The organism is Basfia succiniciproducens (assembly GCF_011455875.1).
GTDB lineage: Bacteria > Pseudomonadota > Gammaproteobacteria > Enterobacterales > Pasteurellaceae > Basfia > Basfia succiniciproducens.
Genome location: NZ_CP015031.1, coordinates 1,900,406 through 2,131,091 on the forward strand (window position 1 = coordinate 1,900,406; position 230,686 = coordinate 2,131,091).

A 230,686-nucleotide genomic window follows, 5' to 3' on the forward strand; every position below is an offset into this window, starting at 1 on the left:
AGACAAGCAAATTATCTAAAAATTGCATCTAAGATGTAATAAATGATAATAGCAAAAAATGCACCAGCCGGTAAGGTAACGATCCAGGAGGCTATAATATTACGGATTACGGTTAAGTTTAATGCGGCGATACCTCGCGCAAAACCGATACCTAATACTGCTCCCACTAGCGTTTGTGTAGTTGAAATAGGCAAGCCCGTTCCCGATGCTACAACTACCGTTGCGGCGGTAGCAAATTGGGCGGAAAATCCTCGGCTTGGTGTGAGATCTGTGATACCTGTGCCGATAGTTGCCATCACTTTGTAACCCATAACGATTAAACCCACGGCAATACCTGCGGCTCCTAGCGGTAAAACCCACCAGGCAATAGGTGCATTGGCTGCGATGTCGCCGCCGCTTTCTACGATAGTGACGACAGAAGCCAGTGGTCCGATAGCATTTGCCACATCGTTTGAACCGTGAGCGAATGCCATTGCACAAGCTGTCATTAACATTAAAATGCTAAAGACGTGTTCTACGCCGCCAAAAACGCCTTTATGCACCTTTTTGATGAATTTTTTGCTACGAAAATAAAAGTAGCTGATGACAACAGAGACTAAACTTAGGGCAATAGAAATTAATAAGGTTTCTAATCCGGTTAAATTTAATCCTACATGTTTTAAACCTTTGGCAACGGTTACGATGCAAATAATAAATACTGTCGCACCCATTAAGTGCGGCCCGTATTTTTGTGCGTTTCGCAGCGGATGTTCGGTATCAAAAATTAATTTTTGAATACAGAAGAAAATACCGTACGCTAACACACCGGCGATAAAGGGCGTAATGAACCAGCTGCCGACGATACCTGTGAGCGCACTCCATTTTACTGCGCCAGCACCGGCGGTAATACAACCGAAACCGACAATTGCGCCGACAATCGAATGTGTGGTGGAAACCGGCCATCCCCAACGGGAGGCGATTAATAACCAAGAACCGGAAGCGAATAAAGCCGACATCATACCCAACACCAAGGTATCCGGATGGGTGACAAAGTCCATAGGATCAATAATGCCGCTTTTTATTGTTTCCGTTACTTCACCGCCGGCTAAGTAAGCCCCGGCGGCTTCAAAGATGAGTGCGATATAAATGGCTTGTCTGGCGGTAATTGTGCCGGAACCTACCGATGTTCCCATGGCATTTGATACATCGTTAGCACCGACACCAAATGCCATAAAAAATGCAAAGGCCGCAGTGATAAAGATAATAACTGTGCCATAATTATGCAGTAATTCCATAGTTAATTCCCTATGTTGTGTTCATTCGTTATGAGCGAGCCAGCATTAGTTCAATTCGGGAACCAACACGTTGCGCCTGATCGGCAAGCACACCAATCCACTCAAAGGTTTTATATAAAGACATCACATCAATCGGATTAAAACGATCTTCGATTTGACGCAGCATGAGACGCAATTTAATTTGCATTTGATCCGTATCGTCTTCAATTTTATCTAATTCGGTAATCATTGTATTCACAAGATTTAATTCGCGTCCTTTGAATCCGGTTTCCAATAATTCATCCATTTCTTCAATTACGCGATGGGCTTGAACGGTGGCATCCAGGCTACGGCAAACAAACGCCATAAAATCCGCTTGTATTTCGGTTGGGATTTTAAATTGACGACCGATCATACGACCTGCAATATCTTTTGCATAATTGGCTAATTTATCTTGCTGAGTAACCAGTTCTAATAAATCCGTTCTATCGATAGGCAAAAATAACCCGCGAGGTAACTTTAAACGAATCTCGCGTTTTAAGGTATCCGCTTCTCGTTCTGTTTCTGAAATTTGAGCTTGGATACTTTCCGCTTTAACCCAATCGTCTTGGAAAACCGCTTCGACGAAAGGAACGAGTAAACTACAGGCTTCCGTGACTTTGTCTGAATGTCGTTGTAGTGGTTTTAAAGGCGAATGTGCAAATAATCCTAAGATATTGTTTATTGCCATAAATTAACTCCGAAAAAATGAGTTGTTGATCAAAATTTTCGTGCATATTACCCTAATGTTTCGCAAAAATACACGGTTTAAATTGAAAAAGATTTATAATGCACGGGTGATTGACTTCAATCCCATTCAAATAAGGAATAGTAAAGGAACAGATATGAGTGATGAAATAGAATTGAAGTTAGCCGTAAGCCCGCAGGCCGCTGATATTTTGATACAGGAAATAGCCCGATATCCTATTTTGGCGCAGAAGAAAACTTTTCTTGCCAATTGTTATTATGATAGTGCCGATTGTTACTTCGCTCATCAAAAAATGGGGCTGCGCGTACGCCGGGAAAACGATCGGTTTACGATGACGTTAAAGACGAACGGAAATGTTCTCGGCGGATTGCATATACGTCCGGAATATAATGTCGAACTTGAGTCGGATGCGCCCGATTTATCCAAACTTTCAATTTTTAATGAAACTTTGCCTAAATTACCCGCAGACTTACAAGTTCAACCGGTTTTCAACACGGATTTTGAACGTCATATTTGGTTGCTGGAAGGGGAAAACCGAGAACAAATAGAAGTCGCTTTAGATCGGGGCGAAATTAAGTCAGGTGAAAAAACGGAAATTATTTCAGAGTTGGAATTTGAATTAAAGCAAGGAAATGTTGCGGATTTATTATCCTTTGTTGCCGGGTTAAATTTAACCGATGGCGTACGTTTAAGCGCATTGAGCAAAGCGAAACGAGGTTATCAATTAGCTTATAATCAGGCTCGGGAACCCGTCGATTGGCTGGATAAGTGGCGCGACATTCTTAAATCGGAAGAAAATCACGGAAATTTGACCGCACAATTAAAGGCGTTATTCCATCATGAGCAGCAGCTGGTCGAAGAAACGATGGCATTAAAGGCGGATTATTTTGCACGGAATTTTCTCACTAGCGTAGAACGAATCGGTGCATTTTTTAATTTGTATCATCATTATATTGAGCAACCTAATTTATTAGGACGGATCGTTAACGAAAAATTGGCGCAAGGTAAGAATGTTGATGACTCGGTTATTAGCGAATTAACGGAAAGTAACAATTATTTATTTAATCAAATTCGGGATTTAATTCGTCTGCACAGCGAAACCAAAGATAACCTATTAGCGCTGACGAAATTAATCGCCTTGTTACATGAAGCCGGTTATGTTCGTCGTATGCTCAATTTAATTCGTTTAACTATGGAGTAACTCAAATGGCAAAAGCGCCGAAAACCGCTTATGTATGCAATGATTGCGGAGCCGAATATTCCCGCTGGCAGGGGCAATGTTCCGCCTGTAAAGCATGGAATACTATCAGCGAAGTCCGTTTGGTTTCAGCAAAACAGCCTGCTAACAGAAATGATCGCTTTAGCGGTTATGCGGGTGAAACTCAGGCAAAAATTCAAACCTTAGCGGAAATCAACCTACAGGAAACACCTCGTTTTTCAAGCGGATTTAAAGAATTGGATCGCGTATTAGGCGGCGGTATTGTACCCGGATCCGCTATTTTGATCGGCGGGCATCCGGGGGCCGGGAAATCAACTTTGCTGCTTCAAGTGATGTGCGGATTAGCCCGAAATATGACCGCACTTTATGTGACGGGAGAAGAATCCTTGCAACAGGTTGCAATGCGGGCGAACCGTTTAGGCTTGCCCACTGACCGTCTTCAAATGTTATCCGAAACATCGGTAGAGCAAATTTGTAGCCTGGCGGATCAGCTTAAACCGCAAATTCTGGTTATTGATTCCATCCAGGTTATGCATTTAGCGGATATTCAGTCTTCTCCCGGTTCGGTCGCCCAAGTACGGGAATGCGCATCGTTTCTCACCCGTTATGCCAAGACCCGTCAGGTTGCTATTATTATGGTCGGACATGTGACCAAAGACGGTACATTAGCCGGGCCAAAAGTATTGGAACACGCCATTGACTGTTCTTTATTATTAGAAGGTGAATCGGATTCTCGTTTCCGCACTTTACGCAGCCATAAAAACCGTTTTGGCGCGGTGAATGAACTCGGTGTTTTTGGTATGACGGAACAAGGGCTACGCGAAGTGAAAAATCCATCCGCAATTTTTTTGAGCCGCGGGGAAGAACAAACCCCCGGCAGCTCAGTTATGGTTTTGTGGGAGGGAACTCGTCCTTTACTGGTAGAAATTCAGGCGCTGGTGGATCATTCTATGCTGGCAAACCCAAGACGCGTTGCCGTCGGTTTGGAACAAAATCGTCTTGCATTACTGCTGGCGGTTTTGCATCGTCACGGCGGATTACAAATGGCGGATCAGGATGTCTTTGTGAATGTGGTCGGTGGAGTAAAAGTGACCGAAACCAGTGCGGATCTGGCCTTACTATTAGCGCTTATTTCCAGTTTTCGCAATCGTGCGTTACCGCAGGATTTGGTTGTTTTTGGCGAAGTCGGCTTGGCGGGGGAAATTCGCCCTGTACCGAGCGGTCAGGAACGTATATCCGAAGCGGCAAAACATGGTTTCAAACGAGCCATCGTTCCTTACGGTAATAAACCGAAAAGTGCGGTAGAAAATATGCAAGTTTTTACGGTTAAAAAACTTGCCGATGCCTTAGATATACTGGATAGTTTGGATTATTAACCTAAAAAGTAAAAAAGTGCGGTGAAAAATGCCGCACTTTTTTATTATCAAATCACTTGCTGAATTAATGCGGATATATCGTCAGGGAAAGATTGCGCCTGAGCCATTTCAAGAATCTGCTGTTTAGTATATTTTTCACCATTATAGACAACCACGATACTGGTATCGCCTTTTTGCAGATAATGAGATTCGCCGAATTCGGTATAGCGAGTCGCGCCAATACTAATGATCGCTTCCGTCGGATAGTCGGCAATAGCTAAAAGTTCGGCAATATTATTCATCGGACCTTGATCGGGTTGGTTGTTCATACGATCAACGATCCAATCCAATAATTTCGTATGAAAATAACTATAACCTAAAGCCGGGCTGTCCAGGCCATAAATTTCCGTTTTTTCTTCCCGTCGATGGAAACAGGCAATACGGTATTTATCAATTTCACCGCCTAATTCGAAAGAGGTTAGGGGAATTAATGTATCGGATAAACCTTTAGTTTCTGCGCCCCAGTTTTTCTTTTCACAGATTTTATTCGCATTGGGACGGCGGATGGAACAGTCATTATACGCACCGAAAGAATAAGGGATAAGTTTTACAACTTGGTTGTTCTGGTAGATAACATGACAAAGAATGGCAATTTCCGGCTCTATTTGTAAATTGTCACCGGAATTATCAGGAAAACGCAATTTATTCGAACTTAAAGGATAGACGGACAGAAATCCGGCCTTTTCCGAAGGTACATAAAAAGGAAAAATCGCTTTGGGTTGAACTGCCTCTTGAGTTTTTACCGCTAAAAAGTCGTTTGCTTCACCGGCTTGCTCCAAATGTCCGGCAAAATTTCCGGCAACACCGAAACCAATTGCATTTTTATAATTCATTTTTTATACCTATTTATGGTTCAATAAAAAATCACTTTACTCATAAATAAGGAGTAAAACAACTCATTTTGAATATTAAATAATCAGGTGGGAAATATTTTAAATTTTTTGACAAAAAAAGCTTGCAAAGGGAGTCGAAATCCCTATAATACGCCTCACACAACGACGCACCGTTGTGAAAACTAACAACAATCCGGTGCGTCGTTCTTTTTTGCTCTTTAACAACTTATCAGACAATCTGTGTGGGCACTTGAAAGATTCGTTTAAACAAAAAATTTAAACAAGACTTAGAGTGCTGAACAAAGTTAATTTAATTAATGATTTATAGTCAGTATTTTGAGTGATTGAACTTTTTAAATTGAAGAGTTTGATCATGGCTCAGATTGAACGCTGGCGGCAGGCTTAACACATGCAAGTCGAACGGTAGCGGGAGGAAAGCTTGCTTTCTTTGCCGACGAGTGGCGGACGGGTGAGTAATGCTTGGGGATCTGGCTTATGGAGGGGGATAACGACGGGAAACTGTCGCTAATACCGCGTAATATCTTCGGATTAAAGGGTGGGACTTTCGGGCCACCCGCCATAAGATGAGCCCAAGTGGGATTAGGTAGTTGGTGGGGTAAAGGCCTACCAAGCCGACGATCTCTAGCTGGTCTGAGAGGATGACCAGCCACACTGGAACTGAGACACGGTCCAGACTCCTACGGGAGGCAGCAGTGGGGAATATTGCACAATGGGGGGAACCCTGATGCAGCCATGCCGCGTGAATGAAGAAGGCCTTCGGGTTGTAAAGTTCTTTCGGTGACGAGGAAGGTGTTTGTTTTAATAGGACAAGCAATTGACGTTAATCACAGAAGAAGCACCGGCTAACTCCGTGCCAGCAGCCGCGGTAATACGGAGGGTGCGAGCGTTAATCGGAATAACTGGGCGTAAAGGGCATGCAGGCGGACTTTTAAGTGAGATGTGAAAGCCCCGGGCTTAACCTGGGAATTGCATTTCAGACTGGGAGTCTAGAGTACTTTAGGGAGGGGTAGAATTCCACGTGTAGCGGTGAAATGCGTAGAGATGTGGAGGAATACCGAAGGCGAAGGCAGCCCCTTGGGAAGATACTGACGCTCATATGCGAAAGCGTGGGGAGCAAACAGGATTAGATACCCTGGTAGTCCACGCGGTAAACGCTGTCGATTTGGGGATTGGGCTTTAGGCCTGGTGCTCGTAGCTAACGTGATAAATCGACCGCCTGGGGAGTACGGCCGCAAGGTTAAAACTCAAATGAATTGACGGGGGCCCGCACAAGCGGTGGAGCATGTGGTTTAATTCGATGCAACGCGAAGAACCTTACCTACTCTTGACATCCAGAGAATCCTGTAGAGATACGGGAGTGCCTTCGGGAGCTCTGAGACAGGTGCTGCATGGCTGTCGTCAGCTCGTGTTGTGAAATGTTGGGTTAAGTCCCGCAACGAGCGCAACCCTTATCCTTTGTTGCCAGCATGTAAAGATGGGAACTCAAAGGAGACTGCCGGTGACAAACCGGAGGAAGGTGGGGATGACGTCAAGTCATCATGGCCCTTACGAGTAGGGCTACACACGTGCTACAATGGTGCATACAGAGGGCGGCGATACCGCGAGGTAGAGCGAATCTCAGAAAGTGCATCGTAGTCCGGATTGGAGTCTGCAACTCGACTCCATGAAGTCGGAATCGCTAGTAATCGCAAATCAGAATGTTGCGGTGAATACGTTCCCGGGCCTTGTACACACCGCCCGTCACACCATGGGAGTGGGTTGTACCAGAAGTAGATAGCTTAACCTTCGGGGGGGCGTTTACCACGGTATGATTCATGACTGGGGTGAAGTCGTAACAAGGTAACCGTAGGGGAACCTGCGGTTGGATCACCTCCTTACTAAGTTTTAGGCGACTGGCAAGTGTTCACACAGATTGTTTGATAGAAAAAGAGAAGAAAACGACCGCACTTTTTTATTATCATCTAGGTCTGGTAATAAAAGGAGAAAAGCGCGGAACAAGCGAAGGCGTCGAGAGATCCGCTTTAACTGTTGTCCCCATCGTCTAGAGGCCTAGGACATCGCCCTTTCACGGCGGTAACCGGGGTTCGAATCCCCGTGGGGACGCCATTTAAAGATGATTTTTATTGTCTTTTTGTTCTTTAAAAAATTGGAAACAAGCTGAAAAACTGAGAGATTTTCTGAAAAGAAAGTCTGAGTATAAAAAAATCTTGGCCGAGCAAAAGCGGTCAAGTGTTTAGTAATAACGAACGACACAGGTATAAGAATACTTGAGGTTGTATGGTTAAGTGACTAAGCGTACAAGGTGGATGCCTTGGCAATCAGAGGCGAAGAAGGACGTGCTAATCTGCGAAAAGCTTGGGTGAGTTGATAAGAAGCGTCTAACCCAAGATATCCGAATGGGGAAACCCAGTAGATGAAGAATCTACTATCAATAACCGAATCCATAGGTTATTGAGGCAAACCGGGAGAACTGAAACATCTAAGTACCCCGAGGAAAAGAAATCAACCGAGATTACGTAAGTAGCGGCGAGCGAAAGCGTAAGAGCCTGCAAGTGATAGCATGAGGATTAGAGGAACCGGCTGGGAAGCCGGGCGGCACAGGGTGATAGCCCCGTACTTGAAAATCATTGTGTGGTACTGAGCTTGCGAGAAGTAGGGCGGGACACGAGAAATCCTGTTTGAAGAAGGGGGGACCATCCTCCAAGGCTAAATACTCCTGATTGACCGATAGTGAACCAGTACTGTGAAGGAAAGGCGAAAAGAACCCCGGTGAGGGGAGTGAAATAGAACCTGAAACCTTGTACGTACAAGCAGTGGGAGCCCGCGAGGGTGACTGCGTACCTTTTGTATAATGGGTCAGCGACTTATATTATGTAGCGAGGTTAACCGAATAGGGGAGCCGAAGGGAAACCGAGTCTTAACTGGGCGTCGAGTTGCATGATATAGACCCGAAACCCGGTGATCTAGCCATGGGCAGGTTGAAGGTTGGGTAACACTAACTGGAGGACCGAACCGACTAATGTTGAAAAATTAGCGGATGACCTGTGGCTGGGGGTGAAAGGCCAATCAAACCGGGAGATAGCTGGTTCTCCCCGAAATCTATTTAGGTAGAGCCTTATGTGAATACCTTCGGGGGTAGAGCACTGTTTCGGCTAGGGGGCCATCCCGGCTTACCAACCCGATGCAAACTGCGAATACCGAAGAGTAATGCATAGGAGACACACGGCGGGTGCTAACGTTCGTCGTGGAGAGGGAAACAACCCAGACCGCCAGCTAAGGTCCCAAAGTTTATATTAAGTGGGAAACGAAGTGGGAAGGCTTAGACAGCTAGGATGTTGGCTTAGAAGCAGCCATCATTTAAAGAAAGCGTAATAGCTCACTAGTCGAGTCGGCCTGCGCGGAAGATGTAACGGGGCTCAAATATAGCACCGAAGCTGCGGCATCAGTGGAAACACTGTTGGGTAGGGGAGCGTCGTGTAAGCGGAAGAAGGTGGTTCGAGAGGGCTGCTGGACGTATCACGAGTGCGAATGCTGACATAAGTAACGATAAAACGGGTGAAAAACCCGTTCGCCGGAAGACCAAGGGTTCCTGTCCAACGTTAATCGGGGCAGGGTGAGTCGGCCCCTAAGGCGAGGCTGAAGAGCGTAGTCGATGGGAAACGGGTTAATATTCCCGTACTTGTTATAATTGCGATGTGGGGACGGAGTAGGTTAGGTTATCGACCTGTTGGAAATGGTCGTTTAAGTTGGTAGGTGGAGCGTTTAGGCAAATCCGGACGCTTATCAACACCGAGAGATGATGACGAGGCGCTAAGGTGCCGAAGTAACCGATACCACACTTCCAGGAAAAGCCACTAAGCGTCAGATTATAATAAACCGTACTATAAACCGACACAGGTGGTCAGGTAGAGAATACTCAGGCGCTTGAGAGAACTCGGGTGAAGGAACTAGGCAAAATAGCACCGTAACTTCGGGAGAAGGTGCGCCGGCGTAGATTGTAGAGGTATACCCTTGAAGGTTGAACCGGTCGAAGATACCAGCTGGCTGCAACTGTTTATTAAAAACACAGCACTCTGCAAACACGAAAGTGGACGTATAGGGTGTGATGCCTGCCCGGTGCTGGAAGGTTAATTGATGGCGTTATCGCAAGAGAAGCGCCTGATCGAAGCCCCAGTAAACGGCGGCCGTAACTATAACGGTCCTAAGGTAGCGAAATTCCTTGTCGGGTAAGTTCCGACCTGCACGAATGGCATAATGATGGCCAGGCTGTCTCCACCCGAGACTCAGTGAAATTGAAATCGCCGTGAAGATGCGGTGTACCCGCGGCTAGACGGAAAGACCCCGTGAACCTTTACTATAGCTTGACACTGAACCTTGAATTTTGATGTGTAGGATAGGTGGGAGGCTTTGAAGCGGTAACGCCAGTTATCGTGGAGCCATCCTTGAAATACCACCCTTTAACGTTTGATGTTCTAACGAAGTGCCTGGAACGGGTACTCGGACAGTGTCTGGTGGGTAGTTTGACTGGGGCGGTCTCCTCCCAAAGAGTAACGGAGGAGCACGAAGGTTTGCTAATGACGGTCGGACATCGTCAGGTTAGTGCAATGGTATAAGCAAGCTTAACTGCGAGACGGACAAGTCGAGCAGGTGCGAAAGCAGGTCATAGTGATCCGGTGGTTCTGAATGGAAGGGCCATCGCTCAACGGATAAAAGGTACTCCGGGGATAACAGGCTGATACCGCCCAAGAGTTCATATCGACGGCGGTGTTTGGCACCTCGATGTCGGCTCATCACATCCTGGGGCTGAAGTAGGTCCCAAGGGTATGGCTGTTCGCCATTTAAAGTGGTACGCGAGCTGGGTTTAAAACGTCGTGAGACAGTTTGGTCCCTATCTGCCGTGGGCGTTGGAGAATTGAGAGGGACTGCTCCTAGTACGAGAGGACCGGAGTGGACGCATCACTGGTGTTCCGGTTGTGTCGCCAGACGCATTGCCGGGTAGCTACATGCGGAAGAGATAAGTGCTGAAAGCATCTAAGCACGAAACTTGCCTCGAGATGAGTTCTCCCAGTATTTAATACTGTAAGGGTTGTTGGAGACGACGACGTAGATAGGCCGGGTGTGTAAGCGTTGCGAGACGTTGAGCTAACCGGTACTAATTGCCCGAGAGGCTTAGCCATACAACGCTCAAGTGTTTTTGGTAGTGAAAGTTATTACGGAATAAGTAAGTAGTCAGGGAATCGGCTTGTTTTTAATTTTAGAGAATAGAAGAGTAGAAGACTAGAAGTAGGCTAGTGATAGCGGAGAGAAGAATCCGCGGTCAGTATCTGAAACGGAATTATCCTGGCGGCGATAGTGCAGTGGTCCCACCTGAATCCATGCCGAACTCAGAAGTGAAACGCTGTTATGCCGATGGTAGTGTGGGGTATCCCCATGTGAGAGTAGGTCACCGCCAGGTTGTTATGAAGAGAGGCCCCCATCGAGAGATGAGGGCTTTTTTTTGTGCTTGTGCTCACACCCATACCTACTAACTGAACCGGCGCGTCATCACCGCCATTGACGCGCGTAGGCGCAAAACTGTAGGAAAATTTACCGCACTCTTCGTTAAATAATATTTTTAGTCATCCAAATTATAATTATGCCCTTGAAGCGTCCTTTTTATCTATAATTTCTTTTAGTTATGTTTAAATGCCTATATTGATTGTAAAAGTTAAGTTTTTCGTGAACTCGATCACGGTTCCGGAAAAATTTTCTATAAAAATGATCATAGAAAATTGATACTGAACAAGTAACAATGAAAGGAGGAGATATGAGCGCTATAAAAGATAGATTAAAAGATATTGATTGTGCATTATCTGATTTAGAGCGGGAACGAAAAGAAATTTTGCTCGATGCCGGTGCGCCTGAAATTATCGGTTTAAAGGATGATATTAATGCTTTAACTGTCAGCCTGGAATATATTGATGATGAAATATTACCGCTATTACAGCAGCTGTCTATTGATCCCGATGCGTATAAATACCTATCGGAGGATATAAAGTTATCCCTTTTGAGAGATTTACCGGAGTCTGTGTCAGCCATTAAAGCCATTATTGACAAGCTTACCCCCGTTAAGCATTGTATTGAGTCTTTTAATCATCAGAACGATATCGGCTTTTAGATAAAACGCCCCTGTTTAATTCCAGGGGCGGAGGCAATATAAGGAAATATCCGAGAATACCTGGCTCTAGATAGATGTATTGTTTTACCAAAAGTGAGTTGTGATAAAAATAACGGGAAAATTTGTCGCTAGAATAGTTTTTATAGATGGCAAAAATAAACAAAAAACAACCGCACTTTTTATTAAGCGGTATTATGACAGCTGGATAAAAATACTCAGTTGCAAAGTATAGGAAAGGTTATAGAATAGGGAGAGTAAATCCTACTTTATCCTTAAACTAATCAGTGCATAATAATGAACAATTTTTTCCTCAATACCCAATCTTTTCTGCAACTCTTCTTGCAATCCGCACAATTTATGATTTTGTTAAAAATCTCTATTGCTATGTGTCTTGGGGCATTTATTGGTTTGGAACGGGAACTGAAACATAAACCCGTCGGTGTAAAAACCTGTGTAATCATTTCTATTACCACCTGCATTCTGACTATCGTATCCATTCAATCTGCGGAATATTATGCGGAAGTTTCAAATAATATTCGTACCGATCCCATGCGGTTGGCGGCTCAGGTTATCAGTGGTATCGGTTTTCTCGGTGCCGGGGTGATTTTGCGTAAAAATAACGATGCAATTTCGGGATTAACCACTGCGGCAATAATTTGGGCGGCTGCGGGAATTGGTATTGCAACGGGCGCCGGCTTTTTCTTTGATGCCATTATTGCGACATTGATGATTTTAGTGGCGATTCGTTTAAGTCCTTATGTGATGAAATTAGCCCATCACCGTCGCCAGGAAAAAGATATTGAAGTGAGCTTTACGTTTCATTTAGCCTCAATTCAGGCAATTGGAAACATCACCGAATTATTTATGAGTCATCAATGTAAAATTGAAGATATAGCCATTAAGGATTTATATAACGGTGAAGTTAATTTAACATTCCAATGCGATATTGAAGACCATAATATGCTGAGAGACGTATATTTGCATTCCAAAGCGCTTCCCGATGTGCTTGCCGTGCATTTAGAAACCGCCTGATCAAAAACATCCCCGCATGAATCGGGGATGTTTGTTATTTGAAGTCCGTGAAAAATTTACTGATTCGTTGAATTGCCCGAGCCCTTAATGCATCACGCTCAAACAGAATTTCATGTTTTGCATTTTGTATTTCTTCCACTTGAACATGTTGAAAAAGTGCGGTTAATTTTTGTAGATTTTTATTATTTACGATTTTCTCTTTATCGGAATGCAAAATTAAAATAGGTATTTCAATGCGGGGAATAATTTTAGGCAGACCTTTTATCGCGTTTAAGCATAAATGAACCCAACGGAATGTCGGTCCGCCAAGATGAATTGCCGGATGATTGCGATTAATTCTGTTCATCCATTTCATGCGGGTTTTGCAGAAACTGAGTTCGTTATTATTTAAATTAGCCGGCTTATAGCCTTCTTTTCCCGGTACATAACGTTTTCCTTGTCCGAATAGTATCATCAAATTAATGATAATTTGATCGATAAACGGGCGATGTAACTGTAAACCGTAAAAAGGTGCGGATAACACGGCACTTTTTATATGGTGATCATAGTTAGCAAGATAATAGGTGCTGATTAACGCCCCTAATGAATGAGCCACTAGGTGGCAGGAGCTGTATTGACGATAGGAATAAGCTTCATCGATAACCGCCGCCATATCGTCCGTATAATAGCGGAATTCATCAATGTAACCTTTATCTCTATTTTTTAATAGCCGATCGGAATAGCCTTGCCCTCGATGATCGAAACTCAGCACATCATAACCCTGGTGATAAAAATCATAAGCCACTTCAGTCCATTTCAGCAAATTTTCCGCACGTCCGTTTACTAACACCAATAACCTGTCATTACCGTCATGTTCATGTTTAAAATGGCGATAAGCGATTTTTATGTTGTTTTTGCCCTTGATATAATTCAGCGGACAGCGTTCCGCAAAGGGAAGCAGTTCGGTTAATGCAAAATTGCTAAATTTAGGTTCTCTGTTTAGCATGATCTTCCTACGGGTTGAGCTGATTTGGTATGAAAATAAATCTGATGAATTTAAATGTTAACATGAATCGCGCTATTTTGTTTTTTAGCGGAGATCTTGATTATTATAAAACAAAAAGTGCGGTATTTTTTACCGCACTTTGCTGTTCAGATGAGTAACAAATTAGGCTACTAACTGTTTTAAGATTCGACGTACGGGTTCCGCTGCGCCCCATAATAATTGATCGCCCACGGTGAAGGCAGCCAAATATTCCGGCCCCATCGCCAATTTGCGTAAACGCCCCACCGGTACGCTTAATGTACCTGTTACTTTAGCCGGAGTTAATTCGCGCAATGTGGTTTCTTTATCGTTCGGAATTACTTTCACCCATTCGTTATGAGAAGCCAGAATTTGTTCGATTTCTTCTAACGGAACGTCTTTTTTAAGTTTGATGGTGAATGCCTGACTGTGGCAACGTAATGCACCGATACGCACGCATAAACCGTCCACCGGAATCGGGTTGTCGCTTAATCCCAGAATTTTGTTGGTTTCCGCATAGCCTTTCCATTCTTCTTTGGTTTGACCGCTCGGCAACAATTTGTCGATCCAAGGAATTAAGCTGCCCGCTAATGCGGCGCCGAAGTTATCTGTCGGGAAACTATCCGCGCGCATTTCGGCGGTAACTTTGCGTTCAATGTCTAAAATGGAAGAGGCCGGATTTGCTAATTCCTCGCTGACGGATTTTTCCAACAAGCCCATTTGTGAAACAAGTTCGCGCATATTTTTGGCACCGGCACCGGAAGCGGCCTGATAAGTCGCTACTGAAATCCATTCCACCAAATCACGTTCGAATAAGCCGCCTAGGGCCATTAACATAAGGCTAACTGTACAGTTACCGCCGACAAAGGTTTTTATACCGTTTTTTAAGCCGTCGGCAATTACGTGTTGGTTTACCGGGTCTAATACAATGATGGCGTCTTTTTCCATGCGCAATGCGGAAGCGGCGTCCACCCAATAACCGTCCCAACCGGTGGCTTTCAGTTTCGGATACACTTCATTAGTATAATCGCCACCCTGACAAGTGACGATAATATCCAATTTTTTTAATTCTTCGATATCAAAGGCGTCTTTCAAATTACCCGCCTCTTTACCGCCGAATACCGGCGCTTTTTGCCCTGCTTGAGAAGTGGTAAAGAAAACCGGATTAAGATTTGCGAAATCCTGTTCCTGTTGCATACGATCCATTAATACTGAACCGACCATACCGCGCCATCCGATAAAACCAACGTTTTTCATGTTTCATTCCTTAATAGTTAAAAGTGTGTTTGAATTTGTTCGAGTAGTTCTAATTAATTACAAGATAGTCTGAACAAAATCAAGTTTTTTATAAAAAAAATGACAAAATTATTATTTTTGTCATTTTTTACTAAATAAATTTATAATTAACCCGCTTTATGATCCAGCATTTTGATATGACGTGTTGCGGAAATCCATGCGGAGATATAACCGACAATAGCGCAAATAATCAATAAAAATAACACTTCGCCGATCTCTAATCCGTTGAGGGAAAATTTAACGGCAAAGACATCCGTAACATATTGCACCGCACTGGCAAAATAACCGATAAGCAGGCTGCTGAAGAAACAGGCAAAGAAACCGCCGAAGAAGCCGTAAATAATGCCGGTGTAAAGATATGGTCGCAGAATAAACTGGTCTGTTGCGCCTAATAATTTCATTACCGAAATATTAGCCTGACTGCTGTAAACGTCCGAACGAATACTGTTTCCGATCACCAGGAAAACGGCAAGGGTCATTAAAACGGCGCAGAATACGGAGATGTGACCGATTAACCAGGTCAGCGCAGTGAATTTTTCCATCCAGTCGTTATCTAAACGTACTTCCTGAACGCCCTTGATTTTATTTAAATTCGCCCGTAAATCTTCACGTTTTTTTGAATCCTGATATTCAGGAGCTGGCTGAATCATCACCACTGCCGGTAACGGATTATCGTCTAAAATATCCAGTTCTTCACTGAAACCGGACCAGTTTCGGAAATCATTTAAACTTTGTTGGCGGGACACATAATTTAAACTGTCGATACCTTCCACCTGGCGGATTTTTTCTACCACCGCATTAGCGTCTTCTTCGCTTAAATTTTTATGTAAGTAAACGGTAATATCGCTTTCCGGATAAAATTGTGTTGATGCAATATGCGTATTTTTCCATAGCAAAAAGCTGACGGTCGGAATCGTCAGAGACACGGCAATTACCAAGATTGTCAGTATCGTACCATATTTACGTTTTACTAAATCCGCCCATACATGGCGCAACACATACTGCATTTGAACCCAAAAGGGCGCACTATTTTTTGAACTCATAATAATCGTCCTTAACGTAAATGCCCTTGCTCTAACACGAGACAAGGTTTGGGTTTTTGTTGAATTAAGCCTAAATTATGGGTGGCGATTAACACCGTCATACCGAGTTTATTGAATTCCTCAAATAAATTGAAAATATCCATGGAAAGTTTGTCATCCAGATTACCGGTAGGTTCATCGGCTAATAATAATTGCGGTTTATGTACAACCGCACGGGCAATGTCTACCCGTTGCTGTTCGCCGCCGGATAAATGAACCGGTAAATAATTGGCGCGATCCCGTAGCCCTACGCGATCTAGGGCGGCTAATGCGTATTTTTCCGCATCTTTAGGGTGAAAACCGGTAATAATTAACGGCAAGGCGACGTTATCGACCACCGAACGTTCCGGCAATAAACGATAATCCTGATGAACCATACCTATTTGACGGCGTAAGAAAGGAATTTCATAAGGCGAGAGGCGGGTAATATCATGGCCGTTGAACCAAATTTGTCCGCCATTGGCACGTTCCATGCCCATAATTAATTTTAATAAGGTGCTTTTCCCGGCACCTGAATGTCCCGTTAAATAAGTCATACTGCCTACCGGTAGATGGAAAGTCAGCCCTTGCAGAGCCGGCTTGCCGCCGAGATAGGCTTTGCTGACGTTTGCAAAACGTATCATATTTTCTTCTCTATTCGTATATCACTGATAAATCTGAACAATTATAACGGATATTTTTTAGTCTTGTTACGTCTTTATGCCCGATTTAACGGAAATACTGCCGGAGAAGTCAAAATTTACGAATTTTAAACCGCACTTTATTGCATAAAATCCAGCGCTTTAATCTGTTCCGTGCCAATATAACAGGATTGTTCAATGGCTTTTAACGACATTTCCGCCGCATTCCGACCTAGATTGGTTTTGATGGATTGATAACTTGAATTTACCGAATCCTGATATTTTTCACGTAACGTATAGCGATCCGCCAGAATATAATCGCGCATATCTTCGCCAAGTAATGTTTCCGGAATAATCTTTTTGGTATCGACAGATAATTTCGCATATTCGTTAATAAAATCCTCACAGGTTTTTGGCAATGGCACTTGAGCGGTGCAGGCTGACAGCAAAACTGCGGTCAAAATCGGGCTGATTTTTTTATAATTATTATTCATGATTGAACTTAACGGTGAATAAATTTAATTGATTGAGAGGATGCGAATCATAACAAGTTTAACGGCGTTAGACTATAGGCGGGAATTATCTTTATTGGATAATTTAAATGACGGTAGCGTTAACTGTAAAATCAGCCATAAAAAAACGACCGGGGATAGATCCGGCCGTTTAATAATTTCGTTTAAATTAGAATTTTGCAACAAATTCCGCATAACCGTCGATAAATTGTTGCAGCATTTGTTTTACCGCATCAATGGTGATTTCGCCGTTTTGGTCGAATACGCCGTTAAACAAACCGCCAACGCAGGCATTTTGTTGATAAACCGGCATACCGATAAATGAACCTGACGCAATAGTGCGAAGTTGATCGGCAACACGCACACCACCCGCCATACCTGCCGCCACAGTCACGATACCAGCCGGTTTACCGAACCATTTGCTTTGCCCCATTGGGCGGGAAACTACGTCAATAGCGTTTTTCAGCATAGCCGAAATGGCACCGTTATGTTCCGGGCTCACTAAAATCACGCCGTCGGCATTGGCGATCTGTTCGCGTACACGGGTATATTGAGCCGGGCTGTTTTCGTCTAAATCACGATCATAAAGCGGAAGATCGGCGATTTCCACGATATTTAACTGAATTGAAGCGGGCGCCATTTTTTGTAAATGAGAAACCACCAATTTACTGAATGAAGTCGTACTGCCGCTACCGATTAATACTGCAATTTGTTTAGTCATAATATTATCCTGTTGAGTTATTAGTAAATAATGGCGGGTATTTTAGCTTATCCTACTAAAAATAAAATCTGTTTTTTTATTAAAAAACTATCAATTAATAGTAAATAATTAATCAAATTTTAATTAGATCTATTTCGTTAAAAGAAATAAACCGCAACAAAAGTGCGGTCTGTTTTATTTGCTTTACCTGCTCTTTCGGATGATGTAGCCATCAAACGTAAGCATTTTTGCGCAATTTAATGCTTAATTCGCTTTTGGCTGATTTTTATTAGCCGGGCGTTCGAAGCCTTTTTTCAGCATACAGGCGTCAAAATCTTCGCGGGTCGAATTTGAAGTCATCGCTTGTTGGCAGGCTTTTAATGCCTCTTCAATTTGCATATTGCCTTCTTGCGGTTTAGAACGGCCGTTTGGCATGGAGCAAGCCGCTAATATCGTTGTTATTACACAAATAGTCAGTAATTTTTTCATCATAAAACCTCTTTTATTTATTATATTGGACAGTATATCCTTATTCTTAGATAAGGCGGAACATAAATAGTTCAGAATCAATCACCTATCAAAAGTGCGGTAAAATTTACCGCACTTTTTAGATAATGTTTAATTAATGATTAAACATCATAAGTAGTTGACGCCGTATTACCGCCGCGACCGGTCCAGTTGGTGTGGAAGAATTCGCCGCGCGGTTTGTCGGTACGTTCGTAAGTATGCGCGCCGAAGTAGTCGCGTTGCGCCTGTAATAAGTTGGCCGGCACACGCTCGGAAGTATAACCGTCTAAGAAGGTAATGGCAGACGCCATACAAGGCATCGGAATACCCGCTTCAATAGATTTCGCCACCACTTTACGCCAGTCTGCCAGGGCATTTTGCAAAATACCTTTGAAATACGGGTCGGAACCTAAGAACACCAAATCAGGATTCGTCTCATAAGCGTCACGAATATTGCCTAAGAATGCGGAACGAATAATACAGCCTTCACGCCATAATAACGCAGTGGCACCGTAGTTAATATTCCAGCCGAACTGTTCGGAAGCTTCGCGAATCAGCATAAAACCTTGTGCATAAGAGATAATTTTTGAGGCAAGCAAAGCTTTGCGAACCGCTTCAATCCAGACTTTTTTGTCCCCTTCCACCGGGCTGACGGTTTTATTGAATAATTTTGCCGCGGCAACACGTTGCTCTTTGAAAGAAGAGACACAACGGGCAAAGACGGATTCGGTGATCAGGGTTAACGGAATACCGAAATCCAGGGCGTTGATACCCGTCCATTTACCGGTACCTTTTTGGCCGGCGGTATCTAAGATTTTTTCTACCAACGGCTGACCGTCCGTATCTTTATAGGCCAAAATATCCGTTGTAATGTCCACCAGATAACTGTCTAACTCGGTTTGTTTCCATTGTTGGAAAATTTCGTGCATTTCTTCATAGCTTAAACCTAAGCCTTCTTTTAAGAATTGGTAAGCTTCGCAGATTAACTGCATATCGCCGTATTCGATACCGTTATGCACCATTTTCACGAAATGTCCCGCACCTTCGGCGCCCACCCAGTCGCAACAAGGTTCGCCTTTGTCGGTTTTGGCGGAAATCGCCTGCAAAATCGGTTTCACATAAGGCCAGGCTTCAGGGTTACCGCCCGGCATGATAGAAGGTCCGTGGCGTGCGCCTTCTTCGCCGCCGGAAACGCCGGTACCGATAAAGCGAATGCCTTTTTCCGCCAGGGCTTTGGTACGGCGGTTGGTATCCGGGTAATTTGAGTTACCGCCGTCGATAATGATATCGCCTTGTTCTAAATGGGGTAGTAAGGCATCAATAAATTGATCCACCACATCACCGGCACGCACCATTAACATTACTTTGCGCGGTTTTTCTAATTTAGCGGCGAGATCTTCCAGTGAATAAGCGCCGATAATATTGGTGCCTTTCGCCGCACCCTGTAAAAACTCATCCACTTTTGCCGTGGTACGGTTAAACGCCACCACTTTAAAGCCGTTGTCGTTCATATTTAAAATTAAGTTCTGACCCATTACCGCTAAACCGATAACGCCGATATCACCTTTTGTTGACATTGTTTTCTCCTGTTTTATTGAATTTATTACACGGAAAATTCCGGGAATTTTGACCGCACTTTTATTGGTTTTAACTGGTGGGCTGGCAAGCCCACCCTACGAGTCTTTATTTATATTGCGGATGCTGGGTATAGATATATATTCTGATACATATTATTTTTCCAACACAAAATCCACCGCCATTTCGCTGTGTAAAAGCGCGGTATCGAAAAACGGTAGTGTTGAATCCGCTTGATTAATCAATAAACCGATTTCCGTACAACCTAAGATTACACCTTCTGCGCCAAGTGCGGTTAATTTTTCGATAGTTTTTAAATAAAAAGTTTTTGATTGCGGGAGTATTTTGCCTATGCAAAGTTCTTCAAAAATGATTCGATGGATTTCTTTTTGTGTTTCTTCGTCCGGCACAACGGGTGTAATGCCGCGTTCAATTAAACCGTCACGATAAAAATTATCGCTCATAGTAAACGCAGTACCTAATAATGCTACCTTATTTAATCCTTTGGCTTTAATGCTATCGGCTACCGCATCCAAAATATGTAAAAAAGGCACGGAAATATTATCAATAATCGGCCGGGCGACTTTGTGCATGGTGTTGGTGGCCAGCAGAATGCCGTCGGCTCCCGCCTGTTCCAGCAATTTTGCCTGTTCGGCAAGAATTTCCCCCGCTTTTTGCCAGTCTCCGGCTTTTTGACATTGTACGATTTCTTCAAAATCCACACTGGATATAAGTAATTTAGCGCTGGCATTGCCGCCTAATGCAAGATTCACCGCACGATTAATCTCCAAATAATAGGAGGCGGTACTCTCGGGGCTCATTCCGCCTAAAATGCCGATTGTTTTCATTTCAAAATCCTTAACTTTATCGTTGATAATATGGATTATTTCTATTCTCCCGGTGATGGATACCATATTACGGATGTAAGCATGGCATCTCTATCAATCAGGTTATTACAATAATTTTGCCGCATCCGCGTCTAAATACCATTCCGTGATGCCGTTTTTTGCCCGGATACGGGCTGCGGGGTAAGGCAGTTGTTCCGCTGGTGTGGTTTTGATTTGTTTTAAGATTTCCGCTTTTGCCGAACCCGTGACTAAATAGGTAATGCGTTTTGCTTGTTCGATTAATTTTGCGCTTTTGGAAATCCGGATTTGACCGCTTTCCGGATGTTTGGCAATCAGGGCTACATTTTCGTCAGCAAAATTGGTTTGATGGGGGAAAAGAGAGGCGGTGTGGCCGTCGCTACCCATGCCGAGAATTATCCAATCAAATTCCAGATTCGGTACGCAGGCGGTGAGTTCCGCCGAAAATCTTGCAAGCTCTTGATCCGGATTTTCTTCGCCACGAATACGATGGATATTTTCCACAGGAATCCGAATGTGATCGAACAATAATTTTTGTACTTCGCCGTAGTTGCTTTCCGGATCACTCGGTACAACCATGCGATCGTCCCCCCACCAAAAATGCAGATTTTCCCACCGCACTTTTGTATTAAACGGTGGTGTCGCTAAGGTTTTAAATAACAATTTCGGCGTGGAACCGCCGGAAAGGGAAATATGTACGGGACGGTCTAATTGACTGTATAACACAAACTCCTGGGCGATTTTTTCTACCGCGGCCTGTGCCGTCGGGAATGTAATGTAGTTCATATTTTTCTCGTAGAGGGCGTATGGTATAACGCCCGGATAGTAAATTATGGTGTTATGGGGCGTATGTATGCGATACGCCCTACAATTCTTAAACCTTTTTCTTCATTTGACCGGAAGGTTTGCGCCATACGCGACCGTGTTGGGCAATTAATTTGTCGGCTTCCACCGGCCCCCATGAACCGGCTTCATATTCATAAACCCGTCCGCCGTTCGCTTTATAGTCGAGAATAGGTTGCACGAATTTCCAGCAAGCATGCACGGCATCGGTACGTGCAAACAGGGTGGCATCACCTTTCATGGCGTCTAATAATAAACGTTCGTAAGCGGTGAGTAAGCTTGCGCCGTTTAAATCCGAATAGCGGAAGTCCATGGAGACCTCCTTCGCTTCAAAGCCGGCACCGGGTTTTTTCAAACCGAAGCGCATAGAAATACCTTCGTCAGGCTGAATGCGTAGAATTAATTTATTTTCAGGCGCTTCCTGGCTGAATACCGGATGCGGTGTTTTCTTGAAGTGAATAACCACTTCTGTAACCCTTGCCGCCAGCCGTTTACCCGTGCGTACATAAAAAGGCACGCCAGCCCAACGCCAGTTGTCTATTTTGCAACGTAATGCCATGTAGGTTTCGGTGTTTGAATCCGGCGGGACGCCTTTTTCTTCTAAATAACCTTTCACCCGCTCATCGTTTAGTTGTGTGGCGGCGTATTGACCTAAAACCAGATTATGTTGTAAATCATTCGGTTCTAACGGATGTAGGCAATAAAGCACTTTTGCCACTTCGTCACGCATGGAATCTGCATTAATAATTGCCGGCGGTTCCATTGCTACCATCGCCAGCACTTGTAATAAATGGTTTTGGAACATATCGCGCATGGCGCCGGAACCGTCGTAATAGCCGCCGCGTTGTTCAACGCCTAATTCTTCCGCACCGGTGATTTCAATGTAATCAATATAGTTACGGTTCCAAAGCGGCTCGAATAAACCGTTGGAGAAGCGAAGTACTAACAGGTTTTGTACGGTTTCTTTGCCTAAATAATGATCGATACGGTAAATTTGGTGTTCGTCAAAGAATCGGTGAATTTGCACGTCTAATTCTTTTGCCGTTTTCATATCATAGCCGAAAGGTTTTTCCACGATAATGCGTTTCCAGCCGAATTCTTCGGTATTTAATCCGTGTGCCGCCAGACATTCGGGGATTACGCCGTACAGGCTTGGCGGGGTGGAAAGGTAGTAAAGCGTATTACCACAGGTCTTGTATTTATCATGTAACTCGTCTAGGCGAGGGATGAGTTTCACGTAATCCGCCGCATCCGATGTGTTAACTGCTTGGTAATAAAGATGCGAGCAGAAATTATTTAATTCGTCGCCGTCGGCTTTTTCATGTTCAATTAAGGCGCTGCGCATTTTTTCACGAAATTCTTCATTGCTTAATTCTGTGCGGGCAACACCTAAAACTGAGAAGTTTTCACTTAAACGACCGATTTTATAGAGATTGTACAGAGCCGGAATGAGTTTTCGGTGGGTCAAGTCGCCTGAGGCGCCGAAAATCACGATACAGTTATTTTCTGCTTTCATTTTATTTCCTAAAAATTATTAACATTACGAGTTTGCTTAATATGCAATATTTTCAATGAATTTGCTAATAGCTATTACAAATCAAATCGAAAGATTTTTTTCCAATCCAATTGTGCATTAGCCATGACAAAATGGGGATTCACTAATGTTTCTCGCTGATTATAGGTGAGAGGCCGGTATTGTAAATTAAAAATTTTGCCGCCCACTTCATTCAGCAATACTTCTGCCGCTGCGGTATCCCATTCACCCGTATTGCCCAAACGAACGTAACAGTCCGCCACGCCTTCGGCAACAAGGCCGGATTTCAAACTGCTGGAGCCGTACAATAACAGATCCGCCTTATAAGGCGGTTGTACGGATTGGCGGATTTTTTCCGGATTAGACGAACCGATGGTAATTTTGATGTGCTGATGATTGTGTGGTTGAAGCGGCGGAAGTTTTCGGCAACAGCCGTTTTCAATCAGAAAAGCGCCTAGTCCCCGACGGGCATAATAGGTTTTTCCTATGATTGGGGCATGGATAATGCCGAGTTGCGGTTGATTATCCTGAACCAGGCAAATCATAATGGAAAATTGCCCGGTATGATTGATAAATTGTTGTGTACCGTCCACCGGATCAATTAACCAGTAAGACTGCCATTTTTGACGTTCGGCCAGCGGAATGTTGCAGTTTTCCTCCGAGAGCACGGGAATATCCGGCGTTAGTACGGTTAATTTTTCGATTAGAAATTGGCTCAAAAATAAATCGGCTTCCGTAACGGGTGTATTGTCCGTCTTTATTTCTACGTTCACGGATTTTGCATAGAATGTTTTTAGATGTTCGCCCGCTAATGAGGCGATTTTCAATACGTCATCGAGAAGTTGTTGAGTTATTTGCATAGCGAACCGTTTTATAGAGGAATAGGTTAGTAAGATTCTAACAAAAATTTGTGATCTTTACGAGGAAGTAGTTGAGATAATTAGTGGGGTAAAAGAAAGGAAAAGTGCGGTGGAAATTTTCCTTTTTTGACCGCACTTTTAGGGTTTAAATTAAGCTTTTTTCGCTTTCAGTACACGACGGGTGAAAATCGCGATACCGATGATAAATGCCACTAAACCTAAGATTTCAGCCATGGAATCCCAGTCGGCTAATTCTAAGGCTAACGGTGCGTCCGAGCCGCCTGAAGTGACGGATGCCGCAATGATAAACGCCATAATAACGCCGATTAAACTTTCGCCCACGATTAAACCCGCTGCGAATAATGTGCCGAAACGTTCCGCTTTTTTATTTAATTCGCTTATATCTTTTCCGCTGCGTTTTGCGTAATGGCGGAGATGACGTTGAATTAACCAGGAAAGCAGTGCGCCGATAATCAGCGGAACGTTCACCACCGGCGGTAAGTAGATACCGATCCCCACAGCAAGGGTTGGCAAGGCAAGACGCCCTTGGCTTAATTTTTTCAATAAAGTATCAATGATGATAAGCGATAAGCCGAAACCGATGCCGACAAAAATGTAAGTCCATTCAAGATTGTCGGAGAAAATTCCGTTGGAAATGGTCATCATCAAAGTTGCTTGCGGCGCGGATAACGCCTGGCTGACATCCATACCTTCGCGCGGCATGGCACCGGCAAAACCGTATGCGTGATACAGAATTTCAAGCACCGGCGTGATAACCAATGCGCCGACGATACAGCCGATAATTAAGGCAAATTGTTGGCGCCAAGGCGTGGCATGCACTAAATAACCGGTTTTTAAGTCTTGTAGGTTGTCGTTTGAAATGGTGGCGACACAGAATACAATTGCAGAGGTAAAAATGGTTAATGCCGTTAAGAAACGCTGGCCGTCTTTGCCGTCCATTAAGCCCAATGAATGACCGACAACAATTAGTACCAGTGAAATCAATACAATAGAAATAATACCGATACCTGAAATCGGGCTGGAGGACGAACCGACCAAACCTGCCATATAACCTGATGCGGCGGCGACCAAAAAGCCGATTAATACGGCAAGCAGGGTGCAAAGCACTACAAATAAGAAGGTGGTGGAAGTCGGTAGCCCTACTGGTTGTAAGAAGCTCACCAGCGCAATAATGATAAGAACGGTACTGCCGAGAATGGTATAAATCATTGCTTTCGGTGAGAGATCTTGCGAAGTGCGGTCTAAATTGATGTTATTTTTATCTTTTAACGCCCGGAAAGATTGGCTCATACCTTGAATCATCGGTTTCATCAACACTAATAATGTCCAAATTGCCGCGATACCGATAACGCCCACACCGATGAAACGAACTTTGCTTTTCCAAAGACTCATAGCAAAGTCGGCAATTCCCATATCTGTAGGCATTGGCGTTGTTGCGGTAAAATAAGGTACCGCCGCCCCCCAAGTGAATAAGGTACCGACGAGCATAGCAATACCGCCCATCATACCCACTAAGTAACCGGCTCCCAATAAGGCGAAGGAGAATCCCATCGGAATCTGGAAGATAGCGGCACCACCTTTAAACCAAAGGCTCGCACCATCGGTGATAATGCGTAACCCGTTCGTTAAAAAACTCACTACGGCAGCGATAATACCGCCTGCCATAATTTCTTTGACACCGCTTTCTTTTCCAGCCTCATCACCCGCTTTTAAGATTTCTGCCGCGGCAACACCTTCCGGATAAGGCAGATCACTTTTAACCACCATAACATTTCGTAGCGGCACGGTAAAAATCACCCCTAAAATACCGCCGGAAACACAGATTAACAAGGTTTGCCAGAAAGGAAAATCCTGCCAGTAACCCATCATTAACAAGGCCGGTAGTACGAAAATAACGGAAGATAACGTACCGGCTGACGAAGCCTGAGTTTGCACCATATTGTTTTCAAGAATGTTCGACCCCTTGAACATTTTAAGTACGGCCATAGAAATCACCGCAGCGGGAATAGAAGAGGCAAAAGTCATATCCCTACTTTTAGACCGAGATATACATTGGAGGCGGTAAAAATTACCGTAATAAGTGCGCCGAGAATCATTCCTCTGAGGGTGAGTTCGCGCAAAGCTTTCTGATTATTCATTGTAGATACCCTTTTTATTGTAGAAAAATCCCAGGTATCCTACACGAATTTGCATAAGATGGATCCAATATGAATCATAAAAAGCCATTAAATGCTTTCTTTCTAAACAAATCGCATAATATTTAGCTAAAAATTAACGAAAATGCACCGCACTTTAAGGCCTGTAAAGAGATACGCGTATTTATTTTAGTTTACGTAAATAATCCCGCAGCGTATAAAGCGCTACTAAATTTCTTGCTTCGGAGAAGCCGGGATCTTCAATCAGTTCGTTGATATTGGCTAAGGGAACGCGTACTAACTGAAGCGGTTCCGGCTCATCACCAGGCAGTTTTGATGGGTAGAAATCCTGCGCGATTAAAATGTGCATTGGGTTGTTCATAAAACTAGGCGAGGAATTTACCGTGCGCAATAGCATAAATTGCTTTGCACCCAAGCCGATTTCTTCCTGCATTTCGCGATTTGCGCTTTGTTCCGGCGTTTCGCCGGCTTCCATTAAACCTTTGGTAAAGCCTAATTCATACCGTTCGGTGCCTACCGCGTATTCCCGTACCATCAGTAAATCTTCACCGTCGATAGGCAACACCATAACGGCGCAACGGCTGCTGGGTTTGAAACGTTCATAAGTACGAAGCTCGCCGTTGGAAAATTTCAATTCCACCGCCTGAATTTCGAATATGCGGGATTTCGCTGCGACAGAAATGCCCAGGATTTCCGGTTTTTGCAATAGGTTCATCGTTATCTCTTTTTTATAAAACAGAGCATTAACATACCATAAAGTACAGATTTAGACAGCGTTATTTAAAGGTTTCAAGCTCTGTTTTGTCGGAACCGTAATAAAAAAACCGGCTTCTATTATTGAAACCGGCTTTCGTAGGTTTTTATTATGAAACGAAACGACTTATTTAATCGCTAGCCGTTACATCCAATATTTATCAATTTCACTGCGGATAGCTGCCGCCGTTTGTTGGCCTTTTTCACCCACTAAGGCGCGACCGGCAATAAAAACTTTTGCTTTTTTGATGTCCTTAAACAAATGGATTTCTTCCGGCACGATACCGCCTGTGATAGACAGTTCCAGCCCCAGCGATTCCAGTTGTTTCATTTTCTCGATATCTTCCGGCATCCAGCCTTTGCCTGCCAGTTCCGCATCGCGGGAGCGGTGATAAATTGCCTGGGTAACGCCTAATTCTACCCATTGTTTGGCATCTTCTAATGTCCAGTTACCATAAATTTCAATCTGGATTTCTTTTTTTACTTTTAATTCGGGATGGGCTGCGTTGAATTCGTCCGCCACTTTTTTACAGGCGGCTTTTGTTGCCGGGTGAGCCGCCGCCGAGACGGTTAACCAGTCCGCACCGGCCTCGAATGCCATTTTAGCTAAAATAGCGCCGCCGTCGGTGGTTTTTAAGTCGCAAACTAAAATATGGTTCGGATGCAATGCCCGTAATGTCGAAACCGCCTTCATCCCTTCCGCGCAGGCCAGAATTGTGCCGATTTCAATAATATCGACGGAATTTTCCGCTTTTTTTGCATCGGCTACCGCTTTTTCTAAGCTTAATGAGTCTAATGCGATTTGTAGTAAAGGTTTTGACATAAAAGTATCTCCTTGTGTATTTTCCGCAAAAGTGCGGTCATTTTTTTCGAAATTTTATTCGCTCAGCGCCGCATCAATTACGGCGAAGACTTCCGCTTCGGTGTTACAGTCTAAGAATTTTTGAATATTCACACCGGTTTCGCTGTCTTCATCTTCCAGTATTTGGGTAATTTCCATTAAACCTTCCATATGTTTGTCGGAATCGCTGCCCGCCAGAGCTACCATCATTCGGATGGGGTCATCTTCTCCCTCAAAATGAATCGGCGTATCGAAAGTTACTAATGAAAAGGCGGTTCTGATTACGCCGTCTTCCGGTCTGGCGTGAGGCATTGCCAGACCCGGGGCTAAAATAATATAAGGCCCCATTTCTTTGATACATTCGACGATTCTGTCGTAATAACGGGCTTCTACCGCGCCGGATTTAACCAATAAATCAATGGGGATTTTGATTGCTTCTTGCCAGTTTGCCGCCTTTTGGTGCAATTTAATGGAATTATTATCAATAAGAGATTGTTTGAGCATATTATTTCTCCACCATAATTAAGTTGAATATTGCTGTCTTCGGGTGAATTAGTTTTGATATTTTTTTATCAGCGCTAATAACTCGTCACCGAAGGAATTCGGATTTAACATATTTTGAACGCCCAATACGGAAATTTTGTCGTTTGCCGAGATTTCGTCGGCAAGGTGTTTTGAGCAGACAATAATGTCGGTGCTGTCCAGTTTACCCTTATGATCGGTAACGGCGCAGGAATCCATGATATTCGGGATGCCTCGTTTATCGAGATAACCTTTGATTTTCATTTTCATCATCATTGAAGAGCCTTGCCCGGAGCCGCATACCGCTAAAATTCGTACGGGTTTGACCGCACTTTGCGTTACGGTTTCGTTATCGGATTGTTCAACCGTTTCTGCTTCAGGTTCGTCAATATCATCTAAACCGTAACCGTCCATTTGTTCGAGCGTTTTACCTGCCGCCGCTGCCACCGCTTCATCGGCACGTAATTTTTTGGAGGCAAAATACATATAGACCATTGCAAGAGCAAGAATGATGAAGAAGAAGCCCGGAATACTCACGATACCCTGTAAAACCGGCGGGAAGAATAACGCCCAGTCTGCCATGCCCATCCAGCCGTTAAAGGTTGTACCCTGGCTTGCAAGTAATTGAATAACCCAGGCGGAACCGAGCACTTCAATAATCCCCATGACGAAGCAGATCTTCATTACCGCTTTCCAACCGCCGAATTGATTTGAGAACACGCCGATAGTCGCGTTAGAGAAGAACATCGGAATAAAGCCGGGGATAATTAAGACGGGGGCGCCGACCATAAGTAAGACGCCGACGGCAAAGAATTGACCGATTGCACCCCACATAAAACCGAATACCATTGCATTTGGCGAGAAGGCGTAAATTGCGGCACAGTCGATAGCCAATACCGAATTAGGAATAACGCGTTCCGAAATACCTTTGAACGCTTCGGATAATTCCGCGACGAACATACGTACGCCGGTTACGATAACTTGAATGGCAACGGCAAATTTTAAGCCGGTTTCGAGAATATACATAAACCAGTGGGTTTTGCCCGCCATGGTTTGCAGGTTATCAAGACCGAAAGAAAGCAGAATAATGCCGAAGAATACGGTCATAACAAGTGCGGTGGCGGAGATACTATCATGGAAAATATGCAGCCATTTAGGCAATTTCATGTTATCTACGCTGTCGTTGCGATCACCTAATTTAGGCGCTAATTTGGTAGCCACCCAAGAGGCGATTTGTTGTTGGTGACCGATAGAAAAACCCGCCCCGCCGGTGACGGCTTGGGTAGGCTTGTACATTATATTAGACGAAATACCCCAATATAATGCCATTAAAACGGCGGTGTAGATAACGGTTTCCCACATGGAAGCGCCGATAATCATATAAAATACGGCGACCAGACCCGCTTGCTGGAACATGATATGCCCGGTTAACATAATGGTGCGGATACCGGTAATTCGTCTGCATACAACCAGTAAAATATTTAACGCCAGTGCAAGCAATACGGCATAACCCACCCAGCCGTAATTTTCACCCATGGTTTCGATGGTGGACTGCATACTGGTATAAGGGTCGATAACCGCACCTGCTAAATGATGAAATTCCGATAATTTTTCAATAATCGGTTTAAAACTTGTCGTTAATACGCCGGAACCGACTTGAACCATCATAAAACCGACAATGGTTTTAATGGTCCCTTTAATGATTGTGGTGGTATCTTTTTTTAATAGGATATAACCGAAACAGGCGACTATCCCAAGTAAGAAAGGCGCTTTTGAGAGGACTTGGGCATTAAAGCCAAGAAATAGATTATATAAAGTCTCCATGTAAACCTCTTTATTTTTCAATATTCTTATGGGATGCTCTCTGCTAACTTTAGAATAAATAATTCAAAACTCAGTCTAAACATCTACCACTAGGGATAATAGCACCATAACGACAAGTAAAAAGATTAAATTTGATTATTTGTGAGCTTTATCACAATTTATTTTAATCAAAACTAACCACGCTTATCTTTTTTTGCTTATTTTTTATATGAATTTCCATCATAATATTCTAAATAATCAAATTTATATTTGAGATCTCCATCACAAAAAGTATAAAAATATGTTTATTTTTTATTTGTGATTATTTATGATTGTTTTAGATTTTTTATTGTGCCGATTTTTAAAGGATAAGGAGCAAAATATGAGCAAAGTAAGTGAAATTACCAGAGAAAGCTGGATTCTTTCGACATTTCCGGAGTGGGGAACATGGTTGAATGAAGAAATCGAACTGGAACAAGTGCCGGCAAACAATTTTGCCATGTGGTGGTTAGGTTGTGTCGGTTTATGGGTTAAAACCCCGCAAAGCGCGAATATCTGTATTGACTTATGGTGCGGCAGAGGTAAAGCGACCAAACAGGTTAAAGATATGGTGCGTGGCCATCAAATGGCGAATATGGCGGGTGTGCGTAAACTTCAGCCGAATCTGCGTAATTCTGTGGGTGTATTGGATCCTTTTGCGATTAATGAAGTGGATGCGATTGTTGCAACCCATTATCATAACGATCATATTGATGTAAACGTTGCTGCGGCGGTGGTGAATAATCCTAAACTTGATCATGTTAAATTTATCGGGCCGCAATATTGTGTCGATATGTGGACCAAATGGGGCGTACCGGCTGAACGCTGCGTAGTAGTAAAACCGGGCGATACGGTTAAAATCAAAGACTTGGAACTTGTAGCCCTTGATTCTTTTGACCGCACTTGTCTGGTCACATTGCCTGCACGGGGTGCGGAAGACAACGGCGGCGAACTTAACGGTATCTGCCCGAGCGACGAAGAAATGGGACTGAAAGCGGTTAACTACCTGATTAAAACCCCGGGCGGTAATATTTATCACTCCGGCGATTCCCATTATTCAATTTACTATGCAAAACACGGTAAAGATTACGATATTGATGTCGCGTTAGGCAGCTATGGTGAAAATCCGTTAGGTATTCAGGATAAAATGACTTCAATTGATATTCTTCGTATGGCAGAATGTTTAAGAGCCAAAGTGGTTATTCCGGTTCATCATGATATTTGGACTAACTTTATGGCAAGCACAAATGAAATTCTTGAGCTTTATCGCATGCGTAAAGATCGTTTACAATATCAGTTCCATCCGTTTATTTGGGAAGTCGGCGGTAAATATGTCTATCCGCGTGATAAGGATTTAATTGAATATCATCATCCTCGCGGGTTTGATGATTGTTTTGAACAAGAACCAAACGTTCCGTTTAAATCAATTTTATAAAACGCATAACTACCGCACTAATAAAAAGTGCGGTAGTTTTATGTTCATTTTTATATATTTGAGTTAATCATAGTTGGTTCGGAGTAATATAATGAATGAACAAATCAGACACAATAAGTTATTGACTCTGTTAGGAGAAAATGGATTTCTTTCTGTGCAGGAAATTATGACTGCACTTAATATCTCACCGGCAACGGCACGTCGGGATATCACCAAATTGAATGAGCAAGGCCGCCTGAAAAAATTAAGAAACGGCGCCGAGGCGGTTATTCAATCTACCTTCCAGCCACAAAAAAAACAAAATGAAATAAAGAACTTAGATGAAAAACAACGCATTGCGGCACTTGCCGCAAGCCTGTGTCAGAATGACAGTAGCGCTATTTTAACTTGTGGTTCTACAATGCTTTTGCTGGGCAATGCGTTGTGCAATCGTAACGTTCAAATCATTACCAATTATCTTCCGTTGGCAAATCAGCTTATTGAAAACGATCACGAACGGGTTGTTATTATGGGCGGGCAATATAATAAAAGCCAGGCGATTACGCTTTCGTTAAGTGAGCACAATGAAGCTTTTGCCGCCGATATTATGTTTACCAGCGGAAAAGGGCTTACCGCACAAGGTTTATATAAAACCGATATGGTTATCGCTTCTTCAGAACAGCGGCTGCTGAAACGAGCACAAAAACTGATTGTGTTAGTGGATAGTAGCAAGTTGGACAAAACGGTGGGAATGCTGTTTACCGAATTAAAAAATATTGACCTTATTATTACCGGGCAGGAAGCGGATCCGGATTTTATTCGTACGCTCCGAGAAAAAGGCATCGATGTGATGTTGGCGTAGTGCCTGATTGTGTTGAAAAGCTAGTTATAAAGGGTGATTTTCAGAAATTCTACCGATAAAAAAACCTCCGGCATTGAACCGGAGGTTTTTATTTGGAATGTTCCATAAAATTTCCTAAAAACTGACCGCACTTTTTAATTTTTTGAGTGCATTGGTTTCCAGTTGACGGACACGTTCTGCGGAGATGTTATATTTTGCCGCGAGTTCGTGCAACGTAGCTTTGGTATCGTCTAACCAACGAGCCTGAATAATATCTTTGCTGCGTTCGTCTAAGTTTTCCATCGCATTGCTGAGCTGATCAATGGCTTGCGTTTCAAAATTTTCGCTTTCAAGTTCCGCCGCAAAGTTGGAGCTTTTATCTTCAAGATACATTGAAGGTGCAAAAGTTTCTTCTTCGCTGTCATCCGTCGGCAAATCAAAGCCGACATCGGCGCCTGTCATGCGGCTTTCCATTTCAATCACGTCTTCTTTGGTTACGCCTAATTCATTAGCGACTAAATCCAGTTCATTATCGCTGAACCAGCCTAAACGTTGTTTGGTTTTGCGCAGATTGAAAAATAATTTACGTTGTGCTTTGGTAGTAGCAACTTTAACGATACGCCAGTTGCGGAGCACATATTCATGAATTTCAGCCTTAATCCAATGTACGGCGAAGGAAACCAGACGTACGCCGACTTCCGGATTAAAACGTTTAACCGCTTTCATTAAACCGATATTGCCTTCCTGGATTAAATCCGCTTGCGGAAGCCCGTAGCCGGAATAACCGCGCGCTACGTGAATAACAAAACGAAGATGAGACAAAATTAGTTTTTTTGCCGCCTCTAAATCTTCTTGATAATACAAACGTTCCGCCAATTCCTTTTCTTCCTCTGCGCTAAGCATAGGATATTCGTTCGCGGCACGAATGTACGCTTCGATACTGCCTTGCGGAACTAACATCATAGTTTGTGTTTCTTTAGTCATTGTCTTCCTTCTTAGTAAACAATAGGTTTACCGATTAATTATTGCATAAATCGAAAGAAGATCAACTCCTTTCAATTTTATGTTAAATAAGACCGCACTTTACCAAATAAAGTTCAATAAATCTGATTGTTTTACTCAGTTTTTTATTAAAAATTTTTCTTTTCTTATTAAGCTTAAGGTACCCAAAGTTAATAACGTAATGCAACATGAGGCGAAACCGAACATGGCTAAACCGAGTAATTCAAGATACGGGCTTGAACTGCTATGAGCGGTATGCAAGCCGACTCCCGCCATGGAGGCTAAACCGAATGAAAATGCCCAAAACGGCATGGTAAAACCTTTTGTAGCAATCCAGGGCATTAGGCGCAGTAAGAAAAATAATTGCAATAATCCGTAACCGATTAATCCTTTCGCCAATAAATCGATTTCGCCGTCGTTAATCGCCAAATAAGCCGAACAGCAAACAAAAGCGGGTGCCAGTTGAATACCGATAATCGGGCGAATATTTTCGGGCAAAGCGGTTAAATTGCGTAATCGTTGCTGTACGGCGGGTTCAAGAAAGAACCAGGCAAGCATACCGCCGCCTAAAAACAATGCGCCGATTTCACTATAACCTAATGAACCTAACGCATTAGCGCTGACAAAATTAGTGGCGACGGTTGGAAGATACAAAACCGGTGTGGCGGCTTCCTGAGGATGACCACTGCGCCATAATCCCGCCGAACGAAACATAGCAAAACCAAGTTGCCCGATAATGCCGGACGCGGTTAATACAACCGCCGTTTCGCGGCTGTAAGGCAATGCGCCCATGGCAACCAGAATCGTAGTAATAGGAATTAAGCTGACAAAACAACCGAGAATCGGGTGATATAATTCCGCTTTCGCCTGTTCGGGATAAGCTTTCCATTTGTAAATATAAATAACGATTAAGGCAAGCCAGATTGCCGTTGCGACTGTTAGAACGCTCTCCCCGATGATCGCAGGTAAAGGCAGAATTATAGCGGCATAACGCCAGGCAAGCCCAAGCCCCGCCAATCCTAATACCATGCTGAAATAGTTAACGGGAATCGGAAACGGTTTTGTATCGGACATTATTTTTCAATGGGTTGTAATTTATAAGTCAGATCGTTATTAATTACGTCAAACAACAAATCAATATTCGGATGTTTATTCGGATTTTGTTTTGCATCCGCACTATGTTCGGCAAAAATCTCCACGCCTTTTTGTGCGGAAGTGCGGTCTAATTTTCCGTTAAATTGTGCGGCAAGCGCATTATAAACGCGCAATGAGCCTAATTTACCCGCTACTGCCGGAATGTGATGAATTACCTCGTTATCTTTGATTACATCCAAGCCCGATAAGCGGTCGATGGCGGGTAATGCGTCTAAATTGGTTTTGAAATCCATAAATACCTCAAAAATTAACTGATTGCCTGTTCTGCGTTCACTTCGCCCAGCTCGCCGATAAAGCGAACTTCAGGTGATAAATAAACATCGAATTTTGCCGCTACAGACTGGCGTACATGATGGGCTAATTCTACGATGTCGGAGGCGGTGGCGTCGCCTTTATTCACCAGTACCAATGCCTGATTCTGATGGACCGCCGCACCACCGATTTGATAGCCTTTTAATTGGCATTGATCGATGAGCCAGCCTGCCGCAAGTTTCACCGAGCCGTCATCCTGCGGGAAATTCGGTATATTCGGGTATTTTTGTTGCAGTAAGGCGAAATGCCCAGCGCTAATCACCGGATTTTTAAAGAAACTGCCCGCATTGCCGAATTCTTTTGGATCCGGCAGTTTAGCCCGGCGAACGGCGCAAACTTCGTCGAAAATTTGCTGAAAACCGACCGCACTTTTATCGAAATTGGCAAGCGTGCCGTACTTTAATACCGGTTGCCATGCTTTGGCTAATTTTAATCCAACCGCAGTTACAATAAAACCTTGCGCGTATTTGTGTTTGAATACGCTTTCGCGATAACCGAATTCGCATTCCTCATTGGTCAGGCGGAATTGCTTGCCCTGATTTAAATCCAAAACATCCACATAATCGCACACATCTTTAAATTCAACGCCGTAAGCGCCGATATTTTGTACCGGAGCGGAGCCGGCGCAGCCTGGAATGAGCGCAAGATTTTCTAAACCGCCGATACCCTGAGATAACGACCATTCCACCAAGTTGTGCCAGTTTTCGCCGCCGTTTACATGTAAATAATGAAATTGCTCATCTTCATTGTGTTCAATACCCATTAAACGGTTGATTAATACCGTGCCGGCAAAATCTTTTAAAAATAACACATTGCTGCCTTGTCCTAAGAACAAAACGGGCTGATTTTCTTGTCGGCAACCATCCCAAACCTGTTGTAGTTGTTCAAGTGCGGTAATTTCGACGATATTTTTTGCCTGAGCGGGAACGGCGAAGGTATGAAAGGGTTTTAAACTTTGCATAAATTATCCTTATGATTATTTTGCAGTTAGTTTAGCTTTTGTTATGTGTTTGAGCAAATTTATGAAAAAAATACCGCACTTTTATGCGGTATTTTATTTGATGATATAAAATTAATGAAAGTAGGCGGCGACTTCAACGAAGAATTTTAATAAAGAGGCGTTTAATAAATCAATAAAGAACGCGCCGACCATAGGTACGATTAAGAACGCTTTATGAGAATGACCGAAATGGGCGGTGACCGCCTGCATATTAGCAACGGCGGTTGGTGTCGCGCCTAAACCGAATCCGCAGTGACCGGCACTTAACACTACCGCATCATAGTCCGAGCCCATTACTCTGTAAGTCACTAAAATAGCAAAGGTCGCCATTACCACCACTTGAAGCGTTAAAATCACAAATACCGGTAATGCCAAGCCCGCCAGTTCCCATAATTTTAACGACATTAAAGCAATGGCTAAGAAAATAGATAAACCGACCGTACCCAATACGTCGATAGTTTGATCCGGCGCGGTGAATTTAAAGACTAAGGTTAAGGTATTACGCAAAATTACGCCGGTAAACAAACACCATACGAAAGTCGGTAATTGGAATGCGGTGCCTTTTGCCAATTCGTCAAGAAATTGCCCCACCAGCAAACAAACCGCCATCATGCTGATGGTTTCGATAATAGCGCGGGAATTTACTTTACGGCGATAAACCGGTTTTTCAAATACTTCTTGTACGTCGTCAACGTTTTCATCTTCCGGCACCTCTTCTTTATGTAAGCGGGTTAACAAAAATCTTGCCACCGGGCCGCCGATAATACCGCCGAATACCAAACCGAAAGTGGCGCACGCCATAGCTAATTCCATCGCGCCCGAAATGCCGAAATCATTGGTTAAGGTTTCCGCCCAAGCCGCACCCGTACCATGACCGCCGGTTAAGGTTACCGAACCAGCAATCAAACCGTAAGCCGGGTCTAAACCTAATGCCATTGAACCGAAAATTCCCACGGTATCCTGAATGGCGATTAACATTGCCGCCACCACTAAGAACATCACTAAGGGTTTGCCGCCTTTGATTAAGCGGGCAAAGTTTGCGCTTAGTCCGATTGAACTGAAGAATACCAACATCATAGTACGCTGTAAGTTGCTGTCAAAACTAAAACTTAATCCCCAGATTTCATGCACGACGGTTAAAACAATTGCAACAATAAAGCCGCCGACAACAGGTTCGGGAATATTAAAATTACTTAACAATTTAACGCGTTTAACTAAGAAATAACCCAATAATAAAACCAAACAAGCGAGCGCTAACGTCTCGTAAGTATCAAAAGTCATAATTATCCTCTAGGCTGAAAAATGCAAAAAACATCAAATCGAGAGAGAAAATTTGCATTCTTTTTATTTAATTAATAGCTGATTTGATGTAATGAAAGTCCGATAATTTATCAGAAAAGCGGTTTTTTCGCCAGGGAAACCCGCTTTTTATGAAAGGAAAACGTTTGCGGAATAGTTTGATTCAGGCGGTTATACCTTTAACCAAAATGTTACCGGTCCGTCATTTGTGAGGCTTACTTGCATATTTTCCGCAAATTTACCCGTTTCAACCCGCACTTTTTCCCCGCATTTTTGTACAAAATATTGATAAAGTTCATTCGCCAGCTCCGGCGGTGCACCTTTGGAGAAACTAGGGCGCAAACCCCGGCCCGTATCGGCGGCTAAAGTAAATTGTGACACCACCAATAATTCTCCGTCGGTTTGTTGTACATTCAAATTCATTTTGTCGTTTTTATCGCCGAAAATGCGATAATTCAGTACTTTTTCGGCAAGTTTATCGGCTTTTTCCTTTGAGTCTTCTTTTTCGACGCCAAGTAAAACCAATAGCCCGCCGCCAATTTGACCGACGGTTTGTCCGTTTACGTCCACTTTCGCTTGGCTGACGCGTTGGATCAATGCAATCATTCTGTTTTTTCCTTAATAGCGGTTAAATTCAGATCACCTGATTTTATCAGGCGCATATCTCCTAAAACGGCGGTAAGTTGCGCCCCTAACAGGATAAAAAGCCAGCTTAATTGAATCCATAATAAGGTAATTGGCAAGGTCGCCATAGCGCCGTAAATTAACTGGTAAGAAGGGAAAGTCGCCATATACCAGGCAAAGGCTTTTTTACCCAGAGTAAAAAAGATAGCGGCGACTAATGCGCCGACAGCGGCATAGCGGAAATTCACTTTTGTATTCGGTACCAAAGTGTAAATCAGACTGAAACTCAGCCATGTCAGTAAAAACGGCACAAAACTTAATAATTTTAAGCCGAAAGGCAGCCCTAAATCACCTTCAAAAGCGATAATAGAACGGATATAGGTATTGATGGCAAAGCTCATGCCGATAAAAATCGGACCGAGGGTAAGCAGCGTCCAATAAATGGTCATGGAAAAAATAAAATTACGGTTTTTACTGTTCCAAATATCGTTAATTGTTCTGTCTATTTGATTTATAAGTAAAAGTGCCACGGCGATTAAACTGATAATACCCACCGCACTCATGCTTTTTGAGTTAACGACAAATTCATCAATATATTGCCCGACAGTGTCGCCGGCAGAGGGTGAGAAATTATCAAAAATAAAGGTTTTTAATTCCGCAGCCGCCTCATTGAACATCGGGAATGCGGAAAAAATAGCGAAGACCACCATCACCAAGGGAACAATGGCAAGCATTGTACTGTAAGTCAGCGCGCCTGCCGCCTGGGTGAGTTTGTTCTGTTGGAAGCGGCAATAGAAAACGGCAAATAATAATTTTAGTTGTGTCATAACAACCCTCCGCAACAGGCTTTAAATTTCTTTCCCGAACCGCAAACACAAGGCTGTTTATTGTTTGGCAGCGGCACGGTCGGATCAACAAAATACCAACGTCCGTTAATTTGCACAAATAAAGAACGCTCGTTATGTACTTGCTTACCTTCATCCGTGGCAAAAAAAGCGTTAAATTCTACCGCACTATGAATTTTTGACAGTTTTTCCCGATGGGAAACAATCTCCAGCCCAATCCAATTTGTGGTTTCCGCCCATTGTTGCAATACAGTCCGATCTAAAAGCTGCTGCTGGCTCGGCACGGTTGTTTCCACTATGTACTCAATCAGTTGTAACACATAGGCGCAATAACGGGAGCGCATAAGCTGTTCGGCGTTCGCCGGCAGGGCCTGACGGGTATGCAAAGGCGCACAGCAATCCGCATATTGTTTGCCGGATTGACAAAGACAGGGTTGTGTTAAAAGTGCGGTCGGTTTTTCCAATTTTTTTGTTCCTTAATATTTTGTTTAAGAATAACATAAATTATTGTATTTTTTGACCGCACTTTGATTTTTCCTTATTATGCTTAACTATAAACCTCTAACGGAAAAAAGCGGATTTTTCTGCATTCTAAGGACTCTTATGACCCAATATACCATTGCTCAAACAAATAAAGGCGTTCAATTAGGCATTACGGCTAAAATGGCAAACCGCCACGGTTTAATCGCAGGTGCGACGGGAACCGGTAAAACCGTGACATTACGTAAACTTGCCGAAGCTTTCAGTGATGACGGCGTGCCCGTTTTTTTAGTTGATGTAAAAGGTGATCTTTCCGGGCTTACGGTGAAAGGCACTCTGCAAGGCAAAATCGCCGAACGCGTCGAACAGTTTAATTTAGGCGGCGAGAACTATTTGAGCGGTTATCCCGTTTCATTTTGGGATGTGTTCGGCGAAACGGGCATTCCGCTTCGAACCACTATTTCGGAAATGGGGCCGATGTTGCTTTCTCGTTTATTAAATTTAAACGCTACGCAGGAAGGATTACTCAATCTGGTTTTCCGTGTTGCCGATGATAAAGGACTGTTGCTTATCGATCTGAAAGATTTGCGCGCCATGCTGAAATTTGTGGCGGAAAATGCAAAAGAATTTCAGGTGGAATACGGCAACGTATCGGCGGCAAGTGTGGGCGCCGTTCAACGAGCGTTATTAACGCTGGAAAACGAAGGTGCGACAAATTTATTCGGAGAGCCCGCACTGAATCTTGAAGATTGGCTGCAAACCCGGGACGGGCGAGGGGTAATTAATATTTTAAATTCAGAAAAACTAATTAATTCGCCGCGTATGTATAGCGCGTTTTTATTGTGGTTAATGGCGGAATTATTCGAGCGGTTGCCTGAGGTGGGCGATCCTGAAAAACCGAAATTCGTCATGTTTTTTGACGAAGCGCATCTTTTATTTGACGGCGCGCCTTCCGCGTTGGTAGATAAAGTCGAGCAGGTTGTGCGTTTGATTCGTTCAAAAGGCGTAGGGATTTATTTTGTCACTCAAAACCCGCTGGATTTGCCTGATACGGTGTTAGGTCAGCTTGGCAATCGGGTACAGCACGCATTACGCGCCTTTACTCCTAGAGATCAAAAAGCCGTAAAATCCGCTGCGGAAACATTTCGTGCCAATCCGCAGGTGGATGTGGTTGAGACCATTTCAACTCTCGGGGTAGGGCAGGCTTTGGTTTCGTTTTTAGATGAAAAAGGTATGCCGACACCGGTGGAAATCGTAAGCATTTTCCCGCCGAAAAGCCAATTAACGCCATTGACGAATGAACAGCGTACGGATTGGGTGAAAGACGATGAGCTTTATCCTCATTATCGCGATTTAGTGGATAATGAGTCCGCTTATGAAATATTGAACGACCAAGCGGTTCAGGCTCAAGTACAACAACAGGTGCAGGATGAAGAAAATAGCGACTTTTTCAGCGGCATGATTTCTTCTATTTTCGGTACGAAAAAGAAAAGCCGGCAAACTGTTGCCGAACAAATGGTAAGTTCCGTCGCGCATCAAGTAGGACGGAACTTACGCAACCAGGTTACCAAGCAGATTCTGCGCGGGATTCTGGGCGCCATTACGAAGAAATAAAAAATAGGCAGACCGCCCGGTTGTGAAACAATGCCTTTCGTTAATGAAAGGCATTGTTCTACGGGATAATCCGATTAAGGTTTAATGTCTCGTAAAATCGGGTTTTGCATCGAAATCAAGGTTTCAGTGGATTGAATTTCTTCAATCAATTGAATTTTTGTTGCCAATACGGAATGCAATTCGGCAATAGTATGGGTCATTACTTTAATAAAAATAGAGTAGTTGCCAGTCGTATAATAAGCCTCAACCACTTCATCAAAGCCCTCAAGCTGTTTTATGACTTTGTCATAATCTTTCGCGCTTTTTAAGATAATGCCGATAAAACAACATACGTCATAACCCAGTTTACGTTCGTCAATTCGTACTTTTGTCCCTTCAATAATGCCGGATTGACGCATTTTTTCTACACGCACATGGATTGTTCCCGGGCTAACGCCGAAATTCTTTGCCATTTCTGCATAGGGAGTTCTTGCATCCTTGGTAAGAACTCGGAGAATTTGCTGATCTAAGCTATCAATTGCGTACATAATTTTATCCTGTTTTAGATTTTATTTAAATAAATTATTAATTATTTGCGATTTGTTTGTATTATAACGAATATTTAATTAAAAGTATTGAATTTTATGCTTTTTATGTTGAATAATATGCAACAAGCGTAGACAGGACGCATAACAGATTAAAAAATATATAAAAAAGGTTTACTCGATGAAAAAATCATTCATTTTACAGCAGCAAGAAATTAGCTTTACAAAGAATACGTTTACGGAAAAATTAGCCGAACATTTAGGTTTGGTTGAAGTTCAAGGTCCTATCCTAAGTCAAGTAGGTAATGGTATTCAAGATAATCTTTCAGGAACGGAGAAAGCTGTTCAAGTAAATGTGAAGATGATCACAGATGCGGCTTTTGAAGTCGTGCACTCTTTAGCAAAATGGAAACGTCACACCTTGGCTCGTTTTGGTTTCGCGGAAGGCGAAGGTTTATTCGTACATATGAAAGCGCTACGTCCGGATGAAGATAGCCTGGATCAAACGCATTCCGTTTATGTGGATCAATGGGACTGGGAAAAAGTGATCCCTGAAGGTCGCCGCAATTTGGATTATTTAAAAGAAACCGTGCGTGAAATTTATGCGGCGATTTTAGAAACGGAAGCGGCGGTAGATAAAAAATACGGTTTGAAATCATTTTTACCAAAAGAAATTACTTTTATTCATTCCGAAGATTTAGTTAAAGATTATCCGGGTATGACGGATAAAGAACGTGAAAACGAACTTTGTAAAAAATACGGTGCGGTTTTTTTAATCGGTATCGGCGGAGTATTGCCTGACGGCAAACCTCATGACGGTCGCGCGCCGGATTATGATGACTGGACAACCACATCGGAAGGCGAATATAAAGGATTGAACGGCGATATTTTAGTTTGGAACCCGATTCTAAACCGCGCTTTTGAGGTTTCTTCCATGGGTATTCGCGTGGATGAAACAGCGTTACGCAAACAGCTTTCAATTACCGGTGATGAAGATCGCTTAAAATTCGATTGGCATCAGGATTTAATTAACGGCCGTATGCCGCTTTCAATCGGTGGCGGCATCGGTCAGTCTCGTTTAGCAATGTTATTATTACAAAAACGCCATATCGGCGAAGTACAGTCAAGCGTATGGCCGAAAGCAGTAATGGAACAATACGAAAATATTCTTTAAACCATTACGGAACCTCCTGATTAAAGCGTCTGAAAAGGCGCTTTAATTTTTTTATACAATGTTAAGTACAGCCGGTTGTTATTGAAGCCAATGTTCAAAAATAATCATTTTATGACCGCACTTTTAATCCGGCAAAGAAAACGTCCTCAAACGAGGACGTTTTTATTATAAACTGATCAATAGTTCAAAATACTCTGCCAATGTTCTTGGCAAGAGAGAACAAATCCTTTATTCGGATTGTGAATAATTTTTAGAAACTAGTTAATCATCGCACTAACATATTTCAGCATTACACCGGCGGCGATAGCCGAACCGATTACGCCCGCCACATTCGGACCCATTGCGTGCATTAACAGGAAGTTTTGATTATCCGCTTCCAAGCCCACTTTATTTGATACACGGGCAGCCATCGGTACGGCAGAAACCCCGGCTGAACCGATAAGTGGGTTAATTTTGTGTTTGCTGAACTTGTTCATCAATTTCGCCATTAACACACCGCTGCCGGTACCGATACAGAAAGCGACAACTCCCAGAATTAAAATCCCTAAAGTTTGCGGTTGCAGGAATTTGTCTGCAATTAGTTTAGAACCTACGGATAAACCCAGAATAATAGTGACGATATTAATTAATGCGTTTTGTGTGGTGTCGCTTAAACGGTCAACCACGCCGCTGACTTTCATCAAGTTACCAAAGCAGAACATACCGAGTAACGGCGCCGCATCCGGAAGTAACAGAGCGACTAAAAGCAATAACACGATCGGGAAAATAATTTTCTCACGGTTGCTTACCGTACGTAATTGAACCATGCGGATTTTACGTTCCTGTTCTGTAGTTAAGGCTTTCATAATCGGCGGTTGGATTAACGGCACTAACGCCATGTAGGAATAAGCCGCTACCGCAATAGCGCCTAATAATTCCGGTGCTAAGCGGCTAGTTAGGTAAATGGCTGTAGGACCGTCAGCACCGCCGATAATACCGATTGATGCCGCTTGAGCTAAATTGAAGCTGATTAACCCGAAATAGTTTAAGGTGAGCGCTCCCAATACGGTAGAGAAAATACCGAATTGTGCCGCCGCTCCTAATAACAAGGTTTTCGGGTTAGCAATTAACGGTCCGAAGTCCGTCATTGCGCCGACACCCATAAAAATGATGAGTGGCGCAACACCGTAACCAATAGCGACATTATAAAATAATGCCAATATACCTGCGCTATAGCCCATATCCACAGCCATTGCTTCAAGTTGTGCATGTTCGGAGGCGGAGATGCCGCTTACCGCCGCTTTTATGGCGGCAGGATCGGCAATCGCCCCCACTTTTGCCGCGATAGCGGCAATTTGGTCGGGAGAACCTAAGTGTAATAAATTATCTAAAGCGGTCATGGCAAGACCCGCTTCAGGAATATTAGACAGTAATCCGCCAAAACCGATAGGCAAGAGTAAAAGTGGCTCGAATTTACGTGCGATTGCAAGCCAGAGTAACAACAAACTGATGAGAATCATCACCGCTTGTCCCCACTCCATGTGCATAACGCCCGTACCTTTCAGCAAAGAAATAATGCTTTCCATACTACTTACCACCTTCTTAAGCTAAAGTCATTAATGTATCGCCTACTGCAACAGCATCACCTGCTTTGACTGCGATACCTTGTACCGTACCTGCTTGAGCCGCTTTAATTTCAGTTTCCATTTTCATTGCTTCAAGAATTAACAATACATCGCCTTCCGCCACTTTTTGACCTTCGGTAGCAACCACTTTCCAGATGTTACCCGCCATAGGCGCGGTGACCGGTGTGCCGCCTGATGCAGGTGCCGCAACCGGAGCCGCTTGCGGTGCAGGAACAGCGTTAGATGTTTGGGTCGGCGCAATATTAGTGATATCGCCGCCTTCGCTTACTTTCACCACAAAGGCTTTACCTTCAAGTTCGACGGTATAAACCGCCGCTCCGGATTGTGCTTTTGGCGCGACCGGAGCGGCAGCTTTAGCCGGAGCCTGTTCAGCGGTCGGAACCGGTTCGAATGCAGCCGGGTTGCCGCGATTTTCTAAGAATTTAAGGCCGATTTGCGGGAACAGAGCAACGATTAATACATCGTCAATTTCATTTTCAGCCAATTTAATGCCTTTTTCCGCCGCTTGTTGTTTTACTTCCGCCGCTAATTTATCCATTTCCGGTGCAATATGATTAGCCGGGCGGTCGGTAATCGGTTGATTACCTTCCAATACGCGGGCCTGTAATTCGGCATTAACCGGAGCCGGCGTGCGACCGTATTCGCCTTTGAGAATACCTGCGGTTTCTTTTGCGATAGTTTTGTAACGTTCGCCCATTAACACGTTGATAACGGATTGAGTACCCACGATTTGAGAGGTTGGCGTAACCAACGGAATATAACCGAGATCTTCACGAACACGTGGAATTTCTTGTAATACCGCATCTAACTTGTCCGCCGCATTTTGTTGTTTTAATTGGCTTTCAAGATTAGTCAGCATACCGCCCGGTACTTGAGCGACCAGAATACGGCTGTCGATACCGCGTAATTGACCTTCGAATTTGGCATATTTTTTACGCACGTCGCGGAAATATGCGGCAATTTTCTCAAGGCTAGGAATATCCAAACCTGAATCGTATTCGGTACCTTGCAATGTCGCTACTAAAGATTCGGTTGCCGGATGACCGTAAGTGCCGGACATAGAAGAAATAGAAGTATCAATACCGTCGGCACCCGCTTCAATGGCTTTTAATAATGCCATTTCCGCCATACCTGTCGTAGAGTGGCAATGTAAGTGGAGTTCAACATCATCGCCGAATTTGCCTTTAATCGCACCGACCAATTCGCCGGCCGCCATTGGATTTAAAATACCGGACATGTCTTTAATGACTAAGCTGTCAATACCTATCTCAAGCAATTGCTCGGTGACGTTTAACCACGTATCTAAAGTATGAACGGGGCTTGTTGTATAACTTAAGGTACCTTGTGCGTGACCACCTTGTTTTTTCACTGCGGTTAAGGCTTGTTGCATATTGCGGGGGTCATTTAAGGCGTCGAATACGCGGAATACGCTCATACCGTTTGCAACGCAACGTTCTACGAATTTATCCACTACGTCATCGGCATAATGACGATAACCTAGTAAGTTTTGACCGCGTAATAACATTTGCAGCGGAGTTTTCGGCATTGCTTTTTTCAACTCACGCAAACGTACCCAAGGATCTTCACCTAAGAAACGGATACAGGAGTCAAAAGTTGCGCCTCCCCAGGCTTCTAAAGACCAATAACCGATTTTATCAAGCTCGGCGGCAATCGGGAGCATATCATCAAGACGTAAGCGTGTTGCAAAAAGAGATTGGTGTGCATCACGAAGAACAACATCTGTAAATTTAATTTTTTTAGTCATAACAAAATCCTATATTTCTAATTAATTTAAGCCTTGAGTACGGCGATGATGTGCTATTGCCGCTACGATAACGGGACGAAGTCTCTCGATATCATCGACTACAGCGGATTGGGTTGGGGTAACGGTTTTTTTCGCTTGTGCGACCGGGATAGGTTCCGGGAAGAATGTATTGATTAGTTTTGAAACGATTCCAATTGCCCAGATAAGAATAAGTAAAAATGTAATTACAAATCCCATCCCCGAAAACATAAGGTTTAACCCTTCTTTAAAAAGCTCTGTTTCTGTCATGTGGTACCTCTCTTAAAACAAGCTTACATATATTACCTATTTTTAAGTAACAAAAAGGTGAAATAGATCACAGAGTGAGCGATTTAATCAAAATTTATTAATATTAAAGGTGATAAATTTTTTAAATTGTATTATTTCATGAAATTTTGATTAATAATTATACTAATTCCGTTGGTATAGCCCGTTTTGTTGGCAAATCAAATTCTGCAATTCTAATTCCAGTAATTGTACTAGTAATTCATTGACGTTTAATCCTGTGGCATTTATTAAGTCATCAATACTTATCGGCAAAGACGAAATATGTTTATATAATTCAGGATAACTGACCTGCACTTCGGGTGCAGCCAGTTGAGCGGTTTGTACCTGCGAGCGTACTTTTGCCGGCGGACGGTAATTTATTGAAAAGTGCGGTAGATTTTCGAGAATATCCGAGATTCGTTCCACAAGCATTGCCCCTTGCTTTATTAATGTGTGGCAACCTTGGCTGTATTGATTTTGAATATTGCCGGGAATGGCAAACACTTCTCGGTTCTGTTCTAAGGCGTAGCGTGCGGTAATCAATGAACCGCTGCGTTCCGTGGCTTCTACAATAAGAGTAGCAAGAGAGAGACCACTTATAATGCGGTTGCGGCGCGGGAAATTTTCCGCTATCGGCGGATGAGTCGGAAAAAACTCAGAAACGAGAGCACCGTTCGTTTCAATAATACGGCGGGCGAGTTTTTTATGTCTGGCAGGATAAATGTGCTGTAAGCCGCTGCCTAATACCGCAATAGTTTGCCCTTGTTGCTCAACTGTCGCTTGGTGGCAGAATCCGTCAATGCCTAATGCCAGCCCGCTGGTAATAACAAACCCGGTCGCTGAAAGTTCCGAAGCAAAATATTTTGCCCAATATTCGCCGTAATCCGAGCAATTCCGGCTACCTACGATGGCAATTTGCGGCTGTGTTAAAAGTTCCGGGTTGCCTTTAATAAATAACAGTGGTGGTGCGCTGTGGATTTGCTTTAATAATTCGGGATAATTTTCCTGCCGGTAATGCAGAATGTGTTGTTCGGGCTGTTCATTCCAGCGCAACGCCGGTTCTAAATAACGCATATTCGGGTTAAGCCAAGTTTGGATTTGTTGATCGTTCCAACCGATTTTACGCCATTCGGCGGCATCAAATTCGCGCAATTGTTCTGCAGAATATTGTGCCAATAATTGCTGAATTGTCGCAGCGCCCAATTTCGGTACTTGGTATAAACGTAATAGGGTTTGAGTAAAATTATCCATAAAATGACCGCACTTTTTAGCCTAATTGCCTGAACGAAATTATAAAGTGCGGTCATTTTTTACTAAGTTTTTGTTGTAAATAAAAACGAATTTTGCGATACGGCTCGAAAAATTATGAAATTTATCCGGCATTTTCCGTTTGCAAACTATCCCAGAAGGCCTTTATTAAAGGTAGTTCCAGGCTTTTTTTCTGCACGCAGACACCAAGTTCAAAGGGTTCTACCGGAATATCCAGCGTTAATGAGGAAACCTGAGAATTCATCGGGCTGTTTTTTATTACGACATCGGGCAGTAAGGCTAAACCGCAACCTAACGCCACCATAGAAACGATACCTTCATGCCCGGCTACGGTGGCATAAATTTTCGGGTGTTTGATTTTCTGCTGGCGGAACCACTGGTCAATGCGTTGGCGCGCGGGCCCTTCCACCGGCAAGATAAACGGAATCCGTTGCCAGTCAATGGGCGAATGTTGTAATAACTGAGTTGCCGGGCAGGCGATTCGCGGCGCAATTAAGGAAAGGCTGATATCGTCAATATAATGAAATTTTATGCTGTTCGGTAAATGCAGCGGGCGCCCGGAAAGGGATAGATCAACCTGTTGGCTTTGCACTTGATGTAAAGCAAGGGCGGGATCGCCGGTCATTAATTTAATTTCCACTTTAGGATAACGAAGGCGGAATTTTTCTAACACCTGAGGAAGGTGGCTGTACGCCGCCGTTACCGAGCAAAATACTTTTAATTCACCGTTTAATTCGTCTTCATTATGATGAATTTGTTGTTTGAAATGTTGCCATTGATTCCAGCTTTGTTGGGCAAAAATCTTAAATTTTTCACCGCACTCCGTAAGCTGAACTCTGCGGTTATCCCGTAAAAACAACGGCTCGCCCAATTCGTCTTCCATACGCTGAATCTGGCGGGAAAGCGTTGAGGTGGACATATGGTTTTGTGCGGCGCTACGGCTGAAATTTTGCGATTCCGCCAGATGCAGAAATAATTTGAGTTCATTAAATTCCATGGGCTTTTTCCTCATGTGCTTGATTTTTGATGAATTAACGGTTTTCCCTAGCGGTAATTTATTGCGGTATATGCAATATTAGGTTTCAATAATATCAATTTACGCAACATTAAAAAAGCGTATAATCGTTTGCCATAACAATATAACAACGCAGTATGCAAACAAAACATAATACAATTCATTTAACAACCTGACTAAAGGATTAAAAAATGTCTAACTATTTCAATACATTAAACTTACGTCAAAAATTAGATCAATTAGGTCGTTGCCGTTTTATGGAACGCAGCGAATTCGCTGACGGTTGCAATTTCTTAAAAGGCAAGAAAATCGTAATTGTCGGTTGCGGTGCGCAAGGCTTAAACCAAGGTTTAAATATGCGTGATTCAGGGCTGGATATCAGCTATGCATTACGCCCTGAAGCTATTACTGAAAAACGCGCTTCATTCCAACGCGCAACGGAAAACGGTTTTAAAGTAGGTACTTATCAAGAATTAATTCCGACTGCGGATTTGGTGGTTAATTTAACGCCGGATAAACAACACAGCAAAGTGGTGGCGGATGTCATGCCGTTAATGAAACAAGGCGCTTCATTCGGTTACTCGCACGGTTTTAACATTGTTGAAGTAGGCGAACAAATTCGTGAAGATATCACTGTGGTAATGGTGGCGCCGAAATGTCCGGGTACGGAAGTGCGTGAAGAATACAAACGCGGTTTCGGTGTGCCGACATTAATCGCGGTTCACCCGGCAAACGATCCTAAAGGCGAGGGTATGGCGATTGCCAAAGCATGGGCAAGCGCTACCGGTGGCGACCGTGCCGGCGTATTGGAATCTTCGTTCGTAGCGGAAGTGAAATCCGACTTAATGGGTGAACAAACCATTCTTTGCGGTATGTTACAAGCGGGTTCAATCGTATGTTACGACAAATTGGTAGCGGACGGTAAAGATCCGGCCTACGCAGGTAAATTAATCCAATACGGTTGGGAAACTATTACCGAGGCCTTAAAACAAGGCGGTATCACTTTAATGATGGATCGCCTGTCAAACAGTGCGAAAATCCGTGCGTTTGAATTAGCGGAAGAAATCAAAGAACATTTGAACTTCTTATATTTAAAACATATGGATGACATCATCAGCGGTGAGTTCTCAGCAACTATGATGGCAGACTGGGCAAACGGCGATAAAGATTTGTTCGCATGGCGTGAAGCGACAGGTAAAACCGCTTTCGAAAACGCACCAAAAGCGGACGGCATCAAAATTTCCGAACAAGAATATTTTGATAACGGCGTCGTAATGGTAGCTATGGTTAAAGCCGGCGTTGAAATGGCGTTTGATGCGATGGTTGCAAGCGGTATTTACGAAGAATCCGCTTATTATGAGTCGTTACACGAATTACCGTTAATTGCAAACACTATCGCCCGTAAACGTTTATACGAAATGAACGTAGTAATTTCAGATACGGCGGAATACGGTAACTACTTATTCTCTAACGTGGCGACACCTATTCTTGCTAAAGAAATCGTGTCTCAATTAAAACGCGGCGACTTAGGCGAACCGACTCCGGCGGCTGAAATAGATAATGTTTATTTACGTGATATCAACGACGCGATCCGTAACCACCCGGTTGAATTAATCGGTCAGGAATTACGCGGTTATATGACGGATATGAAACGTATTTCATCTCAAGGTTAATTAATAATTTTTAAATAAGAAAACACCGTTTGCAGGTTTAACCGCAAACGGTGTTTTCTTATCTATGATTACGGATTACTGACCGTAATAGGCATTTTTGCCGTGTTTACGCAGATAATGTTTATCCAGCAATTCTTGTTGCATAGGTTGTACATTCGGGCGGATAAGCTTACTGAATGCGTTCATATAAGCAATTTCTTCCAATACCACCGAATTATGTACGGCATTGAAACCGTCTTTGCCCCATACGAACGGACCATGGGAATTCACCAATACCGCCGGAATATCCGTCGGGTTAATGCCGCGTTCACGGAAAGTTTCCACAATCACTTTTCCCGTTTCCAGTTCGTATTCGCCGGCAATTTCCTCCGCTGTCATTTTGCGGGTGCAAGGAATTGCGCCGTAGAAATAGTCGCCGTGGGTGGTACCTAAGGCAATCAGATCTTCACCCGCTTGCGCCCAGGCGGTAGCATGACGGGAATGGGTATGTACGATGCCGCCGATTTCAGGGAATTGGCGATAAAGCTCTAAATGGGTCGCCGTATCTGACGAAGGCTTTTTATCGCCCCAAACGTGATTGCCGTCCAAATCCACAATCACGATATCATCAACGGTCATCACATCGTAATCCACCCCTGAAGGTTTGATGGCGACTAAACCTTTTTCGCGGTCAATTTCGCTCACATTACCCCAGGTAAAGGTAATTAATTTGTGTTTCGGCAACTCAAGATTAGCTTGCAGTACACGTTCTCTTAACTCTTTTAACATTGAAAACCACCTTCTTTCATTTTTTGTTCAATCCAGCGACGAGCATTGATGATTTCGGCAATCGGCTCGTCTGATTTTTCCGTCCACATTTCGATTAAAAATGCTCCGCGATAATTCAGTTTATCCAAAATGCGGAATACATTAACAAAATCCACACAACCTTCGCCGAAAGGTACGTCACGGAACTGTCCTTTACAGCTTTCCGTCACTTTGTAAGTATCTTTTAAATGGATTTTGGAAATTTTATCCATGCCGAGGGTCAGCTCTTCTTCCACATTGTCATTCCAGGCGGACAGATTGCCCACATCCGGATAAACCGTAAACCACGGCGATTTAATGATTTCATCCCATTTTTTCCAGCGGCTGATAGAGCTCATGAATTTGGTATCCATAATTTCTACCGCCAGGGTGACTTCATTGCTGGCGGCTAATTCCGTCGCCCATTCCATACCTTCCCGGAAACGTTGTAATGTGCCTTCGTCCTGTTCTTCGTAATAGACGTCGTAACCGGCCAGTTGAATGGTTCGAATGCCTAAATCCACCGCTAATTTAATGGCTTTTTCCATAATTTCATAAGCTTTTTGGCGTGTGACTTCGTCATGGCTGCCAAAGGGGAAACGGCGATGTCCGGATAAACACATGGAAGGAATGGTAACGCCGGTTTTAATGATGGCGGACACTAACTCGATACGCTGTTCCAGCGTCCAGTCTAAACGGGCAAGTCGCTCGTCGGTCTCATCAATTGAAATTTCGACAAAATCAAAACCGCAGGCTTTGGCGATAGATAACCGATCCTGCCAGCTGATTCCTTTCGGTAACGCTTTTTCATAAATACCTAATTTGTGTTTTCTCATTAATAGACTCCTTCGGTCTTTTTAAATGAATATTGTTTATAAATTATACTAAAGCATTGCTTTTAATGCTGCGGTTAATGTCACATAACGCTGATATTTTTTTTGATAAAGGTCAAAGTTATCCGGATTAGGACGAACGACTTTAAGACCTTTGTTTAAAATTTCCGTAACCGTCAAATTGTTATTCAATGCCTGCATAGCAATTACGGCGGCGCCTAAACAGCCGGTTTCTTCAATTTCGGGAATTTCTAGAGTCATGCTGGTAAAGTCCGCTAACATTTGCATCCATATTTCTGATTTTGCCGAACCGCCGGTTACTCTCAACACATTGGTTGCAGGGAAACGCTTGAGCATACGTTCCAAATGATACATCAAACTGAACAATACGCCTTCATAAATGGCCTGCAATAAGTGTGCCTGGCAATGATGCGATTGAATACCGTAAAAGCCCGCCTGCATGCCTAAGCCGGCATTCGAGCCGTATAAAAACGGTACGAATAATACGGAACTGGCGGCCGGCGGTAGGGCGGCAATTTCTTCGTTAATCCGTTGATAATCCAGATTCCATTGTTTGACGAACCATTCTAAATTTCCGGCGGAGGTCGGGCTGGCCTCGTGTACGATAAATTTGTTTTCTTCCGCATAACGGCCATAAACGAAAGGCAGGGATTGGTTCGGGTCGATATGATCGGTAATACCGCTGACTACACACCAGGTGCCGAAAACCGTATTCAGTTTGGTTTCGTCTTCCAAACCGGCACAAAGTGCGGTAGAAACCACGTCAAATAAACCGCCGACCACCGGTGTTCCCACCGCTAAACCGGAAACCTTGGCGGCTTGTTCCGTGACATAGCCGGCAATCCGGTTTGATTGAATCACCGGTGGCAATTTTTCAATGATGCCTTCCAATCCCAATAAATCCGCTAAAACCGGGTCGTATTCCCCTTTCTCCATATTGTAGAGATTGGATTCGGAAATATTGGTTTCTTCACAATGCAATTCACCGGTTAAACAAAAACGAAGATAATCGTGGGACATCAGCACCGAGCCGATGCGGGCGTAACGCTCGGGTTCGTGCTCTTTTACCCAGCGCAAAATAGAAACGGGATGCCCCGTCCACAAAGTTTGGCGGGTAAACGGATAGAGTTTTTCGGGAATGCCCTCTTTTTGCCATTGTTTCACAATGTCTAAGGAACGCTGGTCGGAAGATAAAATTGCACGGCCTAAGGGCTGTTGGTTTTGATCCAACAGAAACGCGCCTTTGCCTTGTGCCGAAATGCCGACCCCTTTGATTAAATCGGGAGAAATTTTACTCTCGGCAATAGCTTTGCGTACCACTTCGGCACATACCTGCCAAAGCTGCGGCATATCCCGTTCCGCATAACCGGCTTTATCGCTAATCACAGGCACGTTTTCGCGGGCGATACCCTGCAAATTGCCCGTTTCATCAAATAAAGCGGCTTTGACAAAGGTGCCGCCGCAATCTATACCAAGGTAGTAATTCATGATCTTATCCTTCTGTCATTAGGGTCTGTTTATCTTTCATAAACTTCGTTGCTATAGGTTATGAAAGATAAACAGACTCAAAAAGTGCGGTCAAAAATTCGAAATTTTTTAACCGCACTTTTTTGGGGTTGTTATTTGCCTAAGGCGTCAATTTGTTTGATTAAGCTGTCGCCGTTCGCATCAATAAAGGCTTTACGGGTTTCCTGTTCCACCGCTGCTTTAAAGGGTGCGGTATCCAAATTATCCACAAATTCAATGCCGGCTTTTTTCATTTTTTCGACGATGCCCTGCTCGTTGTCTAAATTAAGCTGACGTTGATATTTACCCGCTTCCTGCGCGGCATCCACAATGGCTTTTTGCAGTTCCGGCGAAAGTCCGTCAAATTTTGCTTTGTTCATCACCACGATTAACGGGGTGTAGCCATGGTTGGTAAAGCTGAAATATTTTTGTACTTCATACAGTTTTGACGACCAAACAATACCGATCGGGTGTTCCTGTGCATCTACCGCTTTGGTTTCTAAGGCGGTATAAAGTTCGGACAACGGCATTGGTACCGGATTAGCGCCTAAAATACTGAACGCTTTGATGTACATCGGATTTTGGTTGGTGCGGACCTTTAATCCTTTAATATCTTCCGGTTTAGTCACCGGATGTTTGGAATTGGTGAAGCCTCTGAAGCCCACTTCCCAGAACGCAATACCTTTCAGCCCGTGCGCATCCAGCTGAGATAATAATTTTTGGCCGATTTCGCCGTCCAATACCTGGTAAGCGTGAGTGCGATCTTTAAAGATAAACGGAATATCGATAACGTTTAATTCGGAAACCAATCCGGTAAAGTTAGAGGAACTGGACATTTCCAAATCCACCGTCCCGCCGCGTACTGCGCTGATCATGGTTTGCGCATTGCCTAGGGTGCTGTCGGGAAATAAATTCAATTTGATTTCGCCGTTGGTTTTTTCTTTTAATAAGTCGTTAAATTTTTTGGCGGCGATATGCTGCGTATCGCTACGCGGCGCTTCATAACCAAAGCGTAAGGCGGTTTCCGCCTGCGCCGTCACGGCGGATAATAAAGCGACGCCTGCGATAAGTGCGGATAATTTATTAAGAGAGAATAATTTCATTACATACTCCTACATTCATAAGGCGGAAAAGCGGCAACATTCCGTCACCGCTTATTCAGGCAGGTTATTGCGCTAAAGCGTCGATTTTTTCAACTAAATCTTTACCGTATTTATCAATAAAGGTTTTACGCACTTTTTCTTCAATCACGGCTTTGAACGGTGCCTGATCAATTTGTTCGGTGACCTCTACGCCTTCTTTACGCACTTTGCTGATGATTTCTTTTTCATTGTCGATATTTAATTGACGTTGGAAAGCACCGGCTTCTTTCGCGGAATCTAACACGGCTTGTTGTAATTCCGGTGATAACCCATCAAATTTTGCTTTGTTCATCACCACAATTAATGGGGTGTAACCGTGATTGGTCAAACTTAAGAATTTTTGTACTTCATACAGTTTTGACGACCAGAAAATACCGATCGGATGTTCTTGCGCATCCACCGCGCGGGTTTCCAATGCGGTGTATAGTTCGGATAACGGCATTGGCACCGGGTTACCGCCTAATAATGAGAAGGCTTCAATGTACATTGGGTTTTGGTTGGTACGCACTTTTAAGCCTTTGATGTCTTCCGGTTTGGTCACCGTATGTTTTGAGTTAGAGAAAGCACGGAAACCGACATCCCAATAAGCCAAGCCTTTTAAGCCCTGAGATTCTAGGTCTTTCAACAACCCTTGACCGATTTCACCGTCTAACACTTTGAAAGCATGCTCACGATCTTTAAAGATAAACGGAATATCGATAACGTTTAATTTAGGTTCTAAACCCGTAAAGTTCGGCGAACCGGACATTTCAAGGTCGATGGTACCGCCGCGAACGCCGCTGATCATGGTTTGGGCGTTACCTAAGGTGCTGTCAGGGAAAAGTTTTAATTTGATTTCATCCTTAGTTTTGTCTTTAAGTAACTCTGCAAATTTTTTCGCCGCGATATGTTGAGTATCCGAGCGAGGCGCTTCATAACCGAAACGTAATGAAATTTCAGCTTGCGCAGTGGCAGACATAAGGGCAACACCTGCGACTAATGTAGCTAAAGTTTTTAAATTAAAAAGTTTCATAGGATTCTCCTAGAGTTGTGGGTAAATTTAAATTGTTTATTGTGGGTATAGGCTGCCCTATACCCGAGTATTTTTTACAACATCCAACTTAATGGAACGAGAATAAGTGAAGGAACGAATACAAATAATAAAAGCAATAAAATCATCATGATTAAATACGGGAAGATGCCTTTCGCCGCTTGGTCAAACGGAAGTTTAGACACACCCGTAATCACGTTTAATACGTTGCCCACGGGCGGTGTAATTAAGCCGATGGATGTATTTAGGATAAATAGTACGCCGAAATACACCGGGTCGATTCCCGCTTCTTCAATTAACGGCATTAATACCGGGGTTAAGATCAACACGGTCGGGGTTAAGTCCATTACCATACCGATAACAAATACCGCTAACATCACAACAAGCAATAAGACCGTCGGATTACCAAGTAAAGGTTCGAGTAACTCGGTTAACATGGCCGGTAATTCGGCAACGGTGATTAACCAGCCGGTAACGTTGGCGGCGGCAACCAAGAACATCACCACTGCGGTTGTTTTAGCAGCGGCCAACAGCACTTTATAAAGATCTTTGAATTTTAATTCGCGATAAATAAACATTGAAACGACCAAAGCATAGAAAGTCGCCACAGCACCGGCTTCGGTCGGAGTAAAGATGCCGGTACGGAATCCGCCGATGATAATGACAGGTAATAATAATGCCCAGATACTGTTTTTAAAGGAGATACAGAGATCTTGTCTGGTGGCTTTGGAAAAGGTCATTAAATTTAAGCGTTTTGCCTGCCACCACCAAAGCATGCCTAAGCAAATACCCATCATAATGCCCGGGAAAATACCGGCCATGAATAATTTGGTGATAGATACGCCGCTGGCCACCCCGAAAACGATAAAAGGAATGGACGGCGGAATAATCGGCGCAATAATCCCTGCGGTACCGATTAAACCGGCGGAACGGGCTTCCGGATAACCGGTGGTTTTCATCATCGGCAACAACATAGCGGCAACCGCTGCCGTATCCGCCACCGCAGAACCGGAAAGACTCGCCATAATCATGGCGGCAAGGATGGCAACGAAGCCTAATCCGCCGCGTTTATGACCGACAAGCTTCATCGGTAAATCAATAATTCGTTTGGATAAGCCCCCTTCATTCATCAGCTCGCCGGCAAGAATAAAGAACGGAATCGCCATCAGGGAGAAACTGTCCGCACCGCTCACGATTTGTTGGGCTAAAATTTGCGAATCGAATAAATCCAGGTGAACCATTAACGCTACACCGCACACAAGCAATGAGAAGGCGACAGGAATACCTAAAATAATTGCACCTAATAAAACAGCAAGAAAAATTACGACCGTCATTTTGTTTCTCCTTTAACCAAGGCTGCAATATTGGTTGCAATACGGGCCAAAATTAAGATTCCGATAGAAAAACCGGCTACCGTACTGGCAAGATAGGTAATGCCCTGAGGTAAACCGGATATAGGTGCAAGATTATTCAGATTTAAATTAAACTGGATCCAGCTGCCGTCTACGATAAGGTAGCAACAAAACAGCATGATTACATCCGTAATAAGATGGAGTAACTTTTTAGCTGACGGAGAAAGTTTTTCAACAAACACCGTAACGCTAACATGTTGATTTTCATTAAAAGCAAGAATGGCGCCTAAAAAAGCCAGCCATACAAACATATAGCGGGAGACTTCTTCGGTAATATTGATACTGCTATTGAATCCGTAACGTAATACGACATTCAGGAAAACCAAGACGGACATTGTTGCTAAAATGATGACGCAAATGGTCTCAATGGCTTTCCCGACAAATTGAGCTAAGGCTTTCATAGATAACTCCTAAATTTCGCTCATGGCAATCTTAACCACTATTTTACGTATCTTTTCAGAACCGTTATAAATAGCCGCTCTATGTGCGTCTTCCGGAAAAAACACCGCAAAATTTCCCGGCTGACAATGTAATTCCTGCTCATTTTCAGCCTCGGCATAATATAAAATATCCCGTTCCGGATTGTATTCAACGGCGACGGCATTGTTGCCTAAGTCGGTTGACACCCCCATAATCTCCGTACCAGAATGTAAATATTGGACGTCAAGATAATTGCGGTGCACTTCCGGCAAATATTCGGCTTTTGGCTTGGTTTCCAAATCTAAAACTTGGACGTAAATTTTATCGCCTTTTAACGGATAACGCCCCACTTCCATGGAATCGAAATCCGTTTTGGCTAAATAATCCAATGCGAACCGAATCGCTTGCGGATACTGTTTGGGATTGACCTTTGCAATATGACCGAAAATCATTGAATACCTCTGAACTATGAAATTACCGTATCAGGTAAAGAAAAAATGTGTTATTCCGAAAACATATCGTTCCCTTCCCGTAAACGGGAAAGGAACGAAAATATTAAAGAGATTTCAACTTAGCCCAAACCGTATCGTCCACAGGGATACCGTTCGCTTTATTATCCGCCAGGATTGTGGTGAATTCATGGCCCGGCAAACGTACCGGTTGATTCGGATCCACCGGTTCGGCGGTTTTTACATAATCCATAATGCGGTTAAGTTTTTCATCTTTTGTTTTGCCGTCGATTAAACGATCCACTTCGATGGCAATAAATACTTGCGATACGCAATATTCGTCATCTTTATCTTCGGTGACGGCGGCTGTTGACTCACCGTTAGAAAGCAGGGTTGCAATCATATCCAATACGATGGATAAACCGGAACCTTTCCAGAATCCCATCGGCATTAAGCGACGGTTTTTCTCAACGGTTGCCGGATCACGGGTCGGATTATTATTATCGTCAAAACCCGCATCCACGAATGTTTGGCGACCTTGCAAACGGTGAACTTCCAACATCCCGTAGGAATACATAGAACAAGACATATCCACCATGGTGATTGGCGTTGTCGGTACCGCAACGATTAGCGGGTTGGTACCGATACGGCATTCTTTTGCTCCCCAAGGCGGCATAACCGCAAGCGCATTTGTCCAGCAGATACCGATATAACCTTTTTCGGCCGCTTGCCAGCCGTATGAACCGCCGCGCATCCAGTGGTTGGCATTACGTAGCGCTACAATTCCCACACCGTTTTGAGACGCCAATTCCATAGCTCGGTCCATCATTTTTTTGGCGGTTAGGTTACCGATTGCCTGATGAGCGTCCCATTGTTCAATCGCACCTAATGAAAGTACTTTGGTCGGTTGAGCTTCAGGTTTAATATCGCCGTTTTCCAATTGCTGGATAAAACGGGGAAAACGGTTCACGCCGTGCGAATAAGCCCCCGCCTGTGTGGTATCGGCAAATACCGTTGCACATTCTTCCGCAATGTCTTCGCGGACGTTACGTGATAATAAAACTCTTTTAAACTCTGATTTTAATTCTTCATAAGATACTTTCATTTTTGCTCTCCCGCTTATGCGTTTCATATATTGAAATTGGATTCCATATTCATTATGATATGTTTCAAGAGAGATAAAGTTAAGAATAAATTGTTTAATTTGTGAACTAGATCTCATTTTTATGATATAAACTTATCTCAGTTGTTTTTTATAGTAAGAAGACTCAAGGAAATGGAAAAAAATAGCGGTAACCAAAGTCTTATTCGAGGATTACGTTTAATCGAAATATTAAGCCGGTTTCCTAATGGCTGTCCTTTAGTGCAATTGGCGAATATTTCCGAATTAAATAAAAGTACGGTACATAGATTGTTACAGGGATTACAACAAGAAGGGTTCGTTCAACCGGCAATAACCGTCGGCAGTTATAGATTAACCAGCAAATGCTTATCTATCGGTCACAAAATATTCTCCTCATTAAATATCATCAATATTATCTCTCCCCATTTAGAAAACTTAAATCTGGACTTAGGCGAAACCATCAATTTCTCAATGAGAGAAAACGATCACGCAATTATGATCTATAAGCTTGAACCCACCACCGGCATGATGAGAACCCGGGCCTATATCGGTCAACATCTGCAATTGTATTGTTCCGCCATGGGGAAACTCTATTTAGCTTATGATAGACCTGCCTATTTAAAGGAATACTGGCAGACAAACAACGATAATATTCAAACCTTAACCTGCAATACGATTACTGAATTGCCGGTCATGGAAAAAGAATTAGACGAAATCAAAAAGCAGGGCTTTGCCGTAGATAAAGAAGAAAACGAAATCGGTATTTCTTGTATTGCCTGCCCCATTTTTAATTTTCAGAACAAGGTAGAGTATGCAATGTCCGTTTCCATTTCCACATCTAAGCTGAATCAATACGGTATCGAACATTTGCTTGAAAAAATAAAGCTCACGGCGGAAGCAATATCCCTTGAATTAGGTTGGTTACCTGAGTCCGTTCAAAATTAATTCCCGATTTAATCAATTTTCTCAAAAGGAGATATTATGTCAAAACCGTTGTTACAAATCGCATTAGACTCAACCACTTTAGAAAAAGCGGTTGCCGATGCAAAGCAGGCCGAATCTTCAGTAGATATCATAGAGTGCGGTACGATTTTAGCTTGTGCCGAAGGGATGAAAGCGGTGTCCGTATTACGCGCATTACATCCGCAGCATATTTTAGTGTGCGATCTAAAAACCACCGATGCGGGAACCGTGTTGGCTAAAATGGCATTCGAAGCCGGTGCCGACTGGCTGACTGTTTCCGCCGCAGCTCACCCGGCAACCAAAGCTGGTTGTAAAAAAGTGGCGGATGATTTTAATGCGGCCAATCCGGATTTAAACGTCAAAAAAGAAATCCAAATAGAATTATATGGCAACTGGACGTTAGAGGATGCCGAAAGCTGGTTGGAATCGGGCATAAAACAGGTGATTTATCACCGTTCAAGAGATGCCGAATTAGCGGGTAAAGGCTGGACGGAAGAAGATTTAGAATTAATGAAGCGGCTTTCCGCCTTAGGCATGGAGATTTCCATTACGGGCGGTATTGTGCCTGAAGATATTCATTTATTTAAAGAGATTAAAAATGCGAAAGCTTTTATCGCCGGTCGTGCCTTGGTTGGGGAAAAAGGTCGGCAGACCGCAGCCGCCATCCGAGATAAAATTAATGAGTATTGGAATTAATGTCCTGAGCTGTCAAATGGATTTGCACTACGTGGTAATGCGAACATTTAATAAAATGTGATATTGATCACATAAGTTATAATGGTCTTGAAGAGTAATGGAATCAATAGACCTTTTTTATAAAAAAATAGAGTAAAATAAAAAACAGATATATCAATCTATTTCAAATTATGATTAGGAGAAAAAAATGACAGATCATAAAAAACTAGCCAATGCGATCCGTTTCTTAAGTATGGATGCGGTGCAAAAAGCAAAATCCGGTCACCCCGGCGCACCTATGGGCATGGCGGATATTGCAGAGGTTTTATGGCGCGGTTTTATGAAGCACAATCCGACCAATCCTAAATGGGCGGATCGTGACCGCTTTGTGCTTTCAAACGGTCACGGTTCCATGTTGATTTACAGCCTTTTACATTTGACGGGCTACGACCTTTCTATCGAAGATTTAAAAAACTTCCGTCAACTTCATTCTAAAACGCCGGGTCACCCCGAATACGGCTACGCACCGGGCGTAGAAACCACCACAGGTCCGCTTGGTCAAGGTATCACCAATGCCGTAGGTATGGCGATTGCGGAAAAAACCTTGGCGGCGCAATTTAACCGTGAAGGTCACGATATTGTTGACCATCACACTTACGTATTTTTAGGTGACGGCTGTTTAATGGAAGGGATTTCCCATGAAGCCTGTTCATTAGCGGGAACCTTAGGTTTAGGTAAATTAATCGCGTTCTATGATGACAACAACATTTCCATCGACGGTCATGTTGACGGTTGGTTCAGCGACAACACCAAAGGCCGTTTCGAAGCTTACGGCTGGCAAGTAATTGATAATATCGACGGTCATAATCCGGAACAAATTGCTGCGGCGGTGAAATTAGCCCGGGCGGAAACGGAAAAACCGTCTATCATTATCTGCAAAACCATTATCGGTTACGGTTCGCCGAACAAATCTGCCTCTCATGATTGTCACGGCGCGCCATTAGGCGATGAAGAAATCGCTTTAACTCGTAAAGCGTTAAATTGGGAATACGCACCTTTTGAAATTCCGGCGGATATTTACGCCGCATGGGATGCAAAATCGGCAGGTCAAAGCGCAGAAGCGGTATGGAATGAAAAATTCGCCGCTTATGAAAAAGCCTATCCTGAATTAGCGAAAGAATTTAAACGCCGAGTAAACGGTGAATTGCCGGCAAACTGGGCGGCAGAATCTCAGGCATTCATTGAAAAATTACAGGCAAATCCGGCTTCAATTGCCAGCCGTAAAGCCTCACAAAACGCTATTGAAGCTTACGCCCGTATTTTACCTGAATTCTTGGGTGGTTCCGCCGACCTGGCAAGCTCAAACTTAACCCTGTGGTCAGGTTCAAAACCGATTCGTGCTAAACAAAACGTAGACGGTAACTACATCAACTACGGCGTGCGTGAATTCGGTATGTCCGCTATTATGAACGGTATCGCCTTGCACGGCGGTTTCATTCCTTACGGCGCTACCTTCTTAATGTTCTACGAATACGCCCACAATGCGGTTCGCATGGCGGCATTAATGAAACAACGCTCATTATTCGTCTACACTCATGACTCCATCGGTTTGGGCGAAGACGGTCCGACTCACCAACCGGTAGAACAAACCGCTTCATTACGTTTAATTCCTAACCTGGAAACCTGGCGTCCGGCGGATCAAGTGGAATCCGCCATTGCATGGAAAGCCGCGGTTGAACGTAAAGACGGTCCGAGCGCATTAATCTTCACCCGCCAAAACCTGGCGCAACAAGACCGTACTTCCGAACAATTAGCAAACGTAGCGCGCGGCGGTTATATCTTAAAGGATTGCGCCGGCACGCCTGAGCTTATTTTAATTGCTACCGGTTCGGAAGTGGAATTAGCGGTAAAAGCGGCGGAAGCGTTAACTGCGGAAGGTAAAGCAGTTCGCGTGGTTTCTATGCCGAGCACCAACGTGTTCGACAAACAGGACGAAGCCTATCGCGAATCCGTGTTACCAAGTTCAGTAACCAAACGTGTTGCCATTGAAGCGCAAATTGCCGATTTCTGGTATAAATACGTGGGTTTAGAAGGCCGCATCGTAGGCATGAATCGCTTCGGTGAATCCGCTCCGGCAGATCAATTATTTAAACTCTTCGGTTTTACCGTTGAAAATGTAGTGGCAAAAGCAAAAGAGATTCTTTAATTGCTAAAAGTGCGGTCGTTTTTTCGAAATTTTTGAATTTTTGACCGCACTTTTGTTGCTGCCTATAAAAATAAACCCGACTCTAAGTCGGGTTTATCTATTTATGGCGTTTTTAGTAGAAGATAGTGCTTATATTATTTATAAGCCGCCTCATTCCAACGTAATTCATTTTTCAGATTCGGTAGTTCCGTTTTGACGTTAATATGGATAAATTCAATGTCGAAATATTCCGCAAAGGTTCTTAACATATCTGCGTCAATATCTAAACTGAATACGTTATGATGAGCCCCGCCGGATAAAATCCAGGCTTGAGTACCAATATCAAAATTAGGTTCCAGTTTCCAGAATGCGTGACCGACAGGTAAATTTGGCATATCCTGAGGCTTGTCCACCGCTTGCATATCTGCGGTAATCATACGAAAGCGGTTGCCTAAATCAACAATTGTCGATGCTATTGCCTTGCCCGATTTAGATGTAAAAATTAATCGCGCAGGATCTTCTTTTCCACCGATACCGAGCGGTTTAATATCTAAAATCGGTTTATTATTTGCGATAGACGGACAAACTTCCAACATATGAGCGCCAAGCACAATTTCATTATTATCGTCTAAGTTATAGGTATAATCTTCCATAAACGAACATCCGTTAGGTAAACCGTAGCTCATTACTTTAATTGCGCGCACTAATGCCGCTGTTTTCCAGTCGCCTTCGGCACCAAAACCATAGCCTTGAGCCATTAAACGCTGTACAGGCAGACCCGGTAACTGTTTTATGCCGGCTAAATTTTGGAAAGTATCGGTAAAGGCTTTAAATCCGCCTTTGTCTAAGAATGCTTTTAAACCTAATTCAATGCGGGCGGAATCAATCAGAGATTGACGTTTTTCGCCGCCGTCCTTTAAGCTGTCCGCCAGTTGATAACTGGCTTCATATTCTTTAACCAGCGCCGTAATATCTTCGTCATTGACCGTATTTATGCTGTTCACCAATTGGTACAGACCGTAACCGTTCACGCTGTAACCGAATTTGATTTGCGCTTCCACTTTATCCCCTTCGGTTACCGCCACTTCACGCATATTATCGCCGAAACGCGCCACTTTCAGGTGTTGTTGGTCATAAATGGCCGCCAGCACACGCATCCAGCGGTCGAGTTTTTGTTTGACGGACTCGCTTTGCCAATGTCCGACCACAATGGTACGCGGTTTACGCAAACGGGATACCATAAAGCCGAATTCACGGTCACCGTGGGCGGTTTGATGTAAATTCATATAATCCATATCAATTTCATTCCAAGGAATGTTTTTATTTAATTGAGTATGGAATTGTAATAAGGGTTTATTTAAACGGGTTAAGCCGCCAATCCACATTTTTGCCGGGGAGAAGGTGTGCATCCAGGCAATCACGCCCACACAGTTTTCTTCATAATTCGCCGCCTGACAGAGAGACAGAATATCTTCCGGTGTGGTGGCAAGCGGTTTTAACTTGATTTGGATAAAAGGATTTTGGTCATTTAAATAACGGGTGATTTGTTCCGCATTGGCATTCACTTGTTTAAGCGCTTCATCGCCGTATAAATCTTGGCTACCGACCACAAACCAAACTTCAAGTTTTTTAAGAAATTCCATAATATTTCTCCTGATTCGTTTTAAATAGAATGACGGAAGGTATCGACCGCCGCTCGTACAACGGGAATACCTTGTTGATAATATTGAATAAATTCTGCATAGCCTTTTGCCATTTCTTCATCCGGTTGCGAAACGGATATTTCGGCTTGGGCAAAAATATGATTGTCGAGATAATCCTCTAAGGATTGTCCCGCCTGATAAGCGGTTAAATAATTTGCCAGTAGCGCAATCCCCCAGGCACCGCCTTCGTTCGCGGTTTTCATCACAGCTATGGGGACATTAATCGCCGAGGCAAGAATCTTCGAAGCGACATTTGGGGTTTTAAAAATACCGCCGTGACCGAGAATTTGCGCGATATTGACTTTTTCCTGTTGAATAAGAATATCGACCCCTAATTTCATGGCGCCGAATGCACTGTATAAATGGGTGCGGATAAAATTAGCCAGGGTAAAACGGGAATTGGCCGGATGCATGAAGGTCGGGCAACCTTCGGCTAAGCCTACGCTGTGTTCGCCGGAATAAAAACCGTAAGCCAATAAACCGCCGCAGTCAGCATCCCCTTCCAAGGCTTTACGGAAAAGGGTTTCGTATAATTTATCCGTTTCGACTTCCGCGCCAAAGGCTTTTAAGGTTTCACCGAAAAGGCGGATCCAGGCGTTAATATCCGAACTGCAGTTATTGGCATGCGCCATGGCTACAAGCTTACCTGTCGGGGTGGTGACCATATCCAATTGTTCATAGACTTTGGACAGTTCTTTTTCCAATACAATCATGGCAAAAGCCGAGGTACCGGCGGAAATATTTCCGGTATTCGTTTTAATACTGTTGGTGGCTACCATGCCGGTTCCCGCATCGCCTTCCGGCGGACAAAACGGGATTCCCGCCTGTAATCGGCCGGTCGGATCGAGCAATTTTGCCCCCTGTTCCGTTAAGTGACCGGCGGGTTGTCCAGCCGTTAATACCTGCGGCAGAATGTTGGCGATTTTCCAGGGATAGGATTGCGCCGCAATTAAGCCGTCAAACTGATTAAGCATAATTTGATAATAACTACCGGTTTGCGGATCAATAGGGAACATACCGGAGGCTTCGCCCACGCCGAGCACTTTTTCGCCGGTTAATTGCCAGTGCACATAACCCGCCAGTGTGGTTAAATAATCAATTTCGCCGACATGTTCTTCTTGGTTCAGAATCGCTTGATATAAATGAGAAATACTCCAGCGTTGAGGAATATTGTAGTTAAAAAGTGCGGTCAGTTTTTGCGAAGATTTTGCCGTAATATTATTGCGCCAGGTTCTGAACGCAACCAGCTGGTTACCCTGTTTATCAAAAGGAATATAACCGTGCATCATGCCGCTGATGCCGATAGCTTTGGCGCGGGTGAGCGTAATGCCGTATTGTTCTTGCACCTGATTTGCCAGATCCCGGTAGGCTTGTTGCAATCCTTGCCAGATTTCGCTTTGCGGATACGTCCAGATTCCGTCAATGAAATGATTCTCCCAGGTAAAGCCGCCGCTGGCTAAAATAGTTCCGTCCGTACTAATTAATACGGCTTTAATCCGCGTGGAGCCGAATTCGATTCCAACGGACGCCCCGCCTGAAGCAATCAGATTTTTTGCATCTTGCATATTCATTACTCCTGACCTTGTTTGTGGTTACAAAACTTCTATTAATCAATATGCCATAGGGTAGGACTTCCGAAGGGAAAAAGTTAGAGCGGAATACGCTATATATATGGAGAATACGGCTGCTAAAAATAAGATGCGAGCCGGATCACTTTTTTAAAAAACCGGGAAATTCCGACCGCACTTTTGCCGCCGGAATTTAACGGGAATTGCGGTAATCAGACGGGCTTAGGCCGGAATAACGTTTAAACAGGCGGGAAAAATAGAGTTGGTCGTCGTAGCCTAATTGTCTTGCAATGGCATAAATGGGTGCGCCCGACGTATGGAGTAAATGCTGAGCCTTAATCATACGTTGTTCTTCCCGCCATTTGATAATACTGGAACCCGTTTGCTGCGCGAAAAGATGAGTAAGGCGGGAAGGGGACATATGGATATGCTCGGCGATTTCAGTAATTTTGTGGTTAATATGCAGATTGGCGGAAATAAAATGGCAGGTTTCCAGAATACGGGGATCCAGCATTCTTTGGCTGTTGACGGGATCTAATTTGATACATTTTATGAGCAGCTGTTCCAATAAACACATGGACATAGCCTCGGAGAAGATATCTTTAGCGTTGTATTCCCGTTCTATTTTTTTAAATAATGCCAGAATTTCCTCATAAGTTGTCGGATCAGTAATGGTAAGACGGCCCACATGATCCGATATGTGGCTCCACTGCAGCCAATTTGCCCAAAAGGAGCGGGGTCTGAAATAGATCCATTGGTGATGCCAGGATTCGGCGGATTGCGAACGATAATACAAATGTTCGGCATTGGGCGGAAAAAGCAATAAATCTCCTTTACAACAAGTAAAGGCACGGTCGCCTTCGAATACCGTGCCTTCGCCTTTGGTGGTGAGATTAATGATATAGCCTTTCATGCCGTTGGGGCGACGAATGGCAAAATCCACTTCATTACCTTTTTCGATGGGGGTACAGCCCGCCACTAAATACGAGCCGAACTGATAACCGGGCAATAAGGGATTGGTTTCCTGTTGAACCTCACGCTGATATTTCATTTCCTCTGACCTTAAGATTTGATAAATTTCTGTTTATATTTATCAAAAATTACCGCAATCAGCAAGATTAAACCGCGCACCACATATTGGGCAAAAGGTGAAATATTCAGTAGGTTCATGGCATTTTCGATGGTACCGAGAATTAACACCCCGGCGATAATAAATGAAATTTTTGCCACCCCGCCGTTCAATGAAACGCCGCCCAATACACAGGCCGAAATGGCCACCAGTTCAAAACCCACGGAAGTCATCGGTTGACCGCTGGTCATACGGGCGGCCAGAATCACGCCGGCAAGTGCGGAAACAAAACCCGATACCACAAAAATAATTAATTTTGTTCTGTCCACATTGATACCGGCTAAACGGGAAGCTTCCTGATTACCGCCGATAGCCAGGGTATTGCGTCCGTAAGTGGTTTTGCTGAGTAAGAAACCGAAGACGACCATACAGATAACGGTAAAAATAATCGGTAACGGCACGCCGAAAATATCCTGATAACCTAATTCGAAGAATTCTTCTTTGGTAATACCCACCGCTTTACCGTCAGAAATAATATAACCGAAACCGCGGGCAATCTGCATGGTGGCGAGGGTGGTGATTAATGAGTTGATTTTTAATTTCGCAATTACGAAACCGTTAATTAACCCTACGGCAATACCCAGGCCGAGACCGGCAAGAATACCGATTGTCACGCTTTGCGTCATATTAATGACCACCGCCGTAACAACCCCCGCGCAAGCAATAACGGAAGCGACGGAAAGATCAATTTCGCCGGCGGCTAAGCAGAATAACATACCGCAGGCAACAATCCCGCTCATAGAAATGGCCAAACCCAGCCCTTTCATATTCACCACAGTGGCAAAATTAGGGATAAATACACAAGAGCAGACAAAAATGACTGCAAAAATTAACAGCATGCCATAAGCGTTCCAGATTTTGCTGAATGAACCCGCACTTTTTTCTTGAGTTGTTGAAGTCATAATCAATCTCCTACATTAAGGCTTTCTACCATAGCAAGTTTTAATACTTTTTCTTCCGTTGCATCCGCGCGTTCTACCACACCGGTAATTTGATGGGCGCGCATTACCATAATTCTATCGGATACGCCGATAACTTCGGGTAAATCACTGGAAACCACAATAATGGCTAATTTTTGGTCGGCCAGCTTAAAAATTAAATCGTAAATTTCGGACTTCGCCCCCACGTCGATACCCCGGGTCGGTTCGTCCAGCAATAACACTTTAATATCTTCGGAAAGCCAACGGCCTAAAATCGCTTTTTGTTGATTACCGCCGGAAAGATTGACAATTAATTGCTCGATAGACGGGGTTTTCACATTCATTTGCTGGCGTTGCTTTTCAGCGTTTTTCTTTTCCCATTTATCATTGATAATAAATTTAAAAAAATTATGTAATCTGCGGGCGCTGATATTAATATTTTCCCCTACGCTGGCAGTGGGGACAATGCCTTCTTTTTTACGGTCTTCCGGACAAAGGACGATACCTTGTTCAATAGCGTCTTTAGGGCTGCGGATAGACAAGGTTTTACCGTCTAATTCAATGGTTCCCAACACACAAGGATCCGCACCGAAAATCACTTTTAATAATTCCGAACGCCCTGCGCCGACCAGGCCGAATAAGCCTAAAACCTCACCGGCCCGAACCGTTAAACTAAAATCACCTTGCAGTTTTTCACCGGATAAATGTGCAATTTTCAAACGGACATCACCCACTTCACGGGGACGATAATGGTAAATATCACCCAAATTGCGTCCGACCATGCTGCGTACTAAGTCGTCATTGGTGATTTTTGAAAGATCTGAGAAAGTCTCCACAAATTGCCCGTCTTTCAGCACGGTAATTTCATCACTGATACGGAAAATTTCTTCCATTCGGTGAGATACATATAAAATCACCTTGCCTTCATCCCGTAACTCGTTAATTACGCTGAATAATTTCTCAATTTCAGGAGCGGAAAGGCTGCTGGTGGGTTCGTCAAATGCAATGATTTTTGCGCCCCGGCTTAAGGCTTTGGCAATCTCGATCATTTGCCATTGACCGATAGATAATTCTTTTAAAGGGGTATTCGGCGAAATATTGAGATCCAGTTTATCCAGGTATTGTTGTGTTCTCTCAATTAATTCCGCTTTATCTACAATGCCGAAAGAATGGGGTAACTGACCTAAGCATAAATTCTCCGCAACGGTCATTTCCGGCACAATATTTAATTCCTGGTAAATAATGGCGACGCCGGCTAATAAGGCTTCTTTAGTATTACGGAAAACCAGTTGGCGACCGCCGATACTTAATTTGCCCTCGCTAGGCAGATAGTTGCCGCTTAAAATTTTTAACAAGGTGGACTTGCCCGCACCATTCTCACCCATTAACGCATGAACTTTGCCCTCATAGCATTTAAAGGAAATATTTTGCAATGCTTTAACGCCGGGAAAGCTTTTGCTCACATTATCAAATTCTAAATATGGAACTTGCATCTCGTCCTCCTTATTAGGGTCTGTTTATGGGCAATAAACAGACCTTGATTTCAAATATTAAAGGCCTTTCTTGGAGAGTTCTTCTTTAAAATTGTCACGTTTTAAGAACACAACGTCCTGAACGGCAATATATTTTTCTGGTTCCACGCCTTCTCTGATCCATTTGGTAAGAAGTTCTACGCTGCGATAGCCGTGAATATCCGGGCTTGGTAATAATGAACCTAAGAATCCGGTGGCTCTTGGTTTTGAAAGTTCATTAACCGCATCCACACCATTGATACCGATAGCCACGACATTTTCCGGTTTAAAGCCTTGTCCTTCGGTTGCGCGTACACCGCCTAATACGGTATTATCGTTCATACCCACGATAAGCCAGTTTTTCACTTCCGGATGTTGCACTAACATAGAGTTGGCTGCGTCAAGAGCGCCCGGGATGTCGTTACTTTTAGTCGGTGATTTATAAATTTTTTCTTTTGGGAAACCCGCTTTGATTAATGCCTCAATAGAACCTTCGGTACGGCGACGGGCGGTATCCAGTTCATCGGCGGTAATGGCTAAAACCGCGGTATCTTTCACATCCCATTTCCGGTTTTGCATTTCTTTGTAAAGTTCTTCGCCCTGGCGTTGGCCGATTTCACTTGCCGCCATCATAATTAACGGCACATTGGTCATCGGTTCGCCGGCGGCATTTAAGAACTGGTCATCCACCGCGATAACCTTTAAGTCATAAGCACGGGCTTTCGCCATAATGGCAGGACCTAATTTCGGGTCCGGAGTACAAATAACAAAACCTTTCGCCCCGTTAGCAGCTAAATTATCAATAGCATTTAAGGTTTTTTCACCATCGGGAATGGCTATTTTGATTATTTGAACGTTACCTAACGCCTGCGCGGCTTTGTCGGCAAACGCCCATTCCGTTTGGAACCAAGGCTCTTCAGGCTGTTTGACCAAAAAGCCCAATTTAATAGGTTCGGCCGAGCTGGAATATACAGGATTAGAATTCAATCCGGTTACCGCCAGAATAGATACTGCAACTAGAGATTTAAGAAATGTTCTTTTGCTTAATTTCATAGTTCTGTCCTTCTATATATTATTTTCATATTTATCAATGAAATAGACACATTGATAGTCACGCCTTCTAGGTAGCATTCAGATATTAGATAGTTTGTCAACTAAAAACATCGATCTAGATCACATTACAGATTCATGACCTAATAATCCATATATTCAGCTAATTTCCCCTAGTTTAAAACAGGCAAAAAAATCCCTAGTGTTCAGGCTAGGGATTTTCTCATAAGAGATGTTTATTTACTTAAATCAATTTGATAAACGGCAAAACCGATTTCATCTTTACCGACCAATTGCATTGGATATTGCGCATTTTGTTTGATAAATGCAGCGGCTTTTTCCGTAGGTGAGGTTTCAAAACGGATATCTAATTTCACCTTACTTTGAATCGGAGCAATACGCCAATTTTTATCGGCGGTCGGTGTGACCTCGCCTTTAGATTTGCTTTCCGCCGAAATATAATTGGCTAAAATCTGGCGGTTTTCATCAGGTGAGGCGAAGACAATATGGGCATCTCCGGTACCGGGGAATTTGTTGCCGTAGGCGCGATAATTGTTAGTGGCGATTAAAAATTCCGCTTTCGGATCAACAGGTTTGCCGTTAAAGGTGAGATTTACCACCCGATTAGCATTTTTATTGATGAGTTTACATTCGCCGTCGTAACGGGCGGGTTGAGTAATATCGAACTGGTAACTTACGCCGTCGATAACATCGTAGTTATAAGTGCGGAAACCTTCCCAGTCCAATAAAAATTGCGGTTTGTCGCTGTTTATATCAATTTGCTTGAACATTCCGGCACTGCATTCCAGCCATTCTTTCAATTCCGCACCGCTAACTTTCACCACCACCAGCGTATTCGGATAAAGATATAAATCGGAGGCGTTACGGAAGGTTAACCGCCCTTTATCCACCTCGGTGAAACCGGTAGGATCATTTTTGCGCCCGCCCGCCTTAAATGGCGCACCCGCACTTAAAACCGGTAAACCGGCTAATTCAGGTAGGTTTTTCACCACGTTTTCGGTATAAGCTTTTTGTGCCTGATTAACGATTTGAATTGTCGGATCATCTTGTACTAAGGCAAGGTAGCTGTACATATTATCGTTGGCTTGACCGATAGGTTGCGCTACAAATTTACGTGTCGCTTCATGCACCGGCTGTAAAAGTGCGGTAATTTTTTCATGATTTTCTACGGTAGCTTTTTTGGCGGTCACATCATAAATCGGGCGAAGCGCGGCAGAACCGTCTACCACCATCCATTTACCATTTTTTTCCACCAAGGCTAAATCAATAACACTGATATTATTCGCCCAGTAACCCGCCATACTTTCAGGCACGTTTTTCACCGTGCCTTTGGCAATATCCGTATTAGCCGATTTCTCAAATTCTTTATTCGGGAATAAGCGGTGCGAATGCCCGAAAATCACCGCATCAATCCCTTTTACATCGGCTAAATGGAAGGCGGCATTTTCCATGCCTTCATGGTAGGGTTCATCGGAAGGTCCTGTATGGGCGAGAGCGATAACAATATCCGCGCCTTTTCCCTTCAACATCGGTACGTATTTTTGTGCGGTTTTTATAATGTCGCGGCTTTCCGCTTTGCCGGCAAGATTCGCTTTATCCCAAACCGTAACTTGCGGCGGCGTGAAACCGATATAGGCGATTTTTATTTTTTGTTTGTTGCTGGCTTGGTCCAGGATATCTTTTTCCTGAATAACATAAGGCCGGAACATCGGCTCATTGGTACCTATTTTCACCACATTGGCGTTGATAATCGGATAATCCGCTTGTTTAATCACTTCATTGAGATAATCCAAACCATAATTAAACTCATGATTTCCTAAGGTACCCATATCGTATTTCATGGCATTGTAAACCTGAATTGCCGGATGAGGTTTACCTTGTTTTGCCCCGATCGCCGCCTGATAATCAGCAATAGGATTGCCTTGAATTAAATCGCCGTTATCTACCAATATCGAATTGCTGACTTCCTTGCGAGCTTGTTCTATCAAGGAGGCGGCACGTGTGAATCCGAATTTTTCTGTGGGTGCATCTTTATAATAATCGAAGTCTGTTAAAAAACTATGCACGTCCGTGGTTGCAATAATGCGTAGTTGGGCTTTGTTATCCCCTAGTGCCCAAACATATCGACTGGTTCCCAACACAAGCATTGCACTTGCACCAAGTTGAATAAATCTACGTCTTTCCATTTTTTACTCCGGTATTAATTGAATAAATAAAAATTAAGGTGAGGGTATTTTCCTAACGGCGCATTGTAAAACAAATCACAGAACGGTTATTTGATCTATCCTACATTTATAAAAATAACCTGCCCGGTTTTATAAAAACTTATCTCTTAATATGATTTTAATTAATCTAAAATGATTTTAATTAATCATAATGTGATTTATATCACAGTTTTAAAAAAGTACATTAATTATACTTTACCTAACTTTTAGTTGAGTAGGTTAGATATGCAAAAGTTAATTTTGGCAGATGACTTTACCGGGGCTAATGATACTGGTATTCAGTTCGTAAAAAATAACATTAAAGTAGATATATTGCTTGATATATCAAAAGGTTACTCGGGAAAATCGGACGTTTTGGTATTCAACACCGATAGTCGGGCGGTTTCTATACAAGAGGCTAAAGAACGCGTTACTAGGGTTTTGTCTCTATATGAGGGAATGTCGGTTTATAAAAAGATTGATTCTACTTTAAGGGGTAATATCGGTGCTGAAATAGAAGCCTGTATGGATGTGACAAATACATTAATTGCTTTTATTTGTTCGGCACTACCGGATGCGGGACGCATTATCAAAAATGGAATTTGTTATGTGAATGATGTGCCTTTGCTTGAGACTGAGTTTGCAACAGATCCGAAAACGCCCATTATTTCATCCAGTGTTAAGGCGATTATTACTTCTCAAACGAATATTCCGGTGATTGAAGTTATGCATGATGAGTTATGCCGACCAATGGTTGTGAATGCGAAAATCAAACAAGCGATTGCTCATAATCAGAAAGTTATTTTTTCATTTGATGCGACGACAAATCAGGACTTAGTACGCATTATAAATTTATCCAATAGTTTAGATGAGTCCGTATTGTTAATCGGTTCTTCCGGCTTAGCGGGTTGTATGACTATGCGGAAAGCAATTTTACCAATGTTATTTGTTGTTGCGTCTATGAGTGAAAAAACGACGCAACAAGTGAATTATATTCGTCATGATGAAACAAATTTTGTCATTGATCTAGATACGGAATTACTGCTTTCTTCCAATCAATATAATGATTCCGTTATTAAGCAGGCACTAGCGCAATTTGAACTGGGTAAAAATGTAATTATAAAAACCGATAGTTCTATTGAAGCCCGTAACAACGTAGATGATTTAAGTGAGAAATTAGCTCTTACAAGAACTGAACTGGGTGATCATATTTGTATGAAATTATCTGCATTGACTAAGGAAATACTAATTAAAAATTTTTATCAACTTTCCGCTATTTTTTTGACGGGAGGCGATATAGCAATAGCTGTGGCAAAAGCCCTTAATGCGGATTCTTATCATATTGCCGGTGAAGTTGAGAATGGCGTTCCTTTTGGTTATTTCCTGAATTCCCCGTTAAGCCGGATTCCTGTGATTACTAAAGCGGGTGGTTTTGGATCCGATGCAGTGTTGAAGAATACAATTGAAGTTATTAAAAATCTTAGTTAAAGGAGAGGAGTAGTATGAAACCTATTTTAGGTATTACGATGGGCGATGCGGCCGGTATTGGCCCTGAGGTGATTATTAAAGCATTAGAAGACAAACGGATTTATGACTTGGCTCATCCTGTTGTTGTGGGTGATTTTAAAATTATGCAACGGACGTTACCTATTGTTAAATCCAATCTCAAACTGCGTAAAGTAGATGATGTCGATCATTACCAAAGCGAGTTTGGCTATATTGATGTAATCGACTTAGATAATTTACCTGCTGATCTTCCCTTTGCAAAAGTAGATGCTCGTGCGGGGAAAGCGGCTTATGAATTTATTGAGCGGGCAGTAGATCTCACATTAAAAGGAAAAATTCACGCAATTGTGACCGCACCTTTAAACAAAGAAGCGCTTCATGCAGGCGGTAAAATGTTTCCGGGACATACTGAAATTTTGGCGAAACTGAGTAATACGGAAGATTTTTCGATGATGCTAACAAGTGAAAAATTGAATGTTATTCATGTCACTACACATGTTTCAATGCGCCAAGCCTGCGATTTAATTAAAAAAGAACGCGTATTAACTGTGATTGAACTCGCTCAAGAATATACCAAAATGCTTGGTTTTAAAGAGCCTCGTATTGCGGTGGCGGGGTTTAATGCGCATGCGGGAGAACATGGTTTATTCGGTACGGAAGACGAAGAAGAAATTCTACCTGCCGTAAAAGAAGCGCAAGCCAAAGGTATTAATGTTATCGGTCCAATTCCTCCGGATACGGTATTCCATCGCGCAGCAAATTTAGATGAGTTTGATATGGTGGTTGTGATGTATCACGATCAAGGTCATATCCCATTAAAACTCATCGGTTTTGATAGCGGTGTAAATGTCACTACAGGTTTGCCTTTTATCCGAACTTCGGTTGACCACGGTACCGCATTCCAGATTGCAGGTCAAGGTATTGCCGATAGTCGTAGTATGACTGAAGCTTTATACCTTGGTGCCAAAATGGCAAATATTAAATATTCAAATCAATAAGTTAATTAGGAGATTATTATGTTTAAACCTCAAGGTGTTATAGCTCCGGTTCTTACTGCATTGGATGAAAATGAAAAATTCAATCCTGAAGCTTATAGCGAGTTTATTGATTATCTTATTAATGCAGGTATTCATGGTATTTTCCCATTAGGGACAAATGGTGAATTTTATGCATTTGATCAAACTGAAAAATTAGAAATTATTAAAACGGCGATTAAAGCGGTAAATGGTCGAGTACCGGTTTATGCAGGCACCGGTTGTGTTACAACTAAAGAAACCATTGAGTTTTCTAAGAAAGTCGTAGATTTGGGTGTTGATGTCCTTTCTGTTATTTCACCATATTTCGTTTCTGTCAGCCAGGATGATTTATATCGTCATTTTAGTTCTGTGGCTAAAAATGTGAATGTACCGATTTTGATGTATAACATTCCTGCACGCTCAGGCAATAATATTGATTATAAAACAGTGAAAAAACTGGCTGAAGAAAACAACAATATTATCGGTATCAAAGACAGTAGTGGTAATTTTGATAATACATTGAAATATATTGAAAATACTGTATCTGATATTAATGTGATGGCTGGTAGTGATTCGTTAATCCTGTGGACATTGCTTGCCGGCGGTACAGGCGCTATCAGCGGTTGTTCAAATGTGTTCCCTGAGTTAATGGTTTCCATATATGAATATTGGAAACAAGGTGACTTTGAAAAAGCAAACGAAGCGCAGAAAAAAATCCGTGCATTCCGTAATGTGATGCAAATGGGTAATCCAAATTCCGTAGTAAAACGTGCCGCACTTTTACGTGGTCATAATGTGGGACCTGCACGCGAACCTTCAAATTGCGCTAATGCAGTAATTGATCAAGCTTTACAAGATGTATTCAAATTTTACGATTAATAATGGGAAGTCGTTTATGTCAGTTTATTCTTTATCTCATACAAATAAAATTATCGGTGGTGCAGGTAGTATTCAACAAATTGCCGATGTAGTAAAAGGTCATAATGCTGAAAATGTTGTCATTATTACAGACCCGGGGGTTTTTTCTGTCGGTTTAATTAACGAGCCTAAAGCAATACTTGAAAAAGCAGGAATTAATGTTCAAATAATTAGTGATACTCCACCGGAACCGCCGTTAGCACAAGTAAATCAAATTTATCAGCATGCTAAAGATACTAATGCCCAAATGGTTATTGGTATTGGTGGTGGTAGTGCGATGGATACGGCAAAATTAGTGGCTATTTTGCTTAATAATGATGTCGAATTGCAAGATGTTGCTGATGGTAAAGCGAAGTTCAAAAATCGTGGTATTCCAACATTAATGGTTCCAACTACATCTGGTACAGGTTCAGAAGCAACACCAAACTCGATTGTATTAATTCCTGAGCGTGAATTAAAAGTGGGTATCGTTGATGAGAAAATGTTACCTAACTGCGTTATTTTAGATCCAACGATGACGGTTGGCTTACCTCCACACATTACTGCAAACACAGGTATTGATGCACTTTGTCATGCTGTGGAATGCTATATCTCTAAAAAAGCAAGTCCGTTTAGTGACACTTTTGCATTAAAAGCGGTTGAATTGATTGGTCGCAGTATTCGTACGGCTTATCAAGATGGTAAAAATCTGCGAGCTCGTGAAGATATGTTGCTTGGTTCTTATTTTGGTGGTGCATCAATTGCTACATCCAGCACTGTGGCGATTCATGCATTATCTTATCCGTTAGGTGGTAAATACCACATTCCACACGGACTCTCAAATGCAATTCTATTACCTGATGTAATGAAGTTTAATCTTGATGCTTGCGAAGAGAAATTTGCTAATCTTGCAAAAGCAATGGGCTTAGATGTACAAGGTTGTACACAACGTCAAGCAGCAGAAAAATTGATTGAAGAGTTTTATGCATTAATTCGCGATTTAAATATTAAATGTGATTTGAAAGCCGTCGGTATTACAGAAGAAACCTTAAGTGAGCTTGCTGATGCGGCTTTGACGGTAAAACGCTTACTTGATAATAATCCGAAAACCATGACGAAAACGGATATTATCGAAATCTATAAGAAAATTATCTAATCTAATCAAACTGTTGTTTATTGAAGATAATTACGGTTAACAATGAATGCATTATTTTGCTATTAATTTAAGCATCATGATGGAGGTTATTTATGACAATGCAAATGATCATTGCCTTAGCAATTACGGTTTTAATGATTCTCTTAATCATGAGAGACAAACTGCCTTTCGGGGTTCCGCCGCTTATTGCCTGTCTTTTACTGGTGGTAACAGGAGTAGCTGATATAAAAATGGCGTTCGGTGGTTTTGCAAACTCAACCATTATGATGCTTGCGGCATTTATGGCTATCATTGCAGCCTTACAAAAGACAAGTTTCATCACTACGTTTAAAACGACTATATTTAATATGGCGAAAAAAGGCGGCTTTAAGGCTTATACCCTTCTGATTGTAGTTGTTATGCTGGGGACAAGCCTATTTGGCATGGGCTCAACAGCTTATTATGTGTTGGTTATCGGACTTTTGTCTGCGCTACCGGAAAACAAAGCCCTTGCTCCATCTAAAGTATTGATGCCGGCCGGTTTTGCGGCCAACCACCCGCTTGCACCGTTTAATACCGCTTTACAATATGGCGTTACAGTTGCTGTATTGGGAGCGGCAGGTGCTGCAACCAATGTTAACTTAGTCCAATTTTCAATCGTTAATTTAATTCTTTCACTTGCTTTCCTGGCATGGTCGTTATTAGCCTATAAAATTTTGCCGGAACATCCGATTTCCACTTCTACTGGCGAATATAGTGATAATTTAGCGGAAGAACATAAAACGCAGCTTACCAAAAAACAAGAATTTGTGACCTACTTTTCCTTTGCATTCGCAGTTATCGGTATGGTTGCACAAAGTTATGTCGGTGATGCGGGCTATGCACTGACAGGCCTTGCGGTTCTGCCAATCTTTTTAGTCGGTGTACTGGACTTTAGCGAAATAAGAAATGCTATTAGCGCACCTATCATTCTTATGTCGGCCGGTGTTATTGGGGTTGCCGATGCACTAGGAAGTACAGGACTCACGGAAATGGTTGGTAAATCTGTAGCTGATATGCTTGGTTCTGATATTAACCCATTCTTATTAATTTTCACCTTCTGTATTTTAACAAGTTTATTAGCAACATTAACTGGTTCAACACTTGGTACTGTATATGTATTTGCACCATTAGCTATTGCAACTTGCCTGCAACTCGGATTCAATCCGACTGCTGCGGCGTCGGCAATTGTTATTTCTGGATGGTGCGGTCATTTCCTCCCTGTGGACGGTATGCCGGCACTGATTATGGGGACAGGTAAGTATACAATGATTGAATTTTGGAAATTCACCATTCCGCAATACTTTATCCGTTTACTCGCCCTTACGGCAGGTGCGCTGATTCTATTTCCGGTTTAATAGGAGAAATAAAATGACTGAAGAAATTGTTAAATTAGATTTATCGGGTAAGGTTGTTGTCAATCCGAATGATGCCGATCGAAAAGATGCATATTTGCCAACAGAATGTGTACAAAACCATGCTGCAAACTTATTTCAGCTACCAAACGGCGATTTACTCTGCACGTGGTTTGGCGGTACACAAGAAGGGGTTTCTGATATTTCAGCCTATTTTTCCCGTTTAAAAAAAGATTCTGATACTTGGACGCCCGCCGTAAAACTTTCCGATGACCCAACCCGCTCGGAACAAAACCCGGTATTTTTCTTAGATCCTGACAATGTCTTATGGATTTTATATACAGCACAAATCTCAGGTAACCAAGACACCGCAATAGTTCGTTATCGTAAATCAGCTGACTTTGGTGAAACTTGGGGGCCAATTGAAGTATTACTTGAGGATCCGAATAAAGGTATATTTATTCGTCAACCGATCGTTGTGTTAGATAACGGTAACTGGCTACTTCCCGTATTCTATTGCATTGCTCGCCCAGGTGAAAAATGGGTTGGAAGCTATGACACAAGTGCGGTCATGATTTCAAGTGATAAAGGCAAAACATGGCGTTCCGTTGATGTTCCAAACAGTACAGGTTGTGTTCATATGAATGTGTTAAAACTCAAAGACGGCAGTTTATATGCTCTTTATCGCAGTCGTTGGGCGGATTATATTTATGATAGTCGCTCTTATGATAATGGCGAAACATGGTCAGAACCTAAAACATTACCATTGCCGAACAATAATGCATCTATTCAAGCTGACGTTCTCGATAACGGCGATATTGCTTTAGTTTTTAACAACTCTAGCGCAAAAGATGCAAAAGAACGCCGTCTTTCACTTTACGATGAAATTGAAGATGAAAGTAAAGAAAATAAAAAAGAGGCTGAATTGGTCGAAGGGCAACGTAATGCTTTCTGGGGAGCACCGCGCGCGCCAATGTCGTTGGCAATTTCAACCGATAACGGTGTAACTTGGCCTTACATTCGTAATTTGGACGAAGGTGACGGTTACTGTATGTCAAATAACTCAAGAGAACAGCTTAACCGCGAGCTTTCTTATCCAAGTATTAAACAAGGTTTAGACGGTAAATTACATATTGCCTATACGTTCTATCGTATGGCGATTAAATATGTATGTGTTGATGAATCTTGGGTTAAAAATGTTTAATCATAAAAATGCCGTTCGGGAGAATGGCATTCTTTTATAGGAGAATATTATGATTGCCGGAAATATGAAAATTTTAGATTTAGCGACTTTGCCGAAATCACTCTATGACATCTTGTCACATCCTGAATTCACCTTAGAAAAATTGCAAGCGCTACCTGATGGTAAATATCAACCCGAAGGGGCAAAATGGTTTTGCAATATTGGGGATTCACAAACATCACCTGCAGAAACTCGCCACACGGAATTTCATGAGAATTACTTGGATATTCAATTAATTTTGAAAGGTGAGGAGATTATCAATTACAGCTTAACCAATGCAATTGGACAAAGTGCGGTCGAAAAGAAACCCGATTTATATATCTTAGATAAGCCTGTTCTGACTAATAGTATTTTGTTATGCTCCGGTGATTTTGCCATTTTTTATCCCGGTGAACCGCATCAAGCACTTTGTATGGTAAAAGAGCCCGCTACAGTGCGAAAAGCTGTCTTTAAAGTGCCGAAAGAAATTATATGATATTCAAACGTCAGTAAGTGCTGGCGTTTTTTATTAAATTCAATGAAATAAATAAAAGTACCAATAATTCAATATATTGGCTTTAAATATTTTATAGGAGTTTTTATGTTATTACCTAGTTTTGCCATTATTGGCGGTTTATTGCTTTTAATTTGGTCGGCAGATCGTTTTGTAGATGGTGCGGCAGCAACAGCACGCCATTTTGGTATGCCACAGTTATTAATAGGTATCGTGATTATTGGTTTTGGCACATCGGCACCAGAAATGATCGTATCGGCATTTTCGGCATTAAACGGTAATCCCGGCATTGCGCTGGGTAACGCCTATGGGTCGAATATCACAAACATTGCATTAATTTTAGGTTTAACCGCATTAGTGTTACCGTTAGCGGTAAATTCACAAGTGTTAAAACAAGAATTGCCAATGTTGATTCTTGTGACTGCGCTTTCTGCCTTTTTGATTATGGATGGTGATGTGTCGCGTTTAGATGCGTGGATTTTACTCGGCGTATTTTTCGTTTATATGGGCTGGACAATTTGGAACGGTTTGCACAATAAAGATGATAGTTTTGCTGCGGACGTAAAAGAAGAATTACAAGAACAGGAATATATGTCGCTTGGTAAAGCATTAATATGGGTTGTGATTGGTTTAGTCTTGTTAATGGGGAGTTCTCAACTACTTGTTTGGGGAGCGGTGGAAATTGCACATTACTTTGGTGTGAGTGATTTAGTTATTGGTTTAACTATTGTGGCAATTGGTACATCACTGCCCGAACTTGCATCGTCTATTGCAGCCGTACGCAAAAATGGAGTGGATTTGGCGGTGGGCAATATTATCGGCTCAAACCTATTTAATACGCTCGCCGTAGTGGGCATTGCGGGAGCAATTTCACCAATGCATGTAGGACAGGAAGTGTTCACTCGCGATATGCTCGTGATGTCGGTATTAACGGTATTATTGTTGATTTTCGGTTTGGGCAAGAAAGGGGAAATTAATCGTTTTAAAGGATTTATTTTCTTGTTGGTGTATATTGGCTACAATTTCTATCTATTTAAAACGGCAATTTAAATTTTATTAAACAATACAAGGTGTGGTTAGAATATGTTATTGTTCTTAGCGTATTAGGATGTACATAAATAAAAGGAAATATAAAGAATTTGAAATCATAACTAAATTAAATAATTTTGGTAATGTTTTTTGTTAAACTGGATATCTTCTTAAAGAAATTATAAAGGCCAACATTCTTGTTGGCTTTTTTATGAAATACAATCTTGATAAATGAAATCTCTCGGATTATACTTTTTTATATTCTAAAAGTATAATTATATTTAAAGTGTATAAAATTGTATAAGGCAAGCTATGAAAGATCCAATTTACTTTCATCGTACCGAATTGGCAGATAAGCTAATTTATAATTTAAAAGGCGGTATTACACACGCACTGACGCTTTTTGCTCCACGTCGAATGGGTAAAACACAGTTTTTATTAAATGATGTAAAACCACAAGCAGAGAAAAATGGCTTTAATGTGTTTTACTTTAGCTTTTTTGATCAAATGGGTGATGTGCAAACCTCTTTTACAGTCGCATTACAGGCTTTTTTAAATGATGTTAGCAGTAGCGGAGGTAAAACCTTAAAAAGGGTTAATCGAATTGATGTAATGGGAGTGGGGATTGGTTTACAAGATGAACAAAGTCACCCGTTTCTAAGTATTTCTCAGCTTATCAATGAATTAGCTCAAAAAAGTGATAAGCCTGTTTTAATGTTGCTAGATGAAGTTCAGGAACTGGCGAGAATTAAAGGGACTGAGCAAATGGTCAAATCTTTGCGTACAGGTCTTGATATTAATCAAAATCAAGTGAAGGTCATTTTTACAGGGAGTAGTACCAATGGATTACGAGCGATGTTTAATGACAATAAAGCAGCATTTTTTCACTTTGCTCACCCATTGGATTTTCCTAATTTAGGGAAAGATTTTATTGAGTTTCTTGCCGGCATCTACCAACAACGAACAAATAAAATACTGGATACGGACTTACTGTATCATTATTTCGAGCGTTTTCATTTTTCGCCGTTATATTTACGCGCCGTAATTCAAGATATGATTTTAAATCCGACGTTATCACTTGAAGTTGCAGCAGAATATAGATTGACACAGGTAGATGAAAATTCAGAAAATCGGCAGGCGTGGCTTCAATTAAGTGAACTTGAACGCCTTATTTTACTCGCTGTGTTAAACGGTGAAACTGCTATTTATAGCAAGGGAACCCGCCAATTCTTTGCTGATAAATTAGGACTTGAGAATATAAGCACAAGCACTATTCAGGGTAAAGTGCGGAAATTAGAACGAGCGGAACTTTTAACCAGAAATGTTGGCGGCACGCTAAAAATTAATAATGTTTATTTTAAAACGTGGTTACGTGAAAATGTGAACTGATATTTGAAATTTGTGCTTTATAACTTCAACTAAGTTAATGCAAAGGATTGAAAAATGACAAAAGATCGTCAAGAAACCATTATGCTCTATCTAAAAAGCCACAATATGGCGACGGTTGAGCAGTTAGTGAAAGTAACGAATTCATCGCCTGCAACTATTCGACGTGATCTCATCAAATTGGATGAAAAAGGTTCGATTATTCGTACTCACGGAGGTGTGGCGCTAAACCAATTTATCCCATACCAACCCACAACTAATGAAAAGCAATATCAGCATGTGACGGAAAAAGAGAATATCGCCGATTATGTGGTATCGCTAATCTCACCGGGGGATTCCGTATTATTGGATGCGGGGACCACGACATTATGTATTGCCAAAAAATTAGTCAATATTCCTTTAAGAGTGATTACAAGTGATTTACATATCGCCTTGCTGCTTTCGGAATATAAACAAATTGATATTGTAATGACCGGCGGCGCAATTGATAAAAGCAGTCAATCCTGCATTGGGCAACACGGATTGGATTTGTTGCAGAACATTAACCCGGATTTTGCTTTTGTGAGTTGTAATTCCTGGTCTATCGAACGGGGAATTACGGCACCGACGGAAGATAAAGCGAACCTGAAGAAATGTTTGTTACAAAATTCGCGCAGAAAGGTGCTAGTGGCGGATAGCAGTAAATATGGTAAATGCTCTTTGTTTAAGGTGATTGAGCTAAATCGACTTACCGATATTATTACTGATCATAATTTACCGCAAAGCGCTCAAAAAGCGCTTAATGAGCTGGATCTCTCGGTGGCGTTTGCCTAGTTATTAATTTTTATTATTGAACAAAGTCCGCTAGTTTTAAATTAACGGGCTTTGCTATTATTCCGCATCGGAATCCCGCTTATCTTCCGCTTTCACTACCAGTAATTTTTCGGTGTCTAAGTCGGAATGCAGCATTTCTACTGCCGGCATAGCTTTATTGGCTTTGGCGGATAAATCTTTAAAGCGTTCTACTTTCCCCACTAAGCCCTGGTTGCCCACTAATGCGGTAACGGCGCTATTATAATGGCCGTTTACCGTTGATAAGGTATTGCCTAATTTAGCCAGGCGTTCGGCAACCAAGCAGATTTGATTATAAATATCGCCGGCCCGTTCGCTGATTTCCCGCGCTTCGGCGTTGCCTCGTTCAATACGCCATAAATTCGCCACGGTACGTAAAATCGGCATCAGCGTTGTGTGTGAAACCAGGATCACATTTTTCTCATAGCCGTAATTGAACAGGTTTAAATCCGCTTTCATAGCCTCAATATAAGCGGGTTCTACCGCCACAAACATCAGTACAAAATTCGGGCTGCGCATGCCTATTAAGTTGGTGTAATCTTTGCGCCACAAATCATCCATATGATTACGTACCGATTTGACGTGTTCGCGTAAAAAGTGTTGACGTTTATTTTCATCATCGGTACTGACCGCGTTTTCATAGGCGACTAACGACATTTTACTGTCAATGACCAAATGTTTATTGTCGGGCAAATGCACCACGAAATCCGGGTAATTGTTTTTGCCCTGCGCATCTTTAAAATGCGCTTGCGCTTCGTAATGTTCGCCCTTCACCAATCCCGCTAATTGCAAGGCGCGTTCAAGCTGCATTTCTCCCCAGTTACCTAAGGTTTTCTTTTCGCCTTTTAATGCGGAGGTGAGGTTGTTCGCCTCCTGCGACATTTGATTACCGATATTCAATACCCGCTTAATTTCCGATTCTAAATTCGCATTGCCTTTCAGCGATTCCGAATGAATTTCGTTCACCCGCTTTTGAAAACCGTCGATTTGTTCACGAAAAGGTTTTAAAAGCGCATCCAGCGCGATTTGGTTAGACTGGCTGAAACTTTGACTTTTTTCTTCTAAAATGCGGTTGGCCAAATTCTGGAATTCCGCAGAAAGCTGCTGTTTGCTCTGGGCAAACGCCTGTTGCTGTTCGGCAAAATTTTTCTCTTTTTCGGATAGCGTTGTTTTTAATTCCGTGAGTTCTTGCGAAAGTGCGGTCGTTTTTTCCTGAATTTTATTTAAATCCTGTTCTTTGCGCGCCACCGCGTTTTGGCTTTCAACCAATTGTTGCTGTAGGTTGGTGACTAACGCGGAAGCAACACCGAAACGTTCCTTTAAGGTATTCATGCTGCCGGTAAGGGTTTCGTGGCGAAGCTGCTCTTCGTTTAATTCCGTTTGTAACCCCTGAATTAGTTCGTTGCGTTCCTGCAAACGGATTTGCAACCCTTCCGCTGTGGTTTGCGCTTTAATTACATCCTGATCCAATTGATTTTTTGCCGCGGTTAAAATATCGAATTTTTCCAATAACTGATTGAAATCAAGAATATTTTTATTCAAGTCCTGTTGCAGTTCCTGCACATCGCGTTTGCGTCGCGCCATAATAAATAAAAAAATCAGGCAAATGACTGCCAGCACTACGGTGGCAATCTGAAAAGGGTCTTGCGGTAATGGGTATAAATCAAGCATTGAAATTTCCTTATTTTTAGCGACGGTATTTTGTTTCATAAAAATATGCAGTCAGGCAAAAGTATAAACTAAAATGGCTTTAATCGCCTAACAAGGGAACAAATAAAGGTATTTTTATTGTCAATTTAACGGTTTATTGTTAATCTCAAACCCATTATCGACAACAGGAATTAACCATGAGCGAACCTCTTTTTCAACATACGAAAACGGAAGAATGTTGCCCGCAGTGCGGCTCGCCGTTGCAAATCAAACAAGGGAAAAAAGGCAAGTTTTTAGGTTGCAGCGCGTATCCTGCCTGCGATTACCTCAAACCGCTTTCGAATCAATCGGAAAGCCGTATTATTAAACAGCTTGATGAATGCTGCCCGCAATGCGGCCATCCGTTGTTGATACGGCAAGGCAATTTCGGTATGTTTATCGGTTGCGGCAATTACCCTCAATGTCATTTTATTGTTCATGAAGACGAGCAACCGCCGGCGGAAGAAAGCGTTGCTTGTCCGGAATGCGGCAAGGGCGAACTGATTTCCCGCCGTGGGCGTCAAGGTAAATATTTTTATGCCTGTAATCGATATCCGCATTGTAAATTTACCTTACCGGGTAAGCCTTATTTGCAGGATTGCCCGCAATGCGGCGGGCATATTTGTCTGCTCAAAAAAGAGAACGAAACGTACCGCACTTTTTTATGTGTGAATAAATCCTGTCGGCACCAGTTTGATCGTGAAAAAGAGAAGACGTAAAAATGGAATTAGCTCAAATTGTAGAACGCCTTAAAAAAAATGAAGTCGTTGCTTATCCGACCGAAGCCGTATTCGGACTGGGCTGTAACCCGAATAGTAAAAGTGCGGTAGAAAAACTGTTAATTTTGAAGCAACGCCCGGTGGAAAAAGGGCTGATTTTAGTCGCCCATAAATTAGACTTGTTACTGCCGTTTATTGACGAATCGCGGCTTAAGCAATCCCACTGGCAACTTCTGACGCAACAATATGATTGCCCGACTACTTGGGTTGTGCCGGCAAAATTAAGCGCGCCGAAATTTATCACCGGTCAATTTGATAGCGTCGCGGTGCGATTATGCACTCATCCTGCGGTGGCGCAACTTTGTGAACAAACGGGGTTTGCCCTCACTTCAACCAGCGCCAATCTTTCCGGTCTGCCGCCGTGTAAAACGGCGCAACAAGTGCGGTCACAATTCGGCGAATTTTTTCCGGTGCTGGATATGGCGGTGGGAAATGCGGTTAACCCTTCGGAAATCCGGGATATTTTCAGCCGACAGATTTTTCGGCAGGGATAAATCATGCAACTGAAATCAAGTCTTATTGTTAATCAACATTTACGGCTGGAACAAATCACCGAGGATGATGCAGAACCCGTTTTCCGGTTGATTTGCCGGCAACGGGATTATCTCTCCCGCTGGCTGCCGGGCGTGGGATTGACTTCCAACGTAAGCAGTACCCTTAAATTCATTCGTTCCCTCAAACCGCTGGAGCAGGTTTTTACCATTCGCCGTGACGATGAAATTATCGGCTTGGTGAGCTTTAATAAAGCGGATTATTCAAATCTGAAACTTGAAATCGGTTATTGGCTTTCTCAATTCGAGCAAAAGCAGGGCATTATGACCCAATGCGTGCAAACAATGATAGATTATGCTTTTAATCAATTATATTTTAACCGGATTCAAATCAAATGTGCGATAGGCAATACTGCAAGCAAAGGAATCCCGCAGCGTTTGGGTTTTCAGCTGGAAGGTATCGAACGGCAGGGCTTGTTGCTGCTTTCCGGCGAATTCGCCGATTTTGAAATTTACAGTATGCTGGCTCAAGATTGGAAAAATAAACAGGATAAACAAATTATGGATACATACGCTGTGTGGGGCAACCCGATTGCGCAAAGCAAATCACCCGCCATTCACAAAATTTTTGCCGAACAAACCGGGCAGAACATGAAATATATTGCCATGTTAGGCGATGAACAACATTTTGAGCGGCAATTACAGGAATTTTTTGCGCAAGGCGCCAAAGGGTGCAACATTACCGCTCCTTTTAAAGAGCGGGCTTATCGGCTCGCCGATGAATACAGTGAGCGAGCTTTAACCGCCGGCGCCTGTAACACATTGAAAAAACTGGAAAACGGCAAACTTTATGCGGATAACACCGACGGTGCCGGATTGGTGAGTGATTTGCAGCGTTTAGGCTGGTTGAAGCCGAATCAGCAGATATTAATTCTCGGTGCCGGTGGCGCTACTAAAGGCGTGTTGTTGCCGTTATTACAGGCTCAACAGAAAATCCTGATTGCTAACCGCACTTTAGCGAAAGCGGAGGAATTAGCGGAAAAATTCAGCCCGTACGGTGAAATCCGCGCGGTGGAACTGAAGACAATTCCGCCGTACCGATACGATGTTGTCATTAATGCAACGTCTCTCGGTTTAACAGGTAAAACCGCAGATATTCAGCCGGAAATTTTGCAACAGGCCGGTGCGGTTTACGATATGCAATATGCTAAAGAGACTGACACGCCCTTTATTGCCTTAGCCAAATCCCTTGGCGTAAACAATGTCAGCGACGGTTTTGGCATGCTGGTGGGGCAGGCGGCGCATTCTTTCCGATTATGGCGGGGGATAATGCCCGATATAGAAGTGCTGCTGAACCGCGGTATTTAATTTAATTAGGCGAGTTAGTACGCCGTAAAACAATTTGATTTTTTTACTTCATTTAGGAACTTTTATGTACAAAACTTTCAAAAAATTAACCGCACTTTTAGGTGCGTTAGCCGCCTTGTCCGCTTGTCATTCTGCGGTTCAACCGGCAAAAACAGTGTTTCTTGCCGGTGCCACCGGCGTAATCGGCGAGCCCTTAGGTAAAGCGTTAGTCGCCAAGGGCTATCATGTTTACGGTACGACCCGAAGCGCCGAAAAGGCAAAACAGCTGGAAGCGGACGGAATAACGCCTGTTGTGCTGGATATTTATGATGCCGCCGCGGTAGAAAAAGCGGTGGTTAATGCCAAACCGGATGTGGTCATCAGCCAGCTTTCTTCTCTGCCAAAAGGTCTGAAAGAAGAGGAAATGGCGGAAGGCCTGAAGCGTGACAATAGAATCCGCATTGCAGGCACCCGTAATTTGATAGCGGCGACGGAAAAAGCCGGTACGCCGAAATTTATCACGCAAAGTTTTGTTTTCTATGCGGAAAGCGCAACGCCGCCGACTGAAGAATCAGCGTTGCTTTCTACTAAAGATCCCGTTTACGGCGAATCAACGGCGGCTATGATGAATTTGGAAAAACAAACCTTAGCCGGTAAATTTACGCCGGTTGTATTACGTTACGGTTGGATTTACGGCGGAAAATCCGGATTTAACGCGCCGATTGAAGGTTACTCGACAATTCACATTGATGCGGTGGTGGATGCAACGGTCCGAGCGGTAGAGGCGGATTTAAAGGGAATTTACAATGTGTCCGAAGCCAGCCCGTTTATCAATATCGATAAATTCAGAAAAGCCGTTCCCGGGTGGAAAGATAAGTAGCTTCCGATGATAAAACTTTTAAAACCCGTTGATGTTAAATCCAATGAAAAACAGGCTTTGCTTTGGTCTTGGCTTTATGTGTTCGCGCTTTTTTTAGCCTATTATACTCTTCGCCCCATTCGAGACGAATTGGGAGCAGCCGGCGGCATAACGCAACTCACCTGGCTGTTTACCGGTACTTTGGTGGCAATGCTAATGTTAACGCCTCTTTACGGTTATTTGGTTAAATATTGGAAACGTGAGAAATTTATTACAATTTCCTATCGTTTTTTTATGCTGAATTTAGTCGTTTTTGCGATGTTAATGGCGACGGCGACAGGTGATGTGTTAGTTTGGACCGGACGTATATTCTTTATTTGGGTATCGGTATTTAACCTGTTTGTGGTGTCGGTATTTTGGTCATTGATGGCGGATATTTTCAATACGGATCAAGGTAAACGTCTTTTCGTTTTTTGCAGACGTATTCAGCAATTATATATTGTTGCTAATGGCAATTTTGTTGTTGGAAATGTCTGTACTAGCGGCAAAAAAACTATCTAAATTAGGCGAAATCGAGCTCAGGGCGTCAAATTCGGCGGGTAGATTCAATCAAGAAATCGGCGGCGGTGTTTTAGACGGACTGAAACGCACCTTTCAATCGCCTTATTTGCTTGGTATTTCAGGATTTATTCTGCTTTATTCGATTACCAGCACGGTATTGTATTTCCAGCAGGCGGAGATAGTAAACAGCACCTTTAGCGATCGGGCTGAACGCACGGCATTTTTTGCCAATATTGATTTGTGGGTAAACAGCCTGACTTTGTTTTTCCAGTTCGGGTTAACGGGCAGAATGATGAAATATATTGGTATTTTACCGGTGCTTTCATTGTTGCCGCTATTTAGCGTCATCAGTTTTGCTGCACTTGCCATGAATCCGACCATCGTCGTATTTGTTTTGGTACAAGTATCGCGCCGAGTAGCTAATTTTGCCTTTGCCCGCCCTTCCCGCGAAGTGTTATTTACCCGCCTGAGCCGTGAAGATCGCTATAAAGCTAAAAATGTGATTGATACGTTAATTTATCGTTCCGGCGATCAACTCGGTTCTTGGGGTTATGCGGGTTTGGGTGCGCTGGGGTTGAGCTTAACCGGCATTTCCTGGCTCACGGTGCCGGTGTGTGTATTATGGTTCGGATTAAGTATCTGGCTTGCCGGGAAAGAAGACGTAGACTAACGGGTTTTTTAGCTTTTACATTAAAAGTGCGGTCGAAATTCCGCGATTTTTGACCGCACTTTTAGGATTAAGGTTTGTTTATCTTTTATAACCGGTTGCATTGTCGCATAAAATAAAGAAAAAGCTCCTGTTTTTAACATTTTTACAATTTTTACTTTCTTCCTTATTGCCGCTTATTTATACTAAGCGCCTTATTTTTTCAGAAGGAAAGCGGCATGAGTGTTTACGCTTACATTTGTTTCTTATTCAGCATTTCTATTTTTCTTGCATTTTTCACCCGGAAAATCAGCGCCCGAATTCAATCTACTATTGCCATTACCGCCTCGGCGATGATTGGTTCGTTAGTGTTAATTATTTTCGGTTATTTCGGCTGGTTTAAGGTAGAAGATATCGCCATCCATATTATGGAACGGGTGGATTTTAAAAACTTTCTGCTCAACGGTATGCTCGGCTTTTTGTTATTCGCCGGTTCGTTGGGCATTAAATTGCCGTTAATGAAAGAACAACGGCGGGAAATTGCAGTATTTGCGCTGTTTTCAACACTTGCCTCTACCTTCTTCATTGGTATTTTAATTTATTATGCCGCCATGTTAGTGGGTTTGCGGATTGATTTTGTTTACTGTTTGGTGTTCGGTTCGCTGATTTCGCCTACCGACCCGATTGCGGTACTTGCCATCATCAAAAATCTGAAAGCGCCGAAGCGTTTATCCATGCAGGTGGAAGGGGAGTCACTGTTTAATGACGGTGTCGGTTTGGTGATTTTTACCACTTTATTTGCCGTGGCGTTTAACGGGCAGGAGCCGACTTTTTCCGGCGTGTTCGGGCTGTTTTTAAAAGAAGCGGTGGGCGGAATTTTGTTCGGTTTTGTAATGGGATTTGCCATTCATTTGCTTATCACTTTCACAAAAGAGGTCAGCCTTGAAATACTGTTGACGCTTACAATTCCGACGGCAGGTTTTATGCTTGCCAACCTGCTGCATATTTCGGGCGCTTTGGCTATGGTGACTTCAGGTATTATTATCGGCAACTGGACGCGCCGCCAGGGCTTCTCGGAACGTAACCGTTATTTTCTTGATCATTTCTGGGAAATGATTGACCACTCGCTTAATTCGTTATTGTTCTTTTTAATTGGGTTAGCGTTGTTATTGGTGGAATTTACTTTTGAAAGTTCAATGCTTATGTTATTGGCGATTCCCGTTTGCTTAATCGGGCGTTATGTCAGCTTATGGATCCCTTATCAAATTATGAGCCGCTTTCGCCGCTATAATCCTTATACCTTGCGCATTCTTACCTGGGGCGGATTACGGGGCGGTCTGGCGCTTGCAATGGCGTTATCTATCCCGTCCAATGTGGTGAACATTAGCGGTAACGGAATGAATCTGGATTTGCGTGATGTAATAATTCTGATGACTTACGCGGTTGTGATGTTTTCGATTTTGGTACAGGGTACCACCATTGAGAAAATGATTGAAACTTCGAAAGTTATCGATCCGAAGCGCGATGCTTACGTGAAATTGGGCGGTTCGAGAGATTACCCGCCGCATATTTAGTCATTTCGCCTGCATCCGCCTAGCATGAACGGCGGATGCAGATGTTGTTCTTATCATTCCGCCAAAAGCGTTTCCAATTCTTCCTGTGCAGTCAGCCAATGAGCTTCCGCATCTTCCAGCGCTTTTCTGGTTTGTACCTGCTGCGTTAAAAGTGCGGTCAGTTTTTCTTTATTTTCTGTCTGATAAAGCCCGGAATCCGCCAGTCGAACTTCAATTTCGGTAAGCTGGGCGGTAAGTTTATCCATTTCCGTTTCAAATTTTGCAATTTGTTTACGAATCGGCGCGGTTTGCTGGCGTAATTCCGCTTCGCGGCGTTTTTGTTCTTTGCGGTTTTGACCGGAATTTTCATTATTTGATTCTTTAGAAACTTCCGTATTTTTGACCGCACTTTTTTCCTGAACGTTGAGGTCATTCAGCCATTTGGCATAATCCTCCAAATCACCGTTGAATTCTTCTACTTGTTTATCATGTACCAGATAAAATTCTTCCACCGTGTTACGCAATAAATGGCGGTCATGAGATACCACCACCAGTGATCCCTGATAATCCACTAAGGCTTCCGTTAAAGCCTGCCGCATATCCAAATCCAGGTGGTTGGTAGGTTCGTCCAGTAGCAGTAAATTCGGACGTTGCCACACAATTAAGGCAAGCACCAAACGGGCCTTTTCGCCGCCGGAAAATTGCTTTACCGGATCTTTCACTTTGTCGCCGTGAAAGGCAAAACCGCCGAGATAATTGCGCAGTTCCTGTTCCGTTTGTTGCGGCGCCAGTTTTTGCAAATGCCAGAGTGTGGATTCATCAGCCCGCAGCGTATCCAACTGATGTTGAGCGAAATAACCGAGCTGCACGCCTTTGGCTAACTGTACGACGCCCGAACGCGCCGTTAATTCGCCCGCCAGTAATTTGATCAAAGTGGATTTACCGGCACCGTTTTTGCCCAGCAACCCGATGCGGGAGCCGGGTACCAAATTGAGTTTGATTTTTTGCAGAATTTCCACCGCACTTTCACCTTCACCGTAACCGGCGGAAGCTTTATCGATCATTACCAAAGGGTTCGGTAGAGAAAGCGGTTCGCGAAATTCGAAGGTGAAAGGGTTATCCACATGGGCGGGCGCAATACGTTCCATGCGTTCCAGCGCTTTCATGCGGCTTTGCGCTTGTTTCGCTTTGGTGGCCTTGGCTTTGAAACGATCGATATATTTTTGCAGATGGGCTATTTTGTCCTGTTGTTGGCGAAACAGTGCGTTTTGTTGCGCCAGTTTTTCCGCCCGTTGCAATTCAAAAGAGGAATAATCGCCGGTGTATTCATTGAGTTTTTTATCTTCAATATGAATAATTTTATTCACGATAGGATCAAGAAAATCCCGGTCGTGGGAAATCAGTACTAAAGTGCCCTGATATTGCACCAGCCAGCGTTCCAACCAGATCACCGCATCTAAGTCCAAATGGTTGGTGGGTTCGTCCAGTAATAATAAATCCGACGGGCATAACAGCGCTTGTGCCAAATTCAAACGCATGCGCCAGCCGCCGGAAAAGGATTTTACCGGGCGACCGAGTTCTTCCTGGGAAAAGCCCAGACCGTGCAACAAGGCCGAGGCGCGGGATTGAACGGTCCAGGCGTCAATAATGTCGAGTTGTCCGTGAATGCGGGCGATAGCATTGCCGTCGTTATGTTCGTTGGCAAGCTTCAATTCTTTTTGTAACCGGCAATAAGTGCGGTCGCCCTCAATGACATAATCCAACGCGGAAATGTCCAGCGCAGGGGTTTCCTGATTCACCCAGGATACCGCCCAATCGGCGGGATAATTAATCTCACCGCCCTCGGGTTGATTTTCTTTTTTTAATAAGGAAAAGAGCGAAGATTTGCCGCAGCCGTTTTTACCGACTAAACCGACTTTTTGTTTTGGATTGATGGTTGCGTTCGCTTCTTCAAGTAAAAGATTGAGACCGCGCTTTAAGGTTAAATTTGAAAAAAAAATCATTATTTATCGATATTTATTATAGAATGTCCGGAGTTTGTTTATTTTCTCTTTTTTTTAGGTTAGTTTGCAATGTTTGATTCTTTATTTGTCCAATTCGTCGTGTTATGGGCGGTAATTGACCCAATCGGTTCCGTCCCCGTTTACTTATCGAAAACGGTTGGGTTGTCTGTAGAAGAACGTCATAAAGTCGCCCGCAAATCCGTAATTATTGCCACAATTGTGTTAATGTTTTTTTTGGTTATCGGACAGGGTTTATTCGAAACCATGCAGATTCCGCTTTCCGCCTTCCAGATTGCCGGCGGGTTGGTGTTGCTTTTATTTGCCTTAACCATGATTTTTGGTGAAGGTAAGCCCGAAACCGAGATGAAAATGCGCACAAGTTTAAGCGAACTGGCGGTTTATCCGCTTGCCGTTCCGTCTATCGCCTCGCCCGGCGCGATGATGGCGATTGTCTTATTAACGGATAATCATCGCTTTGATTTTTTTGAACAATGTCTAACCACCGTAGTGATGTTGTTGATTCTGTTTATTACTTATTTGCTGTTTTTGATAGCGAATAAAATTCAACGGGTAATCGGTAACACGGGGGCTGCGGTGATCAGCCGGGTAATGGGATTGATTTTGGCCGCAGTCGCAGTGAACAACGTATTGGTGGGAATTCGGGACTTTTTCGGTATTGCCCTTTAAAATTTAAGAAACATTTAGAAACAGGGGGAATTTCCCCCTGTTTTTTTATCCTGAAATCAGGCTTGGTATAAGCGGTAACTTACCTGTCCCGTTGTTTTTTCTTTTAACAATTGCCAATGAGGCGGGGTAAGAAGCGGTTTATCCCGTTCCGTTTCAACATAAATTAACGCGTCCGGTTTTAACCAGTTATTTTGCCCAAGCAGTTCAATGGCTTTATCCGCTAAGCCTAAATGAAAGGGCGGGTCAAGAAAAACCAGATCAAACTGCGGTAAATTTTGTCCGAATTTTAAATAATCCAGACTGTTTTGATTTAACACCTGTCCTTGTTCGACGGGCACATTTAAGGTTTGCAGGTTTTTTTTAAGTTGTGTCGCCGCTTGTTTGTCCAATTCTAAAAAAGTCACGCCTTGAGCCCGGCGGGAAAGCGCTTCAAATCCCAAAGAACCCGCACCGGCAAAACAATCTAAACAAACGGCATCCGCAATATAAGGCATTAACCAGTTAAACAACGTTTCTTTTACCCGATCTCCGGTGGGGCGCAAACCTTGCGCATTCAGAACCGGTAATTTCCGTCCGCGCCATTTGCCGGCGATGATTCTTACCTCGCCTTTGCTTTGATTCGGTTTAGAGTTTAATTGATTTGAACGAGTTGAATTTGTATTTTTTTTCATAGAGGATTGGTAAATAAATGTTACACTATGGCGTTTGAATAGTGTAACAAAATCCGGGCGTATTTAAAACGCTCGCAATTTCGGGGGTCTGTTTATAAAAGATTAAACAGGTCCTAGAGAGAATGAGAGAAATTTATGGCAGATGAAAAGAAAAAAAGCGGTTTTTGGTCATGGCTCGGTTTAGGCAAAAAAGAAGCGGGCGATTCAGCCGAAAAACAAGCGGAACAAGCGCCGTCGGCCTATGAGAAAGCGGAACAAACCGTTGAGGAAACAAAACGGAAAATTGATGAGCTGGCGAATCAGGCACAAGGCATTGCCGAACAGGTAAAAGATCAGGTTGATGAAATTAAAGAAGATTTAGCGGATAAACTGGAACAGACTAAACAAGATATTGTTCACCAAGTGGATCAGGTTCAGGTTGAGGCGGAACAAAAATTCGAACGGACAATTGAAAAATTTTTAAATTCCGAACCGCAGTCTGATGAAAACCAATCCGAGCAAGAGAAAATTGAAGCGGTTTCCGCTACAGAAAAGGAGCAACAAACGGCGGAAGCAACCCATAGTACGGATCTTGATGTGAATGAGGTCGCCGTAGAAACGCAGGAAAAACCGGGCAAGGGCGGTTTCTTCAGCCGATTGGTTAAAGGTTTGCTGAAAACCAAACAGAATATCGGCGCCGGTTTTTTGAGTTTATTTACCGGTAAAAAAATTGATGATGAGTTATTTGAAGAATTGGAAGAGCAACTTTTGATTGCCGATATCGGTGTGCCGACCACTGCCAAAATCATCAAAAATCTTACCGAACACGCAAGCCGGGCGCAATTAAAAGATGCGCAGGCGCTGTATCAACAGCTCAAAGTGGAAATGGCGGAGATTTTAAAACCTGTGGAACAGCCTTTAATCGTTGATACGGGCAGAAAACCTTATGTAATTTTAATGGTCGGCGTGAACGGCGTGGGTAAAACCACGACTATTGGTAAACTTGCGCGTCAGTTCCAACAACAAGGTAAGTCCGTTATGTTGGCGGCGGGCGATACCTTCCGGGCGGCGGCTGTGGAGCAACTGCAGGTGTGGGGCGAGCGCAATAATATTCTCGTGGTGGCGCAAAGTACGGGTTCGGATTCCGCTTCAGTGATATTTGATGCCATGCAATCGGCGGCGGCGCGCAATGCGGATATTTTAATTGCGGATACCGCAGGGCGTTTACAAAACAAAAATAACCTGATGGACGAGCTGAAAAAAATCGTTCGGGTGATGAAAAAGTATGACGAAAGCGCGCCTCATGAAATCATGCTGACCCTTGATGCGGGCACCGGTCAAAATGCCATCAGCCAGGCAAAATTATTCCATGAAGCCGTGGGATTGACCGGTATCAGTCTGACAAAACTGGACGGTACGGCAAAAGGCGGTGTAATTTTTGCCATTGCCGACCAATTTAACCTGCCGATTCGTTATATCGGTGTTGGCGAGAAAATTGAGGATTTACGTCCCTTCCATGCGGAAGAATTTATTGACGCCTTATTTACTCACGAAGAAAATTAATTGCTAAGGTATACTAAGAAACAAGGCGAACAAATATGTTCGCCTTGTTTTTAGCCGATGAAAACGGATGTCATACTTAAAGATCCGCCTACAAGGTGATCATTAAAGAGCTCGACATTGTCTTGTTCTTCCCGCATTGCGACGACATACAGCAACGGTAAATAATGTTCCGGTGTCGGCACTGATAACATTGCCGGCCGCCCGAGTCGTTCAATATGGGTCAGCAGTTCGATATTATTTCCCGCAATCGCCCGGTTAATTTGATCCCTGAATTCATAAGCCCAGTCATAGCCCGCATCCAATCGGTTAATATGTTCATAACTGAGAGCGGATAAATTATGTACGATATTGCCGCTTGCAAGAATTAATACGCCCTGTTCGCGTAAAGATTTTAATTTTTGTGCTAAGGCAAAATGCCATAAGGCGGGTTTGGTGCGATCCAGACTTAGCTGAATAACCGGAATATCCGCCTCGGGATAAAGGTGTTTCAACACCGCCCAAGCACCATGATCATAACCTCTGTCCGGGTTTAATCTTACTTCTTCGGGGGCAAGTAACTGTTGAATTTGCGCCGCCAGTCTGGGATTTCCCGATGCCGGATACTGCACCCGGCTTAATTGCGGAGGGAATCCGTAGAAGTCATAAATCATTTTCGGGTTTGCGCCGCTTTGTACTTCCAGCTCTTTACTGTACCAATGGGCGGAAATACATAAAATCGCTTTTGGTTTGGCAAAAGTGCGGGTGATTTCGGCGAATTTTTGATTGAACGGATTATTCTCCTCAATCACGTTCATCGGACTGCCGTGCCCTACAAAAATAGCGGGTTGTTTCATAAAATTTCCTAAATAATAACCCCGCTTAATTTTAAGCAGGGTTTCGATTAGCTTAGAGAGTATAAGACAGATTATAACGCGGCTTTAACGGCATCCGCCAGGCTGGTGGTCGGGCGGCCAAGAATTTGTTCCAGTGTTTTATCTTCGGAATATAATGCACCTTTTGACACATCGACATCCCATTCTGCGATTAAGCCTGCAAAACCTTCCGGCAGGCCAGCCTTCACTAAGGCGGCGGCATAATCTTGTGCCGGAATATCAATATAAGGGATTTGTTTGCCGGTTTGTTTTGAAATTTCGGCGGCTAAATCCGCTAAAGTCCAGCTTGTCGAGCCGGCTAATTCATAAGTTTTGCCTTCATGACCTTCGCTTAACGCCACATTTACCGCTGCCTCGGCAAGATCGGCGCGGGTTGCGGATGCAATTTTACCGTCTTTTGCCGAACCGTAGAAAGCGTTGTTGGCTAAAGCCGCACCAATGGAACCTGTGTAGTTTTCAGTATACCAGGTGTTGCGCAAAATAGTGAAAGGCACGCCCGATTCTTTCAATGCCTGTTCCGTAGCGACATGTTCGCCGGCTAAGGATTTCACCGTATTTTCATTGCTTGCGCCTAACAGGCTGGTATAAATAATGTGTTTTACGCCCGCTTTTTTCGCCGATTGAATCACATTGTTATGCTGCGGAAAACGTTGCCCGATCTCATTACCGGAAACTAAAATTAAGGTATCTACGCCGTTTAACGCTTCTACCTGTCCTTCAATATTGGCATAGTCGAATTTACGCGCTTGCGCATTGGAAATTTTTTCCGGCGAACGCACTAAAGCGATAACATTTGCTTTGCGTTGAACTAGTAAGTCTAACGCGATTGTGCCAAATTGTCCGGTTGCTGCGGTGATTGCGATTGTTTTAGTTGTCATCATAATGTTCCTTTTTATTACAAATAGTTTGTTTTGTTTGCCAGGTTGGCTGTCGGAGGTTATAATATATCAATACTTACTTTTTGGAAGTACTTACATAAATGTAAGTATTAAAATAAATTTAAAATATTTTTTAACGTATTGATTTTTAAGGAAATAAAAATGAATAATTTTTTTGAACGGGGAAACGTATTAGCTGCGGCCTGCCCTTCAAGACAGATTTTGCAACATTTGACCAGCAGATGGGGCGGATTGGTTTTAATAGCACTGCGTTCCGGCACTAAACGTTTTAGCGAATTGCGCAAAACCATCGACGGCGTAAGTGAGCGAATGCTGACGCAAACTCTGCAACAACTGGAAGAAGACGGCATGCTGGTGCGCAAATCTTATAACACTGTGCCGCCTCATGTGGATTATACCTTGACCGAATTCGGCGCACAGGCATCGGAAAAAATGTTTGAATTGGTGGATTGGCTGGAAAGCAATTTAAACGATATTTTAACTCACAAGGTAAGTAAACAATGAAGCCGTGGATTTTACTGGCGATTTCCATCTTATTGGAAATTATTGCAACCAGCCTGTTAAAATTGAGCGACGGTTTTACCAAACTTATCCCCACGGTGGGTTCAATGTTGCTTTACGGTTTGTCTTTTTATTGCGTGTCTATCGTTTACCGCACGTTACCCGTAGGCATTGTTTATGCGGTTTGGTCCGGCGTGGGGATTGTGCTTACCGCCATCATCGCCTATTTTGCTTTCGGGCAGAAAATCGACGGTTCGGGGCTTGTGGGGATGCTGTTAATTGTCGGCGGTGTTCTTATCATTAATGTTTTTTCCCGTTCGGTTTGATAAAAGTGCGGTAAAATTTTTGAAAATTTCGGAGAGTAAATGAAAGTCGGGTTGGTTCTTGAAGGCGGCGCTATGCGCGGTATGTTTACCGCCGGCGTGTTAGATATCTTTTTAGACGAAAATATTCATATTGACGGTGCGGTAACTGTTTCGGCGGGCGCCTTGTTCGGCATTAATTTGCCTTCCAAACAGCGCGGGCGGGTTCTTCGTTACAACAAGAAATATTTGAACGACAAACGTTATATGGGGTTGCACAGCCTGTTGACCACGGGCAATATCGTTAACCGGGATTTTGCTTTTTACGAATTGCCGTATACTCTTGATCCTTTTGATCAGCAAACATTCGCCCAATCGGACATGGATTTTTGGGTTACTCTCACTAATGTGGAAACGGGCGAGGCGGAGTATTTTAAAATTCAGGACGCTTTTGAGCAAATGGAAGTACTGCGCGCCACATCAGCCATGCCTTTCGTATCAAAAATGGTGGAAATTAACGGCAAAAAATATTTGGACGGCGGCATTGCCGACAGCATTCCGCTACAGAAATGTTTCGATTTAGGTTACGATAAAGTGATCGTAGTGTTAACCCGTCCGCTGGAGTACCGCAAAACGCCGAGTTCAAAAACCTTATTCAAATTGTTTTACCCGAACTATCCGCAGCTGGCAGCACGTTGGGCACAGCGTTATGCGGATTATAATCAAACCGTGGAACGTATTATTAAGTTAAACGACGAGCAAAAAATTTTTGTGATTCGTCCTTCTGAAAGTCTGAATATCAGCCGGTTGGAAAAAGATCCCGAGATGATTCAACGAATGTATGAACTAGGTTTAAAAGACGGTAAAGCGGCAATCGCCGGATTGCGGGAATATTTGGCGAAATAAAAAAGTGCGGTGAAATTTTTCTATTTTTCACCGCACTTTTATTTGCAGAACCAGGGTCTGTTTATAAAAGATAAACAGACTCTATAATTATTTACGATTCAGCCAGGCCATATATTCGGCAACACCTTCGGCAACGTTTTTAAATTTAAAATCGCAACCGGCGGCGCGTAGTTTGGTTAGATTCGCCTGTGTATATTCCTGATAGCGGGATTTTAAATGGTCCGGGAACGGAATGGTTTCGATTTCGCCTTTACCATGGAATTTCACTACCGCTTCGGCCACGGCTTTAAAACTTTCCGCATTGCCGGTGCCCAGGTTAAAGATGCCGGAAACACCGTTTTCCCATGCCCAAAGGTTAACTTCCGCTACATCGCCCACATAAACGAAATCTCGCAGGAAATGTTCGGAACCGGCAAATAATTTCGGATTTTCGCCTTTTAAAATCTGGTTATTTAAGTGGAACGCGACGCTCGCCATTGAACCTTTGTGCTGTTCGCGCGGCCCGTATACATTGAAATATTTAAAGCCGCAAACCGGTGAGTTGGCTTCAGGCAGAATGGCGCGAACATATTGGTCGAATAAGAATTTTGAATAACCGTAGGCGTTTAACGGCCCTTCGAATTCGCGTTCTTCGATGAAATCCGTTTTATCGCCGTAAGTGGCGGCGCTTGATGCGTAGAAGAACGGAATTTCGCGATCTAAGCAGTAATGCAGCAACTCTTTGGAATATTCATAGTTGTTATGCATTAAATATTTACCGTCCCATTCGGTGGTCGCCGAGCAGGCGCCTTCATGGAACACGGCGTCGATATCACCTAAATCGTCACCTGCAATGACGGAAGAAATAAAATCTTCTTTATCGCAATAATCCGCGATATCCAAATCGACAAGATTAATGAATTTTGTCCCGTCTTTTAGGTTATCCACTACTAAAATATCTTTGCGCCCCATATCGTTTAACGCTTTTACGATATTGGCGCCAATCATGCCGGCGCCACCGGTTACGATAATCATAATAATTGTCCTTTTCTTTATTTGCGGAAATTAGGTCTATTGTAATAGATTTTGTCCGGAAGTGCTAAAAAAGTGCGGTGAATTTTTGAGGATTTTTTATTTACCCGCTTTCTTACCCGCTTTCCCGTTCCCTTAATGTGCTTATCAACTGGATACATTCGGTTTGCGGAGCTTTTTCGGTTTGAAGTAATTCCGCCAGTTTTTTACCGGCGGTTTCGCCTAGTTTGGCATAGGGGATGTTTAAGGTTGTGAGTGCGGGGTAGGTGGTTTGGCTGATTTCAAGATCGCCCAAGCCGATAATGGCGACATCGTAAGGAATGCCGATGTGCTGTCGTTGCGCCTCAAAAAGTGCGCCGCAGGCAAGCTCGTCGGATAAAAATACGAAAGCGTCAATGCAGCCCCATGTTGAAATCGCTTCATTAAATAATTTTGCGCCGGCGGAAAAAGAAACGGGTTCCGAACAATGCAGAATCTGGTGGGAATTTAAATGGTTGGCATGCAGCGCCGAATGCCAGCAGGCTAAATATTGTTGGAAAATAGCCTGCTCCTGCTGCGCGCAAAGCAAGCCGATATCCCGATAGCCTTTAGCGACTAAAAAACTTATCACTTTTTGCACCGCACTTTTACTGTCCACGCAAACATTAATGCCTAACGGATTTGCCTGTTTTGAACCGATTTCCAAACAAATTAATCCGCTGTTTCGGATCCATTGCGCTTCTGTGCTTGGGCATTGCAGATTCAGCAGGATAACGGCTAACGGTGAGTTATTGATTAATTCGCGCAGCCAGCCTTTTTTATTTGCGACAAGAATAATAATTTGTAAATCAAGGGGTTGCAATTCTTTTTGGAGTGAGTTAAGAATAAGGTTGTTTTCAACGGAAACTAATGATGAAGTAACGATAACGATATTGCGGGAAGATACGGAAGCCAATTCGCGTGCGGCGGAATTCGGCACATAACCTAATTTTTGTACCGCTTCGTGAATTTTTTGACGTAAATTTTCGGACACCATTTTCGGCGTGCGTAAAGCACGGGAAACGGTCATAGTGCCGACACCTACTTCTTTTGCTACGTCGGCAAGCGTGACTTTGCCTGTTGAACGTCGGTTTTTATTTGAATTATTGGCTAACGACATGCTAATCCTCCTACAACTACAACATTAAAGTACGATAAAAAACAGCCTAGGGAAATTATTTTTTATAAAAAATGTTACCGCTATCACAAAATTAAATTTTTCTTATTGATAACGCTATCATTGAGGTTTACATTGTGATCACTTCAAAACAGAAGAGGTCTTTTATGCTTAAACAATTTTTACCCCTTTCTCACATTCAATATGTGGATTCCGTTGAAAACTGGCAGCAGGCGGTGCAGTTAAGCGCTGCGCCTTTGTTAGCGGAACAGTTGATTGAACCCCGTTATGTGGAACGTATTTTTCAAATTCATCGGGAAATCGGCCCTTATTATGTGATTGCACCGCAAATCGCTATGCCTCATTCTCGCCCGGAAGACGGTTCGAATGCGCAGGCGTTGTCGTTGGTTGTGTTGAAACAAGGGGTAAATTTCGGTTCGGATAACGACCCCGTTCAGTTGGTGTTAATGCTGGCGGCAAAAGACAGTGAATCTCACTTGGAAATGCTTTCGGCGGTGGCTGAATTATTCTCGGATGAAGAAGCGGTACAACAAATTATTCAATCTACGACAGTTTCTGAAATCGCAGAGATTGTTCATCGTTATTAAGTTTATTACAGGAGAATCATTATGAAAATTATGGCGGTTTGCGGTCATGGCTTAGGCAGTAGCTTCATGATGGAAATGAACATTAAAAAAGCGTTAAAAACCTTAGGTAAAGAGGCGGAGGTCAGCCATCAGGATCTGGCCTCCGTTACGGCGAATGAAGCGGATTTATTCGTAATGGGTGCGGATATTGCCAACAGTAGCGGTTTGCCCGCTGACAAAGTGGTGGTGGTAAAAAATATTGTCAGCGTAAAAGAATTCGAAGAAAAACTTGCCGAATATTTCAATCAATAGGAGATAACCTATGGACTCAATACTTTTCTTTATATTAGATATTTTAAAAGTGCCGTCGGTGTTGGTGGGGTTAATTGCCTTGGTCGGTTTAGTGGCTCAGAAAAAAGCTTTTCCGGACATCATCAAAGGAACGGTTAAAACAATTTTAGGTTTCCTTGTGTTAGGCGGTGGGGCAACCGTATTGCTGAGCTCGTTAACTCCGCTTGGCAGTATGTTTGAACACGCGTTCAACGTACAGGGAATTATTCCGAATAACGAAGCAATCGTTTCCATGGCGCTTGAAAAATACGGCACGGCGACCGCACTTATTATGGCCTTCGGTATGGTGGCGAACATTATTGTGGCGCGTTTTACCCGTTTAAAATTCATTTTTTTAACCGGCCATCATACCTTCTATATGGCTTGTATGATTGGCGTCATTTTAACCGTTGCCGGTTTTGAAGGCGTGCAATTGGTGTTTGTGGGCGCATTAACTCTTGGTTTAATCATGGCGTTTTTCCCGGCAATCGCCCATTTCTACATGAAAAAAATTACCGGTAGTAACGATGTGGGCTTCGGTCACTTCGGTACCATCGGTTATGTGCTTTCCGGCGCTATCGGTCAGGCTGTAGGTAAAGGTTCGCCCTCTACCGAAGAAATGGATTTGCCAAAAAATTTAAGTTTCTTACGCGATAGTTCAATTTCGATCTCCTTAACCATGATGATCATCTATTTCGTTCTTGCTATCGCTTCCGGTAACGAATATGTTTCCACTCACTTTAGTAATGGTCAGCATTATTTGGTTTACGCCACAATTCAAGCCATTACCTTTGCAGCCGGCGTTTACGTCATTCTGCAAGGTGTGCGTTTAATCTTGGCTGAAATCGTGCCTGCCTTTACCGGTTTCTCAGAAAAATTGGTGCCGGATGCAAAACCCGCATTAGACTGTCCGATTGTTTTCCCTTATGCGCCGAATGCGGTTTTAGTGGGCTTCTTATCCAGCTTTATGGGCGGTATTATCGGTTTGGTATTGCTCGGTCAGCTTAACTGGGTGTTAATTCTTCCGGGAGTGGTACCGCACTTTTTCTGCGGTGCCACAGCGGGCGTCTTCGGTAATGCGACCGGCGGTCGTCGCGGTGCAATTCTAGGTGCATTTGCCCACGGTTTATTGATCACTTTCCTACCGGTGTTCTTATTACCGGTATTAGGTTCCCTCGGCTTTGCCAATACCACCTTCTCAGATACGGATTTTGGCGGTGTAGGTATCGTATTAGGCAATATGGCGCAGTTTATGTCTAAAGATATGATTATGATCGTGATTGTGGCTATCTTCCTGTTGCTTGTGGGCTACAACTATTTAGCGAAAAAACCGGTAAAAACCGAAGAATAGCTAAGTTGTATAAATAACATTATGCCCTGGCTAAAGCCGGGGCATTTTTGTTAAAAGTGCGGTAGAAAATCACGAAATTTTTCATATTGCTGATTTTAATTGGAAAGTGATAAAAATCACAGTTTTCAGATTTTTTTGATGTATCATATAAAAAAGTTAGAATTCTCACATGAAAAGAATTCAAAGAAGGAGATATTATGCACCCGCAAGAATTAGCGAAATTTATTGACCACACTGCATTAACTGCGGAGAAAACGGCGCAGGACATCATTAAACTTTGTGATGAAGCGATTGAAAATCAGTTCTGGTCTGTGTGTATCAACCCATGTTATATTCCGTTGGCAAAAGAAAAATTAGCGGCAACAAATGTGAAAATCTGCACGGTTATCGGTTTTCCGTTAGGGGCTAATTTAACTTCGGTGAAAGCTTTTGAGGCGCAGGAATCCATTAAAGCCGGCGCACAGGAAATCGATATGGTGATTAATGTAGGCTGGATTAAATCCGGCGAATGGGACAAAGTGCGATCGGATATTCAGGCGGTTTTGCAGGCTTGTAACGGCACTTTATTGAAAGTGATTTTAGAAACCTGTCTGTTAACGCCGGACGAAATCGTAAAAGCCTGTGAAATTTGCCGTGATCTGAAGGTGGGCTTTGTGAAAACTTCAACCGGCTTTAATAAAGACGGTGCAACGGTGGAAGATGTGGCGTTAATGCGTCAAACCGTCGGCGATAAACTCGGCGTAAAAGCCTCCGGCGGTATTCGCGACACTCAAACAGCAATGGCGATGATTAACGCGGGTGCAACGCGTATCGGCGCAAGTGCCGGAATCGCAATCATCAAAGGCCTGCAAGATAATAGCGGCGGTTACTAGGGCCTGTTTATAAAAGATAAACAAAACCTAAAGATTGATTGAGCCTGTTGCGATGGATAAAAAAGTTCAAACCTGTTTAAATCAGCTGAATTTATTGACCCGCCGGCTCAGTTAACTCCATAAAAACCCCCGAAATTTCACCGCACTTTTATGATTTGCCCGTCGCCGGTAGATGGGTGCTATGGTGTTCGCGTTCCATCATATGGTGATGCGCGCCTTTGGCAAGCATGCGTAATTGCAGAATCAGGCGCTCTTTGAGCAATTCCCGTTCTTTATTGTTCATATCTAAGGCGTTGGCGCCGGCGGTAAATACAATGGTTACCATACCTTCCGATTGCACGTAAGCCACGTATTCCGAATAATTGTTTTTATTTGCCAAATATTCGGCGAGTTCATCCACAAAATGTTTGATTTCCCGCGCTGCGGCGGTACGAAAAGCCTGTGATGTGCCGGAACTTTCGCGTAACAGCAAACGGAAAACGTTAGGACTGTGGGCGATAAATTCAAAAAAGGTTTCTACCGAAATAACAATGACACTGCCGCCTTTTTCAATGCGTTTTCGGGCCTGGCGCATAAGTTGGCGCAGGGTTAAACCCGCCTCGTCCACCATGGTTAAGCCTAATTCGTCCATATCCTTAAAATGACGATAAAACGAGGTCGGCGCAATACCCGCCTCTCTCGCCACTTCCCGTAAACTTAAATTGGAAAAGCTTTTTTCGGCATTTAATTGGTTAAACGCCGCATCAATTAATGCGCGGCGGGTTTTTTCTTTTTGTATTGCACGAACGCCGGCCATATTAATCACCTTCCGTATGTAAAATCGCTTTTACAGCATCACCCACGGCATTCGCCACTCGTTCATAGCGGCTACGAAGCGGTGAGCCGGGACGGTAAACCAGCGCGATGGTACGTTTGGGCTCAGGGTCGGTACAAGGAATATATTTTACCCCGGCTCTTGTGCCTTCATTTAGCATTGCCAGTTCCGGCATCAAGGTCATACCGGCATTTGCCGCAATCATGTTACGTAAGGTTTCCAAACTTGTGGCCTGGAAATGCGAATTTTCGCGCGCACCCGCGGTAAAGCAATAACCCAACGCTTGATCCCGCAGGCAGTGTCCGTCATCTAACATAAGTACTTCATGGCCTTGTAATGCATGCATTTTAATTGATTTTTCTTTTGCCCAAGGATGTTGTTCGGAAACCGCCAATAACATTCTTTCATTGAAAATAGGCACTTCAATAAAAGGTTCCGTTTCCGGGACAGTGGCTAAAATTGCACAATCTAAGCGGCCGGATTCCAGTTGATCTAATAAGTGCGAGGTTTGCGCTTCATATAAATACAATTCTAAATCCGGGAAAGCTTCCTTTAATGCAGGCATAATATAAGGTAGCAAATAAGGACCGACGGTCGGGATAACGCCGAGATGCAGAGGCCCGGTCATTTCTTTACCTTGATTACTTGCCATTTCTTTGAGTAATTTGACTTCACGCAAGACTTTTTTAGCCTGTTCTACTAGAATAAGACCTGATTGGGTGAATAAAACCTTACGGCTGGTACGTTCTAACAAGGTAATTCCAAGTTCATCTTCCAGTTTACGGATTTGTCCGCTCAAGGTCGGTTGACTGACATGGCAAGCATCCGCCGCGCGACGGAAATGTTTATATTCAGCAAGGGCTGCAAGGTACTCAAGATCTCGAATATTCATTTTTTACCTCGTTATAGAAAAAAACGATTGAAAGCATAGAATTAATTGATTGTAACTATAACATAAAATTGCCTATAATCCAGTCATCAAAATAAATAAGTCCATTAAAAGAGGAAAAATTATGTCAAATATGGAAGGTAAAAAAGTCCCTCAAGTTACATTTCACACCCGTCAAGGCGATGCTTGGGTCGATGTAACTTCAGCTCAACTTTTTGATAATAAAACCGTTGTGGTATTTTCATTACCTGGCGCTTATACGCCGACTTGTTCGTCAAGCCATTTACCGCGTTACAACGAATTAACGCCGGAATTTAAAAAATTAGGTGTTGATGATGTGATTTGCGTATCGGTAAACGATACATTTGTTATGAACGCATGGAAATGTGATGAAGATGCCGACAATATCACCGTTCTGCCGGACGGCAACGGCGAATTCACCGAAGGCATGGGCATGTTGGTGGATAAAGAAGAGCTGGGTTTCGGTAAACGTTCGTGGCGCTATTCTATGCTGGTAAAAAACGGCGTAATCGAAAAAATGTTTATTGAACCGAACGAACCGGGCGATCCGTTCAAAGTTTCCGATGCGGACACCATGATCAAATTCATCAAACCGGATTGGGAGCCAAAACCGTCAGTCGCGTTATTTACTAAACCGGGTTGCCCGTTCTGCGCGAAAGCGAAAGCGCTGTTAACGGAAAAAGGCTATCCGTTTGAAGAAATTGTGTTAGGCAAAGACGCTACCGTTACTTCGGTACGTGCTATGAGTGGTCGTGCCACATTCCCTCAAGTGTTTATCGGCGGTAAACATATTGGCGGCAGCGATGATTTAGAAGCTTATTTTGCTAATAAATAAGCGATTAAAAAATCGCTAAAAAAGAACCGCACTTTTAATATTAAAAGTGCGGTTTGTTTTTCTGAAATTTTGTGATGTTAATAATGCGGCGGCGGTGTTTCTTCCGCTTGCGTTGCGATGTTAGCCGGTTGTAAATCCTTCAATTTATTGGCCACATGACGCATTTGCAATTGCATTTTATCAATGACGAACTGCTGTTCGATCAATGCCTGATTGAGCTCTTCGATTATCCCTTCCTGAAAGGTAATTTTCATTTCCAGTTCTGCAATCTGTTGCTCTAAATTTGCTGAGTTTTGCATAGTAATCCCAAATAAATGTTGTACAATAGCCAAATTGGCTTTACCCTATTCTAACAAAATCGGCGGTTAAATCCTCTTTAATTTTAAGGATATGTTATTCGTCATTTTTGTTAAACCCACTGAGCCGAGGCTCTCAATAAAGGAAATAGTGATGTTAAAAATTCAAAAGTTTTCAGCAGTGGCATTATTAGTCGGCGCCGTATTGGCGACCTCTGCCTGTAAAGATGACAAAAAAGCGCAAGCGGCAGCAGAGCCTGCAAAACAGGAAGCGCCGGCAGCCGCGCAGGCGGAAAATAGCCGGGTTAAAGATCCTTCTTATGCGGTAGGCGTGTTAATCGGTAACGATTTAAAAGGTTTGGTTGAGGCGCAGAAAGACGTAATCGCTTATGATAACGATAAAATTCTTGCGGGCGTTGCGGAAGCATTGCAGGGCAAAATTGATTTAACCAACCAAGACGTGGTGAACACGTTAAAGGATATTGATGAAAAATTAAAAGTTGCCGCCCAAACCAAAGCCGAAGAACAAGCGAAACAGGCCAAAGCGGAAAGTGATAAATTCATTGCCGAATTTAAGCAAAAAGACGGCGTGAAAGAAACCAAATCCGGTTTGCTGTATCGCATTGAAAAAGAAGGTGAAGGCGCAGCTATTAAACCGACAGATTCCGTGAAAGTACATTACACCAGCAAATTAACTAACGGTACGGTATTTGACAGCTCGGTAGAACGTGGTCAGCCGGTAGAATTTTTATTGGATCAGGTTATTCCGGGTTGGACCGAAGGTCTGCAGTTAGTGAAAAAAGGCGGCAAAATCGAATTGGTTATTCCTGCCGAACTTGCTTACGGCGAGCAGGATTTAGGTACGATTCCACCTAACTCAACACTTCATTTTGAAGTTGAAGTATTAGACGTTACTCCGGCTAAAAAATAACGAAAAATCTACCGCACTTTTTGGTTATTAGACGAAAGTGCGGTTCCTTTTTTGCGGGTAATATAATGCTAAGTATAAAACGACCTTTCACTGATGAAGACCGTGCGATTTTAAATTCCTACAAAGCCGTGGTTGAAGGCGTAAGCGCTTTACTCGGTAGCCATTGCGAAATCCTCTTGCATTCTTTGGAAGATTTGGATAATACCGCCGTTTACATTGCCAACGGACATAATACCAATCGGCAAGCGGGTACGACGCTGAGCGAAGCGGATTTACAATCTCTGCAAGCTATGGAAAACGGCATGGTTTTAAAGCCGTATTTTACGCGTCATAAGGGCAATAACGGTCTGATGAAGTCGACGAGTATCGCCATTCGTAACGGTAACCGGCAGATTATCGGTTTATTGTGTATTAATCTTAATCTGGAAGTACCGGTTTCCCAGTTTATTCAAGCCTTTATTCCGACTCAAGACTATCCGGTCACCACGGCGGGCAATTTCGCCAGTTCTGTAGAGGAGTTGGTATTGCAAACGGTAGAAACCACCATTGAAGAAATTACGGCGGATCGCCTTGTGGCAAATAACAATAAAAACCGTCAAATCGTTACCACGCTTTTTGAGAAAGGTATTTTTGATATTAAAGATGCAATTAATCTGGTGGCGGAAAGATTAAATATTTCCCGCCATACCGTTTATCTTTATATTCGCCAAATAAAACAGGACGACCAAAAATAATGCGTTATGTACTTTCCGTCCGGCAGCCGGTTTACGGCTCGCAAGGCGCTTATTTAGCTTATCAGTTCGCGCAGGAATTAATCCGTCAGGGGCATCTGATCAGCCAGATTTTCTTCTCTCAGGAAGGGGTATCTAACGGCAACGGATTGGTTTATCCTGCAAATGATGAGTTTAATCTGGTCAAAGCATGGCAGACTTTCTCAAAAAAGCACAATGTGCCTTTACACTTGTGTATCGCCGCTTCGCAACGCCGCGGCGTGGTGGATAAATTGACCGCTCTCGATCCCGCGCAAACAAACCTGGCGGAAGGTTTTGTGTTGGCAGGTTTAGGCGAATTCAGTAAAGCAATGTTAGAAGCAGACAGAGTGATAACCCTATGAAATTAGCTTTCGTTTTTCGCCAAAGCCCCCATGGTACGGCAATTAGCCGGGAAGGATTGGATGCGTTGCTTGCCGCTACCGCATTTTGTGATGAAGAGGATATCGCAGTATTTTTTATGGCGGACGGCGTGTTGAATTTGTTGGCGAATCAACAGGCGGATTTGATCCTGCAAAAGGATATTGCGAGCGCTTTTAAGCTTTTGGATCTTTACGATATCGGACAACGTTATATTTGTGCCGAATCTATGGATGATTTTGCCTTGAGCTATGATGATTTGGTTATAAATTGTGAAAAAATCGACCGCACTTTGATGTTGCAAAAGCTTCAACAGGCAGAAAAAATTATTACTTTTTAATATGTTATATACTTTCTCTAAAGCGGATTATTCTCCGCGCGAATTGGCGGATTTGCTTGCCCGGCTTACGACGCAGGATGCGGTTTTATTATGGCAGGACGGCGTATTACTCGCTTTAAAGTACGGCGATTATTTTGCCAAACACAGCTCGCAAGTTTATCTGTTTGAGCCGGATATACGGGCGCGCGGCTTGAGCGCGTTAATTCAGCAAAAAAATAAGTCTTTTAACCGGATTCAAATGCCTCAACTAGTGCAATTGACGACCCGATATTTCCCTCAATTAGCGCTGTAGGATCTTCAAAGATCCTACAGACTATTTCTTGACATATTTCCTTTTCGGCATTAGAATGCAACGTCCACTTTCAGTATGGAAGCGGATTTAGTAAAACAATTCAATCATGAATAATTTTTTAACTGGAGCTTATTAATGGCAACTATCAACCAGCTAGTACGCAAACCGCGTGTGAAAAAGGTTGTAAAAAGTAACGTTCCTGCATTAGAGGCTTGCCCGCAGAAACGTGGCGTGTGTACTCGCGTATACACTACTACACCTAAAAAACCGAACTCAGCATTACGTAAAGTATGCCGTATTCGTTTAACAAATGGCTTTGAAGTAACTTCATACATCGGCGGTGAAGGTCATAACCTTCAAGAACACAGTGTTGTGTTAATCCGTGGTGGTCGTGTAAAAGACTTACCGGGTGTGCGTTATCACACTGTACGTGGTGCACTTGACTGTGCAGGCGTTAAAGATCGTAAACAAGGTCGTTCTAAATACGGCGTTAAACGCCCTAAAGCTTAATGGTTCTCCGTTAAGTAAGGCCAAACGTCTAAATTAAACAATTTAAACCATAAACTCCAGTCAGATGCGAAATATCGCAATAAGATGAGTTTTGGGTATCCTGAAGATAAAAAAACGGAGAAATTGCAATGCCACGTCGTCGTAGTATTGAACCTCGCAAAATTCTTCCAGATCCGAAATTCGGTTCAGAATTGCTTGCGAAATTTATTAATGTTTTAATGGTAGATGGTAAAAAATCTATCGCAGAATCAATCGTTTACAATGCATTAGACACTTTAGCTCAACGTACGAACAAAGATGCGTTAGTTGCATTTGAAGAAGCATTGGAAAACGTCCGTCCAACCGTAGAGGTTAAATCTCGTCGTGTCGGTGGTTCTACATATCAAGTACCGGTTGAAGTGCGTCCTGCACGTCGTAACGCATTAGGTATGCGTTGGATCGTTGAAGCTGCACGTAAACGCGGTGATAAATCAATGGCGTTACGTTTAGCGAACGAATTATCTGATGCGTCAGAAAATAAAGGTTCAGCAGTGAAAAAACGTGAAGATGTTCACCGCATGGCGGAAGCAAACAAAGCGTTTGCTCACTACCGTTGGTAATCATCTAGTAGTATTTACTAAAGGCTTCATCCTTGATGGAGCCTTACCCATATTTAAAATTTCATATTAAACCCAAACAAGGTAATAATAATGGCTCGTATAACCCCTATTGAAAGATATCGTAATATCGGTATCAGTGCGCATATCGACGCGGGTAAAACAACAACTTCAGAGCGTATCTTGTTCTATACAGGTGTTAGTCACAAAATCGGTGAAGTACACGATGGCGCGGCAACCATGGACTGGATGGAACAGGAACAAGAACGTGGTATTACCATCACTTCTGCTGCAACAACAGCATTTTGGTCCGGTATGTCACAACAATTCCAACAACATCGTATCAACGTTATCGACACTCCGGGACACGTTGACTTCACAATCGAAGTAGAACGTTCAATGCGTGTTCTTGACGGTGCGGTAATGGTTTACTGTGCGGTTGGTGGTGTTCAACCACAATCGGAAACAGTATGGCGTCAAGCTAATAAATACCAAGTTCCGCGTATTGCGTTCGTAAACAAAATGGACCGTACTGGTGCTAACTTCTTACGTGTTGTAGAACAATTAAAAACCCGTTTAGGTGCTAACGCTGTTCCTTTACAACTTCCTGTAGGTGCTGAAGATAACTTCAAAGGTGTGGTTGACTTAATCAAAATGAAAGCAATCAACTGGAATGAAGAAGATCAAGGTATGACATTTACTTATGATGATATTCCTGCGGATATGCTGGAAGCATGCGAAGAATGGCGTAACAACCTTGTTGAAGCGGCGGCGGAATCTTCAGAAGAGCTAATGGAAAAATACCTTGGTGGTGAAGAGTTAACCGAAGAAGAAATCAAAGGCGCATTACGTGCTCGCGTTCTTGCCAATGAAATTATTCTGGTAACCTGTGGTTCTGCATTCAAAAACAAAGGTGTTCAAGCAATGCTTGATGCGGTTGTTGAGTATTTACCTTCACCGGTTGATATTCCTGCAATTAAAGGTATCAATGAAGATGAAACTGAAGGTGAACGTCACGCAAGCGACGATGAACCGTTCGCAGCATTGGCATTCAAAATTGCGACCGACCCGTTTGTTGGTAACTTAACCTTCTTCCGTGTGTATTCGGGTGTGGTTAACTCCGGTGATACGGTAGTGAACTCAGTACGCCAAAAACGTGAACGTTTTGGTCGTATCGTACAGATGCACGCAAACAAACGTGAAGAAATCAAAGAAGTTCGCGCGGGCGATATCGCGGCCGCAATCGGCTTAAAAGACGTAACTACCGGTGATACATTATGTGATCCTAACGCACCAATCATTCTTGAGCGTATGGAATTCCCGGATCCGGTTATCTCCGTTGCGGTTGAACCGAAAACTAAAGCCGACCAAGAAAAAATGGGTCTTGCATTAGGTCGTTTAGCGCAAGAAGACCCTTCATTCCGTGTTCACACTGATGAAGAGTCCGGCGAAACAATCATTTCAGGTATGGGTGAGTTACACTTAGACATTATCGTTGACCGTATGAAACGTGAGTTTAAAGTGGAAGCTAACATCGGTAAACCACAAGTATCTTACCGTGAAACAATCCGTACCCGTGTTAACGATGTTGAAGGTAAACACGCAAAACAATCCGGTGGTCGCGGTCAATACGGTCACGTTGTTATCGACTTGTATCCGTTAGATCCGGAAGGTCCTGGTTACGAATTCGTGAACGAAATCAAAGGTGGTGTAATCCCTGGCGAATACATTCCTGCGGTTGATAAAGGTATCCAGGAACAACTTAAATCCGGTCCTTTAGCGGGTTATCCGGTAGTTGATATTGGTGTTCGTTTACACTTCGGTTCATACCATGATGTGGACTCATCCGAGTTAGCGTTTAAACTTGCTGCTTCTATCGCATTTAAAGCGGCGTTTAACAAAGCAAACCCGGTATTACTTGAACCAATCATGAAAGTTGAAGTAGAAACTCCACCTGAATATGTGGGTGACGTAATCGGCGACTTAAGCCGTCGTCGCGCTATGGTTAACGGTCAAGAAGCAAATGATTTTGTTGTTAAAATCAATGCTGAAGTTCCATTATCAGAAATGTTCGGTTATGCAACAGACTTACGTTCACAAACTCAAGGTCGTGCATCATACTCAATGGAACCGTTAAAATATGCTGAAGCGCCAACAAGTGTTGCTGCTGCAGTAATCGAAGCTCGTAAAAAATAATTTTTTTAATTAACTAAAACTCCCCAAATTTGCACCGCACTTTTGGGGAATAACAAAAGGAAACTGAAAAGTGTCTAAAGAAAAATTTGAACGTACAAAACCGCACGTAAACGTGGGTACAATCGGCCACGTTGACCATGGTAAAACAACTTTAACAGCGGCAATCACTACCGTATTATCAAAACACTACGGTGGTGCGGCTCGCGCATTCGACCAAATCGATAACGCGCCGGAAGAAAAAGCGCGCGGTATCACCATCAACACTTCACACGTTGAATACGATACGCCGACCCGTCACTACGCACACGTAGACTGCCCGGGACACGCGGACTATGTTAAAAACATGATCACCGGTGCGGCGCAAATGGACGGCGCAATCTTAGTAGTAGCGGCGACAGACGGCCCAATGCCGCAAACTCGTGAGCACATCTTATTAGGTCGCCAAGTAGGCGTACCATACATCATCGTATTCTTAAACAAATGCGACATGGTAGATGACGAAGAGTTATTAGAATTAGTAGAAATGGAAGTTCGCGAACTTCTTTCTCAATACGATTTCCCGGGTGACGATACACCAATCATCCGCGGTTCAGCGTTAAAAGCGTTAGAAGGCGAAGCGCAATGGGAAGAAAAAATCCTTGAGTTAGCAAACGCATTGGATACATACATTCCGGAACCGGAACGTGCGATTGACCAACCGTTCTTATTACCGATTGAAGACGTATTCTCAATCTCAGGTCGTGGTACGGTAGTAACAGGTCGTGTAGAGCGCGGAATCATCCGTACGGGTGACGAAGTAGAAATCGTTGGTATCAAAGAAACGGCGAAAACAACGGTAACAGGTGTTGAAATGTTCCGTAAATTACTCGACGAAGGTCGTGCGGGTGAAAACATCGGTGCATTATTACGCGGTACTAAACGTGAAGAAATCGAACGTGGTCAAGTATTAGCGAAACCGGGTTCAATCACACCACACACAGACTTCGAATCAGAAGTTTACGTATTATCAAAAGAAGAAGGCGGTCGTCATACTCCGTTCTTCAAAGGCTACCGTCCACAATTCTACTTCCGTACAACGGACGTAACAGGTACAATCGAATTACCTGAAGGCGTGGAAATGGTAATGCCTGGCGATAACATCAAAATGACCGTAAGCTTAATCCACCCGATTGCGATGGACCAAGGTTTACGTTTTGCAATCCGTGAAGGCGGCCGTACAGTAGGTGCGGGTGTTGTTGCGAAAATCATCAAATAATTGATGTAACGGCAAATCTGAAAGAGGGGCTCGAAAGAGTCCCTTTTTTATGGTGCAAAACCGAAAGGTAAAAAGTGCGGTTAATTTTTGCGGATTTTTGTCTGATAAAAGATCTCTAGGATAATGATAAATTTGTTATTCGATGTTTTTTTATTTAATACGGATTTGAGAAAAACTATAATTTCTCATTAATTTGTACAATTTTGATCCTTTTTTCTGGAGTAGATTTGAATTATGTTAGATATTGTTTTATATGAACCGGAAATTCCTCAAAATACGGGGAATATTATCCGATTATGTGCTAATACGGGTTTCCGTTTACATTTAATTGAACCGTTGGGGTTTACTTGGGATGATAAACGTCTTCGTCGTTCCGGTTTAGATTATCACGAATTTGCCCACATTAAAAAACATAAAACTTTTGAAGTTTTTTTGGAGTCGGAAAAACCTAAGCGGTTATTTGCATTGACAACAAAAGGCGGGCCGGCACATAGTGAAGTGAAATTTGAGTTAGGTGATTACTTAATGTTTGGTCCTGAAACCCGAGGTATTCCGATGGCTATTTTAGATAGTATGCCCATGGAACAAAAAATCCGTATTCCAATGACTGAAAACAGTCGCAGCATGAATTTGTCTAACTCGGTTGCGGTAACGGTTTATGAAGCCTGGCGCCAGCTGGATTATATCGGCGCAGTGAATTTAAATCGTAAATAAAATGCCTTGAGTTGATCAAGGCTTGTTTTTTCTATCATCAATGTTTTTAAGTAAGTAATTACCTTTTTCATCACATAGACTACGAAACCCTACATTGGTAATAGCAAAGGGTGTTTGCGGTGCTAATTCGGAATAATCAAAGTTTTCATGATGATGCCCGTGAAATAAATGCTTAATTTGCATTTGAGAGGCTAATTCATTTAATACTGTAAAACCGGAGGGATGAGGTTTAGGCGCTTCATGACAGATTAAAATATCTGCGGTTTCTTTACTTAAATTCTCAATATCCGCAGGGAAAATGGAAGAACGATGGCGAAGCGGGATACCGCCTCGCCAAATTTTTTCCTGCGAACAATACTGACAATAATGAATCGGATCTAAAAACAGCGGTTTGTTTGGCGGCATCCAGATTTGACCTCTGAATACACCGCCCAGTCCGGCAATTTTTTTGCCTTGAATTTCAGCTACTCGTCCGTGCAGGTTACGATTTTTCCATTTTGAACCCCATAAGGCTTCAAAAGCGGCAACAGTTTTACTGTCATGATTACCATGAATATACCAAAGATCACAATATTGGGATAATTTATCTAATTCTTCTACGGTGGTTAATTGAAGATCACCTAAGATAATGAGAGCAATATCCTCTTTTCCTCGCACAAAAGGATATAAATGCTTAAAGTATCCGTGGGGATCTCCGGCAAATAAAATCATAATTTATCCTGATTTAAAATAGATTAATCGTTTTCATGAGTCAGTTCCGAGACTTCTTCATCATTCAGTACTTTTTCAACAATCGCTTTTGCTTGATCATAGCGTTCTAAATAACTTGGTGACTCAATTTCAATATAAGGAACTTTATATTTATCTAACAATTTTTTCAGTAACTGTTGAAAACGTTGGCGTTGTTTATAATCGCCCAGGCTACGTAGTCCGTCATCTACCCATTTTGTATTATTATTTAGCAATATAGTCACATCAAAAGGATATTCTTTAATCATAGAATCCAAAAACGGGTGCGGTTTTCCTTCATATTGAATACAAAATGCTTGCGTGGTAATGAAATCCGTATCAATAAATGCTACTTTATGAGCATGACGCACGGCATAATCAATATAATGCTGATGACCGAGCGCCATTTGCGGATAATCAGAATATTGCATAGCTTGTTCGTCGCCGCCAAGTTTATCAAATACGAAATCACGTCCGTATTCCCAAGCGGAAGTCGTATTAAAAACCGTCGCCAATTTGTTGACAAGCACGGATTTACCGCTACTTTCTCCTCCTAAAATAGCTATGGTTTTGGCAAAGAACGGGCGCACTTCTTTTGGAATATATTTCCAATATTTAAACGGCTGAGTGCGGATTTTTGTGGCGGATACATTAAAAGATTCACGCGCCGGATCAACCAAATGTACTTCTAAATTAAGGTATTTTTCATAAGGCGCTTTATCCTGTGGTTCGCTGCTGAATACTACCGTCGGATTAATTTCTTTTTCTTTAAACAATGCTTTTGCCGCATTGGACCAGGCTCGCCAGCCGTTCGGATAACTCGGAATACCGTCTTCCACCAGATTGTGAATAAAAATCTGATTCTTTTGATATTTGAAAATTTGTTGCATCCAGCGCAAACGATCTTGCACTGTTGGCATACGCTTCATTTTGCTGTCATAGAAAAGCTGCAAATCACGTTCGGTATCGCTGCACACAATTACATGTAGCTCATCCACTTTACTGAAGGCCTCATAGATCATATTGATATGGCCGGTATGCACGGGATAAAATTTGCCAAAAATCACGCCGACTTTTTTGTTGTCTTGTTCCGTAATTTGTAATGCTTTATGTAATGCCGTTAATTTTGCCGCACTGGGGTTTTTTATTTTTCCACTTACAAGTTGATTAAAGTAAGCCCGCGTAACATTAGCTTGCTCACAGATATCGTTTACCTTGAGATTTAGTTGTTTACGTTTTTGTTGTAAATAAGAAAAATTAGACATGAGGTATTCCTTGTTTCTTCACATTATGAAGTATAAATATGATAAAAATGCGAAAAAATTAACCGCACTTTGTATTCGCGATATATTTGTACTGTAATCTGCATAATTAATTTGTATTGTATGCAATCCTGCTACAAATAAAAACATTTAAAACCATTTTTTCGCCAGAAACTTTGCGCTATACTATGCGGGCATTCTCAGGGCAGGGTGAAATTCCCTACTGGTGGTATATGTTTACATAAGCCCACGAGCGCCTATTTTTATGTGATGTAGAATTAGGGTCAGCAGATTTGGTGAGATTCCAAAGCCAACAGTTAAAGTCTGGATGAAAGAGAATAAAAAACGCTTCGCAAGTTTTTTTAAGAACTTGCGCCGAGTTCTTTTTATAATCAGCCCTGATTCTGGTATCAATAATTTATATTAATAAAGGAATTTACTATGAATCAGTCATTATTAGCTTCATTTGGTTCGTCTGAAGAACGTGTTATTGCCGCACTTGATACTTTCAAACAAGGTAACGGCGTTTTAGTTTTAGATGATGAAAATCGTGAAAATGAAGGTGATCTTATCTTCCCCGCAGAAACAATTACTACGGAACAAATGGCGAAATTAATTCGTTACGGCAGTGGTATTGTGTGCTTATGTATTACCGATGAGCTTTGCCAAAAACTGGAATTACCGCCAATGGTTGCTGCGAATACCAGTGTGAATAAAACCGCCTTTACGGTGACAATTGAAGCCGCCGAAGGGGTCAGCACCGGCGTATCCGCCGCAGATCGCGTCACCACAGTGAAAGTTGCGGTTGCGGATAACGCAAAACCGTCGGATTTACACCATCCCGGACATGTATTCCCGTTAAGAGCGGCTGAAAACGGCGTATTAGCCCGTCCGGGACATACCGAGGCTGCCGTTGATTTGGCGCGTCTTTGCGGCTATAAACCGGCAGGCGTTATTTGCGAAATTACCAATGACGACGGCACGATGGCCAGAACGCCGGAATTAGTGGCGTTTGCACAAAAATTCGGTTATGCGGTGGTGACTATTGAAGATCTGATTGCGTATCGGACTAAATACAATAAATAATCAGCGAAAACAGATAGCAAAAGTGCGGTAAAATTTACCGCACTTTTTTGCATTACAATCCTTTTTTTACCCAGTATTTGAAGGGCAGGCTTTCGGTTTCGCTGTTTAACAACGTGTGATCCATAAATTGGCAAAAGCTTGGGATATCTCTTGTTGTTGCCGGATCATCGGCGATAATCAATAACACCTCACCGTCTTGCATATGGCGGATTTGTTTGCGTACCATCATAACCGGTTCCGGACAACGTAAACCTAATGCATCAAGGGTATGATTACTAATGATTTCATTCATTGTGTTATACTTCATACTATTAATTTAAGGCGCTATCATACAACTCAAGTGCAGTTTGGTCAAAATTAAAGATATTTGCGAAAAGTAAATGGAATATTTAATCCCTAAAAGTGCGGTCGTTTTTGAAGAAGAAATTAAGAAAAGTCGCTTCATTACCTATTTGCGGCATACTGAAGGGCTGGTTGAAGCCAAGGCGTTTTGGCAAGACGTTAAACTGCGTCATCCCGGTGCTCGCCACCATTGCTGGGCGAGTGTAGCGGGAGCGCCTAATAATTCTCAGAAATTAGGTTTTTCCGACGACGGAGAACCGGCGGGAACGGCGGGTAAACCGATGTTGAGCGCATTGCAAGGCAGTCAAATCGGTGAAATCAGTGCTGTTGTGGTGCGTTATTACGGTGGAATTTTATTAGGGACCGGCGGGTTGGTTCGCGCTTACGGTAACGGCGTGCAACAGGCTCTAAAATTATTGGAAACAACGGTAAAAATTGAACGCCAGGTTTATGGCTTATATTGCGATTATGGACAGGTCAATTGGTTACAATTACTCTGCGAAAGATATAATGTTTTGATTGAGAACCAGCTTTTCCAAGAAAATGTATGGTTTCAGTTAGCGATTAGTGATGATAAACTTGAACCTTTCAAACAAGAATTAACAGAACGTTCCGCCGGACAGTTGACTATTGAACCTGCGGAATAAGAGAGAATATTGTGCATATATTATCCATCGTTCGGATTGTGGGCATTTTGGTTATGTGTTTTTCAGTCGCTATGTTGGCGCCTGCTTTTGTCGCTTTAATTTATGGTGACGGCGGCGGTAAAGCCTTTATGCAATCTTTTGTAATCAGCCTAATTGTCGGAACCACACTTTGGTGGAGCTGTCATAGCCATAAACAAGAATTACGTTCCCGCGAAGGGTTCATTATTGTGGTTGCCTTTTGGGTGGTTTTGGGCAGTCTGGCAAGTATTCCTTTTATGCTGTTTGAATATCCGGATTTAACCGTCGCCTCATCTTTTTTTGAAGCGTTTTCCGGTTTAACTACTACCGGTGCAACAACCATCGTGGGGCTGGATGATTTGCCTAAAGCGATCCTTTTTTATCGCCAATTGTTGCAATGGATGGGCGGAATGGGGATCATCGTGTTAGCGGTTGCCATTATTCCGTTATTGGGTATCGGCGGAATGTCATTATATCGCGCCGAAATGTCGGGGCCGATGAAAGAACAGAAAATGCGCCCCCGTATTGCGGAAACCGCCAAAATTCTCTGGTTTATTTATGCCTCATTAACTATTTTATGTGCGCTTGCCTATTACTTGGCGGGTATGTCTCCTTTTGATGCTATTAGCCATAGCTTCTCTACCGTATCCATCGGCGGATTTTCTACTCATGATGCCAGTATCGGCTATTTTAATGATAGTTGGATTAATTTAATTACCGCCGTTTTTTTATGGATTTCAGCCTGTAATTTTGCATTACATTTCCGTGCGTTCTCCGAGATTAATAAAGGCGGTTTTTTTAAAATTTACCGTAATGATCCGGAATTCCGGTTTTTTGTTAGCATTCAGGTAATTTTGATTTTGATTTGTTCGGCGGTCATGCTTAGTCATTCTTATTTCGAAACCACTTGGGAAAATATTGAGCAGGTAATTTTTCAATCCGTCTCTATTTCAACCACAACAGGTTATACCACATCGGATTTCTCGGCATGGCCGTCTTTTGTGCCAATGTTGCTCATTATAGCATCTTTTATCGGCGGTTGTGCCGGGTCTGTTGGCGGCGGTGTTCGGGTAGCGCGGATTTTAGTATTGTATTTGCAGGGAAAACGTGAGCTTAAACTTTTTGTTCATCCGAACTTAGTTTATCCGATCAAATGGGGAAAACGTATTTTAGATGAAAGAGTAATCGGGAGTATTTGGGCATTTTTTTCTGCGTATTTATTGGTCTTCATCATTTGTCTATTAGGGGTTATCGCTTGCGGCGTCGATGTATTTAACGCATTTAATGCGGTATTGGCTTGCATTAATAACCTTGGGCCTGCAATGGGCATCGTCAACAGTAATATGGTTGAAATTCCTGATAGTGCAAAATGTATTTTAACTATTGCAATGGTATGCGGACGTTTAGAAATTTTCACCTTACTTGCTTTATTTAGCCCAACTTTCTGGAAAGCATAATGAAAACAATCATTCTTTATTCAACTCATGACGGACAAACGAAAAAAATAGCGGAATATCTGGCTCAGAATTTAGACAAGGGCGCCGAAGTTGTTAATCTGACCGAGCTAACGCAAAACCTTGCGGATTTCGACCGCATTATTATCGGCGCTTCCATTCGTTACGGACGCTTTGATAAAAATCTTTATAAATTTATTGAAAAACATACCGCACTTTTACAGACCAAGCTCGGCTATTTTTATGGTGTGAATCTCACAGCGCGTAAGGCAGGTAAAGATACGCCGGAAACTAATGTTTATGTACGTAAGTTCTTAGCAAAGATTCATTGGAAACCGACGGATTCAGCCGTATTTGCCGGCGCGTTGTTTTATCCGAGATACAAATGGATTGATCGGATCATGATCCAATTCATTATGAAAATAACGGGTGGAGAGACGGATCCTACCAAAGAAATTGAATTTACTAACTGGGAAAGCGTGAAAAACTTTGCTAAAAAGATCCAAAATATGAATTAATAGTCAAAAAATTGTGCCGTTTATCATTAAGTTATGCAAAATTGTTCAATAAAAAAGCAATTAAAAGATTTTTTTAAAAAAGATCTTGCAAGTCAATCTGAAATCTCTATAATACGCCTCCGCACCGCAAGGGAAGCAAGTAAAATAAAAAATAAGTAAATTTGAGTAAAAAATTGAACATGTTTGCTTGACAATGAAATCGGCTTTTAATAGAATTCCCTTCCTTGCTTAATGCAACCGTTCTTTAAAAATTTATCAGACAATCTGTGTGGGCACTTGAAAGATTCGTTTAAACAAAAAATTTAAACAAGACTTAGAGTGCTGAACAAAGTTAATTTAATTAATGATTTATAGTCAGTATTTTGAGCGATTGAACTTTTTAAATTGAAGAGTTTGATCATGGCTCAGATTGAACGCTGGCGGCAGGCTTAACACATGCAAGTCGAACGGTAGCGGGAGGAAAGCTTGCTTTCTTTGCCGACGAGTGGCGGACGGGTGAGTAATGCTTGGGGATCTGGCTTATGGAGGGGGATAACGACGGGAAACTGTCGCTAATACCGCGTAATATCTTCGGATTAAAGGGTGGGACTTTCGGGCCACCCGCCATAAGATGAGCCCAAGTGGGATTAGGTAGTTGGTGGGGTAAAGGCCTACCAAGCCGACGATCTCTAGCTGGTCTGAGAGGATGACCAGCCACACTGGAACTGAGACACGGTCCAGACTCCTACGGGAGGCAGCAGTGGGGAATATTGCACAATGGGGGGAACCCTGATGCAGCCATGCCGCGTGAATGAAGAAGGCCTTCGGGTTGTAAAGTTCTTTCGGTGACGAGGAAGGTGTTTGTTTTAATAGGACAAGCAATTGACGTTAATCACAGAAGAAGCACCGGCTAACTCCGTGCCAGCAGCCGCGGTAATACGGAGGGTGCGAGCGTTAATCGGAATAACTGGGCGTAAAGGGCATGCAGGCGGACTTTTAAGTGAGATGTGAAAGCCCCGGGCTTAACCTGGGAATTGCATTTCAGACTGGGAGTCTAGAGTACTTTAGGGAGGGGTAGAATTCCACGTGTAGCGGTGAAATGCGTAGAGATGTGGAGGAATACCGAAGGCGAAGGCAGCCCCTTGGGAAGATACTGACGCTCATATGCGAAAGCGTGGGGAGCAAACAGGATTAGATACCCTGGTAGTCCACGCGGTAAACGCTGTCGATTTGGGGATTGGGCTTTAGGCCTGGTGCTCGTAGCTAACGTGATAAATCGACCGCCTGGGGAGTACGGCCGCAAGGTTAAAACTCAAATGAATTGACGGGGGCCCGCACAAGCGGTGGAGCATGTGGTTTAATTCGATGCAACGCGAAGAACCTTACCTACTCTTGACATCCAGAGAATCCTGTAGAGATACGGGAGTGCCTTCGGGAGCTCTGAGACAGGTGCTGCATGGCTGTCGTCAGCTCGTGTTGTGAAATGTTGGGTTAAGTCCCGCAACGAGCGCAACCCTTATCCTTTGTTGCCAGCATGTAAAGATGGGAACTCAAAGGAGACTGCCGGTGACAAACCGGAGGAAGGTGGGGATGACGTCAAGTCATCATGGCCCTTACGAGTAGGGCTACACACGTGCTACAATGGTGCATACAGAGGGCGGCGATACCGCGAGGTAGAGCGAATCTCAGAAAGTGCATCGTAGTCCGGATTGGAGTCTGCAACTCGACTCCATGAAGTCGGAATCGCTAGTAATCGCAAATCAGAATGTTGCGGTGAATACGTTCCCGGGCCTTGTACACACCGCCCGTCACACCATGGGAGTGGGTTGTACCAGAAGTAGATAGCTTAACCTTCGGGGGGGCGTTTACCACGGTATGATTCATGACTGGGGTGAAGTCGTAACAAGGTAACCGTAGGGGAACCTGCGGTTGGATCACCTCCTTACTAAGTTTTAGGCGACTGGCAAGTGTTCACACAGATTGTTTGATAGAAAAAGAGAAGAAAACGACCGCACTTTTTTATTATCATCTAGGTCTGGTAATAAAAGGAGAAAAGCGCGGAACAAGCGAAGGCGTCGAGAGATCCGCTTTAACTGTTGTCCCCATCGTCTAGAGGCCTAGGACATCGCCCTTTCACGGCGGTAACCGGGGTTCGAATCCCCGTGGGGACGCCATTTAAAGATGATTTTTATTGTCTTTTTGTTCTTTAAAAAATTGGAAACAAGCTGAAAAACTGAGAGATTTTCTGAAAAGAAAGTCTGAGTATAAAAAAATCTTGGCCGAGCAAAAGCGGTCAAGTGTTTAGTAATAACGAACGACACAGGTATAAGAATACTTGAGGTTGTATGGTTAAGTGACTAAGCGTACAAGGTGGATGCCTTGGCAATCAGAGGCGAAGAAGGACGTGCTAATCTGCGAAAAGCTTGGGTGAGTTGATAAGAAGCGTCTAACCCAAGATATCCGAATGGGGAAACCCAGTAGATGAAGAATCTACTATCAATAACCGAATCCATAGGTTATTGAGGCAAACCGGGAGAACTGAAACATCTAAGTACCCCGAGGAAAAGAAATCAACCGAGATTACGTAAGTAGCGGCGAGCGAAAGCGTAAGAGCCTGCAAGTGATAGCATGAGGATTAGAGGAACCGGCTGGGAAGCCGGGCGGCACAGGGTGATAGCCCCGTACTTGAAAATCATTGTGTGGTACTGAGCTTGCGAGAAGTAGGGCGGGACACGAGAAATCCTGTTTGAAGAAGGGGGGACCATCCTCCAAGGCTAAATACTCCTGATTGACCGATAGTGAACCAGTACTGTGAAGGAAAGGCGAAAAGAACCCCGGTGAGGGGAGTGAAATAGAACCTGAAACCTTGTACGTACAAGCAGTGGGAGCCCGCGAGGGTGACTGCGTACCTTTTGTATAATGGGTCAGCGACTTATATTATGTAGCGAGGTTAACCGAATAGGGGAGCCGAAGGGAAACCGAGTCTTAACTGGGCGTCGAGTTGCATGATATAGACCCGAAACCCGGTGATCTAGCCATGGGCAGGTTGAAGGTTGGGTAACACTAACTGGAGGACCGAACCGACTAATGTTGAAAAATTAGCGGATGACCTGTGGCTGGGGGTGAAAGGCCAATCAAACCGGGAGATAGCTGGTTCTCCCCGAAATCTATTTAGGTAGAGCCTTATGTGAATACCTTCGGGGGTAGAGCACTGTTTCGGCTAGGGGGCCATCCCGGCTTACCAACCCGATGCAAACTGCGAATACCGAAGAGTAATGCATAGGAGACACACGGCGGGTGCTAACGTTCGTCGTGGAGAGGGAAACAACCCAGACCGCCAGCTAAGGTCCCAAAGTTTATATTAAGTGGGAAACGAAGTGGGAAGGCTTAGACAGCTAGGATGTTGGCTTAGAAGCAGCCATCATTTAAAGAAAGCGTAATAGCTCACTAGTCGAGTCGGCCTGCGCGGAAGATGTAACGGGGCTCAAATATAGCACCGAAGCTGCGGCATCAGTGGAAACACTGTTGGGTAGGGGAGCGTCGTGTAAGCGGAAGAAGGTGGTTCGAGAGGGCTGCTGGACGTATCACGAGTGCGAATGCTGACATAAGTAACGATAAAACGGGTGAAAAACCCGTTCGCCGGAAGACCAAGGGTTCCTGTCCAACGTTAATCGGGGCAGGGTGAGTCGGCCCCTAAGGCGAGGCTGAAGAGCGTAGTCGATGGGAAACGGGTTAATATTCCCGTACTTGTTATAATTGCGATGTGGGGACGGAGTAGGTTAGGTTATCGACCTGTTGGAAATGGTCGTTTAAGTTGGTAGGTGGAGCGTTTAGGCAAATCCGGACGCTTATCAACACCGAGAGATGATGACGAGGCGCTAAGGTGCCGAAGTAACCGATACCACACTTCCAGGAAAAGCCACTAAGCGTCAGATTATAATAAACCGTACTATAAACCGACACAGGTGGTCAGGTAGAGAATACTCAGGCGCTTGAGAGAACTCGGGTGAAGGAACTAGGCAAAATAGCACCGTAACTTCGGGAGAAGGTGCGCCGGCGTAGATTGTAGAGGTATACCCTTGAAGGTTGAACCGGTCGAAGATACCAGCTGGCTGCAACTGTTTATTAAAAACACAGCACTCTGCAAACACGAAAGTGGACGTATAGGGTGTGATGCCTGCCCGGTGCTGGAAGGTTAATTGATGGCGTTATCGCAAGAGAAGCGCCTGATCGAAGCCCCAGTAAACGGCGGCCGTAACTATAACGGTCCTAAGGTAGCGAAATTCCTTGTCGGGTAAGTTCCGACCTGCACGAATGGCATAATGATGGCCAGGCTGTCTCCACCCGAGACTCAGTGAAATTGAAATCGCCGTGAAGATGCGGTGTACCCGCGGCTAGACGGAAAGACCCCGTGAACCTTTACTATAGCTTGACACTGAACCTTGAATTTTGATGTGTAGGATAGGTGGGAGGCTTTGAAGCGGTAACGCCAGTTATCGTGGAGCCATCCTTGAAATACCACCCTTTAACGTTTGATGTTCTAACGAAGTGCCTGGAACGGGTACTCGGACAGTGTCTGGTGGGTAGTTTGACTGGGGCGGTCTCCTCCCAAAGAGTAACGGAGGAGCACGAAGGTTTGCTAATGACGGTCGGACATCGTCAGGTTAGTGCAATGGTATAAGCAAGCTTAACTGCGAGACGGACAAGTCGAGCAGGTGCGAAAGCAGGTCATAGTGATCCGGTGGTTCTGAATGGAAGGGCCATCGCTCAACGGATAAAAGGTACTCCGGGGATAACAGGCTGATACCGCCCAAGAGTTCATATCGACGGCGGTGTTTGGCACCTCGATGTCGGCTCATCACATCCTGGGGCTGAAGTAGGTCCCAAGGGTATGGCTGTTCGCCATTTAAAGTGGTACGCGAGCTGGGTTTAAAACGTCGTGAGACAGTTTGGTCCCTATCTGCCGTGGGCGTTGGAGAATTGAGAGGGACTGCTCCTAGTACGAGAGGACCGGAGTGGACGCATCACTGGTGTTCCGGTTGTGTCGCCAGACGCATTGCCGGGTAGCTACATGCGGAAGAGATAAGTGCTGAAAGCATCTAAGCACGAAACTTGCCTCGAGATGAGTTCTCCCAGTATTTAATACTGTAAGGGTTGTTGGAGACGACGACGTAGATAGGCCGGGTGTGTAAGCGTTGCGAGACGTTGAGCTAACCGGTACTAATTGCCCGAGAGGCTTAGCCATACAACGCTCAAGTGTTTTTGGTAGTGAAAGTTATTACGGAATAAGTAAGTAGTCAGGGAATCGGCTTGTTTTTAATTTTAGAGAATAGAAGAGTAGAAGACTAGAAGTAGGCTAGTGATAGCGGAGAGAAGAATCCGCGGTCAGTATCTGAAACGGAATTATCCTGGCGGCGATAGTGCAGTGGTCCCACCTGAATCCATGCCGAACTCAGAAGTGAAACGCTGTTATGCCGATGGTAGTGTGGGGTATCCCCATGTGAGAGTAGGTCACCGCCAGGTTGTTATGAAGAGAGGCCCCCATCGAGAGATGAGGGCTTTTTTTTGTGCTTGTGCTCACACCCATACCTACTAACTGAACCGGCGCGTCATCACCGCCATTGACGCGCGTAGGCGCAAAACTGTAGGAAAATTTACCGCACTTTTTTACCGCCATTTTACATTTGAAAAACGTAATTTAATTCTGTTTTTTCATTACTTCTTCGTATATTGATAATTTATGTGCTAAAAATTGTTGATATTTTTTAATTTCTTTTTCTTGTTCAACTAATTTTTGGTTGTGCGCCTGCAAAATAGCGTAACGTTCGGGAATTGTAGTATCGCCCAAATAACGGAGCCGTGCATATTCCTTTATTTGCGTTAAAGGTACGCCCATCGCTTTTAATTTTAGAATAAACGCAATCCATTCAAGATCCTGTTTGCCATAGTTACGATAACCGCTTTTATTGCGAGCGGGATTAAGTAACCCTTCTTTTTCATAGTAACGCAACGTATCTATGGATAAACCTATTTTTGTAGAAAATTCTTTAATATGCATAAAAATTCCTTGCTTTAGAGTTTGCTCCATAGTTTAACCTTATTGTCGATTTCAATAAACAATAAGGAGAAACCATGTTACATAATCAACAACTTTTAGAAGAAGGATTAAAGAAGCTTAAAGAAATAGATGGTTCACAGGCAGATAAAGTAATGGACGCTTTATCCGATATTGCACCTGATTTAGGCAAATATATTATCAGTTTTGCTTTCGGTGAGATTTACAATCGTCCGCGATTAGATTTACAGCAAAGGGAATTAATCACATTGTCGGCGTTGGCTTCGCAGGGAGGCTGTGAAAAACAGCTTCATGTACATATTCACGCCTCTTTGAATGTAGGTTTATCTCGTAAGCAAATTGTAGAAACCTTTATTCAATGCATACCCTATTTAGGCTTTCCTAAGGTATTGAATGCGGTATTTGTTGCAAAGGAAGTATTTTCAGAAAGGGACGGTACGGAAAATTTTGAAAAAACCGACCGCACTTTTAAGTAAAAAATAAGGAGCAAAATGCTCCTTTTATTTTTAATGTAATTTCAATGACGGACGGATGAATCGGTTTAAACGTCCGATTAAAATAATTAAGCCGGTTTTAAAACAGCCGTGAAGTTTTTGTTGGTGCAGGCGGTATAGCGAGATGTAGGCTAAACGCGCTAAACGTCCTTCAATGGTTAATGAACTTCTTTTGCCCGTTGTAATATTTCCGAGTGCGGTAAATTTTGATAGAGAAACGAGAGAACCTTTATCAAAATAATGGAAATCCTTTAACGGCTTGTTGTTAAATAATGCAACGATATTCTGACCGCATATTGTTGCCATCTGGTTTGCGGCTTGGCCTCGCGGCGGTACCGGTTTACCGTCTTTTTGTAATAAGAAGGCACAGTCGCCGATAGCAAAAATACTGTCATCAACGGTTGTCTGTAAGGTATTCTTTACATTTAACTGGTTAATGCGGTTAACTTCCAGTCCGTCAAATTGTTGAGTAATGGCGGATACTCGGATGCCAGCCGCCCAGACCATTAAATCCGCGTTAATTTCTTCACCTTCTTTTGTGATCAGACACTTTTCTGTAGCTTCCGTGATCATTGTACCGGTTTTTACAGTAACGCCGAGGTTTTCCAATTCTTGTTGAACGGAAGATGAAATGCGTTCCGGCAACGCCGGTAAAATCCGATCACCCGCTTCAATTAACGTTACTTGTAAATGACCGCTTTGGATTTTTCCGTAACCGTAAGAAGATAAATGCTGTGCCGCATTAAATAATTCGGCGGACAGTTCAACGCCGGTGGCGCCGCCGCCGACGATCGCAATATTCACTTTTCCGTCTTGTACTAGCCGCTGTTTGCTATCGTCTTCACCTATTTCTTCTAACGCGTTGTTTTCCGAGAATTTTAAGAATAATTCCAGCATTTTGTGTTGAAAACGCAAAGCTTGATTCGGGCTATCCAGGAAAATACAATTTTCGGCAACGCCTTTGGTATTAAAATCGTTAGATTTACTGCCGATAGCAATGACTAAATAATCATAAGGAATACGGCGGGCAACTACTAATACATCGCCCTCCTGCCCTGTAACAGGTGCTAATTCCACATATTTGTTCGTACGATCGATTCTGGTGATGGAACCCTGTTCGAAATTGAAATAATGATTATGTGCATGAGCACGATAGCTAACCGCGTCGGTTTCGGAATCCAATACACCGGTAGCGACTTCATGTAACAAGGGTTTCCATAAGTGGGTTTGATTTCTATCCACAAGCACCACATTGGCGCGCTGTTTTTTGCCCAGGTTATTACCCAGATAAGTCGCCAGCTCTAATCCGCCGGCTCCACCGCCTACGATGACGATATTTTTCATAAAAGCTCCTAAAAAGTTAAAAAATCAAAAAAATTTACATTAATTTAACAATTATAAATAATTTTTAAAAAATAGCTATGATTTCTCAGGTAAGCACCCGAAAGAATTCACTAATTCTGGGAATTTCTTTATAATGCAGAACTTATGCACTCAAAGTGCGGTTATTTTTTCGTAATTTTCATAGGTCGTATGTATTATGCAGCTTATTCGTTCTTCCGATTATGGTTTCTGGTTGCTTTCTCAAGGTTCTCATATTCATTTGGTTAATAATTACTTACCGGAAGGGAGGGCTGAAGATTTTCATCTGCAAGGTAAAAAAGGCATGGTAATTGGTGAGTTAGATCAACAACCTTTATGGTTAGTGGAAGAGCAGCCGAATGATACGAGAGCCTATTTTGATTTACGGGATCAACTTTACCTGCCCGAACGTACCTTCAATTTGTTAAATCGCGGCGTTGAATTAAACCATTTCTTTAAAACCCATCAATTTTGCGGAAAATGCGGCGACAAAACTATACAGACCGAGGACGAGTGGGCGGTACAATGCACGAATGAGGAATGTAATTACCGGACTTATCCGGTTATTTGCCCGTCAATTATTGTTGCCATTCGCCGCGGTAAAGAAATTTTACTGGCTAATCATCGTCGTCATGCGCCGAAATACGGCAAAGGAGGTATGTACACCACATTGGCGGGATTTGTTGAAGTGGGTGAAAGCTTTGAACAAACCATACATCGTGAAGTGTTTGAAGAAACCGGTATAAAAGTAAGGAATATACGTTATTTCGGTAGCCAACCCTGGGCATTTCCAAATTCGCAAATGGTCGGTTTTTTAGCGGATTATGAAAGTGGCGAAATTCGTTTGCAAGAGGAAGAAATTGCTGATGCGAAATGGTTCCGGTATGACGAACCTTATCCCGAATTTCCGGAGAAAGGAACAATCGCACGGGCATTAATTGAAGCGACTTTGCAACTTTGCGCCGAACATCAAGATAAATAGAATAGCTAAACCGCTATTGTAACCGGAGGAAACTGAAAGTTAATGACAACCTTAAAAAATGATCGTTATTTAAAAGCATTATTACGCGAACCAGTGGACATGACGCCCGTATGGATGATGCGCCAGGCCGGACGTTATTTGCCTGAATATAAAGCGACTCGCGCTGAAGCCGGCGATTTTATGTCTCTTTGTCGCAATGCGGATCTTGCCTGCGAAGTAACTTTGCAGCCTTTGCGCCGTTATGAGTTGGATGCGGCGATTTTATTTTCCGATATTTTAACAATTCCCGATGCAATGGGGTTAGGTTTAACTTTTGGCGCCGGTGAAGGGCCTAAGTTTGACCGTCCTGTTGAAACTAAAAGTGCGGTTGAAAATCTGCCGATTCCGGATCCCGAACAGGAGTTGCAATATGTGATGAATGCGGTTCGCACTATTCGTCGAGAACTTAACGGTGAAGTTCCGCTAATCGGTTTTTCCGGCAGCCCTTGGACATTAGCCACTTATATGGTTGAAGGCGGCTCTACAAAAGCGTTCACAAAAATTAAAAAAATGATGTATGCGGAACCTAAGCTATTACATAAATTACTGGATAAAGTAGCGGATTCCGTCGTTCTTTATTTAAATGCGCAAATTAAAGCCGGCGCACAGGCGGTCATGATTTTTGATACTTGGGGCGGCGTATTAGGCCATCGCGAATATCTAGATTTCTCATTGCAATATATGCATAAAATCGTGAACGGCTTAATTCGCGAAAACGACGGGCGTAAAGTGCCGGTTACCTTGTTTACCAAAGGTGGCGGTTTATGGCTGGATGCTATTGCCGATACGGGCTGTGACGCCATCGGTTTGGACTGGACGGTAAATCTCGCTCAAGCGAAAGCGCAGGTAGGACATAAAGTGGCTTTACAAGGTAATATGGACCCTTCGGTATTATATGCTGCGCCTGAACGCATAGAGCAAGAAGTGCGGTCGATTTTGGCTGATTTTGGCGAAGGTTCCGGGCATGTATTCAATTTAGGACATGGCATTCATCAGGACGTGCCGGTTGAAAGTCCGAAAGTGTTTGTGGATGCGATTCACCAGTATTCAAAACCATATCATAAATAATAATTTCAGGGCGGGTTTATGCTTCGCCCAAATTTCAAGAGTAAGGAACCACACCTATGCGAAACCCAATTCATAAACGCCTTGAAAATTTCGAAACCTGGCAAACTCTGACTTTCATGGCTTGTTTATGTGAACGAATGTATCCGAATTATCAATTGTTTTGCAAAGTAACGGAACAAAGTGAAAACGGAAAAGTTTATCAAAATATTTTAAATTTGGTATGGGAATCCCTGACGGTTAAAGGGGCGAAAATTAATTTTGATAATCAGTTGGAAAAATTAGAGAACATTATTCCCGACGTTAACGATTATGAATTTTTCGGCGTTGTTCCTGCACTGGATGCTTGTGAAGCGTTATCCGAGTTATTGCACGCAATTATTGCGGGTTCTGTATTAGAACAAGCAATTAAAGTCAGTCAGCTTTCTTTACAAACCATTGTGACGATGTTAGAAACGCAAGAGGATCACGAATTAACGGAAACCGAATTGAAAGCGCGCGAAGATATTCAACAGGAACTTGACGTTCAATGGCAAATTTATCGTACTTTAAAAGAGCAGGAAGAGCGCAGCGTAAATTTGATTCTTGACCTGAAAAATGAGCTCAGAGAGGCAGGGATTTCGAATATCGGTATAGAAATTGAGCATTAAACGAGATATTTGTCTCAAAATTGACAGATAATACTTTGCTTTCTTGCAAAGTTAGATTAAGCTTTACACGCTGTTATTAACAGTTACTGATGGTGTCGGTAAACAAAATATAAGCTTTATCGAAGACATAACCAAGTTTAATAGAAAATAAAGAAGGTCTAATTTATGAACAAAACGGATTTAATTGATGCGATTGCTAGTGCAGCTGAGTTAAACAAAAAACAAGCTAAAGCAGCATTAGAAGCAACTCTAGACGCAATCACAGCAAGTTTAAAAGCTGGTGATTCAGTACAATTAATCGGCTTTGGTACATTCAAAGTGAGCGAACGTAAAGCTCGTACAGGTCGTAACCCGCAAACAGGTGCAGAAATTCAAATCGCAGCATCTAAAGTTCCTGCGTTCGTATCTGGTAAAGCATTAAAAGATGCTGTAAACGGTTAATTAGTCGATAATTATTTTTAAACCCTGCTTTTGCAGGGTTTTTTTGTGACAAAATTTAACCAAATAAAATATTTACATTTAGATTTATCCTCTATAAAATTTCGAATCGAAACTTATTTTGGTGTTTTTTTATTATGAAGCGAAATTTTCAGCAACGAAATACGCAACAGCGCCGACACGGTATTATGCAATTGTTACAACAAAAAGGCGAAGTGAGTGTCGAACAATTAGTTCAACTATTTGAAACCTCGGAAGTTACCATTCGTAAAGATTTGACTGCACTTGAGTCTAATGGTTTTTTGTTGCGTCGTTACGGCGGGGCAATTTTGATGCCGCAAGATTTAATGGATGAGTCACAAGATGAGAACCTTTCGAAACAAAAGTTGTCTATAGCAAAAGCGGCGGCCGAGCGGATTAGAGATCATCATCGTATTATTATTGATAGTGGCAGCACAACGGCGGCTTTAATCAAGCAGTTGAACAGTAAACAAGGATTGGTGGTGATGACCAACTCCCTGTCGGTGGCAAGCGAATTACGTTCACTGGAAAACGAACCGACTTTGCTGATGACCGGCGGTACCTGGGATACTCGTTCGGAGTCTTTTCAAGGTAAAGTGGCGGAACAAGTGTTGCGTTCTTACGATTTTGACCAGCTTTTTATTGGTGCTGACGGCATTGATTTAGCGCGCGGTACCACCACTTTTAACGAGTTGGTGGAGCTTAGCCGGGTGATGGCGGAAGTGAGCCGGGAAGTGATTGTGATGGTGGAGAGCCAGAAAATCGGACGCAAAATGCCAAATTTAGAATTGAATTGGCAGCAGATTGACGTGTTAGTAACGGATGATTTGCTGTCGGAAAAAGATAAAGCGGTTATTGAACGACATAATATCGAAGTGATTATTGCGAAATAATTGAAAAGTTTATATTTAACCATTTAGTGGGAAAGCCCCACAGCAACTAAGAGGAAAAAACTTATGTGTGGTATTGTTGGTGCGGTAGCGCAACGTGATGTGGCGGAAATTTTAGTCGATGGTTTACATCGTTTAGAATATCGCGGTTATGATTCGGCCGGTGTTGCAGTATTGAATAATGCGCATGAAATGCAAATTGTTCGCCGCGTAGGGAAGGTAAAAGCCTTAGATGACGCGATTGCCGAAAAACCGTTATTAGGCGGAACCGGTATTGCGCACACCCGTTGGGCAACTCACGGCGAACCGACCGAAGCTAATGCGCACCCGCATCGTTCAGGCAAAATTGCCGTCGTGCATAACGGGATTATCGAAAACTACGAAGAATTAAGAACGCTGTTGCAAGAACGCGGTTATGTCTTCCAATCACAAACCGATACCGAAGTTATTGCCCACTTAGTGGAATGGGAATTCCGTACGGCAGGTTCTTTATTGGAAGCGGTACAAAAAACCGTAAAACAACTGCGTGGCGCATACGGTACGGTAGTATTAAACGAAGAAGAACCCGAACATTTAATCGTTGCCCGTTCAGGCAGCCCGTTGGTAATCGGTTATGGTGTCGGCGAAAACTTCTTAGCTTCGGATCCGTTAGCCTTATTAAGCGTAACTCGCCGTTTCACTTATCTTGAAGAGGGCGATGTGGCGGAAATCACCCGTAAGTCCGTACAGATTTATACCCGTGACGGTCAAAAAGTAGAACGTGAAATCCACGAAGGTAACTTTGAAGCGGATGCGGCGGATAAAGGCCCTTACCGTCATTACATGCAAAAAGAAATTTTTGAACAGCCGGTTGCGATTATGAACACCTTAGACGGACGTATCAAAGAAGGTAAAGTCAACATTGAAGCCATCGCACCGAATGCCGCTGAAATTTTATCAAAAGTGGAACATGTTCAAATCGTGGCTTGCGGTACTTCATACAATGCGGGTATGGTGGCGCGTTACTGGTTTGAAGCTATTGCGGGCGTAAGCTGCGATGTGGAAATCGCCTCTGAATTCCGTTACCGTAAATTCGTAACCCGTCCGAACAGCCTGTTAATCACTCTTTCACAATCCGGTGAAACGGCGGATACTTTGGCGGCATTACGTTTGGCAAAAGAATCCGGTTATATGTCGGCAATGACAATCTGTAACGTGGCAAGTTCTTCTTTAGTCCGCGAATCTGATTTTGCCTTCTTAACCCGTGCGGGCGTGGAAATCGGTGTGGCGTCAACCAAAGCCTTTACCACCCAATTAACCTGTATGTTGTTGTTAAATGCGGCGATCGGTCGTTTGAAAGGCAATTTAAGCGAAGAGCAGGAACACCATATCATTCAATCCTTACAACGCTTACCGGCTCAAATCGAAAGCGCCTTAGTGTTTGATAAACAAATTGAAACATTATCGGAAGATTTTGCGGAAAAACATCATACCTTATTCTTAGGTCGCGGCGAATATTATCCGATTGCTATGGAATCCGCTTTAAAACTGAAAGAAATTTCATATATTCATGCGGAAGCTTATGCGGCGGGCGAATTAAAACACGGTCCGTTAGCGTTAATCGACAGCGAAATGCCGGTAGTGGTGGTAGCGCCTGAAAACGATTTATTGGAAAAAGTAAAATCCAATATCGAAGAAGTACGCGCCCGCGGCGGTCAGCTGTATGTTTTTGCCGATAGTGACGCAGGTTTTGAAGATTCCGATAACTTCAAAACAATTGTGTTACCGAAAGTAGATGAAGTGACGGCGCCGATTTTCTATACCGTGCCATTACAATTGCTTTCATATCATATCGCCTTAATCAAAGGTACCGATGTTGACCAACCGCGTAACCTTGCGAAAGCGGTAACCGTGGAATAAGACGTAAAACTTAATGAAAAAAGACCGTACTTTAAATAAAAGTGCGGTCTTTTTTTGCGAAATTTTATTGCCAAATCAGGCGGAATTACCTAAACTACGCCTCAATTTCCCAGCAGGGAAAGTGTCTTTTTTCTCTTCTTTCACTTTAAAGGTTGCCTGCGAGCAACAAAAGGACTTCACAATGTCAAATAAAGTAAATAGTTACGGCTGGAAAGCCCTAATGGGATCTGCCGTGGGCTATGCCATGGACGGGTTTGATCTTTTAATTCTCGGTTTTATGCTTTCCGCCATTTCGGCGGATTTATCCCTATCTCCGACACAAGCGGGTTCTTTGGTAACCTGGACGCTGATTGGCGCTGTAGCCGGTGGGATTATTTTTGGTGCGTTAAGCGATAAATACGGGCGTGTACGGGTTCTTACCTGGACTATTGTGTTATTTGCCGTATTTACCGGATTATGTGCATTTGCTCAGGGTTATTGGGATTTATTAATTTATCGTACTATTGCCGGCATTGGCTTAGGCGGTGAATTCGGTATCGGTATGGCACTCGCGGCGGAGGCCTGGCCGGCACGTCATCGTGCCAAAGCTTCTTCCTATGTGGCCTTAGGCTGGCAAGTCGGGGTGTTGGCGGCGGCGTTATTAACGCCGCTATTGCTACCGGTTATCGGCTGGCGCGGCATGTTTTTGGTGGGCATTTTCCCGGCTTTTGTGGCTTGGTATTTACGTGCTAAATTACACGAACCGGAAGTATTCGTGCAAAAACAGGCGGAAGTTGCAACCGGAAAGCGACAATCACCGTTTAAGTTATTGATAAAAGATGTTGCTACTGCAAAAGTCAGTTTAGGCATGGTAGTACTAACCTCGGTACAAAATTTCGGTTACTACGGCATTATGATTTGGTTACCGAATTTCTTGTCTAAACAATTAGGATTCAGTTTAACTAAATCCGGTGTGTGGACGGCGGTAACCGTCTGCGGCATGATGGCGGGTATTTGGATTTTCGGCCGTCTTGCAGACCGAATCGGGCGCAAACCCAGTTTCTTATTATTCCAGATTGGTGCGGTGATTAGTATTATCGCCTATTCACAATTAACGGATCCTGCAATCATGCTCTTTGCCGGTGCCGCATTAGGTATGTTTGTAAACGGTATGATGGGCGGTTATGGCGCGTTGATGTCCGAGGCTTACCCGACGGAAGCTCGAGCTACGGCACAAAACGTGTTATTTAACTTAGGTCGCGCCGTGGGTGGCTTCGGTCCGGTGATTGTTGGCGCAGTGGTGTCCGCCTATTCCTTTAAAATCGCTATTGCATTATTAGCGGTGATTTATGTGATCGATATGATTGCAACTGTCTTCCTTATTCCGGAATTAAAAGGAAAAGCGCTGAAATAGGGCTATTTCATCTATTGAAAAGTGCGGTCAGTTTTACTCGATTTTTAAAATTATCGATAAACAGACCGCACTTTTTCTTTTATAATAAGCGCTCTTTTTTATCCTATTCTTATTATCGGGCTTTTTATGTCTTTGTTTTCATTGTGGGTGATGGCTTTCGGGCTATCAATGGATGCTTTTGCCGTTTCGATTTGCAAAGGTTTAGCGATGGAGAAATTCCAATGGTGCGGTGCTCTGAAAGCAGGCTTGTACTTCGGTTTGTTTCAAGCTGTGATGCCGTTAATCGGTTTTTTGCTTGGTGTTCAGTTTAGCGAGTACATTACGGATTATGATCATTGGGTTGCCTTTTTTCTGTTGGCTCTTATCGGTGTCAATATGTTGCGTGAGTCTTTGAGTGATGAAGATGATGAAGATTCTTGTTCCAATGATTTTAATTTTAAAACCATGATGACCTTAGGTTTTGCCACCAGTATTGATGCCTTAGCTGTTGGCGTAACTTTCGCTTTTTTATCGGTGGATATTTATTCTTCTGTTGTAACAATCGGTTTAATTACTGCCGCTTTATCCATTATCGGAGTGAAAAGCGGACACTTTTTAGGCAAGAAGATAAAAACTAAGGCGGAAATTTTAGGCGGGTTAATCTTAATCGGATTAGGCGTGAAAATTCTGTTGGAGCATACTTTATTCGGTTAAGCGATATTTCCGTCGTTTAAAAAATGTATAAAAAAATACCGCACTTTGTTATTAAAAAGTGCGGTATTTTTTTGCCGAATTTTGTTTAACCCGCTTGATGTTTTTTTACTAATTGCGTCCAGTTATAATAACCGTAAATAGAATTACACAGGTACATAATATACATGGTAAGTAACGGCAGGCTTGTTTCGCCGTTTTCTAAATACATGCCAACCCAGAGGGAAATGGTAAGGATATTGACGATAATCCATAATGACCATTGTTCGCGATAACGTAGAATCATCAGTACTTGCGCCACAATTGAAACGCCCACAGTCACGCCGTCGAGAGCGGGTAATGCGCTGCCTAAATGACGCAGCCATTCGATATAGGCATAAGTAACCAAACCTGCGGCGAGAATAACGAGAACCCATTGTTTGGCGGTTAATGCTTTGGCTATCACTTCCTCAACGCCCGCCGTGTTTAAGGTGTTCTTGTTTGTCATATGTTTTCGCCACATAAAAAAACCGATAAATTGCACCGGTACATAAACCAATAAGTTCAACATCATTTCGCCGTAGAGTTTGAAGGTATAAGACGTGTAGGCATAAAGGGAAACGCTGATAAAGCCGAACAGATAATTACTGATTTTTCCTTTACCCACAAATACCACACAGATAATACCGGTAATGGCGGCGATAGTGGCAATCCAGCTGTCAGGTTGGTAAATAAAAAGACCGATTTGAATTGCGAGGAAAAGAATCAGCCAAAACGCTTCAAATTTCGTCCAACCGCCAAAAAACTCGTCTTTTAAACTTTTTGATAAACTCATGGTTTCTGTCCTTAGGTTAGGGTCTGTTTATAAAAGATAAACAAACGATTTTCAACGCGGAGTCGGCGAAAAATAAGCTCGTCCCTTCGGAGTGTGCCTAAAATAGCCATATGCGTCGTTGTAAAACTTGTTAATAGGGCTGTTGTCTATTCACGGCGTTTTACGCCTAGCCGGCGGCTATTTTAGGCGACAACGCAAACAGTTATAAAAGATAAACGAGCACTAAATCATCATTGCGGAATTCTTACACCACCCGCTTTACTTGTCAATAATAAGCGCAATAGGAAAAAGTGCGGTCGTTTTTGGTGATTTTTCCATGAGGCCGATTTATTTTTATAAACAAGATCGCTAAAATAGCCCCCTTTTTTACAAAAATTTACATTTTTATTTGATACATAGGTTGGAGAATTATGTCGTTTGCCGTTGGTCAACGTTGGATTAGTGAGAGTGAGAATGACCTGGGATTAGGCGTTATTGTGGGTATGGATAACCGTACGGTAACAATTTTATTTCCCGCATCGGATGAACAACGTGTGTACGCATTAGCAGCCGCGCCGTTAACAAGGGTGGAGTTTCAAAAAGGGGATACCGTCGTTCATCATGAGGGCTGGAAAGCACAGGTTATTGATGTAATGGAAAATAACGGCGTATTGATTTATTTGACCATTCGCCTTGATACGCAGGAAGAAGCGGTATTGAGAGAAATGGATCTGGCTCACAAAATTTCGTTTAGCAAGCCGCAGGAGCGCCTGTTTAGCGCGCAAATTGATCGTAGCGACCGTTTTACTTTACGTTACCATGCGCTTCAGCAGCAACAGGCGCAATTTCAATCGCCGTTACGGGGATTGCGCGGCATTCGGGCGGGCTTGATTCCCCATCAATTGCATATTGCCAACGAAGTGGGGCGCCGTGTGAATCCGCGCGTGCTGTTAGCCGACGAGGTGGGGTTGGGAAAAACCATTGAAGCGGGCATGATTTTGCAACAGCAGCTTTTTGCCGGCAAAGTTGAACGAGTATTGATTATTGTACCGGAAACCTTACAGCACCAATGGTTGGTGGAAATGCTCCGTCGTTTTAATTTGCACTTTTCTTTATTTGATGAGGAACGGGCGGCGGACTTTGCCGCTAACGAATATGATGAAGAACGCAATCCTTTCGAGAGCGAAAACCTGATTATTTGTTCGTTAGACTGGATTGTTGCCCAACCGAAACGGACGCAACAAATTTTACAGGCTGAATTTGATATGCTGATTGTGGATGAGGCTCATCATTTGGTTTGGTCGGAACGACAACCAAGCATGGCATATCAGGTGGTGGAACAATTATCCCGCAGAATTCCGGCGATATTACTATTAACCGCCACACCGGAACAGCTCGGGCAAGAAAGCCATTTTGCCCGCCTTGCTTTGTTAGATCCGGACAGATTTTATAATTACGATGCCTTTGTGGCGGAACAGAAAAATTATCAGCCGGTGGCGGAAGCGGTACAAACCTTATTAAATGAAAAACCGCTGAATACGGCAGAACAAAATGCCATTGCCGATTTGTTGGAAGAACAAGACGTCGAACCTTTATTTAAAGTCATTAATTCAATGGCAGAGGAAAGCGAACGTCTGCAAGCGCGTCAAGAATTAATTGATAATTTAGTGGATCGTCACGGTACCAGCCGCATATTGTTTCGCAACACGCGTCAGGGGGTAAAAGGATTTCCTCATCGCATATATAATCAGGTGACGCTGGAAATGCCGAAACAATACGTCAATGCGGTGAAAGTGATGAATTTGTTAGGGGAAGAAATTGGTGACGGATTGTTTTATCCGGAACAGATTTTCCAGAAAATGAACCCTGAAGCAAAATGGTGGGAATTTGATCCCCGCCTGGAATGGCTGATTACGTTTCTGAAAAATCACCGTGAGGAAAAAGTGTTGGTTATTTGTCGTCATGCGAATACGGCTATTCAGCTTGAGCAGGCGTTGCGGGAGAAAGAGGTCATTCGCAGTGCGGTTTTTCATGAAAACATGTCGATTGTGGAGCGGGATAGAGCATCCGCTTACTTTGCTCTACAGGAGGAAGGCGCACAGGTTCTATTAAGCTCAAGTATCGGTTCCGAAGGGCGCAATTTCCAGTTTGCCTGTCATTTAGTGTTGTTTAATCTACCGGATAATCCCGATTTATTAGAACAATGTATCGGACGTTTAGACCGTATCGGACAAACCCGGGATATTCGGATTCACACGCCTTGTTTTGCCGACACGCCGCAAGTAGTACTGGCGCGTTGGTATCACGAAGGTTTGAATGCTTTTGAAGAAACCTGCCCGATGGGAATGACGATTTTTACAGAGTGCGGTAAAAAATTAAAAAATTTTGTGAAAAATCCGACACAATTAGACTGTTTTGAGGAATTTGTAGCGCAAACCCGTAAACGACAACAGGTGCTGAAACAGGAACTGGAAAACGGACGTGACCGTCTATTGGAATTAAATTCCAACGGCGGCGAACGGGCGCAAAAATTGGCGGAACATATTGCAGACGAAGATAATTCCACTGCATTGGTGAATTTTGTACTGAATTTATTTGATGTTATCGGTATAGAACAAGAAGATTTAGGTGAGAAGTCCATTGCGATTATACCCGCAAGCACAATGTTAGTGCCTGATTTCCCCGGGTTAAAAGAAGAAGGCGTAACAGTGACCTTTGATCGCCGGCTTTCGCTTGCCCGTGAAGAGTTAGAATTTTTAACCTGGGATCACCCTATTGTCACCAACGGTATTGATTTGATTACTTCAGGCGATATCGGCAAAACAGCGGTGTCTTTGTTAATTAATAAATCCTTACCGCCGGGAACTTTGTTGCTGGAGCTTATTTATGTGGTGGAAAGCCAGTCACCGAAAGGCTTGCAGTTAACCCGGTTCCTACCGCCTACGCCGGTGCGTTTGTTGCTTGATGCAAAAGGTAATAATTTAGCCGCGCAGGTTTCTTTTCAGGCTCTGGAAAAACAATTACGTCCGGTAAAGAGAAATATGGCAAATAAAATGGCAAAAATGATCCGACCTAATATTGAACGATTGATTGCCGGCAGCGATAAACATATTGCCGAACAGGCACGGGAAATCATTCAAAGCGCAAAACAAAAAGCGGATCAGACATTAAGCGCGGAACTTGATCGTTTGAACGCCCTAAAAGCGGTGAATAAAAATATCCGTCAGGATGAAATTGATATTTTAGCGCAGATCCGCGAACAGTCTTTGACACAACTGGATCAAGCCAATTGGCGGCTGGATTCGTTACGGGTTATTGTCAGCAATAAAGAATAGGCATTATTAATAAATTATAAAAAGCTATTTTCCGATAACAAGAAAATAGCTTTTTTATTAACTCAAACTAGTTAGAAACGGGCAAGTGAGAGAATTGGTTTCTGTCTATTGAATGAAATATAAAAATACGGATTAAAAATTAAATATAATTTAATATATTTAATAAAGTTATAAATTTTTAAAAAAATATTTGTATTTTTATTCGAAATTGTTGCATATTAATCTCAACACAAAAACATAATTTGCAAACATTAACAATATTACTAATAAGAGGAAAGCTTATGTCCAGCACAGTATCATCTCTAGAAGACTTTTTATCATTAGTTGCGCAACGTGACGGTAACCAACCTGAATTCCTGCAGGCGGTGCGTGAAGTGTTTACTTCTATTTGGCCGTTTTTGGAAGCAAATCCGCAATATCGTTCACAAGCATTATTAGAACGTTTGGTTGAACCTGAGCGTGCATTCCAATTCCGTGTGGCTTGGACAGACGATAAAGGTCAGGTACAGGTAAACCGCGCATTTCGCGTTCAGTTCAGTAGTGCTATCGGTCCGTACAAAGGCGGTATGCGTTTCCACCCGTCAGTGAACTTATCTATCTTAAAATTCTTAGGTTTTGAACAAATTTTTAAAAATGCCTTAACAACCTTGCCGATGGGCGGTGGTAAAGGCGGTTCGGATTTCGATCCGAAAGGTAAATCCGATGCGGAAGTTATGCGTTTCTGTCAGGCGTTGGTAGCCGAATTATATCGCCATATCGGTCCGGATACAGACGTGCCGGCAGGCGACATCGGTGTTGGCGGTCGTGAAGTGGGTTATCTTGCCGGCTACATGAAAAAATTATCTAACCAGGCCGCTTGCGTATTCACCGGACGCGGTCTGTCATTCGGCGGCAGCTTAATCCGTCCGGAAGCGACAGGTTACGGCTTAGTTTACTTTGCTCAAGCAATGTTGGCGGAAAAAGGTGATAGTTTCCAAGGTAAAACCGTTTCTGTGTCCGGTTCCGGTAACGTGGCCCAATACGCCATCGAAAAGGCCCTTCAATTAGGTGCGAAAGTAGTAACCTGTTCGGACAGTGCCGGTTATGTGTATGATGAAGCGGGTTTCACCACTGAAAAATTAGCGGCATTATTAGACATCAAGAATGTAAAACGCGGTCGTGTGAAAGATTACGCAGAACAATTCGGCTTGCAATACTTCCCAGGCGAACGTCCGTGGGGTGTGAAAGTGGATATCGCTTTGCCATGTGCAACCCAAAACGAATTGGAACTTGCCGATGCGCAAAAATTAATTGCCAACGGCGTGCAATTGGTAGCGGAAGGCGCAAATATGCCGACAACTATTGAAGCGACCGAAGCATTACAGGCGGCAGGCGTATTATTTGCGCCGGGTAAAGCGGCAAATGCCGGCGGTGTAGCAACTTCAGGCCTTGAAATGGCACAGAGTTCGCAACGTTTATTCTGGAGCGCGGAAGAAGTGGATCAAAAATTACACAGCATTATGTTAGATATCCACGCAAACTGCAAAAAATACGGTACGGATGCAAACGGCAATATTAACTACGTGGCGGGCGCCAACATCGCAGGTTTCGTGAAAGTAGCGGATGCAATGCTTGCGCAAGGCGTGTACTAAAGCTATTCCTTAAACGGAAACTTTGAAATTATCCACCGCACTTTGGCGTTTAAAGTGCGGTGGTTTTTCTCATAAATCTCGTTTCATATCAGCAAAACCAGTTTTCCGTAAATCAGTGTTGCCAACTCTCCAGATGATCAATAAGTTTAAGTTATCTCTAATACGGCTTACTCTTGTACGGTTGATACGTGTTCCGCCGCTTTTTGGTTTGCATACGCAACGGCATCGCGCAATGTATTATTTTCACTGAGTGCTGTGCATAAATGGCCTACAAAGCAATCGCCGGCACCGAGAGTACTGATTAATTTAACCTTGATAGAAGCTATTTTTCCATTTGATTCTTTATCCGCATAGGCAACACCGTCACCGCCGGCGGTGACGATAACGCGAGAAAAATCCTGCGATAATTTAAGGGCGGCCTGTAAAGCCGAATCCAGACTATTAACGGATAATCCGCACATAGCTTCCGCTTCCACCGAATTCACAATCAAAATATCAATCAGTTTAGTAAACTCTGCAGATAATTTTTTGGCGGGCGCCGCATTTAAACAAACGGGTATATGGCGTCTGCTTGCCCGTTTGGCGGCTTCAAAATTGATACTATCAGAAACTTCATTTTGTAAAATAAGCATTTTAGCGTTATCCCACAGCGTTTCATTATCCAGGCGATTAATATCTATCTCTAAATTAGAACCTGAGACAACAACAGCGCCGTAATCGCCCTCACTATCCATAATAGCAACGCTCATTCCGGAGCCGACTCCGCTAATTTTCTGCACAAAATCGGTATTTACTCCCGATTTATTTAAATGTTCCAGCAAAAATGGTGCAAAATTATCGGAACCAACCGCACTAACCATAAATACCCGGCATCCGGCTTTTGCCGCGGCAACAGCCTGATTACCTCCTTTACCGCCAAATTTAGGGTACCAACGCTTTCCAATAACCGTTTCGCCTTTAACCGGGCGGTGAGTAGATTCAACAACAATATCATAATGCAAACTACCTACGACAACGACTTTATTGAGCATAGATTACTCCTTATTTTGTTCTCTTATGCTTAACCGCACAGCGTGTTTTTCTCAAATTATCTTCCGAGATATCGAGATTCTGTTTGGCAACGGCGACATAGAGCGCATCTAAAATATTCAGCTGAGCGATACGCGCTGCGGCATTTTCACCTAATAATAACGAACCCTGTGAAGTCGAAGTTAAAACGACATCCGCACATTCGGCAATCGGCGAAATGGCATAATTTGTAATAGCGATGGTTTTAGCGCCGTTTTGACGCGCCAACTGCAAAGGCTCGATGACATCGATCGTCGTTCCCGAATGGCTAATTGCCAAAACGACATTTCCGGGATGACTTACCGCACCTGCCATCAACATCATATGAGAATCGTCATAAACCGAAGCTTTAATTCCGATTCTCAGAAACTTATGGGCCATATCTTTTGCGATCTGAGCGGAACCGCCGATACCGAACAAATCGATATGATCGGCTTCAACCAATATTTTGACACATCGCTCAAATTCGCTTATATCAAGAATGCTCATGGTTTCCTGTAAAGCCTGAATAGAGGTTTCAAATACTTTTTTAATAACCTGTGTCGCAGTGTCATCAGCTGAAATATCATTGTGTAAATTTGCCACTTCCAGCTGTTTGTAATAAGCAAGTCCCGAACGGAATTCTCTGTAACCGGAAAAATCAAGTTTTTTGGCAATTTTTACAACAATTGCTTCGGAAACCTGATTTTCCGTCGCGATTTCTTTTAGCGATGTTTTTTCATCAAAATCGCTTTTAGCTAAAATACAATCCAAAACTTTGCGTTCTAATGGGGTTAATTGTTGTTTGCGAGTCCGAATATGCGCGCCAATAGATTTTGGATCGATCTGAGCCATAGAAATTATTTACCTCTTGTTGCTCTATCAATTAACATGGCCACAATAATAATTAAACCTGTTGCGAGTAATTGATAGAATGCCTGAATATTTAACAGCGTTAGACCATTACGTAATGCGCCGAGAATAACCGCACCCAGTATGGTACCTATAATGCTTCCTTTTCCCCCCATCAGTGATGCTCCGCCGATTGCGGCGGCGGCAATAGCATCAAGCTCCCATAAATTACCCAGGGTAGGATCTGCCGCACCAAGACGGCCAACGAGTACTAAACCAGCAACCGAAGCCAAAAAACCGGAAATCATATAAACCGCAACTTTGGTTTTTGCCACAGGAACGCTACAAACCCGAGCTGCTTCCTCATTGCCGCCAACAGCAAAAATATATTCGCCCAACGGGGTTTTATTTAATACTACCCATAGAATCAATGCAATACTTGCAACAATTAAAATGGAGCTTGGAATACCGAATAAAGAACCGTTCATAAACGCTCTAAATTCCGCCGGGATACCAAATATGGGATTGCCGCCAGTATAAATCAAAGATAATGCTCGATAAAGAGAAAGACTGCCTAATGTCACGATGAAAGGCTGTAAACCGGCATAGGCTATTAAAACGCCATTGAAAAGCCCGCCTAAAGACCCGATACAAAGGGCGCCTAAAACCGCAATCGGAACGGGAACGCCGGAGACCATTAAACTGGCGCCAAGCACCGCGGACAATGCCGCGGTGGGACCGACGGATAAATCAATTCCTGCGGAAATAATCACTAAAGTCATACCAAGTGCAATTGCTGCGTTCAGTGATGATTGTTGCAGAATATTTAATAGATTCGGTACGGTGAAAAATACGGGGGATAAAAATGAGAAAACCACAAAAATAATCACTAACCCGACAAGAGTACCTGCGTCCCGCACATTTAATTTAATTGCTGACATAATTTAATCCCTCTTCATTCTTAATTTTATTTTGTCCAATCGCATATTGGGCAATATTTTCTTCATTGATATAACCACCACATAATTCGGCTGTGATAGAGCCTTCCTTCATAACTAATACGCGGTCAGATACTCGAATAATTTCCGGCATTTCTGATGAAACGACTAAAATAACATTTCCTGCTTTTGCTAAATTCTCAATTAAATTGTAGATTTCAGATTTAGTCCCAATATCTATACCTCGCGTAGGTTCATCAAAGAGATAAATTTTAGTCCCCGCCGCAAGCCAACGGCCGATAATGACTTTTTGTTGATTTCCTCCGCTAAAAGTCCCTACCGTTTTTTCTAAATCAAAGGGTTTTAAATTTAGATCCATCATTAACCGATGAGAAACAGCGCCCAGATAATCCTTACGAATAAATCCGTTTTGAGAGAATCGATCCATTGAAGGCATGGCAATATTAATCAATACGCTGCGATCACGTAAAATACCTTCTTTTTTCCGGTCTTCCGGCACCAGACCTATTCCCATTTTGATTGAATCGCGCACACTGTTTAATTTTAATCTTTTACCTTCAACAAGAATCTCTCCCGATGTCGGTTTATCTAAACCCGCTATCAATCTGAATAATTCCGTACGACCGGCGCCGACTAAACCCGAAATACCGACAACCTCTCCTTTATGAGCAATAAAATTAATATCTTTTACCGCTTTATCCCGGCCCAAATTGCGTACTTCTAAAATTTTTTCATCGGTGGCATAACTCATATGAGTCAATTTTTCGATTTTACGGCCGACCATTTTGGTTACGATACTTTCTTCCGTTTGCTCGGACATATTTACACAGTCGATAAAACGTCCGTCACGGAGAATTGTCGCACGATCACACACCTTGAATATTTCATCCATCTTGTGTGATACGTAAATAATTGAAACGCCGCTATTCGCCAGTCCTTTAATCAACTCGGCCAAACGTTCGAACTCACTCGGCGTTAAACTTGATGTCGGTTCGTCCATTGCGATAATCTTGGCGTTATCCAGTAAAGCTCGCGCTATCTCAACAATCTGTTGCTGTGCAACTTTAAGCGTCTTAATGGGAACCGACGGATCAATACCGGGATCTAAACTCTTTAAGACTTCCAAGGCTAATTGACTTTCTTTAGATTTATCCACAAATAAACCCAAATTCTTTTTTAAAGAACGCCCCAAAAATATATTTTGAAAAACGGAGAGTTCAGGCACATTTTGTAGCTCTTGGTGTATCATTGCGATACCGCAATCTTTAGCCGCTTTCGGAGAATTTATATTTACTTTTTGTCCGTCAATATAAATTTCTCCCGCCGTAGCGTCTCTTACTCCCGATAACAAATTCAATAATGTGGATTTTCCCGCTCCGTTCTCGCCGATAAGAGCATGAACCTCTCCGGCTTTAACATTAAAAGAAACATCTTCTAATACTGTCACCGTCCCATATTTCTTTGTCATATTGCGCATACTTAAACGTTCGGTAGCCATAGAGCTCTCCTATTTCATTTTCTATTTAGATAAAATTTCCCGGATAGTTTTTGCATCAGCCTCAGAATATGTTTTTGCATTTTCTAAGGTAATTAATGCCTGAGGCGTCGTTACCACACGAGGTAATTTTTGGCCTGCGGTTAAACGTAAGACCACTTCCATTGCCACTTCACCGGTTAATACAGGGAAACTATCCACTGTTCCCGTTAATTCCCCCGCTAAAATAGATTTATAAGCGTCGGAAATACCATCGGTTCCGAATACCGCTACTTTTCCTTGTAGTTTCGCAGCCTTAACCGCTTCAACAACACCTAACGCCATACCGTCGTTATTGACATAGAAACCGATTAAATCCGGATTACGTTGTAAAATCGTCATAGCTACGTTATAAGCCTGCTCACGACTCCAGTTGGCAGGGACACTTGCAACCACTTCAAATTTGCCGGATTTATTAATAGTTTCGGTAAAACCTTCCGTACGTTGTTTGGCTGCAAATACACCCGGCTGGCCTTCAACCACAGCAACTTTACCGCCTTCCGCACGATGTTCGATAAACCAGTTGGCAACCCGCACTCCATTATCTTTTTGTACGTTTCCTACATAATGCGTTGCTGTCGGCATTACCGCATCATTTACGTTTACAACGGGAATATTTTTAGATTGGGCTACTTCCGCCGCAGGTTGTAAGTTCACATCGGTTTGCGGAGAAAATAAAAGCGCACTGTATCCTTCAGTAATCATCGTTTCGGCAATAGATAACTGCCCTAATTGATCACCTTCATTGGCAGCCGCTTGATAAGCCACAAACACTTTATGTTTGTCCGCAAAGTTTTTATAACCCTCACCCAAAGAACGCCAATATTCATTGGTTAATGTTTTTGATACGCCGCCGATTTTTAAACCTTCTTTAAGTGTCGGAAATGAACCCAGCTTACTTTCTAACTCAGTCCAGTTGATCCGATCCTGTTCCGTATCCGAATTAAGGGGTGCTAATTGCGCATAAGCGGAACCAATCATGAATGTAAAAACAGCTGAAACGAGAGTGGTTTTAAGAAATTTTCTCATGAGATACTCCTTTTTTGAGGTCGAAAAGAAAAATTAAGAAAATTATTATCTTCCGAGTAAAAATTGATTAATAATCCCTTGGCTACTCACTGCATCTTGGTTTGCGATGGCAACATTCAATTGATCAACCGAATTAAGTTGGTCTGCAATTTTCACTAATTGATTAACCGTTTGTATATTGACTTCACATTCATGTACCGGATCTAAACCGCTGGCATCCGGGAATGTGTCGAAATAATAGGCTCCGTCAAAACCCGCTTTACGTAGTTGCCAAATAAGTTCTAACGTCGCCTTAGGATTTGCTGACGCAACCATTAAACCGTCATCACGTTTGTGATAGCCGTCATTAAGATGTAATCCCATGATTTTTGTTCGTCGCGCAATCATCGCCGCGGCGAAAGCAGGCATTTCATCCGCATATAACACATGGGCAAAATCAAGAGTCACACCTATATTTTTGGCACCGATATCCGAAATAGCGAGTAATGTGGTCGATACGTCGGGAAGAATACTAAAGGAGCGGGGTTCGTTAGGTTTATACTCAATACTGATATCACAATCCGGGGCATACTCGGCAACTTCACGGAACGCATAAATTAAATCATCCCATATTTTGTTGTAATCAGCCTGGAAACTATAATCAAAACCATCCTGTCCCAGCCAGATTGTCATTAAATTGGTACCAAGTTCACGACCGCAATCAATACCGCGTTTAGTAAGCTCAATAGCTTCACGACGAACTTTTTCATCAGGATGAGTAAATGCACCTAACTGGAATTCCGGATTGGTGCTATAACGCATAGCCATTCCGTTCACGTTTAATCCGCAGTCTGTAATAAATTTACCTAATTCTTTCGGTGCTTCATTTAAATGCTGAGGATAATTTAAATCGACATCCGTTAACCCTTTTACTTTTGACGCTCTCTCAATCATTTGACGAATAGTAGGTTTCCCTTTAATGGAAGGCCAATAACTATGTGCTTTTGATGCGAAAGAATTTAAACGTGTAGCAAAGCGTAATTTTTCCATTTTATTTTCCTCTTATTACATTAAAAATTAATCTTGCATTAGAATGTAAAGTAAAATACTTTTAATTAAAAATGTGTAAAGTACTTTATCTTGGTTTTGTGAAGAACTTCACAAAATATTTAAAAGTTGTATTTTAAAAGTAATAAAAATGGAATAAAACTGCTGAACGCTTTCCGTTAGAGGACAAAAACGGTCTCAAATATTCTAACGGGCTGAAAATATGAGATGATGTCGGAAGGTTGAAAAAGAAAATAATATTTTAGGCTACTATAAAAAGCACTTATAAAAAATGACAGAAAAATAACCGCACTTTGCTCTGTAACTTAAAAGTCAGGTTCGCATATCAATTAAATTAAAGTGCGGTGGTTTTTTATGGATTTTTGGAAATTAAAAATTCAGATAAAAATCCCGGGTCAGCGCGATAAACCGTTCCGTGTATTGATTTTGTTCATTATAGACAACAAGCCGGCTTTGTTCTGTTGTACAAGGTTGTTTGCTGAAAGTGAGTAGTAACCGTTGCGGAATTTTGCCCGATTTAGTGATTACTTCACAGCAACGGGCGCAAAAAAGTGCGGTCTGTTTTTGCAGATTTTTTCCTGCCGCATAAGGCAGAATTAAATGGATCCGGCCCGTATCGGTTAAGCAATCAGCCGCTAGGTTTAACCAATCCGAATGGCTTAATGTTTGAGTATAACGGGCGGTATCGCGCTGTTTGTCGCGACAATCGACACCCTGTTCGAAATAAGGCGGATTTGACAAAACGGTATCAAATTTTTTCGTGCAGGTTCGGGTAAAATCGACGATGTTTTGCTGCTCTAACTGAATTTTATCCGCCCAAGGGGATTGACGGACGTTTTCAGTCGCTTGTCGATATGCAGAGGAATCAATTTCAACACCCGTAATATGGCAATCGGTTTGTGTGCGCTGCGCCAACATTAAAGCGATTAAGCCGGATCCCGTACCGAGATCCAAATAACGGTTGCCCTGCAGGCTTGCCCAAGCGCCAAGCAAAATACCGTCCGTTCCTACTTTCATGGCGCATTTATCGTGGCTTACATGGAATTGTTTAAAGGTAAAACCGGCGGATTTTGTTTTGTTGTTCATAAATGTTGTCAAAGTGCGGTAAAAATTCAGAAAATTTTGTCCGCAGTATTCTAGGCGGCCTTTCTTGTTAGGGCAAGTCGGATCGTGAAAAAATCCGATTGGATTCGCATAATTTAATATGAAAGATCAAAATTAAATGCTACAATCCCTCGTTCACAAAAACATCCCAAATTTTTACATTGGATTCATGGGTTAATTATGGCTTTAGCAATCGACAAAAAGAAGAAAAACGCTCCTGAAGAAGTTGAGCAAAAATCAAAGGGTTTAAATACCTTTTTATGGGTGTTAGTAGCTGTCGTTATCGCAGTTGCGGCATTTGGAAACGTATATTATGCGGAACAATTCTCTACTGCGGTTCGCGTAGTGGCGGTTGTTGTGTTACTTGCAGTTGCACTCGGGATCGCAGCGGTTACCAATCAGGGTAAAGTTGCATTGGCATTCTTCGGTGAATCAAGAACTGAATTAAGAAGAATCGTATGGCCGACCCGCCCGGAAGCAATGCAAACTACGTTAATTGTAATTGGCGTTACTGTTCTTACCTCTCTTATTTTATGGGGTTTTGATAGTATCATCGTATCAATCATTAATTTCTTAACAGATTTGAGATTCTAAAATGACAGAAACAGCAGTGAAAAAACGTTGGTATGTGTTGCAGGCGTTTTCAGGTTTTGAAGGTCGTGTTGCAACTACATTACGTGAATATATCAAATTAAACCACATGGAAGATCAATTCGGCGAAGTATTGGTACCAACCGAAGAAGTGGTTGAAAATGTTGCTGGTAAACGCCGTAAAAGCGAACGTAAATTCTTTCCCGGCTATGTGTTGGTTGAAATGGAAATGAATGACGATACATGGCATTTAGTGCGCAGTGTGCCTCGTGTTATGGGATTTATCGGCGGCACGCCTGATCGTCCTTTACCAATCAGTAAACGTGAGGCGGATCTGATTCTAAACCGTGTTGAAGAAAATGCGGATAAACCGCGTCCGAAAAACACCTTCCAACCGGGTGAAGAAGTCCGCGTTACCGAAGGTCCGTTTGCCGACTTTAACGGTACCGTTGAAGAGGTGGATTACGAAAAAGGTCGTCTTAAAGTATCGGTATCTATTTTTGGCCGAGCTACACCGGTTGAGCTTGAGTTCAGCCAAGTGGAAAAAGCGAACGGTTAATCGTGATTTTGGTAAATATCTTTCTATAATAAGAGCAGGTGTAAAACCTGCTTTTTTTATTATAAAAATCGCTTGAAAATCCACCGCACTTTTAGTAAAATCCGCACCCTGACTATGAGCGAGGGAACTTGCTCATATTTTTGTGTAGCACATTATGCTTATGTGCTTAATATTACCGGGGAGCCGATTTCGGCGTTATCACCCGCTTAGAGGAAACTTAAAATGGCAAAAAAAGTCCAAGCATACGTTAAGTTGCAAGTTGCAGCTGGTATGGCTAACCCTTCACCACCGGTTGGTCCGGCATTAGGTCAACAAGGTGTAAACATCATGGAATTCTGTAAAGCGTTCAATGCTCGCACAGAGAGCTTAGAAAAAGGTTTACCGATTCCTGTCGTTATTACCGTTTACGCAGACCGTTCATTCACTTTCGTAACTAAAACTCCACCGGCGGCGGTATTATTGAAAAAAGCTGCGGGCGTTAAATCAGGTTCAGGTAAACCGAACAAAGAAAAAGTGGGTAAAGTGACTTTAGAACAAGTTCGTCAAATCGCTGAAACTAAAGCGGCGGATATGACAGGCGCAACTATCGAAACTAAAATGAAATCAATCGCTGGTACGGCTCGCTCAATGGGCTTAGTAGTAGAGGAATAATACAATGGCTAAATTGACTAAAAGAATGAAAGCAATCAAAGCTGGCGTAGATTCTACTAAAGCATATGAAATCAACGAAGCAATCGCAGTATTAAAACAATTCGCGACTGCAAAATTTGATGAAAGCGTTGATGTAGCGGTGAACTTAGGTATCGACCCGCGTAAATCAGACCAAAACGTTCGTGGCGCAACCGTGTTACCAAACGGTACTGGTCGCTCAGTACGTGTTGCCGTATTTACTCAAGGCGCTAACGCTGATGCAGCTAAAGAAGCAGGTGCTGATTTAGTCGGTATGGAAGATTTAGCGGAACAAATCAAAAAAGGCGAAATGAACTTTGATGTTGTTATCGCATCTCCGGACGCAATGCGTGTTGTCGGTCAATTAGGTCAAGTATTAGGTCCTCGCGGTTTAATGCCAAACCCTAAAGTAGGTACTGTAACGCCAAACGTAGCGGATGCGGTTAAGAACGCGAAATCCGGTCAGGTTCGTTACCGTAACGATAAAAACGGTATCATCCATACAACTATCGGTAAAGCAAGCTTCTCAGCAGAAGCATTAACGCAAAACCTACAAGCTTTATTAGCTGCGTTAGTGAAAGCTAAACCGACAACTGCCAAAGGTATCTTCATCAAGAAAGTAAGTATTTCTACGACGATGGGTGCCGGCGTTGCCGTTGATCAAAACAGCTTATAATTTACGCTGAAATCTTTACAAGGGCGTGCGTTATGTTTATAATTCCACGCCTTGATTTTGTGAATATCACAAATGATTTTCTGGTTGGTGCTTGCCTTTTCAAGCCCCGTCCAAGACCGTAGGGGAAAGCCGGCTTAAAAAGCGCAGTGAGTTTTCACTAAGTTTTCTTAATATCCTACGTAGATGGTGAACAGAGTACGAATTTTTCTGCTTCTGTACACCGAAGTCGTCCTAATGCGGTTTGTATTAGGTAATTTAATTCCGAGCAATCGGAGTGTATTCAGGAGCTAAAAGCCAATGGCATTAAATCTTCAAGACAAACAAGCAATTGTTGCTGAAGTAAATGAAGCAGCCAAAGGTGCCCTTTCGGCAGTAATCGCGGATTCTCGCGGTGTAACTGTTGATAAAATGACTGAGTTACGTAAAACAGCTCGTGAAGCTGGCGTTTCAATGCGCGTTGTTCGTAATACTTTATTACGTCGTGCGGTTGAAGGCACAGAATTCGAATGTTTAACAGATACGTTTACCGGTCCGACACTTATCGCATTCTCTAATGAACATCCGGGTGCGGCAGCACGCTTGTTCAAAGAATTTGCTAAAGCAAATGATAAGTTTGAAATTAAAGGTGCAGCCTTTGAAGGTAAAATCCAAGATGTTGATTTCTTGGCAACATTACCGACTTACGACGAAGCGATTGCACGTTTAATGGGTACTATAAAAGAAGCTGCGGCAGGCAAACTTGTTCGCACTTTTGCGGCATTACGCGACAAATTACAAGAAGCTGCTTAAGTTTAAGCAAGAACTTCTTAACTCGTTTAACTTTATTTACATTAGGAATTGATTGTTATGTCATTAACTAACGAACAAATTATTGAAGCGATTGCTTCTAAATCAGTATCAGAAATCGTTGAATTAATTTCTGCGATGGAAGAAAAATTCGGTGTTTCAGCAGCGGCAGTAGCAGCGGCAGCTCCGGCAGCAGGCGCAGCGGCAGCAGAAGAAAAAACTGAATTCGACGTAGTTCTTAAAGCGGCCGGTGCTAACAAAGTAGCAGTAATCAAAGCGGTACGCGGTGCAACAGGCTTAGGCTTAAAAGAAGCTAAAGACTTAGTTGAATCAGCTCCGGCTAACTTAAAAGAAGGCGTTTCTAAAGAAGAAGCCGAATCACTGAAAAAAGAATTAGAAGCAGCTGGCGCAGAAGTAGAAATCAAATAATTTTGATTGAAACTTTAAACCGACTTTTGGTTCTGGAAAACCCCGATGGTAACGTCGGGGTTTTCTTTTTTATGTAGAAAGATAATTGATTCCCACGAAATTGATGGAAGTTATGAATTTAACTTCTTCCGTTAAAAATCAGATTTTGAAAATCTGCGGTAAGAAAATTTGAAATTTTTGACCGCACTTTTTTATTCTTTCTTTTTATTTATTGCTAAAAAATATTCAAAACGCTATAATAACCAGCCATTTTTAAGAAATGTAGCTGGCGGTAAAGTATCGTCAGCTTTTTGCGTTATTGGTATAACGTGAAAAAATCACCGTTTTATTGCAGAAAATTAAGTTAAATCAAGCTGTTAACTTAACGCAATCCGCTCATCAGAAGTAAGGTTCAGAGTGCGGTATCTGAAAACGGGTTCAAACATTGATATGGGATAAAATTCGCAAATTTTGACCGCACTTTTATTTTATATCAACTCGGTCTCACTAGAAATTACAGAGGAAAACCAATGGGTTACTCCTATACTGAGAAAAAACGTATCCGTAAAGACTTTGGTAAACGTCCACAAGTTTTAAACGTACCTTATTTATTAACAATCCAACTCGATTCTTTTGAAAAATTTATTCAAAGAGATCCTGAAGGTCAGCAGGGTTTAGAAGCCGCATTCCGTTCAGTTTTTCCTATCGTAAGTAATAACGGTAGCACGGAATTGCAATATGTAAGCTATAAACTTGGCGAACCTGTATTTGACGTACGCGAATGTCAGATTCGCGGCACGACCTTTGCCGCGCCGTTACGCGTTAACTTGCGTTTGGTAAGTTACGATCGTGATGCGGCTCCGGGCACAATTAAAGATATTAAAGAACAAGACGTTTATATGGGTGAAATCCCATTGATGACGGATAACGGTACTTTCGTAATTAACGGTACCGAACGCGTTATCGTCTCTCAATTGCACCGTAGCCCGGGTGTGTTCTTTGATTCGGATAAAGGTAAAACCCATTCTTCGGGTAAAGTGCTTTATAACGCACGTATTATTCCTTACCGCGGCTCTTGGCTGGATTTTGAATTCGACCCGAAAGATAATTTATTCGCCCGTATCGACCGTCGTCGTAAATTGCCGGCAACAATTATTCTGCGCGCGTTAGGTTATAGTACCGAAGAAATTTTGGATTTATTCTTTGAAAAAATCCAATTTGAAATTCAAGATAACAAATTATTAATGGCGCTAGTGCCGGAACGTTTACGCGGCGAAACTGCCTCATTCGATATTGAAGCGAACGGTAAAGTTTACGTTGAACGTGGCCGTCGTATCACTGCGCGTCATATCCGCACATTAGAAAAAGATAATGTAACCAAAATTGATGTGCCTACGGAATATATCGTAGGTAAAGTTTCCGCTAAAGATTATATTGATTTAGAGTCGGGCGAATTGGTTTGCCCTGCGAATATGGAAATTTCGCTTGATATCTTAGCTAAATTAGCTCAGGCGGGTTACAAATCAATTGAAACTTTATTTACTAACGATTTAGATTTCGGCCCTTATATTTCCGAAACTTTACGTGTTGATCCTTCATCGGATCGTTTAAGTGCGTTAGTTGAAATCTACCGTATGATGCGTCCGGGCGAACCGCCGACAAAAGAAGCGGCGGAAGCTCTATTCGATAACCTGTTCTTCTCAGCGGAGCGTTATGATTTATCTGCGGTAGGCCGTATGAAATTCAACCGTTCTTTAGGCTTGGCGGAAGGCGTTGGTAACGGCGTGTTAAGCAAAGAAGATATCGTCGGCGTGATGAAAAAACTGATTGATATCCGTAACGGTCGCGGTGAAGTGGACGATATCGACCACTTAGGCAATCGTCGTATCCGTTCCGTCGGCGAAATGGCGGAAAACCAATTCCGTATCGGTTTGGTTCGTGTTGAACGTGCGGTAAAAGAGCGCTTATCTTTAGGTGATCTTGATGCGGTAACGCCACAGGATTTAATCAATGCCAAACCGGTTTCTGCGGCAGTAAAAGAATTCTTCGGTTCTTCACAGCTTTCGCAATTTATGGACCAAAACAACCCGTTATCGGAAGTAACGCATAAACGTCGTATTTCCGCATTAGGTCCGGGCGGTTTAACCCGTGAACGTGCAGGCTTTGAAGTACGAGACGTACACCCGACTCACTATGGTCGCGTATGTCCGATCGAAACTCCTGAAGGTCCGAATATCGGTTTGATTAACTCTTTATCCGTGTATGCCCGAACTAATAATTACGGTTTCTTGGAAACGCCTTATCGTAAAGTTGTTGACGGTCAGGTAACGGAAGAAATCGAATATTTATCGGCTATTGAAGAAGGTAATTACGTTATTGCACAGGCGAATGCAAGTCTGGATGAAGATTTCCGCTTTACCGATGCGTTCGTAACCTGTCGCGGCGAACACGGCGAATCGGGTTTATATCGTCCTGAAGAAATCCAATATATGGACGTTTCGCCTCAACAGGTTGTTTCCGTGGCTGCGGCATTAATCCCGTTCTTGGAGCACGACGATGCGAACCGTGCGTTGATGGGTGCCAACATGCAACGCCAAGCAGTACCGACATTACGTGCGGATAAACCGTTAGTAGGTACCGGTATGGAAAAACCGATCGCTCTTGACTCGGGTGTTGCGGTAGTGGCTAAACGCGGCGGTATTATCCAATACGTTGACGCTTCCCGTATCGTGGTTAAAGTCAATGAAGACGAAACTATTCCGGGCGAAGCGGGTATCGATATTTATAACTTAATTAAATATACCCGTTCAAACCAAAATACTTGTATCAACCAGATTCCTTGTGTGAATTTAGGTGAGCCTATTGGTCGCGGCGAAGTGTTAGCCGATGGTCCGTCAACGGATTTAGGCGAACTGGCGTTAGGTCAAAATATCCGTGTGGCGTTCATGCCTTGGAACGGTTATAACTTCGAAGACTCAATGTTAGTATCCGAACGTGTCGTTCAACAAGACCGTTTCACGACTATCCATATTCAGGAATTATCCTGTGTGGCTCGTGATACCAAACTTGGCGCCGAAGAAATTACAGCGGATATTCCGAACGTAGGTGAGACCGCGTTAAGCAAACTTGACGAATCGGGTATCGTTTACGTTGGTGCGGAAGTGAAAGGCGGCGATATCTTAGTAGGTAAAGTAACGCCTAAAGGCGAAACCCAATTAACGCCGGAAGAAAAACTTTTACGCGCAATCTTCGGTGAAAAAGCCTCTGACGTTAAGGATTCTTCATTACGCGTACCAAACAGCGTTTCCGGTACGGTTATCGACGTTCAGGTATTTACTCGTGACGGCGTGGAAAAAGATAAACGCGCGCTGGAAATCGAAGAAATGCAGTTAAAAGAAGCGAAGAAAGATATTGCCGAAGAGTTAGAAATTCTGGAAGCAGGTTTATTCTCCCGCGTTCGTAATCTGTTAATTGACGGCGGCGTTGATGCGAAAGAATTGGATCGTTTAGATCGTACTAAATGGTTGGAACAAACTTTAAATGATGAAGCGAAACAAAACCAATTAGAACAACTGGCGGAACAATACGAAGAATTACGCAAAGACTTCGAACATAAATTAGAAGTGAAACGCGGCAAAATTATTCAAGGTGATGATTTAGCGCCGGGCGTATTGAAAGTGGTTAAAGTTTATCTTGCGGTGAAACGTCGTATTCAACCCGGGGATAAAATGGCGGGTCGTCACGGTAACAAAGGTGTTATTTCAAAAATTAACCCTGTTGAAGACATGCCGTACGATGAAAACGGTCAACCTGTTGAAATCGTATTGAATCCGTTGGGCGTACCGTCTCGTATGAATATCGGTCAGATTCTTGAAACCCACTTAGGCTTAGCGGCTAAAGGTATCGGTGAGCAAATCAACCGTATGTTGAAAGAAAAACAAGAGATTGAGAAACTACGCGGATACATTCAAAAAGCCTATGATTTAGGCGGTGGCTCACAAAAAGTGGATTTAAATACCTTTACTGATGAAGAAGTTATGCGTTTAGCACAAAACTTACGTAAAGGTATGCCGCTTGCGACACCTGTATTTGACGGTGCGGAAGAAAAAGAAATCAAAGATCTCTTGGAATTAGGCGGTTTACCGACTTCCGGTCAGATTACGCTATACGACGGCCGCACAGGTGAAAAATTTGAACGTCCGGTAACCGTGGGTTACATGTATATGCTCAAATTGAACCACTTAGTTGATGATAAAATGCACGCTCGTTCAACCGGTTCTTATAGTCTTGTTACACAACAACCGTTGGGTGGTAAAGCACAATTCGGTGGTCAGCGTTTCGGTGAAATGGAAGTATGGGCATTAGAGGCATATGGTGCGGCATACACGTTACAAGAAATGTTAACCGTGAAATCCGATGACGTGAACGGCCGTACGAAGATGTATAAAAACATCGTGAGCGGCACTCATCAAATGGATCCGGGTACCCCTGAATCTTTCAATGTAATCATGAAAGAGATTCGTTCGTTGGGTATCAACATTGACTTAGACGAAGAGTAATTAAAATGACGGCGCGTTTTAGGCGTGTCGTCAAAAAACTTCGTCGCAATGCGAAAATTTCCGCTCAAAGTGCGGTAAAAAATTGAAAAATTTCCACCGCACTTTGAATAAGTTTAACTCCGACAGGAGCAAATCTGTGAAAGACTTAGTTAAGTTTTTAAAAGCACAATCAAAAACTTCAGAAGATTTTGATGTGATTAAAATTGGTTTAGCATCACCCGACATGATCCGTTCATGGTCATTCGGTGAAGTAAAAAAACCGGAAACAATCAACTACCGTACCTTCAAACCGGAACGTGACGGTCTTTTCTGCGCACGTATTTTCGGGCCGGTAAAAGATTACGAATGTTTATGCGGTAAATATAAACGTTTAAAACATCGTGGCGTTATTTGTGAAAAATGTGGTGTAGAAGTTACCCAAACCAAAGTTCGTCGCGAACGTATGGGTCACATTGAACTTGCCTCACCGGTTGCGCACATTTGGTTTTTAAAATCCCTGCCGTCCCGTATCGGTTTATTATTGGATATGCCGTTACGCGATATCGAACGCGTTTTATATTTCGAATCATATATTGTGATCGAACCGGGTATGACTGATCTTGAAAAAGGTCAATTATTAACCGAAGAACAATTCATGGACGCAGAAGATCGCTGGGCCGATGAATTTGATGCGAAAATGGGTGCGGAAGCAATCCAAGCCTTATTGCGCGATATGGATTTAGAACACGAATGTGAAACTTTGCGCGAAGAGTTACAGGAAACCAATTCCGAAACAAAACGCAAAAAAATCACTAAACGCTTGAAATTATTAGAAGCGTTTATGCAGTCCGGTAACAAACCGGAATGGATGGTAATGACCGTATTACCTGTGCTGCCGCCGGATTTACGTCCGTTGGTGCCGTTGGACGGCGGTCGTTTCGCTACTTCGGACTTAAACGATTTATATCGTCGCGTAATCAACCGTAATAACCGTTTAAAACGTTTATTGGATTTAGTTGCGCCGGATATTATCGTACGTAACGAAAAACGTATGTTGCAAGAGTCTGTGGATGCATTATTGGATAATGGTCGTCGCGGTCGTGCGATTACCGGTTCTAACAAACGTCCGTTAAAATCTTTGGCTGATATGATCAAAGGTAAACAGGGTCGTTTCCGTCAAAACTTACTTGGTAAACGTGTTGACTATTCAGGTCGTTCCGTAATTACCGTTGGTCCTTACCTACGTCTGCACCAATGCGGGTTACCGAAGAAAATGGCGTTGGAATTATTCCGTCCGTTTATTTACGCTAAATTAGAAAGCCGTGGCTTTGCTTCAACAATCAAAGCGGCGAAGAAAATGGTTGAACGTGAAGACGCTATCGTATGGGATATTCTGGCGGAAGTCATTCGCGAACATCCGATTTTGTTAAACCGTGCGCCAACCTTGCACCGTTTGGGTATTCAGGCATTTGAACCTATCTTAATCGAAGGTAAAGCAATGCAGTTACACCCGCTTGTTTGTGCGGCGTTTAACGCGGACTTCGATGGTGACCAAATGGCGGTTCACGTACCCTTGACACTTGAAGCGCAATTGGAAGCCCGCGCGTTAATGATGTCAACCAATAACGTGTTATCACCGGCGAACGGTGATCCGATTATCGTTCCTTCACAAGACGTTGTATTAGGTATCTACTATATGACGCGTGAAAAAGTGAACGCGAAAGGCGAAGGTATGTTATTGCAAGATCCGCGCGAGGCGGAAAAAGCTTACCGTACTGGTCGTGCGGAATTACATTCGCGCGTGAAAATCCGTATTACCGAATATGTGAAAAATGCCGAAGGTGAGTTTGAACCGCAAACAACCTTAACGGATACTACAATCGGTCGTGCCATTTTATGGATGATTGCACCTAAAGGTATGCCGTATAGTTTGTTTAACCAAACGCTCGGTAAAAAAGCGATTTCTAAATTAATCAACGAATGCTACCGTCGTTTAGGCGTGAAAGCGAGTGTTATGTTTGCCGACCAAATTATGTACACAGGTTTTGCTTACGCCGCTCGTTCGGGCTCATCCGTCGGTATCGACGATATGGTTATTCCGGAGAAAAAATACGAAATTATTTCCGCTGCGGAAGCCGAAGTTGCCGAAATTCAGGAACAGTTCCAATCCGGTCTTGTGACTGCGGGCGAGCGTTACAATAAAGTGATCGATATTTGGGCGACGGCAAACGAACGCGTTGCTAAAGCGATGATGGAAAATCTTTCTACGGAAGAAGTGGTTAACCGTGAAGGTAATCTTGAGAAACAATCTTCTTTCAACAGCATCTTTATGATGGCGGATTCCGGTGCCCGTGGTTCCGCAGCACAGATTCGTCAGTTAGCGGGTATGCGTGGTCTGATGGCTCGTCCGGACGGTTCGATCATTGAAACCCCGATTACCGCGAATTTCCGCGAAGGTTTGAACGTATTACAGTACTTTATTTCAACCCATGGTGCGCGTAAAGGTTTGGCGGATACCGCGTTAAAAACAGCGAACTCAGGTTATTTAACCCGTCGTTTGGTTGACGTGGCGCAAGACTTGGTTATCGTTGAAGACGACTGCGGTACGCACGAAGGTATCGTTATGACTCCGCTTATCGAAGGCGGTGATGAAAAAGTATCGTTACGCGAACTCGTATTAGGTCGTGTAGCGGCGGAAGATATCTTAAAACCGGGTACGGAAGAGGTATTATTCCCGCGTAACACATTATTAGATGAAAAAGTGTGTGATATCCTTGATGAAAATTCAGTGGATAGCGTGAAAGTACGTTCGGTTGTAACCTGTGATACCGATTTCGGCGTTTGTGCGAAATGTTACGGCCGTGATCTGGCTCGCGGTCACTTGATTAACCAAGGTGAAGCGGTCGGTGTTATTGCTGCGCAGTCAATCGGTGAACCGGGTACACAGTTAACCATGCGTACTTTCCATATCGGTGGTGCGGCATCTGCGGCGGCTAAAGAATCCAGCGTTCAGGTGAAAAACAGTGGTTCTATCCGTTTAACAAACGTGAAATCCGTTACCAATAACGAAGGTAAATTAGTGGTTACCTCACGTAATACCGAATTAACCATTATTGATGCTTTCGGTCGTACTAAAGAGCATTATAAAGTGCCTTACGGTGCGGTATTGAACAAAGGCGACGGCGAAGCGGTAACAGCGGGCGAAACGGTAGCAAACTGGGATCCGCATACAATGCCGGTTGTCTCCGAAGTAGCGGGTTTTGTGAAATTTGTGGATATTGTTGACGGTTTAACCGTTACTCGTCAAACCGACGAATTAACAGGTTTATCTTCTATTGTGGTACAAGACGTGGGTGAACGCGCAACCGCAGGTAAAGATTTACGTCCTGCGATTAAAGTTGTTGACGCGCAAGGCAACGATATCTTTATTCCGGGCGTAGATGTGCTTGCCCAATACTTCTTACCGGGTAAAGCCATTGTTACTCTAGACGACGGTGCGGAAGTCCAGGTCGGTGAACCTTTAGCCCGTATTCCGCAAGAATCCGTTGGTACTAAAGATATTACCGGCGGTCTTCCGCGCGTAGCCGACTTGTTCGAAGCGCGCAAACCGAAAGAACCTGCAATCCTTGCGGAAATTACAGGTATCGTTTCATTCGGCAAAGAAACCAAAGGTAAACGCCGCTTGGTTATCACACCGGTTGAAGGCGAAGCATACGAAGAAATGATTCCGAAATGGCGTCAGTTGAACGTATTCGAAGGCGAAATGGTTGAACGCGGCGACGTAATCTCCGATGGCGCGGAAACTCCGCATGATATTTTACGTTTACGCGGCGTACACGCAGTAACCGAGTATATCGTTAATGAAGTACAAGAAGTTTACCGCTTACAAGGGGTAAAAATTAATGATAAACATATCGAAGTTATCGTACGTCAAATGTTACGTAAAGGCATCATCACTAAAGCTTACGATTCTGAATTCTTAGAAGGTGAGCAAGTGGAAGTGGCGCGCGTTAAAATTGTGAACCGTAAACGTGAAGCCGAAGGTAAACCGCCGGTAGAATTCGAACGCGAATTGCTCGGTATTACCAAAGCTTCACTGGCAACCGAGTCATTTATCTCGGCGGCATCGTTCCAGGAAACAACCCGCGTGTTAACGGAAGCTGCGGTTGCAGGTAAACGTGACGAATTACGAGGCTTGAAAGAGAATGTAATCGTAGGTCGTTTAATCCCGGCAGGTACCGGTTTCGCTTATCATCAAAACCGCATTAAAAACCGCGGTCAGGCGAACGTTGTTGAAGAGCAAGAAGTAAAATTCTCTGCGGCGGACGAAGCGGAAATTGAAGCTGAATTTAATATGATAGCGGAAGACCCGGCAGCGAGTCTTGCCGAAATGTTAAATATGGCGGATGATGCGGAATAAGCATTAACCATCCTAAATATAGGGCGGGCTTGCCAGCTCGTCGATTAAAGCCCTCGGGACTCTTGTTCCGGGGGCTTTTTGTTATAATCTTTTTGTTATAATCTATGAAAGATAAACAGACTTTAAATGTTAAAGATAAATTATGAACGGAGGCTTGTAATGAAAGAAGTAAGTTCAAAATCGCTTAATGATGATGAATTAGCGCTGTTGGATAATCTATTACTAGAATATGCAAATGAAGAAAGCGACGAAGGTATTTTTACTCTTTCCGAACTGGATGGTTATCTTACCGCAATTATTTCCTCGCCTATGTTAATACAACCTAGTACGTGGATTCCGGCTATTTGGGATAATAACCTACCGGAATGGGAAAATGAACAGGAAATGGCGATGTTTTTCGATTTATTATTTCGTCATTATAATAGTATCATTATGATGTTACAGACCGGATTAGAGAATTATTCCCCTTGTTTTGAATATAGTAACTTTACGGATGGAGATTATCCTATCGTTGACGATTGGTGCTTTGGTTATATGAGGGGCGTAAAATTAGCGGATTGGCAAAATCTACCTACTAAATTGCAACCTTATTTAAAGTTAATTGAGGTTCAAACTCATCTTCACTCATCTTTGGATGATTATGTCTCGCCTTCATTACAGGAACAAAATGAGTTAGCTGACAGACTTATTGAAGCTGCGGTTGAAATTTATCGTTATTTCAGATAACGGAATTGTCTTTTTACTGATAGCGCTTATTTTCCAATGAATGTTTATTTACGCCGGACATAAAACCAAAAGTGCGGTGCAAAATTTCCAAATTTTTGACCGCACTTTTATTCTGCCTTTTGTCCGCTTGTACCCGTTACATTAATCGCCCGTTTTTATGGTAATAACTGTTATAATATTTGCCATTCAGTAGTAAAGCGTAAGCCAAGGCGATATATCAAAATGACAACACATTATTTTAATTTGGATATTCCCACTCAAGCGGGAGATCACAAAATTGTAGCCAACGTATTAACGGGTTCGGACGGATTGGCGATTTGTGAAATGGCGGAACAGTTTCAGGGGCTCACCGTTGTGGTGGCTAACGATACCAAAAGTGCGGTGCGTTTAGAGAAAATTTTGCAGGAGTCCGGCAAGCTTGAAGTCCGTTATTTCCCCGATTGGGAAACCTTGCCTTACGATAGTTTTTCTCCTCATCAGGATATTATTTCCTCTCGTCTCAGTGCGCTTTTCTATTTGCAAAATACCCGAAAAGGTATTCTGATTTTATCGGTGAGTACCTTAATGCAACGGATTTGCCCGCCGCAGTATCTGCAACATAATGTGTTGCTGATTAAAAAAGGCGATCGTCTGGTTATTGAAAAATTACGTCTGCAATTGGAAAATGCGGGCTATCGCGCGGTAGAACAGGTTATGGAACATGGCGAATTTGCCGTGCGCGGCGCTTTGTTGGATCTTTTTCCTATGGGCAGTCCGCTTCCGTTCCGGTTGGATTTTTTTGATGATGAAATAGACAGCATCCGCACTTTTGATGCGGATACTCAGCGGACGTTGGAAGAAATCAGACAGATTAATTTATTGCCGGCGCATGAATTCCCTACGGATGACAAAAGTATTGAATTTTTCCGTGCGCAATTTCGCGAAACTTTCGGCGAAATCCGCCGTGATCCGGAGCATATTTATCAACAGGTCAGCAAAGGCACGTTAGTTTCCGGTATTGAATATTGGCAGCCGTTGTTTTTTGAGAATATGGCGACTTTATTTGATTATTTACCGGCAAATACGTTGTTCGTGGATATGGAACAATATCAAATTCAGGCGGAACGCTTTTATCAGGATGCGGTACAACGTTTTGAAAGCCGTAAGATTGACCCTATGCGCCCGTTGCTAGCGCCGGAACGTTTGTGGTTGCACATTGACGAAGTCAATCGGGCGTTAAGAAATTATCCTCGGATTAGCCTGAAAGCGGAAAAAGTGCGGACTTCGGTACGGCAAAAAAATCTGCCGCTGAAAGCCTTGCCGGAATTGCAAATTCAGCCGCAACAAAAAGAACCCTTACAAAATATTCGTCACTTTATTGAAAAATTCAAAGGACATATTGTTTTTTCCGTAGAAACGGAAGGGCGACGCGAAACCCTACTGGATTTGCTTTCACCTATTAAATTACGCCCGAAACAAGTGAACTCGCTATTTGAGGCGCAGTCACAAACTTACAGCCTGCAAATCAGCAGCCTGGATAACGGTTTTATTATCGAGCAAGAAAATGGCGAACCTATTGCCATTATTTGCGAAACGGAATTGTTAGGCGAACGGGTTCAGCAACGCGGGCGGGACAAACGTAAGTCAGTCAATCCCGATACTTTAATCCGTAATCTTGCGGAATTAAAAATCGGTCAGCCGGTGGTTCATTTGGATCACGGCGTCGGGCGTTACGGCGGATTGGTTACGCTGGAAAACGCCGGTATCAAGGCGGAATATTTACTGCTCACTTATGCAAACGATGCCAAGCTTTATGTACCGGTCGCCAATTTACATTTGATCAGCCGCTATGTGGGCGGTTCCGAAGAAACGGCGCCATTGCATAAATTAGGTAGTGATAGCTGGGCGAAAGCAAGACGGAAAGCGGCGGAAAAAATCCGCGATGTGGCGGCGGAATTGCTTGATGTGTATGCGCAGCGCGAAGCGCAAAAGGGCTTTGCTTTTCATTATAATCGTGAAGAATTTATGCAGTTTTCGGCGACTTTCCCTTTTGAGGAAACTCATGATCAGGAAGCGGCGATCAATGCGGTTATTTCCGATATGTGTCAGCCGAAAGCAATGGACCGTTTAGTTTGCGGCGATGTGGGGTTTGGTAAAACCGAAGTGGCGATGCGGGCGGCATTTCTTGCGGTGATGAATCATAAACAGGTAGCCGTATTAGTACCGACCACCTTATTGGCGCAACAACATTATGAAAACTTCCGCGATCGGTTTGCGAATTTGCCGGTGAATGTGGAAATGGTTTCACGTTTCAGAACGGCGAAGGAACAGAAAAAAATTCTCGAAGATTTATCCGCCGGCAAAGTGGATATTCTTATCGGCACGCACAAATTGATTCAATCCGATGTGAAATTTAACGATTTAGGCTTACTGATTATTGATGAAGAACACCGGTTCGGTGTGCGTCAAAAAGAAAAAATTAAACAGCTGCGCGCCAATGTGGATATTTTAACTCTCACCGCTACACCGATTCCGCGTACCCTTAATATGGCGATGAACGGTATTCGTGATTTATCCATTATTTCTACGCCGCCGGCACGTCGTTTGACTATCAAAACCTTTGTGCGACAGGCGGACGATTTGCTTATTCGCGAAGCTATTTTACGTGAGATTTTGCGCGGCGGGCAGGTTTATTATTTGCATAATGATGTGGCAAGTATTGAAAATTGTGCGGAAAAATTGACCGCACTTGTGCCGGAAGCCAGAATTATTATCGGTCACGGGCAAATGCACGAACGGGAATTGGAACGGGTGATGACGGATTTTTATCATCAGCGTTTTAATGTGCTGGTTTGTTCCACCATTATCGAAACGGGAATCGATATCCCTACGGCAAATACCATTATTATTGAGCGCGCGGATCATTTTGGTTTGGCTCAGCTTCATCAGTTACGCGGGCGGGTCGGGCGTTCCCATCATCAGGCTTATGCTTATTTGCTCACACCGCCGCCGAAATTAATGACCAAAGATGCGGTGAAACGTTTAGAAGCTTTAGAAAGTCTGGATAATTTAGGGGCGGGCTTTATTCTTGCCACTCATGACCTGGAAATCCGCGGTGCCGGGGAATTGCTGGGCAGCGAACAAAGCGGACAAATTGAAAGTATCGGTTTTAGTTTGTATATGGAATTGCTTGAAGCTGCGGTGCAAGCGATGAAACAAGGGCGCGAACCTTCGCTTGACGAGCTTACTCAGCAGCAGGTGGAAATTGATTTGCGCATTCCCGCTTTATTACCGGAAGATTATCTTGGTGATGTGAATATGCGCCTTTCTTTCTATAAACGTATTGCGGGGGCGGAGAATAAGCCTGCTCTCGACGAGTTGAAAGTAGAATTAATCGATCGTTTTGGTCTACTGCCGGAAGCGACAAAAAATCTGATGCAGATTACGGAACTGCGTTTAATGGCAAAACAGTTGGATATTATCCGCATAGACGGTTCGCAAAATGGCGGTTTTATTGAATTTTCACCGACTGCCGATATAGATCCGATGAAGTTTATTAATCTCATTAAACAGCAGCCCGCGGTGTTCAAATTTGACGGGCCGACTAAATTCAGATTCAGCTGTGCCTTAGAACAGGCGCAAAAACGATTGGATTTCATTTTTAATTTGCTTCAGAGTTTAATGGATTAAAACGTAACGTTGTTATAGAATGGCAAAGCATTTATCGGGTGCGGTATTTTCCGCATTTTTCACTTGTTCGTAGAAGGAAAATTGAATGTACTTAGAGCAAATTAAAGCTGAATTAAATGAAGCGGCGGATGTATTAGACAAATTCATCAAAGATGAAAACAACATTAAATTAATCCAACAGGCAGCCTTGATTTTAGCGGACAGCTTTAAACAAGGGGGCAAAGTGCTTTCATGCGGTAACGGCGGTTCTCATTGCGATGCCATGCATTTTGCCGAAGAATTAACCGGTCGCTATCGTGAAAACCGCCCGGGCTATCCGGCAATTGCGATTTCCGATGTGAGCCACTTGAGCTGCGTAAGTAACGATTTCGGCTATGATTACGTATTCTCACGTTATGTGGAAGCGGTGGGTAAAGAAGGCGATGTATTATTCGGTTTATCAACGTCCGGCAATTCAAAAAACGTGTTAAACGCCATTGAAGCGGCAAAAGCAAAAGGCATGAAAGTCATTGCGATGACCGGTAAAGACGGCGGTAAAATGGCGGGGCTTGCGGACGTAGAAATTCGCGTTCCTCATTTCCGTTATGCCGACCGTATTCAGGAAGTGCACATCAAAGTAATCCACATTTTAATGATGCTGATTGAATTTGAAATGGCAAAAGCGGCTTAGCCGTTTAAAAGTGCGGTCGAAAATCCGAAAGTTTTATCCCATATAAGGACGCCGTGCCTGGCATCCGGATCTTATAAGGCTCCCGTAACCGAATTACGGGAGTTTTTTATACGCATAATAAAATGTCGCCGGCCTATGCAAACAGCATAACAATCTCCTTTAATTATTGCATAATTATGCAAAAAATATTAATATTCTTTCAATTTTGTAAAATGTAGAGAATTCATAAAAAAATGACCATTAGTGTTAAAAATTTAAATTTTTTCTATGGTTCGTCGCAGGCGTTATTCGATATAAATTTAACCGCCGAAGACGGTGATACCGTAGTTTTGCTCGGACCGAGCGGGGCGGGGAAAAGTACCTTAATCCGTACCTTTAATCTGCTTGAAGTACCGAAATCCGGCGATTTAACCGTGGCGGACAATCATTTTGATTTGTCGCAAAATACCGATGCTAAAAAAATGCGCCAGCTTCGCCAGGATGTAGGGATGGTGTTTCAACAGTATAATTTGTGGCCGCATTTCACCGTAATGGAAAATCTGATTGAAGCGCCGATGAAAATTCTGGGATTAACGGAATCGGAAGCACAAAAAGAAGCGATGGAGTTATTAACCCGCCTGCGTTTGGAAGAACATGCGCATCGTTTTCCGCTGCAACTGTCCGGCGGGCAACAGCAACGGGTTGCTATCGCCCGTGCGTTAATGATGAAACCGAAAGTGTTGTTATTTGACGAACCGACCGCCGCGCTGGATCCGGAAATTACCGCACAGATTGTTTCGATCATTCAGGAATTACAGGAAACCGGCATTACGCAGGTGATTGTGACCCACGAAGTCGGTGTTGCCCGTAAAGTGGCGACCAAAGTGGTGTATATGGAAAAAGGCCGTATTGTGGAAACGGGCGATGCAAGTTGTTTTGAAGCGCCGCAAACAGAACAATTCAGACAATATTTATCTCACGATTAATCAAGGATCTTATATGAAAAAATTATTATTAGCCGCCGCGCTAGCCGGCACAACTTTCGCCGCCCAAGCCCGGGATATTACTTTTGCGATGGAACCGAGTTATCCTCCTTTTGAATTAACTAATGCGCAAGGCGAAATCATTGGCTTTGACGTGGATGTGGCAAAAGCGATTTGTAAGGAAATCGAAGCGAATTGTAATTTTAAAAGCCAGTCTTTTGATGCGTTAATTCCAAGTTTAAAAGCAAAACGTTTTGATGCGGCAATTTCCGCTATTGATATTACGGAAACACGTGCAAAACAAGTGCTGTTTTCCGATGCTTATTATGACAGTTCCGCAAGTTTTATTGCGGTAAAAGGCAAAGCGGATTTAAACAGCGCTAAAAATATCGGCGTACAAAACGGTACGACATTCCAACAATATACGGTAGCTGAAGCGAAACAATATTCGCCAAAAGCTTACACTTCATTACAAGACGCTATTTTAGACTTAAAAAACGGTCGTATTGATATTATCTTCGGCGATACCGCGGTATTGGCGGATATGTTGGCTAAAGAGCCCGAACTTACTTTTGTGGGCGATAAAGTCACCAATAAAAAATATTTTGGTAACGGTTTAGGTATTGCGGTAAACAAATCTGACAAAGCCTTAGTAGAAAATCTGAATAAAGGTTTAGCCGCAATTAAAGCTAACGGCGAATACCAAAAAATCTATGATAAATGGATGACTGCTAAATAAGCGATTATGTTTTTTGAATATCTTCCTTTAATGAGTACCGCAACCCTGATGACTTTGGGGTTAGCGGTTTGTTCGTTAATAGCGGGTCTGGTTTTAGCCATCTTTTTTGTGGTGCTGGAAACGAACAAATTTGTGTGTGTGCGCAAACCGACCGCTATTTTCGTTACCCTATTACGCGGGTTGCCCGAGATTTTGGTGGTGTTATTGATCTATTTCGGGTCTACCGAATTGGTGGAAAAACTCACCGGCGAGTATATTGAATTCAGTCCGTTTTTATGCGGGGTAATCGCATTGGCGATTATTTTTGCCGCTTACGCCTCACAAACCCTAAGAGGAGCAATTCAGGCGATTCCTTTAGGTCAGTGGGAATCGGGCGCCGCATTAGGATTAAGCCGCGGCTATACCTTTGTGAATATTATTCTGCCGCAGGTGTGGCGCCACGCGTTGCCGGGCTTGAGTAACCAATGGCTTGTGTTATTGAAAGATACGGCATTGGTTTCCTTAATCGGAGTGGACGATTTAATGCGTCAGGCAAGTTTGGTTAACACAAACACCCATCAACCTTTTACCTGGTATAGTTTTGCCGCGCTGCTTTATCTGATTATTACCTTGGTCAGCCAATTTTTCATGCGTAAATTGGAAATGCGTTTTACTCGTTTTGAAAGAGGGGTGAAATAATGTTCCGGGAATATTTTATGGAAATTGCCCGCGGGATTCCGACCAGCCTGTTGTTAACGGCGGTTGCCCTGGCGGTTGCTTTTGTGCTGGCTTTATTTTTAACCTTTTTGTTATCTATGGAAAACAAACCTGTTAAAAGAGTAATTAATATCTTTTTAACCCTGTTTACCGGCACCCCGTTATTGGTACAGTTTTTCCTGATTTACAGCGGCCCCGGTCAGTTTCAATGGATTGTCAACAGCGCTCTGTGGCCATTATTATCTAATGCCTGGTTTTGCGCCATGTTTGCGTTAGCGTTAAACAGTGCGGCCTATTCTACGCAATTATTCCATGGTGCGGTAAAAGCGATTCCGAAAGGTCAATGGGAAAGCTGTGCCGCATTGGGTTTAAGCCGTTTGCAGACGTTGAAGATTCTGATCCCTTATGCCTTAAAACGCGCATTGCCTTCTTACAGCAATGAAATTATTCTAGTATTTAAAGGCACTTCTTTAGCGTCAACCATCACAATTATGGATATTATGGGTTATGCAAGACAGCTTTACGGTACGGAATATGACGCTATTACGATTTATGGTATTGCCGGCGTTATTTATTTGGTTATTACTGGTTTAATGACCTTATTGCTGCGTAAATTAGAGCATAAAGTCCTTGCGTTTGAACGTTTGGAAGTGGAAAAAGCATAAAAAATCGGCTAAAACCGACCGCACTTTTGATTTAAACCCTAGAACGATCCGCACTTAAAAGTCAGGCATTAAGCCGACCGATTAAGGTGCGGATTTTTTTATTGGTTTTTCTTATTAAAGAAATAGATTTTTTAATCGGCAAAGCCCCTACTTTTTATAGGATAATTTAAACTCCCGTTTCACTATTTGGAGTTAATTCTATGAAAAAATATTTTTTATCCGCCATAGCGATCGCCGGTTTGGGCTATTTATCAATGGTAGGCTACGCCCACTTTTTTGATAAATCCCAATCGGAAAAACTGTATGCCGCAACGGAGGTTCCACAACAATTCAAACCCGTTGCTAAAGTGATGTTTGACAATGGTTGTCAATATTGCCATTCGCCGAGTGCCGATATTCCCGGTTACGCGAATTTCCCGATTGCCAAACAGTTAATGGAGCAAGATATTGCCCAAGGTTTGCGCAGTTTCCGTTTGGATCGGATGTTTGAAGGCATGAAGGACCCAAGCAAACTTTCCGAAGCGGATTTGGCTAAATTGGAACAGGTTATTCGTAATGATCAGATGCCTGCGGCGAAATTTTTACATATTCACTGGGGCACTCGTCCCGATGCGGATGAAAAACAAGTCTTGTTAGACTGGATTAAACAACAACGTGAAGCGCATTTCCTACCTCAAAACACCCAGGGTGCGGATGCCGCACGTTTAGTACAACCTATTCCTGATGCGATTGCAACGGATTCTCACAAAGTCGCCTTGGGCGAGAAACTGTATTTTGACGGGCGCTTGTCCGCCGACGGTTCGATTCAATGCCATACCTGTCACCAGCTTGAGCAGGCGGGGATAGATAATTTACCGGTGTCCGAAGGGATTGAAGGTAAAAAAGGCGGCATTAACGCACCGACGGTCTTTAATGCGGCATTTAACAAATGGCAATTCTGGGACGGTCGTGCGAAGACATTAGCGGATCAAGCGGGCGGACCGCCAGTTAATCCGGTAGAAATGGGATCAAAAGATTGGGATGAAATTATTGCCCGTCTGGATCAAGACGAGACATTCAAAAAAGAATTCTTATCGGTTTTCCCGGAACTTTCACAAGCAACCGTCACCGAAGCTATCGGCGAGTTTGAAAAAACATTAATTACGCCGAACAGTGCCTTTGACCGCTATTTGAAAGGTGAACAATCCGCCTTAAACGATCAGCAAAAGCGCGGTTATGAATTATTCAAAAATGCCAAATGCGACACCTGTCATACCGGGACTGCAATGGGCGGACAATCCTTCGAATACATGGGTATTTATGACGATTATTTCAAAGCCCGCGGTACGGATTTAACGGATGCGGATAAAGGACGTTTCGCCGAAACCCAAGATCCTTACGATATGCATCGTTTCAAAGTACCGACTTTGCGTAATGTGGCGTTGACCGCACCTTATATGCACGACGCAACGGCGAAAGACCTGAAAGAAGCGGTTCGCATTATGGGACATTATCAAAGCAATAAAGATTTCTCTGATGCAGAACTCGACGATATCGTTTCTTTCTTAAATTCATTAACCGGTGAATTTAAAGGGAAATTATTAACCAATGAGAAAATGAAATAATTTTTCGAGTGCTTGTGGAAAGTTTAAGCTTTCCACAAGTTTTTTGTTTAATGTTTTAAACTAAGCCAAGTTAATCCCGCCCAACCAACCTTATTCGATTGAATTTCATCATAACATGCTTTCAAAATTCCCTCAAAAAGCACCGCACTTTTACGAGATAATCCGCAGTTTCACTCAATTTTAAGCTATAATGACGCATTGTTTTTGCTTTATTTTGAGATTGTTATGGCACAAATTGCACAAAATCCGCTTGTTTTAGTTGACGGTTCGTCTTATTTATACCGTGCGTTTCACGCGTTTCCTCCTCTGACAAATTCCCTCGGTGAGCCGACGGGCGCAATGTTCGGTGTGTTAAATATGCTGAAGAGTCTGATTACTCAGGTACAGCCGAGTCATATTGCGGTGGTTTTTGATGCTAAAGGCAAAACATTCCGGGACGAACTCTTTGAACAATATAAGTCTCACCGACCGCCGATGCCTGATGATTTACGCAAACAAATTCAGCCGTTGCACGATATTATTCGCGCTTTAGGCATTCCTCTGCTTTCTATCGAAGGGGTTGAAGCGGACGATGTCATCGGCACTCTCGCTTTACAGGCGTCAAGTGCGGGCAAAAAAGTGCTGATTTCCACCGGCGATAAAGATATGGCGCAGTTAGTGGATGACAACATTATGCTTATCAATACCATGAATAACACTTTATTAGACAGAGAAGGCGTAATTGAAAAATACGGTATTCCGCCGGAATTAATCATTGATTATTTGGCCTTGATGGGAGATAGCTCCGATAATATTCCAGGTATCAGCGGCGTAGGTGAAAAAACCGCATTAGGCTTATTACAGGGAATCGGCAGCATGGCGGAAATTTATGCCAATTTGGATAACGTTGCCGATTTGCCTATTCGCGGGGCAAAAAAATTAGGGGAAAAACTGGCGGCGGCGAAAGCCGATGCGGATCTGTCTTATGTGCTGGCGACGATTAAAACGGATGTAGAGCTGGATTTGAACCCGGAACAGCTTATTATCGGTACGGCGAATAAGGATGAATTAATAGAGTATTTTGCCCGTTATGAATTTAAACGTTGGTTAAACGAAGCCTTGAACGGCGAGAGTTCGGTAACGAAACCGCAGGAACAGGCGGTGAAAATTAATAATTATCAGGCAACGCCGGCGCTTGCTAAACAGGAAAGTGCGGTCAAAAATTCGGTAAAAATCGACCGCACTTTGTATGAAACGGTGGACAATCAAGCCAAGCTGCAACAGTGGATTGAGAAAATCCGGCAGGTAAAATTAGTTGCGGTGGATACGGAAACCAACGCTTTGGATCCGATGCTGGCGGAACTGGTCGGCATATCTTTCGCTTTAGAAAACGGCGAGGCTTGTTATATTCCGCTTGCTCATGTTCATCAGGTTGCCGCTCAGGCGGAAAATGCGCAGGGCGATTTATTTGCGGAATCGGAGCAATCGCGTGAAAGTCGTTGGGAGCCGGTTGTCGGACAGCTGAACAAAGCGGAATGCCTGTCTCAATTAAAACCCTTATTAGAAAACCCGGAAATTAAAAAAATCGGGCAGAATATTAAATACGATTTAACCATTTTTGCCAATAACGGCATTAATATGCAGGGCGTGACCTTTGATACCATGTTGGAATCCTATGTGCTGGACAGTACCGGGCGCCATAATATGGACGATTTAGCGGAACGTTATTTAGGGCATCACACCATTGCTTTTGAAGATATTGCCGGCAAAGGGAAAAACCAACTGACGTTTGATCAAATCGAACTCAAAAAAGCGGCGGAATATGCGGCGGAGGATGCAGATGTGACCATGAAACTGCACCAAACCTTATGGCGGGAAGTCGCTCAAAGTCCGGAATTGGTGAAACTGTATCAAGAAATGGAATTGCCTTTAGTGAGTGTGCTTTCCCGTATCGAGCGTAACGGCGTATTAATCGACAGCCGGGCTTTGCTGGCGCAATCAAAAGAATTTTCGCAAAAACTGACCGCACTTGAGAACAAAGCCCACGAACTGGCGGGGCAACATTTTAATTTGGCGTCTACCAAACAGTTACAGGAGATTTTGTTTGATAAGCTCGGTTTGCCGGTGCTGAAGAAAACGCCGAAAGGGGCGCCTTCAACCAATGAAGAAGTGCTGGAAGAATTGGCTTATGAGCATGAATTGCCGAAATTGCTGGTAGAACACCGCGGTTTAAGCAAGCTTAAATCCACTTACACCGATAAATTGCCGCAAATGGTGAATCGAAAAACAGGGCGTGTGCATACCTCTTATCATCAGGCGGTCACCGCTACCGGCCGGTTATCTTCAAGTGATCCGAATTTGCAGAATATTCCGGTACGTAATGAAGAGGGGCGCCGCATCCGTCAGGCATTTATCGCCCGCAAAGGATTTAAAGTGATAGCTGCGGACTATTCGCAAATCGAATTACGCATTATGGCGCATTTATCGGCGGATAAAGGGTTAACCGCCGCCTTCAGCGAGGGGAAAGATATTCACCGTTCGACAGCGGCGGAAATCTTCGGGCTTGCTCTGGAGAATGTTACCGCCGAACAGCGTCGTAGCGCCAAAGCCATTAATTTCGGCTTAATTTACGGCATGTCTTCGTTTGGTCTGTCCCGTCAGCTCGGGATTGCCCGCGGCGATGCGCAACGTTACATGGATCTTTATTTCCAGCGTTATCCGGGCGTACAGACCTTTATGACCAATATTCGGGAAAAAGCCAAATCGCAGGGGTATGTGGAAACATTATTCGGTCGCCGTTTGTATTTGCCGGACATTCAATCCGCTAACGCCATGCGTCGCAAAGCGGCGGAACGGGTGGCGATTAACGCACCGATGCAGGGAACCGCGGCGGATATTATCAAGCGGGCGATGATCGATATTGATAAAGCCATTACCGATGATCCGGATATTCTCATGATTATGCAGGTACACGATGAATTGGTCTTTGAAGTCAAAGAAGACAAAATCGAGCATTACAGCGCTCTGATTAAATCCTTAATGGAAAATGCCGCACAACTTCATGTTCCGCTGATTGTTGATGTGGGGGTGGGCGATAACTGGGACGAAGCCCATTAATGTTATGGAAACCCAGGCCTTGAACGTGGCGAAGTGGATTTAGCGTTGCTTACGCCTAATATGGCGATGTCAGATTTGTATATCCGTCATTGAAAAATAAATTTTTATATTTTGTAGCATGTTTTCATAAATCATTTAAATTTTATTATACATAAAAATGGTCAATATTTGACAAATATACTATTTTAATGTAGCATGCAGTCTTATTTTGTTTGCTGAATTTTATTATTCAGCTACATTTTGTCTATTGTTTAGCGAATCCCGCTATCTTTTGGTATTACTTTTCTGGTAATTCCGCATCAAAAATCCCCTCTCCGGTAAGGGGCGATAACAGACCCTGAGTTTCTTTATTTCATTTTTGTTTTTGTAACAAAAGTTTTTGAATGTTTTAAATCATTCCCTGTTCAGCATAAATTTAAAGCGTTCATATTAGGGTATGTTTATAGAAGATAACAGACCTAACAACATGGAGCATTTAATGAGTTTATATCAACAACTTCGTGCTACGAGTACGTTAAAAGCACCTATTTTTATGCCGACGGTAATATTTGTTTTGCTGGTTACCGTTTTTTGTTCGGTTTTTCCCGAGCAGGCTCAAATTACGTTAAATATGGTAAAGCAAAGTATTTTTACGCATTTTAGTTGGTTTTATATTTTAGCCGGATCGATTTTCTTTCTTTTCCTTATTTTCTTGTGTGGTAGCCGTTTGGGAGATATTCGTTTAGGTGCGGACAACGATGAACCCGAATTTTCCTTTACCTCATGGATCGCTATGCTATTTGCGGCGGGAATGGGGATCGGGTTGATGTACTTCGGGGTTGCCGAACCGGTGTTGCATTATGTAAAACCGGTACAGGAAAATTTAACGGAAGCGGAACGCATGAAAGAAGCTATGATGACAACTTTTTATCATTGGGGAATCCATGCTTGGGCAATTTATGCGGTTATTGCGTTGGCATTAGCTTATTTTGGTTTCCGCTATAAACTGCCGTTAACGGTACGTTCCGGTTTTTATCCTTTATTAAAAAATAATCTTTCCGGCTTTTGGGGGCATTTAATCGACATTGTGGCTCTGTGCAGCACGATTTTTGGTTTAACCACCACCTTAGGTTATGGGGCGATGCAGGTGAATGCTGGCTTTAATAATTTAGGTTTAATTGATAGCAATAGTTTTGTCGTATTGGCGGTAATTATGATTGTTTCCATGATGCTAGCCGTTATTTCCGCCATTTCAGGTGTCGGTAAAGGAGTAAAGATCCTAAGTGAAACAAATTTGGTATTAGGCGGATTACTGCTTATTTTCGTGATTATAGCGGGCCCGACTTTGTGGTTATTCTCCGGTTTAACGGAGAACCTGGGTTATTACTTCAGTTCATTGCTTGAGCTAAGTTTCCGCACATTCGCTTATGAGCCCGAACATCAATCCTGGTTAAGTGGCTGGACAATTCTATATTGGTCCTGGTGGGCTTCCTGGGCGCCTTTTGTAGGCATGTTTATTGCAAAAATTTCTAAAGGTCGTACCATCCGCGAATTTATTTTAGGCGTATTGTTCGTACCTTCGTTATTTAATATTTTGTGGATGACAAGTTTCGGCGGTTCGGCGATCTGGATCGATCAGCAAACTCACGGTGCGCTGGCTGCAATCAGCGATAATACCGAGGCGTTGTTATTCGGTTTTTTTGATCAGTTACCTTTCGGTCAAATTGCTTCGGTTATCGCACTATTAGTGATTTCTATTTTCTTTATTACCTCGGCGGATTCCGGCATTTTTGTGTTAAACAATATGGCATCGCAAGGCAGCGGAAAAGCGCCGAAGTGGCAAAGCGTTTTTTGGGGCGCGTTGCTTGCGGTACTCGGACTTTCCCTGCTGTATTCCGGCGGGCTGGCTTCTTTGCAGTCTATGACCTTAATTATTGCACTGCCTTTTATGGCGATTATGCTGGTGCTCTGCTTCGGTTTGTGGAAAGGATTGATGGTTGATACCCAATATTCCAGTAAAAAATTTACTCAAGGTAGTGTGTTATGGACCGGTGAAAACTGGAAAGAACGGCTGGAAAAAATTGTGAACCCGACGGATCGCAAAGATATCCGGCGTTTTCTGAATCAAATCGCTCGTCCTGCCTTTAATGATTTGGTGAAAGAATTTTTGGAACACGGTTTAAACGCACAAATGAATTTTATCGACGGTAAAAATCCTAAAATTGAGTTTGAAGTCGTTAATGAAAATTTGCGTAATTTCTTATACGGAATCCGTTTACAATCCCGTCAATTATCGGATTTAGTGGTGGATGACGATAATTTACCGAATCTGGAAGAAAGTAAAATTTATGAGCCGATTACCTATTTCTTCGACGGTCGCGAAGGTTATGACGTACAGTACATGACGCAAGAGGAACTCATCGTAGACGTATTAAAACAATACGAACGGTTTATGAATCTGGCCATGGATAAAAGCCATAATTTAATGACGGCGGATGTAGAAAATATGGCGGAATAGCGAACTTCCCTTAATAAAATAAAAAGTGCGGTAAAAATTTGGAGATTTTTCACCGCACTTTTAAGGAAGAGAGGATTTGTCTAGATAATTCTTGAAAATTGCTGTCTTTTTGCCAGTTGTCTTGAATAGGTGTCAAAACACATACAAATGTTACGAATCAGCAGGCGGCCGCGGGCGGAGACCTGAATCGCCGTATCCGTGATTTCCACCAATCCGTCTTCGGCAAGGGGCGCCAGTAGGGCTAAATCTTCGGTAAAATGTGTTTTGAAATCAATATTATATTGTTTCTCGATTAACTCGTAATTAAGTTTAAAATTACAGATCAACTGTTTGATTACATCACGGCGCAGGCAGTCTTCCTTGCTTAACACTAAGCCTTTGTGCAAGGCAATACCGGTTGCATCCACATCCGCATAATAGCGTTTCAACTCTTTTTGGTTTTGGGCGTAAGTATCACCTAACAGGCTGATTGCGGAAACGCCGAGACCTAATAAATCGCATTCTTCCTGTGTGGTGTAACCCTGGAAGTTACGGTGCAATACGCCGTTTTGTTGAGCAATCGCCAGTTCGTCATCCGGTTTGGCAAAATGATCCATACCGATAAACTTGTAACCCGCCGCACCTAAGGTTTCGATAGTTTTTTGTAAAATCGTCAACTTGGTTTCCGGCGCCGGCAGCATATGATCTTTAATTTTTGCCTGTCCGGCAAAGCGGCTGGGTAGATGGGCGTAATTGAACACGCTCAAGCGATCGGGGTTTAACTCGATTACCTTTTGCAGGGTGAACATAAAACTTTCCACATTTTGCAACGGTAGACCGTAAATAAGATCCAGATTGGTGGACCGGAAACCTAGTTCACGGGCATGTACCAGCAAGGCTTTAATGAATTCTTCGTCCTGTTCGCGGTTCACCGCTTTTTGTACGTCTTTATTGAAATCCTGTACGCCCATACTGATGCGGTTAAAACCTATTTTACGCAGGTGGTCTAGCATGCTGAGCTCGATTTCACGGGGATCCATTTCAATACTGATTTCAGCACTATCGGCAATGCTGAAATGATTGCGCAGCATGGTCATTAAGCGCGCGGATTGCGCTTCGGACAGATAAGTCGGCGTGCCGCCGCCCCAGTGAATTTGGGTAACGCTGCGGGTTTTAAATAATTCGGCGCGGTGTTTGATTTCCTGTTCAAGATAATCAAGATAAATATCCGCTTTATGCTGGTGGCGGGTAATCACTTTATTACAACCGCAGAAATAGCAAAGTTTATGGCAAAACGGAATATGCACATAAAGGGAAAGCGGACGGCCCGGATAACGTGCCGCTGCGGCTTTAAAATCTTCATCGGTGTAGTTCTCGTTGAATTCGAGCGCCGTCGGATAGGACGTATAACGGGGACCTGATTGATTGTATTTTTGAATCAGCGCCAAATCCCAAATAATGTCAGACATAAAATGTTTCCCCACAAAACAATATGTTACTGTTTGATTTTTTGATAGCTTGCAATGTCAGCCAAAAGCTGTTCAAGCTCAGATTTGATTTTTTCTTCCAATTCCGCTTCGGCGGTTTCACGGGCCAGATCGAGTTTCATACGCTCATTGCGTTTAAGTGCGCGACGAGAATCGTGAGTCGGCATATCTTTTACCGTTTGGTAAAGCCGGTGCATGGAATGATAGGCATCAATCTCTTTTTGTCCTAAGGGTTCGAGCAGCATTTTTAACCGGATCACGCCCTCGGAATGGTTGCATTCGCCGCTTTGCATGGCTTTGGCGATAATTGTAATGCTTTCGTGCAGGCGCGCGATTCTGGCTTGACGGGCCTGCGCAAAACGGCGTTTTTGCTTGTGCAGTTCACGGAAAATATAAATGCTGTAACCCGCCATTGCGACAATAATAATGATGGCGAGAATGGAAAGAATATAAGTCCAGGTCATAAAAATAATGAATTATTTAAATTGGTTAATATCGATTTTCTCAAAGGTACGCAGCAAGTTGTCTTCGCTTTCTTCTTCGTCTTCAATACCCAGTTCGTCCATTAATTGAGCAATGCGATCCAGGCATTCATCCACGAATTTTTGATCTTCTGCGCTGATTGTTTTGCCTTCGTCCAACGCATCCAATAATTGATTAAGGCATTCATTGTTTTCCAATTGCTCTAATTCAAGCATCGGATCCAATTTTTTCACTTTTTCTTCCGCAGGCTGAACCTGAACCGGTTGGATAAATTGACCTTTTTCCGGCTTATTGACGAATTCCACCACTAAAGGCACTTTTTTGCGGCTGCCTAAGCGCGGATCCCGTTTTTCCTGCATTTGTTGGTTGTTGTGCTGTTCAGACCGGCTGTGACGGGAACCTGAAGTTAACCCTTTGTGTTTTTTCTTTTTTTTATCTTCACGGGCTTTCGCATCCAATTCATAACGCGTGAGTTTTTTGCTCGGACGGGTATAACTTGCCGGTGAGATTTGACTTTTATCCGATTTGCGCTGCGGCATCACATCAACGATGTTGCGGCTTTTCTTTTGACGAGACATAATATTCCTTACATTCCTAAACGATTAAGGGCGGATTGTATCATTTTAGCGGGATTATCTCACTATTTCTTTGCAATTTACCTCTATCCGGTTAGCGGAAATTTTATCCCGGAGAAAATAAAATTTGCGCTTTTTCGACCGCACTTTTGCCTTAGAAATCCGCCGGGCGGAAAAAGGTCATTTCTTCGCCGCTAATTGGATGTTTGATGGTGAGGCTTTCCGCATGCAGACATAAACGTGGCGCCATGGTTTTCGCCTGCGGATGCGCATAAAATTTGTCCCCTAAAATAGGATGACCGAGCGCCAGCATATGCAAACGCAATTGGTGCGAACGTCCGGTAATCGGCGTGAGTTTGACCCGGGTGGTATTGTTGGGCAGGCGTTGTAAAACTTCGTATTTTGTGACCGCACTTTTCCCCCGTTCGAAACAAATCGTTTGCCGCGGGCGGTTTTCCCAGTCGCAAACCAAAGGGAGATTTACCTCGCCCGAATCCTGCTCCAAGTGTCCCCAGACTAAGGCTTCGTAGTATTTCTTGGTTTCGCGTTCACGAAACTGACGTTTTAGTTCGCTGTCCGCCGCTTTGCTCATGGCGAATAACAAAATTCCGCTGGTTGCCATATCCAGGCGGTGTGCAGGTTCGCAGAATCCGTATTTATCTTTTACCCGAGACATTGCACTGTCGTAATATTGGGGCTGATTTCCCGGTACCGAAAGCAAGCCGCTCGGCTTATTGACCACTAAAATATGATTATCATGATAAACAATATCAAGCCAGGGCTCTGTCGGTGGGTTATATTCAATTAATGCCATGAAATTCTCTTATAGGGTGGAAAATAAAGAAAACGGGGATTATACAAAACTTTGTCGATTTTGACCGCACTTTTTATTGATAAACCGGCGGGCATCAGAACCATGCCCGCCTTGAATTACGAGTGATAAGAATCAGCAGAAATGCATAATCATTTTGGTGAGTAAGTCACGGGTCGGCTCAATAAACTCGGCAGATAAAAATTCATCCGGTTGGTGTGCCTGTTCGATAGAACCCGGGCCCAGCACTAAGGTCGGGCAGAGTTCCTGAATAAAAGGCGCTTCAGTGCAATAATTTACCACCTCGCATTTTTCACCCAGTAATTTTTCCACAACCTGCACGACTTGCGCGCTATGTTCGCATTCGTAACCGGGCGTAGGTTCATGCAAAGCTTCGATAGAAATACGATCGCCCCATTTTTCAAACATAGGCGCCAATTTTTGTTGCAGCATTTCGTCTAAATCTTCCAAACGCATTTTCGGCAACGGGCGAATGTCAAAATGCAGTTCGCAACAGCCGCAGATTCGATTTACCGCATCGCCGCCGTGAATCGCTCCGAAGTTCATGGTCGGGTAAGGAATTTCAAAGGCGTCGTGGTGATATTTATCCCGTAATTCATCGCGCATTTGCATCAGATAGCCGGTTGCCTCGTGCATCAGTTCGATAGCGTTAATGCCTTTTGCCGGGTCGCTTGAATGCCCGCTTTTGCCGATGATACGAACCGCTTTTCCCACATGTCCTTTATGTGCCCGTACGGCGCGAAGTGAAGTCGGTTCGCCGATTAAGGCGCAATCCGGGCGGATGTGCGTGTGTCGGATAAAGGTACGGGTGCCGAGCATGGTGGTTTCCTCATCCGCCGTTGCCAGAATGCGTAAAGGTTTAGTCAGTTTGGTTAAATCGATTTGGCGGACGGCGTCAATAACAAAGGCAAAAAAGCCTTTCATATCCGCCGTGCCTAAACCGAAAAATTTACCGTCACGTTCCGTCAGTTTAAAAGGGTTGGTGGTCCATAATTCTTCGTTGCAAGGTACGGTATCCGTGTGACCCGCTAATAATAAGCCGCCTTCGCCTTCGCCGTAGGTCGCCAATAAATTGTATTTGGCGCGGCTGTTTTCCACCGGAATAATTTCCGTTTTAAAACCGAGCGTCGCCAGCCAATCGGCTAATAACTCAATTAACGCTTTGTTTGATTGGTCAAATTCGGGTTCAAGGGCGCTGATGGTCGGAAGGGCGATCAACTGTGAATACATATCGAGAAATTTAGGCAGTCGTTTCATGGCGGTAGTCCAAATAGTTGTTGATTTTTAAATAATTATGCAGAATAATAGCATAATTAATCATTAATAAGAATTTTAAATCTATTATACGGGATAAATTATGGCACAAAAAGCAATCGTTATCGGTGCAAGCGGATATACCGGTGCGGAGTTGGCGAGAATCCTGACTCATCACCCCGAATTCGAACTTGCTGGTTTATATGTTTCAACCAATAGTGCGGATGCAAACAAATCTATTTCTACACTCTATCCTCAACTCAAAACTATCTGCGATTTACCTCTGCAACCTCTGCCGGAAGATTTAACGGAAATCGCACAAAACGCCGATTTGGCTTTTTTCGGTACGGCACATGAAGTGAGTGCGAATTTAGCGCCGGTTTTTCTGCAAAATAACTGTAAAGTTTTTGATCTTTCGGGGGCGTATCGGGTAAACAGCGAATCTTTTTATCAGGAATTTTACGGTTTTGAACACAAACATCCCGAATTGTTAAAACAAGCGGTATATGGTTTGGCGGAATGGAATGCGGATAAGATCAAAACTACGGATTTAGTTGCTGTTGCCGGTTGCTATCCGACGGTTTCTCAGCTAAGTTTAAAACCTTTAATTGAGGAAGGTTTACTGGATGTTAACCAATTGCCGGTGATTAATGCGGTAAGCGGTGTGAGCGGGGCCGGGCGAAAAGCTTCACTGACCAGCAGTTTCTGCGAAGTAAGTTTAAACGCCTATGGTGTGTTTAACCATCGCCATCAACCGGAAATCGCCACTCATTTGGGTACGGATGTTATTTTTACTCCGCATTTAGGCAATTTTAAACGCGGTATTTTGGCGACTATCACCGCTAAGTTGAAAGCAGGTGTAAGCGATGAACAGATCAAGCGGGCTTATGCAAAATATTATGCGAATAAACCGTTGGTTCGTGTGTATGAACAGGGTTTGCCAAGTATTAAGGCGGTAGAATTCAGCCCGTATTGCGATATCGGTTTTGCCACTAAAAATAACCATATTATTATTGTGGGCGCGGAAGATAATTTATTAAAAGGCGCGGCGGCTCAAGCAGTACAATGCGCTAACATTCGTTATGGCTACAATGAAGTTTTAGGATTAATTTAAAATGAAACCCTTAGTAATTAAACTTGGCGGCGTATTATTAGACACACCCGCCGCCATGGAAAATTTATTTACCGCGTTGGCGGATTATCAACAGAATTTTGCCCGCCCTTTATTAATTGTACACGGCGGCGGCTGTCTGGTTGATGATTTAATGAAGCGTTTAAATCTTCCCGTGCAAAAGAAAAACGGATTACGGGTGACGCCGGCGGATCAAATCGACATTATTGTGGGCGCGTTAGCCGGTATTGCGAATAAAACTTTAGTGGCGCAGGCGGCAAAATTCAAATTAAATCCGGTCGGCTTGTGCTTAGCCGACGGTAATTTAACTCAAGCCACACAATTTGATCCCGAATTGGGGCATGTGGCGATGGTGGTGGCGAAAAATCCCGCTTTGTTAAATAATTTGTTAGGTGACGCTTTTTTACCTATTATTAGTTCTATCGCCGTTGATGATAACGGTTTATTAATGAATGTAAATGCCGATCAGGCGGCAACGGCAATTGCGGCGTTAATCAACGCGGATTTGGTGATGTTGTCCGATGTGGACGGCGTGCTGGATGCAAATAAACAACGCTTAACGGAACTGAATTCGGCACAAATTGAGCAACTAATCGAAGATAAAGTGATTACCGACGGTATGATCGTTAAAGTAAATGCCGCATTGGATGCCGCCAAGATTTTAAATTGCGGCGTGGATATTGCAAACTGGAAATATCCTGAAAAATTAACCGCACTTTTTGCCGGTGAAATTATCGGCACCAGAATTAATCCGTAACGGAAATTGCAAAGGTACATTACGTACCTTAATAACGAATTCAGGGGCGTAGGCGATACGCCCCTACAAAATTAAAAGGAATATAAATATGGCACTTTGGGGTGGACGTTTTACACAAGCGGCGGATCAGCGTTTTAAAGATTTTAACGATTCGTTACGTTTTGATTACCGTCTTGCGGAACAGGATATCGAAGGTTCGGTAGGCTGGTCAAAAGCTTTAGTTAGCGTAGGCGTGTTAACTACGGACGAACAACAACAATTGGAACGGGCTTTAAACGAACTGTTAATTGAAGTACGTTCGAATCCGCAGGCAATTTTGCAGGATGATGCGGAAGATATCCACAGCTGGGTTGAAAGCAAGCTTATCGACAAAGTGGGCAATCTCGGCAAAAAATTGCATACGGGTCGTAGCCGTAACGACCAAGTGGCGCTTGATATTAAAATGTGGTGTAAAGCGCAGGTAACCGAATTGCAATATGCCGTACGTGATTTACAGGCAAAATTAGTGGAAACCGCCGAGAACAATCAACATGCGGTAATGCCCGGTTATACTCACTTGCAACGAGCACAACCTATTAGTTTTGCCCATTGGTGTATGGCTTATGTGGAAATGTTAGAGCGTGACTATTCCCGCCTTGCCGATGCTTATAATCGCATGGATTCATGCCCGTTAGGCAGCGGTGCGTTAGCGGGAACGGCGTACCCGGTAGATCGCGAACAATTAGCCAAAGACTTAGGCTTTGCTTTTGCCACCCGCAACAGCTTAGACAGCGTATCTGATCGGGACCATATCATCGAATTGCTTTCTACCGCTTCATTAAGTATGGTTCATCTTTCCCGTTTTGCCGAAGATATGATTATCTTCAATAGCGGTGAGGCGGATTTTGTTGAATTATCCGATCGCGTTACTTCCGGTTCGTCTTTAATGCCGCAAAAGAAAAACCCTGACGCCTGCGAATTAATTAGAGGCAAAGCCGGTCGGGTTATCGGCTCGCTAACAGGTATGATGGTTACCGTGAAAGGTTTGCCGCTTGCCTATAACAAAGATATGCAGGAAGATAAAGAAGGCATTTTCGATGCGTTAGACACATGGCACGACTGCTTAACCATGGCGGCATTTGTGCTGGAAGATATTCGCGTTAATGTTGAGCGCACTCGCGAAGCCGCTCTGAAAGGTTATTCCAATGCAACGGAACTGGCCGATTACCTGGTGGCAAAAGGCGTACCGTTCCGTGATTCTCATCATATTGTAGGAGAAACCGTCGTTTATGCCATTAAAGTTCACAAAGGGCTGGAAGACCTGAGTATTGAAGAATTCCGCCAATTCAGTGATGTGGTAGGCGAAGACGTTTACCCGATTCTTTCCTTGCAATCGTGCCTGGATAAACGAAGCGCAAAAGGCGGCGTCTCACCGTTACGCGTAGCGGAAGCCATTGCGGACGCAAAAGCGCGCATTGCAGCAAAGAAATAATTGAATTATAAAAACAGATTGTAAGGACGCCAAGTTTGGCGTCTTTATTTTTATTGCATACGGTTCCCAATCTATAATTCCGCATGCATTATAAAATTAACCGAATTTTGACCGCACTTTGCTATAAATCGCCAAAGCAGAGCTGTAACGCCGTGATTGCTACTAAAGACGCGGTTTCCGTGCGTAATACCCGTTTACCCAATAATACTTCGGTAAACCCCTGCCGTTCCGTTTGGGCGATTTCCTGCGGAGACAGCCCGCCTTCCGAGCCGATTAATAAACGTACCCCCTCGGCGGGAATGTCAGGCAGTGTTTGAATGGAATATTTAGCGCGCGGATGTAAATTCAATTTCAGCATACCGTCTTGTTCGGCGCACCAATCCTGCAATTTCATCATAGGCCGGATTTCCGGCACTATATTGCGCCCGCATTGTTCACAGGCGGCAACGGCAATTTTTTGCCATTGTTGGATTTTTTTATCCATTCGCTCCGCATCCAGCTTTACCCCGCAACGTTCCGACCACAAAGGCGTTATCACGTTCACGCCCAATTCGACGGATTTTTGAACGGTAAATTCCATGCGTTCGCCGCGAGAAATTACCTGCCCCAAATGGATTTTCAGATGGCTTTCTCGGTCGTCTAATTGACAATCCCGGATTTCCGCCGTGACGGATTTTTTATCCGCCTGAAGAATAACCGCAGTATAAACATGATTACTGCCGTCGAATAATTCAAGTCGTTCGCCCGCCTGCATTCTCAACACGCGCCCTACATGATTCGCCGCCTCGTCAGTTAAACGACAGGTCTTAATATTCGTTAAAGAATCCGGATGATAAATTCTGGGAATTCGCATAATTTCTCATTAGTAAAAAAGCAATGGCTTATCATAACAGAAATAAAAAGAAAGTTCTGTATTCGTAGTTCCGTGAATCCTCAATAACCTGCTTGAATATTTGTGTTTAATATAGATTCTAATGATTAAAATAAATAAAAGTGCGGTAGAATATCTGATAGAATATGTCAGTTTTCCGGCAAGCTTGATTTACTGTGTAAGCGTTCTCGGAATATACATAAATCCTAGTGTTAATAAAAGGGAGAAAAGGCTATAGAAAACCTGCAGCGGGGTTTTGTGTTACACCGCAAACCTTATAGCGAAACCAGTCTGTTAGTGGATCTGCTCACAGAAGAAAGCGGACGATTAACCGTTCTTGCAAAAGGGGCAAGGGCTAAGCGCTCTGCATTAAAATCTGTTTTGCAGCCTTTTACGCCGTTATTGTTGCGCTGGACCGGTAAAAGCAGCCTTAAAATCTTAACGAAAGCGGAACCCGCCGCTATCGCCTTGCCTCTCCAACAAACGGCGCTATTCAGCGGCTTTTATGTGAACGAATTAATCACCCGAGTGATTGAGCCGGAAACGCCGAATCCGCAATTATTCCAGGATTATTTGCATTGTTTGACGAGCCTTGCGGTATCGCAGAATTTTGTCGAACCCGCTTTACGGGAATTTGAATTTAAACTTCTGCATATTTTGGGATACGGCGTGGATTTTCTCCATTGCGCCGGTTCCGGCGAGCCGGTAGATGAAAATATGACTTACCGCTACCGTGAGGAAAAAGGCTTTATCGCCTCCTTAATTAAGGATAATTTAACTTTTTTCGGACGGGAACTTATCGCTTTCGAACGGCAGGATTTCAGCGAAAAATCCGTATTGCAGGCGGCAAAACGCTTTACCCGAGTTGCCTTAAAGCCTTATTTAGGCAATAAACCGTTGAAAAGCCGCGAACTTTTTACTCAGACTATTTTACATTTGAAATAATTTGCCATGGTTTTACTTTATACACCTCCCCAAAAAATAAATAAGCTCCAACGAGAAATGGAAGTAGAGATCCTCGATCTTGATTATCAAGGATTAGGCGTGGCAAAAATTCAAGGAAAAACCTGGTTTGTTGAAAACGCGTTACCGGGCGAGAAAGTTCGGATTAAAATTAAAGAAGAAAAACGCCAGTTCGGTCTGGCAACAACTAAAAAGATCCTTGAGGCGAGTGCGCAACGGCAAACGCCGAAATGTCAGTATGCGTCTCAATGCGGCGGTTGCCAAAATCAGCATATTCCCGTCGAAATGCAACGGGAAGCAAAACAAAAAGCCTTATTCCGACGGTTATTGAAACTGCAACCGGAAGGCATTGAATTTATGCCGATGATAGTTGGTGAAGCTTTTGGTTATCGCCGCCGCGTGCGCCTTAGTATGTTATTTGACGGAAAATTGAAACGATTAGAAATCGGCTTTCGGCAAAAAAATTCCGCCCAAATCGTTCATATTGAGCAATGTGAGGTGATTGAGCCTGCGTTAAATAAAATTCTGTCAAAACTGACCGCACTTTTATCCCGTTTTTCTCAACCGAAAAATCTTGGGCATATTGAATTGGTCGCAGCGGATAACGGCGTTGCCATGTTGTTGCGTTACAGTGGAAAATTGACGGAAAACGACCGCACTTTACTGTTGGATTTTGCCGTTCGGGAAGAGCTAATGCTTTTTTTACAGGATGATGAAAAAACAGAACAAATTTACGGACAACCGCCTTTCTATCAATTAGCGGATAACCTGCAATTACAATTTGATATCCGGGATTTTATTCAGGTCAACAGCCTATTGAATCAGCGGATGATCACCGCAGCGCTGGATTGGCTGGACGTACAAAAACAGGATCATGTGTTAGATCTGTTTTGCGGTATGGGAAATTTCACATTGCCGTTAAGTCGACGAGTAAAAAGTGCGGTCGGAATTGAAGGAATTTCGGCGATGGTGGAAAAAGCCAAAGCAAATGCCGAACGAAATCAATGTCAAAATGTCCAATTTTATCGTGCTGATTTAGATCAGAATTTTGCAGATGAAGTCTGGGCGACAGAGCCATTTAATAAAATTTTACTGGATCCGCCTCGAACCGGTGCCGCATTTGCGCTGAATGCACTTTGCCGGTTAAAGGCGGAAAAAATTCTTTACGTATCTTGTAATCCTGCGACTTTGGTGCGAGATGCGGAGATTCTATTAAACTCGGATTATCGGGTTAAAAAAGTCGCAATGATTGATATGTTCCCCCACACGGGACATTTGGAAAGCATTACACTTTTCGAAAAACAAAGTTAGTAAGGAAAAATTATGGTTGCGGTGCGTGTTTCTCATTTATTGAATCCCAAAGACTTTATTATTGAAGACTGGTGCGCCGGTTTGGGATTAACGCCGGATGTGGAAAAAAATATTGTGCGTGCTTGGTATTACGCCCAGGAAAAAGCGCAACAACTTTTCCAGAACAGCCATTGGTATTTGCGTGACGGTGTGGAAATGGTCGAAATTCTGCACGGTTTAAATATGGATGCGGACAGCTTGCTAACCGCTATGCTATTTCCGATTGTGAATGCGAAAATCGTGAATCAGGAACAAATTAAAGAAGATTTCGGTCCCCATATCTGGAAATTGCTTAAAGGTGTGATTGAAATGAATAATATTCGTCAATTAAACACCACTGACTCCAACGCCCAGGTGGATAACATACGCAGAATGTTATTGGCTATGGTTGATGATTTCCGTTGTGTGATTATCAAACTTGCGGAGCGCATCACTTATCTGCGGGATGCGGAAAAACGCTATTCCAAACAGGATAAAGTTGCCGCCGCTAAAGAATGTTCCAATATTTATGCGCCTTTAGCCAATCGGTTGGGTATAGGCCAGCTTAAATGGGAACTGGAAGATTATTGTTTCCGCAACCTGCAACCGGAACAATATCGTATTATCGCAATCAAGCTCAATGAACGCCGCCTGGATCGCGAACAATACATCGCTGATTTTGTGCAACGGGTATCGCAATATCTGGATGAATCCGTTACCGGCGCCGAAATATACGGGCGTCCGAAACATATTTATAGCATCTGGCGTAAAATGCAGAAAAAACATTTGGATTTCAGTCAGTTATATGATATTCGTGCGGTTCGGATCATTGTGCCGGCGCTACAGGATTGCTATACCGCACTTGGTATCGTGCATACCCATTTCAAACATTTACCTGATCAATTTGACGATTATATCGCAAATCCGAAGCCTAACGGTTATCAGTCCATTCATACCGTGGTGTTGGGTGAAGGCGACAAACCTATTGAAGTACAAATTCGTACCAAAAAAATGCACGATGACGCGGAACTCGGCGTTGCCGCGCACTGGAAATATAAAGAAGGAAATACGGGCTCGCTTTCCGCTTACGAAGAAAAAATCATTTGGTTGCGTAAACTCCTTGCCTGGCAGCACGATATCAGTAACTCTGGTGAAGTTGTGCCGGAATTACGCACCCAGGTGTTTGATGATCGGGTTTACGTATTTACGCCAAAAGGCGAAGTGGTGGATTTACCGGCGGGTTCTACGCCTCTTGACTTTGCTTACGCTATTCACAGCGATGTGGGGCATCGCTGTATCGGCGCGAAAGTCGGCGGTCGGATTGTACCTTTTACCTATCAGCTGCAGATGGGCGATCAGATCGATATTATTACGCAGAAAAATCCGAATCCGAGCCGCGACTGGTTGAATCCGAGCTTAGGTTTTACCCATACGGCTAAGGCACGTTCTAAAATTCAAGCCTGGTTTAAAAAACTGGATCGTGAGAAAAATATTCCTATCGGTAAAGAGCAGTTGGAAAACGAACTTAACCGATTAGCCATTACGTTAAAACAAGTGGAACCTATTGCACTGCCTCGTTATAACTTAAAAAGTATTGATGATTTGTACTCAGGCATCGGTAGCGGCGATATCCGGTTAAATCATTTAATTAATTTCTTACAGGCAAAATTAATTAAACCGACGGCTCAGGAAGCTGATGAAGAAGTATTGCGACAAGTCACTAAAACGGCAAATAGCGCAGCAAACCAGCAAAAAAATGAAAAAAATAAAGGTTATGTTATTGTCGAAGGCGTGGGTAACCTTATGCATCATATTGCGCGCTGTTGCCAACCGATTCCGGGTGATGATATCGAAGGCTATATCACGCTTGGTCGGGGTATTTCAATCCATCGTACGGATTGCGAACAACTTGCCGAATTAAAAGCGGCACATCCGGAACGAGTGGTGGAATCCATTTGGGGCGAGAATTATAATTCGGCTTCCGGTTTCAACCTTAGCATCCGGGTTATTGCTAATGATCGTAACGGATTATTACGCGATATTACAACCGTGCTGGCAAATGATAAAATTTCGGTAGCAAACGTTACTACAAGGTTGGATTCGAAACGGCAATTAGCAACAATGGATTTAGAAATTCAGCTCAAAAATGTACAGATTTTAGGCAAGGTTATCACCCGTTTAACAAAATTAGATGATGTAATTGAAGTGAAACGATTATAATTAACCCACTACATAACAAAAAGTGCGGTCAATTTTCCGCGCTTTTTGTTTGGATTTTATTTATGGAAAAGACAACAGGACTTACACATTTTATTAAATCTGCCGGTTATTCTATTCAAGGCTTAAAAAGTGCGATTAAATACGAAGCCGCATTTCGCCACGAATTAGCCGCCGGGCTTATTTTAATTCCCGCAGCGCTTTATTTGGCTAACGATAAATTTGAAATGGTGCTGATGATTGGCAGCTATTTAATCGTATTAGTTACCGAATTATTAAACAGCGCATTAGAAGCGGTTGTGGATCGCATTGGCAGCGAACGTCACGAATTATCGGGCAGAGCCAAAGACCAGGGCTCCGCCGCCGTTTTTGTGGCTATTGCCAACTGCGTTATGATTTGGTTGATTCTGCTGATTTTTTAGCCGTCAAGTTCAAAATCACCGCATAAAATAAAATCACCGGGAAAAAGTAAAAAATATTGCCCGAGTTATGGCTGAAAAATCCTTGGCTGAAGCAATAAAACATCACGGAAATCACGTGAACCATACCGAATATGGCAACCACTTTCACTTCCAACCGGTCAGATAAATTCTTCCGGAAAAACCGCATTGGTACTAAAAATACGGCAAGTAAGGCGATAAATCCGAGAACACCCCGTTTAGAAAAATCATCTAAATATTGGTTATGGGCATGGGTAAATTGTGAGGCATATTTGCTGATAATGCCTTGTTTCTGGTGTTCCTTCCGCATTTGGTTAACGCCTTCAATTCCCCAACCGAAAACGGGTTTTTCTTTAATCATAAGGAACGCACTTTTCCACATTTCAAAACGTGCCCCGACGGAAGTCGAATCGGAACCTCTTTTATTGTCGACATAGCTTGTTATATCGTGTTGCGCCGCATTAATTCTCTTCATAATTTTTGTATTGGGAATGTATACCGCAACGCCAACAGCCACAACAAGAATTGAAATAACGGAAACAAAAAAGGTTCTAGACAGATATTTTCTATACGCCCAGAAAATAAAACACAGCACGAAAGGCACACCAATCCAACCGCCCCGGGCGGTGGACAGGATACTGCCCAGCATACCGGATAATGTAGCGAGCAAACAGAACAACATCCATTTTTTCTGTTGTTTAATAAAGAAATAAATACAACAAACCAATGAAAACATGCCCAGCGACATAGCAATATCGCCGCCTTGAATATGCATAATACGCGGGGCATACGCCATTTGAGAATGCAGATAAAAACGGTCGATTAATGCGGTAATTCCCGCAATCATACTACCCATCGGAATCGCATAAATAAGGGTAGAAAATTTAATCGGGAAACGGCTAAAGAGAAGCAATAAGGTAAGTAAAAAAACAATTTTTACCGGGCTGTCCAATTCTTTTAAACGTCCCTGATGAATCAATAAAGACAGCACAAATAACGAAAAATACAGCCCGTAACTGTATATCAGCCATTTTTCATCCGGTGATATTTGCCATTTTCGCTTTTTGATTAAATCATAAATAAGGTAGCCCAGCCCTACAAGAGCAAGAAGAATAGGGGAAATGCTATATCCGCTACGTACTGACAAACAGATAATAAAGAACAGCCCTACAACTCCATTTATTAAAAATCCTTTATTTAGTTTTAACATACGATTCCCTATAGCTAAAAAATTTAAAAAAAAAGACCGCACTTTCAAAGTGCGGTCTTATTCTAGCTTATTTTATAAGGAATTATAATACGTCAACGCAGTTTAAATCCTGGAAAGATTTTTCTAAGCGTTTAGACATAGATTCTTCCATTTTACGTAACCAAACGCGCGGATCGTAATATTTTTTATTTGGCGAATCAGGGCCTTCAGGGTTACCTAATTGACCTTGCAGATAAGCTTCGTTCGCTTTGTAGAATTGAAGGATACCGTCCCATGCGGCCCATTGAGTGTCGGTATCAATGTTCATTTTGATTGCACCATAGCTGATAGCTTCGCGGATTTCTTCGGTTGATGAACCTGAACCGCCGTGGAATACGAAATTAATCGGTTTGGCTTGAAGACCGCGTTCTTTCGCGACGAACTCCTGAGAAGCGCCTAAGATAGACGGTTTTAATTTCACGTTACCCGGTTTGTAAACGCCGTGTACGTTACCGAAAGCCGCAGCTACGGTAAAACGGGAGCTAACCGGATTTAATTGGTCGTAAACATATAATACGTCTTCAGGTTGAGTATAAAGCTTAGACTCATCAACACCCGAATTATCCACGCCGTCTTCTTCACCGCCGGTGATACCGATTTCAATTTCAAGAGTCATCCCCATTTTATCCATGCGGGCAAGGTATTCACGGCAGATTGCCATGTTTTCTTCCATTGGTTCTTCCGAAAGATCCAACATGTGAGAGGAGAATAAAGGACGACCGGTCTTTGCAAATTCTTTTTCGCTTGCATCTAGTAATCCGTCGATCCAAGGTAGTAATTTTTTCGCTGCATGGTCAGTGTGAAGGATAACCGGCACACCATATTCTTGCGCTAAAGTATGTACGTGTTTTGCACCGGCAATTGCACCTAATACGTCTGCGCGCGCACCGGATGCCGGTTTAATACCTTTACCCGCATAGAATGATGCACCGCCGTTTGAGAATTGAACGATAACCGGCGCTTTCACGCGTGCCGCCGTTTCTAAAACGGTGTTTACCGAGTCTGAACCCACACAGTTTACCGCAGGGATTGCGAACCCTTGTTCTTTTGCGTATGCAAATACTTTTGAAACGTCATCGCCGGTTAATACGCCGGGTTTTACGATATCTAATAATTTAGCCATTTTGCTTTTCCTATAATTTAAATGAAATCCGTAGGAGCGTACCTTTACGCCCGTTTGTTCGTCAGGGCGTAAGCAACGCCCTGCAATTAAAAATTAGCCGTTTGCGCGTTTTTCTAAGATTTCCACCGCAGGTAAAACCTTACCTTCAACAAATTCTAAGAACGCACCGCCGCCGGTTGAAATATAAGAAATTTTATCTTTGATACCGAATAAATCGATAGCGGCTAAGGTATCACCGCCACCGGCGATAGAAAATGCGCCGTTTGCAGTCGCTTCTGCAATCGCGTTAGAAATCACTTCGGTACCTTTACGGAAATTAGGGAATTCAAACACGCCCACCGGACCGTTCCAAAGAATGGTTTTAGCGGATTTGATAATTTTCGCCAATTCTTCTGCGGATTTATCGCCGATATCGAAAATTGATTCGTCGGCTTGAACTTCGGTTACCGATTTTTCGGTTGCCGGCGCATTTTCAGAGAATTCCGTACCCACACGCACATCCACAGGAACAGGGATATTAGTTGCTGCCGCTAAACGTTTTGCTTCAGGAATTAAATCTTCTTCATATAAAGATTTACCGACGTTATGGCCTTCAGCGGCAATAAAGGTATTGGCAATACCGCCGCCCACGATTAATTGATCGGCAATTTTTGAAAGGCTGTCTAAAACAGTTAATTTAGTAGACACTTTTGAACCGCCTACAATTGCAAGCATAGGACGTTGAGGTTCTTTTAAGGCTTTACCCAAAGCATCCAATTCAGCCGCTAATAACGGGCCTGCGCAAGCAACCGGCGCATATTCGGCAACACCGTAAGTTGAAGCCTGCGCACGGTGAGCCGTACCGAAAGCATCCATTACGAATATGTCGCAAAGTGCGGCATATTTTTTACCCAATTCAGGATCGTTTTTCTTTTCGCCTTTGTTGATACGAACGTTTTCCAATACAACGATTTCGCCTTCGTTTACTTCAACGCCGTCTAAGTAGTTTTGTGCTAGGCGTACGTTAAATCCTGCATCTTTTAAGTAATCAACTACCGGTTGTAATGAGTCTTCAGGTTTGAATTCACCTTCAGTCGGACGGCCCAAGTGAGAAGTTACCATCACTTTGGCGCCTTTTTCCAAGGCTAATTTTAAAGTAGGAATTGTTGCGCGGATACGCGCATCTGAAGTCACTTTGCCGTCTTTTACCGGCACGTTTAAATCGGCGCGGATGAAAAGACGTTTGCCGGCTAAATCAAGATCGGTCATTTTGATTACTGACATAATATTTCCTCTTTGGTTAAAAATAATAAAAATTTTTCAAAACTTGTTCATTATACCTAGTATTGGCTAGGTTGTAACTGGTTTAGATCAATTAATAGCGATTTATTTATAAATTCGCAGACCGCCGTAACGGATTTGTCTGAGGGTTAAAATAACATAAAAAAGAAGGCTGTCCACGGCTTTTTTAACAAAGCTGACAGGATACAGCTAACTCAATTCCGATTTATTGTTTAGGGCAGTTTATTACCTGCCAATTCAAGTCATAACAAATATAAAGTTCGTCGCGGCTTGCACCTAGATAGGCATGGCGTAACTGCGGGTTATTTTTTCTCAGCCAGCTAAACAATTCTTTGCCTTTCATTTCAACGGTCGGTAAGGTCAAGGTACGATATAACGCCTGCTGTTTGGCAAAATATTGTTCCGCCCGATCAAACGCACAGGCGCCGTGTTTTTCCCATTCCGCCTGTAATAAGTTCGGGCTCGGGCTTTCCGCCATATATTGACGAACTACATTTTCTTCAACTTGAGGAAGGTCGCCTTTGCATAAACGGGGATGTCCTGCAACGGTTCTTGCGGTTGCGCTTTGCGGCCATAAACCGTGGATAACCCAACCGTATTTTTTCTTAATACCGCATTGGTATTCGGCGGAGTCCGGCAGGTTATTGCCGTATTTCTCATACTGAGTCCGGCAGAAGGAGGGAGACCAGGATAACGCCAACATATAATAATCCACATTGGCTTTTAGATTTTGCCCGATTTTGTCATCCTTCATGGCAAAATCGTAATTGTTTTTAATGGGCGGGAAGGACTCCTGTGTTGAAAGTGCGGTGGATTTTTGCGGAGTTTCCTGTAGTTTTTCCGCGGTTTTGTCAAAACAGCCGGATACCGTTAAAGCTAGCGGAATAATGTAAAACAGGCTTTTTAATAGGAGGAATTTTGGTTGCATAGACACTCTTTACTAACACCGGAGTCCGTTTATAAAAGATAAACAGCCCCTAAATAAACGGTTGTTTTTCACACCACATTCATTATAATCAGCCCTTTTCAACCCAAACAAGGAATCAAATGGCACTTTTAATTACTGACAAATGCACAAATTGCGATATGTGTTTGCCGGAATGCCCGAACGAGGCAATTTCTGTCGGTGATGAAATTTATCTGATCGACCCCGCACTCTGCACCGAATGCGTGGGGCATTACGATACGCCCACTTGCCAGAAAGTTTGCCCTATTAATAAATGTATTATTACGGACCCTGATCACATTGAAACGCAAGATCAGCTTTGGGAACGCTTTGTGTTGATCCATCACGCCGATCAGGTTTAAAACATCACCGGCAAAACGGTTACTTATCCAGTTTTGCCAATAGCACGCCCGCTGCCACGGCAACATTGAGCCCGGTTTTCAACGGGTTTGCAAAAGACAGATTAATCACTTCATCACCGCTTTGAACTAACGCAGGATTTTCAGACTCGGTTAAAACGAAAACCACTTTTTGGGCTAACTGTAATTTATGCACGCCTTTCGCCTGTTTATTTGTTGTCGTGTGCACAACCTGGTAGCCGGCTTTACGCAATTTAGCCAATGCGTCGTCCGGGCTTTCCGTTTGCAATTGATGAATATATTCCATGCCGCCTTCGGCAACGCGCATCGCCGCCGCTGAATTTAACGGTTCCGCGTTATCGACAATAACACCTTTTACCCCGTAAAAGGCGCAAGTACGGATAATGCCGCCGATATTCTGCGGATTACGGACATTATCCAAAATAATTAGCGCATCCTGTTGACGGGGAATATCCAAATAACCGGTAAGAGTGAAAGGACGGGCTTTTTTCACCAGCATACAAATCCCGCCGTGATGTTCGGTACCGCTAACCAGCTCCAGTTCCGCACGTTCAACCACGTGATAAACTTTTTTATTGGCGGCTAAATAGCTGAACATATCACCGATTTTATGCGCCGTTTCAACGGTCGCCCAAACCCGCACAATACTTTCCGGACGTTCGGCAAATAACGCGAGACATGCGCTTTCGCCGTATACTTTCATTTCCTCGGCGCGGTTTTTCTTAATTTTCTCGGGTGCGCGAGGCGACAAAGGCCCAGTTTTTTTTACACGCGGTTGTTCGCTTACACCGCTGCGTTTCATCACAACTTTCACATTGCCCAGTTTTGTTTCCGTAATTTTAGTTTCCTGCAGTATCGGACGCTCATTGCGACGCTCAAAAGTGCGGTCGTTTTTTGCCGGATTTTGACGTTCTTTGCGGTCAAAATCTTTATTTGACCGGCGATCCTGCGGTGCAAAACGGTCATTGTCCTGGGAACGGGAAAACTGCGCCCGGCTTTGCCCGAACTTTTCCTGCCGCTCGCCTACCGTACGTTCGTGAAAACGCTTTTGGTTACTTGGTTGTTGAAATTTTGCCGGTTGGAAAGCCGCTTTGTTGGATTTATCATTCATATTAGAATCGCCAGTTAGTTAAATATTGAAAGATTTTCAAAAAATCTACGGCATTATAATAAAAAAAACCTTTTTTCTATCAATTTATACGCTAAATATTGTAAACTACAAAGTTGCAATAACGCATAACAGCGTAGAAGAAGAAAAATTATGTTAGTTAATAAGATTAAACGAGCCAAACAACGCCTGGAACGGCTGCCGTATTTAGCACAGTCCGTCGCGGATTTTGAAGTGATTTATAACCCGGCTCAATTTAAACAAACCATTATTCAACTTATTCGTTCGGCTAAAAATCGTATTTATATCACCGCACTTTATTGGCAATTTGACGAAGCCGGGCAAGAAATTTTAAATGAACTTTATGCCGCCAAACAAAAAAATCCCGCATTAGATGTGAAAGTTCTGGTGGACTGGCACCGCGCGCAGCGCAATCTGCTGGGGGCGGCAAAAGGCACCACAAATGCCGACTGGTATTGCGAACAACGGGTAAAACATCAGGCGCAGTCTATGTTCTTTGGGGTGCCTATCAACACCCGGGAAGTATTCGGTGTGTTGCACATTAAAGGTTTTGTATTTGACGATACCCTGCTTTACAGCGGTGCAAGCATTAACAACGTATATTTACATCACAAAGACAAATACCGCTACGACCGCTACCAGAAAATCACCAACCCGGCATTGGCGGATGTTTTAGTGGCGTTTGTCAATCAATATTTACTTGACCCTAATGCCGTACACGCACTGGACGACGCGGCTCGCCCCGCTACCAAAGAAATCAGAATGCACATTAAAGCGTTTCGCAAAAAATTAGCGCTGGAGGCGGGTTATTGGATTAATAATGCGGTTGCTTTCAGCAACGATCAATTGACCGTTTCGCCTTTATTCGGTTTAGGTACCAGTGGCAATGTATTGAATAATTGCATTGAAGATTTATTCATGCTGGTTAAAGAAAAACTGGTGATTTGTACGCCGTATTTTAATTTCCCCCGAACGCTAAAAGGCAAAATCAGTCATTTATTAAAACAGGGCAAGAAAGTGGAAATCATCGTGGGCGATAAAGTAGCGAACGATTTTTATATTCCGCCGACCGAAGAATTTAAAATCGCAGGGGCGTTGCCTTATTTATATGAAAAAAACCTGCGCGCGTTCTGCAAAAAATTTGCCGCTCAAATTAATGAAGGTTTATTGGTCGTCCGCACCTGGAAAGACGGTGATAATACCTATCATTTGAAAGGAGTATGGGTGGATGAGGATTATATTCTGCTTACCGGCAACAATTTAAACCCGCGGGCATGGCGTTTGGATGCCGAAAACGGTTTATTGGTGCATGATCCGAAACATGAGCTGAGAGTCCAAATGGAAGAAGAATTGCGACAAATCCGTCAACACACCACCGTCTTACGTCATTATTCGGAGTTGCAAAAAATGAACCAATATCCGGAACCCGTTCAACGCTTATTAAAACGCTTTGAACGCGTCAAAGTGGATAAACTGGTGAAAATGATCCTGTAATGCCAACACAAAACTGCGGTCGAAATTTTGAAAAATTTGACCGCAGTTTTTTATTATTATGCTTTTCAGACGTTGTCTAAGCCACGCCGTATTGCTCGCGATAGGCTTTCATTGCCGGCAAATATTGGCTGTATTCGGGTTCATTTTCAATGAATTGCATTAAATCGTCTAAATCAATAATTGAAAGCACATCGCACCGATAATCGCGCTCTACTTCCTGAATTGCCGATAATTCGCCTTTTCCCCGTTCTTTACGGTTTAACGCAATCACCACCGCCGCTAAACGGGCGTTATTGGCGGCAATAATATCCATGGCTTCGCGAATCGCCGTACCCGCCGTAATCACATCATCAACCAACAGAATTTTGCCTTGCAGCGGTGAACCGATAAGATTACCGCCTTCGCCGTGATCTTTGGCTTCTTTGCGGTTAAAACATACGGGTTTATCTAAATTAAATTTATTGAATAAGGCAACAGAAACCGTGGTGCCGATGGGAATGCCTTTATAAGCCGGCCCGAAAATCACATCATAATTCAATCCGCTTGCCTGAATCGCCGAGGCATAAAATTCGCCTAAACGGGCTAAATCCGCCCCCGTATTAAACAATCCCGCATTAAAGAAATAAGGGCTGACGCGGCCTGATTTTAAAGTAAACTCACCGAAACGTAATACGTTGCGGCTTAGAGCGAATTTAATAAATTCCTGTTTGTAGTTTTGCATATTTATCTCTTTTTATTTTGAATTAATTTGTCCCTCAACGGGTGAAAAACAGGGACAGTATTTAGTCTGTCCCCGTTATAAAATTTAACAATCCGCGGCTAACGCTCTGCGCTGCGCATCAAAAATCATATTGCACCCTTGTTTGGCTAAATTTAACAGGGTTAGTAATTCTTCATGGCTGAAGGGCTCGCCTTCCGCCGTTCCCTGCACTTCAATCATTCTGCCGTCTTCCATCATCACCACATTCATGTCGGTTTCCGCTGCGGAATCTTCCACATATTCTAAGTCGCAAACCGCTTCGCCGTTCACAATCCCGACGGAAACGGCCGCCACCAAACCTTTAAGCGGACAGGTTTTTAAAGTGCCGTTTTCCACCAATGCATTAATGGCATCGGTTAACGCCACGCAAGCACCGGTAATAGATGCGGTACGGGTGCCGCCGTCAGCCTGAATCACATCGCAGTCTAAGGTAATCGAACGTTCGCCTAACGCCGTTAAATCCACCATAGCTCGCAATGAACGCGCAATTAAACGTTGAATTTCCATGGTACGACCGCCCTGTTTTCCTTTTGCCGCTTCACGCAGCATACGGCTGTGAGTGGAACGCGGCAACATGCCGTATTCGGCGGTTACCCAACCTTGCCCTTGACCTTTTAAAAAACGAGGGACGGAATCTTCTACCGTCGCCGTACAAATTACTTTCGTATCGCCGAATTCCACTAGCACCGAACCTTCCGCATGTTTTGTGTAGTGACGGGTAATTTTAATCGGGCGCGGTTCGTTTACCGCTCTATTATTTGGACGCATTTTATTTCCCTATGATTTAGCTGAGGGCTTAAACGCCCTAATATATCGGCGGAATAAATTCCGCGCTGCAAAACGGGGCTTATTTTAGCACGCAAAATGACAGAAATGAAATTTACCAGTACAATAGCCGCGGTAAATTGATATACAAATTCAGGAGAAAGATATGATTTACAGCATGACAGCCTTTGCACGCCACGAGATCAAAAAAGATTGGGGCGATGCCGTATGGGAAATCCGTTCCGTTAATCAACGTTATTTGGAAAATTTTTTTCGGTTGCCGGAACAGTTTCGCGGTTTAGAAAACAATCTGCGCGAAAAACTGCGGCAAAACCTTACGCGCGGGAAAATCGAATGCAGTTTACGCATCGACAGTAAAAAACAAACCAGTGCCGAACTGAATTTAAATAAAGATCTCGCCGAACAGGTTATTCAGTCCCTAAAATGGATTAAACAACAAGCGGGTGAAGGGGAAATTAATTTAAATGACGTGTTACGTTATCCCGGTGTAGTAGAAGCGCCGGAACAGGATCTTGACGCCATCAGCCAGGATTTATTAAACGCTTTCGACGAATTATTAAAAGACTTCATTGCCATGCGTGCCCGCGAAGGGGAAAAATTACACACCGTTATTCGGCAGCGTCTGGACGCTATTTCCGTGGAGGCCGATAAAGTGCGCGCACAAATGCCGGAAGTGCTGCAATGGCAACGCGATCGCATTCTGCAACGTTTTGAAGAAATCCAACTGCAACCGGATCCGTCCCGTTTAGAACAGGAAATGGTGTTGTTGGCGCAAAGAATTGATGTGGCGGAAGAACTTGACCGCCTGCAAATGCATGTTAAAGAAACCGCCTCGATTCTGAAAAAAGGCGGTGCGGTCGGGCGTAAACTGGATTTTATGATGCAGGAATTAAATCGCGAATCAAATACCCTCGCCTCAAAGTCAATTAATGCGGATATCACCGCTTCCGCCGTGGAATTAAAAGTATTAATCGAACAAATGCGCGAACAAATTCAAAATTTAGAATAAGGTCGTTTATGACAAAATTAATTCATTTAACTCAATATAAACTCATTGAATTAACCGGCGTTGACAGCGAAAAATTCCTGCAGGGGCAATTAACCTGTGACGTCACAAAGCTTAAAACAGGCGATTCGACCCTTACCGCCCATTGCGATCCGAAAGGCAAAGTCAGTTCCGTTTTCCGCTTAATCCGGGTTGCTCAAGAGCAATTTTATTTATTGTTCCGTACCGATTTATTACCGGCGGGTTTGGAACAGTTGAAAAAATACGCGGTTTTCTCAAAAGTCGCCTTTGCCGAACCGGAAGTTCAACTTGCGGGCGTTATCGGTGAAAACTGCGGTCAATTTTCCGCAAGTTTTGTCGTTAATTCAGGCAATGCCGCCATATTGATTAATCCGGCGGAACGCCTTGAATTTAATGCCTCCGCCGAAGCATGGGATTGTGTTGAAATCCAACGGGGTTATCCTATTCTTTCGGCGAAAACGCAAAACGAATTTATCCCGCAGGCGCTGAATCTGCAATGTATAGAGCAGGCGGTTTCTTTCCAGAAAGGTTGCTATATCGGGCAAGAAACCGTAGCGAGGGCAAAATACCGCGGCGCCAATAAACGCGCGATGTTTATTTTTAAAGCCCGCAGTCAAATCATCCCGGAAATCGGCGGTGAAATTGAAATGCGACTGGAAAACGGCTGGCGCAAAACCGGTGTGATTCTAAGTGCGGTCAATTTCGGCGAAGTTTTATGGCTCCAAGTGGTGCTAAATAACCGGCTCGAAGATGGGCAACAATTCCGTCTGGCGGCGGATGAAACCGCATTGGAATTGTATCCGTTACCTTACGAATTGGTTTAATAATCTTTAGGGGCCGTTTATAAAAGATAAACAGCCCCTAAAAGTGCGGTGGAAATTCGCGAAATTTTAACCGCACTTTTTCTCTTGCGCCGATTGAGTTAATCCGCACTTTGCTATATACTATCGTCCCGTCTTGAATAGCTAATCATCTTTAAAATAATTTCATTCTACTCAAGTAAAAATGTTGTAAAAATCCGGTTAGACGAATAACCCGGGTGCGTTTTTCATTGTTTTAAAGATGATTGGCTATAATCATTTTATTTCATTATTAATCCCGACATTAGGTTTCACTATGGCTACAAATTATATTTTCGTAACAGGCGGCGTTGTATCTTCGCTGGGTAAAGGTATTGCGGCTGCGTCATTAGCAGCGATTTTAGAAGCGCGTGGTTTGAATGTAACCATGATGAAGCTTGATCCGTACATTAACGTTGACCCGGGCACTATGAGCCCGACCCAACACGGTGAAGTATTCGTCACCCAGGACGGTGCGGAAACCGACTTGGATTTAGGTCACTATGAGCGTTTTATCCGCACGAAAATGACCAAACGCAACAATTTCACCACAGGTAAAATTTATTCCGAAGTGTTACGCAAAGAACGTCGCGGCGACTATTTGGGCGCTACGGTTCAGGTTATTCCGCATATTACCAACGAAATCAAAGCTCGCGTAATCGAAGGTGCCGCCGGTCATGATGTGGCAATCGTGGAAGTAGGGGGAACCGTGGGCGATATTGAGTCTTTACCGTTTCTGGAAGCGTTACGTCAACTAGCCGTACAGGTTGGCCGTGAAAAAACGATTTTCATGCACTTAACCTTAGTGCCTTATATTCCGACTGCAGGCGAAGTAAAAACCAAACCGACCCAACATTCCGTAAAAGAATTGCTTTCTATCGGGATTCAGCCGGATGTGTTGATTTGCCGCTCGGATCGTATGGTTCCGCCAAACGAGCGTGCAAAAATCGCCTTATTCTGTAACGTACCGGAAAAAGCGGTCATTTCCTTAAAAGACGTGGATTCTATCTATCGCATTCCCGCATTATTACAATCTCAAGGTTTAGATGATTTGATTTGCCAACGTTTCCGTTTAGCCTGCAAAGAAGCGGATCTGTCCGAATGGGAACAAGTGCTTTATCGCCAAGCTAATCCTACCGGTGATGTAACTATCGGTATGGTAGGTAAATATGTGGAATTGCCGGATGCATATAAATCCGTAAATGAAGCCCTAAAACACGCAGGTTTAACCAACCGTTTAAACGTACATATCAAATATATCGATTCGCAAGACGTTGAAACAAAAGGCATTGACGTATTAAAAGGGGTGGACGGCATTTTAGTGCCGGGCGGTTTCGGTTATCGCGGTGTGGAAGGCAAAATTCTGACCGCCCAATATGCTCGTGAAAATAACATTCCTTATCTCGGCATCTGCTTAGGTATGCAGGTCGCCTTTATTGAATATGCGCGCCATGTGGCGGGATTAACGCAGGCGAATTCTTCCGAATTCGATAAAAACTGCCCTCAACCGGTAGTCGGTTTAATCACCGAATGGCAGGATGCCGACGGCAGCGTGGAACAACGTTCGGAAAACTCGGATCTAGGCGGCACTATGCGTTTAGGCGCGCAACAATGTCATTTAATCGAAGGGTCGAAAGCCCGTGAATTATACGGTAAAGAAACCATTGAAGAACGCCACCGTCACCGTTATGAAGTCAACAATACTCTGTTACCGCAAATTGAAGCGGCGGGCTTAAAAGTAACGGGTTTAAGTGCGGATAAAAAATTAGTGGAAATTATCGAAGTGCCTAACCACCCTTGGTTTGTGGCATGTCAGTTCCACCCGGAATTTACCTCAACGCCGCGCGACGGTCATCCGTTGTTTGCCGGATTTGTTAAAGCGGCAAAAGAAAATCAGAAAAAGTAGTGGTTTGATCAAAAGATCGTAAAGTTTTGCAAGACAAACCGAGTAAATACGGATACTATATTCAGGTTATATACCCATTTTAGATTAACTAAGAGGAAAATAAAAATGGCAAAAATCGTTAAAGTCATCGGTCGTGAAATTATTGACTCACGTGGTAACCCAACTGTTGAAGCTGAAGTTCATTTAGAAGGCGGTTTCGTAGGTTTAGCGGCGGCTCCGTCAGGCGCATCTACAGGTTCCCGTGAAGCATTAGAATTACGTGACGGCGATAAATCACGTTTCTTAGGTAAAGGCGTATTAAAAGCGGTCGGCGCGGTAAATAACGAAATCGCCGGCGCTATCGTCGGTAAAGACGCGTCTAACCAAGCTGAAATCGACCAAATCATGATCGATTTAGACGGTACCGAAAACAAATCTAAATTCGGCGCAAACGCAATCTTAGCGGTTTCTTTAGCAACGGCTAAAGCGGCGGCGGCTTCTAAAGGTTTACCTCTGTACGCTTACATTGCAGAACTTAACGGCACACCGGGCGTTTACTCAATGCCGTTACCGATGATGAATATCATCAACGGCGGTGAACATGCGGATAACAACGTGGATATCCAAGAATTCATGATTCAACCGGTTGGTGCTAAAACCTTACGCGAAGCGCTACGTATCGGTGCGGAAGTATTCCACAACCTTGCTAAAGTATTAAAAGCTAAAGGTTTAAATACTGCGGTTGGTGACGAAGGCGGTTTCGCACCTAATTTAGGTTCGAACGCAGAAGCGTTGGCATGTATCAAAGAAGCCGTTGAAAAAGCGGGCTATGTGTTAGGTAAAGACGTTACATTAGCGATGGACTGTGCATCTTCTGAATTCTACAATAAAGAAAACGGTAAATATGAAATGAAAGGTGAAGGCCGTTCATTCACATCTCAAGAATTTACCCATTATTTAGAAGAATTATGCAAACAATACCCAATCGTGTCTATCGAAGACGGTCAGGACGAATCCGATTGGGAAGGCTTCGCATACCAAACTAAAGTTTTAGGTGACAAAGTTCAATTAGTCGGCGACGATTTATTCGTGACCAACACCAAAATCTTAAAAGAAGGTATCGAAAAAGGTATCGCAAACTCAATCTTAATCAAATTCAACCAAATCGGTTCATTAACCGAAACTTTAGCGGCAATTAAAATGGCTAAAGATGCGGGTTACACTGCGGTTATTTCACACCGTTCAGGCGAAACCGAAGATGCGACTATCGCAGATTTAGCGGTTGGTACGGCAGCAGGTCAAATCAAAACCGGTTCTATGAGCCGTTCAGACCGTATTGCTAAATACAACCAATTAATCCGTATCGAAGAAGCATTAGAACGCGCAGGTACTCCGGCTCCGTTCTTAGGTTTAAAAGCGGTTAAAGGTCAGGCTTAATTGCAAATTGAGTTGATTAAAAACTCGTAAAATTTACACCGCACTTTTGTTGAAAGATAAAAGTGCGGTGTTTTTTTGTGTTATTTTCTTTTAGTGAGGAATGCTTGATATTCGGTTTATGTAATTAGATTCCGGGTTTTGTAGCGGCTAAAATCGCATATTTATTATTCATGTCCTCCGCCCAGGTTACCAAATGAGGGAAATGAGCGGCCAAATCATAGCCTATCTTATCCGCACGGAAAATCCACCAATCGATCAGGCAAACAGCAGTTATAGTGCCAATGTTTAACTCGGTACCGAAGGGGACAAGCGCTTGTTCAAGCTGGGTAAAACTCCGAACATTGCGATCCATTAATTGTTGATGACGACTTGTCCACCATTCATTTTCCGGACGTAACATTTTTTCCGCTACCATCGGCATAGTGTTTTCCATAATACCGTCAACTAAATTATGTAACGCCAGTACTGCCCAGCGCGGTTTACCGCTCTCAGGAATCAGCTTAGGGCAGGCGCCTTTTTGATCGAGATATTCACAAATTAATAAACTACCGAAAAGCCAATTACCGCAATTACGTTGTAAAGCCGGTATCCGCCCGAGCGGATTTACCTGGTTATGAGGGGAATCGGGATCGAAAGACGATGTAATACGTAATAAATCGGTTTTATCTTCAAGCTGTTGATGTTTTAAGGTCACCAACACCTTACGCGCAAACGGACTTGTTGTTGAATACCAAAGTTTCATATTAACCTTTCTGTAATAAATAAATTTCGTGTATATATATCATATAAAATACAACCTTTATTTATATGCTACAATGTGAACCTAGTATATTTTTGTAAAATGTATAGATTTCAAATGACAGATAAATTATTAAACGAACCCTGGCTCACTTGGGCGATACAAATTCAGGCAATTGCGCAAAACGGGCTGGCTTATTGCCAAAATGTGTATGATATCGAACGTTATGAACAGCTGCGCGATATCGCGGCGGCGATGTTGAGCTATAAAACGGCGATTCCACAAGATAAGGTAAAAAATTTATTTTGCAACGAACAAGGTTATCAGACGCCGAAAGTAGATACGCGGGCGGCAATTTTTAAAGACGATAAAATTCTGTTAGTGCAGGAATCCGACGGGCTTTGGTCTTTGCCCGGCGGTTGGTGCGACGTATTGGAAAGCATTGATTCCAATACCGTAAAAGAAACCCGGGAAGAGGCGGGGCTTGATATCAATACGCAATTTATTATCGCCATTCATGATCAACACAAGCGCAATTATCCGCCTTTTGCCTATGCGGTGCTGAAAACATTTGTGATGTGCGAATTGATTGAGGGTGAATTTCGGCCGAATAGCGAAACTATAGCTTCGGACTGGTTTGCGCTTGATGAATTGCCGCCGATGGCGGAAGAAAAAAATACCCCCTCGCAGGTTGAATTATGCTTTCAGGCGCACCATAGTAAGCATTGGGTTACGCAATTTGACTAAGGATAAAAAATGCTACATTTAGTTTTAGAAGACAGACACATTATTGGTCAGGAAAAACGCCTCGGCGTGCATTCTACCGAACAGGATCACCTTGCGGTGGTATTTGAAGACGACGGCGAAACCGGCTATTTTTACGCCATCAACACGCAAGAAGCGCAACCGGTTGTCGATAGCCTTTCCGTTTATAATGTAAACGGTATCGAGAGTTTACAGGAACCCCGCCAAGTGCAAATTTGTTGGAGTGAAGACGGAAACAGAGCTTTTCTTCTGGTAAACGGTTATCCCCATGCCGCCTTTGATTTTACCCGTTTAATCGGTTATAACCACAGCAAATATCCGTTACCGGAATTAGGTAGTATGTGGTCACATGAAAATATCACTGATAAACTTGTGGAAGAATGGTTGACACCTTAATTTTTAGCGGTAAGTAAAAACTTTTCAAAAACTAACCGCACTTTTATGTACGGAGTCATGTTTTGTATCCGCATATAATCGATACACGATATATTTTATCGCACTGAAAGTAGGATGCCATGCTTGGCGTCCTTAATATGACAAGACAAAATATATTCATAATATTGGCATTTTCAAATGAGATAAATAAGATGGAATTACAGGATAAATTATTAATTGCAATGCCGAATTTACAGGATAGCTATTTTTCCCAGTCGGTGATTTATATTTGCGAACATAATGAGCAAGGCGCTATGGGATTGGTATTGAATCAGGTTACCGATCTCAGTATTGCGGAACTTGTGGCCAAATTAAATTTTATGATGGCGGACGGTCGTCATTATCCCGAAACCTATGTGTTCGCCGGCGGGCCTGTGAGTATGGATCGCGGGTTTATTTTGCATACGGCAACAGAACGTACTTTTGAGCACAGTTATCGGGTAACGGATAATCTACAGTTAACCACTTCGGAAGATGTCATTGAAACTTTCGGTACGCCTGAGGCACCGGAAAAGTATTTAGTCGCCCTTGGTTGCGCCACCTGGACATCCGGACAATTGGAAAAAGAAATCGCTGACAACGATTGGTTAGTGGTGCCGGCGAATAATCATATTTTATTCGATGTACCTTGGGCTGAACGTTGGACGGCCGCACAACAATTATTGGGTTTCCAACCGGCTAATTTGGTGGCGGAGGCAGGGTATTGTTAATGGGTATCTGTGCATTGGCTTTCGATTTCGGCACTAAAAGTATCGGTTGTGCGGTGGGGCAAAGTATTACCGGCACAGCCCAGGCTTTACCCGCATTTAAAGCGCAGAACGGTATTCCGAATTGGGATAGCATTGAAAAATGTCTGAAAGAATGGAAACCCGATGTATTAGTAGTCGGCTTGCCTTTAAATATGGACGGTACGGAGCAGGAGTTTACATCGCGGGCAAGAAAATTTGCCAACCGCCTTCACGGGCGTTTTGGTGTGAAAGTGGAATTACAGGATGAACGGCTGACTACCACGGAAGCCCGTACGGAAATTTTTCAGCGCGGTGGTTATAAAGCTTTAAATAAAAGCAAGGTTGACGGCATTTCCGCTGCGTTAATTTTAGAAAGCTGGTTTGAGCGACATTCGTAATCGTGATCCGATGTTTTATTTTGTCTTCTATGACGGTTAATAATATAAAAAGAAAAGTGCGGTAAAATTCGGTGAAATTTTACCGCACTTTTTATCTATTTAATGTCGAGCATTAAGCATAATACATTTCAAATTCTACCGGATGCGGCGTCATATTTACGCGTTCCACTTCTTTACGTTTGATAGCAACAAAGGCATCAATGAAGTCTTTGCTGAATACACCGCCTTGGATTAAAAATTCATGGTCGGCTTGTAAAGAATCAAGAGCTTCTTCCAAAGACGAACAAACTGCCGGAATTTCTTTTAATTCTTCCGGCGGTAAGTCGTATAGGTTTTTATCCATCGCATCGCCCGGATGGATTTTATTGATAATACCGTCGATACCCGCCATTAATAACGCGGCGAAAGCCAGATACGGATTTGCCAATGGATCCGGGAAGCGCGCTTCAACACGGATTGCTTTCGGGCTGGTTACCGCAGGAATACGGATGGAAGCCGAACGGTTACTTGCCGAATAAGCTAATAATACAGGCGCTTCAAATCCCGGTACTAAACGTTTATATGAGTTAGTGGTCGGGTTGGTGAACGCATTTAACGCTTTAGCGTGTTTGATAATACCGCCGATGTAATAAAGCGCGGTTTCGGAAAGACCGGCATATTTATCGCCTTGGAATACGTTTTTACCGTCTTTGCTTAATGACATATTACAGTGCATACCCGAACCGTTATCGCCGGCAAAAGGTTTTGCCATAAAGCAGGCGGTTTTACCGTATTCTAACGCAACATTTTGTACCACATATTTATAGATTTGCGTTTCGTCGGCTTTTAAGGTTAACGTATTGAATTTTGACGCAATTTCATTTTGACCGGCGGTGGCAACTTCATGGTGGTGCGCTTCAATAACTAATCCCATTTCTTCTAAAATTAAGCACATTTCGGAACGAATGTCGTGGGAATTATCAATTGGCGCGACAGCGCAATAGCCGCCTTTTTTCAACGGACGATAAGCGTTATTACCGTCTTCAAATTTACGGTTAGTATTCCATGCCGCTTCAATATCGTCGATTTTGTAAGAAACGTTATTCATTTCCGTACTGAAACGAACATCGTCAAATAAGAAGAATTCCGGCTCCGGTCCGAATAATGCTTGGTCTGCGATACCGGTTGATTTTAAATAGTTTTCGGCACGAGTCGCGATTGAACGAGGGTCTCGGTCATAGCTTTGCATGGTGTTTGGTTCGTAAACGCTACAGCGGATGGAAAGGGTAGTGATTTGTGCGAAAGGATCAATTACGGCGGTTTCCGGCATTGGCATTAAAAGCATATCGGCTTTATTAATTGCTTTCCAACCCTCAACTGAGGAACCATCGAACATTTTACCTTCTTCAAAAAAGTCTTCTAATTCATCAGCTACTAAATTAACCGGTAATGAAACACCGTGTTCTTTACCTTTAATATCGGTAAAACGAAGAAGGACAAACTTTACGTCATTGTCTTCAATTAATTTTGCAACGCGTTGAATTGCATTTGGGTTTGCCATAAACAGCTCCTGTTATTTTGCACTTAGAGTAATTAAAATTTATTAATTTTAATGGCTAAAAATAGCATATTACACAAAAAATGCAATTGCTTATAAAAGAAAATTTAATGAAAGTTTTAAATAATTAATATTAATCTAATTATATGTAAATTATCTTAAATAAAATATAAAAAATTATTTAATATGTTATTTTTTATTTCAAGTTTCCATGGATTTTATGTGATCCGAGTAGATAACAAGTCAGCAAGATCGGGCTACGACAAGATCTAATCGTATTATTTAATAGCTCATCGGATTAAAAAGTTGTATAATTTGCGACCTTTCATCGCGGACGGTATCTCAAAAGGTAGAAAAGTGCGGTGAAAAATTTGATAGATTTTAGAGCTTGCGGCGTTCCAAAAATATTTTTCTTATCGCTAAAAATAACCGATATCGCAAATCTTTTTGAAACGTCCGCAAGCCCTATATTATTCGTTAAACAATTAAGAACATTTCAAATGGCAGAATTAGATATTCATAAATTGCGCAATATCGCAATTATTGCGCACGTTGACCACGGCAAAACCACCCTCGTTGATAAACTGTTACAACAATCCGGTACATTAGAAACAGCGCGTAACGGCGATTCCGACGAGCGTGTGATGGACTCGAACGATCTGGAAAAAGAACGCGGTATTACCATTTTAGCGAAAAATACCGCCATTAACTGGAACGACTACCGCATTAATATCGTAGATACCCCGGGACACGCGGACTTCGGCGGCGAAGTGGAACGGGTACTGTCCATGGTGGATTCCGTATTACTGGTAGTGGACGCTTTTGACGGCCCGATGCCGCAAACCCGTTTTGTAACTCAAAAAGCCTTTGCCCACGGTTTGAAACCTATCGTGGTAATCAACAAAGTCGACCGCCCGGGCGCACGTCCGGACTGGGTAGTGGATCAGGTTTTTGATTTATTCGTAAACCTTGGGGCCACTGACGAACAGTTAGATTTCCCTATTATTTACGCCTCCGCCCTAAACGGCGTGGCGGGTCTGGAACACGAAGAACTGGCGGAAGATATGACGCCGTTATTCGAAGCCATCGTACAACACGTAGAACCGCCTCAAGTGGAATTGAACGCACCGTTCCAAATGCAGATTTCACAACTGGACTACAACAACTATGTGGGCGTAATCGGTATTGGTCGCATTAAACGCGGCACGGTAAAACCGAATCAGTCCGTCACTATTATCGACAGTTTCGGTAAAACCCGTAACGGCAAAATAGGTCAAGTATTGGGTCATCTGGGTTTACAACGTTACGAAGAAGATCTGGCGCAAGCCGGCGACATCGTGGCTATTACCGGATTAGGCGAATTGAATATTTCCGATACCGTTTGCGATATTAACGCGGTGGAAGCATTGCCTGCGTTAAGCGTGGACGAACCGACGGTTACCATGTTCTTCTGCGTCAATACCTCGCCGTTCTGCGGTCAGGAAGGGAAATTCGTCACTTCACGGCAAATTCTCGAACGTTTAAATAAAGAATTGGTTCACAACGTAGCCTTACGGGTAGAAGAAACACCGAATCCGGACGAATTCCGGGTATCCGGTCGCGGCGAATTGCATTTATCGGTGTTAATCGAAAATATGCGTCGCGAAGGTTACGAATTAGCGGTGTCCCGCCCGAAAGTTATCTATAAAGAAGAAAACGGTCACAAACAGGAACCCTTCGAACAAGTCACCATTGATATTGAAGAACAACATCAGGGCGCGGTAATGGAAGCTTTAGGCATCCGTAAGGGCGAAGTGAAAGACATGAGCCCGGACGGCAAAGGCCGTACCCGTTTGGAATACGTTATCCCAAGTCGCGGTTTAATCGGTTTCCGTAACGAATTTATGACCATGACATCCGGTACCGGCTTGCTTTATTCAAGCTTCAGCCATTACGATGATGTCAAACCGGGCGAAATCGGCCAGCGCAAAAACGGCGTACTGATTTCTAACGCTACCGGTAAAGCTCTGGCTTATGCTTTATGGGGTTTACAGGAACGCGGTAAATTAATGGCGGAACACGGTCAGGAAGTGTACGAAGGTCAGATTATCGGTATTCACAGCCGGACTAACGACTTAACGGTAAACTGCCTGCAAGGTAAAAAATTAACCAATATGCGCGCCTCCGGTAAAGACGACGCCATTCAGTTAACCACGCCAATCAAGTTAACTCTGGAACAGGCCATTGAATTTATTGACGACGACGAATTGGTGGAAGTCACCCCACAATCCATCCGTATCCGTAAAAAACTGTTAACGGAAATGGATCGCAAACGTGCCAACCGTACCACCACCAGTACCAGCACGCATTAATTCAAAACTTTAATAAAATAACCGCACTTTTGGGGCCAGCTCAAAGTGCGGTTATTTTTTTAGGAATTTTGTGTTAAATAATCCAACACCACCCGATGATGTTCACCGGTTTTAAATTTAGTAAACACCTGCTCAATAACACCTTTTTCATCAATTAAGAAGCTGATACGGTGGATGCCGTCGTAAATTTTCCCCATAAATTTCTTTTCGCCCCATACGCCGAATTGTTCGGCGACTTGATGATTTTCGTCGGATAATAAGGTGAAGTTTAACTCTTTCTTTTCTGCAAATTGGGCGAGTTTTTTCGGTGAGTCCGGGCTGATACCTAGAATTACGACGCCTGATTTATCCAGTTCCGCTTTGGCATCGCGCAGTCCGCAGGCTTGGGTTGTGCAGCCCGGAGTTAGGGCTTTCGGGTAGAAATAAACCAGCACTTTTTTGCCTTGAAAGTCCGTCAGTGAAACGGTTTCATTATGTTGGTTTGACAGGCTAAAGTGCGGTGCAAAATCGCCGATTTTTAATGTATTCATAACTTTTTCCTTAGAAATTTGATTTCAACTGCAAAATTTAAAAAAATCACTTGCAAAGTGTAACGATTTTGGCGAACCTAAACAACACATCAAAATATTTTAGCTTCAAACACGACAAGAGAGGTTTTTATGTCATCAACACGTCCTTTATTTTACGGTAGTATCGTTGCGCTTATTACGCCTATGGATAGCCATGGCGAAGTTAATTATGACGAATTAAAAAAATTAGTTGAATACCATATTGCCAGCGGCACTCATGCTATTGTTTCGGTGGGAACAACAGGGGAGTCCGCTACTTTAAGTATTGATGAAAATGTAAAAACCATTCAAAAGACCGTTGAGTTCGCGGCAGGCCGTATTCCCGTTATCGCGGGTACGGGCGCTAATGCAACCAGCGAAGCCATTACGATGACGAAATTATTGAATAACAGCGGTGTTGCCGGTTGCTTGTCTGTTGTGCCTTACTATAATAAACCGACTCAAGAAGGGATGTATCAACATTTTAAAGCTATTGCCGAGTGTACGGATCTTCCGCAAATTCTTTATAACGTACCGGGACGTACCGGTAGCGATATGAAACCTGAAACCGTGGGTCGTTTATCTAAAATTGAAAATATTGTGGCGATTAAAGAAGCTACGGGTGATGTGAGTCGTGTAAAACAAATTAAAGAATTAGCCGGCGACGATTTTATTTTCCTGAGCGGCGATGACGCTACCGGATTAGAAAGCATTAAATTAGGCGGGCAGGGCGTGATTTCCGTAACTAATAACCTCGCAGCGGCGGATATGGCTAAAATGTGTGAATTGGCGCTTGCCGGTAATTTTGATGAAGCGGAGGCGATTAATCAGCGCTTAATGGGATTACATCATGATTTATTTATTGAAGGTAATCCGATTCCGGTAAAATGGGCGGCCTATAAATTAGGTTTGATCAAAGAACCCGTATTGCGTCTACCGTTAACCACATTGAGCGAAGCGGCGCAGCCGAAAGTGCTTGAAGCATTAAAACAAGCGGGCTTGATTTAATCCGAATTATCTTTTAATCCCCTGGCCCTTGCCGGGGGATTGTTATTTATGAGAATTCACCCCATGAATTGGCAGTGTAAAACCTTTAATCAATTAAGCAATATTGAGCTTTACCAAATTCTGCAATTGCGCAGCGATGTGTTTGTTATTGAACAACAATGTATTTACCGGGATATGGATAATAAGGATCTTTTAGCCTCTCATTTGTTTTTAAGCAAAGACAATCAAATTGTTGCCTATTGCAGGCTGTTGCCTAAGGGCGTTTCCGTGGCGGATGCCGCTATCGGGCGGGTGATTATTCATGAGAAATACCGAGGGCGGCATCTTGCCCATAAAATGATGGGTAAGGCGATAGATATTATTATTCATGAATGGCATGAGAATAAAATCTATGTGCAGGCGCAGGAATATTTGCAAGGATTTTATCAGTCGTTAGGCTTTAAAGCCACCTCAGATGTTTATTTGGAAGATGAAATCCCGCATTTGGATATGTATTGGGAAAGTTAAACTTTTCCCCGCCTTTGCTGTCAAAGTGCGGTATCTTTTTACAAAGTTTTAATAAGAATAGGATGATTTATGAAAAAATGGCTCTTATCTGTTGCAGTTTTAGCGACCGTTACCGCTTGCTCATCAAGCAATGAATCTCGTCAGGTAGCAAATGATAGCTATGAGAAAAATGCGGAATCAAAAATCAATTTTTCACCATTAGCAACAGGCGGAGTTACCATTGTCGGTCAGGATAATAAATATCAACTGCCGACAACCAATATCAGCAAAGGGCCGGCAGTGGATATTCGTCCGCCGACAACGCCGATGTCAATTATCGGTAATTCGGTGGCTCAATTCGACGGCGAACGCGCCTCAATTGTGTATCCGGCAGCGAAAAGCGCGGTTTATAACTTAGATCAGGTCGCCCGTTTATTAAAAGAAGAAAATATTGAGTTTACCCGTCAGGAAAATAAATTACTGACCGATTGGGCGCCGACCGGGCGTGTTGATGAAGTGGGGGATGTCAAATTGCGTTATCTGATTGAGCAGCTTGGTAATAAAGAAGCCAACGCGCTTTCCGTCACCGTGCTTGAGGCCAAACGTAACGAGATTATTTTCACCCCTTCCGTGACGGATAAACAGCGTTATACTTCCGATCGCCTAAACAACTTTGTGGGTAACTTAAATCATGCTTATCGTACGCAAATGGCACAAACGGCACCGGTCGCTACATCAAACGGCGCTATTCAAGCGGAAATTGTTACCGACGGTAATAACCGAACCGCATTAGGGTTAACGTCAAGTTTTGCCCAATCATGGGAAAAACTCGGTCAGGTATTACCTGAATTGGGCTTTGATATTGATGAGGAAACGGCGGGTCGCGGTTATCGGGTATTAAAATACAAACCGGTAGACGATAGCCAATGGGCGCGTTTGGGCGTGAATAAGCCCGAATTGGAGAAAGGCGAATATTCAATGCAGTTAAGCGCTTACGGCAATCAAAGCGCAGTGGTGTTAATGGATGAAGACAAAGCCGCATTAGAAGGCGATAAAGCCCAAGCCGTGTATAAAGCGCTGCAGGTTCTGATGACTAAATAGTTTCTGCAGAATCATAATCAGACAACACCCCGTCGGGAGTAATCCGATGGGGTATTTTTTGGCAAAAATTTTCTCTTTTTTGACCGCACTTTGAACTTTCCGGCGAATTTTTTATCAAAATAGTGCATGATGAATCGTTTCATGCACTATTTATATAAGGATTATTTATGAAAACGAATTTAAAATTAGGCTTGCTTATCGGTGCTTTAGGATTATTTTCGACCGGTGCAATGGCGGCCCATCTGCCTGATGAAATTTATCAACCGCGCGGTGCAAAAGTGATTAAAGCGGATCGCCAGGGCAAAGGTGAATTTGAGGTTGAATTTCGTTTAGACGCCCGTGAACATCGTATTCCCGTATTGGCGGAGAAAGCGATTTCCCATGCCAGATATCATGGATTTCGTTTAGTTGAAAGTGAAATTGAGCATGATGATGCCGATTTAAAATTTAAACGCGGTGATCAGGAAATGGATATTGAAATCGAATTAAAAGATCATCATCGTATTGAATATAAAGCCGAACTTGATTTAGATAAAAATTAGTTCGGAAATAACAGAAAATCCGCGGTTTGTCGCGGATTTTTCTATTTTATAAACTTGAAAAATCCGATACAACCCCAATCTAACCAACAAATTTCGATAAAAAAGGATATAACATGACTACAATCGTATGTGTACGTAAAAATGGTAAAGTCGCCATTGGCGGCGACGGCCAAGCAACCTTGGGAAACTGTGTGGAAAAGGGAACCGTGCGTAAAGTACGTCGTTTATATAAAGATAAAGTGGTCACTGGTTTTGCAGGCTCAACGGCGGACGCTTTTATTCTGCGCGATTTATTTGAAAAGAAATTGGAATTGCATCAAGGGCATTTAGTCAAAGCGGCGGTGGAGCTGGCGAAAGAATGGCGAACCGAACGTTCGTTACGCCGTTTGGAAGCAATGATGATTGTCGCTAATGAAAGCGAATTTTTGCTTGTATCCGGCAGCGGTGATGTGATTGAACCCGAATTTGACGTGTTAGCCATTGGTTCCGGCGGTAATTTTGCAAAATCGGCCGCCCTTGCATTATTGCGCACAAATAACGAACTAAGTGCCGCTGAAATTGTAAAACAAGCTTTAATTATTGCCGGTGATATTGATATTTATACTAATCATAATCACGTTATCGAAGAAGTTTAAAACCGAATAACTTCCTTGCTGTTGCGTTGAGCGGTTTGTTTTAGTTTTTTAAAAAGTGCGGTTAATATTTTAAAAATTTTGAGAATTAGGAATACATTATGTCAATGACACCTCGTGAAATCGTATCTGAATTGGATGCGCATATTATCGGTCAAAACGAAGCAAAACGTGCGGTGGCAATTGCTTTACGTAATCGCTGGCGCCGTATGCAGCTGCCGGAAGATCTGCGTCAGGAAATCACACCTAAGAATATTTTAATGATTGGGCCGACCGGGGTCGGTAAAACGGAAATCGCCCGTCGCTTGGCAAAATTAGCCAATGCACCCTTTATTAAAGTGGAAGCCACAAAATTTACCGAAGTCGGATATGTGGGTAAAGAAGTGGATTCGATTATCCGCGATCTTGCCGATATTTCAATGAAACTGGTACGCCAGCAGGCGGTGGAAAAAAACCGCATGAAAGCGCAGGATGCGGCGGAAGACCGCATTTTAGACGTGTTGCTGCCGCCGGCAAAAGATCAATGGGGTAATGTGCAGGAAACGGGTAACGCTTCAACCCGTCAGGTATTCCGCAAAAAATTACGTGAGGGGCAGTTGGATGAGCGGGAAATCGAGATTGATATTTCAACGCCTGTTAACGTTGAGATAATGACGCCGCCGGGTATGGAAGATATGACTTCTCAACTTCAATCTTTATTTGAAGGAATGTCGCCGAATAAAACCAAAAAGCGCAAAATGAAAATTAAAGACGCGTTAAAAGTAATGCTGGATGAAGAAGCGGCAAAATTGGTTAATCCTGAGGAATTGAAACAAAAAGCCATTGAAGCGGTAGAGCAGCACGGCATTGTGTTCATTGACGAGATAGATAAAATCTGTAAAAAAGGCGAACATAGCGGCGGTGATGTTTCCCGCGAAGGCGTACAACGGGATTTATTGCCGATTATTGAAGGTTCGACCGTTAATACCAAACACGGCATGGTGAAAACCGACCATATTCTTTTTATCTGTTCAGGCGCTTTCCAAGTAGCTCGTCCGTCGGATTTATTGCCTGAATTACAAGGGCGTTTGCCGATTCGCGTTGAATTAAAATCACTGACAAAAGAAGATTTTGAACGTATTTTAACGGAACCTAACGCATCGTTAACCTTGCAATATCGCGAATTGATGAAAACGGAAGGGGTTGATATTGAGTTTACTCAGGACGGTATCAGCAAAATTGCCGAGTCGGCATTCCGAGTGAATGAGAAAACCGAAAATATCGGCGCCCGTCGTTTACATACTGTTTTGGAACGCTTAATGGACGGTATTTCATTTGATGCAAGCGAACGTGCCGGTGAGAAAGTGGTGATCGATGAAAAATACGTTTCAGACGCGTTGAATGATGTTGTGGAAAATGAAGATTTAAGCCGTTTTATTTTATAATCGGAATTGATAAAAGTGCGGTGAAAATTCAGCAAATTTTACCGCACTTTTAAAATTTTTCTCCAATAATAATGCCCGCTTATGCGGGCATTATTTTATGGACGATTAACTTATCGGTTTGCCCAATTGGCGATTTTATTGCTTTCTTTGTTATCGGCTTTTTGTTCCAAAGCAAGTGCCGGCTTTTCGATAACTTCTTCAGTTGACAGGCGGTTTACCGCCATTGCCGCTTTTAATCCTTCTTCACGAACCCGTTTTGCCGATTCCGTGTCTTTTACCTGTTCGAACACATAAGCCGCCATGGTTGCATCGCTCGGATCTAATTTATCCTGACCGGAAACCACTTGTTTAAAGCATTCGCTGGCTTTGTTGAAGTCGTTATTGCGCACATATAAATAACCTAAAGCGCGGTTTAAGCAACATTGATGTTCCGCAGGTGTTGATGACATACGCTTTTCCAGCAATTTCACTAACTTACTGTTATCGGTTGCTTGCAGTTTTGTCATTAGATTAAAGAATTTTCCGGCAAGGTCTTTGTTCTCATCAACTTTTTTAAACGCATCTAAACTGATTTCATAAGCCGAATCATGATCGTTACAGTCGATTAAACGACTGATTAATGCGAGCTTCACATAGAAATCGTTACGACGCTTGCGAGATTGATCTTCCCACCAGGCAAGCAAACCGTCCGCACCTTCTTCGTTCATGATTTCATCAAGCAAACCGTCTTCGGTTTTACGTTGTAGATCAATAAATTCTTTCTGTGTATATAAACCGCTACTTTCTACAGTCGATAAAATATTATCCAAGGTAGAATAGGCTTTTGAGCGCAAATAAATTTCAGTGGCTAATTTTAAGACTTCCGGATTGCGCGGCGCCATTTCCAATACGCTATCTACCGAGCTGCGAGCCGCCGGCAGTTTATTTTGTTGTAATAAAATTTTGGTACGAGCCAATTCCACCAATAAATTATCGGAACCCGCCAATTCGGTGGCTTCAATTAAGTAACGGTTGGCGCTGAATTCATCGCCTCGTTGTTGTGCCGCTTCCGCCGCTTTAATGAAATTCAGGATTGGTTCCGCGGAATGTTTAGCATTTTTACCGATTAATTTTTCCGCTTTGGAATAATCCCCTTCCGTCATCCGCATTAAACCTTCAAGAGTTTGGCGTTGCGCTTTATTACGTTTACGTTTGGAGAAAAACGTATAAGTGGCGTTACTCCATTTGAAGAAATGGCTGATTGCCCATTCCAGTATATAAACAACCGCCATGGCGGCAATAAACAGAATGATTAAGGTGGTAATCGACATTTCAATATTATAATTACCCGTAGCGATTAATATGTATCCCTGCTTGCCGGAGAGATAAGGACCCGCTACTAAACCGGCTAATAATGCCAGCATCAGAAATAAAACTTTAAACATAATCTATTTCCTTATTGTTGAGGTTCTACCGGCACCGGTTCGCTTGTCGCCGGCACATTTTGTTCGGTTTCCGGTGCGGCGCCCGTTTCGTTATTTTCCGTTAAGCCTTTATCTACGGAAAGCTCGACTTTTTTCACTTCATGCACTTGTTTATTCAGTAATTGATCTAAGGCGTTTAAGCTTTCCAGGCGTTCCGGCACATCTACATAAATAGATTGTTCGGATAATTCGTCAATATTTTTTAAGAAGTTTTTAGCCAGATCGGAATTGGTATCGAAATAACTTCTGATCCAGGAACTTACCGCTTCAAGGGATTGTTTGTACAATTCGTTTTGCTGGCGCGGTACGGCTAAAATGGCAATTTGCAAACGCAAACGGATATTTTCACGCAGATAAATATCCTGATTCGGCGCCAATAATTCTTTTTTGCTTGAATTGGTCGGGGTGACTCGCACAAAATGATTCAAAAAAGAGACCGCACTTTTTTTCAGATTATTCTGCCAATCGCCCACGGAATCGGTGACCGCTGCGCTGTTTTCCTGATCGTCAAAGTCTATATTCAGCACGGTTAATTCATCAAGGCTGTTTGCTAATTGAGAAAGGCGTTGCATAATCGCATTTTGGTCAACGTTGTTTAAGGCAAGCAGTTGTTTGAGATCGTTATTTAACGCGCTTCTGATGGCGGAAGCCTGAGGCGTGGCGACTTTTTCTAACGCTTCGTCGGCTAATTTAATGAGAGAAATACTGGTATCCACATCATGATCGACCACAAGTTTGCGCAAGGCATTGGTTAACAAAAAGTCCGCTTCGGATAATAACCAATCGTTCGGCTGTTCCGCTTTTACCGAATTGCTGACGGCATTGATTTGCGATTGCAGGCTTAATAAAGCCTGATCTTTTGCCGTGATTTCACGTTGCAGAACGGCAATTTTATCCGCATTGGTTTGATTATTTTCGTTAACCAATTTAAGAATATGCTCTTTGGTTTGCTCAAAATCAGGCGATTCGGCGGTCGCTCCCGGTTGTTGGGATTGAAGTGCGGTCAGTTTTTGCTGAATTTGCTGCACTTGTTGCTGACCGAAATAATAGCCGGCACCGCCCACGCCTAATGCAATCAGGATTGCCAACAGCCCCAATGCCGAGCCACCTTTTTTAACGACGACAGGCTCTGGAGTGCGGTTGTTTTTTGAGTTTTTTTCTGAACTGTCCGCTTTTATCGCGTCTGTTGCTTTGTTTTCAACAATTTCCACGGTTTCCACATTTTCAGTTTGCTTATCTGTCATATTTATAACCTTTTATTTTAAGAAGTTAACGTTAAAATGGTTTGCAATAAGGTATTGTTATCGGCTTTGGGCGATACGACAATATCCGTCCAGCCGAATTTTCTCGCCATATTTTCAATTCTTGTGCTGACTACAACGAGCTGACAACTACGTAACCAATCATATTCGTTTTCCGGCACAAATTGAATCAATGTATTCAGCAGCTCACCGCTTGTTACTACAATAGTTTGAATCCCGGCCCGTTTGCAAATGCTGGTTTGTTCAACATTATCGTAATCAATAGGTTGGCGCTGGTAACATTCTAATATATCAATGTCGCCGCCACGAGCCAGAACCTGTTGCGGGAATAATTCGCGCCCGCTATTGCCGCGTAACAGGAGTACGTTTTTTCCTTTCAGATTTTGCATTTGCGCTAAAGCAAGCATTCCTTCGCTGTTTTCGGACAGGAAGGGATAATGTACGGGTTGCTCGCTTAGACTGCTAAAATGTAATGCGGTTTGCTGCCCGACGGTAAAGTATTGTAAATCCGTACGCCAATGAAAGCCCGTATTTTGCAAGGTTTCTGCGGCAAAATCCACCGCACTTTGCGATACGGCAACTACATAATCATTCGGTTTTAACTGGTTGAATTTATTGGGCAGATCGTTTAATTCCCGCCCGGCGGTAATGTTAAAAAACGGCAGATGCAACGCGGCAACACCGGATTTATTTAACATATCAACGAGTTGAATTCCTTTTTCAGCCGGACGAGTTACTAACACTGCCATAAATTAATCCTGATAAACCGATTTTAAAATTTTATCCGCACCTTGCTGCAGTAAATCTTCAGCAATTTGTACACCTAAAACTTCGGCATTTTCGACCGCACTTTTACCTTCGGCACGAATGATTTGGGAACCGTCGGTTGCGCCTACCAGTGCGCGCAGAAATACTTCGCCGTTTTTTACCTGTGCAAATCCGCCGATTGGCACTTGGCAACCGCCTTGTAAACGGTTATTCATAGCGCGTTCGGCTAATACGCAAATAGTGGTTTCCTGATGAGCCAGAGGCGCTAATAAACTTTGTACCAGCTCGTCATCCACTCGACACTCAATTCCTACCGCACCTTGTCCCGCCGCAGGCAAAGAAACATCCGTTTCGATAAAAGAAGCGATACGTTCCGCCATGCCTAAGCGAATTAAACCGGCGGAAGCTAAAATAATTGCGTCATAATCGCCGTTATCTAACTTGCTTAAACGGGTTCCCACATTACCGCGTAATGAGCGAATATCCAAATCCGGACGCAAGCTCTTTAATTGACATTGGCGACGCAAGCTGGAAGTGCCTACAATCGCACCTTGCGGCAGTTCCGCCAAACTGCGGTATTTATTGGAAACAAAGGCATCGCGCGGATCTTCCCGTTTACAGATAACGCTTAAGCCCAGCCCTTGCGGAAATTCCATCGGCACGTCTTTCATAGAATGTACGGCAATGTCCGCTTCATGATTCAGTAAAGCATGTTCCAATTCTTTAACGAACAACCCTTTGCCGCCGATTTTAGCTAAAGGCGTGTCGAGAATAACGTCGCCTTTTGTGACCATAGTGACTAATTCCACTTGCAGATCGGGATAAAGAGCGGTTAAACGATCTTTTACGTAATTAGCCTGCCATAGTGCCAATGGGCTTTGGCGGGTTGCTATTTTTAAATGGTTTTTATTATTCATAGAGTAATTTTATTACATATTACAAATAGCTATATCCTATCACCGTTAGTTGAAAAAGTCAGTCTCTTTGAGAGAATTACGATCTTGTTTGCTTTCATATATTGACAGTGATAGAGTAGCGAATTGTTGCTATTCTTTTTAGGCTTTCATGAAATACGATCTCCAGTTTGCTAAAAAACAGGTTGACGATTTACATCGGCTGCGTGTCGAACGGGTTTTGCAAGGCTCTACCGCAGATTTCCAACATGTTTTTCAATTAATTGCATTATTATTACATCTGAATCACCCCGCATTGCCGGGTTATGTGACAGATGCGCCTGCCGGTGTCGCACATTTCAAATTATCGGATTATCAAAAAAATTTTCTGGCTCAACAATTCCCTACAGGCTTTGATTTTGTTCGATTAGAGCAAGAATCTAATGCTCATCAACAGGAAAAAACGCCCATTTACGGGGTTTATGTGATGGGTAGTATCGCTTCTATTTCGCAAACCGCCAAATCGGATTTGGATACCTGGGTTTGTCACAGTCCGGATTTAACACCCTATGCACTTAATAAATTACAACAAAAAACGCAATTGTTAAAAATTTGGGCCAAGAAATTTAATACGGATATTACCTTGTTTTTGATGGATGAATTTTATTTCAACCATTACCGTTATTCGAATACGTTAAGCGTTGAGAATTGCGGCAGTGCGCAGCATATGCTATTGCTTGACGAATTTTATCGTTCCGCTATCCGTTTGGCGGGTAAACCTTTACTTTGGCTGCATCTTAATGTTGAAAATGAAGCGGATTATGGAAAAGAAGTACAGCGTTTGCAGCAAACTAAACAAATTAACCGTGCGGACTGGATTGATTTCGGCGGATTAGGCGCCTTTTCCGCCAACGAATATTTTGGCGCCAGTCTTTGGCAGCTTTATAAAGGGATCGACTCGCCTTATAAATCCGTGTTGAAAATCGTCTTGCTGGAGTCTTATTCCTGGGAATATCCGAATGCAAAATTAATTTCGGTGCAATTCAAACAACAGCTTTTTAATTCAAAAGTAATAAAAGAACAATCTTTTGACGCTTATTTAGCTATGCTTGAACGGGTAACGGAATATTTAACCAAATTAAAAGATGAAAAACGGTTGGATTTTATTCGTCGTTGTTTTTATATCAAGGTTACGGAAACCGTACGTGAGCGCCCGTTAGCGCCTTGGCGGGCTAAAATTCTGAAAAATCTGACCGCACAATGGGGCTGGTCAGAGGAAACTATTAAACATTTAAACCGTATTCATACCTGGAAAATTCGTTCGGTTCGGGAAACTCATAACAAACTGATTCGCGTGCTGATGCTAAGTTATCGAAATTTGGTCAATTTTGCCCGTAAACATAATGTGAACGCCAGTATTGCACCGCAGGATATCAGTATTCTGACCCGTAAACTCTATACGGCGTTTGAAGTGCTGCCCGGCAAAGTGACGTTAATGAATCCGCAATTGGCGTTGGATTTGTCGGAAAAAAATCTAACTTTTATTGAAGTGACGGAAGAACACGGCGTGAAACCGGGCTGGTATGTAGTCAATCAAATGCCGTCGGTGGTTTATCCGTCACAAAACCGTTATATTGAGTATAATCCTATATTAATCAAGTTGATTGCATGGACGTATTTTAACGGTTTACTCACCAGCAAAACCAAAGTGCATATTTCCAGCACTCATGTGGATATTGAAAAAATTAACCAGTGTATTACGGATTTGCGAGTTTCGTTTCCCGTCAAAGTATCGCCGCCTACCGATGAAGAATTAACTCATCCTTGCGAGATTCGAAGTCTTGCGGTAATGATTAATTTAACTAAGGATCCGACTCCCTATTCGGATATTAACCGTACGGAAATTCAACAAAGCGATTTGTTTAGTTTAGACGGCGAAAACGAAAGTCTGATTGGCAGTGTAGATTTGCTGTATCGTAATAAATGGAATGAAATTAAGACATTACATTACGAAGGCGATAAAGCCATGCTTTCCGCATTGAAAGTGTTATCCAATAAAATACATCGCGGCTCGGGTGTGCCGGAATCGGTGAATGTGTTTTGTTATAATCAATATTATCAGGAAGAAATTTCCGAGTTAGTCGTCGGGCTATTAAACAAATGTATCAGTATTCAGCTTGGTACGACTCAGTTGCCGATGAGTAGCGTTCCGCGGATGACCGGTAAAAACTGGAAATTATTTTTTGAGGAACATGACGCGACCTTACATCAGCCGCAAACCGAACCTGCATTTATCTCGCAGGTTATTGCCGAACAAAAACAAGTGAAGGTAAAAAGAAACCAACCTTATAAACATTTGCTTAATTATCCTCGCCAAATTGACTCTTTTGCCAGTGAGGGTTTTTTACAGTTCTTTTTTGAAGACAATGAAGACGAAACCTTTAATGTTTATATTTTAGACGAAAATAATCGTCTTGAAATTTACCGTCAGTGTGACGGCAGTAAAGAACAAAAAATTCGTGAGATTAGTCAAATTTATAATTTATCGGGCTCGGATCAAAACGATAATCACTATAAAATAATCAAGCGTGATTTTAATTATCCGCAATTTTATCAATTAAAACATCAACAAAAAGGCATCCTTATTTTACCGTTCAGCGGTTCTTGCATGGTATAGCATGGGGATATTGTTTTATAATCGTCAAGGTGAGAAATATGAGTGAAAAAACCAAAGTAATTGTTATCGATGATCACCCGCTAATGCGTCGCGGTATCAAGCAACTGATTGAACTGGAAGAACAGTTTGAAGTTGTAGGTGATGCCGGTAGTGGTAATGAGGGCGTCGAGCTTGCAATTAAAACTTCACCGGATTTAATTATTCTTGATTTAAATATGAAAGGTTTGTCCGGTTTAGATACATTAAAAGTACTGCGCCAGGAAGGTGTTGACGCTCGTATTGTTATTCTGACCGTATCGGATTCGAAAGCGGATATTTATGCTTTGATTGATGCCGGCGCGGACGGTTATTTATTAAAAGATACGGAACCTGACACATTACTCGCTCAAATTAAACAAATTGCACAAGGTGAAATTATCTTAAGTGATTCAATTAAAAATTTATTGGTTGAACGCCATCCGGCTCACGAGCCGATCCATGCGCTTACTGATCGTGAAATGGACGTATTGCAACTTATCGCAACCGGGCTCTCCAATAAACAAATTGCGGCGCAATTATTTATTTCGGAGGAAACCGTCAAAGTACATATCCGTAATTTATTACGTAAACTCAATGTACATTCGCGTGTCGCCGCCACCGTACTTTACCTTGAATACAAAGGCTCATAATAAATACAATTAAATTTTGAAACCGGCTTATCCGCAGCCGGTTTTTTTATTCGCATTATATTGATGTTATGCACACCATCATATGATTTTAACGGACGTCATACATGGTGTCCGCAGTAATGTTTCATCTGAATATTTCATTATTAAAATTTTCTTTGATCCAGTTCACAAATTTAAAATTTGTTATTTTCCATTCCTAATAAATTTGATTAGACTTCTTCATCGAAACGTTTCGATAGATAAAACGTCAAAAGGGATAAATAAAATGAAAAAAACAACCATTTTAAACGCTCAACTTTCTTATTCCATCGCTACATTGGGTCATACCGACGGGCTTTGTATTTGTGATGCAGGGTTACCGATTCCTGATTGTGTCGAACGCGTGGACTTAGCTCTTACAAGAGGTACTCCCGGTTTTCTGGAGACTTTATACTGTATTACGCAGGAAATGTTTGTTGAGCGCGTAGTTATCGCTGAAGAAGTTAAACAAAAAAATCCGCAAATTTTGACCGCACTTTTAGAACATTTCAAAACATTAGAAGTGGAGCAAGGTAATCAAATTCAAGTGGATTATGTTTTGCATGAACGGTTTAAACAACTCACTCATGAAAATAAAGCCATTGTTCGCACGGGTGAATGTTCTCCTTATGCTAATGTAATTCTTTATTCCGGCGTGCCGTTTTAATAGGTAATTCTTATGCAAAAACAAACCTTATTAAATATTCAAGGCATTGATAAATCCTTTCCGGGAGTTAAAGCGTTAAGTAACGCTTGTTTGTCGGTTTATGCTGGGCGGGCTATGGCGTTAATGGGTGAAAACGGCGCTGGTAAATCAACCTTAATGAAAGTACTTACAGGGATTTATAGTAAAGATGCGGGAACCATTGAGTATCTCGGTCAGGCGGTAGCCTTTAAAGGACCGAAAGATTCGCAGGAAGCGGGTATTAGCATTATCCACCAAGAATTAAACTTAGTGGGGAATTTGACTATCGCGGAAAATATTTTTTTAGGGCGTGAGTTTACTAATGCTTTTGGTGCTATTGACTGGAAAAAAACTTATGCGGAAGCGGATAAATTACTTGTGCGATTAAATGTTTCCCACGACAGCCATCAGCTTTGTTCGAAACTTTCTATCGGCGAGCAGCAAATGGTGGAAATTGCCAAAGCATTAAGTTTTGAATCTAAAGTCATCATTATGGACGAACCGACCGATGCCTTGACCGATACGGAAACCGAGGCACTTTTTAAGGTTATCCGCGAATTAAAAGCCGAACAACGGGGTATCGTTTATATTTCTCACCGGATTAAAGAAATTTTTGAGATTTGTGACGATGTGACCGTATTGCGTGACGGACAGTTTATCGGCGAACGAGAAGTCGCCCAATTAACGGAAGATACGTTAATTGAGATGATGGTGGGACGTAAGCTGGAAGAACAATATCCGCATATTGAAATCCAGAAAGGTGATGTTCGCCTTGAAGTTAACGGATTATCCGGCAGCGGTGTGCATGATGTCAGTTTCAAATTACATAGCGGTGAAATCCTCGGCGTTTCCGGTTTAATGGGGGCGGGGCGTACGGAATTAATGAAAGTGCTTTACGGTGCGTTACCAATGGAAAAAGGCGAGGTAAAACTCAACGGTAAACTTATTGGTAATCATTGTCCACAAGACGGTTTGGATAACGGTATTGTGTATATTTCCGAAGATCGTAAAGGCGACGGGCTGATTCTAGGTATGTCGGTAAAAGAAAATATGTCGCTTACCGCATTGGATCATTTCTCCCGAGCAGGCAGTATTCGCCATGATTCCGAACAGCTTGCGGTGGACGATTTTATTTTAATGTTTAATATCAAAACACCGAGCCGCGATCAGCAAATAGGTTTGCTTTCGGGCGGAAATCAACAAAAAGTTGCTATTGCCAAAGGTTTAATGACTCGTCCGAACGTCTTGATTTTAGACGAACCGACCCGTGGTGTGGATGTCGGGGCAAAAAAAGAAATTTATCAGTTAATTAATAAATTTAAACAAGACGGGTTAAGTATTATTTTGGTTTCATCGGAAATGCCGGAAGTGTTGGGAATGTCCGACCGTATTTTAGTGATGCACGAAGGTAAAATCAGTGCGGAATTTTCACGAGATGAAGCGACTCAAGAAAAATTATTAGCTGCAGCTATCGGCAAAAGTGCGGTGTAAAAAAGGAAAATTTTATGACAACGAAAAATAATCAATTCCAATTGGGGAAATTTCTGTTAGAACAACGTTCTATCGTGGCATTACTGATTTTGATTGCTATTGTATCCTTTATCAATCCGGATTTTTTTACCATTGATAATATTCTGAATATTTTGCGCCAAACTTCGGTAAACGCCATTATTGCAGTAGGAATGACCTTTGTGATTTTAATTGCGGGTATTGATCTTTCCGTCGGTTCCGTTTTGGCACTAACAGGTGCGGTAGCCGCAACTATGGTCGGTTCGGAACTTTCCATGTTATTAGTGATTCCGGTTACCTTATTGTTAGGTACGTTACTTGGCGGGATCAGTGGTGTTATCGTAGCCAAAGGTAAAGTTCAGGCCTTTATCGCCACACTGGTTACTATGACTTTATTACGCGGCGTTACTATGGTTTACACCGATGGTCGCCCAATCGGCACGGG

The 230,686-nt window shown here is 43.0% G+C and carries 203 protein-coding genes, 2 tRNA genes, 6 rRNA genes, 2 pseudogenes and 1 riboswitch (1 of these 214 only partly in view); of the genes and pseudogenes, 120 read left to right on the forward strand and 93 right to left on the reverse strand.

Translation table 11 applies throughout. From position 1 onward, the window contains the following. Positions 1 to 11: 11 nt before the first annotated feature. Positions 12 to 1,274 carry an inorganic phosphate transporter gene (locus A4G13_RS08865; RefSeq protein ID WP_090655998.1) on the reverse strand — a complete coding sequence of 421 codons (1,263 nt, stop codon included), beginning with the start codon at positions 1,272 to 1,274 and terminating at the stop codon, positions 12 to 14. A gap of 28 nt (positions 1,275 to 1,302) precedes the next feature. After that, the gene (locus A4G13_RS08870; RefSeq protein WP_090655995.1) at positions 1,303 to 1,983 is read right to left on the reverse strand and encodes a TIGR00153 family protein; all 681 of its coding nucleotides are present in this window, start codon (positions 1,981 to 1,983) and stop codon (positions 1,303 to 1,305) included. A gap of 154 nt (positions 1,984 to 2,137) precedes the next feature. Here A4G13_RS08870 and A4G13_RS08875 point away from each other — a divergent pair, with 154 nt between their 5' ends. Next, positions 2,138 to 3,202: a CYTH domain-containing protein gene (locus tag A4G13_RS08875; RefSeq protein WP_090655993.1), complete on the forward strand. Its 1,065-nt coding sequence runs from the start codon at positions 2,138 to 2,140 to the stop codon at positions 3,200 to 3,202. Between the two features lie 5 nt (positions 3,203 to 3,207). Further along, the gene (radA, locus tag A4G13_RS08880) at positions 3,208 to 4,596 is read left to right on the forward strand and encodes a DNA repair protein RadA (protein WP_090655991.1); all 1,389 of its coding nucleotides are present in this window, start codon (positions 3,208 to 3,210) and stop codon (positions 4,594 to 4,596) included. 47 nt (positions 4,597 to 4,643) lie between these two features. Here radA and A4G13_RS08885 read toward each other — a convergent pair whose 3' ends face one another. Next, positions 4,644 to 5,468 carry a DUF5718 family protein gene (locus A4G13_RS08885; RefSeq protein ID WP_090655989.1) on the reverse strand — a complete coding sequence of 275 codons (825 nt, stop codon included), beginning with the start codon at positions 5,466 to 5,468 and terminating at the stop codon, positions 4,644 to 4,646. Between the two features lie 355 nt (positions 5,469 to 5,823). Here A4G13_RS08885 and A4G13_RS08890 point away from each other — a divergent pair. The 6 genes from A4G13_RS08890 (at position 5,824) to A4G13_RS08915 (ending at position 12,678) form a co-directional block, all read left to right on the forward strand. Beyond that, a 16S ribosomal RNA gene (locus A4G13_RS08890) occupies positions 5,824 to 7,366 on the forward strand. A 153-nt stretch (positions 7,367 to 7,519) separates the two neighbouring features. Further along, positions 7,520 to 7,595 (forward strand) — tRNA-Glu (locus tag A4G13_RS08895). Between the two features lie 173 nt (positions 7,596 to 7,768). Then, positions 7,769 to 10,666, forward strand: a 23S ribosomal RNA gene (locus A4G13_RS08900). 162 nt (positions 10,667 to 10,828) lie between these two features. Further along, a 5S ribosomal RNA gene (gene rrf, locus A4G13_RS08905) occupies positions 10,829 to 10,944 on the forward strand. The 16S, 23S and 5S rRNA genes sit together here with 1 tRNA gene alongside, the layout of an rRNA operon. A gap of 351 nt (positions 10,945 to 11,295) precedes the next feature. Beyond that, positions 11,296 to 11,646: a hypothetical protein gene (locus tag A4G13_RS08910; RefSeq protein WP_090655267.1), complete on the forward strand. Its 351-nt coding sequence runs from the start codon at positions 11,296 to 11,298 to the stop codon at positions 11,644 to 11,646. A gap of 294 nt (positions 11,647 to 11,940) precedes the next feature. Then, a complete protein-coding gene (locus tag A4G13_RS08915) occupies positions 11,941 to 12,678 on the forward strand; it encodes an MgtC/SapB family protein (RefSeq protein WP_424945106.1) in 738 nt (245 codons plus the stop codon). A 34-nt stretch (positions 12,679 to 12,712) separates the two neighbouring features. On the opposite strand, the gene A4G13_RS08920 is transcribed toward A4G13_RS08915, so the two are convergent. From A4G13_RS08920 to A4G13_RS09000, 17 genes and pseudogenes are all read right to left on the reverse strand, one after another. After that, positions 12,713 to 13,663, reverse strand: coding sequence for an alpha/beta fold hydrolase (locus A4G13_RS08920; protein ID WP_090655270.1), 951 nt, complete (start codon positions 13,661 to 13,663; stop codon positions 12,713 to 12,715). A 162-nt stretch (positions 13,664 to 13,825) separates the two neighbouring features. Further along, the gene (asd, locus tag A4G13_RS08925) at positions 13,826 to 14,938 is read right to left on the reverse strand and encodes an aspartate-semialdehyde dehydrogenase (RefSeq protein ID WP_011199190.1); all 1,113 of its coding nucleotides are present in this window, start codon (positions 14,936 to 14,938) and stop codon (positions 13,826 to 13,828) included. 146 nt (positions 14,939 to 15,084) lie between these two features. Then, positions 15,085 to 16,020, reverse strand: a complete 936-nt coding sequence (gene ftsX, locus A4G13_RS08930) for a permease-like cell division protein FtsX (protein WP_011199191.1) — start codon at positions 16,018 to 16,020, stop codon at positions 15,085 to 15,087. Positions 16,021 to 16,031: 11 nt separating this feature from the next. Beyond that, entirely contained in the window at positions 16,032 to 16,682 is a 651-nt protein-coding gene (gene ftsE / locus A4G13_RS08935) for a cell division ATP-binding protein FtsE (protein ID WP_011199192.1), read from the reverse strand. 137 nt (positions 16,683 to 16,819) lie between these two features. Further along, on the reverse strand, positions 16,820 to 17,173 hold the full coding sequence (locus A4G13_RS08940) for a hypothetical protein (RefSeq protein ID WP_011199193.1): 354 nt from the start codon (positions 17,171 to 17,173) through the stop codon (positions 16,820 to 16,822). Between the two features lie 187 nt (positions 17,174 to 17,360). Next, positions 17,361 to 17,912, reverse strand: coding sequence for an NADPH-dependent FMN reductase (locus A4G13_RS08945; protein ID WP_011199195.1), 552 nt, complete (start codon positions 17,910 to 17,912; stop codon positions 17,361 to 17,363). 243 nt (positions 17,913 to 18,155) lie between these two features. Then, on the reverse strand, positions 18,156 to 18,383 hold the full coding sequence (locus A4G13_RS08950; RefSeq protein ID WP_041639418.1) for a hypothetical protein: 228 nt from the start codon (positions 18,381 to 18,383) through the stop codon (positions 18,156 to 18,158). Positions 18,384 to 18,520: 137 nt separating this feature from the next. Next, complete coding sequence (gnd, locus tag A4G13_RS08955) at positions 18,521 to 19,975, reverse strand: decarboxylating NADP(+)-dependent phosphogluconate dehydrogenase (RefSeq protein ID WP_090655273.1); 1,455 nt, start codon at positions 19,973 to 19,975, stop codon at positions 18,521 to 18,523. Between the two features lie 153 nt (positions 19,976 to 20,128). Then, complete coding sequence (locus A4G13_RS08960; RefSeq protein ID WP_090655276.1) at positions 20,129 to 20,821, reverse strand: aspartate/glutamate racemase family protein; 693 nt, start codon at positions 20,819 to 20,821, stop codon at positions 20,129 to 20,131. 105 nt (positions 20,822 to 20,926) lie between these two features. Next, the gene (gene pgl, locus A4G13_RS08965; protein ID WP_011199199.1) at positions 20,927 to 21,625 is read right to left on the reverse strand and encodes a 6-phosphogluconolactonase; all 699 of its coding nucleotides are present in this window, start codon (positions 21,623 to 21,625) and stop codon (positions 20,927 to 20,929) included. Between the two features lie 88 nt (positions 21,626 to 21,713). Then, on the reverse strand, positions 21,714 to 23,198 hold the full coding sequence (gene zwf, locus A4G13_RS08970) for a glucose-6-phosphate dehydrogenase (RefSeq protein WP_090655279.1): 1,485 nt from the start codon (positions 23,196 to 23,198) through the stop codon (positions 21,714 to 21,716). Between the two features lie 74 nt (positions 23,199 to 23,272). Further along, positions 23,273 to 24,076, reverse strand: a complete 804-nt coding sequence (cysQ, locus tag A4G13_RS08975) for a 3'(2'),5'-bisphosphate nucleotidase CysQ (protein ID WP_011199201.1) — start codon at positions 24,074 to 24,076, stop codon at positions 23,273 to 23,275. Positions 24,077 to 24,226: 150 nt separating this feature from the next. Further along, positions 24,227 to 26,235 (reverse strand): annotated as a pseudogene (locus A4G13_RS08980) (OPT family oligopeptide transporter). A 181-nt stretch (positions 26,236 to 26,416) separates the two neighbouring features. Next, positions 26,417 to 26,968: an ADP compounds hydrolase NudE gene (nudE, locus tag A4G13_RS08985; protein ID WP_011199203.1), complete on the reverse strand. Its 552-nt coding sequence runs from the start codon at positions 26,966 to 26,968 to the stop codon at positions 26,417 to 26,419. A gap of 183 nt (positions 26,969 to 27,151) precedes the next feature. Next, complete coding sequence (locus A4G13_RS08990) at positions 27,152 to 27,829, reverse strand: 3-keto-L-gulonate-6-phosphate decarboxylase UlaD (RefSeq protein ID WP_090655282.1); 678 nt, start codon at positions 27,827 to 27,829, stop codon at positions 27,152 to 27,154. A 54-nt stretch (positions 27,830 to 27,883) separates the two neighbouring features. After that, complete coding sequence (locus A4G13_RS08995; RefSeq protein WP_090655285.1) at positions 27,884 to 28,351, reverse strand: PTS sugar transporter subunit IIA; 468 nt, start codon at positions 28,349 to 28,351, stop codon at positions 27,884 to 27,886. Positions 28,352 to 28,399: 48 nt separating this feature from the next. Beyond that, positions 28,400 to 30,193 (reverse strand): PTS ascorbate-specific subunit IIBC, encoded by a 1,794-nt coding sequence (locus tag A4G13_RS09000; protein WP_090655288.1) that lies wholly within the window; start codon positions 30,191 to 30,193, stop codon positions 28,400 to 28,402. 361 nt (positions 30,194 to 30,554) lie between these two features. Here A4G13_RS09000 and ulaG point away from each other — a divergent pair, with 361 nt between their 5' ends. Then, a complete protein-coding gene (gene ulaG / locus A4G13_RS09005) occupies positions 30,555 to 31,646 on the forward strand; it encodes an L-ascorbate 6-phosphate lactonase (protein ID WP_011199207.1) in 1,092 nt (363 codons plus the stop codon). Between the two features lie 91 nt (positions 31,647 to 31,737). Beyond that, complete coding sequence (ulaR, locus tag A4G13_RS09010; RefSeq protein ID WP_090655292.1) at positions 31,738 to 32,487, forward strand: HTH-type transcriptional regulator UlaR; 750 nt, start codon at positions 31,738 to 31,740, stop codon at positions 32,485 to 32,487. 114 nt (positions 32,488 to 32,601) lie between these two features. Here ulaR and rpoH read toward each other — a convergent pair whose 3' ends face one another. From rpoH to A4G13_RS09050, 8 genes are all read right to left on the reverse strand, one after another. Continuing rightward, complete coding sequence (rpoH, locus tag A4G13_RS09015) at positions 32,602 to 33,450, reverse strand: RNA polymerase sigma factor RpoH (protein WP_011199209.1); 849 nt, start codon at positions 33,448 to 33,450, stop codon at positions 32,602 to 32,604. A gap of 135 nt (positions 33,451 to 33,585) precedes the next feature. Continuing rightward, positions 33,586 to 34,542 carry a dicarboxylate transporter/tellurite-resistance protein TehA gene (tehA, locus tag A4G13_RS09020; RefSeq protein WP_090655296.1) on the reverse strand — a complete coding sequence of 319 codons (957 nt, stop codon included), beginning with the start codon at positions 34,540 to 34,542 and terminating at the stop codon, positions 33,586 to 33,588. Beyond that, the gene (locus A4G13_RS09025) at positions 34,542 to 34,856 is read right to left on the reverse strand and encodes a DUF2322 family protein (RefSeq protein ID WP_011199211.1); all 315 of its coding nucleotides are present in this window, start codon (positions 34,854 to 34,856) and stop codon (positions 34,542 to 34,544) included. The genes tehA and A4G13_RS09025 overlap by 1 nt, the downstream gene beginning before the upstream one ends. A gap of 14 nt (positions 34,857 to 34,870) precedes the next feature. Beyond that, complete coding sequence (murB, locus tag A4G13_RS09030) at positions 34,871 to 35,896, reverse strand: UDP-N-acetylmuramate dehydrogenase (RefSeq protein WP_090655298.1); 1,026 nt, start codon at positions 35,894 to 35,896, stop codon at positions 34,871 to 34,873. Positions 35,897 to 36,007: 111 nt separating this feature from the next. Then, the gene (gltS, locus tag A4G13_RS09035) at positions 36,008 to 37,216 is read right to left on the reverse strand and encodes a sodium/glutamate symporter (RefSeq protein ID WP_011199214.1); all 1,209 of its coding nucleotides are present in this window, start codon (positions 37,214 to 37,216) and stop codon (positions 36,008 to 36,010) included. Positions 37,217 to 37,405: 189 nt separating this feature from the next. Beyond that, positions 37,406 to 37,840: a D-aminoacyl-tRNA deacylase gene (gene dtd / locus A4G13_RS09040; protein ID WP_090655300.1), complete on the reverse strand. Its 435-nt coding sequence runs from the start codon at positions 37,838 to 37,840 to the stop codon at positions 37,406 to 37,408. Continuing rightward, on the reverse strand, positions 37,837 to 38,685 hold the full coding sequence (locus A4G13_RS09045) for a virulence factor BrkB family protein (RefSeq protein WP_041639421.1): 849 nt from the start codon (positions 38,683 to 38,685) through the stop codon (positions 37,837 to 37,839). Before A4G13_RS09045 ends, dtd begins: the two co-directional genes overlap by 4 nt. Further along, positions 38,682 to 39,167: a YchJ family protein gene (locus A4G13_RS09050; RefSeq protein WP_090655302.1), complete on the reverse strand. Its 486-nt coding sequence runs from the start codon at positions 39,165 to 39,167 to the stop codon at positions 38,682 to 38,684. Before A4G13_RS09050 ends, A4G13_RS09045 begins: the two co-directional genes overlap by 4 nt. 139 nt (positions 39,168 to 39,306) lie before the next feature. On the opposite strand from A4G13_RS09050, the gene A4G13_RS09055 reads away from it, so the two are divergent. Further along, a complete protein-coding gene (locus tag A4G13_RS09055) occupies positions 39,307 to 40,797 on the forward strand; it encodes a helicase HerA-like C-terminal domain-containing protein (RefSeq protein ID WP_090655305.1) in 1,491 nt (496 codons plus the stop codon). 74 nt (positions 40,798 to 40,871) lie between these two features. Here the strand turns inward: A4G13_RS09055 and asnC are convergent, their stop codons facing one another. Next, positions 40,872 to 41,324 carry a transcriptional regulator AsnC gene (gene asnC, locus A4G13_RS09060; protein WP_011199219.1) on the reverse strand — a complete coding sequence of 151 codons (453 nt, stop codon included), beginning with the start codon at positions 41,322 to 41,324 and terminating at the stop codon, positions 40,872 to 40,874. Positions 41,325 to 41,502: 178 nt separating this feature from the next. Here asnC and asnA point away from each other — a divergent pair, with 178 nt between their 5' ends. Continuing rightward, positions 41,503 to 42,495 (forward strand): aspartate--ammonia ligase, encoded by a 993-nt coding sequence (gene asnA, locus A4G13_RS09065; RefSeq protein WP_011199220.1) that lies wholly within the window; start codon positions 41,503 to 41,505, stop codon positions 42,493 to 42,495. A gap of 257 nt (positions 42,496 to 42,752) precedes the next feature. On the opposite strand, the gene A4G13_RS09070 is transcribed toward asnA, so the two are convergent. The 5 genes from A4G13_RS09070 to ilvY all read right to left on the reverse strand — a co-directional run bounded on the left by A4G13_RS09070 (position 42,753) and on the right by ilvY (position 48,457). Beyond that, entirely contained in the window at positions 42,753 to 44,060 is a 1,308-nt protein-coding gene (locus tag A4G13_RS09070) for a sodium ion-translocating decarboxylase subunit beta (RefSeq protein WP_090655308.1), read from the reverse strand. Positions 44,061 to 44,076: 16 nt separating this feature from the next. Beyond that, positions 44,077 to 45,885, reverse strand: a complete 1,809-nt coding sequence (gene oadA / locus A4G13_RS09075) for a sodium-extruding oxaloacetate decarboxylase subunit alpha (protein WP_011199223.1) — start codon at positions 45,883 to 45,885, stop codon at positions 44,077 to 44,079. Between the two features lie 21 nt (positions 45,886 to 45,906). After that, a complete protein-coding gene (locus A4G13_RS09080; RefSeq protein ID WP_090655311.1) occupies positions 45,907 to 46,173 on the reverse strand; it encodes an oxaloacetate decarboxylase subunit gamma in 267 nt (88 codons plus the stop codon). Positions 46,174 to 46,335: 162 nt separating this feature from the next. Further along, complete coding sequence (gene dprA, locus A4G13_RS09085; RefSeq protein WP_090655315.1) at positions 46,336 to 47,442, reverse strand: DNA-processing protein DprA; 1,107 nt, start codon at positions 47,440 to 47,442, stop codon at positions 46,336 to 46,338. A 121-nt stretch (positions 47,443 to 47,563) separates the two neighbouring features. Then, the gene (gene ilvY / locus A4G13_RS09090) at positions 47,564 to 48,457 is read right to left on the reverse strand and encodes an HTH-type transcriptional activator IlvY (RefSeq protein ID WP_090655318.1); all 894 of its coding nucleotides are present in this window, start codon (positions 48,455 to 48,457) and stop codon (positions 47,564 to 47,566) included. 209 nt (positions 48,458 to 48,666) lie between these two features. On the opposite strand from ilvY, the gene ilvC reads away from it, so the two are divergent. Beyond that, positions 48,667 to 50,148 (forward strand): ketol-acid reductoisomerase, encoded by a 1,482-nt coding sequence (gene ilvC, locus A4G13_RS09095; protein ID WP_090655321.1) that lies wholly within the window; start codon positions 48,667 to 48,669, stop codon positions 50,146 to 50,148. A gap of 75 nt (positions 50,149 to 50,223) precedes the next feature. Here ilvC and araD read toward each other — a convergent pair whose 3' ends face one another. The 9 genes from araD to yiaK all read right to left on the reverse strand — a co-directional run bounded on the left by araD (position 50,224) and on the right by yiaK (position 58,852). Continuing rightward, positions 50,224 to 50,916 (reverse strand): L-ribulose-5-phosphate 4-epimerase, encoded by a 693-nt coding sequence (gene araD / locus A4G13_RS09100; RefSeq protein ID WP_090655324.1) that lies wholly within the window; start codon positions 50,914 to 50,916, stop codon positions 50,224 to 50,226. Further along, a complete protein-coding gene (locus tag A4G13_RS09105; protein ID WP_090655327.1) occupies positions 50,910 to 51,770 on the reverse strand; it encodes an L-ribulose-5-phosphate 3-epimerase in 861 nt (286 codons plus the stop codon). Before A4G13_RS09105 ends, araD begins: the two co-directional genes overlap by 7 nt. A 48-nt stretch (positions 51,771 to 51,818) precedes the next feature. Beyond that, a complete protein-coding gene (locus A4G13_RS09110; protein ID WP_090655330.1) occupies positions 51,819 to 53,276 on the reverse strand; it encodes an FGGY-family carbohydrate kinase in 1,458 nt (485 codons plus the stop codon). A 131-nt stretch (positions 53,277 to 53,407) separates the two neighbouring features. Continuing rightward, on the reverse strand, positions 53,408 to 54,397 hold the full coding sequence (locus tag A4G13_RS09115) for a TRAP transporter substrate-binding protein (protein ID WP_090655334.1): 990 nt from the start codon (positions 54,395 to 54,397) through the stop codon (positions 53,408 to 53,410). Between the two features lie 64 nt (positions 54,398 to 54,461). Continuing rightward, positions 54,462 to 55,448, reverse strand: coding sequence for a TRAP transporter substrate-binding protein (locus A4G13_RS09120; RefSeq protein ID WP_090655337.1), 987 nt, complete (start codon positions 55,446 to 55,448; stop codon positions 54,462 to 54,464). Positions 55,449 to 55,522: 74 nt separating this feature from the next. Beyond that, positions 55,523 to 56,800: a TRAP transporter large permease subunit gene (locus A4G13_RS09125; RefSeq protein ID WP_011199235.1), complete on the reverse strand. Its 1,278-nt coding sequence runs from the start codon at positions 56,798 to 56,800 to the stop codon at positions 55,523 to 55,525. Then, complete coding sequence (locus A4G13_RS09130) at positions 56,797 to 57,279, reverse strand: TRAP transporter small permease (protein WP_011199236.1); 483 nt, start codon at positions 57,277 to 57,279, stop codon at positions 56,797 to 56,799. The genes A4G13_RS09125 and A4G13_RS09130 overlap by 4 nt, the downstream gene beginning before the upstream one ends. A gap of 9 nt (positions 57,280 to 57,288) precedes the next feature. Further along, the gene (locus A4G13_RS09135; protein ID WP_090655340.1) at positions 57,289 to 57,750 is read right to left on the reverse strand and encodes a NanQ anomerase/TabA/YiaL family protein; all 462 of its coding nucleotides are present in this window, start codon (positions 57,748 to 57,750) and stop codon (positions 57,289 to 57,291) included. A gap of 103 nt (positions 57,751 to 57,853) precedes the next feature. After that, entirely contained in the window at positions 57,854 to 58,852 is a 999-nt protein-coding gene (yiaK, locus tag A4G13_RS09140) for a 3-dehydro-L-gulonate 2-dehydrogenase (protein ID WP_041639426.1), read from the reverse strand. Between the two features lie 171 nt (positions 58,853 to 59,023). On the opposite strand from yiaK, the gene A4G13_RS09145 reads away from it, so the two are divergent. From A4G13_RS09145 to tkt, 3 genes are all read left to right on the forward strand, one after another. Continuing rightward, positions 59,024 to 59,815, forward strand: a complete 792-nt coding sequence (locus A4G13_RS09145) for an IclR family transcriptional regulator (protein ID WP_041639427.1) — start codon at positions 59,024 to 59,026, stop codon at positions 59,813 to 59,815. A 36-nt stretch (positions 59,816 to 59,851) separates the two neighbouring features. After that, a complete protein-coding gene (locus A4G13_RS09150; RefSeq protein ID WP_011199240.1) occupies positions 59,852 to 60,529 on the forward strand; it encodes a 3-keto-L-gulonate-6-phosphate decarboxylase UlaD in 678 nt (225 codons plus the stop codon). Positions 60,530 to 60,716: 187 nt separating this feature from the next. Continuing rightward, positions 60,717 to 62,714: a transketolase gene (tkt, locus tag A4G13_RS09155; RefSeq protein WP_090655342.1), complete on the forward strand. Its 1,998-nt coding sequence runs from the start codon at positions 60,717 to 60,719 to the stop codon at positions 62,712 to 62,714. A 134-nt stretch (positions 62,715 to 62,848) separates the two neighbouring features. Here the strand turns inward: tkt and araA are convergent, their stop codons facing one another. The 7 genes from araA to cpdB form a co-directional block, all read right to left on the reverse strand. After that, entirely contained in the window at positions 62,849 to 64,336 is a 1,488-nt protein-coding gene (gene araA / locus A4G13_RS09160) for an L-arabinose isomerase (protein ID WP_090655344.1), read from the reverse strand. Positions 64,337 to 64,356: 20 nt separating this feature from the next. Continuing rightward, the gene (locus tag A4G13_RS09165; protein ID WP_090655347.1) at positions 64,357 to 65,961 is read right to left on the reverse strand and encodes a xylulokinase; all 1,605 of its coding nucleotides are present in this window, start codon (positions 65,959 to 65,961) and stop codon (positions 64,357 to 64,359) included. Positions 65,962 to 66,157: 196 nt separating this feature from the next. Beyond that, the gene (gene araC / locus A4G13_RS09170) at positions 66,158 to 67,015 is read right to left on the reverse strand and encodes an arabinose operon transcriptional regulator AraC (protein ID WP_090655350.1); all 858 of its coding nucleotides are present in this window, start codon (positions 67,013 to 67,015) and stop codon (positions 66,158 to 66,160) included. A gap of 11 nt (positions 67,016 to 67,026) precedes the next feature. Beyond that, positions 67,027 to 67,995, reverse strand: coding sequence for an L-arabinose ABC transporter permease AraH (araH, locus tag A4G13_RS09175; protein WP_041639429.1), 969 nt, complete (start codon positions 67,993 to 67,995; stop codon positions 67,027 to 67,029). A gap of 2 nt (positions 67,996 to 67,997) precedes the next feature. Further along, the gene (gene araG, locus A4G13_RS09180) at positions 67,998 to 69,506 is read right to left on the reverse strand and encodes an L-arabinose ABC transporter ATP-binding protein AraG (RefSeq protein WP_090655353.1); all 1,509 of its coding nucleotides are present in this window, start codon (positions 69,504 to 69,506) and stop codon (positions 67,998 to 68,000) included. 57 nt (positions 69,507 to 69,563) lie between these two features. Beyond that, positions 69,564 to 70,577, reverse strand: coding sequence for an arabinose ABC transporter substrate-binding protein (locus A4G13_RS09185; RefSeq protein WP_011199247.1), 1,014 nt, complete (start codon positions 70,575 to 70,577; stop codon positions 69,564 to 69,566). 233 nt (positions 70,578 to 70,810) lie between these two features. After that, the gene (cpdB, locus tag A4G13_RS09190; protein WP_090655356.1) at positions 70,811 to 72,781 is read right to left on the reverse strand and encodes a 2',3'-cyclic-nucleotide 2'-phosphodiesterase; all 1,971 of its coding nucleotides are present in this window, start codon (positions 72,779 to 72,781) and stop codon (positions 70,811 to 70,813) included. Between the two features lie 264 nt (positions 72,782 to 73,045). On the opposite strand from cpdB, the gene A4G13_RS09195 reads away from it, so the two are divergent. From A4G13_RS09195 to A4G13_RS09240, 10 genes are all read left to right on the forward strand, one after another. After that, positions 73,046 to 74,287, forward strand: coding sequence for a four-carbon acid sugar kinase family protein (locus A4G13_RS09195; protein ID WP_243739733.1), 1,242 nt, complete (start codon positions 73,046 to 73,048; stop codon positions 74,285 to 74,287). Between the two features lie 14 nt (positions 74,288 to 74,301). Continuing rightward, positions 74,302 to 75,303, forward strand: coding sequence for a 4-hydroxythreonine-4-phosphate dehydrogenase PdxA (gene pdxA / locus A4G13_RS09200; protein WP_090655362.1), 1,002 nt, complete (start codon positions 74,302 to 74,304; stop codon positions 75,301 to 75,303). Between the two features lie 18 nt (positions 75,304 to 75,321). Then, positions 75,322 to 76,200 carry a 4-hydroxy-tetrahydrodipicolinate synthase gene (dapA, locus tag A4G13_RS09205; RefSeq protein ID WP_090655366.1) on the forward strand — a complete coding sequence of 293 codons (879 nt, stop codon included), beginning with the start codon at positions 75,322 to 75,324 and terminating at the stop codon, positions 76,198 to 76,200. A gap of 16 nt (positions 76,201 to 76,216) precedes the next feature. Further along, entirely contained in the window at positions 76,217 to 77,374 is a 1,158-nt protein-coding gene (locus A4G13_RS09210; protein ID WP_090655369.1) for an iron-containing alcohol dehydrogenase, read from the forward strand. A 92-nt stretch (positions 77,375 to 77,466) separates the two neighbouring features. Beyond that, on the forward strand, positions 77,467 to 78,750 hold the full coding sequence (locus A4G13_RS09215; RefSeq protein WP_090655372.1) for an SLC13 family permease: 1,284 nt from the start codon (positions 77,467 to 77,469) through the stop codon (positions 78,748 to 78,750). Positions 78,751 to 78,763: 13 nt separating this feature from the next. Continuing rightward, a complete protein-coding gene (locus tag A4G13_RS09220; RefSeq protein ID WP_090655375.1) occupies positions 78,764 to 79,951 on the forward strand; it encodes a sialidase family protein in 1,188 nt (395 codons plus the stop codon). A gap of 49 nt (positions 79,952 to 80,000) precedes the next feature. Continuing rightward, positions 80,001 to 80,465 (forward strand): NanQ anomerase/TabA/YiaL family protein, encoded by a 465-nt coding sequence (locus A4G13_RS09225; protein ID WP_090655378.1) that lies wholly within the window; start codon positions 80,001 to 80,003, stop codon positions 80,463 to 80,465. Between the two features lie 105 nt (positions 80,466 to 80,570). Continuing rightward, positions 80,571 to 81,533: a calcium/sodium antiporter gene (locus A4G13_RS09230; protein WP_090655381.1), complete on the forward strand. Its 963-nt coding sequence runs from the start codon at positions 80,571 to 80,573 to the stop codon at positions 81,531 to 81,533. Between the two features lie 291 nt (positions 81,534 to 81,824). Beyond that, positions 81,825 to 82,901 carry an ATP-binding protein gene (locus tag A4G13_RS09235; protein ID WP_090655384.1) on the forward strand — a complete coding sequence of 359 codons (1,077 nt, stop codon included), beginning with the start codon at positions 81,825 to 81,827 and terminating at the stop codon, positions 82,899 to 82,901. A 54-nt stretch (positions 82,902 to 82,955) separates the two neighbouring features. Beyond that, on the forward strand, positions 82,956 to 83,711 hold the full coding sequence (locus A4G13_RS09240; RefSeq protein ID WP_090655388.1) for a DeoR/GlpR family DNA-binding transcription regulator: 756 nt from the start codon (positions 82,956 to 82,958) through the stop codon (positions 83,709 to 83,711). A gap of 57 nt (positions 83,712 to 83,768) precedes the next feature. Here A4G13_RS09240 and A4G13_RS09245 read toward each other — a convergent pair whose 3' ends face one another. Beyond that, on the reverse strand, positions 83,769 to 85,400 hold the full coding sequence (locus A4G13_RS09245; RefSeq protein ID WP_090655390.1) for a DNA recombination protein RmuC: 1,632 nt from the start codon (positions 85,398 to 85,400) through the stop codon (positions 83,769 to 83,771). A 176-nt stretch (positions 85,401 to 85,576) separates the two neighbouring features. Here A4G13_RS09245 and A4G13_RS09250 point away from each other — a divergent pair, with 176 nt between their 5' ends. The 8 genes and pseudogenes from A4G13_RS09250 (at position 85,577) to A4G13_RS09275 (ending at position 91,675) form a co-directional block, all read left to right on the forward strand. After that, complete coding sequence (locus A4G13_RS09250; RefSeq protein ID WP_090655392.1) at positions 85,577 to 86,137, forward strand: DNA topoisomerase family protein; 561 nt, start codon at positions 85,577 to 85,579, stop codon at positions 86,135 to 86,137. A 2-nt stretch (positions 86,138 to 86,139) separates the two neighbouring features. Beyond that, positions 86,140 to 86,691: an L-threonylcarbamoyladenylate synthase type 1 TsaC gene (gene tsaC / locus A4G13_RS09255; RefSeq protein ID WP_090655396.1), complete on the forward strand. Its 552-nt coding sequence runs from the start codon at positions 86,140 to 86,142 to the stop codon at positions 86,689 to 86,691. A 3-nt stretch (positions 86,692 to 86,694) separates the two neighbouring features. Continuing rightward, positions 86,695 to 87,099 (forward strand): annotated as a pseudogene (locus A4G13_RS10565) (GNAT family N-acetyltransferase); the annotation flags it as partial. Positions 87,100 to 87,249: 150 nt separating this feature from the next. Continuing rightward, positions 87,250 to 88,056, forward strand: a complete 807-nt coding sequence (aroE, locus tag A4G13_RS10570; protein ID WP_041640119.1) for a shikimate dehydrogenase — start codon at positions 87,250 to 87,252, stop codon at positions 88,054 to 88,056. A gap of 64 nt (positions 88,057 to 88,120) precedes the next feature. Next, the gene (locus A4G13_RS09265) at positions 88,121 to 88,915 is read left to right on the forward strand and encodes an NAD-dependent epimerase/dehydratase family protein (RefSeq protein ID WP_090655404.1); all 795 of its coding nucleotides are present in this window, start codon (positions 88,121 to 88,123) and stop codon (positions 88,913 to 88,915) included. A 6-nt stretch (positions 88,916 to 88,921) separates the two neighbouring features. Further along, positions 88,922 to 89,455, forward strand: a complete 534-nt coding sequence (locus A4G13_RS10515) for a hypothetical protein (protein WP_207945317.1) — start codon at positions 88,922 to 88,924, stop codon at positions 89,453 to 89,455. Continuing rightward, on the forward strand, positions 89,424 to 90,125 hold the full coding sequence (locus tag A4G13_RS10520; protein WP_207945318.1) for a hypothetical protein: 702 nt from the start codon (positions 89,424 to 89,426) through the stop codon (positions 90,123 to 90,125). The genes A4G13_RS10515 and A4G13_RS10520 overlap by 32 nt, the downstream gene beginning before the upstream one ends. 215 nt (positions 90,126 to 90,340) lie before the next feature. Next, positions 90,341 to 91,675 carry a cation:proton antiporter gene (locus tag A4G13_RS09275; RefSeq protein WP_090655406.1) on the forward strand — a complete coding sequence of 445 codons (1,335 nt, stop codon included), beginning with the start codon at positions 90,341 to 90,343 and terminating at the stop codon, positions 91,673 to 91,675. A gap of 53 nt (positions 91,676 to 91,728) precedes the next feature. On the opposite strand, the gene A4G13_RS09280 is transcribed toward A4G13_RS09275, so the two are convergent. Beyond that, positions 91,729 to 93,657, reverse strand: coding sequence for an ABC transporter ATP-binding protein (locus tag A4G13_RS09280; RefSeq protein ID WP_090655409.1), 1,929 nt, complete (start codon positions 93,655 to 93,657; stop codon positions 91,729 to 91,731). 69 nt (positions 93,658 to 93,726) lie between these two features. On the opposite strand from A4G13_RS09280, the gene A4G13_RS09285 reads away from it, so the two are divergent. Next, on the forward strand, positions 93,727 to 94,344 hold the full coding sequence (locus tag A4G13_RS09285; protein ID WP_011199321.1) for a MarC family protein: 618 nt from the start codon (positions 93,727 to 93,729) through the stop codon (positions 94,342 to 94,344). Between the two features lie 56 nt (positions 94,345 to 94,400). On the opposite strand, the gene rsmD is transcribed toward A4G13_RS09285, so the two are convergent. Continuing rightward, a complete protein-coding gene (rsmD, locus tag A4G13_RS09290; RefSeq protein WP_090655412.1) occupies positions 94,401 to 95,015 on the reverse strand; it encodes a 16S rRNA (guanine(966)-N(2))-methyltransferase RsmD in 615 nt (204 codons plus the stop codon). Positions 95,016 to 95,150: 135 nt separating this feature from the next. Here rsmD and ftsY point away from each other — a divergent pair, with 135 nt between their 5' ends. Beyond that, the gene (ftsY, locus tag A4G13_RS09295) at positions 95,151 to 96,557 is read left to right on the forward strand and encodes a signal recognition particle-docking protein FtsY (RefSeq protein ID WP_090655414.1); all 1,407 of its coding nucleotides are present in this window, start codon (positions 95,151 to 95,153) and stop codon (positions 96,555 to 96,557) included. 50 nt (positions 96,558 to 96,607) lie between these two features. Here the strand turns inward: ftsY and ygiD are convergent, their stop codons facing one another. Together ygiD and A4G13_RS09305 are read right to left on the reverse strand one after the other, a co-directional pair. Continuing rightward, complete coding sequence (gene ygiD, locus A4G13_RS09300; protein ID WP_090655417.1) at positions 96,608 to 97,390, reverse strand: 4,5-DOPA-extradiol-dioxygenase; 783 nt, start codon at positions 97,388 to 97,390, stop codon at positions 96,608 to 96,610. 71 nt (positions 97,391 to 97,461) lie between these two features. Beyond that, entirely contained in the window at positions 97,462 to 98,307 is an 846-nt protein-coding gene (locus tag A4G13_RS09305) for an SDR family oxidoreductase (RefSeq protein ID WP_041639455.1), read from the reverse strand. A 162-nt stretch (positions 98,308 to 98,469) separates the two neighbouring features. Here A4G13_RS09305 and A4G13_RS09310 point away from each other — a divergent pair, with 162 nt between their 5' ends. Genes A4G13_RS09310 through A4G13_RS09320 form a run of 3 tightly spaced genes read left to right on the forward strand, consistent with a single transcriptional unit; the run spans position 98,470 to position 100,037 of the window. Beyond that, on the forward strand, positions 98,470 to 98,832 hold the full coding sequence (locus tag A4G13_RS09310; RefSeq protein ID WP_041639456.1) for a winged helix-turn-helix transcriptional regulator: 363 nt from the start codon (positions 98,470 to 98,472) through the stop codon (positions 98,830 to 98,832). Further along, positions 98,829 to 99,155 carry a DMT family transporter gene (locus A4G13_RS09315; RefSeq protein ID WP_090655420.1) on the forward strand — a complete coding sequence of 109 codons (327 nt, stop codon included), beginning with the start codon at positions 98,829 to 98,831 and terminating at the stop codon, positions 99,153 to 99,155. Before A4G13_RS09310 ends, A4G13_RS09315 begins: the two co-directional genes overlap by 4 nt. Positions 99,156 to 99,194: 39 nt before the next feature. After that, positions 99,195 to 100,037 (forward strand): patatin-like phospholipase family protein, encoded by an 843-nt coding sequence (locus A4G13_RS09320; protein ID WP_011199328.1) that lies wholly within the window; start codon positions 99,195 to 99,197, stop codon positions 100,035 to 100,037. A gap of 87 nt (positions 100,038 to 100,124) precedes the next feature. On the opposite strand, the gene rfaD is transcribed toward A4G13_RS09320, so the two are convergent. Then, positions 100,125 to 101,051 carry an ADP-glyceromanno-heptose 6-epimerase gene (rfaD, locus tag A4G13_RS09325; RefSeq protein ID WP_011199329.1) on the reverse strand — a complete coding sequence of 309 codons (927 nt, stop codon included), beginning with the start codon at positions 101,049 to 101,051 and terminating at the stop codon, positions 100,125 to 100,127. Positions 101,052 to 101,163: 112 nt separating this feature from the next. After that, the gene (locus A4G13_RS09330) at positions 101,164 to 102,186 is read right to left on the reverse strand and encodes a LacI family DNA-binding transcriptional regulator (RefSeq protein WP_090655424.1); all 1,023 of its coding nucleotides are present in this window, start codon (positions 102,184 to 102,186) and stop codon (positions 101,164 to 101,166) included. A gap of 164 nt (positions 102,187 to 102,350) precedes the next feature. Here A4G13_RS09330 and A4G13_RS09335 point away from each other — a divergent pair, with 164 nt between their 5' ends. The 4 genes from A4G13_RS09335 (at position 102,351) to deoC (ending at position 105,323) form a co-directional block, all read left to right on the forward strand. Then, a complete protein-coding gene (locus tag A4G13_RS09335) occupies positions 102,351 to 102,791 on the forward strand; it encodes a PTS sugar transporter subunit IIA (protein WP_041639457.1) in 441 nt (146 codons plus the stop codon). A 21-nt stretch (positions 102,792 to 102,812) separates the two neighbouring features. Continuing rightward, on the forward strand, positions 102,813 to 103,082 hold the full coding sequence (locus tag A4G13_RS09340) for a PTS sugar transporter subunit IIB (protein ID WP_011199333.1): 270 nt from the start codon (positions 102,813 to 102,815) through the stop codon (positions 103,080 to 103,082). Positions 103,083 to 103,092: 10 nt separating this feature from the next. Continuing rightward, the gene (locus A4G13_RS09345; protein WP_011199334.1) at positions 103,093 to 104,451 is read left to right on the forward strand and encodes a PTS ascorbate transporter subunit IIC; all 1,359 of its coding nucleotides are present in this window, start codon (positions 103,093 to 103,095) and stop codon (positions 104,449 to 104,451) included. Positions 104,452 to 104,648: 197 nt separating this feature from the next. Beyond that, positions 104,649 to 105,323: a deoxyribose-phosphate aldolase gene (gene deoC / locus A4G13_RS09350; RefSeq protein WP_090655427.1), complete on the forward strand. Its 675-nt coding sequence runs from the start codon at positions 104,649 to 104,651 to the stop codon at positions 105,321 to 105,323. Positions 105,324 to 105,471: 148 nt separating this feature from the next. Here the strand turns inward: deoC and fabR are convergent, their stop codons facing one another. Together fabR and oxyR are read right to left on the reverse strand one after the other, a co-directional pair. After that, positions 105,472 to 106,119, reverse strand: a complete 648-nt coding sequence (fabR, locus tag A4G13_RS09355) for an HTH-type transcriptional repressor FabR (RefSeq protein ID WP_090655429.1) — start codon at positions 106,117 to 106,119, stop codon at positions 105,472 to 105,474. Between the two features lies 1 nt (position 106,120). Then, positions 106,121 to 107,029, reverse strand: a complete 909-nt coding sequence (gene oxyR, locus A4G13_RS09360) for a DNA-binding transcriptional regulator OxyR (RefSeq protein WP_011199337.1) — start codon at positions 107,027 to 107,029, stop codon at positions 106,121 to 106,123. 121 nt (positions 107,030 to 107,150) lie between these two features. Here oxyR and A4G13_RS09365 point away from each other — a divergent pair, with 121 nt between their 5' ends. After that, positions 107,151 to 107,882: a redoxin family protein gene (locus A4G13_RS09365; protein ID WP_011199338.1), complete on the forward strand. Its 732-nt coding sequence runs from the start codon at positions 107,151 to 107,153 to the stop codon at positions 107,880 to 107,882. 77 nt (positions 107,883 to 107,959) lie between these two features. On the opposite strand, the gene A4G13_RS09370 is transcribed toward A4G13_RS09365, so the two are convergent. After that, positions 107,960 to 108,181 (reverse strand): SlyX family protein, encoded by a 222-nt coding sequence (locus A4G13_RS09370; protein ID WP_090655432.1) that lies wholly within the window; start codon positions 108,179 to 108,181, stop codon positions 107,960 to 107,962. Positions 108,182 to 108,332: 151 nt separating this feature from the next. On the opposite strand from A4G13_RS09370, the gene fkpA reads away from it, so the two are divergent. From fkpA to trmL, 10 genes are all read left to right on the forward strand, one after another. Then, positions 108,333 to 109,109, forward strand: coding sequence for an FKBP-type peptidyl-prolyl cis-trans isomerase (gene fkpA, locus A4G13_RS09375; RefSeq protein WP_090655434.1), 777 nt, complete (start codon positions 108,333 to 108,335; stop codon positions 109,107 to 109,109). Between the two features lie 65 nt (positions 109,110 to 109,174). Continuing rightward, entirely contained in the window at positions 109,175 to 109,843 is a 669-nt protein-coding gene (locus A4G13_RS09380; protein WP_090655438.1) for a helix-turn-helix transcriptional regulator, read from the forward strand. Beyond that, positions 109,843 to 110,223, forward strand: a complete 381-nt coding sequence (gene tusD, locus A4G13_RS09385) for a sulfurtransferase complex subunit TusD (protein ID WP_090655441.1) — start codon at positions 109,843 to 109,845, stop codon at positions 110,221 to 110,223. Before A4G13_RS09380 ends, tusD begins: the two co-directional genes overlap by 1 nt. Further along, complete coding sequence (tusC, locus tag A4G13_RS09390) at positions 110,220 to 110,579, forward strand: sulfurtransferase complex subunit TusC (RefSeq protein WP_090655446.1); 360 nt, start codon at positions 110,220 to 110,222, stop codon at positions 110,577 to 110,579. Before tusD ends, tusC begins: the two co-directional genes overlap by 4 nt. A 1-nt stretch (position 110,580) precedes the next feature. After that, a complete protein-coding gene (gene tusB, locus A4G13_RS09395) occupies positions 110,581 to 110,871 on the forward strand; it encodes a sulfurtransferase complex subunit TusB (protein ID WP_090655450.1) in 291 nt (96 codons plus the stop codon). A gap of 135 nt (positions 110,872 to 111,006) precedes the next feature. Then, a complete protein-coding gene (gene rpsL, locus A4G13_RS09400) occupies positions 111,007 to 111,381 on the forward strand; it encodes a 30S ribosomal protein S12 (RefSeq protein ID WP_005543325.1) in 375 nt (124 codons plus the stop codon). Between the two features lie 128 nt (positions 111,382 to 111,509). Then, positions 111,510 to 111,980, forward strand: a complete 471-nt coding sequence (gene rpsG / locus A4G13_RS09405; protein ID WP_011199346.1) for a 30S ribosomal protein S7 — start codon at positions 111,510 to 111,512, stop codon at positions 111,978 to 111,980. Positions 111,981 to 112,070: 90 nt separating this feature from the next. Then, complete coding sequence (gene fusA / locus A4G13_RS09410; RefSeq protein ID WP_011199347.1) at positions 112,071 to 114,173, forward strand: elongation factor G; 2,103 nt, start codon at positions 112,071 to 112,073, stop codon at positions 114,171 to 114,173. A gap of 70 nt (positions 114,174 to 114,243) precedes the next feature. Then, positions 114,244 to 115,428, forward strand: a complete 1,185-nt coding sequence (gene tuf, locus A4G13_RS09415; RefSeq protein ID WP_011199348.1) for an elongation factor Tu — start codon at positions 114,244 to 114,246, stop codon at positions 115,426 to 115,428. 234 nt (positions 115,429 to 115,662) lie between these two features. Next, the gene (gene trmL / locus A4G13_RS09420) at positions 115,663 to 116,142 is read left to right on the forward strand and encodes a tRNA (uridine(34)/cytosine(34)/5-carboxymethylaminomethyluridine(34)-2'-O)-methyltransferase TrmL (RefSeq protein ID WP_011199349.1); all 480 of its coding nucleotides are present in this window, start codon (positions 115,663 to 115,665) and stop codon (positions 116,140 to 116,142) included. 15 nt (positions 116,143 to 116,157) lie between these two features. Here the strand turns inward: trmL and A4G13_RS09425 are convergent, their stop codons facing one another. Next, entirely contained in the window at positions 116,158 to 116,853 is a 696-nt protein-coding gene (locus A4G13_RS09425; RefSeq protein WP_011199351.1) for a metallophosphoesterase family protein, read from the reverse strand. 23 nt (positions 116,854 to 116,876) lie between these two features. After that, complete coding sequence (nadR, locus tag A4G13_RS09430; RefSeq protein ID WP_011199352.1) at positions 116,877 to 118,136, reverse strand: multifunctional transcriptional regulator/nicotinamide-nucleotide adenylyltransferase/ribosylnicotinamide kinase NadR; 1,260 nt, start codon at positions 118,134 to 118,136, stop codon at positions 116,877 to 116,879. Between the two features lie 189 nt (positions 118,137 to 118,325). Further along, positions 118,326 to 118,477, forward strand: a riboswitch (FMN riboswitch). Between the two features lie 97 nt (positions 118,478 to 118,574). Here nadR and ribB point away from each other — a divergent pair. Next, a complete protein-coding gene (gene ribB / locus A4G13_RS09435; protein ID WP_011199355.1) occupies positions 118,575 to 119,219 on the forward strand; it encodes a 3,4-dihydroxy-2-butanone-4-phosphate synthase in 645 nt (214 codons plus the stop codon). A 52-nt stretch (positions 119,220 to 119,271) separates the two neighbouring features. Here ribB and tusA read toward each other — a convergent pair whose 3' ends face one another. Then, the gene (gene tusA, locus A4G13_RS09440; protein ID WP_011199356.1) at positions 119,272 to 119,511 is read right to left on the reverse strand and encodes a sulfurtransferase TusA; all 240 of its coding nucleotides are present in this window, start codon (positions 119,509 to 119,511) and stop codon (positions 119,272 to 119,274) included. A gap of 88 nt (positions 119,512 to 119,599) precedes the next feature. Here tusA and A4G13_RS09445 point away from each other — a divergent pair, with 88 nt between their 5' ends. From A4G13_RS09445 to rrf (A4G13_RS09475), 7 genes are all read left to right on the forward strand, one after another. Continuing rightward, on the forward strand, positions 119,600 to 120,208 hold the full coding sequence (locus A4G13_RS09445) for a YigZ family protein (protein WP_011199357.1): 609 nt from the start codon (positions 119,600 to 119,602) through the stop codon (positions 120,206 to 120,208). Positions 120,209 to 120,219: 11 nt separating this feature from the next. Beyond that, positions 120,220 to 121,683 (forward strand): TrkH family potassium uptake protein, encoded by a 1,464-nt coding sequence (locus tag A4G13_RS09450; RefSeq protein WP_090656798.1) that lies wholly within the window; start codon positions 120,220 to 120,222, stop codon positions 121,681 to 121,683. Continuing rightward, positions 121,683 to 122,198 carry a menaquinone-dependent protoporphyrinogen IX dehydrogenase gene (gene hemG / locus A4G13_RS09455; protein ID WP_090656800.1) on the forward strand — a complete coding sequence of 172 codons (516 nt, stop codon included), beginning with the start codon at positions 121,683 to 121,685 and terminating at the stop codon, positions 122,196 to 122,198. Before A4G13_RS09450 ends, hemG begins: the two co-directional genes overlap by 1 nt. A 381-nt stretch (positions 122,199 to 122,579) precedes the next feature. After that, a 16S ribosomal RNA gene (locus A4G13_RS09460) occupies positions 122,580 to 124,122 on the forward strand. A gap of 153 nt (positions 124,123 to 124,275) precedes the next feature. Further along, positions 124,276 to 124,351, forward strand: a tRNA-Glu gene (locus tag A4G13_RS09465). A 173-nt stretch (positions 124,352 to 124,524) separates the two neighbouring features. Beyond that, positions 124,525 to 127,422: ribosomal RNA gene (locus tag A4G13_RS09470) — 23S ribosomal RNA — on the forward strand. A 162-nt stretch (positions 127,423 to 127,584) separates the two neighbouring features. Beyond that, a 5S ribosomal RNA gene (gene rrf, locus A4G13_RS09475) occupies positions 127,585 to 127,700 on the forward strand. 175 nt (positions 127,701 to 127,875) lie between these two features. On the opposite strand, the gene A4G13_RS09480 is transcribed toward rrf (A4G13_RS09475), so the two are convergent. Then, positions 127,876 to 128,235 (reverse strand): MerR family transcriptional regulator, encoded by a 360-nt coding sequence (locus A4G13_RS09480; RefSeq protein ID WP_243739734.1) that lies wholly within the window; start codon positions 128,233 to 128,235, stop codon positions 127,876 to 127,878. A gap of 74 nt (positions 128,236 to 128,309) precedes the next feature. Here A4G13_RS09480 and A4G13_RS09485 point away from each other — a divergent pair, with 74 nt between their 5' ends. Then, complete coding sequence (locus tag A4G13_RS09485; RefSeq protein ID WP_090654227.1) at positions 128,310 to 128,729, forward strand: carboxymuconolactone decarboxylase family protein; 420 nt, start codon at positions 128,310 to 128,312, stop codon at positions 128,727 to 128,729. Between the two features lie 30 nt (positions 128,730 to 128,759). Here A4G13_RS09485 and A4G13_RS09490 read toward each other — a convergent pair whose 3' ends face one another. Next, the gene (locus A4G13_RS09490; protein ID WP_011199363.1) at positions 128,760 to 130,091 is read right to left on the reverse strand and encodes an NAD(P)/FAD-dependent oxidoreductase; all 1,332 of its coding nucleotides are present in this window, start codon (positions 130,089 to 130,091) and stop codon (positions 128,760 to 128,762) included. Between the two features lie 196 nt (positions 130,092 to 130,287). Between A4G13_RS09490 and nudC the strand changes: the two genes are divergently transcribed. The 8 genes from nudC to A4G13_RS09530 all read left to right on the forward strand — a co-directional run bounded on the left by nudC (position 130,288) and on the right by A4G13_RS09530 (position 138,179). Beyond that, entirely contained in the window at positions 130,288 to 131,091 is an 804-nt protein-coding gene (nudC, locus tag A4G13_RS09495; protein WP_090654225.1) for an NAD(+) diphosphatase, read from the forward strand. Positions 131,092 to 131,133: 42 nt separating this feature from the next. Continuing rightward, the gene (hemE, locus tag A4G13_RS09500; protein WP_090654223.1) at positions 131,134 to 132,198 is read left to right on the forward strand and encodes a uroporphyrinogen decarboxylase; all 1,065 of its coding nucleotides are present in this window, start codon (positions 131,134 to 131,136) and stop codon (positions 132,196 to 132,198) included. A gap of 56 nt (positions 132,199 to 132,254) precedes the next feature. Further along, on the forward strand, positions 132,255 to 132,845 hold the full coding sequence (locus A4G13_RS09505) for a YjaG family protein (protein WP_090654221.1): 591 nt from the start codon (positions 132,255 to 132,257) through the stop codon (positions 132,843 to 132,845). A gap of 165 nt (positions 132,846 to 133,010) precedes the next feature. After that, the gene (locus tag A4G13_RS09510) at positions 133,011 to 133,286 is read left to right on the forward strand and encodes an HU family DNA-binding protein (RefSeq protein WP_011199367.1); all 276 of its coding nucleotides are present in this window, start codon (positions 133,011 to 133,013) and stop codon (positions 133,284 to 133,286) included. 134 nt (positions 133,287 to 133,420) lie between these two features. Continuing rightward, a complete protein-coding gene (locus A4G13_RS09515) occupies positions 133,421 to 134,197 on the forward strand; it encodes a DeoR/GlpR family DNA-binding transcription regulator (protein ID WP_011199369.1) in 777 nt (258 codons plus the stop codon). Between the two features lie 63 nt (positions 134,198 to 134,260). Further along, complete coding sequence (gene glmS, locus A4G13_RS09520; RefSeq protein WP_090654219.1) at positions 134,261 to 136,093, forward strand: glutamine--fructose-6-phosphate transaminase (isomerizing); 1,833 nt, start codon at positions 134,261 to 134,263, stop codon at positions 136,091 to 136,093. Positions 136,094 to 136,274: 181 nt separating this feature from the next. After that, entirely contained in the window at positions 136,275 to 137,486 is a 1,212-nt protein-coding gene (locus A4G13_RS09525) for an MFS transporter (protein ID WP_090654238.1), read from the forward strand. A gap of 126 nt (positions 137,487 to 137,612) precedes the next feature. Continuing rightward, positions 137,613 to 138,179 (forward strand): manganese efflux pump MntP, encoded by a 567-nt coding sequence (locus A4G13_RS09530; protein WP_090654217.1) that lies wholly within the window; start codon positions 137,613 to 137,615, stop codon positions 138,177 to 138,179. An 85-nt stretch (positions 138,180 to 138,264) separates the two neighbouring features. Here A4G13_RS09530 and pnuC read toward each other — a convergent pair whose 3' ends face one another. After that, complete coding sequence (pnuC, locus tag A4G13_RS09535; protein ID WP_011199375.1) at positions 138,265 to 138,990, reverse strand: nicotinamide riboside transporter PnuC; 726 nt, start codon at positions 138,988 to 138,990, stop codon at positions 138,265 to 138,267. A 410-nt stretch (positions 138,991 to 139,400) separates the two neighbouring features. Between pnuC and rapA the strand changes: the two genes are divergently transcribed. Together rapA and gdhA are read left to right on the forward strand one after the other, a co-directional pair. After that, on the forward strand, positions 139,401 to 142,304 hold the full coding sequence (gene rapA / locus A4G13_RS09540; protein ID WP_090654214.1) for an RNA polymerase-associated protein RapA: 2,904 nt from the start codon (positions 139,401 to 139,403) through the stop codon (positions 142,302 to 142,304). 281 nt (positions 142,305 to 142,585) lie between these two features. Next, positions 142,586 to 143,935, forward strand: coding sequence for an NADP-specific glutamate dehydrogenase (gene gdhA, locus A4G13_RS09545; protein WP_090654212.1), 1,350 nt, complete (start codon positions 142,586 to 142,588; stop codon positions 143,933 to 143,935). A 167-nt stretch (positions 143,936 to 144,102) separates the two neighbouring features. On the opposite strand, the gene A4G13_RS09550 is transcribed toward gdhA, so the two are convergent. The 7 genes from A4G13_RS09550 to A4G13_RS09580 form a co-directional block, all read right to left on the reverse strand. After that, positions 144,103 to 144,966: a ribokinase gene (locus A4G13_RS09550; protein ID WP_090654209.1), complete on the reverse strand. Its 864-nt coding sequence runs from the start codon at positions 144,964 to 144,966 to the stop codon at positions 144,103 to 144,105. 10 nt (positions 144,967 to 144,976) lie between these two features. Continuing rightward, positions 144,977 to 145,837: a MurR/RpiR family transcriptional regulator gene (locus A4G13_RS09555; RefSeq protein ID WP_090654208.1), complete on the reverse strand. Its 861-nt coding sequence runs from the start codon at positions 145,835 to 145,837 to the stop codon at positions 144,977 to 144,979. A 5-nt stretch (positions 145,838 to 145,842) separates the two neighbouring features. Continuing rightward, a complete protein-coding gene (locus A4G13_RS09560; RefSeq protein WP_011199381.1) occupies positions 145,843 to 146,775 on the reverse strand; it encodes an ABC transporter permease in 933 nt (310 codons plus the stop codon). Next, positions 146,762 to 148,291: a sugar ABC transporter ATP-binding protein gene (locus A4G13_RS09565; protein ID WP_090654206.1), complete on the reverse strand. Its 1,530-nt coding sequence runs from the start codon at positions 148,289 to 148,291 to the stop codon at positions 146,762 to 146,764. Before A4G13_RS09565 ends, A4G13_RS09560 begins: the two co-directional genes overlap by 14 nt. A gap of 21 nt (positions 148,292 to 148,312) precedes the next feature. Beyond that, the gene (locus A4G13_RS09570; RefSeq protein ID WP_090654204.1) at positions 148,313 to 149,356 is read right to left on the reverse strand and encodes a sugar ABC transporter substrate-binding protein; all 1,044 of its coding nucleotides are present in this window, start codon (positions 149,354 to 149,356) and stop codon (positions 148,313 to 148,315) included. A gap of 45 nt (positions 149,357 to 149,401) precedes the next feature. After that, positions 149,402 to 150,385, reverse strand: a complete 984-nt coding sequence (locus tag A4G13_RS09575; protein WP_011199384.1) for a sugar phosphate isomerase/epimerase family protein — start codon at positions 150,383 to 150,385, stop codon at positions 149,402 to 149,404. A gap of 387 nt (positions 150,386 to 150,772) precedes the next feature. After that, positions 150,773 to 151,489 carry a tRNA1(Val) (adenine(37)-N6)-methyltransferase gene (locus A4G13_RS09580; RefSeq protein ID WP_090654203.1) on the reverse strand — a complete coding sequence of 239 codons (717 nt, stop codon included), beginning with the start codon at positions 151,487 to 151,489 and terminating at the stop codon, positions 150,773 to 150,775. 198 nt (positions 151,490 to 151,687) lie between these two features. On the opposite strand from A4G13_RS09580, the gene secE reads away from it, so the two are divergent. From secE to A4G13_RS09670, 18 genes are all read left to right on the forward strand, one after another. Further along, on the forward strand, positions 151,688 to 152,101 hold the full coding sequence (gene secE, locus A4G13_RS09585) for a preprotein translocase subunit SecE (RefSeq protein ID WP_011199386.1): 414 nt from the start codon (positions 151,688 to 151,690) through the stop codon (positions 152,099 to 152,101). Between the two features lies 1 nt (position 152,102). Beyond that, a complete protein-coding gene (gene nusG / locus A4G13_RS09590) occupies positions 152,103 to 152,657 on the forward strand; it encodes a transcription termination/antitermination protein NusG (RefSeq protein ID WP_011199387.1) in 555 nt (184 codons plus the stop codon). A 222-nt stretch (positions 152,658 to 152,879) separates the two neighbouring features. After that, the gene (gene rplK, locus A4G13_RS09595) at positions 152,880 to 153,308 is read left to right on the forward strand and encodes a 50S ribosomal protein L11 (protein WP_090654201.1); all 429 of its coding nucleotides are present in this window, start codon (positions 152,880 to 152,882) and stop codon (positions 153,306 to 153,308) included. 4 nt (positions 153,309 to 153,312) lie between these two features. Further along, entirely contained in the window at positions 153,313 to 154,002 is a 690-nt protein-coding gene (gene rplA / locus A4G13_RS09600; RefSeq protein ID WP_011199390.1) for a 50S ribosomal protein L1, read from the forward strand. 297 nt (positions 154,003 to 154,299) lie between these two features. Then, the gene (rplJ, locus tag A4G13_RS09605; RefSeq protein WP_011199391.1) at positions 154,300 to 154,791 is read left to right on the forward strand and encodes a 50S ribosomal protein L10; all 492 of its coding nucleotides are present in this window, start codon (positions 154,300 to 154,302) and stop codon (positions 154,789 to 154,791) included. A gap of 57 nt (positions 154,792 to 154,848) precedes the next feature. After that, positions 154,849 to 155,217 (forward strand): 50S ribosomal protein L7/L12, encoded by a 369-nt coding sequence (gene rplL, locus A4G13_RS09610; protein WP_011199392.1) that lies wholly within the window; start codon positions 154,849 to 154,851, stop codon positions 155,215 to 155,217. Between the two features lie 509 nt (positions 155,218 to 155,726). Then, positions 155,727 to 159,755, forward strand: a complete 4,029-nt coding sequence (gene rpoB / locus A4G13_RS09615; RefSeq protein WP_011199394.1) for a DNA-directed RNA polymerase subunit beta — start codon at positions 155,727 to 155,729, stop codon at positions 159,753 to 159,755. Positions 159,756 to 159,891: 136 nt separating this feature from the next. After that, positions 159,892 to 164,154, forward strand: coding sequence for a DNA-directed RNA polymerase subunit beta' (gene rpoC, locus A4G13_RS09620; RefSeq protein ID WP_041639466.1), 4,263 nt, complete (start codon positions 159,892 to 159,894; stop codon positions 164,152 to 164,154). Between the two features lie 159 nt (positions 164,155 to 164,313). Continuing rightward, positions 164,314 to 164,880 (forward strand): UPF0149 family protein, encoded by a 567-nt coding sequence (locus A4G13_RS09625; RefSeq protein WP_165898033.1) that lies wholly within the window; start codon positions 164,314 to 164,316, stop codon positions 164,878 to 164,880. Between the two features lie 222 nt (positions 164,881 to 165,102). Next, positions 165,103 to 168,549, forward strand: coding sequence for a transcription-repair coupling factor (mfd, locus tag A4G13_RS09630; RefSeq protein WP_090654198.1), 3,447 nt, complete (start codon positions 165,103 to 165,105; stop codon positions 168,547 to 168,549). Positions 168,550 to 168,634: 85 nt separating this feature from the next. Further along, positions 168,635 to 169,219 carry a D-sedoheptulose 7-phosphate isomerase gene (gene lpcA / locus A4G13_RS09635; protein ID WP_011199400.1) on the forward strand — a complete coding sequence of 195 codons (585 nt, stop codon included), beginning with the start codon at positions 168,635 to 168,637 and terminating at the stop codon, positions 169,217 to 169,219. 233 nt (positions 169,220 to 169,452) lie between these two features. Then, positions 169,453 to 170,184, forward strand: a complete 732-nt coding sequence (gene artP, locus A4G13_RS09640; protein WP_011199401.1) for an arginine ABC transporter ATP-binding protein ArtP — start codon at positions 169,453 to 169,455, stop codon at positions 170,182 to 170,184. A gap of 13 nt (positions 170,185 to 170,197) precedes the next feature. Then, on the forward strand, positions 170,198 to 170,920 hold the full coding sequence (locus tag A4G13_RS09645; RefSeq protein ID WP_041639467.1) for a lysine/arginine/ornithine ABC transporter substrate-binding protein: 723 nt from the start codon (positions 170,198 to 170,200) through the stop codon (positions 170,918 to 170,920). 6 nt (positions 170,921 to 170,926) lie between these two features. Beyond that, positions 170,927 to 171,598, forward strand: a complete 672-nt coding sequence (gene artQ, locus A4G13_RS09650) for an arginine ABC transporter permease ArtQ (RefSeq protein ID WP_011199403.1) — start codon at positions 170,927 to 170,929, stop codon at positions 171,596 to 171,598. After that, the gene (artM, locus tag A4G13_RS09655) at positions 171,598 to 172,281 is read left to right on the forward strand and encodes an arginine ABC transporter permease ArtM (protein WP_011199404.1); all 684 of its coding nucleotides are present in this window, start codon (positions 171,598 to 171,600) and stop codon (positions 172,279 to 172,281) included. Before artQ ends, artM begins: the two co-directional genes overlap by 1 nt. A 200-nt stretch (positions 172,282 to 172,481) precedes the next feature. Beyond that, positions 172,482 to 173,885, forward strand: a complete 1,404-nt coding sequence (locus A4G13_RS09660; protein WP_090654196.1) for a cytochrome c peroxidase — start codon at positions 172,482 to 172,484, stop codon at positions 173,883 to 173,885. A gap of 225 nt (positions 173,886 to 174,110) precedes the next feature. After that, complete coding sequence (gene polA / locus A4G13_RS09665) at positions 174,111 to 176,981, forward strand: DNA polymerase I (protein ID WP_090654194.1); 2,871 nt, start codon at positions 174,111 to 174,113, stop codon at positions 176,979 to 176,981. 478 nt (positions 176,982 to 177,459) lie between these two features. Continuing rightward, positions 177,460 to 179,478 carry a BCCT family transporter gene (locus tag A4G13_RS09670; protein WP_090654192.1) on the forward strand — a complete coding sequence of 673 codons (2,019 nt, stop codon included), beginning with the start codon at positions 177,460 to 177,462 and terminating at the stop codon, positions 179,476 to 179,478. Positions 179,479 to 179,558: 80 nt separating this feature from the next. Here the strand turns inward: A4G13_RS09670 and hemN are convergent, their stop codons facing one another. The 5 genes from hemN to argE form a co-directional block, all read right to left on the reverse strand. Then, a complete protein-coding gene (hemN, locus tag A4G13_RS09675; RefSeq protein ID WP_090654190.1) occupies positions 179,559 to 180,926 on the reverse strand; it encodes an oxygen-independent coproporphyrinogen III oxidase in 1,368 nt (455 codons plus the stop codon). Between the two features lie 26 nt (positions 180,927 to 180,952). After that, the gene (locus A4G13_RS09680) at positions 180,953 to 181,408 is read right to left on the reverse strand and encodes a DUF2489 domain-containing protein (protein WP_011199411.1); all 456 of its coding nucleotides are present in this window, start codon (positions 181,406 to 181,408) and stop codon (positions 180,953 to 180,955) included. A gap of 12 nt (positions 181,409 to 181,420) precedes the next feature. Then, positions 181,421 to 182,005 (reverse strand): Der GTPase-activating protein YihI, encoded by a 585-nt coding sequence (gene yihI / locus A4G13_RS09685; RefSeq protein ID WP_090654188.1) that lies wholly within the window; start codon positions 182,003 to 182,005, stop codon positions 181,421 to 181,423. Positions 182,006 to 182,156: 151 nt separating this feature from the next. Beyond that, complete coding sequence (gene rluA / locus A4G13_RS09690) at positions 182,157 to 182,816, reverse strand: bifunctional tRNA pseudouridine(32) synthase/23S rRNA pseudouridine(746) synthase RluA (protein WP_090654186.1); 660 nt, start codon at positions 182,814 to 182,816, stop codon at positions 182,157 to 182,159. 132 nt (positions 182,817 to 182,948) lie between these two features. Beyond that, positions 182,949 to 184,091 carry an acetylornithine deacetylase gene (gene argE / locus A4G13_RS09695; protein ID WP_090654184.1) on the reverse strand — a complete coding sequence of 381 codons (1,143 nt, stop codon included), beginning with the start codon at positions 184,089 to 184,091 and terminating at the stop codon, positions 182,949 to 182,951. A 100-nt stretch (positions 184,092 to 184,191) separates the two neighbouring features. On the opposite strand from argE, the gene argC reads away from it, so the two are divergent. From argC to argH, 3 genes are all read left to right on the forward strand, one after another. Then, entirely contained in the window at positions 184,192 to 185,202 is a 1,011-nt protein-coding gene (gene argC, locus A4G13_RS09700) for an N-acetyl-gamma-glutamyl-phosphate reductase (RefSeq protein ID WP_011199417.1), read from the forward strand. 1 nt (position 185,203) lies between these two features. After that, positions 185,204 to 185,977 (forward strand): acetylglutamate kinase, encoded by a 774-nt coding sequence (argB, locus tag A4G13_RS09705; protein WP_011199418.1) that lies wholly within the window; start codon positions 185,204 to 185,206, stop codon positions 185,975 to 185,977. 88 nt (positions 185,978 to 186,065) lie between these two features. Further along, positions 186,066 to 187,448, forward strand: a complete 1,383-nt coding sequence (gene argH, locus A4G13_RS09710; protein WP_011199419.1) for an argininosuccinate lyase — start codon at positions 186,066 to 186,068, stop codon at positions 187,446 to 187,448. Positions 187,449 to 187,569: 121 nt separating this feature from the next. Here argH and rsmE read toward each other — a convergent pair whose 3' ends face one another. Then, positions 187,570 to 188,301 (reverse strand): 16S rRNA (uracil(1498)-N(3))-methyltransferase, encoded by a 732-nt coding sequence (gene rsmE / locus A4G13_RS09715; RefSeq protein WP_011199420.1) that lies wholly within the window; start codon positions 188,299 to 188,301, stop codon positions 187,570 to 187,572. Between the two features lie 252 nt (positions 188,302 to 188,553). Here rsmE and recO point away from each other — a divergent pair, with 252 nt between their 5' ends. From recO to A4G13_RS09735, 4 genes are all read left to right on the forward strand, one after another. After that, entirely contained in the window at positions 188,554 to 189,264 is a 711-nt protein-coding gene (gene recO, locus A4G13_RS09720) for a DNA repair protein RecO (protein WP_090654182.1), read from the forward strand. 6 nt (positions 189,265 to 189,270) lie between these two features. Beyond that, positions 189,271 to 190,593 (forward strand): 23S rRNA (uracil(1939)-C(5))-methyltransferase RlmD, encoded by a 1,323-nt coding sequence (rlmD, locus tag A4G13_RS09725; RefSeq protein WP_090654180.1) that lies wholly within the window; start codon positions 189,271 to 189,273, stop codon positions 190,591 to 190,593. 12 nt (positions 190,594 to 190,605) lie between these two features. Further along, complete coding sequence (gene relA / locus A4G13_RS09730; RefSeq protein WP_011199423.1) at positions 190,606 to 192,831, forward strand: GTP diphosphokinase; 2,226 nt, start codon at positions 190,606 to 190,608, stop codon at positions 192,829 to 192,831. 62 nt (positions 192,832 to 192,893) lie between these two features. Continuing rightward, a complete protein-coding gene (locus A4G13_RS09735; protein ID WP_090654178.1) occupies positions 192,894 to 193,250 on the forward strand; it encodes a diacylglycerol kinase in 357 nt (118 codons plus the stop codon). On the opposite strand, the gene A4G13_RS09740 is transcribed toward A4G13_RS09735, so the two are convergent. From A4G13_RS09740 to A4G13_RS09755, 4 genes are all read right to left on the reverse strand, one after another. Beyond that, the gene (locus A4G13_RS09740) at positions 193,219 to 194,478 is read right to left on the reverse strand and encodes an O-antigen ligase family protein (protein WP_090654176.1); all 1,260 of its coding nucleotides are present in this window, start codon (positions 194,476 to 194,478) and stop codon (positions 193,219 to 193,221) included. The two genes, A4G13_RS09735 and A4G13_RS09740, sit on opposite strands and share 32 nt — an antisense overlap. Positions 194,479 to 194,560: 82 nt before the next feature. Next, the gene (gene fbaA, locus A4G13_RS09745) at positions 194,561 to 195,640 is read right to left on the reverse strand and encodes a class II fructose-bisphosphate aldolase (RefSeq protein WP_011199426.1); all 1,080 of its coding nucleotides are present in this window, start codon (positions 195,638 to 195,640) and stop codon (positions 194,561 to 194,563) included. Between the two features lie 93 nt (positions 195,641 to 195,733). After that, positions 195,734 to 196,903, reverse strand: coding sequence for a phosphoglycerate kinase (locus A4G13_RS09750; RefSeq protein WP_090654174.1), 1,170 nt, complete (start codon positions 196,901 to 196,903; stop codon positions 195,734 to 195,736). A gap of 223 nt (positions 196,904 to 197,126) precedes the next feature. Next, on the reverse strand, positions 197,127 to 197,849 hold the full coding sequence (locus tag A4G13_RS09755; protein WP_165898034.1) for a ribonuclease T2 family protein: 723 nt from the start codon (positions 197,847 to 197,849) through the stop codon (positions 197,127 to 197,129). Positions 197,850 to 197,968: 119 nt separating this feature from the next. On the opposite strand from A4G13_RS09755, the gene A4G13_RS09760 reads away from it, so the two are divergent. Then, positions 197,969 to 198,229, forward strand: a complete 261-nt coding sequence (locus A4G13_RS09760) for a YfhL family 4Fe-4S dicluster ferredoxin (protein WP_011199429.1) — start codon at positions 197,969 to 197,971, stop codon at positions 198,227 to 198,229. A 19-nt stretch (positions 198,230 to 198,248) separates the two neighbouring features. Here the strand turns inward: A4G13_RS09760 and A4G13_RS09765 are convergent, their stop codons facing one another. Continuing rightward, positions 198,249 to 199,358: a TrmH family RNA methyltransferase gene (locus tag A4G13_RS09765; protein ID WP_090654170.1), complete on the reverse strand. Its 1,110-nt coding sequence runs from the start codon at positions 199,356 to 199,358 to the stop codon at positions 198,249 to 198,251. A gap of 150 nt (positions 199,359 to 199,508) precedes the next feature. Between A4G13_RS09765 and pssA the strand changes: the two genes are divergently transcribed. After that, positions 199,509 to 200,870 carry a CDP-diacylglycerol--serine O-phosphatidyltransferase gene (gene pssA, locus A4G13_RS09770; RefSeq protein ID WP_090654168.1) on the forward strand — a complete coding sequence of 454 codons (1,362 nt, stop codon included), beginning with the start codon at positions 199,509 to 199,511 and terminating at the stop codon, positions 200,868 to 200,870. A gap of 76 nt (positions 200,871 to 200,946) precedes the next feature. Here pssA and pyrE read toward each other — a convergent pair whose 3' ends face one another. Together pyrE and rph are read right to left on the reverse strand one after the other, a co-directional pair. Continuing rightward, positions 200,947 to 201,591, reverse strand: coding sequence for an orotate phosphoribosyltransferase (pyrE, locus tag A4G13_RS09775; RefSeq protein ID WP_090654166.1), 645 nt, complete (start codon positions 201,589 to 201,591; stop codon positions 200,947 to 200,949). 84 nt (positions 201,592 to 201,675) lie between these two features. After that, positions 201,676 to 202,398: a ribonuclease PH gene (gene rph, locus A4G13_RS09780; RefSeq protein WP_090654164.1), complete on the reverse strand. Its 723-nt coding sequence runs from the start codon at positions 202,396 to 202,398 to the stop codon at positions 201,676 to 201,678. A 163-nt stretch (positions 202,399 to 202,561) separates the two neighbouring features. On the opposite strand from rph, the gene A4G13_RS09785 reads away from it, so the two are divergent. From A4G13_RS09785 to eno, 4 genes are all read left to right on the forward strand, one after another. Further along, entirely contained in the window at positions 202,562 to 203,425 is an 864-nt protein-coding gene (locus tag A4G13_RS09785) for a YicC/YloC family endoribonuclease (protein WP_011199435.1), read from the forward strand. Between the two features lie 8 nt (positions 203,426 to 203,433). After that, complete coding sequence (ygfZ, locus tag A4G13_RS09790) at positions 203,434 to 204,267, forward strand: CAF17-like 4Fe-4S cluster assembly/insertion protein YgfZ (protein ID WP_090654162.1); 834 nt, start codon at positions 203,434 to 203,436, stop codon at positions 204,265 to 204,267. A 292-nt stretch (positions 204,268 to 204,559) separates the two neighbouring features. Further along, positions 204,560 to 206,188 (forward strand): glutamine hydrolyzing CTP synthase, encoded by a 1,629-nt coding sequence (pyrG, locus tag A4G13_RS09795; RefSeq protein WP_011199437.1) that lies wholly within the window; start codon positions 204,560 to 204,562, stop codon positions 206,186 to 206,188. 105 nt (positions 206,189 to 206,293) lie between these two features. After that, entirely contained in the window at positions 206,294 to 207,604 is a 1,311-nt protein-coding gene (gene eno, locus A4G13_RS09800) for a phosphopyruvate hydratase (protein ID WP_011199438.1), read from the forward strand. 124 nt (positions 207,605 to 207,728) lie between these two features. Here the strand turns inward: eno and A4G13_RS09805 are convergent, their stop codons facing one another. Continuing rightward, entirely contained in the window at positions 207,729 to 208,346 is a 618-nt protein-coding gene (locus A4G13_RS09805; RefSeq protein ID WP_090654160.1) for a glutathione S-transferase, read from the reverse strand. A 114-nt stretch (positions 208,347 to 208,460) separates the two neighbouring features. Between A4G13_RS09805 and A4G13_RS09810 the strand changes: the two genes are divergently transcribed. From A4G13_RS09810 to ruvX, 4 genes are all read left to right on the forward strand, one after another. Further along, entirely contained in the window at positions 208,461 to 209,090 is a 630-nt protein-coding gene (locus A4G13_RS09810) for an NUDIX hydrolase N-terminal domain-containing protein (RefSeq protein WP_090654158.1), read from the forward strand. A gap of 9 nt (positions 209,091 to 209,099) precedes the next feature. After that, on the forward strand, positions 209,100 to 209,504 hold the full coding sequence (locus A4G13_RS09815; RefSeq protein WP_011199441.1) for a DUF2251 domain-containing protein: 405 nt from the start codon (positions 209,100 to 209,102) through the stop codon (positions 209,502 to 209,504). Between the two features lie 191 nt (positions 209,505 to 209,695). Further along, positions 209,696 to 210,253, forward strand: coding sequence for a YqgE/AlgH family protein (locus A4G13_RS09820; RefSeq protein WP_090654156.1), 558 nt, complete (start codon positions 209,696 to 209,698; stop codon positions 210,251 to 210,253). Beyond that, on the forward strand, positions 210,253 to 210,669 hold the full coding sequence (gene ruvX, locus A4G13_RS09825) for a Holliday junction resolvase RuvX (protein ID WP_090654154.1): 417 nt from the start codon (positions 210,253 to 210,255) through the stop codon (positions 210,667 to 210,669). Before A4G13_RS09820 ends, ruvX begins: the two co-directional genes overlap by 1 nt. A 112-nt stretch (positions 210,670 to 210,781) precedes the next feature. Here the strand turns inward: ruvX and glnA are convergent, their stop codons facing one another. Next, a complete protein-coding gene (glnA, locus tag A4G13_RS09830) occupies positions 210,782 to 212,209 on the reverse strand; it encodes a type I glutamate--ammonia ligase (protein ID WP_090654153.1) in 1,428 nt (475 codons plus the stop codon). 497 nt (positions 212,210 to 212,706) lie between these two features. On the opposite strand from glnA, the gene typA reads away from it, so the two are divergent. Beyond that, a complete protein-coding gene (typA, locus tag A4G13_RS09835; RefSeq protein WP_041639479.1) occupies positions 212,707 to 214,557 on the forward strand; it encodes a translational GTPase TypA in 1,851 nt (616 codons plus the stop codon). Positions 214,558 to 214,616: 59 nt separating this feature from the next. Here typA and bcp read toward each other — a convergent pair whose 3' ends face one another. After that, positions 214,617 to 215,087: a thioredoxin-dependent thiol peroxidase gene (gene bcp / locus A4G13_RS09840; RefSeq protein ID WP_090654151.1), complete on the reverse strand. Its 471-nt coding sequence runs from the start codon at positions 215,085 to 215,087 to the stop codon at positions 214,617 to 214,619. A 129-nt stretch (positions 215,088 to 215,216) separates the two neighbouring features. On the opposite strand from bcp, the gene dapA (A4G13_RS09845) reads away from it, so the two are divergent. The 6 genes from dapA (A4G13_RS09845) (at position 215,217) to hslU (ending at position 220,298) form a co-directional block, all read left to right on the forward strand. Continuing rightward, positions 215,217 to 216,113 carry a 4-hydroxy-tetrahydrodipicolinate synthase gene (gene dapA, locus A4G13_RS09845; protein WP_090654149.1) on the forward strand — a complete coding sequence of 299 codons (897 nt, stop codon included), beginning with the start codon at positions 215,217 to 215,219 and terminating at the stop codon, positions 216,111 to 216,113. Positions 216,114 to 216,176: 63 nt separating this feature from the next. Next, the gene (locus A4G13_RS09850; RefSeq protein ID WP_041639480.1) at positions 216,177 to 216,620 is read left to right on the forward strand and encodes a GNAT family N-acetyltransferase; all 444 of its coding nucleotides are present in this window, start codon (positions 216,177 to 216,179) and stop codon (positions 216,618 to 216,620) included. A 69-nt stretch (positions 216,621 to 216,689) separates the two neighbouring features. Next, positions 216,690 to 217,700, forward strand: coding sequence for an outer membrane protein assembly factor BamC (gene bamC / locus A4G13_RS09855; protein WP_090654147.1), 1,011 nt, complete (start codon positions 216,690 to 216,692; stop codon positions 217,698 to 217,700). 167 nt (positions 217,701 to 217,867) lie between these two features. Beyond that, on the forward strand, positions 217,868 to 218,242 hold the full coding sequence (locus A4G13_RS09860) for a hypothetical protein (RefSeq protein WP_011199451.1): 375 nt from the start codon (positions 217,868 to 217,870) through the stop codon (positions 218,240 to 218,242). Between the two features lie 113 nt (positions 218,243 to 218,355). Next, complete coding sequence (hslV, locus tag A4G13_RS09865) at positions 218,356 to 218,877, forward strand: ATP-dependent protease subunit HslV (RefSeq protein WP_011199453.1); 522 nt, start codon at positions 218,356 to 218,358, stop codon at positions 218,875 to 218,877. 95 nt (positions 218,878 to 218,972) lie between these two features. Next, on the forward strand, positions 218,973 to 220,298 hold the full coding sequence (gene hslU, locus A4G13_RS09870; RefSeq protein WP_176752346.1) for an HslU--HslV peptidase ATPase subunit: 1,326 nt from the start codon (positions 218,973 to 218,975) through the stop codon (positions 220,296 to 220,298). 110 nt (positions 220,299 to 220,408) lie between these two features. Here hslU and A4G13_RS09875 read toward each other — a convergent pair whose 3' ends face one another. The 4 genes from A4G13_RS09875 to hemC are packed head-to-tail and all read right to left on the reverse strand — an operon-like array spanning position 220,409 to position 224,708. After that, entirely contained in the window at positions 220,409 to 221,722 is a 1,314-nt protein-coding gene (locus A4G13_RS09875; RefSeq protein WP_090654145.1) for a heme biosynthesis protein HemY, read from the reverse strand. Between the two features lie 11 nt (positions 221,723 to 221,733). Further along, positions 221,734 to 223,005, reverse strand: a complete 1,272-nt coding sequence (locus tag A4G13_RS09880; protein WP_090654143.1) for a uroporphyrinogen-III C-methyltransferase — start codon at positions 223,003 to 223,005, stop codon at positions 221,734 to 221,736. A 17-nt stretch (positions 223,006 to 223,022) separates the two neighbouring features. Continuing rightward, complete coding sequence (locus A4G13_RS09885; protein ID WP_090654141.1) at positions 223,023 to 223,772, reverse strand: uroporphyrinogen-III synthase; 750 nt, start codon at positions 223,770 to 223,772, stop codon at positions 223,023 to 223,025. A gap of 3 nt (positions 223,773 to 223,775) precedes the next feature. Continuing rightward, positions 223,776 to 224,708 carry a hydroxymethylbilane synthase gene (hemC, locus tag A4G13_RS09890; RefSeq protein ID WP_090654139.1) on the reverse strand — a complete coding sequence of 311 codons (933 nt, stop codon included), beginning with the start codon at positions 224,706 to 224,708 and terminating at the stop codon, positions 223,776 to 223,778. A 148-nt stretch (positions 224,709 to 224,856) separates the two neighbouring features. On the opposite strand from hemC, the gene A4G13_RS09895 reads away from it, so the two are divergent. From A4G13_RS09895 to rbsC, 5 genes are all read left to right on the forward strand, one after another. Continuing rightward, entirely contained in the window at positions 224,857 to 227,361 is a 2,505-nt protein-coding gene (locus tag A4G13_RS09895; RefSeq protein ID WP_090654136.1) for a class I adenylate cyclase, read from the forward strand. 38 nt (positions 227,362 to 227,399) lie between these two features. Continuing rightward, positions 227,400 to 228,029, forward strand: coding sequence for a two-component system response regulator NarL (gene narL, locus A4G13_RS09900; RefSeq protein ID WP_041639482.1), 630 nt, complete (start codon positions 227,400 to 227,402; stop codon positions 228,027 to 228,029). A 265-nt stretch (positions 228,030 to 228,294) separates the two neighbouring features. Beyond that, entirely contained in the window at positions 228,295 to 228,714 is a 420-nt protein-coding gene (rbsD, locus tag A4G13_RS09905; RefSeq protein ID WP_090654133.1) for a D-ribose pyranase, read from the forward strand. Between the two features lie 12 nt (positions 228,715 to 228,726). Further along, positions 228,727 to 230,223, forward strand: coding sequence for a ribose ABC transporter ATP-binding protein RbsA (gene rbsA, locus A4G13_RS09910; RefSeq protein ID WP_090654131.1), 1,497 nt, complete (start codon positions 228,727 to 228,729; stop codon positions 230,221 to 230,223). Between the two features lie 14 nt (positions 230,224 to 230,237). Further along, positions 230,238 to 230,686 carry the 5' end (the start) of a ribose ABC transporter permease gene (rbsC, locus tag A4G13_RS09915; RefSeq protein WP_090654129.1) on the forward strand. Its footprint extends 520 nt past the window's final position, so 449 of the gene's 969 nt are visible here — the first part of the coding sequence; its start codon is at positions 230,238 to 230,240; its stop codon lies beyond the right edge, outside the window.

Bases quoted from the DNA above. Each gene is read 5' to 3' on its own strand.
- gltS (WP_011199214.1), bottom strand. From the start codon at position 37,216: ATGACTTTTGATACTTACGAGACGTTAGCGCTCGCTTGTTTGGTTTTA.
- A4G13_RS09055 (WP_090655305.1), top strand. From the start codon at position 39,307: ATGACCCAATATACCATTGCTCAAACAAATAAAGGCGTTCAATTAGGC.
- secE (WP_011199386.1), top strand. From the start codon at position 151,688: ATGGCTTTAGCAATCGACAAAAAGAAGAAAAACGCTCCTGAAGAAGTT.
- A4G13_RS09660 (WP_090654196.1), top strand. From the start codon at position 172,482: ATGAAAAAATATTTTTTATCCGCCATAGCGATCGCCGGTTTGGGCTAT.
- eno (WP_011199438.1), top strand. From the start codon at position 206,294: ATGGCAAAAATCGTTAAAGTCATCGGTCGTGAAATTATTGACTCACGT.
- ribB (WP_011199355.1), top strand. From the start codon at position 118,575: ATGAATCAGTCATTATTAGCTTCATTTGGTTCGTCTGAAGAACGTGTT.
- artM (WP_011199404.1), top strand. From the start codon at position 171,598: ATGTTCCGGGAATATTTTATGGAAATTGCCCGCGGGATTCCGACCAGC.
- A4G13_RS09310 (WP_041639456.1), top strand. From the start codon at position 98,470: ATGAATAATTTTTTTGAACGGGGAAACGTATTAGCTGCGGCCTGCCCT.
- fabR (WP_090655429.1), bottom strand. From the start codon at position 106,119: ATGGCCGGCGTTCGTGCAATACAAAAAGAAAAAACCCGCCGCGCATTA.
- rplA (WP_011199390.1), top strand. From the start codon at position 153,313: ATGGCTAAATTGACTAAAAGAATGAAAGCAATCAAAGCTGGCGTAGAT.
- A4G13_RS09110 (WP_090655330.1), bottom strand. From the start codon at position 53,276: ATGAATTACTACCTTGGTATAGATTGCGGCGGCACCTTTGTCAAAGCC.
- rsmE (WP_011199420.1), bottom strand. From the start codon at position 188,301: ATGCGAATTCCCAGAATTTATCATCCGGATTCTTTAACGAATATTAAG.
- A4G13_RS09070 (WP_090655308.1), bottom strand. From the start codon at position 44,060: ATGGAAAGCATTATTTCTTTGCTGAAAGGTACGGGCGTTATGCACATG.
- dtd (WP_090655300.1), bottom strand. From the start codon at position 37,840: ATGATTGCATTGATCCAACGCGTCAGCCAAGCGAAAGTGGACGTAAAC.
- tusB (WP_090655450.1), top strand. From the start codon at position 110,581: ATGTTATATACTTTCTCTAAAGCGGATTATTCTCCGCGCGAATTGGCG.
- A4G13_RS08870 (WP_090655995.1), bottom strand. From the start codon at position 1,983: ATGGCAATAAACAATATCTTAGGATTATTTGCACATTCGCCTTTAAAA.
- hemG (WP_090656800.1), top strand. From the start codon at position 121,683: ATGAAAACAATCATTCTTTATTCAACTCATGACGGACAAACGAAAAAA.
- deoC (WP_090655427.1), top strand. From the start codon at position 104,649: ATGCACCCGCAAGAATTAGCGAAATTTATTGACCACACTGCATTAACT.
- A4G13_RS09220 (WP_090655375.1), top strand. From the start codon at position 78,764: ATGACTGAAGAAATTGTTAAATTAGATTTATCGGGTAAGGTTGTTGTC.
- A4G13_RS09510 (WP_011199367.1), top strand. From the start codon at position 133,011: ATGAACAAAACGGATTTAATTGATGCGATTGCTAGTGCAGCTGAGTTA.
- asnA (WP_011199220.1), top strand. From the start codon at position 41,503: ATGAAAAAATCATTCATTTTACAGCAGCAAGAAATTAGCTTTACAAAG.
- gdhA (WP_090654212.1), top strand. From the start codon at position 142,586: ATGTCCAGCACAGTATCATCTCTAGAAGACTTTTTATCATTAGTTGCG.
- ilvY (WP_090655318.1), bottom strand. From the start codon at position 48,457: ATGGAATTTAATGAACTCAAATTATTTCTGCATCTGGCGGAATCGCAA.
- A4G13_RS09785 (WP_011199435.1), top strand. From the start codon at position 202,562: ATGATTTACAGCATGACAGCCTTTGCACGCCACGAGATCAAAAAAGAT.
- rplK (WP_090654201.1), top strand. From the start codon at position 152,880: ATGGCAAAAAAAGTCCAAGCATACGTTAAGTTGCAAGTTGCAGCTGGT.
- A4G13_RS09185 (WP_011199247.1), bottom strand. From the start codon at position 70,577: ATGAAATTAAGCAAAAGAACATTTCTTAAATCTCTAGTTGCAGTATCT.
- nusG (WP_011199387.1), top strand. From the start codon at position 152,103: ATGACAGAAACAGCAGTGAAAAAACGTTGGTATGTGTTGCAGGCGTTT.
- A4G13_RS09250 (WP_090655392.1), top strand. From the start codon at position 85,577: ATGAGCGAACCTCTTTTTCAACATACGAAAACGGAAGAATGTTGCCCG.
- nudE (WP_011199203.1), bottom strand. From the start codon at position 26,968: ATGAACCTATTGCAAAAACCGGAAATCCTGGGCATTTCTGTCGCAGCG.
- pnuC (WP_011199375.1), bottom strand. From the start codon at position 138,990: ATGAGTTTATCAAAAAGTTTAAAAGACGAGTTTTTTGGCGGTTGGACG.
- artP (WP_011199401.1), top strand. From the start codon at position 169,453: ATGACCATTAGTGTTAAAAATTTAAATTTTTTCTATGGTTCGTCGCAG.
- ulaR (WP_090655292.1), top strand. From the start codon at position 31,738: ATGAATGAACAAATCAGACACAATAAGTTATTGACTCTGTTAGGAGAA.
- A4G13_RS09735 (WP_090654178.1), top strand. From the start codon at position 192,894: ATGGAAAAGACAACAGGACTTACACATTTTATTAAATCTGCCGGTTAT.
- A4G13_RS09895 (WP_090654136.1), top strand. From the start codon at position 224,857: ATGAAATACGATCTCCAGTTTGCTAAAAAACAGGTTGACGATTTACAT.
- pyrG (WP_011199437.1), top strand. From the start codon at position 204,560: ATGGCTACAAATTATATTTTCGTAACAGGCGGCGTTGTATCTTCGCTG.
- araC (WP_090655350.1), bottom strand. From the start codon at position 67,015: ATGAAATATCAGCGTGAGGTTCAACAGGAAACCAATCCCTTATTGCCC.
- ftsX (WP_011199191.1), bottom strand. From the start codon at position 16,020: ATGAGTTCAAAAAATAGTGCGCCCTTTTGGGTTCAAATGCAGTATGTG.
- tusD (WP_090655441.1), top strand. From the start codon at position 109,843: ATGCGTTATGTACTTTCCGTCCGGCAGCCGGTTTACGGCTCGCAAGGC.
- A4G13_RS09810 (WP_090654158.1), top strand. From the start codon at position 208,461: ATGACAGATAAATTATTAAACGAACCCTGGCTCACTTGGGCGATACAA.
- cpdB (WP_090655356.1), bottom strand. From the start codon at position 72,781: ATGGAAAGACGTAGATTTATTCAACTTGGTGCAAGTGCAATGCTTGTG.
- nadR (WP_011199352.1), bottom strand. From the start codon at position 118,136: ATGTCTAATTTTTCTTATTTACAACAAAAACGTAAACAACTAAATCTC.
- dapA (WP_090655366.1), top strand. From the start codon at position 75,322: ATGTTTAAACCTCAAGGTGTTATAGCTCCGGTTCTTACTGCATTGGAT.
- A4G13_RS09860 (WP_011199451.1), top strand. From the start codon at position 217,868: ATGAAAACGAATTTAAAATTAGGCTTGCTTATCGGTGCTTTAGGATTA.
- A4G13_RS09230 (WP_090655381.1), top strand. From the start codon at position 80,571: ATGTTATTACCTAGTTTTGCCATTATTGGCGGTTTATTGCTTTTAATT.
- rluA (WP_090654186.1), bottom strand. From the start codon at position 182,816: ATGGCATTAATTGAATATAACCCACCGACAGAGCCCTGGCTTGATATT.
- yihI (WP_090654188.1), bottom strand. From the start codon at position 182,005: ATGTCTCGTCAAAAGAAAAGCCGCAACATCGTTGATGTGATGCCGCAG.
- ruvX (WP_090654154.1), top strand. From the start codon at position 210,253: ATGGGTATCTGTGCATTGGCTTTCGATTTCGGCACTAAAAGTATCGGT.
- argH (WP_011199419.1), top strand. From the start codon at position 186,066: ATGGCACTTTGGGGTGGACGTTTTACACAAGCGGCGGATCAGCGTTTT.
- A4G13_RS09215 (WP_090655372.1), top strand. From the start codon at position 77,467: ATGACAATGCAAATGATCATTGCCTTAGCAATTACGGTTTTAATGATT.
- A4G13_RS09335 (WP_041639457.1), top strand. From the start codon at position 102,351: ATGCTTAAACAATTTTTACCCCTTTCTCACATTCAATATGTGGATTCC.
- A4G13_RS08950 (WP_041639418.1), bottom strand. From the start codon at position 18,383: ATGATGAAAAAATTACTGACTATTTGTGTAATAACAACGATATTAGCG.
- A4G13_RS09765 (WP_090654170.1), bottom strand. From the start codon at position 199,358: ATGAATGATAAATCCAACAAAGCGGCTTTCCAACCGGCAAAATTTCAA.
- yiaK (WP_041639426.1), bottom strand. From the start codon at position 58,852: ATGAAAGTATCTTATGAAGAATTAAAATCAGAGTTTAAAAGAGTTTTA.
- A4G13_RS09315 (WP_090655420.1), top strand. From the start codon at position 98,829: ATGAAGCCGTGGATTTTACTGGCGATTTCCATCTTATTGGAAATTATT.
- A4G13_RS09225 (WP_090655378.1), top strand. From the start codon at position 80,001: ATGATTGCCGGAAATATGAAAATTTTAGATTTAGCGACTTTGCCGAAA.
- argB (WP_011199418.1), top strand. From the start codon at position 185,204: ATGAAACCCTTAGTAATTAAACTTGGCGGCGTATTATTAGACACACCC.
- rph (WP_090654164.1), bottom strand. From the start codon at position 202,398: ATGCGTCCAAATAATAGAGCGGTAAACGAACCGCGCCCGATTAAAATT.
- A4G13_RS09525 (WP_090654238.1), top strand. From the start codon at position 136,275: ATGTCAAATAAAGTAAATAGTTACGGCTGGAAAGCCCTAATGGGATCT.
- hemC (WP_090654139.1), bottom strand. From the start codon at position 224,708: ATGAATAATAAAAACCATTTAAAAATAGCAACCCGCCAAAGCCCATTG.
- A4G13_RS09425 (WP_011199351.1), bottom strand. From the start codon at position 116,853: ATGATTTTATTTGCCGGAGATCCCCACGGATACTTTAAGCATTTATAT.
- A4G13_RS09480 (WP_243739734.1), bottom strand. From the start codon at position 128,235: ATGCATATTAAAGAATTTTCTACAAAAATAGGTTTATCCATAGATACG.
- A4G13_RS09330 (WP_090655424.1), bottom strand. From the start codon at position 102,186: ATGTCGTTAGCCAATAATTCAAATAAAAACCGACGTTCAACAGGCAAA.
- A4G13_RS09575 (WP_011199384.1), bottom strand. From the start codon at position 150,385: ATGGAAAAATTACGCTTTGCTACACGTTTAAATTCTTTCGCATCAAAA.
- A4G13_RS09850 (WP_041639480.1), top strand. From the start codon at position 216,177: ATGAATTGGCAGTGTAAAACCTTTAATCAATTAAGCAATATTGAGCTT.
- araD (WP_090655324.1), bottom strand. From the start codon at position 50,916: ATGTTAAAAGAGTTAAGAGAACGTGTACTGCAAGCTAATCTTGAGTTG.
- A4G13_RS09115 (WP_090655334.1), bottom strand. From the start codon at position 54,397: ATGAAATTATTCTCTCTTAATAAATTATCCGCACTTATCGCAGGCGTC.
- A4G13_RS08915 (WP_424945106.1), top strand. From the start codon at position 11,941: ATGAACAATTTTTTCCTCAATACCCAATCTTTTCTGCAACTCTTCTTG.
- rlmD (WP_090654180.1), top strand. From the start codon at position 189,271: ATGGTTTTACTTTATACACCTCCCCAAAAAATAAATAAGCTCCAACGA.
- A4G13_RS09550 (WP_090654209.1), bottom strand. From the start codon at position 144,966: ATGCTCAATAAAGTCGTTGTCGTAGGTAGTTTGCATTATGATATTGTT.
- A4G13_RS09340 (WP_011199333.1), top strand. From the start codon at position 102,813: ATGAAAATTATGGCGGTTTGCGGTCATGGCTTAGGCAGTAGCTTCATG.
- ulaG (WP_011199207.1), top strand. From the start codon at position 30,555: ATGAGCAAAGTAAGTGAAATTACCAGAGAAAGCTGGATTCTTTCGACA.
- A4G13_RS09880 (WP_090654143.1), bottom strand. From the start codon at position 223,005: ATGACAGATAAGCAAACTGAAAATGTGGAAACCGTGGAAATTGTTGAA.
- hemE (WP_090654223.1), top strand. From the start codon at position 131,134: ATGACAACCTTAAAAAATGATCGTTATTTAAAAGCATTATTACGCGAA.
- A4G13_RS09125 (WP_011199235.1), bottom strand. From the start codon at position 56,800: ATGACGGTCGTAATTTTTCTTGCTGTTTTATTAGGTGCAATTATTTTA.
- rplJ (WP_011199391.1), top strand. From the start codon at position 154,300: ATGGCATTAAATCTTCAAGACAAACAAGCAATTGTTGCTGAAGTAAAT.
- A4G13_RS09265 (WP_090655404.1), top strand. From the start codon at position 88,121: ATGTACAAAACTTTCAAAAAATTAACCGCACTTTTAGGTGCGTTAGCC.
- A4G13_RS08865 (WP_090655998.1), bottom strand. From the start codon at position 1,274: ATGGAATTACTGCATAATTATGGCACAGTTATTATCTTTATCACTGCG.
- bamC (WP_090654147.1), top strand. From the start codon at position 216,690: ATGAAAAAATGGCTCTTATCTGTTGCAGTTTTAGCGACCGTTACCGCT.
- A4G13_RS09080 (WP_090655311.1), bottom strand. From the start codon at position 46,173: ATGACAGAAACAGAGCTTTTTAAAGAAGGGTTAAACCTTATGTTTTCG.
- A4G13_RS09195 (WP_243739733.1), top strand. From the start codon at position 73,046: ATGCAAAAGTTAATTTTGGCAGATGACTTTACCGGGGCTAATGATACT.
- rsmD (WP_090655412.1), bottom strand. From the start codon at position 95,015: ATGAAAAAAAATACAAATTCAACTCGTTCAAATCAATTAAACTCTAAA.
- radA (WP_090655991.1), top strand. From the start codon at position 3,208: ATGGCAAAAGCGCCGAAAACCGCTTATGTATGCAATGATTGCGGAGCC.
- A4G13_RS09820 (WP_090654156.1), top strand. From the start codon at position 209,696: ATGGAATTACAGGATAAATTATTAATTGCAATGCCGAATTTACAGGAT.
- A4G13_RS09000 (WP_090655288.1), bottom strand. From the start codon at position 30,193: ATGGAGACTTTATATAATCTATTTCTTGGCTTTAATGCCCAAGTCCTC.
- A4G13_RS09570 (WP_090654204.1), bottom strand. From the start codon at position 149,356: ATGAGAAAATTTCTTAAAACCACTCTCGTTTCAGCTGTTTTTACATTC.
- A4G13_RS09275 (WP_090655406.1), top strand. From the start codon at position 90,341: ATGAGTGTTTACGCTTACATTTGTTTCTTATTCAGCATTTCTATTTTT.
- A4G13_RS08990 (WP_090655282.1), bottom strand. From the start codon at position 27,829: ATGTCAAAACCTTTACTACAAATCGCATTAGACTCATTAAGCTTAGAA.
- A4G13_RS09235 (WP_090655384.1), top strand. From the start codon at position 81,825: ATGAAAGATCCAATTTACTTTCATCGTACCGAATTGGCAGATAAGCTA.
- rpoH (WP_011199209.1), bottom strand. From the start codon at position 33,450: ATGACTAAAGAAACACAAACTATGATGTTAGTTCCGCAAGGCAGTATC.
- A4G13_RS09740 (WP_090654176.1), bottom strand. From the start codon at position 194,478: ATGTTAAAACTAAATAAAGGATTTTTAATAAATGGAGTTGTAGGGCTG.
- A4G13_RS09580 (WP_090654203.1), bottom strand. From the start codon at position 151,489: ATGAACAACAAAACAAAATCCGCCGGTTTTACCTTTAAACAATTCCAT.
- A4G13_RS09165 (WP_090655347.1), bottom strand. From the start codon at position 65,961: ATGCAAGATGCAAAAAATCTGATTGCTTCAGGCGGGGCGTCCGTTGGA.
- A4G13_RS09120 (WP_090655337.1), bottom strand. From the start codon at position 55,448: ATGAAACTTTTTAATTTAAAAACTTTAGCTACATTAGTCGCAGGTGTT.
- A4G13_RS09445 (WP_011199357.1), top strand. From the start codon at position 119,600: ATGGAATATTTAATCCCTAAAAGTGCGGTCGTTTTTGAAGAAGAAATT.
- A4G13_RS09645 (WP_041639467.1), top strand. From the start codon at position 170,198: ATGAAAAAATTATTATTAGCCGCCGCGCTAGCCGGCACAACTTTCGCC.
- A4G13_RS09565 (WP_090654206.1), bottom strand. From the start codon at position 148,291: ATGGCTACCGAACGTTTAAGTATGCGCAATATGACAAAGAAATATGGG.
- trmL (WP_011199349.1), top strand. From the start codon at position 115,663: ATGTTAGATATTGTTTTATATGAACCGGAAATTCCTCAAAATACGGGG.
- A4G13_RS08945 (WP_011199195.1), bottom strand. From the start codon at position 17,912: ATGACTAAACAAATTGCAGTATTAATCGGTAGCGGCAGTACGACTTCA.
- lpcA (WP_011199400.1), top strand. From the start codon at position 168,635: ATGTACTTAGAGCAAATTAAAGCTGAATTAAATGAAGCGGCGGATGTA.
- A4G13_RS09805 (WP_090654160.1), bottom strand. From the start codon at position 208,346: ATGAAACTTTGGTATTCAACAACAAGTCCGTTTGCGCGTAAGGTGTTG.
- rplL (WP_011199392.1), top strand. From the start codon at position 154,849: ATGTCATTAACTAACGAACAAATTATTGAAGCGATTGCTTCTAAATCA.
- A4G13_RS09025 (WP_011199211.1), bottom strand. From the start codon at position 34,856: ATGGATTTCAAAACCAATTTAGACGCATTACCCGCCATCGACCGCTTA.
- tusC (WP_090655446.1), top strand. From the start codon at position 110,220: ATGAAATTAGCTTTCGTTTTTCGCCAAAGCCCCCATGGTACGGCAATT.
- dprA (WP_090655315.1), bottom strand. From the start codon at position 47,442: ATGGATAATTTTACTCAAACCCTATTACGTTTATACCAAGTACCGAAA.
- hslV (WP_011199453.1), top strand. From the start codon at position 218,356: ATGACTACAATCGTATGTGTACGTAAAAATGGTAAAGTCGCCATTGGC.
- tehA (WP_090655296.1), bottom strand. From the start codon at position 34,542: ATGTCCGATACAAAACCGTTTCCGATTCCCGTTAACTATTTCAGCATG.
- A4G13_RS09130 (WP_011199236.1), bottom strand. From the start codon at position 57,279: ATGAAAGCCTTAGCTCAATTTGTCGGGAAAGCCATTGAGACCATTTGC.
- A4G13_RS09105 (WP_090655327.1), bottom strand. From the start codon at position 51,770: ATGAGAAAACACAAATTAGGTATTTATGAAAAAGCGTTACCGAAAGGA.
- fbaA (WP_011199426.1), bottom strand. From the start codon at position 195,640: ATGGCTAAATTATTAGATATCGTAAAACCCGGCGTATTAACCGGCGAT.
- A4G13_RS08910 (WP_090655267.1), top strand. From the start codon at position 11,296: ATGAGCGCTATAAAAGATAGATTAAAAGATATTGATTGTGCATTATCT.
- A4G13_RS09380 (WP_090655438.1), top strand. From the start codon at position 109,175: ATGCTAAGTATAAAACGACCTTTCACTGATGAAGACCGTGCGATTTTA.
- A4G13_RS08960 (WP_090655276.1), bottom strand. From the start codon at position 20,821: ATGAAAACAATCGGCATTTTAGGCGGAATGAGCCCCGAGAGTACCGCC.
- A4G13_RS09345 (WP_011199334.1), top strand. From the start codon at position 103,093: ATGGACTCAATACTTTTCTTTATATTAGATATTTTAAAAGTGCCGTCG.
- A4G13_RS09755 (WP_165898034.1), bottom strand. From the start codon at position 197,849: ATGCAACCAAAATTCCTCCTATTAAAAAGCCTGTTTTACATTATTCCG.
- A4G13_RS08875 (WP_090655993.1), top strand. From the start codon at position 2,138: ATGAGTGATGAAATAGAATTGAAGTTAGCCGTAAGCCCGCAGGCCGCT.
- mfd (WP_090654198.1), top strand. From the start codon at position 165,103: ATGACAACACATTATTTTAATTTGGATATTCCCACTCAAGCGGGAGAT.
- A4G13_RS09490 (WP_011199363.1), bottom strand. From the start codon at position 130,091: ATGAAAAATATCGTCATCGTAGGCGGTGGAGCCGGCGGATTAGAGCTG.
- A4G13_RS09485 (WP_090654227.1), top strand. From the start codon at position 128,310: ATGTTACATAATCAACAACTTTTAGAAGAAGGATTAAAGAAGCTTAAA.
- A4G13_RS09370 (WP_090655432.1), bottom strand. From the start codon at position 108,181: ATGCAAAACTCAGCAAATTTAGAGCAACAGATTGCAGAACTGGAAATG.
- tsaC (WP_090655396.1), top strand. From the start codon at position 86,140: ATGGAATTAGCTCAAATTGTAGAACGCCTTAAAAAAAATGAAGTCGTT.
- A4G13_RS08940 (WP_011199193.1), bottom strand. From the start codon at position 17,173: ATGAATAATAATTATAAAAAAATCAGCCCGATTTTGACCGCAGTTTTG.
- A4G13_RS08995 (WP_090655285.1), bottom strand. From the start codon at position 28,351: ATGCTCAAACAATCTCTTATTGATAATAATTCCATTAAATTGCACCAA.
- A4G13_RS09760 (WP_011199429.1), top strand. From the start codon at position 197,969: ATGGCACTTTTAATTACTGACAAATGCACAAATTGCGATATGTGTTTG.
- A4G13_RS09560 (WP_011199381.1), bottom strand. From the start codon at position 146,775: ATGTCAGCAATTAAATTAAATGTGCGGGACGCAGGTACTCTTGTCGGG.
- A4G13_RS09150 (WP_011199240.1), top strand. From the start codon at position 59,852: ATGTCAAAACCGTTGTTACAAATCGCATTAGACTCAACCACTTTAGAA.
- rbsA (WP_090654131.1), top strand. From the start codon at position 228,727: ATGCAAAAACAAACCTTATTAAATATTCAAGGCATTGATAAATCCTTT.
- A4G13_RS09750 (WP_090654174.1), bottom strand. From the start codon at position 196,903: ATGTCAGTAATCAAAATGACCGATCTTGATTTAGCCGGCAAACGTCTT.
- A4G13_RS09305 (WP_041639455.1), bottom strand. From the start codon at position 98,307: ATGACAACTAAAACAATCGCAATCACCGCAGCAACCGGACAATTTGGC.
- fusA (WP_011199347.1), top strand. From the start codon at position 112,071: ATGGCTCGTATAACCCCTATTGAAAGATATCGTAATATCGGTATCAGT.
- glnA (WP_090654153.1), bottom strand. From the start codon at position 212,209: ATGGCAAACCCAAATGCAATTCAACGCGTTGCAAAATTAATTGAAGAC.
- polA (WP_090654194.1), top strand. From the start codon at position 174,111: ATGGCACAAATTGCACAAAATCCGCTTGTTTTAGTTGACGGTTCGTCT.
- ftsE (WP_011199192.1), bottom strand. From the start codon at position 16,682: ATGATACGTTTTGCAAACGTCAGCAAAGCCTATCTCGGCGGCAAGCCG.
- asd (WP_011199190.1), bottom strand. From the start codon at position 14,938: ATGAAAAACGTTGGTTTTATCGGATGGCGCGGTATGGTCGGTTCAGTA.
- oxyR (WP_011199337.1), bottom strand. From the start codon at position 107,029: ATGAATATTCGAGATCTTGAGTACCTTGCAGCCCTTGCTGAATATAAA.
- hemN (WP_090654190.1), bottom strand. From the start codon at position 180,926: ATGTCTGACATTATTTGGGATTTGGCGCTGATTCAAAAATACAATCAA.
- A4G13_RS09285 (WP_011199321.1), top strand. From the start codon at position 93,727: ATGTTTGATTCTTTATTTGTCCAATTCGTCGTGTTATGGGCGGTAATT.
- A4G13_RS09815 (WP_011199441.1), top strand. From the start codon at position 209,100: ATGCTACATTTAGTTTTAGAAGACAGACACATTATTGGTCAGGAAAAA.
- A4G13_RS09145 (WP_041639427.1), top strand. From the start codon at position 59,024: ATGGAAAAAAATAGCGGTAACCAAAGTCTTATTCGAGGATTACGTTTA.
- A4G13_RS09245 (WP_090655390.1), bottom strand. From the start codon at position 85,400: ATGCTTGATTTATACCCATTACCGCAAGACCCTTTTCAGATTGCCACC.
- A4G13_RS09625 (WP_165898033.1), top strand. From the start codon at position 164,314: ATGAAAGAAGTAAGTTCAAAATCGCTTAATGATGATGAATTAGCGCTG.
- argE (WP_090654184.1), bottom strand. From the start codon at position 184,091: ATGAAACGACTGCCTAAATTTCTCGATATGTATTCACAGTTGATCGCC.
- ygiD (WP_090655417.1), bottom strand. From the start codon at position 97,390: ATGAAACAACCCGCTATTTTTGTAGGGCACGGCAGTCCGATGAACGTG.
- pyrE (WP_090654166.1), bottom strand. From the start codon at position 201,591: ATGCAAAACTACAAACAGGAATTTATTAAATTCGCTCTAAGCCGCAAC.
- A4G13_RS09875 (WP_090654145.1), bottom strand. From the start codon at position 221,722: ATGTTTAAAGTTTTATTTCTGATGCTGGCATTATTAGCCGGTTTAGTA.
- A4G13_RS09680 (WP_011199411.1), bottom strand. From the start codon at position 181,408: ATGACCTGGACTTATATTCTTTCCATTCTCGCCATCATTATTATTGTC.
- zwf (WP_090655279.1), bottom strand. From the start codon at position 23,198: ATGAAAGCAGAAAATAACTGTATCGTGATTTTCGGCGCCTCAGGCGAC.
- tkt (WP_090655342.1), top strand. From the start codon at position 60,717: ATGACAGATCATAAAAAACTAGCCAATGCGATCCGTTTCTTAAGTATG.
- A4G13_RS09555 (WP_090654208.1), bottom strand. From the start codon at position 145,837: ATGGCTCAGATCGATCCAAAATCTATTGGCGCGCATATTCGGACTCGC.
- murB (WP_090655298.1), bottom strand. From the start codon at position 35,896: ATGCAAAGTTTAAAACCCTTTCATACCTTCGCCGTTCCCGCTCAGGCA.
- araA (WP_090655344.1), bottom strand. From the start codon at position 64,336: ATGGAATTTCTTAAAAAACTTGAAGTTTGGTTTGTGGTCGGTAGCCAA.
- artQ (WP_011199403.1), top strand. From the start codon at position 170,927: ATGTTTTTTGAATATCTTCCTTTAATGAGTACCGCAACCCTGATGACT.
- pdxA (WP_090655362.1), top strand. From the start codon at position 74,302: ATGAAACCTATTTTAGGTATTACGATGGGCGATGCGGCCGGTATTGGC.
- A4G13_RS09365 (WP_011199338.1), top strand. From the start codon at position 107,151: ATGTCAAATATGGAAGGTAAAAAAGTCCCTCAAGTTACATTTCACACC.
- A4G13_RS08885 (WP_090655989.1), bottom strand. From the start codon at position 5,468: ATGAATTATAAAAATGCAATTGGTTTCGGTGTTGCCGGAAATTTTGCC.
- A4G13_RS08920 (WP_090655270.1), bottom strand. From the start codon at position 13,663: ATGCTAAACAGAGAACCTAAATTTAGCAATTTTGCATTAACCGAACTG.
- typA (WP_041639479.1), top strand. From the start codon at position 212,707: ATGGCAGAATTAGATATTCATAAATTGCGCAATATCGCAATTATTGCG.
- A4G13_RS10520 (WP_207945318.1), top strand. From the start codon at position 89,424: ATGTCTGTACTAGCGGCAAAAAAACTATCTAAATTAGGCGAAATCGAG.
- nudC (WP_090654225.1), top strand. From the start codon at position 130,288: ATGCAGCTTATTCGTTCTTCCGATTATGGTTTCTGGTTGCTTTCTCAA.
- cysQ (WP_011199201.1), bottom strand. From the start codon at position 24,076: ATGCAAATAACTCAACAACTTCTCGATGACGTATTGAAAATCGCCTCA.
- argC (WP_011199417.1), top strand. From the start codon at position 184,192: ATGGCACAAAAAGCAATCGTTATCGGTGCAAGCGGATATACCGGTGCG.
- rpsG (WP_011199346.1), top strand. From the start codon at position 111,510: ATGCCACGTCGTCGTAGTATTGAACCTCGCAAAATTCTTCCAGATCCG.
- A4G13_RS09320 (WP_011199328.1), top strand. From the start codon at position 99,195: ATGAAAGTCGGGTTGGTTCTTGAAGGCGGCGCTATGCGCGGTATGTTT.
- ygfZ (WP_090654162.1), top strand. From the start codon at position 203,434: ATGACAAAATTAATTCATTTAACTCAATATAAACTCATTGAATTAACC.
- A4G13_RS09210 (WP_090655369.1), top strand. From the start codon at position 76,217: ATGTCAGTTTATTCTTTATCTCATACAAATAAAATTATCGGTGGTGCA.
- gnd (WP_090655273.1), bottom strand. From the start codon at position 19,975: ATGTCAACAAAAGGTGATATCGGCGTTATCGGTTTAGCGGTAATGGGT.
- A4G13_RS09670 (WP_090654192.1), top strand. From the start codon at position 177,460: ATGAGTTTATATCAACAACTTCGTGCTACGAGTACGTTAAAAGCACCT.
- tusA (WP_011199356.1), bottom strand. From the start codon at position 119,511: ATGAATGAAATCATTAGTAATCATACCCTTGATGCATTAGGTTTACGT.
- asnC (WP_011199219.1), bottom strand. From the start codon at position 41,324: ATGTACGCAATTGATAGCTTAGATCAGCAAATTCTCCGAGTTCTTACC.
- rfaD (WP_011199329.1), bottom strand. From the start codon at position 101,051: ATGATTATCGTAACCGGTGGCGCCGGCATGATTGGCGCCAATATCGTA.
- A4G13_RS10515 (WP_207945317.1), top strand. From the start codon at position 88,922: ATGATAAAACTTTTAAAACCCGTTGATGTTAAATCCAATGAAAAACAG.
- rpoB (WP_011199394.1), top strand. From the start codon at position 155,727: ATGGGTTACTCCTATACTGAGAAAAAACGTATCCGTAAAGACTTTGGT.
- dapA (WP_090654149.1), top strand. From the start codon at position 215,217: ATGTCATCAACACGTCCTTTATTTTACGGTAGTATCGTTGCGCTTATT.
- relA (WP_011199423.1), top strand. From the start codon at position 190,606: ATGGTTGCGGTGCGTGTTTCTCATTTATTGAATCCCAAAGACTTTATT.
- araH (WP_041639429.1), bottom strand. From the start codon at position 67,995: ATGACTTCAACAACTCAAGAAAAAAGTGCGGGTTCATTCAGCAAAATC.
- A4G13_RS09505 (WP_090654221.1), top strand. From the start codon at position 132,255: ATGCGAAACCCAATTCATAAACGCCTTGAAAATTTCGAAACCTGGCAA.
- pgl (WP_011199199.1), bottom strand. From the start codon at position 21,625: ATGAACTACATTACATTCCCGACGGCACAGGCCGCGGTAGAAAAAATC.
- A4G13_RS09240 (WP_090655388.1), top strand. From the start codon at position 82,956: ATGACAAAAGATCGTCAAGAAACCATTATGCTCTATCTAAAAAGCCAC.
- A4G13_RS09530 (WP_090654217.1), top strand. From the start codon at position 137,613: ATGTCTTTGTTTTCATTGTGGGTGATGGCTTTCGGGCTATCAATGGAT.
- rpsL (WP_005543325.1), top strand. From the start codon at position 111,007: ATGGCAACTATCAACCAGCTAGTACGCAAACCGCGTGTGAAAAAGGTT.
- A4G13_RS09885 (WP_090654141.1), bottom strand. From the start codon at position 223,772: ATGGCAGTGTTAGTAACTCGTCCGGCTGAAAAAGGAATTCAACTCGTT.
- pssA (WP_090654168.1), top strand. From the start codon at position 199,509: ATGTTAGTTAATAAGATTAAACGAGCCAAACAACGCCTGGAACGGCTG.
- fkpA (WP_090655434.1), top strand. From the start codon at position 108,333: ATGTTAAAAATTCAAAAGTTTTCAGCAGTGGCATTATTAGTCGGCGCC.
- araG (WP_090655353.1), bottom strand. From the start codon at position 69,506: ATGCAAGTTCCATATTTAGAATTTGATAATGTGAGCAAAAGCTTTCCC.
- narL (WP_041639482.1), top strand. From the start codon at position 227,400: ATGAGTGAAAAAACCAAAGTAATTGTTATCGATGATCACCCGCTAATG.
- A4G13_RS09045 (WP_041639421.1), bottom strand. From the start codon at position 38,685: ATGACACAACTAAAATTATTATTTGCCGTTTTCTATTGCCGCTTCCAA.
- A4G13_RS09135 (WP_090655340.1), bottom strand. From the start codon at position 57,750: ATGATTTTCGGTCATATTGCAAAGGTCAATCCCAAACAGTATCCGCAA.
- ilvC (WP_090655321.1), top strand. From the start codon at position 48,667: ATGTCTAACTATTTCAATACATTAAACTTACGTCAAAAATTAGATCAA.
- rapA (WP_090654214.1), top strand. From the start codon at position 139,401: ATGTCGTTTGCCGTTGGTCAACGTTGGATTAGTGAGAGTGAGAATGAC.
- glmS (WP_090654219.1), top strand. From the start codon at position 134,261: ATGTGTGGTATTGTTGGTGCGGTAGCGCAACGTGATGTGGCGGAAATT.
- rbsD (WP_090654133.1), top strand. From the start codon at position 228,295: ATGAAAAAAACAACCATTTTAAACGCTCAACTTTCTTATTCCATCGCT.
- oadA (WP_011199223.1), bottom strand. From the start codon at position 45,885: ATGACTAAAAAAATTAAATTTACAGATGTTGTTCTTCGTGATGCACAC.
- ftsY (WP_090655414.1), top strand. From the start codon at position 95,151: ATGGCAGATGAAAAGAAAAAAAGCGGTTTTTGGTCATGGCTCGGTTTA.
- A4G13_RS09515 (WP_011199369.1), top strand. From the start codon at position 133,421: ATGAAGCGAAATTTTCAGCAACGAAATACGCAACAGCGCCGACACGGT.
- aroE (WP_041640119.1), top strand. From the start codon at position 87,250: ATGGATACATACGCTGTGTGGGGCAACCCGATTGCGCAAAGCAAATCA.
- A4G13_RS09280 (WP_090655409.1), bottom strand. From the start codon at position 93,657: ATGATTTTTTTTTCAAATTTAACCTTAAAGCGCGGTCTCAATCTTTTA.
- bcp (WP_090654151.1), bottom strand. From the start codon at position 215,087: ATGAATACATTAAAAATCGGCGATTTTGCACCGCACTTTAGCCTGTCA.